Source organism: Candidatus Pantoea bituminis (assembly GCF_018842675.1).
In the GTDB taxonomy this organism is placed as follows: domain Bacteria; phylum Pseudomonadota; class Gammaproteobacteria; order Enterobacterales; family Enterobacteriaceae; genus Pantoea; species Pantoea phytostimulans.
In genome coordinates this window covers 1,726,766-1,957,451 of the sequence record NZ_JAGTWO010000004.1, presented here as the reverse complement: position 1 = coordinate 1,957,451, position 230,686 = coordinate 1,726,766, and the positions used below count along the sequence as shown (strand labels likewise).

168 protein-coding genes, 49 pseudogenes and 1 riboswitch (2 of these 218 cut by a window edge) are annotated in these 230,686 nt (G+C 50.9%); of the genes and pseudogenes, 97 read left to right on the top strand and 120 right to left on the bottom strand.

Annotated features, from left to right (window positions below):
- The 3 genes and pseudogenes from KQP84_RS12945 to KQP84_RS12935 form a co-directional block, all read right to left on the bottom strand.
- Positions 1-752 carry the 5' portion of an ABC transporter permease gene (locus tag KQP84_RS12945; protein ID WP_215846844.1) on the bottom strand. It extends 274 nt beyond the left edge of the window, so the window shows 752 of its 1,026 coding nt (coding positions 1-752); the start codon lies at positions 750-752; the stop codon falls past the left edge of the window.
- The gene (locus tag KQP84_RS12940; protein WP_370661499.1) at positions 749-2,275 is read right to left on the bottom strand and encodes an ABC transporter substrate-binding protein; all 1,527 of its coding nucleotides are present in this window, start codon (positions 2,273-2,275) and stop codon (positions 749-751) included. The genes KQP84_RS12945 and KQP84_RS12940 overlap by 4 nt, the downstream gene beginning before the upstream one ends.
- 162 nt (positions 2,276-2,437) lie before the next feature.
- A pseudogene (locus KQP84_RS12935) lies at positions 2,438-3,590 on the bottom strand (mandelate racemase family protein).
- 610 nt (positions 3,591-4,200) lie between these two features.
- On the opposite strand from KQP84_RS12935, the gene KQP84_RS12930 reads away from it, so the two are divergent.
- The 5 genes and pseudogenes from KQP84_RS12930 to KQP84_RS12910 all read left to right on the top strand — a co-directional run bounded on the left by KQP84_RS12930 (position 4,201) and on the right by KQP84_RS12910 (position 9,075).
- On the top strand, positions 4,201-5,079 hold the full coding sequence (locus KQP84_RS12930; RefSeq protein ID WP_215846842.1) for a manganese catalase family protein: 879 nt from the start codon (positions 4,201-4,203) through the stop codon (positions 5,077-5,079).
- A 49-nt stretch (positions 5,080-5,128) separates the two neighbouring features.
- Positions 5,129-5,959 (top strand): MBL fold metallo-hydrolase, encoded by an 831-nt coding sequence (locus tag KQP84_RS12925; RefSeq protein WP_215846841.1) that lies wholly within the window; start codon positions 5,129-5,131, stop codon positions 5,957-5,959.
- A 111-nt stretch (positions 5,960-6,070) separates the two neighbouring features.
- Positions 6,071-7,186: an ABC transporter substrate-binding protein gene (locus tag KQP84_RS12920; protein WP_215846840.1), complete on the top strand. Its 1,116-nt coding sequence runs from the start codon at positions 6,071-6,073 to the stop codon at positions 7,184-7,186.
- Between the two features lie 165 nt (positions 7,187-7,351).
- Positions 7,352-7,758: pseudogene (locus KQP84_RS12915) on the top strand (DUF2231 domain-containing protein).
- Positions 7,759-7,770: 12 nt separating this feature from the next.
- On the top strand, positions 7,771-9,075 hold the full coding sequence (locus KQP84_RS12910) for a PQQ-dependent sugar dehydrogenase (RefSeq protein ID WP_215846839.1): 1,305 nt from the start codon (positions 7,771-7,773) through the stop codon (positions 9,073-9,075).
- 544 nt (positions 9,076-9,619) lie between these two features.
- Here KQP84_RS12910 and KQP84_RS12905 read toward each other — a convergent pair.
- Both KQP84_RS12905 and KQP84_RS12900 read right to left on the bottom strand, forming a co-directional pair.
- Positions 9,620-10,939: an MFS transporter gene (locus KQP84_RS12905; protein ID WP_215846838.1), complete on the bottom strand. Its 1,320-nt coding sequence runs from the start codon at positions 10,937-10,939 to the stop codon at positions 9,620-9,622.
- A 374-nt stretch (positions 10,940-11,313) separates the two neighbouring features.
- On the bottom strand, positions 11,314-12,297 hold the full coding sequence (locus KQP84_RS12900; RefSeq protein WP_215846837.1) for a GT-D fold domain-containing glycosyltransferase: 984 nt from the start codon (positions 12,295-12,297) through the stop codon (positions 11,314-11,316).
- A 731-nt stretch (positions 12,298-13,028) separates the two neighbouring features.
- Here KQP84_RS12900 and KQP84_RS12895 point away from each other — a divergent pair.
- Both KQP84_RS12895 and KQP84_RS12890 read left to right on the top strand, forming a co-directional pair.
- Positions 13,029-15,340 (top strand): annotated as a pseudogene (locus KQP84_RS12895) (membrane-bound PQQ-dependent dehydrogenase, glucose/quinate/shikimate family).
- Between the two features lie 183 nt (positions 15,341-15,523).
- Positions 15,524-16,513, top strand: a complete 990-nt coding sequence (locus KQP84_RS12890) for a lysozyme inhibitor LprI family protein (RefSeq protein ID WP_215846836.1) — start codon at positions 15,524-15,526, stop codon at positions 16,511-16,513.
- A 54-nt stretch (positions 16,514-16,567) separates the two neighbouring features.
- On the opposite strand, the gene KQP84_RS12885 is transcribed toward KQP84_RS12890, so the two are convergent.
- Positions 16,568-16,960, bottom strand: coding sequence for a GFA family protein (locus KQP84_RS12885; RefSeq protein ID WP_215846835.1), 393 nt, complete (start codon positions 16,958-16,960; stop codon positions 16,568-16,570).
- A gap of 404 nt (positions 16,961-17,364) precedes the next feature.
- On the opposite strand from KQP84_RS12885, the pseudogene KQP84_RS12875 reads away from it, so the two are divergent.
- A pseudogene (locus KQP84_RS12875) lies at positions 17,365-17,828 on the top strand (YlaC family protein).
- 130 nt (positions 17,829-17,958) lie between these two features.
- On the opposite strand, the gene KQP84_RS12870 reads toward KQP84_RS12875, so the two are convergent.
- Positions 17,959-18,168: a hypothetical protein gene (locus KQP84_RS12870; RefSeq protein WP_215846832.1), complete on the bottom strand. Its 210-nt coding sequence runs from the start codon at positions 18,166-18,168 to the stop codon at positions 17,959-17,961.
- A gap of 281 nt (positions 18,169-18,449) precedes the next feature.
- Positions 18,450-20,195, bottom strand: coding sequence for a flagellar biosynthesis protein FlhA (locus KQP84_RS12865; RefSeq protein WP_370661498.1), 1,746 nt, complete (start codon positions 20,193-20,195; stop codon positions 18,450-18,452).
- Here KQP84_RS12865 and lafU point away from each other — a divergent pair.
- Positions 20,169-21,040 (top strand): annotated as a pseudogene (gene lafU, locus KQP84_RS12860) (putative lateral flagellar export/assembly protein LafU). The gene KQP84_RS12865 and the pseudogene lafU sit on opposite strands and share 27 nt — an antisense overlap.
- A 165-nt stretch (positions 21,041-21,205) precedes the next feature.
- Here lafU and KQP84_RS12855 read toward each other — a convergent pair.
- Together KQP84_RS12855 and curA are read right to left on the bottom strand one after the other, a co-directional pair.
- Entirely contained in the window at positions 21,206-21,985 is a 780-nt protein-coding gene (locus KQP84_RS12855; RefSeq protein ID WP_215846831.1) for a prepilin peptidase, read from the bottom strand.
- Between the two features lie 209 nt (positions 21,986-22,194).
- Entirely contained in the window at positions 22,195-23,226 is a 1,032-nt protein-coding gene (gene curA, locus KQP84_RS12850; RefSeq protein ID WP_215846830.1) for an NADPH-dependent curcumin/dihydrocurcumin reductase, read from the bottom strand.
- Between the two features lie 329 nt (positions 23,227-23,555).
- Between curA and KQP84_RS12845 the strand changes: the two genes are divergently transcribed.
- Positions 23,556-23,855: a putative quinol monooxygenase gene (locus tag KQP84_RS12845; RefSeq protein WP_215846829.1), complete on the top strand. Its 300-nt coding sequence runs from the start codon at positions 23,556-23,558 to the stop codon at positions 23,853-23,855.
- Between the two features lie 100 nt (positions 23,856-23,955).
- On the opposite strand, the gene KQP84_RS12840 is transcribed toward KQP84_RS12845, so the two are convergent.
- The 3 genes from KQP84_RS12840 to KQP84_RS12830 all read right to left on the bottom strand — a co-directional run bounded on the left by KQP84_RS12840 (position 23,956) and on the right by KQP84_RS12830 (position 27,360).
- Positions 23,956-25,056 carry an NADH:flavin oxidoreductase/NADH oxidase gene (locus tag KQP84_RS12840; protein WP_215846828.1) on the bottom strand — a complete coding sequence of 367 codons (1,101 nt, stop codon included), beginning with the start codon at positions 25,054-25,056 and terminating at the stop codon, positions 23,956-23,958.
- A gap of 145 nt (positions 25,057-25,201) precedes the next feature.
- A complete protein-coding gene (locus KQP84_RS12835) occupies positions 25,202-26,083 on the bottom strand; it encodes an ROK family protein (RefSeq protein ID WP_215846827.1) in 882 nt (293 codons plus the stop codon).
- Between the two features lie 191 nt (positions 26,084-26,274).
- The gene (locus KQP84_RS12830; RefSeq protein WP_215846826.1) at positions 26,275-27,360 is read right to left on the bottom strand and encodes an aldo/keto reductase; all 1,086 of its coding nucleotides are present in this window, start codon (positions 27,358-27,360) and stop codon (positions 26,275-26,277) included.
- Positions 27,361-27,647: 287 nt separating this feature from the next.
- On the opposite strand from KQP84_RS12830, the pseudogene KQP84_RS12825 reads away from it, so the two are divergent.
- Positions 27,648-28,614, top strand: a pseudogene (locus KQP84_RS12825) (apurinic/apyrimidinic endonuclease family protein).
- 81 nt (positions 28,615-28,695) lie between these two features.
- Positions 28,696-28,980: pseudogene (locus tag KQP84_RS25415) on the top strand (SDR family NAD(P)-dependent oxidoreductase); the annotation flags it as partial.
- 15 nt (positions 28,981-28,995) lie between these two features.
- Here the strand turns inward: KQP84_RS25415 and KQP84_RS12815 are convergent.
- Entirely contained in the window at positions 28,996-29,256 is a 261-nt protein-coding gene (locus KQP84_RS12815; protein WP_215846824.1) for a hypothetical protein, read from the bottom strand.
- A 282-nt stretch (positions 29,257-29,538) separates the two neighbouring features.
- Between KQP84_RS12815 and KQP84_RS12810 the strand changes: the two genes are divergently transcribed.
- A complete protein-coding gene (locus tag KQP84_RS12810; RefSeq protein ID WP_215846823.1) occupies positions 29,539-29,718 on the top strand; it encodes a con-10 family general stress protein in 180 nt (59 codons plus the stop codon).
- 389 nt (positions 29,719-30,107) lie between these two features.
- On the opposite strand, the pseudogene KQP84_RS12805 reads toward KQP84_RS12810, so the two are convergent.
- Positions 30,108-31,674, bottom strand: a pseudogene (locus tag KQP84_RS12805) (sensor domain-containing diguanylate cyclase).
- A gap of 200 nt (positions 31,675-31,874) precedes the next feature.
- On the opposite strand from KQP84_RS12805, the gene KQP84_RS12800 reads away from it, so the two are divergent.
- Positions 31,875-32,126, top strand: coding sequence for a helix-turn-helix domain-containing protein (locus KQP84_RS12800; protein WP_215846822.1), 252 nt, complete (start codon positions 31,875-31,877; stop codon positions 32,124-32,126).
- On the top strand, positions 32,119-33,351 hold the full coding sequence (locus KQP84_RS12795) for a type II toxin-antitoxin system HipA family toxin (protein ID WP_215846821.1): 1,233 nt from the start codon (positions 32,119-32,121) through the stop codon (positions 33,349-33,351). Before KQP84_RS12800 ends, KQP84_RS12795 begins: the two co-directional genes overlap by 8 nt.
- 128 nt (positions 33,352-33,479) lie before the next feature.
- Here KQP84_RS12795 and KQP84_RS12790 read toward each other — a convergent pair whose 3' ends face one another.
- The 7 genes from KQP84_RS12790 to KQP84_RS12765 all read right to left on the bottom strand — a co-directional run bounded on the left by KQP84_RS12790 (position 33,480) and on the right by KQP84_RS12765 (position 37,963).
- The gene (locus tag KQP84_RS12790) at positions 33,480-34,535 is read right to left on the bottom strand and encodes a dihydrodipicolinate synthase family protein (protein WP_309140179.1); all 1,056 of its coding nucleotides are present in this window, start codon (positions 34,533-34,535) and stop codon (positions 33,480-33,482) included.
- A complete protein-coding gene (locus KQP84_RS12785; RefSeq protein ID WP_215846819.1) occupies positions 34,499-34,870 on the bottom strand; it encodes a hypothetical protein in 372 nt (123 codons plus the stop codon). The genes KQP84_RS12790 and KQP84_RS12785 overlap by 37 nt, the downstream gene beginning before the upstream one ends.
- The gene (locus tag KQP84_RS12780; RefSeq protein ID WP_309140178.1) at positions 34,867-35,703 is read right to left on the bottom strand and encodes an MFS transporter; all 837 of its coding nucleotides are present in this window, start codon (positions 35,701-35,703) and stop codon (positions 34,867-34,869) included. Before KQP84_RS12780 ends, KQP84_RS12785 begins: the two co-directional genes overlap by 4 nt.
- A complete protein-coding gene (locus tag KQP84_RS12775) occupies positions 35,670-35,903 on the bottom strand; it encodes a hypothetical protein (RefSeq protein ID WP_215846818.1) in 234 nt (77 codons plus the stop codon). Before KQP84_RS12775 ends, KQP84_RS12780 begins: the two co-directional genes overlap by 34 nt.
- 122 nt (positions 35,904-36,025) lie before the next feature.
- Positions 36,026-36,184, bottom strand: a complete 159-nt coding sequence (locus KQP84_RS25410; RefSeq protein ID WP_309140177.1) for a hypothetical protein — start codon at positions 36,182-36,184, stop codon at positions 36,026-36,028.
- Positions 36,133-36,801: a sugar phosphate isomerase/epimerase family protein gene (locus KQP84_RS12770; protein ID WP_252515273.1), complete on the bottom strand. Its 669-nt coding sequence runs from the start codon at positions 36,799-36,801 to the stop codon at positions 36,133-36,135. Before KQP84_RS12770 ends, KQP84_RS25410 begins: the two co-directional genes overlap by 52 nt.
- A gap of 10 nt (positions 36,802-36,811) precedes the next feature.
- Positions 36,812-37,963 (bottom strand): Gfo/Idh/MocA family protein, encoded by a 1,152-nt coding sequence (locus KQP84_RS12765; RefSeq protein ID WP_215846817.1) that lies wholly within the window; start codon positions 37,961-37,963, stop codon positions 36,812-36,814.
- A gap of 268 nt (positions 37,964-38,231) precedes the next feature.
- On the opposite strand from KQP84_RS12765, the gene KQP84_RS12760 reads away from it, so the two are divergent.
- On the top strand, positions 38,232-38,867 hold the full coding sequence (locus tag KQP84_RS12760; protein ID WP_215846816.1) for a TetR/AcrR family transcriptional regulator: 636 nt from the start codon (positions 38,232-38,234) through the stop codon (positions 38,865-38,867).
- A gap of 57 nt (positions 38,868-38,924) precedes the next feature.
- Here the strand turns inward: KQP84_RS12760 and KQP84_RS12755 are convergent, their stop codons facing one another.
- The 4 genes from KQP84_RS12755 to KQP84_RS12740 all read right to left on the bottom strand — a co-directional run bounded on the left by KQP84_RS12755 (position 38,925) and on the right by KQP84_RS12740 (position 43,536).
- On the bottom strand, positions 38,925-39,842 hold the full coding sequence (locus tag KQP84_RS12755; RefSeq protein WP_215846815.1) for a bestrophin family protein: 918 nt from the start codon (positions 39,840-39,842) through the stop codon (positions 38,925-38,927).
- Positions 39,843-40,263: 421 nt separating this feature from the next.
- Entirely contained in the window at positions 40,264-40,974 is a 711-nt protein-coding gene (locus tag KQP84_RS12750) for a lipopolysaccharide core heptose(II) kinase RfaY (protein WP_215846814.1), read from the bottom strand.
- 577 nt (positions 40,975-41,551) lie between these two features.
- Positions 41,552-42,097 carry a GTPase gene (locus KQP84_RS26460; RefSeq protein ID WP_215846813.1) on the bottom strand — a complete coding sequence of 182 codons (546 nt, stop codon included), beginning with the start codon at positions 42,095-42,097 and terminating at the stop codon, positions 41,552-41,554.
- A 41-nt stretch (positions 42,098-42,138) separates the two neighbouring features.
- The gene (locus KQP84_RS12740; RefSeq protein ID WP_215846812.1) at positions 42,139-43,536 is read right to left on the bottom strand and encodes a M24 family metallopeptidase; all 1,398 of its coding nucleotides are present in this window, start codon (positions 43,534-43,536) and stop codon (positions 42,139-42,141) included.
- Between the two features lie 130 nt (positions 43,537-43,666).
- Positions 43,667-43,769: riboswitch (TPP riboswitch) on the top strand.
- Between the two features lie 62 nt (positions 43,770-43,831).
- Here KQP84_RS12740 and tenA point away from each other — a divergent pair.
- The 4 genes and pseudogenes from tenA (at position 43,832) to KQP84_RS12720 (ending at position 46,993) form a co-directional block, all read left to right on the top strand.
- Complete coding sequence (gene tenA, locus KQP84_RS12735; protein WP_215846811.1) at positions 43,832-44,539, top strand: thiaminase II; 708 nt, start codon at positions 43,832-43,834, stop codon at positions 44,537-44,539.
- Positions 44,536-45,275, top strand: a pseudogene (locus KQP84_RS12730) (ABC transporter ATP-binding protein). The gene tenA and the pseudogene KQP84_RS12730 overlap by 4 nt, the downstream one beginning before the upstream one ends.
- Positions 45,272-46,036, top strand: a complete 765-nt coding sequence (locus KQP84_RS12725) for an ABC transporter permease (RefSeq protein WP_215846810.1) — start codon at positions 45,272-45,274, stop codon at positions 46,034-46,036. Before KQP84_RS12730 ends, KQP84_RS12725 begins: the two are co-directional and overlap by 4 nt.
- Positions 46,029-46,993: pseudogene (locus KQP84_RS12720) on the top strand (ABC transporter substrate-binding protein). The gene KQP84_RS12725 and the pseudogene KQP84_RS12720 overlap by 8 nt, the downstream one beginning before the upstream one ends.
- A 42-nt stretch (positions 46,994-47,035) precedes the next feature.
- On the opposite strand, the gene KQP84_RS12715 reads toward KQP84_RS12720, so the two are convergent.
- The 10 genes and pseudogenes from KQP84_RS12715 to KQP84_RS12675 form a co-directional block, all read right to left on the bottom strand.
- On the bottom strand, positions 47,036-48,004 hold the full coding sequence (locus KQP84_RS12715) for an XdhC family protein (protein ID WP_215846809.1): 969 nt from the start codon (positions 48,002-48,004) through the stop codon (positions 47,036-47,038).
- Positions 47,991-48,566 (bottom strand): nucleotidyltransferase family protein, encoded by a 576-nt coding sequence (locus KQP84_RS12710; RefSeq protein ID WP_215846808.1) that lies wholly within the window; start codon positions 48,564-48,566, stop codon positions 47,991-47,993. Before KQP84_RS12710 ends, KQP84_RS12715 begins: the two co-directional genes overlap by 14 nt.
- Positions 48,567-48,630: 64 nt before the next feature.
- A complete protein-coding gene (locus tag KQP84_RS25395; RefSeq protein ID WP_309140151.1) occupies positions 48,631-50,136 on the bottom strand; it encodes a xanthine dehydrogenase family protein molybdopterin-binding subunit in 1,506 nt (501 codons plus the stop codon).
- Positions 50,118-50,933 (bottom strand): xanthine dehydrogenase family protein molybdopterin-binding subunit, encoded by an 816-nt coding sequence (locus tag KQP84_RS25390; protein WP_309140150.1) that lies wholly within the window; start codon positions 50,931-50,933, stop codon positions 50,118-50,120. The genes KQP84_RS25395 and KQP84_RS25390 overlap by 19 nt, the downstream gene beginning before the upstream one ends.
- Before the next feature lie 80 nt (positions 50,934-51,013).
- Positions 51,014-52,006, bottom strand: coding sequence for an FAD binding domain-containing protein (locus KQP84_RS12700; RefSeq protein WP_215846807.1), 993 nt, complete (start codon positions 52,004-52,006; stop codon positions 51,014-51,016).
- Positions 52,003-52,490: pseudogene (locus KQP84_RS12695) on the bottom strand ((2Fe-2S)-binding protein). Before KQP84_RS12695 ends, KQP84_RS12700 begins: the two are co-directional and overlap by 4 nt.
- Positions 52,491-52,884: 394 nt before the next feature.
- Positions 52,885-53,681, bottom strand: a pseudogene (locus KQP84_RS12690) (inositol monophosphatase family protein).
- A gap of 23 nt (positions 53,682-53,704) precedes the next feature.
- Positions 53,705-54,760 (bottom strand): ABC transporter ATP-binding protein, encoded by a 1,056-nt coding sequence (locus KQP84_RS12685; RefSeq protein WP_215846806.1) that lies wholly within the window; start codon positions 54,758-54,760, stop codon positions 53,705-53,707.
- Positions 54,757-56,984 (bottom strand): annotated as a pseudogene (locus tag KQP84_RS12680) (ABC transporter permease). Before KQP84_RS12680 ends, KQP84_RS12685 begins: the two are co-directional and overlap by 4 nt.
- Positions 56,985-57,064: 80 nt before the next feature.
- A complete protein-coding gene (locus KQP84_RS12675; RefSeq protein WP_215846805.1) occupies positions 57,065-58,093 on the bottom strand; it encodes an ABC transporter substrate-binding protein in 1,029 nt (342 codons plus the stop codon).
- 229 nt (positions 58,094-58,322) lie between these two features.
- On the opposite strand from KQP84_RS12675, the gene KQP84_RS12670 reads away from it, so the two are divergent.
- From KQP84_RS12670 to KQP84_RS12660, 3 genes and pseudogenes are all read left to right on the top strand, one after another.
- On the top strand, positions 58,323-59,357 hold the full coding sequence (locus KQP84_RS12670; RefSeq protein ID WP_215846804.1) for a LacI family DNA-binding transcriptional regulator: 1,035 nt from the start codon (positions 58,323-58,325) through the stop codon (positions 59,355-59,357).
- 488 nt (positions 59,358-59,845) lie between these two features.
- Entirely contained in the window at positions 59,846-60,739 is an 894-nt protein-coding gene (locus KQP84_RS12665) for an SDR family oxidoreductase (RefSeq protein ID WP_215846803.1), read from the top strand.
- 63 nt (positions 60,740-60,802) lie between these two features.
- Positions 60,803-62,637, top strand: a pseudogene (locus KQP84_RS12660) (glycoside hydrolase family 15 protein).
- 150 nt (positions 62,638-62,787) lie between these two features.
- Here KQP84_RS12660 and ampC read toward each other — a convergent pair.
- The 4 genes from ampC to KQP84_RS25380 all read right to left on the bottom strand — a co-directional run bounded on the left by ampC (position 62,788) and on the right by KQP84_RS25380 (position 65,473).
- Entirely contained in the window at positions 62,788-63,933 is a 1,146-nt protein-coding gene (gene ampC / locus KQP84_RS12655) for a class C beta-lactamase (RefSeq protein WP_215846802.1), read from the bottom strand.
- A 31-nt stretch (positions 63,934-63,964) separates the two neighbouring features.
- Positions 63,965-64,216: a hypothetical protein gene (locus tag KQP84_RS25960; protein WP_309140149.1), complete on the bottom strand. Its 252-nt coding sequence runs from the start codon at positions 64,214-64,216 to the stop codon at positions 63,965-63,967.
- A gap of 67 nt (positions 64,217-64,283) precedes the next feature.
- Entirely contained in the window at positions 64,284-64,964 is a 681-nt protein-coding gene (locus KQP84_RS25385; RefSeq protein WP_252515272.1) for a glycosyltransferase, read from the bottom strand.
- A 170-nt stretch (positions 64,965-65,134) separates the two neighbouring features.
- Positions 65,135-65,473 carry a hypothetical protein gene (locus tag KQP84_RS25380; RefSeq protein ID WP_252515271.1) on the bottom strand — a complete coding sequence of 113 codons (339 nt, stop codon included), beginning with the start codon at positions 65,471-65,473 and terminating at the stop codon, positions 65,135-65,137.
- 632 nt (positions 65,474-66,105) lie between these two features.
- On the opposite strand from KQP84_RS25380, the gene hpxO reads away from it, so the two are divergent.
- Positions 66,106-67,263 carry an FAD-dependent urate hydroxylase HpxO gene (gene hpxO, locus KQP84_RS12645; protein ID WP_215846801.1) on the top strand — a complete coding sequence of 386 codons (1,158 nt, stop codon included), beginning with the start codon at positions 66,106-66,108 and terminating at the stop codon, positions 67,261-67,263.
- Between the two features lie 52 nt (positions 67,264-67,315).
- On the opposite strand, the pseudogene dcp reads toward hpxO, so the two are convergent.
- The 5 genes and pseudogenes from dcp to guaD form a co-directional block, all read right to left on the bottom strand.
- Positions 67,316-69,356 (bottom strand): annotated as a pseudogene (dcp, locus tag KQP84_RS12640) (peptidyl-dipeptidase Dcp).
- A gap of 106 nt (positions 69,357-69,462) precedes the next feature.
- On the bottom strand, positions 69,463-70,242 hold the full coding sequence (gene xdhC / locus KQP84_RS12635) for a xanthine dehydrogenase accessory protein XdhC (RefSeq protein ID WP_215846800.1): 780 nt from the start codon (positions 70,240-70,242) through the stop codon (positions 69,463-69,465).
- Positions 70,229-72,595, bottom strand: a complete 2,367-nt coding sequence (gene xdhB, locus KQP84_RS12630; protein ID WP_215846799.1) for a xanthine dehydrogenase molybdopterin binding subunit — start codon at positions 72,593-72,595, stop codon at positions 70,229-70,231. The genes xdhC and xdhB overlap by 14 nt, the downstream gene beginning before the upstream one ends.
- The gene (gene xdhA / locus KQP84_RS12625; protein WP_215846798.1) at positions 72,585-74,027 is read right to left on the bottom strand and encodes a xanthine dehydrogenase small subunit; all 1,443 of its coding nucleotides are present in this window, start codon (positions 74,025-74,027) and stop codon (positions 72,585-72,587) included. Before xdhA ends, xdhB begins: the two co-directional genes overlap by 11 nt.
- A pseudogene (guaD, locus tag KQP84_RS12620) lies at positions 74,024-75,351 on the bottom strand (guanine deaminase). Before guaD ends, xdhA begins: the two are co-directional and overlap by 4 nt.
- A gap of 424 nt (positions 75,352-75,775) precedes the next feature.
- Between guaD and ydfG the strand changes: the two are divergent.
- Complete coding sequence (ydfG, locus tag KQP84_RS12615) at positions 75,776-76,522, top strand: bifunctional NADP-dependent 3-hydroxy acid dehydrogenase/3-hydroxypropionate dehydrogenase YdfG (protein ID WP_215846797.1); 747 nt, start codon at positions 75,776-75,778, stop codon at positions 76,520-76,522.
- 31 nt (positions 76,523-76,553) lie between these two features.
- Here ydfG and KQP84_RS12610 read toward each other — a convergent pair whose 3' ends face one another.
- A complete protein-coding gene (locus tag KQP84_RS12610; protein WP_215848277.1) occupies positions 76,554-76,880 on the bottom strand; it encodes a YnfA family protein in 327 nt (108 codons plus the stop codon).
- A 131-nt stretch (positions 76,881-77,011) separates the two neighbouring features.
- Between KQP84_RS12610 and KQP84_RS12605 the strand changes: the two genes are divergently transcribed.
- A complete protein-coding gene (locus KQP84_RS12605) occupies positions 77,012-77,335 on the top strand; it encodes a DUF1283 family protein (protein WP_215846796.1) in 324 nt (107 codons plus the stop codon).
- 51 nt (positions 77,336-77,386) lie between these two features.
- Positions 77,387-77,683, top strand: a complete 297-nt coding sequence (locus KQP84_RS12600; RefSeq protein WP_215846795.1) for a DUF1161 domain-containing protein — start codon at positions 77,387-77,389, stop codon at positions 77,681-77,683.
- A gap of 31 nt (positions 77,684-77,714) precedes the next feature.
- On the opposite strand, the gene KQP84_RS12595 is transcribed toward KQP84_RS12600, so the two are convergent.
- Positions 77,715-79,181, bottom strand: coding sequence for an MDR family MFS transporter (locus KQP84_RS12595; RefSeq protein ID WP_215846794.1), 1,467 nt, complete (start codon positions 79,179-79,181; stop codon positions 77,715-77,717).
- Positions 79,182-79,568: 387 nt separating this feature from the next.
- Between KQP84_RS12595 and KQP84_RS12590 the strand changes: the two genes are divergently transcribed.
- From KQP84_RS12590 to osmV, 4 genes and pseudogenes are all read left to right on the top strand, one after another.
- Positions 79,569-80,285, top strand: coding sequence for an ABC transporter permease (locus KQP84_RS12590; protein ID WP_215846793.1), 717 nt, complete (start codon positions 79,569-79,571; stop codon positions 80,283-80,285).
- 18 nt (positions 80,286-80,303) lie between these two features.
- Positions 80,304-81,215: a glycine betaine ABC transporter substrate-binding protein gene (locus tag KQP84_RS12585; protein WP_215846792.1), complete on the top strand. Its 912-nt coding sequence runs from the start codon at positions 80,304-80,306 to the stop codon at positions 81,213-81,215.
- A 9-nt stretch (positions 81,216-81,224) separates the two neighbouring features.
- A complete protein-coding gene (gene osmW, locus KQP84_RS12580) occupies positions 81,225-81,872 on the top strand; it encodes an osmoprotectant ABC transporter permease OsmW (RefSeq protein ID WP_215846791.1) in 648 nt (215 codons plus the stop codon).
- Positions 81,872-83,007: pseudogene (osmV, locus tag KQP84_RS12575) on the top strand (osmoprotectant ABC transporter ATP-binding protein OsmV). The gene osmW and the pseudogene osmV overlap by 1 nt, the downstream one beginning before the upstream one ends.
- Positions 83,008-83,049: 42 nt before the next feature.
- On the opposite strand, the pseudogene KQP84_RS12570 reads toward osmV, so the two are convergent.
- From KQP84_RS12570 to KQP84_RS12555, 4 genes and pseudogenes are all read right to left on the bottom strand, one after another.
- Positions 83,050-84,425, bottom strand: a pseudogene (locus KQP84_RS12570) (nucleobase:cation symporter-2 family protein).
- A gap of 199 nt (positions 84,426-84,624) precedes the next feature.
- Complete coding sequence (bioD, locus tag KQP84_RS12565; RefSeq protein ID WP_215846790.1) at positions 84,625-85,323, bottom strand: dethiobiotin synthase; 699 nt, start codon at positions 85,321-85,323, stop codon at positions 84,625-84,627.
- A 113-nt stretch (positions 85,324-85,436) separates the two neighbouring features.
- The gene (gene mlc / locus KQP84_RS12560) at positions 85,437-86,654 is read right to left on the bottom strand and encodes a sugar metabolism global transcriptional regulator Mlc (protein WP_215846789.1); all 1,218 of its coding nucleotides are present in this window, start codon (positions 86,652-86,654) and stop codon (positions 85,437-85,439) included.
- 127 nt (positions 86,655-86,781) lie between these two features.
- Positions 86,782-87,677 (bottom strand): annotated as a pseudogene (locus tag KQP84_RS12555) (LysR family transcriptional regulator).
- A gap of 93 nt (positions 87,678-87,770) precedes the next feature.
- Between KQP84_RS12555 and ynfM the strand changes: the two are divergent.
- From ynfM to KQP84_RS12540, 4 genes and pseudogenes are all read left to right on the top strand, one after another.
- Positions 87,771-89,021, top strand: a complete 1,251-nt coding sequence (gene ynfM / locus KQP84_RS12550; protein WP_215846788.1) for a multidrug efflux MFS transporter YnfM/SxtP(Kp) — start codon at positions 87,771-87,773, stop codon at positions 89,019-89,021.
- A gap of 169 nt (positions 89,022-89,190) precedes the next feature.
- Positions 89,191-89,446: pseudogene (locus KQP84_RS25375) on the top strand (hypothetical protein).
- 114 nt (positions 89,447-89,560) lie between these two features.
- Entirely contained in the window at positions 89,561-90,103 is a 543-nt protein-coding gene (gene cybB / locus KQP84_RS12545) for a cytochrome b561 (protein ID WP_215846787.1), read from the top strand.
- Positions 90,104-90,277: 174 nt separating this feature from the next.
- Complete coding sequence (locus KQP84_RS12540; protein WP_215846786.1) at positions 90,278-91,462, top strand: sugar transporter; 1,185 nt, start codon at positions 90,278-90,280, stop codon at positions 91,460-91,462.
- Between the two features lie 59 nt (positions 91,463-91,521).
- Here KQP84_RS12540 and bhsA (KQP84_RS12535) read toward each other — a convergent pair whose 3' ends face one another.
- Positions 91,522-91,779 (bottom strand): multiple stress resistance protein BhsA, encoded by a 258-nt coding sequence (gene bhsA / locus KQP84_RS12535; protein ID WP_215846785.1) that lies wholly within the window; start codon positions 91,777-91,779, stop codon positions 91,522-91,524.
- A gap of 25 nt (positions 91,780-91,804) precedes the next feature.
- The gene (bhsA, locus tag KQP84_RS12530) at positions 91,805-92,062 is read right to left on the bottom strand and encodes a multiple stress resistance protein BhsA (protein ID WP_215846784.1); all 258 of its coding nucleotides are present in this window, start codon (positions 92,060-92,062) and stop codon (positions 91,805-91,807) included.
- Positions 92,063-92,360: 298 nt separating this feature from the next.
- On the opposite strand from bhsA (KQP84_RS12530), the gene KQP84_RS12525 reads away from it, so the two are divergent.
- Positions 92,361-93,011: a TetR/AcrR family transcriptional regulator gene (locus KQP84_RS12525; RefSeq protein WP_215846783.1), complete on the top strand. Its 651-nt coding sequence runs from the start codon at positions 92,361-92,363 to the stop codon at positions 93,009-93,011.
- Between the two features lie 52 nt (positions 93,012-93,063).
- Here KQP84_RS12525 and rhaM read toward each other — a convergent pair whose 3' ends face one another.
- From rhaM to rhaB, 4 genes and pseudogenes are all read right to left on the bottom strand, one after another.
- The gene (gene rhaM / locus KQP84_RS12520) at positions 93,064-93,378 is read right to left on the bottom strand and encodes an L-rhamnose mutarotase (protein WP_215846782.1); all 315 of its coding nucleotides are present in this window, start codon (positions 93,376-93,378) and stop codon (positions 93,064-93,066) included.
- Positions 93,368-94,210: a rhamnulose-1-phosphate aldolase gene (gene rhaD / locus KQP84_RS12515; RefSeq protein ID WP_215846781.1), complete on the bottom strand. Its 843-nt coding sequence runs from the start codon at positions 94,208-94,210 to the stop codon at positions 93,368-93,370. The genes rhaM and rhaD overlap by 11 nt, the downstream gene beginning before the upstream one ends.
- A gap of 10 nt (positions 94,211-94,220) precedes the next feature.
- Positions 94,221-95,476, bottom strand: a pseudogene (locus KQP84_RS12510) (L-rhamnose isomerase).
- Positions 95,469-96,941: a rhamnulokinase gene (gene rhaB, locus KQP84_RS12505; RefSeq protein ID WP_215846780.1), complete on the bottom strand. Its 1,473-nt coding sequence runs from the start codon at positions 96,939-96,941 to the stop codon at positions 95,469-95,471. The pseudogene KQP84_RS12510 and the gene rhaB overlap by 8 nt, the downstream one beginning before the upstream one ends.
- A 293-nt stretch (positions 96,942-97,234) precedes the next feature.
- Here rhaB and rhaS point away from each other — a divergent pair, with 293 nt between their 5' ends.
- Together rhaS and rhaR are read left to right on the top strand one after the other, a co-directional pair.
- The gene (gene rhaS, locus KQP84_RS12500) at positions 97,235-98,056 is read left to right on the top strand and encodes an HTH-type transcriptional activator RhaS (RefSeq protein WP_215846779.1); all 822 of its coding nucleotides are present in this window, start codon (positions 97,235-97,237) and stop codon (positions 98,054-98,056) included.
- Between the two features lie 11 nt (positions 98,057-98,067).
- Positions 98,068-98,939, top strand: a pseudogene (gene rhaR, locus KQP84_RS12495) (HTH-type transcriptional activator RhaR).
- 44 nt (positions 98,940-98,983) lie between these two features.
- Here the strand turns inward: rhaR and rhaT are convergent.
- Positions 98,984-100,017: pseudogene (gene rhaT / locus KQP84_RS12490) on the bottom strand (L-rhamnose/proton symporter RhaT).
- A 358-nt stretch (positions 100,018-100,375) separates the two neighbouring features.
- Here rhaT and KQP84_RS12485 point away from each other — a divergent pair.
- Entirely contained in the window at positions 100,376-100,699 is a 324-nt protein-coding gene (locus KQP84_RS12485) for a hypothetical protein (protein ID WP_215846778.1), read from the top strand.
- A 35-nt stretch (positions 100,700-100,734) separates the two neighbouring features.
- Entirely contained in the window at positions 100,735-100,833 is a 99-nt protein-coding gene (locus KQP84_RS12480) for a YoaK family small membrane protein (protein WP_008925225.1), read from the top strand.
- A gap of 4 nt (positions 100,834-100,837) precedes the next feature.
- Here KQP84_RS12480 and KQP84_RS12475 read toward each other — a convergent pair whose 3' ends face one another.
- A complete protein-coding gene (locus KQP84_RS12475) occupies positions 100,838-101,104 on the bottom strand; it encodes a DksA/TraR family C4-type zinc finger protein (protein WP_215846777.1) in 267 nt (88 codons plus the stop codon).
- A 337-nt stretch (positions 101,105-101,441) separates the two neighbouring features.
- Here KQP84_RS12475 and aldA point away from each other — a divergent pair, with 337 nt between their 5' ends.
- Positions 101,442-102,878: an aldehyde dehydrogenase gene (gene aldA, locus KQP84_RS12470; RefSeq protein WP_215846776.1), complete on the top strand. Its 1,437-nt coding sequence runs from the start codon at positions 101,442-101,444 to the stop codon at positions 102,876-102,878.
- A gap of 142 nt (positions 102,879-103,020) precedes the next feature.
- Here aldA and KQP84_RS12465 read toward each other — a convergent pair whose 3' ends face one another.
- Positions 103,021-104,289: an MFS transporter gene (locus KQP84_RS12465; protein ID WP_215846775.1), complete on the bottom strand. Its 1,269-nt coding sequence runs from the start codon at positions 104,287-104,289 to the stop codon at positions 103,021-103,023.
- Positions 104,286-105,719 carry a M20 family metallopeptidase gene (locus KQP84_RS12460; protein WP_215846774.1) on the bottom strand — a complete coding sequence of 478 codons (1,434 nt, stop codon included), beginning with the start codon at positions 105,717-105,719 and terminating at the stop codon, positions 104,286-104,288. The genes KQP84_RS12465 and KQP84_RS12460 overlap by 4 nt, the downstream gene beginning before the upstream one ends.
- A 165-nt stretch (positions 105,720-105,884) precedes the next feature.
- On the opposite strand from KQP84_RS12460, the gene KQP84_RS12455 reads away from it, so the two are divergent.
- Positions 105,885-106,802, top strand: coding sequence for a LysR family transcriptional regulator (locus KQP84_RS12455; RefSeq protein WP_215846773.1), 918 nt, complete (start codon positions 105,885-105,887; stop codon positions 106,800-106,802).
- A gap of 20 nt (positions 106,803-106,822) precedes the next feature.
- Here KQP84_RS12455 and KQP84_RS12450 read toward each other — a convergent pair.
- A pseudogene (locus KQP84_RS12450) lies at positions 106,823-108,414 on the bottom strand (ABC transporter substrate-binding protein).
- Positions 108,415-108,533: 119 nt separating this feature from the next.
- Here KQP84_RS12450 and pepT point away from each other — a divergent pair.
- Entirely contained in the window at positions 108,534-109,760 is a 1,227-nt protein-coding gene (gene pepT / locus KQP84_RS12445; RefSeq protein ID WP_215846772.1) for a peptidase T, read from the top strand.
- Positions 109,761-109,797: 37 nt separating this feature from the next.
- Here the strand turns inward: pepT and KQP84_RS12440 are convergent.
- Positions 109,798-110,540: pseudogene (locus KQP84_RS12440) on the bottom strand (transporter substrate-binding domain-containing protein).
- A gap of 48 nt (positions 110,541-110,588) precedes the next feature.
- Positions 110,589-111,755, bottom strand: a complete 1,167-nt coding sequence (locus KQP84_RS12435) for a methionine aminotransferase (protein WP_215846771.1) — start codon at positions 111,753-111,755, stop codon at positions 110,589-110,591.
- Positions 111,756-111,881: 126 nt separating this feature from the next.
- Here KQP84_RS12435 and KQP84_RS12430 point away from each other — a divergent pair, with 126 nt between their 5' ends.
- On the top strand, positions 111,882-112,772 hold the full coding sequence (locus KQP84_RS12430) for a LysR substrate-binding domain-containing protein (protein ID WP_215846770.1): 891 nt from the start codon (positions 111,882-111,884) through the stop codon (positions 112,770-112,772).
- Here the strand turns inward: KQP84_RS12430 and KQP84_RS12425 are convergent.
- Together KQP84_RS12425 and KQP84_RS12420 are read right to left on the bottom strand one after the other, a co-directional pair.
- Positions 112,721-114,382, bottom strand: coding sequence for a methyl-accepting chemotaxis protein (locus tag KQP84_RS12425; protein ID WP_215846769.1), 1,662 nt, complete (start codon positions 114,380-114,382; stop codon positions 112,721-112,723). The two genes, KQP84_RS12430 and KQP84_RS12425, sit on opposite strands and share 52 nt — an antisense overlap.
- Positions 114,383-114,596: 214 nt before the next feature.
- Positions 114,597-116,114 (bottom strand): annotated as a pseudogene (locus KQP84_RS12420) (carboxylesterase/lipase family protein).
- A 191-nt stretch (positions 116,115-116,305) separates the two neighbouring features.
- Between KQP84_RS12420 and KQP84_RS12415 the strand changes: the two are divergent.
- Positions 116,306-116,738: pseudogene (locus KQP84_RS12415) on the top strand (DoxX family protein).
- 39 nt (positions 116,739-116,777) lie between these two features.
- On the opposite strand, the pseudogene hglS reads toward KQP84_RS12415, so the two are convergent.
- Positions 116,778-118,117 (bottom strand): annotated as a pseudogene (gene hglS / locus KQP84_RS12410) (2-oxoadipate dioxygenase/decarboxylase HglS).
- 67 nt (positions 118,118-118,184) lie between these two features.
- Positions 118,185-119,518, bottom strand: a pseudogene (locus tag KQP84_RS12405) (MFS transporter).
- A gap of 327 nt (positions 119,519-119,845) precedes the next feature.
- Between KQP84_RS12405 and KQP84_RS12400 the strand changes: the two are divergent.
- Positions 119,846-120,765 (top strand): annotated as a pseudogene (locus KQP84_RS12400) (LysR substrate-binding domain-containing protein).
- Here KQP84_RS12400 and smrA read toward each other — a convergent pair.
- Positions 120,762-121,328, bottom strand: a complete 567-nt coding sequence (gene smrA, locus KQP84_RS12395; RefSeq protein ID WP_215846768.1) for a DNA endonuclease SmrA — start codon at positions 121,326-121,328, stop codon at positions 120,762-120,764. The pseudogene KQP84_RS12400 and the gene smrA overlap by 4 nt on opposite strands.
- A gap of 313 nt (positions 121,329-121,641) precedes the next feature.
- Between smrA and fnr the strand changes: the two genes are divergently transcribed.
- Together fnr and uspE are read left to right on the top strand one after the other, a co-directional pair.
- Positions 121,642-122,394: a fumarate/nitrate reduction transcriptional regulator Fnr gene (gene fnr, locus KQP84_RS12390; protein ID WP_215846767.1), complete on the top strand. Its 753-nt coding sequence runs from the start codon at positions 121,642-121,644 to the stop codon at positions 122,392-122,394.
- A gap of 117 nt (positions 122,395-122,511) precedes the next feature.
- Positions 122,512-123,468, top strand: a complete 957-nt coding sequence (gene uspE, locus KQP84_RS12385) for a universal stress protein UspE (protein ID WP_215846766.1) — start codon at positions 122,512-122,514, stop codon at positions 123,466-123,468.
- A 60-nt stretch (positions 123,469-123,528) separates the two neighbouring features.
- Here the strand turns inward: uspE and pntB are convergent, their stop codons facing one another.
- The gene (pntB, locus tag KQP84_RS12380) at positions 123,529-124,917 is read right to left on the bottom strand and encodes a Re/Si-specific NAD(P)(+) transhydrogenase subunit beta (protein ID WP_215846765.1); all 1,389 of its coding nucleotides are present in this window, start codon (positions 124,915-124,917) and stop codon (positions 123,529-123,531) included.
- A gap of 3 nt (positions 124,918-124,920) precedes the next feature.
- Positions 124,921-126,450 carry a Re/Si-specific NAD(P)(+) transhydrogenase subunit alpha gene (gene pntA / locus KQP84_RS12375; RefSeq protein ID WP_215846764.1) on the bottom strand — a complete coding sequence of 510 codons (1,530 nt, stop codon included), beginning with the start codon at positions 126,448-126,450 and terminating at the stop codon, positions 124,921-124,923.
- Between the two features lie 542 nt (positions 126,451-126,992).
- Between pntA and ydgH the strand changes: the two genes are divergently transcribed.
- On the top strand, positions 126,993-127,949 hold the full coding sequence (ydgH, locus tag KQP84_RS12370) for a DUF1471 family protein YdgH (RefSeq protein WP_215846763.1): 957 nt from the start codon (positions 126,993-126,995) through the stop codon (positions 127,947-127,949).
- A 204-nt stretch (positions 127,950-128,153) separates the two neighbouring features.
- Positions 128,154-129,545 (top strand): amino acid permease, encoded by a 1,392-nt coding sequence (locus KQP84_RS12365; RefSeq protein ID WP_215846762.1) that lies wholly within the window; start codon positions 128,154-128,156, stop codon positions 129,543-129,545.
- On the opposite strand, the gene KQP84_RS12360 is transcribed toward KQP84_RS12365, so the two are convergent.
- The gene (locus KQP84_RS12360) at positions 129,542-129,955 is read right to left on the bottom strand and encodes a hypothetical protein (RefSeq protein WP_215846761.1); all 414 of its coding nucleotides are present in this window, start codon (positions 129,953-129,955) and stop codon (positions 129,542-129,544) included. The genes KQP84_RS12365 and KQP84_RS12360 overlap by 4 nt on opposite strands.
- A 181-nt stretch (positions 129,956-130,136) precedes the next feature.
- Here KQP84_RS12360 and rstA point away from each other — a divergent pair, with 181 nt between their 5' ends.
- The 6 genes from rstA to KQP84_RS12335 all read left to right on the top strand — a co-directional run bounded on the left by rstA (position 130,137) and on the right by KQP84_RS12335 (position 135,335).
- Positions 130,137-130,862: a two-component system response regulator RstA gene (rstA, locus tag KQP84_RS12355; protein ID WP_215846760.1), complete on the top strand. Its 726-nt coding sequence runs from the start codon at positions 130,137-130,139 to the stop codon at positions 130,860-130,862.
- Positions 130,859-132,160, top strand: coding sequence for a two-component system sensor histidine kinase RstB (gene rstB, locus KQP84_RS12350; protein ID WP_215846759.1), 1,302 nt, complete (start codon positions 130,859-130,861; stop codon positions 132,158-132,160). The genes rstA and rstB overlap by 4 nt, the downstream gene beginning before the upstream one ends.
- A 21-nt stretch (positions 132,161-132,181) precedes the next feature.
- Positions 132,182-133,669 carry a carboxypeptidase M32 gene (locus KQP84_RS12345; RefSeq protein WP_215846758.1) on the top strand — a complete coding sequence of 496 codons (1,488 nt, stop codon included), beginning with the start codon at positions 132,182-132,184 and terminating at the stop codon, positions 133,667-133,669.
- Positions 133,670-133,839: 170 nt separating this feature from the next.
- A complete protein-coding gene (asr, locus tag KQP84_RS12340) occupies positions 133,840-134,256 on the top strand; it encodes an acid resistance repetitive basic protein Asr (protein WP_215846757.1) in 417 nt (138 codons plus the stop codon).
- A 72-nt stretch (positions 134,257-134,328) separates the two neighbouring features.
- Positions 134,329-134,409 carry a small membrane protein YdgU gene (ydgU, locus tag KQP84_RS26455; protein ID WP_483335319.1) on the top strand — a complete coding sequence of 27 codons (81 nt, stop codon included), beginning with the start codon at positions 134,329-134,331 and terminating at the stop codon, positions 134,407-134,409.
- Between the two features lie 116 nt (positions 134,410-134,525).
- A complete protein-coding gene (locus KQP84_RS12335; protein ID WP_215846756.1) occupies positions 134,526-135,335 on the top strand; it encodes a trypsin-like serine peptidase in 810 nt (269 codons plus the stop codon).
- Between the two features lie 130 nt (positions 135,336-135,465).
- On the opposite strand, the pseudogene hrpA reads toward KQP84_RS12335, so the two are convergent.
- A pseudogene (hrpA, locus tag KQP84_RS12330) lies at positions 135,466-139,367 on the bottom strand (ATP-dependent RNA helicase HrpA).
- 257 nt (positions 139,368-139,624) lie between these two features.
- On the opposite strand from hrpA, the gene azoR reads away from it, so the two are divergent.
- Positions 139,625-140,224: an FMN-dependent NADH-azoreductase gene (gene azoR / locus KQP84_RS12325; RefSeq protein WP_215846755.1), complete on the top strand. Its 600-nt coding sequence runs from the start codon at positions 139,625-139,627 to the stop codon at positions 140,222-140,224.
- A gap of 84 nt (positions 140,225-140,308) precedes the next feature.
- Here azoR and KQP84_RS12320 read toward each other — a convergent pair whose 3' ends face one another.
- The 3 genes and pseudogenes from KQP84_RS12320 to KQP84_RS12310 form a co-directional block, all read right to left on the bottom strand.
- Entirely contained in the window at positions 140,309-140,629 is a 321-nt protein-coding gene (locus KQP84_RS12320; RefSeq protein ID WP_215846754.1) for a YdbL family probable chaperone protein, read from the bottom strand.
- An 11-nt stretch (positions 140,630-140,640) separates the two neighbouring features.
- A complete protein-coding gene (locus KQP84_RS12315) occupies positions 140,641-140,829 on the bottom strand; it encodes a YnbE family lipoprotein (protein ID WP_215846753.1) in 189 nt (62 codons plus the stop codon).
- Positions 140,826-143,444 (bottom strand): annotated as a pseudogene (locus KQP84_RS12310) (YdbH family protein). Before KQP84_RS12310 ends, KQP84_RS12315 begins: the two are co-directional and overlap by 4 nt.
- 156 nt (positions 143,445-143,600) lie before the next feature.
- Between KQP84_RS12310 and KQP84_RS12305 the strand changes: the two are divergent.
- Positions 143,601-144,590 (top strand): annotated as a pseudogene (locus tag KQP84_RS12305) (2-hydroxyacid dehydrogenase).
- A gap of 32 nt (positions 144,591-144,622) precedes the next feature.
- Here the strand turns inward: KQP84_RS12305 and KQP84_RS12300 are convergent.
- Positions 144,623-144,898 (bottom strand): putative hemolysin, encoded by a 276-nt coding sequence (locus tag KQP84_RS12300; RefSeq protein ID WP_215846752.1) that lies wholly within the window; start codon positions 144,896-144,898, stop codon positions 144,623-144,625.
- Between the two features lie 183 nt (positions 144,899-145,081).
- Between KQP84_RS12300 and KQP84_RS12295 the strand changes: the two genes are divergently transcribed.
- Together KQP84_RS12295 and KQP84_RS12290 are read left to right on the top strand one after the other, a co-directional pair.
- Complete coding sequence (locus KQP84_RS12295; RefSeq protein ID WP_215846751.1) at positions 145,082-145,738, top strand: MgtC/SapB family protein; 657 nt, start codon at positions 145,082-145,084, stop codon at positions 145,736-145,738.
- A gap of 26 nt (positions 145,739-145,764) precedes the next feature.
- Positions 145,765-146,190, top strand: coding sequence for a thiamine pyrophosphate-dependent enzyme (locus tag KQP84_RS12290; protein WP_215846750.1), 426 nt, complete (start codon positions 145,765-145,767; stop codon positions 146,188-146,190).
- Here the strand turns inward: KQP84_RS12290 and KQP84_RS12285 are convergent.
- Positions 146,162-147,141: pseudogene (locus KQP84_RS12285) on the bottom strand (isopenicillin N synthase family dioxygenase). The gene KQP84_RS12290 and the pseudogene KQP84_RS12285 overlap by 29 nt on opposite strands.
- A gap of 534 nt (positions 147,142-147,675) precedes the next feature.
- On the opposite strand from KQP84_RS12285, the pseudogene KQP84_RS12280 reads away from it, so the two are divergent.
- From KQP84_RS12280 to ttcA, 3 genes and pseudogenes are all read left to right on the top strand, one after another.
- Positions 147,676-148,637 (top strand): annotated as a pseudogene (locus KQP84_RS12280) (ABC transporter substrate-binding protein).
- 9 nt (positions 148,638-148,646) lie between these two features.
- Positions 148,647-150,065: an amidohydrolase family protein gene (locus KQP84_RS12275; RefSeq protein ID WP_215846749.1), complete on the top strand. Its 1,419-nt coding sequence runs from the start codon at positions 148,647-148,649 to the stop codon at positions 150,063-150,065.
- Between the two features lie 256 nt (positions 150,066-150,321).
- On the top strand, positions 150,322-151,257 hold the full coding sequence (gene ttcA, locus KQP84_RS12270) for a tRNA 2-thiocytidine(32) synthetase TtcA (protein WP_215846748.1): 936 nt from the start codon (positions 150,322-150,324) through the stop codon (positions 151,255-151,257).
- Between the two features lie 49 nt (positions 151,258-151,306).
- Here the strand turns inward: ttcA and ynaL are convergent, their stop codons facing one another.
- The 3 genes from ynaL to KQP84_RS12255 all read right to left on the bottom strand — a co-directional run bounded on the left by ynaL (position 151,307) and on the right by KQP84_RS12255 (position 154,517).
- Positions 151,307-151,444: a proline-rich small protein YnaL gene (gene ynaL, locus KQP84_RS12265; RefSeq protein WP_215846747.1), complete on the bottom strand. Its 138-nt coding sequence runs from the start codon at positions 151,442-151,444 to the stop codon at positions 151,307-151,309.
- A 351-nt stretch (positions 151,445-151,795) separates the two neighbouring features.
- Positions 151,796-152,779, bottom strand: a complete 984-nt coding sequence (gene zntB, locus KQP84_RS12260; RefSeq protein ID WP_215846746.1) for a zinc transporter ZntB — start codon at positions 152,777-152,779, stop codon at positions 151,796-151,798.
- A 118-nt stretch (positions 152,780-152,897) separates the two neighbouring features.
- Positions 152,898-154,517, bottom strand: a complete 1,620-nt coding sequence (locus KQP84_RS12255) for a peptide ABC transporter substrate-binding protein (RefSeq protein ID WP_215848276.1) — start codon at positions 154,515-154,517, stop codon at positions 152,898-152,900.
- A gap of 156 nt (positions 154,518-154,673) precedes the next feature.
- Between KQP84_RS12255 and mpaA the strand changes: the two genes are divergently transcribed.
- Positions 154,674-155,381, top strand: coding sequence for a murein tripeptide amidase MpaA (mpaA, locus tag KQP84_RS12250; protein WP_215846745.1), 708 nt, complete (start codon positions 154,674-154,676; stop codon positions 155,379-155,381).
- Here the strand turns inward: mpaA and ycjG are convergent.
- Complete coding sequence (ycjG, locus tag KQP84_RS12245) at positions 155,356-156,339, bottom strand: L-Ala-D/L-Glu epimerase (RefSeq protein ID WP_215846744.1); 984 nt, start codon at positions 156,337-156,339, stop codon at positions 155,356-155,358. The two genes, mpaA and ycjG, sit on opposite strands and share 26 nt — an antisense overlap.
- Before the next feature lie 152 nt (positions 156,340-156,491).
- On the opposite strand from ycjG, the gene tpx reads away from it, so the two are divergent.
- A complete protein-coding gene (gene tpx / locus KQP84_RS12240; RefSeq protein WP_215846743.1) occupies positions 156,492-156,995 on the top strand; it encodes a thiol peroxidase in 504 nt (167 codons plus the stop codon).
- A 79-nt stretch (positions 156,996-157,074) separates the two neighbouring features.
- Here tpx and tyrR read toward each other — a convergent pair.
- From tyrR to pspA, 7 genes and pseudogenes are all read right to left on the bottom strand, one after another.
- Positions 157,075-158,639 (bottom strand): annotated as a pseudogene (tyrR, locus tag KQP84_RS12235) (transcriptional regulator TyrR).
- 169 nt (positions 158,640-158,808) lie between these two features.
- Entirely contained in the window at positions 158,809-159,861 is a 1,053-nt protein-coding gene (locus KQP84_RS12230) for a YcjF family protein (protein ID WP_215846742.1), read from the bottom strand.
- Positions 159,858-161,254 (bottom strand): annotated as a pseudogene (locus KQP84_RS12225) (YcjX family GTP-binding protein). The gene KQP84_RS12230 and the pseudogene KQP84_RS12225 overlap by 4 nt, the downstream one beginning before the upstream one ends.
- Entirely contained in the window at positions 161,235-161,480 is a 246-nt protein-coding gene (gene pspD / locus KQP84_RS12220; RefSeq protein WP_215846741.1) for a phage shock protein PspD, read from the bottom strand. Before pspD ends, KQP84_RS12225 begins: the two are co-directional and overlap by 20 nt.
- Before the next feature lie 56 nt (positions 161,481-161,536).
- Entirely contained in the window at positions 161,537-161,887 is a 351-nt protein-coding gene (gene pspC / locus KQP84_RS12215) for an envelope stress response membrane protein PspC (RefSeq protein WP_215846740.1), read from the bottom strand.
- Complete coding sequence (pspB, locus tag KQP84_RS12210) at positions 161,884-162,111, bottom strand: envelope stress response membrane protein PspB (RefSeq protein WP_215846739.1); 228 nt, start codon at positions 162,109-162,111, stop codon at positions 161,884-161,886. The genes pspC and pspB overlap by 4 nt, the downstream gene beginning before the upstream one ends.
- Before the next feature lie 36 nt (positions 162,112-162,147).
- Positions 162,148-162,813, bottom strand: a complete 666-nt coding sequence (gene pspA, locus KQP84_RS12205; protein ID WP_215846738.1) for a phage shock protein PspA — start codon at positions 162,811-162,813, stop codon at positions 162,148-162,150.
- A gap of 164 nt (positions 162,814-162,977) precedes the next feature.
- Between pspA and pspF the strand changes: the two genes are divergently transcribed.
- The 8 genes and pseudogenes from pspF (at position 162,978) to KQP84_RS12165 (ending at position 172,220) form a co-directional block, all read left to right on the top strand.
- Positions 162,978-163,982 (top strand): phage shock protein operon transcriptional activator, encoded by a 1,005-nt coding sequence (pspF, locus tag KQP84_RS12200; protein WP_215846737.1) that lies wholly within the window; start codon positions 162,978-162,980, stop codon positions 163,980-163,982.
- 586 nt (positions 163,983-164,568) lie between these two features.
- A pseudogene (sapA, locus tag KQP84_RS12195) lies at positions 164,569-166,189 on the top strand (ABC transporter substrate-binding protein SapA).
- Positions 166,190-167,155: a putrescine export ABC transporter permease SapB gene (gene sapB / locus KQP84_RS12190; RefSeq protein WP_215846736.1), complete on the top strand. Its 966-nt coding sequence runs from the start codon at positions 166,190-166,192 to the stop codon at positions 167,153-167,155.
- A pseudogene (sapC, locus tag KQP84_RS12185) lies at positions 167,142-168,031 on the top strand (putrescine export ABC transporter permease SapC). Before sapB ends, sapC begins: the two are co-directional and overlap by 14 nt.
- Positions 168,031-169,026, top strand: coding sequence for a putrescine export ABC transporter ATP-binding protein SapD (sapD, locus tag KQP84_RS12180; RefSeq protein ID WP_215846735.1), 996 nt, complete (start codon positions 168,031-168,033; stop codon positions 169,024-169,026). The pseudogene sapC and the gene sapD overlap by 1 nt, the downstream one beginning before the upstream one ends.
- 1 nt (position 169,027) lies before the next feature.
- Positions 169,028-169,829: pseudogene (gene sapF, locus KQP84_RS12175) on the top strand (putrescine export ABC transporter ATP-binding protein SapF).
- Positions 169,830-169,971: 142 nt separating this feature from the next.
- Complete coding sequence (gene fabI, locus KQP84_RS12170; protein ID WP_215846734.1) at positions 169,972-170,760, top strand: enoyl-ACP reductase FabI; 789 nt, start codon at positions 169,972-169,974, stop codon at positions 170,758-170,760.
- Between the two features lie 341 nt (positions 170,761-171,101).
- Positions 171,102-172,220, top strand: coding sequence for a CMD domain-containing protein (locus KQP84_RS12165; protein ID WP_215846733.1), 1,119 nt, complete (start codon positions 171,102-171,104; stop codon positions 172,218-172,220).
- Here the strand turns inward: KQP84_RS12165 and KQP84_RS12160 are convergent.
- Positions 172,217-173,113 (bottom strand): LysR family transcriptional regulator, encoded by an 897-nt coding sequence (locus KQP84_RS12160; protein ID WP_215848275.1) that lies wholly within the window; start codon positions 173,111-173,113, stop codon positions 172,217-172,219. The genes KQP84_RS12165 and KQP84_RS12160 overlap by 4 nt on opposite strands.
- Positions 173,114-173,521: 408 nt before the next feature.
- Here KQP84_RS12160 and KQP84_RS12155 point away from each other — a divergent pair, with 408 nt between their 5' ends.
- Positions 173,522-173,860, top strand: coding sequence for a hypothetical protein (locus tag KQP84_RS12155; RefSeq protein ID WP_215846732.1), 339 nt, complete (start codon positions 173,522-173,524; stop codon positions 173,858-173,860).
- 69 nt (positions 173,861-173,929) lie between these two features.
- Here KQP84_RS12155 and KQP84_RS12150 read toward each other — a convergent pair whose 3' ends face one another.
- Together KQP84_RS12150 and KQP84_RS12145 are read right to left on the bottom strand one after the other, a co-directional pair.
- Complete coding sequence (locus KQP84_RS12150) at positions 173,930-174,346, bottom strand: cell envelope integrity TolA C-terminal domain-containing protein (protein WP_252515267.1); 417 nt, start codon at positions 174,344-174,346, stop codon at positions 173,930-173,932.
- A 145-nt stretch (positions 174,347-174,491) separates the two neighbouring features.
- A complete protein-coding gene (locus KQP84_RS12145; protein WP_215846731.1) occupies positions 174,492-174,743 on the bottom strand; it encodes a bacteriocin immunity protein in 252 nt (83 codons plus the stop codon).
- 316 nt (positions 174,744-175,059) lie between these two features.
- Between KQP84_RS12145 and KQP84_RS12140 the strand changes: the two genes are divergently transcribed.
- Positions 175,060-175,395: a hypothetical protein gene (locus tag KQP84_RS12140; RefSeq protein WP_215846730.1), complete on the top strand. Its 336-nt coding sequence runs from the start codon at positions 175,060-175,062 to the stop codon at positions 175,393-175,395.
- Between the two features lie 69 nt (positions 175,396-175,464).
- On the opposite strand, the gene KQP84_RS12135 is transcribed toward KQP84_RS12140, so the two are convergent.
- The 6 genes and pseudogenes from KQP84_RS12135 to KQP84_RS12110 all read right to left on the bottom strand — a co-directional run bounded on the left by KQP84_RS12135 (position 175,465) and on the right by KQP84_RS12110 (position 178,057).
- Positions 175,465-175,683: a hypothetical protein gene (locus tag KQP84_RS12135; RefSeq protein ID WP_215846729.1), complete on the bottom strand. Its 219-nt coding sequence runs from the start codon at positions 175,681-175,683 to the stop codon at positions 175,465-175,467.
- 155 nt (positions 175,684-175,838) lie between these two features.
- The gene (locus KQP84_RS12130) at positions 175,839-176,201 is read right to left on the bottom strand and encodes a hypothetical protein (RefSeq protein ID WP_215846728.1); all 363 of its coding nucleotides are present in this window, start codon (positions 176,199-176,201) and stop codon (positions 175,839-175,841) included.
- Positions 176,202-176,314: 113 nt separating this feature from the next.
- Positions 176,315-176,767, bottom strand: a complete 453-nt coding sequence (locus KQP84_RS12125) for a lysis protein (protein ID WP_215846727.1) — start codon at positions 176,765-176,767, stop codon at positions 176,315-176,317.
- A pseudogene (locus KQP84_RS12120) lies at positions 176,748-177,262 on the bottom strand (lysozyme). Before KQP84_RS12120 ends, KQP84_RS12125 begins: the two are co-directional and overlap by 20 nt.
- Positions 177,263-177,265: 3 nt before the next feature.
- Positions 177,266-177,487: a phage holin family protein gene (locus tag KQP84_RS12115; RefSeq protein WP_215846726.1), complete on the bottom strand. Its 222-nt coding sequence runs from the start codon at positions 177,485-177,487 to the stop codon at positions 177,266-177,268.
- Positions 177,488-177,649: 162 nt separating this feature from the next.
- Positions 177,650-178,057, bottom strand: coding sequence for a lipoprotein (locus tag KQP84_RS12110; RefSeq protein WP_215846725.1), 408 nt, complete (start codon positions 178,055-178,057; stop codon positions 177,650-177,652).
- Between the two features lie 292 nt (positions 178,058-178,349).
- Between KQP84_RS12110 and KQP84_RS26195 the strand changes: the two genes are divergently transcribed.
- Complete coding sequence (locus KQP84_RS26195; RefSeq protein WP_215848273.1) at positions 178,350-178,409, top strand: type I toxin-antitoxin system Ibs family toxin; 60 nt, start codon at positions 178,350-178,352, stop codon at positions 178,407-178,409.
- A gap of 61 nt (positions 178,410-178,470) precedes the next feature.
- Positions 178,471-178,656, top strand: a complete 186-nt coding sequence (locus KQP84_RS12100; RefSeq protein WP_215846724.1) for a ribbon-helix-helix domain-containing protein — start codon at positions 178,471-178,473, stop codon at positions 178,654-178,656.
- Positions 178,657-178,934: 278 nt separating this feature from the next.
- On the opposite strand, the gene KQP84_RS12095 is transcribed toward KQP84_RS12100, so the two are convergent.
- Complete coding sequence (locus KQP84_RS12095; RefSeq protein WP_309140176.1) at positions 178,935-180,266, bottom strand: MFS transporter; 1,332 nt, start codon at positions 180,264-180,266, stop codon at positions 178,935-178,937.
- 105 nt (positions 180,267-180,371) lie between these two features.
- A complete protein-coding gene (locus tag KQP84_RS12090) occupies positions 180,372-182,402 on the bottom strand; it encodes a choline transporter (protein WP_215846722.1) in 2,031 nt (676 codons plus the stop codon).
- Positions 182,403-182,647: 245 nt separating this feature from the next.
- Here KQP84_RS12090 and betI point away from each other — a divergent pair, with 245 nt between their 5' ends.
- The 3 genes and pseudogenes from betI (at position 182,648) to betA (ending at position 186,440) form a co-directional block, all read left to right on the top strand.
- Entirely contained in the window at positions 182,648-183,241 is a 594-nt protein-coding gene (betI, locus tag KQP84_RS12085; RefSeq protein WP_215846721.1) for a transcriptional regulator BetI, read from the top strand.
- 14 nt (positions 183,242-183,255) lie between these two features.
- Positions 183,256-184,728 (top strand): betaine-aldehyde dehydrogenase, encoded by a 1,473-nt coding sequence (gene betB / locus KQP84_RS12080; protein ID WP_215846720.1) that lies wholly within the window; start codon positions 183,256-183,258, stop codon positions 184,726-184,728.
- Between the two features lie 24 nt (positions 184,729-184,752).
- A pseudogene (gene betA, locus KQP84_RS12075) lies at positions 184,753-186,440 on the top strand (choline dehydrogenase).
- A gap of 70 nt (positions 186,441-186,510) precedes the next feature.
- Here betA and aroD read toward each other — a convergent pair.
- Positions 186,511-187,343 (bottom strand): annotated as a pseudogene (aroD, locus tag KQP84_RS25370) (type I 3-dehydroquinate dehydratase).
- Between the two features lie 128 nt (positions 187,344-187,471).
- On the opposite strand from aroD, the gene KQP84_RS12060 reads away from it, so the two are divergent.
- The 3 genes from KQP84_RS12060 (at position 187,472) to KQP84_RS25365 (ending at position 191,635) form a co-directional block, all read left to right on the top strand.
- Positions 187,472-188,533, top strand: a complete 1,062-nt coding sequence (locus tag KQP84_RS12060; RefSeq protein WP_215846718.1) for an FUSC family protein — start codon at positions 187,472-187,474, stop codon at positions 188,531-188,533.
- A 184-nt stretch (positions 188,534-188,717) separates the two neighbouring features.
- Positions 188,718-191,129, top strand: coding sequence for a membrane-bound PQQ-dependent dehydrogenase, glucose/quinate/shikimate family (locus tag KQP84_RS12055; protein WP_215846717.1), 2,412 nt, complete (start codon positions 188,718-188,720; stop codon positions 191,127-191,129).
- A gap of 179 nt (positions 191,130-191,308) precedes the next feature.
- Positions 191,309-191,635, top strand: a complete 327-nt coding sequence (locus tag KQP84_RS25365; RefSeq protein ID WP_243077844.1) for a four-helix bundle copper-binding protein — start codon at positions 191,309-191,311, stop codon at positions 191,633-191,635.
- Positions 191,636-191,723: 88 nt separating this feature from the next.
- On the opposite strand, the gene iraP is transcribed toward KQP84_RS25365, so the two are convergent.
- Both iraP and KQP84_RS12045 read right to left on the bottom strand, forming a co-directional pair.
- Positions 191,724-192,053 carry an anti-adapter protein IraP gene (gene iraP, locus KQP84_RS12050; RefSeq protein ID WP_215846716.1) on the bottom strand — a complete coding sequence of 110 codons (330 nt, stop codon included), beginning with the start codon at positions 192,051-192,053 and terminating at the stop codon, positions 191,724-191,726.
- Between the two features lie 279 nt (positions 192,054-192,332).
- Positions 192,333-193,918 (bottom strand): annotated as a pseudogene (locus KQP84_RS12045) (PTS transporter subunit EIIC).
- Positions 193,919-194,180: 262 nt separating this feature from the next.
- Between KQP84_RS12045 and KQP84_RS12040 the strand changes: the two are divergent.
- From KQP84_RS12040 to pdeR, 5 genes and pseudogenes are all read left to right on the top strand, one after another.
- A pseudogene (locus KQP84_RS12040) lies at positions 194,181-196,483 on the top strand (FdhF/YdeP family oxidoreductase).
- Between the two features lie 114 nt (positions 196,484-196,597).
- Positions 196,598-198,532 carry an exoribonuclease II gene (locus KQP84_RS12035; RefSeq protein WP_215846715.1) on the top strand — a complete coding sequence of 645 codons (1,935 nt, stop codon included), beginning with the start codon at positions 196,598-196,600 and terminating at the stop codon, positions 198,530-198,532.
- Positions 198,533-198,714: 182 nt separating this feature from the next.
- On the top strand, positions 198,715-200,781 hold the full coding sequence (locus tag KQP84_RS12030; protein WP_215846714.1) for a carbon starvation CstA family protein: 2,067 nt from the start codon (positions 198,715-198,717) through the stop codon (positions 200,779-200,781).
- Entirely contained in the window at positions 200,774-201,064 is a 291-nt protein-coding gene (locus KQP84_RS12025) for a YbdD/YjiX family protein (RefSeq protein WP_215846713.1), read from the top strand. The genes KQP84_RS12030 and KQP84_RS12025 overlap by 8 nt, the downstream gene beginning before the upstream one ends.
- A gap of 158 nt (positions 201,065-201,222) precedes the next feature.
- Positions 201,223-203,208, top strand: a complete 1,986-nt coding sequence (gene pdeR / locus KQP84_RS12020) for a cyclic di-GMP phosphodiesterase (protein WP_215846712.1) — start codon at positions 201,223-201,225, stop codon at positions 203,206-203,208.
- Between the two features lie 15 nt (positions 203,209-203,223).
- Here the strand turns inward: pdeR and KQP84_RS12015 are convergent, their stop codons facing one another.
- The 3 genes from KQP84_RS12015 to araD form a co-directional block, all read right to left on the bottom strand.
- Entirely contained in the window at positions 203,224-204,090 is an 867-nt protein-coding gene (locus KQP84_RS12015) for a crotonase/enoyl-CoA hydratase family protein (protein ID WP_215846711.1), read from the bottom strand.
- Positions 204,091-204,231: 141 nt separating this feature from the next.
- Entirely contained in the window at positions 204,232-205,215 is a 984-nt protein-coding gene (gene kdgT / locus KQP84_RS12010; RefSeq protein ID WP_215848272.1) for a 2-keto-3-deoxygluconate transporter, read from the bottom strand.
- A gap of 229 nt (positions 205,216-205,444) precedes the next feature.
- A complete protein-coding gene (gene araD / locus KQP84_RS12005) occupies positions 205,445-206,143 on the bottom strand; it encodes an L-ribulose-5-phosphate 4-epimerase (RefSeq protein ID WP_215846710.1) in 699 nt (232 codons plus the stop codon).
- Between the two features lie 338 nt (positions 206,144-206,481).
- On the opposite strand from araD, the gene osmB reads away from it, so the two are divergent.
- The gene (gene osmB / locus KQP84_RS12000; RefSeq protein WP_031374546.1) at positions 206,482-206,697 is read left to right on the top strand and encodes an osmotically-inducible lipoprotein OsmB; all 216 of its coding nucleotides are present in this window, start codon (positions 206,482-206,484) and stop codon (positions 206,695-206,697) included.
- A gap of 80 nt (positions 206,698-206,777) precedes the next feature.
- Here osmB and yciH read toward each other — a convergent pair.
- From yciH to pgpB, 5 genes and pseudogenes are all read right to left on the bottom strand, one after another.
- A pseudogene (gene yciH / locus KQP84_RS11995) lies at positions 206,778-207,100 on the bottom strand (stress response translation initiation inhibitor YciH).
- Complete coding sequence (gene pyrF, locus KQP84_RS11990; RefSeq protein WP_215846709.1) at positions 207,097-207,819, bottom strand: orotidine-5'-phosphate decarboxylase; 723 nt, start codon at positions 207,817-207,819, stop codon at positions 207,097-207,099. Before pyrF ends, yciH begins: the two are co-directional and overlap by 4 nt.
- A gap of 197 nt (positions 207,820-208,016) precedes the next feature.
- Positions 208,017-209,186, bottom strand: a complete 1,170-nt coding sequence (gene lapB / locus KQP84_RS11985) for a lipopolysaccharide assembly protein LapB (protein ID WP_215846708.1) — start codon at positions 209,184-209,186, stop codon at positions 208,017-208,019.
- A 6-nt stretch (positions 209,187-209,192) separates the two neighbouring features.
- On the bottom strand, positions 209,193-209,501 hold the full coding sequence (locus KQP84_RS11980; protein ID WP_215846707.1) for a LapA family protein: 309 nt from the start codon (positions 209,499-209,501) through the stop codon (positions 209,193-209,195).
- Between the two features lie 128 nt (positions 209,502-209,629).
- On the bottom strand, positions 209,630-210,394 hold the full coding sequence (pgpB, locus tag KQP84_RS11975; RefSeq protein ID WP_215846706.1) for a phosphatidylglycerophosphatase B: 765 nt from the start codon (positions 210,392-210,394) through the stop codon (positions 209,630-209,632).
- Positions 210,395-210,621: 227 nt separating this feature from the next.
- Between pgpB and ribA the strand changes: the two genes are divergently transcribed.
- On the top strand, positions 210,622-211,215 hold the full coding sequence (gene ribA / locus KQP84_RS11970; protein WP_215846705.1) for a GTP cyclohydrolase II: 594 nt from the start codon (positions 210,622-210,624) through the stop codon (positions 211,213-211,215).
- A 31-nt stretch (positions 211,216-211,246) separates the two neighbouring features.
- On the opposite strand, the pseudogene acnA reads toward ribA, so the two are convergent.
- The 5 genes and pseudogenes from acnA to topA form a co-directional block, all read right to left on the bottom strand.
- Positions 211,247-213,926 (bottom strand): annotated as a pseudogene (acnA, locus tag KQP84_RS11965) (aconitate hydratase AcnA).
- Positions 213,927-214,351: 425 nt separating this feature from the next.
- Positions 214,352-214,531, bottom strand: coding sequence for a YciX family protein (locus KQP84_RS26450; protein WP_505543750.1), 180 nt, complete (start codon positions 214,529-214,531; stop codon positions 214,352-214,354).
- Positions 214,532-214,534: 3 nt separating this feature from the next.
- Positions 214,535-214,693, bottom strand: a complete 159-nt coding sequence (locus KQP84_RS11960; RefSeq protein WP_215846704.1) for a YmiA family putative membrane protein — start codon at positions 214,691-214,693, stop codon at positions 214,535-214,537.
- A gap of 493 nt (positions 214,694-215,186) precedes the next feature.
- Positions 215,187-216,161, bottom strand: coding sequence for an HTH-type transcriptional regulator CysB (cysB, locus tag KQP84_RS11955; RefSeq protein WP_215846703.1), 975 nt, complete (start codon positions 216,159-216,161; stop codon positions 215,187-215,189).
- Between the two features lie 188 nt (positions 216,162-216,349).
- Positions 216,350-218,946: pseudogene (gene topA / locus KQP84_RS11950) on the bottom strand (type I DNA topoisomerase).
- A gap of 371 nt (positions 218,947-219,317) precedes the next feature.
- Between topA and KQP84_RS11945 the strand changes: the two are divergent.
- Positions 219,318-219,566, top strand: coding sequence for a DUF2498 family protein (locus tag KQP84_RS11945; protein ID WP_215846702.1), 249 nt, complete (start codon positions 219,318-219,320; stop codon positions 219,564-219,566).
- 41 nt (positions 219,567-219,607) lie between these two features.
- Here the strand turns inward: KQP84_RS11945 and sohB are convergent, their stop codons facing one another.
- Complete coding sequence (gene sohB / locus KQP84_RS11940) at positions 219,608-220,654, bottom strand: protease SohB (RefSeq protein WP_215846701.1); 1,047 nt, start codon at positions 220,652-220,654, stop codon at positions 219,608-219,610.
- A 175-nt stretch (positions 220,655-220,829) separates the two neighbouring features.
- Between sohB and KQP84_RS11935 the strand changes: the two genes are divergently transcribed.
- A complete protein-coding gene (locus KQP84_RS11935) occupies positions 220,830-221,591 on the top strand; it encodes a YciK family oxidoreductase (RefSeq protein WP_215846700.1) in 762 nt (253 codons plus the stop codon).
- Positions 221,591-222,181: a cob(I)yrinic acid a,c-diamide adenosyltransferase gene (cobO, locus tag KQP84_RS11930; RefSeq protein ID WP_215846699.1), complete on the top strand. Its 591-nt coding sequence runs from the start codon at positions 221,591-221,593 to the stop codon at positions 222,179-222,181. The genes KQP84_RS11935 and cobO overlap by 1 nt, the downstream gene beginning before the upstream one ends.
- 64 nt (positions 222,182-222,245) lie before the next feature.
- On the opposite strand, the gene rluB is transcribed toward cobO, so the two are convergent.
- On the bottom strand, positions 222,246-223,136 hold the full coding sequence (gene rluB / locus KQP84_RS11925) for a 23S rRNA pseudouridine(2605) synthase RluB (protein ID WP_215846698.1): 891 nt from the start codon (positions 223,134-223,136) through the stop codon (positions 222,246-222,248).
- A gap of 765 nt (positions 223,137-223,901) precedes the next feature.
- Here rluB and KQP84_RS11920 point away from each other — a divergent pair.
- Positions 223,902-224,549 (top strand): serine protease, encoded by a 648-nt coding sequence (locus KQP84_RS11920; RefSeq protein WP_215846697.1) that lies wholly within the window; start codon positions 223,902-223,904, stop codon positions 224,547-224,549.
- Positions 224,550-224,554: 5 nt separating this feature from the next.
- On the opposite strand, the gene KQP84_RS11915 is transcribed toward KQP84_RS11920, so the two are convergent.
- Positions 224,555-225,175, bottom strand: a complete 621-nt coding sequence (locus KQP84_RS11915; protein ID WP_215846696.1) for an L-threonylcarbamoyladenylate synthase — start codon at positions 225,173-225,175, stop codon at positions 224,555-224,557.
- 12 nt (positions 225,176-225,187) lie between these two features.
- Complete coding sequence (gene rnm, locus KQP84_RS11910; protein WP_215846695.1) at positions 225,188-226,072, bottom strand: RNase RNM; 885 nt, start codon at positions 226,070-226,072, stop codon at positions 225,188-225,190.
- Positions 226,073-226,353: 281 nt separating this feature from the next.
- Here rnm and KQP84_RS11905 point away from each other — a divergent pair, with 281 nt between their 5' ends.
- The 3 genes and pseudogenes from KQP84_RS11905 to trpCF all read left to right on the top strand — a co-directional run.
- Positions 226,354-227,916: an anthranilate synthase component 1 gene (locus KQP84_RS11905; RefSeq protein ID WP_215846694.1), complete on the top strand. Its 1,563-nt coding sequence runs from the start codon at positions 226,354-226,356 to the stop codon at positions 227,914-227,916.
- Positions 227,916-229,509, top strand: a pseudogene (gene trpD / locus KQP84_RS25360) (bifunctional anthranilate synthase glutamate amidotransferase component TrpG/anthranilate phosphoribosyltransferase TrpD). The gene KQP84_RS11905 and the pseudogene trpD overlap by 1 nt, the downstream one beginning before the upstream one ends.
- 2 nt (positions 229,510-229,511) lie before the next feature.
- Positions 229,512-230,686, top strand: partial view of a bifunctional indole-3-glycerol-phosphate synthase TrpC/phosphoribosylanthranilate isomerase TrpF gene (gene trpCF / locus KQP84_RS11890; protein WP_215846691.1) — the 5' portion only. The gene runs 187 nt beyond the window's last position; only the first 1,175 of its 1,362 coding nucleotides appear in the window; it begins with the start codon at positions 229,512-229,514; the stop codon falls past the right edge of the window.

The window sequence follows — 230,686 nt, the reverse complement described above, 5'->3', positions numbered from 1 at the left end:
TCCGTTAATCCTTTGACGCGGGCAGTAAGAATGAACTCTTGCGACAGTTGCGCGAGCATAAAGCTGCGCGTCATGCGGCTGATGTAGGCCAGCGAATGAAAACCCAGCAGCGAAGCGGGTAACACCAAATGATTGAGCGCATTCCAAAACACCTGGCTGTTGCCCGCTATAAGCGCATCTATCAGCATGAAACCGGTACGGCGCGGCACAATGCCGTCAAGACTGAAATCAACCCGACCCGCGCCGCCTACCCAACCCAGATGCGCATAGAACAGCAGCAAACCAATCATTCCCACCCAGAAAATCGGCGTGGAATAACCCGCCAGACTGATCACACGTACGACGTAATCGATCACGCTGTTGCGTCGAGCCGCTGCCAGCACACCCAACGGCACACCTAATCCGGCGCCAATAACAATCGCCAACGTGGCCAGTTCAACGGTGGCGGGAAACACCCGCAGGATATCGTTGACCACCGGTTGGCCGGTAAGCAGCGCATGACCTAAATCGCCATGCAACAGCGCGTTAAGGTAGATACCGAACTGCACCCACAAAGGTTTGTCGAAGCCGAGTTGCTGATAAACTTGCTGATAAGTGGCGTTGTCAGCGTCGGGTCCAACAATCGCTAATACGGGATCCAGCGGCATCACGCGGCCAATGAAAAAAGTCAGCAGCAGCAGGCCAAACAGCGTAATAAGCACCTGTACGCCACGTTTGCTGATGCGGCGAACCTGGTTTTGAGTCAGCGTCATGGGCGGCCTCCCGCTAAGGTATCCGGCGTTTTCCATACGTCGCGCAAGAAAGTGGTGGCCGATGGATGCGGCTGATAATCCTGCACACGGTTATTGACCACCACCGAATCCACCATTTGTGATATCGGCATCAAGGCCGGCACCAGTTGGTCATATCGGCGTTGAATCGCGAAATATTCTTGCTGCTGTTTGGTGCTGTCGCGCTCGACCAGCGCCTGATCAATCATGCTATTGAGCTGAGCATCGTAGAAACCGGTGCGCCAGCCCTGAAAATTGGTCAGGCGTGCGCTGTCGGCATTGTTTGGGTTATAGACCAGCGAACGCAGGCTGGAGTGAGGATGAGGTTCAACGCCGCTGCCGCCACGGCCCACCAGCAAGTTAAACTGGCGATCGCGCATTGCGCCGTAGATCTGATTACCGGTGCCAGTGACAATTTTGGCGCGGATGCCGCCTTGCAGCAGCGTGGACTGTATCGCGATAGCGATGTTCAGAAAGGGTTGGTCAGCTAATACGCGCAGCGTAGTGTCAAATCCATTGGGATAACCTGCTTCAGCCAGCAACGCTTTGGCGCGTGCAACATCCAGTTTGTAACCAGGATCAGGCAAGGTGGCAGGCATATTTGCCTGAATCGGGCGCTGATGCAACACGCCATATCCGGTCATCAAGCTTTTATTAATTCCCTGATAATCCACCAGATACCGTACCGCTTCACGCACTTTGACATCCGCGAAGTGGTCATCTTTCATGCTCATCGCCAGATAGTAAATAGTGCCTTTCTGTACCGCGTCGATAGCCAGGTCGGGATCGTTACGCAGGGCGCGTACGTCGGGAATCGCCATGTTGCTGGCAATATCCAGATCGCCTTTTTGCATCATCAAACGCAGGGTTTGTGACTCTTGTAAATGGCGAAATACCACGCGTGACATTTTTGCCTCGCCGCGCCAGTAATGGTCTGCTCGGCTCATGCGCAGCACATCTTTGGCCTGCCAGACATCAAGGCGGAAGGGACCTGAACCCGCTTCGTTGGTGGTTAACCAGCGGTTGCCCCAATCGCCTTTCACTTCATGTGATTTCACCGTTTTGCTGTCCAGCACCACCATGCTGCCCAACGCCGCCAGCGAATAGATCACCAGCTTGGGATCATTGGGTTTCGGCAGGGTCATCACCACGGTGCGTGCATCGGGTGCGGTGATCATCTGATCCACATTTTCTTTCGTGAAACCATACGATTTCCACACCGATGCTTGCGCAAGATTCAGGTGCAGCACACGACGCATTGACCAAATCACATCGTCACTGCTCAATGCATTGCCGGAATGGAAGGTGACACCGTCACGAAGGTGAAAGGTGAGCTGCTTGTTATCCGGGCTGATCTCCCAACGTTCCGCCAATGCAGGGCGCACGTTGGTCAGTTGTTTAGGATCGAGTTCAACCAAGCCGTCATACAGATTCACCACAATACCCACCACTTCATTACCGGTCATGGCGGCGGGATCCAGCGTGAGCAAGTTATTCATGTTCATGCCAACGATCAGCTGATCGTCAGGCGTTTTCGCCTGTAACGACGCGCTGCCCGCCAGCAGCAGCAGCGTGACAAGCCACGCGCCGCAGCGGTTGTAGAGTTTCATAATGTCAGTCCAGCAGGTCAGAGGTTATTATTGTTTGCCGTACTTGGTTATGGCGATTTACCAGCGTTCGAGCGTATGGGTTTCTATCCAGCTAAAGTTAATGTCTTCTCCTAATCCAGCGCGGGTTGGCAAATGCACAAAACCCTGGTCATCCATCGGATCGACCAGGCTGTTGAGATAGGCAGGAGGCTGTTCGTAATCAAGGAAAGGGTGTAACAGGCCGCGTTCATACCAGCGGCAATTGCGGATCGCGCCGACCACCGCAATGCTGGCTGCGCCATTGCCATGGACTTCGCAATCCATACCAAAGGCTTCTGCGAGGCTGGCAACTTTCATGGTCGCTGAGATTCCCCTACGCCATTGGCACCCGCACGCAAAATGTCGCAGGCGCCTGCTCGCACCCAATCAGCACGGCTGTGATGTTTACCGCCAAGGCTTTCCGGTCCCAGCACATCAATAGACAGGTTTTCAGCCAGCCAGGCGTAAGAGGCCATGCTCTCTTCTTCCATCGGCTCTTCAAACCAGCTGAAATTTAACTTTTCTAACGCTCGGCCGATGGTCAGCGCTTCGCTGCGGCTGTACCAGTGATAACCGTCCAGCATTAGCGCAATATCGGGACCTACCGCTTCGCGTACCGCCGCACAGGCTTTAATATCCATGGCCGTGCTGGGCGCAAACGAAACGGGCGGCATCCAGGTGTGGAGCTTGATCGCTTTGTAGCCGCGCTGTACCAGCTTTTCAGCAAAGCGCGCATATTCATCAGGAGTTGATAATCCCCCTCCAGTTCATCACCACACATGGTGCTGCCGTAGGCGGGAATCTTCTCGCGATAGCCGCCCAGCAATTTGTGCACCGGCTGCTGCAGTTTGCGACCAATTAAATCCCACATCGCTTGTTCAACGGCAGAAAGCGCGCGTTCGGTGAGCTGATGTGCACTTCCGCGTTGCCAGTGCACCAGATCTTGCCACAAACGTTCGCGGTCAAAGGCGTTTTGCCCAATCAGCACTTTGCGAAAAAAGGCATTCACCACATGTGAACGCACCACTTCGGCAGGTGCAAAGGCATAGCCGCAATCCCCTTCATCACTGGTGATCGTTAATAACGCCATTTGCGCATCTGTTTCGGGGCCGGGATGAGAGTGGCCGGCGCTGTCTGAGCGGCGCTGAGTAGGATAAGTAAAAAGGGTGACATCGATTGCGCTGATCTTCACGGTTAAGCTCCTGTAGCTGATCGTTTGGCGTAATAAATAAAACGCCGTTTCATTTTTATAATCTAGCCTTCACATTTTATTAACGCATTAGCCAAAACAAGAACATTGCTGACTAATATGTGTGCAGTTGCCTAAGGCGTTGTGAACACATTCACGAAAGCGCGGCGTTTTGTGAGCCAGGACACGCAGAGATAGGGTTTAAGCAGATTGGGCAGTGATACTTTTCAGCGTATTTTCCCCAGTTAATTCAAAAATTAACGCCTGTTAGCGAAGCGTTAATAATCTCTATTTTTTCCTGTCATTATTTAAAGTGCTATTTACGAAGCTGATCACTTTTACCGCTGCGTATTTATGGGCGGAGATTTTAATAGGATTAAATAAATAATAAATTTTAATAAAATATATTATTAATATAAAAATCAATAATTTATTTCCGTAAAATATAAGCATTCCACGCCTCGCTTTCTATAGTTGGCTTGCGGGTTATCTGTTTCTCTTCAATAAATTAATAGTCACATAATTAGCGGGTTTATCCTGAGGCGCAGCGAAAAACGCCTTAAATACAGATAAGCCCTTTAGCGAGATTGATTGACTTTATCTGGAGAGCGCAATGTTTCGTCATGTTAAACAAATGCAATATACCGTTCGCGTTGCTGGTCCAAATCCGGGGCTGGCTAACTTACTGTTAGAACAATTTGGCGGGCCTCAAGGGGAACTGGCGGCAGCATGCCGTTATTTTACCCAAGGGCTGGGCGATGAAGATCCGGGTCGTAAAGATATGCTGCTGGATATCGCTACTGAAGAGTTAAGCCATCTGGAAATTATCGGTAGTCTGGTTGGCATGCTCAACAAAGGTGCTAAAGGCGATCTGGCTGAAGGTGTGGAAGAGGAAGCCGAACTTTATCGCTCACTCACTAACGGCGGCAACGGCAGCCACACCACCGCGTTACTTTACGGTGGCGGCCCGGCGTTAACCAACTCCGCCGGTGTGCCCTGGACAGCAGCCTATATCGATACCATTGGCGAAGTTACCGCCGATCTACGATCCAATATCGCCGCTGAAGCGCGCGCTAAAATTATTTACGAACGTCTGATCAACGTAACCGATGATCCCGGCGTAAAAGATGCGTTGGGCTTTTTGATGACGCGCGAAGTGGCGCACCAGATCTCATTTGAAAAAGCGCTCTATGCAATCCGTGATAATTTCCCGCCAGGAAAATTACCGCCAATCGAGCAGTACGCACACACGTATTACAATATGTCTGAAGGGGGCGATATTCGCGGTAGCTGGAATTCAGATGAGAATTTCGATTATGTAGCCGATCCGCAACCTGCAGTAGACGGTGGCGATGGTTTATCCAAAGTGACCTTGTCTGATAAACAAAATACGCATGTTGAAAATATGGCCATCCGCACCCAATCCGATCCCACCATCAATCCTTTAACCGGAACCGATCTGGGCAAAGGCATACCAAAAGAGCAGCAGTGATCGGGAGACGTGCCTGTTGACGCAGGCACGCTGAACAAAAGGAGAAGTCATGCGCATTCATCATCTGAACTGTGGATGTATGTGTCCAGTCGGTGGCGCGTTGTACGATGGTTTCAGTGCATCACCTTTCGCCCATTTAGTGTGTCATTGCCTGTTGCTGGAGACCGATGCACACGGCTTGGTTTTAGTGGATACCGGCATGGGATTACAGGATATCCAACGTCCCGCCGATCGCCTTTCGGGCTTTTTCCGCGCCATGAACAACATTCGCTACGATGAGCAACTCAGTGCCTGGCAGCAGGTGGTGAATTTAGGGTTCAAGCCCGACGATGTTCGCCACATCATTCTGACGCATCTGGATTTTGATCATGCAGGCGGCATCACCGATTTTCCACAAGCGCGTGTGCATCTGTTACAGCGAGAACTGCAAACGGCAACCGGGCAACAAAGCTGGTTACGACGTCAGCGCTATCGGCCTCAGCAGTGGGGCAGCCACGATGGCTGGCGTGGTTATCCTGATGGGGGCGAGCGCTGGTTCGGTTTTGACGCCGTCAGGGCCATTGATGAGTTAAGCGATGACATTCTGCTGGTGCCGCTGCCGGGACATACATTAGGGCACGCTGGCGTCGCGATCCGTCATGGAAAAGGCTGGATGTTGCATGGTGGCGACGCCTGGTTTTATCGCGGCGAAATGCACCAGGAAACGCGCCATTGCACGCCCGGTTTGCGCTTCTATCAGTGGATGATGCGCAGCGATACACAAGCATGGCGTACTAACCAACAACGCTTACGTGAACTGTCGTTGCAGCACAATGATGAGGTCACGATGTTTTGCAGCCACGATGCACGCGAGCTTCAGGCCTTCACTTCACGGCGCTAATAGTATTCCTAAAATCATTTTCATCGATCGCTTCCCCTTATCTGATTTATGAGTGATAGTAACGGCGATTTACAATAATAATTCTCATTATCATTTATATGGGTTATTTCGATGAAAAAATGGATGTTAGCGCTGGGGTTAATCACGCTGGTAGGATCGGCATCGGCTAAAACAATTACTGATGTCGCCGGGCGTCAGGTCGATGTCGCCAATGAATCAAAACGTATTATTTTAGGTGAAGGGCGACAGATCTACTTGCTGGCTGCCTTTGATACCGAGGCGCCGTTTCAACGGGTAGTTGGCTGGCGCGATGACTTTCACAAAGCGGATTGGGATGGTTATCAGGCGTATGAACAGCGCTATCCGCAAATTAAAAAACTGCCGACCTTTGGCGGGGCAAAAGATGGCACGTTTAACGTAGAGCAGGCGCTGACGTTAAAACCAGATTTAGTACTGATGAACCTTGAGTCCAAAGCGGCAACGGATGAGGGCAAATTGATTGAAAAATTGCAGGCTGTTGGTATCCCGGTGGTGTTTATCGATTTCCGTGAAGCGCCGTTTGTGAATGCTGAGAAAAGTATTCGTATTATGGGAGAGTTGGTGAACAAACCGGCCCGTGCGCAGGCGATCATCGACTTCCGCCACCAGCAAATTCAGCGTGTCACCTCACGTTTGCACAGTTTCAACGGCTATCGCCCGAAAGTCATGATCGATCGTGCAGGCGGTTACAGCGACGAATGTTGTATGTCATTCGGCAATGAGAATTTTGGGCAAATGGTGGAAATGGCTGGCGGCGATAACATTGCCAAAAATCTCATTCCTGGCACCTTCGGTACTCTCAATCCAGAGCAAATCATTGCCAGCCGCCCAGATGTGGTGGTGGTCACGGGTGCAAACTGGAAAAATTACAATACGGTAGGGAAGTGGATTGGCGTTGGGCCGGGGGCTGACGTCACGGAGGCAACGGCGCGCTTAAAAACGCTGATGATGCGTGATGCTTTCAAAACCCTACCGGTTGCACATAACGGCAATGCACACGCCATCTGGCATCAGTTCTATGACAGCCCTTACCAGTTTGTTGCTATTCAGGCATTGGCAAAATGGCTGCATCCCGATCTGTTTGCCGATCTTGATCCAGATAAGACCTTCCGTGAGTTCCATCAGAAATTTTTACCGCTACCTTACCAGCCTGGTTATTGGGTAACGTTACCCGCAGATAAACGTTAATGTTCCCCTCGGCGGCAGAGATGCCGCTGTTTAATTTCTTTTTCTTGCTGAATTAACCTGCCACTTTTCTTCATGTTTACTAATATTTTACAGGCGCGAAGTCGGTTGCTTGAGGAAGCGAAGTGCCGTCTTCACCCCGTTTATTAACAGAATATGGAGAGGAAAATGCGCACTACCTCGGGAAGGTCGGCTTTCGCCGTTACGCTTTACGCTCTGCTTGAGCCGCTGCCGTTGGGCTTTTTTAGCGCCGCCTGGCTATTCGATATTATCTACATGCGAGGCTTTGAAATCATGTGGACCGATGCCGCCAGCTGGCTCATTGTTTTTGGTTTGGTCATAGCGGTTTTGCCACGTTTAATCAGCCTTGTTTATCTATTTCGTGGCAGTGCAGCACCCGAAAAACCCACTTTTGGCTCTCGTTGCTGGCCATTATCCTTGCTGTGCTAAACGCCTTCATTCATAGCCGTGATGCTTATGCGGTGGTGCCATTAGGCGTCATACTTTCTACGCTGGTGGTGGCACTGTTGCTGCTGGCAAATGTTCAACTCGCGTTACGTCAACGCACCGCTTAAGGAGAAGCCGAGATGAAAATGCAGCATAAAACGTTACTCGCCGTGACCTTAATTGCCTTGCTGGCGGGCTGTGACGATGGCGCGCTGATTGATCCGCAAAAGCAAACCGGCCCCAATCCTGAACTGCCACAGGCGCAAAATTTTGTTATGCCGCCAATGCAGGTGCCAGAGGGTGTACCGTGGAAAGCGGGTGAAATGCCGAAAGTGGCAAAAGGGCTAAAAATCGAGAAGATCGCCGAGAACTTGCAACATCCACGTCAAGTCTACGTACTGCCGAATGGCGATGTGCTAGTGGCGGAGTCTAACGGGCCACCAAACGCGACAGCCAGGCCGAAAGAGCTGATAACAGGCTTGATTCAAAAATCTTCGGGCAAAGGCGGCGCAGGCGGCAACAGCATAACGCTGCTGCGTAACGTAAACGGTAAGTGGGAAAAACATCGCTTCATCGAAAATCTGTTTTCACCATTTGGTATCCAGCTGGTGGGTAATACGCTGTATGTCGCGAATGCCGACAGCCTGGTGAAATTTCCTTATACCGAAGGCGAAACGGAGATTCGTACCGCGCCTGAAGAGGTGACTGACCTGCCGGGCGGACCGATCAATCATCACTGGACTAAGTCGCTGCTGGCAAGTCCCGATGGCAGCAAGTTGTATGTGGGAATAGGATCCAATAGCAACATCACTGAAAACGGCATTGGCGCTGAATATCGCCGCGCTGCGATCCTTGAAGTCGATGCTGCCAGCGGGGCAAGTCGCATTTATGCCAGCGGATTACGTAATCCTACCGGTATGCAGTGGGAACCGCAGAGCGGTAAGTTGTGGGCCATTGTGAACGAACGCGATGAAATTGGTTCGGATCTGGTGCCGGATTACCTGACGTCGGTGCAGGAGAAAGGCTTCTACGGTTGGCCTTATAGCTATTTTGGTCAGCACATTGACCCCCGTGCCGAACCGCAGCGTCCCGATCTGGTTGAGAAGGCCATCAAGCCCGATTACGCGCTGAGCTCGCACGTCGCGCCGCTGGGCCTCCTGTTCTACCAAGGTGACAACATGGCGCAATATCGCGGTGGCGCGTTTGTGAGTGAACACGGGAGCTGGAACCGCAAGCCGTTAAATGGTTATCAGGTAGTGTGGGTGAAATTTGAGCAGGGTCAGCCGGTGGGTCAGCCGCAGCCGATTGTTACCGGTTTTTTGACGGATGATCAAAAGCAAGTTCGTGGATTGCCAGTAGGATTAGCTGAAGATAAGCAGGGTGGTGTTTTGATCGCCGATGATGCGGGTAACAGCATCTGGCGCATTAGCGCAGCAAACGAATAATCGGTTAAATGCTGGGCAATAAAAAAGGATTTGGCTTGAGGCCAAATCCTTTATTTTTTGTTCGTTCCCCGGCTGGTAACCGGCTTCGAACGAGGTGCTCAGCACTCTCCACAAAAGTTATTCTAAATAGTGCGGCGAAAGTTTTCAAGTTTGGCTAAAATACTGTATGGTTATACAGGTGTTGAGGGGTGAGTTTAGCCTCAAGATTGACTGGCCGCTCCCAGGGGCACGGTTTTTAAATCCCGGCAGGCATCAGGTGGTGCTGGCCTGTGGCTTTAACCTTGAGTGCCGCTCAGCTCTCTCCACAAGATGTGCTTAGGCACCCGGCGGGTAGAGTCAAAGCCTCGGTAGCCGAACAGCGCGCTCCTGTAAAAGGAGAAGGAAAGTGATGGAACTGACAAGGCTGATTCTGGATATCATCCGAATCATTTTGCAGATCATCGTTGCCCTTATGCAACTGACCGGTAAAGCATACTAACCGGAACTTGAGACAAGGCGGAGCTAACCACTCCGCCTTTTTTCATGTTAATGCGCTGATGCGCCGTCAGGCCGTTTGCTGCGTCACGTTAGCCTCAGTTTGAGGGTGCAAGCGCTTCTCCGGTTGCAGCAGCGTCATCGCCAACATGCTGCCAAACGCGATCACAGCGGTGACGGTAAACATGGCGTTATAGCCATAATATTCGGCCAACCAACCGCAGAGCATCGGGGAGATGATCGCGGCGAGATTGGCAATAGCCAATGTCATGCCACTGTAGGTTCCGACCGATGATTTCGGCGTTACGTCAATCACCACAGACCAGTAAACATTGTTCACCAGTGCGTTCAGTGCGTTGCCCAGCGTCATCAAGGCGATAATACCCGCCGCTGAGTGCATCCACGGAATGGCCATAAAACAGCAGGCGGTGCCGCACAACGTGACGGCGGCAAAAACATTACGTGCCAGACGCAGATTGTTGAAGCGAGCCAGCAGCCAGTCGGCAAAACGTCCCCCGAGCAGCACGGTAATACAGGCACCGCTCCATGGAATCATCGCGACGTACCACAATGCGTGCAGATCGTAATGAAAGTTATCCTGCAGATATTTCGGCATCCACGTCACCAGCGTAAAGGTGATGTAGAGAAAGGAGAAATAGCCCAGCGCATTGCACACCAGCGTGCGGCTGGTAAAAAAGCGCCACCACGGCAGCGGGGTATCGTCGTGTTGAGTCACCTTTTGTCCGCGGCGAATAAACTCACGTTCTGCGGCATGGGTTGCAGCGCTGGTATCTGGGCTATCGCTGAAGGTGCGGGCAAAAAGCAGCATTGCCAGCAGCGACATCACGCCAAGCAGGATAAACATCATGCGCCAGTCGTTGGTCAGCAGCAGCAGACCGACAGCAATCGGCGCTGTCAGTAACGATCCAACTTGGGTAGAAAGCAGGCCAATACTCAGAGCGAAACCGCGTTCGTTATCGGGTGCCCAGTGCGCAATGGCTTTGTTCATCAACGCGTACGCTGGGCCTTCCGAAAAGCCAAACATGATGCGTAACGCCGCAAACCCCATGATGGCCGATCCGCCAAACAGCGCCATGCCTAAATCACCCGCCCAGGCAGTGGCAATTTCCAGAATCGACCAAAGCACGCCAGCCATCATCCAGACTTTTTTAGTGCCGATACGATCGGCCAGAAAGCCACCACACAGCGATCCAAACAGATAGCCAAAGCCAAAATAGCCCAGCACCGCCCCAAGCTGCACTTTTGAAAAGTGATATTCCGCTGAAATGGCATTCGCGGCAAATGAGAGTGCGCCGCGATCAACATAGTTAATCAGGGCAATGAGAAACAGCATTGAAAATATAGTGTAACGATAGCGACCCGGGTTCATCTCATCTCTCCTGAATAAAAAACTGACAGAAGTGATAAGCAAAATAGATGCCTGAAATGATTAACTATCGTAAAAACAGGGACATAAAACTATAAAAGAGGCCCGTAGCGAGACGGAATAACAATATTGCTGATTAATTGTGCGGTTAATAATGAGCCTGCGCATCAATTTGGTGCGGATTTTGCTCGCTACATGACAACCAGATGCTTTTGTTGACGCTGGCAGGTTAGCGTTATCCATGATGAAGGAAGTATTCCGCGCACCCGGCTAAAAGCCTGACGGTGCGAAAGGATTGTGGCTGCAAGCGGTGAGCGCGCGCCTTGAACAAACATATCGCTTACCGCGAGGGACGGCATAAATCCTTTGAGCGAACGTCAGGCAGCCGTTTCATGGGAAGAAGCCAAAGGCGGCTGATGAAGGGTGATCGCGGCGGGTGTGGTTTCATCAATATGACACAGAATTTGTTGCTGATAATTGCTATCCAGCACAGCGCTATTTTCACTTAATAACACACCCACTTCGTTTACGTTTTTCCCTTCAACTTTTATTTTTGTGGTAGCTGAAGCCAGCATCCACTCATATTCGATATCTACATGCCCACTATCAATACAGCGAATGCCTTGCAAACTGAGATCATAAGCCAGCACGGTTGCCGTCGGGCCCAGTGAAATAAGGACCAGATCAAATTCACTGGCGTGGACTAAAATAGAGGCATAGAGCGGGTCATAAACTGAAAAAGCGTTGCGATTAAGCGTGGTTATCCGCTTAATTTCTTTTGCACCATCCAGTAAGTCGTTACCTAATCCCAATCGTGTTCCGCTTCCTTCAACAATTAATACTTTTCGGTCCTTAAACAGTAATTTAAATTTGTCGAAAATGGCGCGTGATAAATTTTTGCTTTTGTAATCATGATAAGGGCGCGTTACGGACGTATTGCCATATTGATAATTCTTACTCAACAAGTTCTCATAGCGTGAAAAGTAAAATGATTTATGGAAGAACCAAAACAGGGCGGCACCTGAACGCATCTGGCGGGTGTTACGAAAACCATCGGGCAGGCAGATCAGACAATCGGGATTATCCTGCGGACTGCGCTGCAACAGCGTTTTAAGCCGGGCAGAGAGGCGCTCATCAAAGGGTTGAAAGCCAATATTCTTGTAGTAAGTCATTTCCAGTTCGCCATCACCGTACCGTGCCAGCGAGAGCTTTTCATTTCTTAATAACAGATCTATCGTTTCTTCAATTGAAAGGATAGCTATTTTATTTACTTTTTTCTGTGCTGCGGGGTATTTAACCGAAGCGTGAAGGAACTTGATCGGAAAACGGAATTTCCGATAGATAGAATAAAGCATGGCCATTATTTACCTGCCTTTAAGGTGGCGATTTAACGCATTCTGGTGGCGTTAAAACAGAGAATCATCAGGAGCATGTTAATATTATCTATAACACGTTAAGAATTATTTCAAAGCTGCGAAATATCCTAAAGAGAATGATGAGCATGAAATGCAATCATAAATTAATGTTTTATTAAAAAATGATTTTTATGAAATAAGAAGAAGTCGAGATGAATGATAAGTTTCAATAACGAGAATGGGGGGCGCTTAAAATTCAACCCAATGAAAATATTAGTAATTATTTTATTTTGGTTCTTAAATCAATTTAAATTGATCGTTATACTTCATCCGCTATTAAGAATAATTGCAGGGCAACAAGGATTAACTGTTAAACTATTTTTGATCTTTCAACAGGATTTACGTAAAGATTCGTACGAATGGGTGAGAGAATTAATCCTTGTTTTGCACAAAAGATGCGATAAATCTGGGGTAATGGTTAATTTTATGTGATGAATGTCACGGAAAAGTCTTAACAAAAAGCGCTGAATGCCCGCCGCTACGCTAATCTTCGCCCGCCAATTCGTTAATTAAACTAAACACTCGCCATTTACAGTGATTTTACAAAATCATTACGTTGGTTAAAATCGCGTTGATTTTATGTGTTTTTATTTGAGTAATCATCATTATTGATGGCCTGAGGAAGGATCATGGTTAACAAAATTACCAGTGTAATCATCGCAATCGTCGCGGTTGTGATGTTGTACATGGGGGAGAACTCCTGCTGCTTGGAGGCAGTGCATTCTATGCGCTGATGGCGGCAGGTTTATTGATCACAGCAATTTTACTGTTCCTGAATAAACGCAGCGCCTTAACGTTTTATGCACTGCTGATGTGGATCACATTATTTTGGATAATCTGGGAAGTCGGTTTTGATAAGTGGCAATGGATTCCACGCGGCGACCTGTTTGGCGTAATCGGCGTATGGCTGGCGCTGCCGTTTGTCGTCCGCCCGCTTTATCAAGGTCAACGCCGCTTCCATCCGCTGCTGGGCAGTACGGTTGTGATCATGGTTGCCTTGGTGATTGGCCTGTGCTTTTACGATCCGTTGCCGCAACAGGGCACTATCAGCAATACGCGTGCGCCTTCTGCCTCTACGGGCGCGGGTAATGACTGGAGCGCGTATGGCGGTTCAACCAATGGCCTGCGTTTCTCGTCACTGAATCAGATCACCAAAGATAACGTCAAGGATCTGGAAGTGGCCTGGACGTATCACACGGGTGATTTGCGCCAGGGCGATGACGCGACCGAATACACCTTTGAAGCTACGCCGCTGAAAGCCAACGGTATGTTGTATTTCTGTACACCGCATAACGAAGTGCATGCGCTTGACCCCGAAACGGGTGCGGTGAAATGGAAAACGACGCCGGATAAAAATCGCTCTTATCTGCAACAGCATCAAACCTGTCGTGGCGTAAGTTATTACGAAGAGAGCAACGCGGCTGCAGAAAACAGTGCTGCGCAACCCGCAATGTGTCGCAAGCGCATCTTCAACGCGACCACCGATGCACGTCTGATTGCCTTTGACGCTGACACCGGCAAACGCTGCGCCGATTTCGGCCAGAACGGCGAAGTCAATCTGCGTGACAATATGGGCGAAGTGCGTCCACACGCTCTGATGCAAACTGCGGCACCGCTGGTCGCTGGCAATCTGGTGATTGTTGGGGGCTCGGTGATGGATAACGGCTTTAACACCGGCAATCCATCGGGTGTGATCCGCGCTTATGATGTGATCACCGGCCGTTTGGTCTGGAACTTCGATCCAGCAAACCCGGAAAACACCGCGCCGGTTGCGGCTGATGCGACCTATCCACAAGATACGCCAGTCGCATGGGGCACGCTAAGCGCTGACCTGAAAAATGGTCTGGTGTACGTACCGTTTGGTAATGCGTCACCGGACGAAGTGGGTATTGAGCGTGATGCCAACAGCAACACCGAGAAATTTCGCGATGCGCTGGTCGCGCTGGATCTGAAAACCGGTGCCTTCAAATGGCGCTATCAGAGTTCGAACCACGACTTGTGGGATCGCGATAATCCTTCTCAACCGTCGTTGGTTGATATCACCTACAAAGGTAATGCGCAGCCGGCTGTGATTCTGCCGACCAAAACCGGCAACCTGTTTGTGCTGAACCGTCTTACCGGCGAACCGGTTTATCCGGTTGAGCAGGTTAAGGTTTCAACCGAAGGTGGGGTGGAAGGCGAGAAGTTTGCTGCTACGCAGCCCGTTTCCAGCCTGAACTTCATTCCGCAACCGCTGACTGAAAAATCGATGTGGGGCATCACCCCGTTTGATCAGATGAGCTGCCGTGCGAATTTCCGTGAACTGCGTTACGACGGCAACCCATGGACGCCATCAACGGAAAAAGGCACGTTGGTTTTCCCAGGCAACATCGGGGTGTTTAACTGGGGGTCGGTGGCTATTGATCCTGAACGTCAGATGTTAATTGCAACACCTGTTCGTCTGGCCTACAAATACAACTTGATCAAACGTACGCCTGAGACCGCCACTCAGCGCACCTTCACCAAAGATGGTCAGCCTTACTGGAATGAAAACTTCCACGGCGACTATGCCATTCATATCCAGCAGCTGGCTTCCGGTCTCGGTATTCCGTGTATCGCGCCGCCGTGGGGACGCATGGTGGGTGTTGACCTGAAAACCGGTAAAACTGAATGGCTGCGCCGCGTAGGCACCACCAAAAACCTGAAAACCAGCTTCCTGCCGGGCCGTTTCCCAATCGGGTTCCCGATGGGTATGGTGGCGCACGGTGGGCCGCTGGTTACTGCGGGCGATGTGGTTTTCCACGGCGCAACGGCGGATAACTTCTTCCGTGCTTATGACAGCAGCACCGGTGAGTTACTGTGGCAGACTGAACTGACTGCTGGCGCACAAGCCACGCCATCAACCTTTATGGGTAAAGATGGTAAGCAATATGTGGTTATCGCCGCAGGCGGTCACGGCTCGCTGGGTACACAAGCGGGTGACAGCGTGGTCGCGTTCCGACTGAAGTAAGCGTAACAGGCTGAGTGCCAGCGTGTCTGGCACTCAGCTTTTTGATTTGCCGATTATTTAAGTCAACACTTCTACACCCATTCCTCAGCTTCGCGCTATCGAAAACAGCCACCTCAACCTATAATTACAGCCCTTTTGGGCATCCTGCCGCTTCGCTATCCTTACGTTCCACTAAAGAGAAAAATGAAAACGTTTTTTATCTCCCTGCTGACAGGTTTGGTCTTGCTGCTCTCGACCGCAGCGCAGGCAGTTGATTGCCAGCGTGCAAGCAGCCCGACCGAACAAATGGTGTGTCGCGATCCCGAGTTGCGCTGGTTGGATCACACCTTAGATGCCCGCTGGCTTGAACAGCTGGTGGGGCAAGCACAGCCCAACGGCAAACTCTATAACGAGTGGCTGCAACAGCGTAAAGCCTGTAGTAGCCCGTTTTGCCTCAAGCGCGCCTATTTTCAGGGCTACGGCCAGCTGTTTAACGCTAATCGCCATATCGACTGGAGTGGTGAGTGGTGGAACGTCAGCGCCACCAATGGCGAAAGTGGACGTTTGGTGATTAAAAACGCCAGTGATTTTTCTGCCGAACTGGATCTGCACGCCGTACGGGGTGCTTACAAAATTGATATCGATAGCGAAGCGCGCCGCTACTATGGCGTGCTCTATGTCAACAATATCAACGGGGCAGAAAATTGCGCCATGATTGTGGTACCGCGTCAAGACGGCAACCTGGAAGTCAGCACACAAAGCAATGGCAGTTGCGCATTACTTTTCCCCACCGACGTACGGCCTGATGGCGTTTATGTGAGAGGAGATCACGATCCCCGTCCAGCCTCGACGCTGCTGAATACAGGAATCTTACCCGATGAAAAACTGGACAGTGCGTTTCGCCAGTTGGCAGGTGACGAATATGCGCAATACGTCGCCACGGCTAATGCCCTGCATTACACCCAAGATTTGGATAATGTGTCAGCGAAAGCCATGACTTTGCGCGTCATTGGCGAAGCCAATCGCCGTGCGGCAATCATCATGTACAACCCAAGTGGCAGTATTTGGGCAATGCGTGTTGCGCCCAATGCGCAGAACAAACTGGAATTCCATTACCTGACCAATCAGGAAGACAAAAGCGCTATCCCTAAAACGATTCAGGGATGGCGCAGCCACTTTATTGTTACGCAGTAAATCACGCTGACCACGTCGATCTTATTCAGGTTGGCGTCATCAACGTCCGCCGATTTAATCTTCGAATCGGCTTGTGGCGTCACGGTCGCCTTCATAACGCCTTATCAGCGGAAACGGAGGCAACCAGGATTCACGACGCACGATCCAACTTTCGTAAGTCGGCTTTAACTGGTCGGTGCTATCCAACGATCCCAGATTTACTTCGATTTCATCGTCGGAGCGTGCGAAAACAGACGAGCCGCAGTGTGGACAGAAAAAGCGTCCAGCATAGTCACGCGTTTCTCCCACAATGGTCACCGCCTGCTGAGGGAATATGGCAGAGGCGTGAAAAAGCGCGCCATGATGCTTACGGCAGTCAAGGCAGTGGCAAAGGCCAACCCGGTAGGGAACTCCTGAAGCCTCAATGCGCACTTTGCCGCACAGGCAACCGCCCGTAAATTTTTCCATACGCTATCTCCTCAAAATAAAAGAAGTGGAATAGTTACCCTTAGGTCGAAACAGGGCAGTTTCTTACTATTCAGCGATTGCGCTTAAAGATGAAGTTTTTAAACCTGTAGTGTGATGGAGGTGGCAGCGTTATCGCCACACAGCAAAAGGCGAAACCATCGTCGCTCCCGTTAAACCGCACTGATAAATAACCGCTAGCGCCTCAAGGTCTGCTGCTTCAACTGCTTTTCCAGCGGCCAGGCGGAGAACTGCGTAAATGGGGCATCTTTGGCTGATTATTATTTGGTTTAACCTATTGATTTATAATTTAAAGTGAGGATTTCCGAAACTGGAAGACGGGGGGATTAGGTGTAAAATACAGCATGAAATTATTTTAATTACCGTTGCGCGCAGGATAACAGTAAATGATTGAGCCCTTAGAGCAGAGATTACAACGCGAACTTGACCACATTAACACAACAGAAAAAAGAGACGACAAACCCTATTTTGATATCTCCTTTATCAAGGAATATTCAGGGCTTTATGCTCTGATGTGGATTCTTTTCTCATCACGTTGGGCGTGCTTCTGTATGTCGATACCTTTGGCAAAGCCGAAGTCATTGTCTGCTGCCTGATCTTTTTCGTGCTTAACTTTTTCTTCTTTTTCCATATCAATCCCTCTTATAAAGCCAAAGATATCGATAAAGGGGCGTGGAAAAACTGTTACACCGGCGACTGGTATATGGAAGTTCACGTTCGGGAAGCGTTTATACAAGAACTATTGAGCGGAGACCTGCTCACACAGGAGGAAAAAGCCACTCTTGACCGACAATACCAAAAGAAAGGCTATCTCTATTTTGCTGATATCTACAGATTAAGACATAAATAAGTGGGTGTTGTTGGTCAGTGCCGCTGTTTTTAATTTCCGGTTTGATGCCACACAATGCTTCGTCTCTTCCTCATGAAGCAGAGAGAGAAAACGCCATCCTAAATAAATCTGGGATGGCGTCATCACTGAATTACTCGTTAATGCGTTGTTTCATCTCACGCGTATGCCTGGAATAATCTTCACCACATTCGGCCGAACAAAATGCGGTATCTGATACGACAGGTTCATCTTTGCACCAGATGCATTTTCCGTCAGGACTTTTGAGTCGTGGTTGTCTGGCCGAAAGTGCGGCTGTTATCAACGCTTCCTCGCGTTCTTGAGCTAAATCAGCATCGTCCATTATTGCTCCTTTATTTTGACCTTTCAGGTAGTTAAAAAAGACAAACAAAAACATCCAATTTCAGAGGTAAGTATAACCTAACGGCCTCGCTTAAACTTTTCACGTTTCACCTAATCAAAAATATCGGCTGGTGCCGTTTTAATTGACTGCAAGTTGGGTAATGCTAGCAAAAAAAGGGGAAAACGCTTTAACCGGTCGTTGATTTACTCTAATTAAAATAGAAAAACTTAAACGCCAGCCCCAACATAATTCCAGGGATGACGTCAGGACTGTCCAGTCAATCACTCCACCACGCCAACCACATTCAGGTTAGCGTCATCCGGGATTTCATTGTAAGAAAGCACATGCAGGCTGCTGGCGAACAAGCGAGCATAACGCGCAATCAGCGGACGCAGTTGCGGCGTAACCAGTAAGACCTGCGTCAGGTTTTGCGCTTTCAGTTGTTCGGTGATCACCGGCAAGGTTGACTGCAACTGCGTCAAAATATTGGGATCCACCGGGAAGCTGTCGAGCGAGACTTTGCCCGCCTGCTGCGCCTGATTGAGTGAGTTGAGCAACAGGTTCTCCAGTTCGCTGTTCAGTGTGTAAGCCGAAAGCGGCTTGTGGTCTGGCGCGATAGCCGCCACCATGGCGCGGCGCAGCGCGAATCGCACATCTGAAGCCAATAGAATCGCATCTTTGGTCACGGCACTTGATTCCAGCAACGTGGTCGCGATGGTGGTGATATCTTTCAGTGAAACCTGGTCAGTCAGCAGCAGACGATAAACGCGCAGCAGTTGACTGTGATTCAACGCCTGACTGAGATCTTCAGCCAGTTTGGGTGCCATCGCAGCCAGACGATCATGCAGTTGAGTAATGTCATCGTAATTGAACAATTCAGGCAGATTTTCGCGCGCTATCTTGTTGACGTGCGTCGCAATAACGCTGGCACAATCCACCACTTGATAACCAAGATTGAGTGCCTTGGCTTTCTGCTCAGCCAAAATCCAGGTCACAGTTAAGCCGTAAGCGGGATCGGTATCCAGCACACCATCAATTTCGCCATATTGTTCCGGGGTCGGGATCGCCATCAGGCGGTCGGGATGCACTTCGCCGGTTGCCGAGCGCACCCCGTTGATCTGAATGGCGTACTGGGCGGGTTTAAGGCGAAAATCTTCGCGAATGGCAATTTCAGGCAGCAGCACACCACTGGTTTCAGAGACCACCTGGCGCACGCCGCGTACACGCTGTTTCAGCGGGCTGCCGCGTGAGCTATCAACCAGCGGCACCACTTTGTAACCAAGGTTTAGGCCAATCGGCTCAACCATTGGAATGCTTTGCCAGTTTATCGGCGCAACGTCCTCTTCCTGCTGGAGCGCCTGAGTCAGGGCTGCGATCTCTTCAGGATTCTGGGTGGGTTTTGCCACCTTGCGGCTTTGACGCCATCCGGCAAACACCAGCAGGGCGGTGAACAGCAGGAAGACGGTGTGTGGCATGCCAGGAACAATCGCGAGGATAAACATCACCAACGCTGCGCTATAAAGCGTGGTCGGCTTAGCCAAAATCTGCGACTTAACTTCTTCGCCAATGTCGTTACCATCGCTGACGCGGGTCACGATGATCGCCGCCGCTGTTGACAACAGCAATGACGGAATCTGTGCCACTAAGCCATCACCAATGGTGAGCAGAACATATTGTTCAAAAGCCTGACCGGCGGGCAAGTTGTGTTTGAATACGCCAATTAAAATCCCGCCAATCACGTTGATCAGCAAGATCATGATGCCTGCGACCGCATCACCACGAACAAATTTAGAGGCGCCGTCCATCGAACCATAGAAGTCCGCTTCGTTACCCACATCGCGGCGGCGGTCGCGCGCCTGTTCCTGATTAATTAAACCGGCATTAAGATCGGCATCAATCGCCATCTGTTTACCGGGCAATGCGTCCAGCGTAAAGCGCGCAGAGACCTCTGAGATACGTTCTGCGCCTTTGGTGACCACCACAAAGTTGATTATCAAACGATCGGCCAAAAAGCGCACAACGCACATCACGGCGGTGCGTGGAAAGTGGCCTTCGCGGACTTTACCCTGGCGATGATGGCGCTGTTTATGGTGCTGTGGATCATGGGTTCGGTAACAGAAGAGGAGCGCAAAGAGATCGTTGCACAGCTGCACGGCACCTCTATTTTTAACGAGTCTTCCTTTAATCCGCTGCAAGATTCCGGGGAACAAGGGGCAGTGCTGGTGGGAGAAAGCCTCGCAGCACAGTCTGAACCCGTTCGCGAGGAGGCTGACAGCGTGCTGGATAGCGCCTTAAACAACGCGCCCAAAGAGAGCCTTGAAAGCGTGTTAAGTCGATCGGATACCGAGCTGGAAGCGTTACGCCAGCTAATAATGCGAATCATGCAGAACCTTAATACCCAAGGCAACTTAGTGCTGGAAAAAGTGCCGCAAGGGCTGCGTATTCTGATTCAGGATGACAGTAACCGCATGATGTTCCCCGAGGCAGCGCGGTATTGACCCCTTATTTCAGCAAGTTGCTGGTTGAACTTGCGCCAGCGTTTAACCGCCTGGATAACAAGATCATGATCAGCGGTCATACCGACGCCGCGCAATACAGTGGCAAGGCGGCTTATAACAACTGGAATCTGTCGGGCGATCGTGCTTTAGCGGCGCGTCGTACGCTGGAGCAGGGTGGCCTGGAACAAAATCGCATTATCCAGGTTAACGCCATGGCGGGACGCATGCCGCTGGATACGGAGAATCCGCTGGCCGATCGTAACCGTCGTATCGAAATCATGGTACTGACCGAAGCCGCAACAGACTCTCTTTTCCAGTTCTACGGCGTTAATGGTGAAAAGGTGGTTAAGCCGATTACTCAGCATCTCAGGTAGCGGCAATAAAGGGCAGTTTTGTCGTCATCCATGAAGCGAAGTGCCATTGAGCCGATTTGGCTCGACCGGTGGTAAGTGCCACCGGTTCTTTTTAGCGATCAAACTCAAAGAGGCCAGCTGGGATGGATGCTCCACCGCTCGCAATCTCCATACCGCATTACGTTTTTACAGCCGCGATAGACAATTGCTGAAATACAGGTCAGCCCCCGCCAGGGAAAGCCACGGACCAAAGGGAATCGCACGGGACAAGGCTTGGTTGAAAAGAGATTGATTAAGCAGCATCCAGGTTAACCCACCTCCGGCAGCAATAAGCAACAGTTCAGGCAAAGATTGCCAGCCAAGCCAGGCGCCCAGCGCAGCCAGCAGTTTGGCATCGCCCATTCCTAATCCCTCACAACGCCGCAAGCAGCGATAGCTGGTGGCCAATAGCCACAACAGGCTATAACCTGCGGCCGCGCCAATAACCGCATCGCCTAAACTTCCCGGCAACAGTGCATAAACGTGCAGTAATAAACCCAGCCAAAGCAAGGGAAGCGTTAAGGCATCGGGTAACAGCTGGTGTTTGATATCTATCAGCGTTAAAGCCAACAGCGTCCAACACAGCACCAGCGTTATGATTAAAAAGCGATCCTGTGGCAGTTGCCAGGCGGACACGACACCGATTAACAAGGTCAGGGCTTCGGTAAGCGGATAGCGCAGGCTAATCGGCGCCTGGCAGTGAAAGCATTTACCGCGTAGCAGCAGCCAACTTAGCAAAGGAAGGTTATCGCGCCAGCGTAAAGGGGTTTTACAGTCTGGACAATGGGATCGAGGGCGACAGAGCGTCACCGGAGACGTCGGCTGAAGAAGCTGTAGTGGCAATCGATAGACCACCACATTAATAAAACTGCCGGCAGAGAGTGCAATTAAAACAGTGATTGACCCGGTAATGATGTCAACATCCATGCTGTTACCTCTGATGAACCAATTGCAGCGGAAAGAGTGGATGCCACAGTAAACGCAACCACGCTCCGCCGCTATTGCGTCTCGGTGATTATAGGGGATTTCATTGGGTTTTATGCGCTGCGCCGAAGCGTTGAGATTTTGCTGCGTTAACCCGTGTCAGAAAGGGCTGACACGGGGATAAATGAAGCGTTTAGCGTGATGCCAACGGGTTACTCAGAAACTTTCACCACGGTCTTGCCGAAGTTTTTTCCGTTGAGCATATCGATAAACGCCTGTGGCGCGTTTTCCAGCCCATCGATAACGTGTTCGCGATAATGAATCTTCTTGTTCTCAACCAGCGGCGTCATGACGGATAAGAATTCAGAATAACGATCACCGTAATCCTGGAAAATGATAAAGCCTTGCATACGGATGCGGCGCTTGAGGATGCCCGCCATAATTAACGGCGTTCTGTCGGGGCCTTCCGGTAAATCTTTTGCGCTATAGCCCGAAACCAATCCACACACTGGCACGCGTGCAGCGGTATTTAGCAGAGGAAACACCGCGTCGAACACTTTTCCGCCGACGTTTTCATAATAAATATCAATGCCATCTGAACAGGCTGCGGCGAGTTGTTCAGCAAAATCGTTGCTGTGATGATCAATACAGGCGTCGAAGCCCAGTGTCTCTACCGCATAGCGGCATTTTTCTTCACCACCCGCTACGCCAACCACGCGGCATCCCTGCATTTTACCTAACTGACCCACCGTTGCGCCCACAGGGCCAGTGGCTGCGGCAACCACTAAAGTTTCACCCTTTTTAGGTTGCCCAATATCCATCAAACCCATATAAGCCGTGAAGCCAGGCATCCCCAAAATACCCAGCGCCCATGAAGGATGGGGCAGGTCATTGCCTAACTTCGCTAAACCGGAACCGTCGGAGAGGGCATATTCCTGCCACCCGCTTTGGCCTAAGACCCAATCGCCTTCCTGATAATCAGCATGTTTTGATGCGGCGACCTGAGAAACGGTGCCGCCCACCATAGGTTCATTCAACTCGGCAGGCGCGGCATAAGACTTTCCGTCATCCATGCGACCGCGCATGTAAGGATCCAGCGACAGATAAGCGGTGCGCAACAGCACTTCGCCCTCTTTCAGTTCTGGAATCGGCTGTTGAACAAAACGGAAGTTATCTTTGGTAGGTTCGCCATCAGGACGTGAAGCCAAAAGCCATGCGTGATTTTGCGGTTGCTGATTCGACATTGTTTCTCCTTTTTCATCTTCAGTGTGCTGCATTAACGAAGGTGTTCTTCCGTTAGAGTGTAGGTCTAGCAGAGCCTGACCAAGAGGGATTAGCGGTTTGTGGGGTAAGAAATTTTTTATCGTGACGCATTTAAACGGGTATTACCGCACGGATGTTGCAGACATAACCTGTTGAAGAGGCTACGCTTCATGGCGAACGGCGGTTGAAGTGACGTTGTTGCCTCGCAAGAGTGTGATGCCACAACGCTCAACGCGTTCTCAACAATCCCTAACCTGCAAACGACAGGCTCGGGCTTCATTTGAGTGAGCCTTTTGACAAGGAGTTAAAGATGACGGTACCCGTGGTGGCTATTTTTACCGCTAAAGCTGGCAAAGAAGAGGTTGTAGAAGCGCTGTTCAAAGGCGTGGTTGAGACGACGCTGGTGGAAGAGGGCTGCATCACGTATCAACTCAACCGTGACAATGACAATGCTCGTCGTTTTGTCTGGACTGAAGAGTGGGAGACGCGTGAGGCGCTGCAAAAGCACCTGGAGGCACCCCATATCGTTAAGCTTTTTGCCGAACTGCCAGCGCATATTGAATCTTCAGAGGTGATCATTCTGAATAAGGCCGCAGGCGGACACGCTTAAGAGTTATCAATGTACGATGAAAAAACGGGGCCGCGATGGCCCCGTTTTTATTCCGTCATCGATAAAGACGCTAACGCGTTTTGCGATAAGTCATTATCAATTACTCATTTGACTCCAGTATACCTTTGACGCCGTGCGGTTCAGAGCGCAAATATTGTGGCGGAACACTGACTTTGCCTTTTAATTCTGCCGCTGCGTGCCATGGCCAGCGTGGGTCGTAGAGAATGCCGCGTGCCAGCGCCACTAAATCGGCCTCACCCTCTTGCAGCAAGGTTTCTGCCTGTTGCGGCTCTGTAATTAGCCCAACCGCAATCACTGGAATCGTCACTTGCTCACGAATATCGCGGGCAAACGGAACCTGATAACCCGCTTTGACCTCAATTTTCTGATCCTGCGACAACCCTCCGCTGGAGACATGGATATAGGCGCTGTTCAGTGATTCAAGCTGTTTAGAGAAAGCGATAGATTGCGTCACATCCCATCCACCTTCGACCCAGTCTGTTGCTGAAATGCGTACGCCAACAGGGATGTTTTCTGGCACGGCATCTCTCACCGCGCGAAAGACTTCCAGGGGGAAACGCATTCTGTTCTCTAAAGAGCCGCCGTATTGATCGGTGCGCTGATTCGATAATGGAGAAAGGAATTGATGCAATAAGTAACCGTGCGCGGCATGTACCTCGATCAGTTGAATCCCCAAGCGAACGGCACGCTGCGCGGTTTCAACAAAGGCTTTTTTAACGCGCTCCAGAGCGGCTTCATCCATGGCGATAGGTGGGTTTTGCTGTTCGCTGTAGGCCAGCGCTGAAGGCGCAACAGTTTGCCATCCACCCGCATCCAGACTTAACTGCTCACCGCCTTCCCATGGCGCGGCACATGACGCCTTGCGACCTGCGTGACCCAACTGAATACCGATCGGTATAGATGAATATTGGCGTATATCTTCCAGGACTGTGCGAAGCGCAGATTCCGTTTCATCATTCCATAGCCCCAAATCCTGCGGGGTAATGCGGCCAATATCTTCAACGGCAGTTGCTTCGATAATCAGCAAGCCGGCACCAGAAAAGGCCAGTTGACCGAGGTGTATGCGATGCCATGCTGTTGCCTTGCCCGCGTCAGCAGAATATTGACACATGGGCGCAATCACGATTCTGTTATCCAGTGCTAACTGACCAATGCTGATGTTGGAGAAAAGTTGACTCATGAAAACCTCTTTTTGCTTTACCGACTGAAATGGCCTTCAACAACTATAGAACTGACTGTTTTCTTATGCGCCTTAAAAGATGAATAGGGTGCAAAAACAGCAAGATATGTTAATGATAAGCGGGCGACATGCCGGAGCCGCGCAATTATTTATCAACATTCTGGCTTTGCAGGAAGTGATAAACCGCACCCAGCATGCCTGAATCATTGCCGTGGGTTGCCGTATCAATCGAGATATCCTGACTGAACCATTCGAGATGAAACTTGACCTCGTCTAAAAAGGATTCTCGTTCGGCGATACCGCCGCCAATGAATATCGTTTCGGGGTCAAATATGGAGGCCAAATTAAAGATGCCAGAGCAGAGATCCTGGTAGAAGGTCGTCACCAGGCGGCTGGCGATGGCGTCGCCTTGGTCATAGTGATCAAAGACATCTTTGCCAGAAACGTCTTTAGTAGATAAACCTTTCTGCTCGCTGTAATACTCGCGCAGCGCGGTCATGGTGCAGGTCTTACTCATGCTGTAATGCATGATATTGCTGCTGGCAGGGCGAGAGGTGAGGAGGCAGCCAAACTCACCGGCACGATCGCGTTTGCCGCGTATCAAGGCGTTATTACAAAAGGCGGCACCACCCAGGCCTGTGCCGATTGTCAGCATCAAAAAATCTGACATTTTGCTGGCTTTACCCAACCAATATTCTGCCAGCAGGGCACAATGCGCATCGTTTTCGACGCTCACCGGTAATGCGGTTTTTTCTGATAACCATTCGGCAAGCGGGAACTGATCAAACTCTCTGACCGTGCCTCCCATGGATATAAAGCCGCGCTGTGCATCAACGTAACCCGGCACGCTAATCGCAATACCTTCACACTCACTGTTTTTCTTCAACCAACCCAATATTTCATTAAGGATTTTATCGCGAGAATTGTGCGAGATATCCGCGCTCTCCTGACACAGCATCTCACCCTTATTAGTTACAACACCCATTTTCAACGAAGTACCACCGATATCAAACGCCGCAATTTTCATTTTTTCTCCCAGAAAGACAATCAACGCTTAAAAGTATAGAGGGCGATGAAAACACCAAACGTTAAAACGCGTTTAAGCGTCTTTACCCACTGATTTCACGCTAAAAAATAAGCTTGATGGAAAGAGGATCTAACAAGCAATGTACCCCGGGATGTGTGGGCATAAGCCGCCCGGCAGGCGGCTTAACCGTATCATTTAATAGACAAATCCTTTCTGTTATCGATTGTCTGCCGATGTTCATCTAAAAATGGCTTTTCAGCGGCATCTAAACGATCCATGCCGCTGGTAAACCGATGCCAGTAAGGATATTGCGGAGCAGGACGGGTGACTTGTTCAATTTTCTGCCGCTGTTCATCGCTTAAAACCAGATCGACGGCAGCCAAATTGTCGCGCAAATGCGCTTCAGTGCGGTTGCCAATGAGTAATGACGTGATGCCTGGACGGGTAGCGAGCCAGGCAAGGCAAACTTGCGCTACTGAGGCACCAAGTTCTGAACCGACTTCAGCCAGCACATCAATCACGTTATAGGCGTGTTCCATATCGTGCACATAGGGTTCCGGCCAGCCATTACCTTGACGTGACGATTCAGGCGTTTTGACATTGCGGCGCACCGTTCCGGTTAACAAACCTTCACCAAGTGGGCCCCAGACCAGCGTGCCAATATCTTGATCCCGTGCCATCGGCAGCAGTTCATATTCTGCTTCACGCGATTCAGGCGTGTAATAAATTTGCTGGCTGATGGGTTTGAGAAGGTTATATTTTTCAGCGCAACCCAGCGTCTTCATCATTTGCCATGCCGTGTAGTTTGAGGTGCCGAAATAGCGGATTTTCCCGCTTTTTACTAAATCCTCTAACGCTCTAAGCGTTTCTTCAACGGGCGTAACACCATCCCAATTGTGGATTTGATATAAATCGATGTGATCGGTTTTCAACCGGCGCAGGCTCGCTTCACAGGCTCTAATTAAATGATAACGGCTCGCGCCGCTGTTGTTAGGATCGTCGCCCAGCGGACTGCGCGCTTTAGATGTAAGAATAACGCTGTCGCGCTTGTCGCCCAACGCTTCACCCACAACCTGTTCTGCGCCGCCCATTGAGTAAAGATCAGCGGTATCGATCATATTCACGCCATAATCCAGCGCAATGTCGATAAACCGGCGCGCTTCTTTTGCATCAACGTTACCGGTTTTTTCAAACCCGGCTTTACCTGCGAATGGCACCGTGCCCAAGGCGAACTGCGAGACCAGTAATCCTGAATGACCTAGCTTGTTGTACTGCATATTTCATTCTCCCTTTCTGGTTAATTAAGCGGTTTGGCACAGAGGGCAAGCATCTTCTTGTGATAAACGTCTTGTTATAAATGTGATGGAAGGAAAGGGTAGAAAGCATCTGTGTTTGTTGCAAATGCCCAAAGCACATTAACGCAAGCCGTTGAATCATCTCATCGCGGTGCATTACGTTGTGTACACGTCTCTATAAATGGAAAGTCGCTAAATTTTTCAGCGCCCGGCTGCGGGTTTGTTAGACTTATATTGTTATTTTTAAGGGATGTATAAGAGGATGAGTAATGAAATTAGGCTTCGCATGTAAATATATCAATTCAGATTTAAAACAACTTTTTCCTCTGAAAGGTACTACGCGCACCCGGTTTTTAAGCCTGAATGAAGCGCAAAGAGAAAGCGTATTAGCCGATCTGGCAACGTTGAATTTAACGCATCTTCGCTCAACTCTGGAACAGTTAGCTTTATTACCTGAAGCACTGAGGATGATGAGAATAGGCAGCGATTTATTGCCGTTATATACCGTTCCTGAAGCAAAAAAACCTTATGCGAATTTATTACCCGATTTATACCCACTGTTTTTAGCCTGTGGCAACGTTTGCCAAACAAAATAATATCAGGCTCTCATTTCATCCAGGGCAATATACCGTATTAGCCTCAGACAATCCGGCCGTGGTCGAGCGCGCTATTGACGATGTGGAGTATCATACAACTTGCGCTAAATTAATGGGTTATGGTCAAGAATTTCAGGATTTCAAAATCAATATCCATATGAATGGCAAGCTTGGGTTCAGTGGTTTTAAGGCATCATTTTTGAAGCTTAGCCCCGAAGCCCAGCGTATGTTAACCGTGGAGAATGACGAGATATCATGTTCACTTGATGATGTGTTACAAGCCAAAGATCTCTGCCCAATCGTGCTAGATATTCATCATCACTGGGTTAAAGAAAATGAATTTATTAAACCTGATGACCCTCGCATCGCATTAATCAAAGCATCGTGGCGAGGCGTAAGGCCCGTTCTACATTACTCAATTTCCCAAGAGGGTTTAATTCCTGAGCAAGGCTTTCCTGATCAAAACGTATTAGGCCTCTCTAAATCGAAGTTAAGGGCGCATTCTGATTTCTATTTTAATGAAACATTAAATGACTGGGCGTTATCTTTCAAAGATTTCGATATTATGTGTGAAGTTAAAATGAAAAACTTAGCCAGAGATCCGTTATATAAGCGTTTACTTGCCAATCTTGACCGCTGATGGGCCAGCATGCTGTGCGGCTCCTACGTTGTTCCTGTTTGTCGCCGTTGTTTTTCTCTGTCAGTGGGTTGGCTTCTCATTACCCTTGGCGGCTTGCTGAGCGATAACGTCATTAACTGCGCCATGTGTACGGTTCTGGCATCTTTTGAAGCTTTCAGCAATGACGAATATCGTCGCGTGACAGAGGTGACTTATCTGGGCAGTGTCAATGAAACCCGAGAAGCGTTGTGACTCATGAAGCCGCGCAATAAAGGGATCATCATTCATTCTGCCTTGGTGTATCGCTCAATACCGCTCCAGTCAGCTCACTGCGCTGCAAAAGCCGCTAATCGCGGATTCATCGATTCACTGCGTTGTGAGCTAATTAAAGCCGGAAAGCGATTATTCGCATCCGGCCAGCTGTTCCGTGAGTTCTTCAGCGCCCGCTTTGCTGATCTCCACCTTCAGCGGCTTCTCGCTGAAATTTGTCAGTAACAACACTGCGCCGTTGTGATCTTCTGAGCAAAGGGCATAAGGCACGGTGACTTTCTGCCAAGACTCTCTGTATTCTTTTTCGTACCGATTTTTGTCAGTCAGCGGCTGATTGACGCGGTGAAACTGTCGCAAAACGTAGGCATAAACTGTTTCGGTATTATTTTCCATGGGTGTCAGAGTGTAACTTTATGTGAATTTACAGCGGTAAAGACTCGCTCTATGCGTGGCGCTAAACCCGCATAATATAAGTAAAACTTATCGCTGCCGCTTTGTTTATAAATGTACATGCTAATGTGCCCTGTACAAATATGCCTAAAAATCCCCTGAAATATATTTGCAAGCCTGGCATCCTTCTCTACTATTAATCCTGCAACACGAAGAAAACGTTCAGCGTAATTAGCATTATGCTGTTTGCCATTAAATTAATGACAATATGTTCAGGAGGAATTTATGGCCGAACATCGTGGTGGTTCAGGTAATTTTGCGGAAAACCCTGGTAAAGCATCTGAAGCCGGTAAAAAAGGCGGACAGAACAGCGGCGGTAATTTCGCAAATGATCGTGAGAAGGCTTCTGAGGCTGGTAAAAAAGGCGGCCAAAGCAGTCATGGTGGCGGACGCAAGTCTGAATAAAAGGGCGATTAGCTTCTTTTAGCCACAGGCCCCGGCACGTTCAGTGTCGGGGCCATGTTTTTTTAGTACGCTATTTTTAATAAAATTACCCGCATTGTCAGTCGTGACATTAATTTAAATATCGTAGAGCTCATTTATTTTTAAAGAATAGTTCTTTGATCTTTTCGTCTAAATTGAAATTTTTTTCATTTAAATTTCATAATGCGCTTAAGTTTAATAGATATATATTTAGCGCATTAACGCAAGGCTAAATAAGTCAGTCTGTTTTGGTAAACACAACTGAATCTTCAACATCCGCCCAATCCTCTGCATACAGGTGATTTTTTTGCTTTATGCATCCGCTTACGGTTCACTAATAACCCCATTCGCTTTTGTAGATTATCGAACTCTTATAGCGCCACCCGATTTCGCCCATGGTGTTTGGCGCGGTAAAGGGCAGCATCTGCATGGGTGAGAAGCTGTTGCACATCTTTCTCTTTTCCACTTGCCGTGATCGTGGCACAACCGACACTGATAGTGACGATACCTACTGGAACGTCGGTTGTCTGGTGAGTAATCGAGAGGCTACGGACCGCTTCAACAGCGCGCATAGCCACGCGTAAAGCATCTTTTTGCTGAGTGTTCGGCAGGATAATTGCAAACTCCTCACCGCCATAACGCGCCACTAAATCAGCGCTGCGATGGGGCATTTTACTCAGCGTATCACCCAAACGCCGTAGGCATTCGTCGCCATTAGTATGACCATACGTGTCGTTGTAACGCTTAAAATAATCGACATCGATCATCAGCAACGAAACGGGTTCCCCGTTTACAGCTGAGCGCATTAGGCACTCGTGCAGATAGAGATCAAACTGCCTGCGGTTAGCCAGTCCAGTTAGCCCATCAATCATTGCCATCGATTTTAAGCTGTTGTTCACGAGCGTTAATTCATCACGCAGTTGAGTCAGCTCAGCTTGATAACGCAGATTCATGCGCGCCTGGCGCAGAATGAAAAAATCATGATCAGGATGCCTGCCAGTAGCGCCAGGTTTAACGTGACATCCTGCACCCGGCTTTTCATCCACTGTTTTATCAGGCTCTGTTTGTCATAACCGGCGGCAACCACCAGCGGATAACGCTCAGAGCGTGCGAATCCAAAGATGCGTTTTTTCCATCCAGCGCCGCACTCCATTGTCCGCTACCGCGATCAGACTTCATCAACATTTCGCGAAACAGACAACTTGAAGAAAGGTTTTTTCCTATGTAACTGTCTGGCATTGGGCGGGCGTAAAGCACCGTGCTATCAGCAAGCATCAAGACCAAAACATCGCTGTTGCCCATCTCATAATAGCCGTAATAATGTCGGAAATAATCCACCTTTATTGTGGCTAACAGCACGCCGCCAAACCCACCACCCGCGCTGGTCACCCGCATGGAAACCGGTATAACGAGCTCGCCAGTACTGCGGCTGCGAATAACCGGCCCGATATGTACGCTGTTGCGCGGATTGTTACGGTGATACACAAAATAGTCGCGATCGGAGTTATTAATGCCGACCGGCACCGGTTGCGCCGAGGTAGCAATCCACTTACCGCTGGCATCATAAAAAAACAGGCCATGCAGCTGGGGCAGGCGGCTCTTAAGGTCTCGCATGGTTAAACTCAGCCTGGAACCCTGGGCACCCGCGGCGATGTTATTCTGAAGATCGCGTTGCAATTCTCTAAGCGTAATTTCCGTTTGCAAGAAAGTATCTTCCGCCTGGCGCGCCTGAGAAAGTGAAAGGTTGATGGCTGTATCCTCAGCGTTGCGAATCATTCGTTGCCAGGATTGACTGAGTGACCAGGCATTAATGGTCAGCACGGCAACGATCAGCAGGCCGCCAAAAATCCAAATGCTTCTGACCAGCGGGGAACGAGCAATGCGTTCTGCCTCCGGTTGCGCGTTGGGCTTCTGTGTAAAAACGTTTCTTATCTCCATGCATAAAGTAAAGCACAGTTAATTATTCCCTGATGATGAGGTAACACGGGTAAACCAAGGCTATTTGGCTGTTTGTTACAAACACCGCGCTTGTTAACGTCGCGCATTTAAGAGGAAAAACGGGTTGAATATGTCACTATATAGTGACATTATGATGAATTGCGCATTATTGTCACTATATGGTGACATTTTGAGGGCTTATGCTGCCGGGTTTGAAAGCGATAGGAATGAAGTGCCGTGAAAAACGCAAAGCAAAAGGGTGGACGCAATCCGCTGCGGCTTTGCGTGCTGGCATTCAAAGAACGGTAATTTCAGAAATTGAGAACGGTGCCTACACCGGCTCGCTGAAATCCTTGACCCTTTATCTGACGGCGGTGGAACTGATATTAACCGTTCAGTCTTCAGGTTTACCGCAGTTGGATGAACTTGAGGCGCTCTTTGACGATGACTGACCTCAAACAGCTTTCACAACCTGTACGTCATATCGATGTGTATAACGGCGGTGAATACAGCGGCAAGCTCATCCACGAACACGGCAGTTACAATTTCACCTATGCTGACACCCGCCGGCGGCGCGTGTCGCTGACCATGCAGCCCGATAACAAAATGAGTTACAACGCCAGTCGGCTGTTCAACATCTTTGAAATGAATATCCCGGAAGGCTACGTTCGCTATCATATTGCTGAACGTCTACGCCGCTACGTGGGAAACATTTCAGACATGCTGTTTCTTGCTTTGCAACAGGATACGGGCATCGGTGCACTCTCATACGTGAGCAATATTGATTTGCCCACGCCAGCGCCAGAAAAGCTTGAAGAGCTGCTGAAATGGGATCACAAAGAGAGCGCATTCGAATATCTACTGAATAAATATCTGCTCAACACCTCTATTTCCGGTGTACAACCCAAAGTGATGATCAGCACTGAAAGCCGAGGCGCAGTGCTTTATCCCAATTTGATCGCGAAAACCGGCGATGAAGAGTATCCACGGCTGGCAGAAAATGAATTTATCTGCATGTCGTTGGCCAAAACCTGTGGATTACCGGTCGCGCCGTTTTGGCTGTCCGATAATAAAGAGCTGTTTATCATGGAGCGTTTCGATATCGCGGGCGATAAGCGTTTAGCGATGGAAGATTTCTGCGTCCTGGCGGGGAAAACCTCTGATCATAAGTACGCCGGCTCTTATGAAACCGGCGCCAAAATTGTCGCTCTTTTTACACGCGATCAGACTCAGGTTGAGCTTTACTGGCGCTACGTTTTGTTCAGCTGCATGGTGGGCAACGGCGATGCACATCTCAAGAATTTCTCACTGTTATATTCCGCAAACGGTGAGCCGACCCCAACACTTTCGCCGCTTTATGATGTGGTTAACACGTTTATCTATCCCACCAACGATAAAGAAATGGCGCTGAAAATGAATAAAAGCAAGCTATTCCCAGACCGGGATAGCCTGATCAAATTTGGTCGCGAACTTAAAATCATTAAACCTGCCAGCGTATTGGAGGAGTTCGCTGATTTGATTAGCGATCAGTTAGCAAACCCAGATCTGTTTGGCGAGTTTCCTGAGTTGCAGGCGGCGATCAGCCGTTCTTTAACCAAGGCGGGCGCAACCAATAACCTCTTTTTAAAAACGGATGTGAAACGGCCTAAAAAACGCAAAACAGATTCTCTGCTGTAGCCTTTTTCGACTCGCTCATACAGGCATGATCGGCGGCGGGGTGTTGCTGCCTGGCTTACTGTTCTGGTGACGTCGCCACCGCCAGGGTATTTCCCCTCCGTTTCTGCCTTGAAGCGAAGGGGAACCGTTTAAATCCCATGGAGCTTAGCCAGTAACCACATCCTTTCCGACGCAACGTCAACGTTATCGAGTAATCCCGCTTCGTCAGCCAGGCGAAACAGCATGCAATAATGTGAGAGACTGCGTGCGCTCTGCATACCGCCCAGCAGGGTAAAATGACGCTGATGTCCATTGAGCCAGGCCAGAAACACAATGCCCGATTTGTAGTACTGCGTTGGAGCGGCAAAGATATGTCGTGCCAACGGCAACGTCGGAGCAAGAATCTGATGATATTTCTGCTGATCGCCTTGCGCCAGCGCATGCAGCGCGCCGGAGGCTGCCGGTGCAATCGCATCCAAAATCCCTAGCAGTGCGTGTGAATAGCCCTGACTGTCGCCCGCAATCAATTCGGGATAATTGAAGTCGTCGCCGGTATACATTTTGACGGAGGCGGGAAGCTGACGGCGCATCTCGATTTCGCGATCTTTATCCAGCAATGAGATTTTGATGCCGTCGATTTTCGCTGCATTGTTGCGTATCACCGACAGGCAAATTTCCATGGCGCTGTGGATCTGCCCGGCGCCCCAGTAACCCCGCAGCGCCGGATCAAACATATCACCCAGCCAATGCAGAATCACCGGTTCACGCACCTGCTTTAGCACGGTGTCGTAGACGGTTATGTAATCTTCAGGCCCCTTAGCGATGGCGGCCAGTGCCCGACTCGCCATCAGGATAATGCGACCACCGCAGGCTTCAATGGCCGCAATCTGCTGTTCATAAGCATTGGTCACATCATTTAAGGTCAAACCCGTGAAATCAGTCAGGTGATCGGTGCCCGCGCCGCTGGCAATAGTAACCTGCGGAAAATCCTTTGCCTGGGCCACACTGCGTTGAATCAGCTCAAGGCTGGTTGGCCAGTCAAGTCCCATGCCGCGCTGAGCGGTGTCCATCGCTTCTGCCACGCCAAAACCCAGTGACATGAGATGGCGTCGATATTCCAGCGTTGACTCCCAGTCGATAGCCATATCACGTGTAGGATTCTGCATCTTTACAGGATCAGCGACCACGTGTGCCGCGGCAAACACCTTGCGGTTAAACACCGGTTTTGCGGTACGCTCCAGTTTCGTTGGCCTTTCACCACATAGCTGAACGGTTGCCCGTCGCTGTCCACTAAACGCACCTTATTACTGATCGTCATTTTCTGTCCCTCTCGATTAATGCTTAACCAGACGCCCATGCGGCACGGCGTCTGCGGCGTTTTTGTGGCGGAAACGGGGAGTTTACGCACACCCAGCAGCACAAAACTGCTGCAAAGGATCACTGCGGCAGCTACCAGCCACACGGGTTGCAGCGTGTAGGTTTGAGCGAAATAACCTGCCACGATGGGCGAGATGCCGCCTGCCGCCATTCCCATATTCATGACAAAGCCAATGGCCGAGCCGCGTAGAGAAGGGGAACCAGTTCGGCGGTAATAGACAGCACGATAGGCGTGATGGGATAGCCCAAGAAACCCAGCAGCATCACCAGCACAATCACCAACGGAACGGAGAGATTGACAACCATCGCCGCCATCAGAAATCCGCTGGCAATGGTGATGGTCATCAGGATGTTGCGGCGGCGAAGAAAATCGCCTTTATCGCAGTAACGGCCAAGCAGGAAGCCACCCAGCGCGCCGGTGAGTCCCAGCAAACTGGCAATGGTTCCAGCGGTACCGATCGTCAGATTTTTCACCTGCATGAGATAGCTCGGTGCCCACAGCAGCACAATCCACCAACCGGCCAGCAACACGAAGTAGTAGAAGGCCATCATCATCACTGGCGCATGACGAAACAGCGTGCGCAGCGGCACTTTCTCAGCCGCCTGACGGGCAATAAGGTCGGCCGGTTTACGATCGTTTTTGACCAATACGGCATACAGCAACGCCACGAGCATGCCCATCGCACCGGCGACATAAAACACCACGCGCCAGCCAAACACCGGCCCCAGCACCGCGCCCATCCACGTGCCGAGAAAGCCACCAATCGGATAACCCATCCAGTAAAGCGACATTACCGTAGTACGTTGCTTATCACTGGTGACATTGGCGACCTCCAGCGAGGCGGCAGGCCAGAAGATGCCTTCACCGATGCCGGTCATCACTCGGTAAAAAATCAGGCTCGATAAACTACCCGCCACGCCAGTGAACAAAGTGGCGAGCGAAAACATCATCAATCCCAGAATCAAAACCGGTTTTCCGCTGAGCTTGTCGGCAATAATCCCGGCAATAAACAGAAAGAGAATAAAGCCAAAAAGAAGGAGGAGAGCAGGATGCCGCTTTCGCCTTTACCCAGACCAAACTCAGCGGCAATCAGGCCAATCGCCGACGACACCGTCATTCGATCAACCGAGTACATCATGTATCCCAGGCCGCAAAGCACGGTGACCAGAATCATTTTTCGGGTATCTGTATTCATATTTTTCTCGACATGTCTGTTGACCGACGAAAACAGCTTTTCAGCTCTGTCAGATACAAGTGATGTTTAACCGTGTTCCTGATGGCGCATTTTGCAGGTGCGCAGCACCTCGTCAGGATCTTTCATCCACCAGTTGAGGCGGGAAAAATTTCGACTTCATGAAAACCGTCATAACCCAGTGCTTCAACGGCCAGACGAAAACCGCGAATATCGATCACGCCATCGCCCATCATGCCGCGATCTTCGAGCATGTCCTGTGTCGGGTTAAGCCAGTCGCAGATGTGAAAAGCCAGCAGTCGTTTTTCCCCGCTCGCCGGATTTCGTGATGAAAATCCGCATCCCACCACGTGTGATAGAGATCGACTGCGAGGCCCAATCCCTCATCACCCAGATCGTCAATCAGATCGTTAGCCTGCTTTAAACTATTGATGCAGGCCCGATCAGCGGCATACATTGGATGCAGCGGCTCAATGGCTAACGGCATTCCGCGGGGCCGGGCATATTCCAGCAAGGTATTCAGGCCGTCATGTACTTGCTGACGGGCGCCCGCTAAATCTTTGGAGCCAGCGGGTAATCCGCCCACCACCAACACCAGACAAGCCGCGTTTAACTCAAGCGCTTCATCCACGGCGCGAAAATTGTCGCTGAGGTTGTTATGGCGCTGTTCAGCGGTATTAGCCGGAAACATCCCGCCGCGGCAATATCCGCTGACGCTAAGTTCATGTGTTCTAATCAGCCGGGCCGTTTGCTTGAGCCCCAGCTCGGCGACCTGATCGCGCCAGGGTGAAATGCCGCGAATCTCGTGGCGGGCACAACCTTCAATAATCTGCTGGAGATTCCACTGCTGGCGAACCGTTGCCGTATTCAGCGAAAGTTTATGTGGATTGGGTCTCTGCATGATGTGATCCTCAACGCTCTAATGAAGGCACATCAATCCAGCGCCGCTCTTTCCAGCTTTTAAGTGCCAGATCCACCAGTTGCAGACCTTTGGCGCCTTCCAGCAGGCCCCAGCGATAATCGCCTTCGCCCCAAACGTGCCGCAGAAAAAGTTCCCACTGCACTTTGAACGCGTTGTCATAAGTTTGGGTTTCAGGCACTTCCGCCCAGTCGGCAAAAAAGTTATGCGTCTGGCGAACATCGGGGTTCCACACCGGTTTTGGCGTGTTGACGTTGGCTTGGGTGAAGCAATCAGTTAGACCGGCAACCGCCGAACCGTTAACGCCATCGACTTGAAAAGTCACTAAATCATCTCGGCGAACGCGAACACACCAGGAACTGTTGATTTGCACAATCGTGCCGTTGTGCAGCTCAAAGGTTGCGTAAACGGCATCATCCGCCGTGGCTTGATAGGGTTGATGTTGCTCATCCCAGCGTTGAGGAATGTGGGTTGCGCCAATACAGCTGAGACTTTTAATCTCACCAAACAGGTTGTCGATGACATAGCGCCAGTGACAAATCATATCGAGAATAATGCCGCCGCCATCTTCACTGCGATAATTCCACGATGGGCGCTGCGTAGGTTGCAGGTTGCCTTCAAATACCCAGTAGCCAAACTCGCCACGCACCGATAACACTTTACCGAAAAAGCCCGATTCATTTAGCAGCTTGAGTTTCTGCAAGCCCGGCAGCCAAAGTTTGTCCTGAACGACACCGTGGCAAACGCCTTTTTCCTGGGCGAAATGGTAAAGATCCAACGCGTCATCCAGGCCCATCGCCACCGGTTTCTCACTATAAACATGTTTACCTTTGCTGATGGCTTTTTTCAGCAGAGCAGGGCGCGCCTGGGTGGTCGCCGCATCAAAAAAGATGATGTCACTCGCGTTATCAAGTGCTTCATCAACATCCGTTCCCCAGCGGTTGATGCCAAATTCCTGCGCCAGTGCGGCGATCTTTTCCGCGTTGCGACCTATCAGGATCGGGTCAGGCATGAGGCGATCACCATTGGCCAACGGCACGCCACCTTGCTCGCGAATCTGTACAATCGAACGGATTAAGTGCTGATTTTTCCCCATCCGTCCTGTAACGCCATGCATGATGATACCAACGGGAATCTGAGCCATTCATTCACCTCATTGTTGAAAATCGCTTTGCCGCATGAGTTGTGATCGAGACGACATAACGCCTCAAATCTTCAGGAAACGATGAGCAAGCCGGTTAATAGTTATTCAACTAACTGGTTGATGGCTTCACTATAGGAGTCAAAAAACATTTTAACTTTGATCAATTTCACATAACCAACTAGTTGGTTGAAAATTTTACCTTGCTTGTTTTACCGACAAATTAAGGCACTATACTGTTGAAAAGCGCAGCGAAAATGAGGAGAGGAGTTTGGCTAACAGGGGCGTTAAAGATAAAAATGATTCGGCTGATAAACAGCAGCGTATTCTCCAGGCTGCCCGTGCAGAGTTTGCAGAGAAGGGGTTTGACGGGGCGCGTGTAGACAGTATCGCAGAACGTGCTCAGGCGAATAAACAGCTTATTTACTACTACTTCACCAACAAAGATGTGCTGTTTACTCGGGTGTTGGAAGATGCGTATCGGGATATACGTGAGCACGAAGCGGCGCTGTCGCTGGATGAAGTTCCTGCCAATGAAGCGATCCTCAAACTGGTTGAGTTCACCTGGCACTATTATCTAAAAAATCCAGAGTTCATCCGTCTGCTGAACAGTGAAAACCAACTCAAAGCGCGGCATCTCAAAGATTCATCTGTGACCGTAGAGATCAACCAGAGTTGGATCAGCATTACCAAAAGCCTGCTGGAACGCGGCGTCCTTGAAGGTAACGTTAGGACGAATATTGATGTCATGCAGCTAAATATCAATATCTCAGCGCTGGGTTTCTTTTATCTGATCAACCAATCAACGCTGTCGATTCTGTATCAAAAAGATCTCAGTGAAAAAGCGGCGCTGGCAGAGCGTTTGCGCGTGATGAAAGAGTGTATAGCCGCATGGATTAAACCCTGATGCGCGCTTTTTATGTTAAATAAACCCGGCACCCACACGCCGGGTTTAGCCCTTGAATCATGTTAAGTTGTAATGGTTGTCTGGCTTCAAGGGCTCGGGAAGCGGGTAATCACCCTGCAGCGCCTTTAAATTGCGCTCGATAATCACACAAAGCGCATCCAGCGGCAGGTCGTTGGCAGCCATACCAAAGGGATCTTCCAGTTCTTCTGCCAATGATTCCAGTGACAAAAAAGTATAGGAAACAAACACTGATACCAGCGGCGTCATGTAGTGCAAATCGGCGACCAGCGCAAAAGGCAATAGGGTACAGAACAGGTAAACGGTGCGATGCAATATCAGGCTGTATGCAAAAGGAATAGGTGTTGTCACGATACGCTCGCAACCGCCCAGCACCTGAGAGAGATGATTGATATTGGCATCAATACTTTGCCAGACAATATCAGAGATTACGCCACGTTGACGCTGTTCACCCAACCAAATCCCCATACAGAGTAATAGCTGATTACACGGCGATGGATCGTTCATTACCTGATCATGCCAGCGTGGCGGCAGTAGACGGAGCAGATCAGCGCGTCCGTCGGTTTGGCGCAATTGATGTTTCAGGCTCCAGTTAAACGCCATCATCAGTGCAGAAATTTCGCGAACCGCAGCGTCATCGGACAACAGCGTGCTTTTGATTTGGCGTAACAGCGAGCGCTGAGTGATCAACAATGAACCCCAAAGCGTGCGGGCTTCAATAAAGCGGGCATAACTGGCGTTGTTACGAAAACCAAGGAAGATAGCGATAGCCACGCCAAGTAAGCTAAAAGGTGCAAGAGTGAGGTGAACGCCCAGCGACTCGTACCATTGGTAACTCAGTACCGCGATAACAGACATCAACACGTTGAGTGACAGGCGAAACATAATTTTTGATAACACGGAACCATGCCAGACAAACAAACGGCGGAACCAGTGTTGGGAAGGACGAATAATCATAAGGTGTGATGAGGGCTGTTTAAATGTCGTTGCTAAAGAGTACGCTGGTGTAAAAACAAAATCGACCTCGAAAGCTGACAGGATAACCTGGGATGCGCGCTGTAATGGAAAGCCGGGTTTGAATGAATGAAGGTAAGATGGAAAAGGGAGTAAAGGGCTTATAGGCAGGTTTAGCGGCACCGATGTTTATCCTATTTAACATAATATACATTATGCGTACTTTGGATTATGGCGGCTAAATTCAGATGTCCGCGTTTGGCTATATCGATATGTCAGCTTTACCGCTCTTTTTCAGGCTACCCGTTTTGACGCTGCTACGCGAAAGTTACGCCGGTTTCGGCCTGCACTTGCCGCAGAAAAGCTCAGCAAGCGTCACTTTTTGGCCGAAACAGAAACACTGCGCACTTGCTGAAAATATCTTTTAAAAGGCAAACATCTTCGCCAGAACATGCTTACCGCTTTTGATTTTTTGTCGGAGGTGGAATTTCGCTTTGAGCAGATAGTAGGAAAAGTCCCTCTCTATCTCCTTGATGTTGAAACGGCTCTCCAGCGCCAGGCGATCTTCTGCCACTCTGCGTCGGGTGAACTTCTTACCGGATAAATCGATGATACGCAGCCCGTGTTCAGAAAGGATAAAGTTGCCTTTATGGGCGTCACCAGAAATGAGTTTATGTTGATGCAATAACGCCATGTTATGCACAAGGTCCTGTTTGATTACCTCAGGAATGACATCAAACTCATTCAGCACCGTGCCGGGAATGTATTCATTCAACATGATGTAGAGATCGGTATAAGGCCCCTGTTTGCGCTGCGCTAACAGGTAAACGTCATTTTGAAAACGCATGCCTCTTGACCAGAGCTCATCGTTGAGTTGAATCAGACTTAAAAAGTAATCCTTTCTGAAAAAGGATTTAAGCACCCTTTCGATTTTTTTACCGTTGGGTTTGAATACTTTCAATATATATAATTGTTCCTGGTGCTGGACCAGCATGACCTTGGTATTGTCCTTGTTGCGGAACACCTTACGTATCGGAAGACGTAAATGAACAAAATCCTCCAGGATCTCGTTATACGGAACACGACTCTCTTTGAAGCACAGCGTAAGATTATTATATTTAGTTTTGTGCAGCATAATTAGCCTACGGCCAGAGTGAAAAAATGGATAATTCCGTTAGGTATAGACCCGATCTGCGCCCTTCGCGACTCTGCGGCGGCGGAAAAGCCATACAATCGTAATAGCGGTAAAAATATCGCCATAAATACCTCCTGCAATATCTGCCAGGCCGCTGACCTTAACGGGTAAGCACCTGCAAAAAGGCAGACAATAAAAGTAGGAATTATCGACATATAGCTATAACAATCTTGTTAGAAAATGCTTAAAAGTAATAAAATTTCACCTTTATTACAGAGTGATAATAACGCTAATCAATCACTTAAGTCTCATGATTCTATTATGCGAAAATTTTCGAGCAGATTATTTACGCGCATGTCTAAACCTTCAGTAAATAACATTGAGATTCACTGAAAATAGCACGTTGGGCGTATCTTTATTACGCCTTATCCGTTAAGAAGCAGATTGATCTGTTTAACTTCGCTTGACCGAATATCCTGCATTATATGGAAATCGTTTTCTGCCTGTGGCCAACACGTTGGCTTCTTCGTTATGTATCCCCTTCTCTTTTTAACCACTGACGTCCGCTGCACCGGGTTCATTTCAACGCCCACTCTTTCCAGCAACGCTTCACCTGCTCTGCTGATAACAAGGCCACTTTTGGCATTGTTAATTCATCAAATATCGCCCGGTGATGCGCTCTATTCTTCGGGGTGGTGAAAAGCAGATATTTCAACATGTCGCTATTAATGCGATCGCGCTGATGTTCTGCCAGCACGCCACCTATTCGTTCACGCTGAAAGACGGTACGGCGAAAATAACGCATTAGCATCAAGGGTAAACTGATATCCAGTAAAATTACACCTGTTGCGCGATCCATTCTTTCCTTCAGGCAGCTGGAGTAATTACCCTCAATAATCCAACACTCTTGATCGATAGCCGCCCGATGCAGGTCTAAAAAATGCGATTTAGGTCGCGCCTGCCAATGCGTGCCAGGTAAATGATAAAGCTGATCAAGGTGTATTGCGGGGTAAGATGTTTTATGAGAAATCGCATTGGCCAGCGTCGATTTCCCACTGTTAGATGGCCCTATAATAGCGACTCGCGGTCCAAGAAAAGATAAAGAGTTAATGTCACTGCTCATCGTTAACGCCTGTTAGTCATAATGTAAATGCGACCTGCTCATTACTTAACGCGAACCAGTGCGCGCGTTTTATCCAACAAAAAAGGACGCAGATAACCTACCGTATTAGAAAGTAAAATCACCTCATCTGAAACCTTAATATTTAATACCTCTTTCAAATAACGTTTGCGAATTTCCATCCTTTTCCATACTTCGGGGAATTGTGCCGCTAGCTGCTGTTGCAATGTAATGTCTGCCAGCCCAACCGTATCTTCTATGCTACTGCCGCCATAACCCGGCAAAGAGGGAATAATATCAATCTGCAATAGCATCCCGCTGGTTAATGGAATTGTGGAATCAGGATAGATTGGTGAGCAAAGCCACTCTTCATCCGCCACCAAATGCCCCGGATTCAAATGCCAGTGATAACGCGCTTTTGGTAGAACACTCTCGACAATGGCATACATTTCTCCGCCCGTGATGCCTACCCGCAAACTCTCGAGCCAGGTCACCACGGCATGATAATACGGCGTGGCTAACTGCGTCAGCCAGTCAGAAACCGCGTCGGGCAACGCGGTGTCGTCGGCAACCGCATAGGCTGAGCGACTGGTGAGTCCACCTTTGAAGCCTACCGTCAGCGAGATCTTATCGCCCAGGCAGATGCGTTTATCCGAAGGATAAAGGTTGGCATGCGCAAAGCGATCCCCGCTGGCGGCAATCATAATAACGTTATTCGGTTGACCGTCGGCAGCCAGCAAATGGCCGATCTCTTTTTCGCTTTTGCCGAGTTCAATGCTGTCCAGCGCGCTAAGGACATTGGTTGAGGCCAAATTGGCGCCATATTCATAAAAAGCGATTTCATCTGCCCGGTTTATGCGGCGAACGCCATATTCAGGCGAGATAAATATCCCCGTTGCGTTAACAACACAATGTTGCCCCCCTGCCGCCTTCTTAACCGCATCAAGAATAAATGCAGGAACATCAAACAGGCTGCTTCGCTGCTCAGCATTGCCGGTGAAAAGCTTCCATCCGACGACGCCCACTTTTTGCCCAGCGATTAAACCTGCGCTTGCGAGCAACGTCTCTAACGGCTGTTCATGTGTCATGGGTTGATTGGGCAGCGAAAAGATCGGCGCATGCAGAGGTGATCCTGCATTACGTGCATAAGGCACAAGTTTGAGGTTCTCATTACCTATGATGTAACTAATAACACTTTGATCACTGAGTACTAAAAGTGCCTCTTCAAAACGCGGAATAAACCCCGCCAGATACTCAAAATTGCCGCCATGTTCTTTATCTGCATAGATAACCAAGTGCGCCAGCCCGTGCTGCTTCATCATATTAACCACTTCAACCACGCGTTGCTTCAGGGTTTCATCAGATAAAACGGGGCTCGCGATATGACGGAAGCATTGCGGTGGCGAAAGCGTTTGTAGCGAATAGCGTGTATCCAAAACCATGACGTGCTCCTGAAGGGTTAAAGAGAGGTTTCTCTGTTAAAAGCAGAAGGAAATTTGCAGTAAGCGTGGCTAACTCGGCCAAACCCACAATATCGACACGTTGAATTCACCCTTTAATTGACGTATAAAAAGTGTCTCCGAGGGGTGTCCTGAAATGGGCTGAGATGGCGTAAGCCGAACCCTTTGAACCTGATCTGGGTCATGCCAGCGAAGGGACGGGTTGGCAATATTGCACTCAGCAAATGCCTGTTCTTACCTCAGTATGCCCGGATCTCCACTTATCACTGGAGGTCCCATGTCTCTCTCAATGTTCAATGATGGCTTATATGGCCGTCTTCGCCAGCAGGCGGGTCAACACTGGCACGATTATGTCTCGCACACTTTTGTGCAACAGCTCGCTGCGGGTACCCTGCCGCACGCCGCTTTTCAGCGTTATCTCACGCAAGATTATCTCTTCCTGCTGCATTTTGCCCGCGCTTACGCCTTGTTGGTCAGCAAACTCCACACACTACCCGAAATGCGTGCGGCAACCACATCCCTCAACGCTATTGTCAGTGAGCTGCCCTTGCATCTCACGTATTGCGCGCAATGGGGATTGAGCGAAAGCGACATCGTCAACGACGCTGAAGCGCCAGAAACGCTGAACTACACCCGCTACGTTTTGGATATTGGACATTCCGGTGATGCGCTGGATTTGCTGGCGGCATTGATGCCTTGTGTCGCAGGTTATGCCGAAATTGGGCTTGGTTTATTAAACAATCCCGCCACTGTGATGCGCGATAATCCCTATGCTGCGTGGATACAAAACTATGGCGATGAAAGCTATTTGGCTGGCGTGCAGGCTTCACTGACGCTGTTTGAAAATATTGCCCGCCAGCGCGGTGGTGAAAGCCGTTTTGATGCGCTAGCCAATATCTTCACCACTGCAACGCGCTTAGAGAGCGCATTTTGGCAAATGGGACTCAATGCCGGTAACACTTCAAACGCGTTGATTTCCGCATGAAGCCGCTAAGCGCCATTCCCGGTATTAAAGTACGCGATCTCAGCTTACAGTTCGGTGAGCAGATCATTTTTGACCGGCTGAATATGGATATCACCGGCGGCGAATTCGTGGCGCTTCTGGGGGCCAGCGGTGCAGGGAAAAGCAGCTTGTTACGCATTATTGCTGGCCTTGCGCCACCCACGTCTGGCTCGGTAACGGGCAGCGATAATCAACCCTTGGCGGGTCGCATTGCCTGGATGGGGCAAAAAGATCTGCTTTATCCGTGGTTATCGGTGATAGATAACGTGGCACTGGGCGCGCGTTTGCGGGGCGAAAAAGTCGATCGCGATTGGGCAAGGCATTTGCTGGCGCGCGTAGGCTTGAGCCGCGAAGAAAAATCCCTGCCGGCCACCCTTTCCGGCGGTATGCGTCAGCGTGCTGCGCTGGCCCGTACCCTCTATGAACGGCAACCGATTGTATTGATGGATGAGCCGTTCTCCGCGCTGGATGCCATTACCCGCACGCAAATTCAAACCTTGGCGGCTGAATTACTGGCACAACATACCGTGCTGTTGATTACCCACGATCCCGCTGAAGCCTGCCGCTTGAGTCACCGTTTGTTGGTGCTTTCTCCTATCCTTTCGGCATTGACGACTCGCACAGCATTGCTGGATTACCGCCGCGTGCGCCCGACGATCTCGATTCGATGAGAAGTCAGGCTGAGCTGTTGCAACAACTGATCAAGGCGGCAGGATGAAACACAATCGTCTGGCACGCAGCAGGCGTGGGCTCAGCGTGTTTATCGGCCTGATTGGCGTTTGGTGGCTGGCAACAACATGGGGTGACATCCCTGCTTTCTTGCTGCCCGCGCCGCGCGCCGTGCTGCTTGCCGCCTGGGATAATGCGCCGTTCCTCGCCTACCACTCGCTGATTACGCTGTCAGAAATTGCCAGCGGATTCGTCATCGGTGTCTTGCTCGGTTGTAGCCTGGCGCTGTGCATGATCTACTCGCCACGACTGCAACGTTGGCTGATGCCGCTGGTATTGACCAGCCAGGCGATTCCGGTGTTTGCGCTGGCCCCGCTGCTGGTGCTGTGGTTTGGCTTTGGCATGAGCGCAAAAGTGGTGATGGCAGTGTTAGTGATTTTCTTTCCGGTCACATCCACGTTTTTCGACGGTATGCGCCGCGTCAATAACGACTACCTCGATTTAGCCCGCACCCTGCGCGCTTCGCCGTATGCCCAGTTACGTCACGTACGCCTGATGGCGGCCTTGCCTGCGTTTGGTTCAGGATTGCGCATGGCCGCCGCCGTGGCCCCGATCGGCGCGATCATCGGCGAATGGGTCGGTTCGGCTGAAGGATTGGGCTACGTCATGCTGAATGCCAATGCTCGAATGCAGAGTGATATGTGCTTTGCCGCCCTGTTTATTTTGGTGCTGATGACGCTTCTGCTTTGGAGCGTGATTGATGCTTTGCTGAAACGTGTAATCAACTGGATGCCTGACAACGATGAATAACCTCAATCCCCCACGTAAAACCCTGTTTAAAACGCGACTAACCGCCCTGATTGCCAGCGCCGTTTTAGCCACCAGCGCCAGCGCCAATGAAAAACTCACGCTCATGCTCGACTGGTACATCAATCCCGACCACGCGCCAATCATGGTGGCTGAGCAGATCGGCGCATTTAGCGCGCAGGGGCTGGATGTGCAGATTATCCCCCTTCCGATCCCGCTTTACCGCCCCGCCTTGTGGCGGCTAAACAGGCCGATTTAGCCATTACCTATCAGCCGCAAATCCATTTTTTTGCCGATCAGGGTTTGCCGCTGGTACGCGTAGGCACCTTAATTAACACGCCGCTTAACACCGTTATTTCGTTGGATAAAAGCATTAAGACGCCAGCCGATCTCAACGGTAAAACCGTGGGATATTCTGTGAGCGGCATTGAGCAGGCGACATTGGCCACCATGCTCAAACATGAAAATCTCAACGCAAACGCAGTCAAACTGATCAACGTAAACTTTCAGCTCACCAGCGCCCTGTTAACCGGAAAGGTGGATGCCGTGATTGGCGGCTACCGCAATATCGAAGCATTGGAGATGACATTGCAGGGTAAAGATCCGGTTGTGCTTAACGTCGAGGATTATGGCGTCCCGGCTTACGATGAATTAATTATTGTGGCTAACCGCGATGCCGTTGCCGAACCGAAGATCAAAAAGTTTCTTATCGCGCTAGAGAAAGGTACAGCCTATTTACGTGCGCATCCTGAAGAGAGCTGGAACGTTTTTGCTCGTCAGCATCCTGAGTTAAATACCCCGTTGAATCATCAGGCGTGGATGAAGACGCTGCCGCTGTTTGCCACGGAGCCTGCGAAGTTAGATAAACCGCGTTATCAGGCTTATGAGCAGTTTTTATTTGATAACAAGCTGATTAAGAAAATCACGCCAGTTGAACAATACGCGACAGAAATTAATTAACGTGTTGGGTTAGCCTTGTTGCGGGCTAACCCACTTCAGCGGTTAAAGGTTTTTGACCCTTACCACATCTGCCATCACCGACAAGGCGATCTCTGCCGGTGTTTTACTGCCAATCCTAATGCCCACGGGCGCCTGAATGCGTGTCAGCTCTTCTTCACTCAGTCCCCCAATCTCCACCAGCCGCTGTCGGCGTTTAGCGCTGTTTTTAACTGAACCCATCACACCGAGATAAAACGCAGGGGTATTAACCGCCTCCATCATGGTGAGTTCATCAATACGCGGATCGTGCGTCAGAGAAAGTATCGCCACCTTACTGCTGATTTCATGCTTCTCCAGCCACTTAGCCGGATGCTGCGGCACAATAGTGACATGATATTCCGCGCCAAAATGGCGTTCTGTTTCAGCCAGCTGCTCGGGGCGATGTTCACAGACGGTGATCCTAAAACCGAGGATCAGCGCAAGCCGAATGCACTCAAACGCCACCACCGAATAACCGGCAATCAACAGTTGCGGCACCGCACCTACGGGGATCACGACCTGATTCTGCTGATGCGATAACGCGGGCAGTACATGCGCTGTAGAAACGATCTCCCACGCGGCGCGTTGCCCAAGCTGCACATTCTTTACCAGATGCTGTTTACCGATCAACGCGGTTTGCATGGCGGTAAGCAATGCATAACTCTCCGTGTCAGCGGGAAGATACTCGATCAACACATCCACACTGCCGCCGCACGGCAACGCAACATTGGGACGTAATCCCCCTTCGCCATAGCGCACAATTTGGCTGCTATCACGATAGGCACCTGACGCCAGCTGTTGCAGAAAATCTTCCTCAATACAGCCGCCCGAAAGCGAGCCGCAATGTTCACCCTGAATGTTAATGGTCATCATGGTGCCGGGCGCACGCGGTGACGAGCCATACGTATGCAAAACGGTACAGAGCCACACCGGCTGCTGTAACTGATGCCAGCACAAAGCACAATCAATAACCCGTTGATCAAGCGTAATCATTCTGTTCTCCCGAGTTCAGGTTGACGGGATAATCGATATCGTGAAGGCATCCGGGATCGTGCAACGTAATTAAGGTGGCGGGATGCGCCGCCAGTATCGAACGCGCCCCTTCATCCTTGTGCAAATCCACCAGCTGGGGATAGAAAATTCGACTGAAGCCCACCGGATGACCGGCCTGAGCATCCACCAGCGGCCTGACTATGGATTCAGTCGCTAGCGCATGTATAACAGCCAAATAGCTGGATGTTTTTAGCCACGGCATATCACCGAGCGCGATAATCCAGCCGTCATAGTCCGCCGTTGCACGGACGCCTGCAGCAATCGACTCACCCAACCCCTGGCTCTGGCAATAGATGGGCTGACATCCGTTGAGCAGCGCGTGTATCGCCCGATCTTCTGGCTGGGTAACAACGTACACGTCGGCGCCCGTCGCCAGGGCGTGGCGCAGGGTATGCGATAACATGGGAAGCCCCTGAATCTCAGCCAACAGTTTTTGACCGCCGCCCTGCTCGCGAAAACGCCGCCCGAAGCCAGCAGCCATCACCAAAATTGCCACGTTCATTTATGCGTACCGAGGTAAAGGCCACAAACGAGGCGCAGGCAAAAGCCCTGCGCGCAGTATCCAATCAAATCAGTTTTTCCATGGTGATGGGCAATTCACGTACGCGCTTACCGGTTGCGTGGAACACCGCATTACTGATTGCCGCAGCCATGCCGACAATACCCAGTTCACCCACCGCTTTGCCGCCCATCGTTGTAGCCTTGTAATCTGGCTGACCGACATCAATCGTAGTGATTTCTGGCACATCTGCACTCACCGCCACCAAATAATCGGCGAGATTATTATTGATAACCCGACCATTACGCGGATCAAGGGTGCCTTCTTCCAACAACGCTTGTCCCAGTCCCATCACCATTCCCCCAATCCACTGGCTGCGTGCCAGCGCGGGGTTATAGAGCCTTCCGCTGTCAAAAGCACCGACCATACGCTTCACGCGTACCGTGCCGAAGTCTTCATCCACGCGAACTTCAACAAACAGCGCGCTCCAGCTATGTGCCGAAACATCTTCTGGCCGCGTAATGGTATTGAGTGCGCTGAGCATTTTGTCGCGCTCTTCAGCGGAGGCATTACCTTTAAAGGTATCAGCAGAAAGTGCAAGCGAAGGTAAACCCGCTAATGACAGCAACTGTTCAAACGTCACTTTACGGTTGGGACGCATAGTCATCGCCACGCCGTTATCCATGACCACTAACTTGTCACGCGGTGTACCAAACAACGGTGAATCAGGGGTTTCGATGGCCAGCGTGAACAGACGTTCACGTAAAGCCAGCGCCGTTTTAAACACGGCCGCGGTGAGATTACCTGCCAACTGAGACCCGCCGGCCACGCCCGCTGACGGCAGGCGCGAATCGCCCAGTTCAACCTGAATACGATCTTGTGGAATTTTCAGCACATCGGCTGCGGTCTGCGCCAGGATAGTGTAAGTGCCGGTCCCGATATCCGCGCCCGCGCTCTTCACCGTAAGGTGTCCATCCGGTTGCAGAACCAGAGTCGCTTCCGCCGGTTGCAGGTTCACTGGATAGGTTCCACTGGCCATTCCCCAGCCGATCAGCTCTCGCCCTTCGCGCATCGAACGCGGTTCCATACTGCGTTTACTCCAGCCGAATGCTTCAGCGCCCTTTTGATACGCCTCTTTCAGCTGGCGAGAACTCCAGGGTTTACCCTGTTGATAATCGTGATCGGCCCAGTTTTTTATGCGCAACGCCAGCGGATCCATATTCAGTGCATAGGCCATTTCATCCATGCTGACTTCCAGGCTAAACGCGCTGGGGTTTTCACCTGGCGCGCGCATCCATCCAGGCGTCACGGTGTTAATCGGGACAACGCGATGATGAGAGGTCACGTTCTCAATCGCATACATCCGCGCAGTGACACGGTTGGTGCCTTCGGCAAACACATCATCAAGGGACGTTTCGTTATAGCCATCATGAATAATGGCGGTGATTTTACCGTCGCGCGTTGCGCCCATCTCCAGAGATTGATGGGTAGACGCACGGCCACCAAAACCGGTAAAGGTTTGCGGGCGCGTTAGCGCGACTTTCACCGGACGCTTCAGTTCACGTGAGGCCACGCAGGCGAGTGCAACGTGAGTGGCAGGCGACGCTTTTGACCCGAACCCCCACCAACATAAGGTGAGATAATCTCAACATTGCTGATATCGATTCCCATCCATTCAGCAATGGCGGTACGCGCGCCCGCAACCCATTGGCTCGGTTCCCACACGGTCAGCTTGTCATCCTGCCAGTGCGCGATACAGGCGTGCGGTTCCATCGGCTGGTTGTATTCACGCGGCGTAATAAATTTATTTTTAATTCGCACCTCGGCCTGTTCCATTGCCTGCTGCGCATTTCCCATGGTGATCGTCAGCGAATCCTGATCCTGCGGTTTAGCGCCTTTGTCTTCCGGGAAAATCAGCGCGGGCGTCTCGGCGTACGCCACTTTAATCAGGGAGGCGGCATGTGTTGCCTGCTCAAAGGTTTCTGCCACCACCAAGGCAATGTTCTGCCCGTTATGGATGATGCGATCGTTCTGAATCGGGAGATAGGTGGTTTGGGCAGCACCGCCCTCAGGAATCGACCTCGGTTTGTTAATTTTCAGGCTATTGAGGTGCGAATAAACGGCCAGTACGCCTTCTGCGCGGCGGGCCGCCTGTGTCTCCATTGCCGTTATGCGGCCGCTGGAGACAGTTGATTGTACTACCACGCCATACAGCACGTTTTCAACCTGATGTTCAGCGGCATACGTGGCGTGCCCGCTGACTTTTAACGTGCCATCTTTACGCTGTGGCGCAGCACCTAAACCCTGTTGAGGCGGCGTCTGTTCAGAAAGGGGCAGCTGATGTTGTTGTTCGGCGCGAACGCTTTTCACGTGGAGACCTCCTGCGGCCATCACCGACACAGCGGCGGTGGCCTTGAGCAAATTTCTGCGCGTTTTGTCAGTGTGATTTTTCATGAAGGCTTCCCTACCGCTAATAAGGCCCGACTGATGACGCGCGGAATCAGGACAATTTTGGCTTGGTTATGCGACAGCGCTTTGGCGTTAATCACCGCCAACTCGGATGCCTGACGGATCAGCACTTCACTGAAGGCTTTACCGCGCAACGCATCTTCCACTTCATAAGCACGCCAGGGTTTGGTGGCCACGCCGCCGATAGCAATGTGCACATCGTTAATGATGTCGCCTTGCATCTCAACGCCCACCGCCGCGCTGGCCGCCGCAAATTCATAAGATGCGCGATCGCGCACTTTCAAATAGTGAGACTGCCGTAACGCGGCAGACAAAGGCACCTCTACGCCGACGATCATCTCGTCGGCGGCAATATCATGTTCTTGATGTGGCGTGTCGCGTGGTAGCAGAAAGAACTTTTCAACCGGTACACGACGTTCCTGCTGTTGGCTATTGCGGAGGATCACCTGCGCCTGAAAAGCGGTTAACGCCACGGCCAAATCACCCGGATAAACCGCCACGCACGCTTCGCTGGCACCTAAAATAGCGTGACCGCGATTGATTCCTTCAATTGCCGAGCAGCCCGATCCGGGTTGACGCTTGTTACACGCGGGGAACGTAGCGGGATCGCGGAAATAGCCGCAGCGCGTACGCTGCCGTAAATTGCCGCTAATGGTCGCCATATTACGGATTTGCGGTGAGGCTGCCTGCCAGAGGCTTTCATAGATAGCAGGTGCCAGACGCTGACACTCTTTATCTGCTGCCAGCTCGCTCATGCGAACCAGGGCGCCCACACGTAACGTATCGTGACTGAAATTGATGTCGCGCAGCGTGGTTAAGCGGGAAATATCCACCAGCTGTGGCGGCGCTTCAACATTGCATTTCATTAAGTCGAGGAGCGTGGTCCCCCCGGCTAAAAAACGTGAGAATTCAGCCACGTTGAGCTTAACGGCTTCGTCGGCGCAGGCGGGGGTTTTAAAGATAAACTCATTCATGATGCATCCCCTGACATTTCTGCTGCGGCCTGTTTTACCGCCTCAACAATGTGGGGGTACGCACCACAGCGGCAAAGATTGCCACTCATATATTCGCGAATTTCAGCGTCGCTACCGGCGTGGCCCTCTTTGATGCAGGCGACGGCAGACATGATTTGGCCCGGCGTGCAGTAACCGCATTGGAAGGCATCATTAGCCATAAAGCAGGATTGCACCGGATGCAGTTTGCCCTGTTTATCCGCCAGCCCTTCGATAGTGGTGACTTTCCCGCCTTGCGCTTGTGCCGCTAACGTCAAACAACTCAATACGCGCTGCCCGTTTACGTGCACAGTACAAGCACCACATTGACCCTGATCGCACCCTTTTTGGTGCCGGTTAATTGCAAATGCTCACGCAGCGCATCCAACAGCGTTACCCTTGGATCAATAGTCAGGTGTTGCGTCTCATCGTTGATCATCAACTGAAGAGTTATTTTCTCAGACATTGCGATTACCTGTTCCAGTGAAGGGAAATGGCCATAAAGGTGTAAAACACCGACCGGCTAAAAGTAAAAAATCCGCGAAGCTTCTCGTCGTCTACCTGTTTTCTGCGCAGCATATCGCGTGCTTTTTTTACTGTGCAGCACAAAAACCACACCAAGGATGTGTAATAAAAATCCTAACAGAAATATTTCTAGCCATTATGCCTATTCATTTATGAGCCTATTTAGTTGAACTAATAAATGATTTAAGCGAGAGGTGATCGCACAGCGGGTTAATTGTCTTTACGGCGTTGGAGGGGCTGCTTTACAGAAGAGATGCTCGCTTTGCATCGAAGTGGCGCAAAGGTGATGTCAATGAACACCGCAGGCGGGGTTAACGGCCTGCGGTGTCGAGGAGTCAGAGACCGGCAATGCGCCGTAAATCGGCTTCGGCGCCCGGTGCCACTGCTAAAACCTGCGCACCCTTAGTGAGGCGTTCGCCTTCGGTATTAAACGGATGATACCAACCGCCCGCCTCTTTCACTAAACAGTAACCCGCCAGACAATCCCAGGCGTGCATATAGGGTTCGTAATAGCCAACGACGCGTCCTGCCGCTACCCACGCCAGCATCAGCGCACCCGAACCGATGCGAATAAAATTACCCCCGCAGCCAGCAGAGACGCGAGGATTTCGCCCACTTTTTCCGGGCTGACATAACTGTTCGCCCCAAAACCGGTGACATGATTTTGTAAGGTTCGCGTAGCATCAACCTGTAATGTGCGGCCATTCAACGTCGCGCCCTGGCCCAACGCCGCCACGTAACACTCCTGATAAAAAGGCGCGAAAATCACGCCGATCACCGGCACGCCTTCATGCAGTACCGCCACTGACACGCACCAGTTCGGCATGCCATTCAAAAATGGGCTGGTGCCATCGATCGGATCGACCACCCACGTATACGCCGAGCTTCCCGGCTGCAATCCATATTCTTCACCGAGGAATCCATCGTCGGGAAACGTGTCCCTAATGCGGGCGGCGATCAGCTGCTCCACTTCACGATCGGCAATTGACACCACATCCTGCAAATCATGCTTGGTTTCTATCACCAACGTTTCGCGGCGATTGAAATAATCTAAGGCAACCGCGCCGCCGCTGCGCGCCACGGCTTCCGCTAACGCCAGACGTGCGGAAAGTTCACTGTTTTGCTGTTCCATAGGTTCTCCTTGAAGTTAACCGGTTAACGCGCGATCAGGGCCAAACCCTGCGGTTTAAAATCCACGGCAACGCGGGTCGATAACGCCAGCCGTTGCTCCATCATTGAATCGACGATAAACAGCGAACCCAGTTCGGTTTGCACTTCATATTCAATGTGATTGCCAAGCCAGGTGCTATGGGTAATTTCGCCTTTTAATGCGCCCGTACCTTCACCGCGTAACGTAATAAATTGCGGCCGCACCGCCAGCTGCGCAGCACCTTTCTGCGCGCCCTCTCCACGTATGCGATATTGCTGGCTGCCAATCCTGACCAGCGCCTCGCTGCCTTCCAGCTGTTCGACTTCACAGGGCACAATGTTAGCTTCTCCCATAAAATCAGCGATGAAGACCGAGCTGGGCGAGTGATAAAGCGTTTCCGGCGCGCCCTGCTGAGCAATATCTCCTTCTTTCATGACAATAATCTTGTCAGAGACCGCCAGCGCCTCTTCCTGATCGTGCGTCACATACACAGCGGTAAATCCCAGCCGCTGTTGCAGATCACGAATATCGGTACGTACTCGCCTTCTTAACCGTTCATCCAGGTTGGATAAGGGTTCATCCAGTAACAGCACCTGCGGCTCCAGCACCAACGCTCGCGCCACCGCGATACGCTGCTGTTGCCCACCGGATAACTCCGAGGGCAGCCGCTCTCCCTGATGCTCCAGCCCAACCAGCTTCAACCCTTCACGCGCCCGATCCTGCGCTTCCCGCTTGGTGAGCCCAGAGGAAAGCAGCCCATACATGACATTGTCTAAGGCGTTCATATGCGGAAACAGCGCATAGGATTGAAACACCATCGCCACATCCCTTTCGTTGGCCGGCAACTGCGTAACATCTTTACCCCCAATCAAAATGCGGCCCGAGGTGGGATGCTCCAGCCCGGCCAGCAGCCGCAACGTGGTGGTTTTCCCACAGCCGGAAGGCCCCAGCAACGTGACCAGCGTACCCGGCTCAACCGTTAAGGAGAGATCGGGTAGCGCGGTGAATCCGGCGAAGCGTTTGGAGACATGTTCAAAAACAACCGATCCGGGTGAGATCATACGATTCGCTCCTGAGTTAATACCGAAGGGGGCGGCGTGGGAACGTCCACGCTGCGGGTGCTGCGACGTAAGCGGCGTTCGCCCACCAGCAGCTGAAACGCGCCGATAATGACTAACATCACCACAATCAACACGGATGAATAAGCAATGGCGACGCCATACTCACCGTTTTCAACCAGCCCGACGATGTAAGACGTCGCCATGTTGTATTGGGCGCTGACCAGAAAAATCACGGCACTGATGGAGGTGATGGCGCGCACGAAGGCATACACCAGCGCCGCGCTGATTGCCGGTTTGAGCAGCGGCAGCACCACTTTGCGTAAGGTGCGGAAACTGTTGGCACCCAGAGTTAATGAAGCTTCATCAAGACTTTTATCGAGCTGGCTCATGGCCGCAATGCCACCACGCACGCCGACCGGCATATTGCGGAAGACGAAGCAGGCAATCAGGATCATCGCGGTGCCGGTGATTTCCAGCGGCGGCAAGTTGTAAGCCATGACGTAGCTGACGCCGATAACGGTGCCGGGGATGGCGAAGCTCAACATCAACATGAATTCAAACGTCTGCCGCCCCGCAAATTTCTGCCGTACAATCAGCCAGGCGGTAAGCAGGCCAACAATGGCGGTGAGCGGCGCAGCAATCAAGGCGATCTCCAGCGTGGTCCAGAACGAGTTCCACGCCACGCCGCTCCATATCAGGCTGCCATCACTGACGCTGACGCTGAAGGCGTGAATATAGTGATCGAGAGTGAGATTATTATTGAGCCCCCAGGATTGCACGAACCCGCCGATCAGGATCATGCCGTAAATCACCAGGGTAAAAATGCCCCAAGGGATCACCAGGCCATACACGCTGTAACGTACCGGTGCGGGCAATTTACCGTGTGTGCCGCCATCACCTTTGCCGGTCACGGTGGCAAAGCTTTTGCCAGACAGCCACAGGCGCTGGATCAGGAATGCCGCCAGCGTGAAGCCCAGCAGAATCATCGCCAGTACCGCCGCGCGGCTCGGATCATTTTGTGCACCGACAACCGAGAAGAAAATCTCGGTTGAAAGCACGCCGTGACTGCCACCCAACACCATCGGATTACCAAAGTCCGCCATGCTTTCGATAAAGCTAATTAAGAAGGCATTTGCCAGACCCGGCGCCATCAGCGGCAGCGAAACCCGGCTGAAGGTGCGCCAACGATTAGCGCGTAAGGTTTGTGATGCTTCCTCCAGAGAAGGACTGACGCCCTCCACCACCCCAATCAGTACCAGAAAAGCAATGGGGGTAAAGGAGAGCACCTGCGCAATCCAGATACCGGTTAAGCCATATAACCAGCGGCCGGGTTCAATACCAAACAGCGTGGCGAGATGCGCAGTGACGACGCCCGAACGGCCAAATAACAGAATCAACGCCAGACCAATCACAAATGGCGGCGTGATGATGGGCAGAATGGTCAGCATGCGCAGCGCTTTTTACACGGCAACGGCGTACGCGTGGCCGCCAGCGCAAAGGCCAATCCCAGCAACGTGGATCCGCTGGCGGTCATCAGAGCCAGCCACAAGGTGCGCCAGGCGGTGCCGCAGGTGCCACCAGCCAGACATGACAAGCTCCAGATTGAGGGATCTTGCATATTGTTGATCAGGCCATCGGGTTTAAAGCTGCCGTCAATATCCTGCACCGAGGCCACAAACAGGCTCAGCACGGGATACAGCACAAAGGTCGTGACCAGCGCCACCAGCAAAACAATGGATGCCACGACAAATGCATCGCCCCGCAGTACGCCACGCTCAGCCAGCGCAAACGAGAAAATAAGCAAAAAAACGGTCAGCAGCAGCAGCGCGCCTGCGCCCATTGCGGGTTGGCCTTGCGCCAGCGGGCCAAGCAGATTTTCCAGCCAGATCCAGTTCCAGCCGCTGTAACCGATCGCGTGTCCCTCGACAACCAGATAAGCGACGCCGACTGCGCTCAGACCCAGCAACAGCAAACTTCGCGTCTGACCTGAAGGCAACAGGCAACTGGCTCCGCAAAGTAAAAATAGCCCGGTTGCGATAGCCAGCCACGGATGTTCAAACGTAACAATCTGCCATAGCGCGGGCGCGCTGGCAGCATCGCCCCATAACGTCGTTAGCCAGCCGCCATCGAAAAAACCATTTTCAAGGCTATACCACGGCAGCAACGTCAGCGCGATAGCGCCCGCGATCAGTACGCCGCTTAAGCGGCGATTATACGCATTCATGAATTACCTCGACCCTGTAAGGAAGCGGAAATCAGGCTCAGGCCACCGCTGTTCAGTGTTCGGCGTGTCGCACCGGAGCATTACTGTGCGCTGGATCCAATCTCTTTATCCCAGCGTCCTAACAGCGCTTTGCGCTTCGCTGAATCACCGTAGGTTTTGAAGTCGTAATCGATCAGCTTGATGTTTTCAAAACGTGGTGCGTATTCCGAGATTTCAGCACTGCGATTAGACGGTAGCTGGAAAGATTTTGCCTCTTTCATGTGTGATTGCGCCTCGGCGCTGAGTGCCCAGTCATACCAGATTTTGGCGCTGGCGAGATTACGCGCGCCTTTGATGATCGACATTGAGCCAATCTCATAACCGGTGCCTTCACAGGGCGCGACAGATTTAATCGGGAACCCATCAACCTGCATCGCCACCGCATCATGCATAAACACAATACCAATCGTCGTTTCGCCACGTGCCGCCGCTTTTACCGGCGCAGAACCTGACTTGGTATATTGCGAAATATTGGCGTTGAGTTTTTTCAGGTAATCGAACGCCTTGTCTTCACCCATGATCTGCACCAGCGTCGCCAGGGTGTTGTAGGCGGTGCCGGATGAGTTCGGGTTAGCAATCTGAATTTCACCTTTGAACGCGGGGTCGAGCAGATCGGCCCAGCACTTCGGCTCTTTAAGCTTTTTATCGGCCAATAATTTGGTGTTATAGCCCCAGCCTAACGCGCCCGCATAAATGCCCACGGTGCGATAATTTGAAATCTCCGCCTGTTTTTTTGCCCAATCCTGCTGCTGGTCTAATAACGGTGACTTATAAGGCTGCGACAACCCCTCTTCTGCGGCCTGCATATGGGGATCGCCGGTGCCCGCCCACCAAATATCGGTTCTCGGGTTGCGAGCTTCGCTACGGATACGCGCATAGGCTTCACCGGCTGAAAGCCTGACCATACTGACTTTTATATCGGGATGTGACTGGCTGAAGATGCGTGTCATCTGCTCACAAACCACCACGTCTGCGGAGCAAATCATATTGAGATTACCGGCTGCATAGGCAGAAAAGGACAGCGTCGAGCTACTTAAAACCAGAACGGCGGCGAGCGATGAGTAACGCATGATGTTCTCCTGATGTGTAGGGTGGTGCTTCACTGGCACCTTTTTTGCACGTGTGTGCAAATTAGTAGAGAAGCGGCAACACGCTGTCAATCCGCTTGTTGTGCAATTGTTAGGCGCTGTCACAAATATTAAACATTATGGTGAAATTGTTTTTTGCACAGCTTTGCAATCTGAGGCAGACTTATTGCATCGTTAAACAGGCGAGTCTTTTGCGGGTGGAAATGTGTTGATGAACAATGACAAATGGGTAGTGAGCGCGCAGGACGTCGCGGAACGCGCGGGCGTTTCTCGCTCCGCCGTTTCGCGTACCTACACACCCGGTGCCAGCGTTTCTGAAGCGACCCGCGCCCGTGTTTTGAAGGCCGCCGAGGAGTTGGGGTATCACGTCAATCATCTGGCGCGCGGGCTGGTGCGCAATCGAAGCGGCATCGTTTGTTTGATCGCGTCTGAGGTTGATACGCCCTATCGTGCCAATCTGGTGCGCTGGCTAACCCAGTTTCTGCAGGAAGCGGGCAAAATTGCCATGTTAATTAATACCGATCGCTCTGATGACAGCGTTTCTGCCGCGTTGCAGCAGGCAATTAATTTTCGTGCTGATGCCTCGATTATTCTTTCCGGCATGCCCGACAGCGCGATTACCCGCCTCTGTTCAAAGCATGGACAACATTTGGTGCTGATCAATCGCGATGAATCGCTGCCGGGTTCGTTGAGTATTAATCTCGATTCACGCTCTGCGGCTGAGATGGCAGTGATGGCTTTCTTACGCGCCGGATGTCGTCACCTGGCTTTTGCTAATTCCCTGGCGGGAACGCCCAGCCTGATGAAGCGTGAAAAGGATTTCCTTGCCGCAGCAGACAAAGCAAACTTACCGGTCACAGTAGAACGCTTTGGGACGACCTCTTATGAAAGCGGCCAGATCCTGGCGCATCGGTTGCTGACCCGCGACAAGCGTCCGGATGCGGTTTTCTGCGTTACCGATCTCATTGCTTGTGGTTTTATGGATGAAGCACGCCATCGCTTCTCGTTGAGAATCCCCGAAGATTTATGCATCGTCGGCTATGACAACATCACGCAGGCGGGCTGGTCATCCTATAACCTCACCACCTTTGCGCAGCCTGTGGAGCGCTTTGCCCGCGATGCGGTGCAGTGGCTGATTGACGCTGAACAGCAGGATCACACCCTTCTACTGCGATCGGAACAGCAGAGTGACAGCCGGATGTATGAAGCAGAAGTGAAATGGCGCGGTTCAGTACGTGGCGGTTGAATAAAAAACCAGGCAAAACCGCAAGCCCCGCCTGTTCTGGTTAGGGTGAGAACGCTGGCCCATCAGGCATTAATGGAGAGTAGAGATGGAATCTTCCCCTTTTGTTCCAAAGCGTTGCTGATTATTGATATGCAAAATTGCCGAGGCGATTATTGCCCACCACAATGACACGCTATCGGGACCCTTTGTTAAAACCTGTCTGACTAAAACCTATATATTTTAATAACCAAACAGAGGGTAAGCCGCCCTCTAAAATAAAGACACCATTCATATTTTGTTATACTTTTTCTTGCGCCACCCTTTCTTATTGAAATAACCTCTTATCGCCCTACCCCAATTCCAAATAGTCGCTCCGCTTATTTAAATAGTCTCACTTCGTTACGTTATCAAATTTAGCTAACTGTCTAAATAGTCGCCTGTTGGATGTGACAAATATCACCTTTGTGCCAGGCTTATATTCTCAGATAGCAAAGTTCAAGGAGCCAGATATGACAACGCCAACAAATAAAACCCTCGATTTGAACGAATATCCAAAACCACCCTTTGAAGAGCAATCACAAGATGTACCGGGTTTAGCCAGCAAAATGGTACCGGTTCCCGACCATGGCGAAACCAGCTATCGCGGCACTGGACGCCTTACCGGCCGTAAAGCGCTGATCACGGGTGGTGATTCGGGTATTGGTCGCGCTGTAGCGATTGCCTATGCACGAGAAGGTGCGGATGTGGCGATCAACTATTTACCGGCTGAGGAATCTGATGCAGCTGAAGTGATTAAGCTGATTCAGGCGGAAGGCCGTAAAGCTATCGCTATTCCTGGGGATATTCGTAGTGAAGAATTTTGCCAGAAACTGGTTAAAGACGCGGTAGAACAATTAGGTGGCCTGGATATTTTGGTCAATAACGCGGGTCGCCAGCAGTTTAATGAATCCATTCGTACGTTAAGTACAGAAGATTTTGACGCTACGTTTAAAACCAACGTCTATGCGATGTTTTGGATCACGAAAGCGGCAGTGGATTATTTACCGCGCGGTGCCAGTATTATTAACACCTCTTCTGTTCAGGCATTTAAACCCAGCGAAATTTTGCTGGACTATGCACAAACTAAAGCCTGTATCGTGGCGTTCACTAAATCCCTTGCGCAGCAGCTTGGCGAGGAAGGCATTCGCGTGAATGCTGTGGCACCGGGACCTTTCTGGACGCCATTGCAAACCAGCGGTGGTCAGCCGCAAGAAAAAATTAAACAGTTTGGTGCGTCAGCGCCACTGGGCCGCCCGGGTCAACCGGCTGAGATCGCCCCACTCTATGTCACGCTGGCCTCAACGGAGTCCAGCTACACTTCAGGACAAGTCTGGTGCACCGATGGCGGTACCGGCACGCTGTAATTAAATGCCCAATGTGGCCGCGTAATGCGGCCATTTTTCTGTTTTTCGTATACCAGGATGATTATGGAAAACCAGATTTTCGACTCTCCAACCCGAGACAATGGCTTTGCCGGGCTAGGCGATTATGCCGCCATTGGTGAAGGACGCTCAGTGGCGCTGATAGCGCCCGACGGTTCAATAGACTGGTGGAGTGCGCCCAATCTGGATTCCACTCCGCTGTTTGACCGCCTGCTCGATCCTAATATCGGCGGCTATTTTCAAATTGTTCCTAACGCACCTTATCGCGTATCGCGCCAGTATCGTGAAAACAGCAACGTTTTAGAAACGCGCTTTGAAACCGATGCGGGCAGCGTACTGCTCACCGAATCGATTAACAGCACGCTGGCAGGTCGCTTGCCCTGGAGTGAGCTGGCACGGCGCATTGAAGGTGTTGAAGGCCATGTCGAATTGATTGTTCGTCTGCGCTTTGGTACAGCGGCTGAAACCCGCTCGCCGTGGATTGCAGAAAGCGATCAGGGCAAGGTTTTTCACATTGCCAATGTGTTGGCGATGGTGCGTACCAGCGAAGATATCGATATTGATCATTTAGATGATGAAAAACTTACCGGGAAACTGCGCACCTCGCCTGGCTCAAGCTCACTCTGCGCACTGTTAATCAGTGAAAATGAACCGCTGGCGGTGCCTGAACTTTCGGCAATCGATAACCGCATCGATACCAGCGATATCGCCTGGCGCGACTGGGTTGAAAGCCTGAGTTATGACGGCAGTTTTCCGCAATTAGTAAAACGCTCCGCCCTGTCGCTGAAATTTCTCTGGTACTCCCCAACCGGGGCGTTAGCTGCGGCGGCGACCACGTCCCTCCCTGAAGGCATCGGCGGCGAAAAAATTACGATTATCGCTTTGCATGGGTACGTGATGCTTGCCTGATCATTAAAGCGTTTGTCTATCTGGGTGCGCTCGAAGATTGTAAAGCCGCATTTTCATGGCTGTCGAAAACCATTATTCGTCATGGGGTGAGATTACGTGCCTGCTATACGCTTGAAGGCGATATTGTGCCTGAAGAGCGCTATCCCGAATTAGCGGGATACCAGGATTCACAGCCGGTTCGCGTGGGGAATAATGCGCGCGATCAACTCCAGTTAAGTATGTACGGTGACATGTTGGGAACGGCCCGGCTGTTCATCAAAGCGGGACACGTTTTGGACCTCACTACGTCGCGCATGTTGGGCGAACTGGCTAACTGTTGTGCCGATAATTGGCGTCAGAAGGATGCCGGTATCTGGGAGTTACCAGAAAAGCAGCATTATACCCACTCGAAAATGGCGTGCTGGCTGGCGCTGGATCAGGCTGTCGCCATGGCAGAGAGGAAATACATCGAACCTACCTGGGTTGAGCGTTGGCGGCGCGAGCGTGATCGCATTAGCGACTGGATAGAAACGCATTGTTGGTCGGAGAAGAAACAGGCTTACCTGTTTTACGTAGGCTGTGAAGATCGTCTCGATGCCTCGCTGGGGTTGATGCATCACTACGGCAACACGGTCAATCCTGAACGTATGCTGTCCTCTTACTGCGCAATCAAAAAAGAGTTAGGCCATGATACCGCCATGCTCTATCGCTACAGCGGTGTAGAAAAAGAGGAGAGTACTTTTCTCGCTTGCTCATTTTGGCTGGCTGAAGCCTGGGCTGCGCTGGGTGAAATTGAATTAGCAAAAGAGACGATGACCGACATTCTTGCTGCGCTAAACCAACACGGTAATGTTGATATTTTCAATGAGATGTTTGATGTCCGCAGCAATAGCTGGCGCGGCAACATGCCGCAAGGATTGAGTCATCTGGCATTAATTTGTGCAGCGCAGGCGATTACAGAGCATCAGGAAGCGCAGACGCCGTCAGAGTGACCGGTGTACCTGCTCGATGATTTTACAAAGTGGGGATAGCGTGCCGCGCTGCACATCTTGCATGACACCTCTTCCGCTTTGTGAGAAAGGCAACGCGAACAAAATGCAATGCAACGACTCGCCAGCCGCGTTAAGTGGGCTGGCGTTTTTTTACTGCAGCGCTTCCAGAATGTGAAATGCGGCTTTAATGCGTTCTTGATTGGGGTAATTTTTATTAGCCAGCATCACAATGCCGGTGTTGCGTGCTGGAATAAAAGCGATGTAAGCCCCAAACCCGTTGGTGGCACCCGTTTTATGAACCCATGAAGCGCGATCGGTCGGTCCCGCAGGCGTTACCATTTTTGTTGGTTGTGCTGATAACGCCACGTTGTTGTCGCTGGCATCCACCAACGTTTGCACAGCAACCGGCCAGTTATAAATTTCCCATCCCAAACCCTGGAACATTAAACCGGTTTCAAAGTAGCGTGACTGAGATGTCATGATGGCGTTTCGCAGCAGCGTATTACCGGATGATAAGCCGTTGGGATTGGCATTCGCCTGCATAAAGGTGAGCATATCGCGTGCCGACGATTTTATCCCATAGGCTTCAGCGTCGAGCATGCCGGGTGAAACGCGTATCGGCTGGCCATTTTTGTAGCCCCATGCGTAATCAAACATCATGGTTTTCGGTACGGTAAAGAAGGTTCGCGTCAAACGCAGAGGCTGAAACACACTTTTGATCATTGCTTCTTCGAAGCGGCCTTTGGTCATCAAGTAACCAAACAAGCCAATACTGGCGTTGGAGTACTGGCGAATCGTGCCCGGTGCCGCTTGTGGCTGCCAGTTTTGGTAATAGCTCAGCAGCGAAGCCTGATCGGTAACAGTATCAGGAAGCTGCAAAGGCAATCCGCCTGCCGTATAGGTCGCGAGATGCAACATTCTGATGTTTTGCCATTGCGCCCCTGAAAGTTCCGGCCAGTATTTTTTCACTGGCTCAGTAAGACGCAGATCGCCGTTGCGTATCAACACGCTGGCCAACACACCCGTAAAGGTTTTGCTCACGGAACCTAATTCAAAAATGGTGTTTTCCGTGACCGCTCGGCCTGATTCAACATCGGCCAGACCAAAATTAATGTACTGTGCGCGGCCTTTATAAAGCACCGCTACCGACATGCCAGGGATCGCCTGTTGTTTCAGTAGCGGTTCGATGGTTTGTTGGACCAACAGAGTGACCTGCTGTGACGTCAAATCGGGTGAGGCGACAACACTGCAGGGCGAAAGAGAGAAAAGTAAGACCAAAGAGAGCAGCTTTTTCATTAGCGATTATTCGTTTCTTCACTGAATCAAATTATTTGCATTGAGATGCGCATGATTGCACGCATATTTGTGCCTGTGAACTGCAGGAGCTGTTATTCCGGGTATTACATTGTGAACGTTCCACATAGCAGTTGGTTTGACAGGCTGAAACGTCACATTTAGCCGCAATGGGTGTGAGTTGGGCAAGAGGCGCACGAGAAGGAAACACAGCGGCGGTTTGAGCGAAGGCGCTGCTGAACAGAAAGGCGGACAGCAGCAGGCTAAGGCTTAGGATAGATTTCATGATGGATCTCCAGATGAACGCTGCATTAAGTATGGTCAATGCACAACGTCACGTCAGAGAAATCTTATCAAATTGAGATCATCGGCGGATGACGCACAAATTCTGCTACGCCACGGTGATAAATATCGTTGAGTTGATGAATATAACGCAGCGGACAATGTTGCTCTCTGATACGTGTAATGGCGCCCTCACCTTTTTCATGGGCGATGGTGGGATCTTCAATAATATCCATCAGCGTGCGTTTTAATGCATTAATCAATGCCTGACGCAGTTGCTCTTTTTCAGTAACGCTGGAGATACTGTATTCACGGTCATCATTTAAGGCCCCACCAATACACCAGCCAGCGCCAGGTGGGTTAATTTCAGGTAAAGCGCGCACATTACTGGTTATTACCGGACAGCCACTGGATTGCATTTCCAGCACGGAAAAGCCGTAAGTCTCTTGCCAGGTGGGCAGCAATCCGACATCACTGTGGCGAAACAGCGCCATCAGCGCGGCATTATCCATGCGGGTTTGATGTTTAAAGCAGCGATAGCGCTGTATACGGTTTTCAATACTGCGATAAAAGTCTTCATTGTCCTGATATTGCCGGTGCGCAATGTTATGGCGCTTAGTGAGATCACCAATTAACTGCACCTCTAATTGCGACTCATCAATCTTTTTCTCATCCAGCAATTGCGTTATTGCCAGTACGACTTCAGCACCGCCCTTGCGATAAAACTCACCGCCCGCAAAAACCAGGCGCAATTTCCCTGGGGAACGTGGCATTTTTTGTTGGCAAAACAATTTTTGCGGTGGATGAAGCACCACCGTCTTGGCTCGCATACGCTTTGCAATATCAGGTTTATGTTGAAAGAGCTTCATCTGAATGTTCAGCGTGGCCTCTGAAATAGCGATTAATCCGAAGCAGTTGTCTTTTAATACGTGGGGATCAAACGCTTTAGCTCAGGGTTATCTTGTTTAGCGACCCCTGCGACAGGCAACACGCGGGGTAATTCGGTTTCAAAAGTCGCTAACCATTTTCGTCGGGTTATCGCGACCTCATTGAATAAGTGCAAAATATCTGGCTGCTGTCGTGCCAATAAGGGAAGCGGTAAAAACACAAAAGTTTTATTCTTTTGAAGAATGCGCGTGCGAAAAGGATTGAGGAAGTAAAAGAGATTGTGCTTTTTTAGATTTAGATATGTGTTATCCGGGTTAACAATAATATTACGCCGCTCCGGATATTGGTTATTGGTTATGCCTATTTTCATCATTTTCTTCCGAGGCCAGTGTTTCCTACGTTGATATATATCATGAGACGAGAAAGCGAGAACCTACGGAACTTCTTAAAAAACCCACCAAAGAAAAACATCTAAAAAGATTAATCATTCACAATTTAATAACAAAGTCGCTTTCTTGGGTTAATTTAAGATATCCCGCAGAAAATAAGTCCCGATCATTCATAAAAACATTCAGTAACTACTTGATTAATTAAATTCATTAATGCCATTTATTTATTCTTACCGCTATTAAAGCAGTGTTGAATAAATCCTCATTACGTTAAGTTAATTCGCAGGCCGGCCTTGATTTAATGATTATTTTTAAACAGATAAATTATCGTGCCGGAAAATATCAAAATTACATACAGATTATTTAACTAACGTTTCAGCGGTTTTGCTTTTTTCGCGCCACCTTGATGAAACAAAAGGTGCAAACAGCGCATTTAATGAACTTAAGTGCACCATATCAGAGCAAATCAGTGCCTCTCAAATGTGCATCAGTGTGTCTCATTAATTTAAAAATGCCATTATATCCCTGATTTTATTGACTTTAATTTTTACAGGTATCGCATACTCGGCATTGGTACAAAAGTTGCAAAGATATCTTCAGGTGACAGGAGATAAATATGAAAGCGATTGTGATTGGTGGCGGTATCGGCGGGATGAGTACCGCGATTGCACTGGAAAAAGCGGGTTATGAAACGGCAGTCTATGAAGCGGTCAAAGAGATAAAACCGGTAGGCGCGGCAATTTCCATCTGGCCAAATGGCGTGAAGTGTTTAAATGCTTTAGGGATGAAAGAGGCGCTGCGGGCGCTGGGTGGAAATATGGCTTATATGGCCTATAACGATTTCGCTTCAGGCACCACGCTAACGCGCTTTAGCATGTCGCCGCTGGTGCAACAGGTTGGTGAATACCCTTACCCGGTTGCACGCGCAGAACTGCAAGCAATGCTGATTGATACCTATGGGCGCAGCCGTATTAACTTTGGTAAACGCGTTATTCAGGTTGAGCAGAGCGAAAATGGCGTCATTGCGACCTTTGACGATAACAGCCAGGTAAGCGGAGATTTCCTGATTGCTGCTGATGGTACGCATTCCGTTATCCGCCAATATGTCGTCGAGCAGGCGCCAGAACGGCGTTACGCCGGCTATGTTAACTGGAATGGTTTAGTTGAAATTGATGAATCCATTGCGCCAGCCGATCAGTGGACCACTTTTGTCGGTGAAGGCAAACGTGTTTCACTGATGCCTGTGAGTGGGAACCGCTTCTACTTCTTCTTTGATGTGCCATTACCGAAAGGCTTACCCGAAGATCGCACTACCCTTAAAGATGATTTGCGAGGTTATTTCAGCGGCTGGGCTGAACCGGTACAGAGGCTGATCGCGACGATTAATCCAGAGACCACCAATCGGGTTGAAATTCATGATATCGAACCTTTTAGCTGTTTCGTTAAAGGTCGGGTGGCGCTGTTAGGGGATGCGGCACACAGCACCACTCCCGACATTGGCCAGGGCGGATGTGCAGCTATGGAAGATGCCATTGTCCTTGCTTCAACGCTGGCATCACACTCGCTGGGTATAGAAGATGCATTGCTGCGCTATCAGTCGCGGCGCGTTGAGCGAGTAAAGGATTTAGTGCTGAAAGCGCGTAAGCGTTGCGATGTCACGCACGGCAAAGATCCGGTCGTGACGGCTGAATGGTATCAATCGCTGAAAAAAGAGACGGGTGAACGCGTATTAGCAGGAATGTGTGAAACCATCGAAGGCGGTCCATTCGGGTAATCACGGAGTCATCGATAAAGGGCGATTGGCTCGAAAGCCGACCGCCCTTGCCTTACTCAGCTAAACCGCGATTTTTTAACATCGGTTCAATCTGCGGTTCGCCGCCACGCCAGCTTTCATACAGTTTTTTCAGATCACTGCTGTTGCCGCGAGACAGGATTTTTTCACGGAATATCTGCCCATTTTCGCGATTTAACCCGCCATTCTCGACAAACCATTGGAAGCCATCGTCAGCGAGCATTTGCGTCCAGATATAAGCGTAATAACCTGCCGCATACCCTCCTCCCCAAATATGTTGAAAGTAGCTGGAGCGATAGCGCGGGGGTACGGCGGCGAGCGCCAGATTATCGCTTTGCAGCGCCTGCTGTTCAAAACCATCAACTGATTTTGGGCTATTGCTGCCGTTCAGGCTATGCCAGTGCAAATCCAGCAGTGCGGCTGCCAGTAATTCACTCATGTCATACCCTTTGTTGAACTTTTCAGCACGTACGATTTTCTCATGCAGTTCGGCGGGCATCGCTTCGCCGGTTTGATAGTGACGCGCAAAATTGCGGAAAACCGCGGTTTCGCTGGCCCAGTGTTCATTAATTTGTGAAGGGAACTCGACGAAGTCACGCGGCGTGGCGGTGCCAGAGAGGCTCGGATAACGCTGGGTTGCAAATAAGCCGTGCAGCGTGTGACCAAATTCATGGAACAGCGTGATAACTTCGTCCCAGCTCAGGAGCGCCGGTTCGCCAGCGGGCGGTTTGGTGTAGTTGCAGACGTTGTAAATCACCGGCTTGCTGTCGAGCAACGTCGATTGATTGACGAAATTGCTCATCCACGCGCCACCCCTTTGCTGTCACGCTTGAAGAAATCGGTGTAAAACAGCGCCATTGGCTGGTTATCTGCATCAAAAATTTCATAAACCCGCACGTCAGGGTGATAAACCGGCAAGTCGTGACGCTCAGAAAAAGTGATGCCAAACAGCTGCGTCGCTGCCCAGAACACCCCTTTTTCCAGCACATTGTTGAGCTCAAAGTAGGGTTTTATCTGGCTCTCATCCAGATCGTATTGCGCATGACGCACTTGCTCAGCGTAGAAACTCCAGTCCCAGGCGCTAAGCGTAAAATCAGCCTGTTGCTGATCAATTGTCTGTTGAATCGCAGCGGCTTCGCGTTCGGCTCGGGCACGCGCAGCCGGCACGATATTGCGCATAAAGGCAAAGGCCGCATCCGGGGTTTTCGCCATCTGATCCTGCAATTGCCAGGCTGCATAGCTGGCAAAACCGAGCAGTCTTGCCTGTTCAGCACGGACCTGCGCCAAACGCAACACTCCTTCACGCGTGTCGTTTTCATCGCCCTTTTCGCTGCGCGTCCACGCAGCCTGGAACAGGTCATGACGCGTATCGCGCTGTTTCAGGCTCTGCAAAGCGGGTTGCTGCGTGGTGTTTTGCAACACCAGCAGCCAGGCATTTTCCAGACCGCGCGCTTTGGCTGCCGCTTGCGCCACAGCGAGGTCGGCAGCACCTAAACCGTCAAGCTGCTGAAGATCGTTAATCACTAAACCGCCCGCTTTGGTTGCGGCCAATAATTTGTTGGTGAATTGCGTGCTAAGTTTGGCGGCTTCCTGATTCAGCGCTTTAAGCGTGTGCTTCTGTGCTTCCGGCAGATTAGCCCCGCCAGCTGAAAGTGCTGCCAGGTGACTTCAACCAAACGCCTGGATTCGGCATCCAGTTTGGCACGCTGTTGATAAACCGCATCGAGTCGAGCAAACAGCGGACGGTTCAGCATAATTTCATCATTCAGCGCAGTGAGTTGCGGCGCGATCTCTTCATCGATCTGTTGCAAATAATCGTTGGTATGCGCCGCGGTCATCGCACCAAACACTAAATTGACGCGGCTTAAAAACTGGCCGCTCCGTTCCAGCGCTTCGTAGGTATTCAGAAAGGTTGGCTCATCTTTATTGGTGGCTATCGCCAATACTTCCTGGCGCTTCTCTTCAATACCGGCTTGCAAAGCAGGTAAAAAATCGTGCAGCTCGATCTGATCAAAGGGCGGTGCCTGATACGGTAAATCGCTGACGCTAAAGAAAGGGTTTTGTCGGGCGTTCATAGTCGCTCCTGGAGGGCCAATACAACACATCATCGCAAACAGCATCCTGACAGGTTGTTGTTGCTTGAACAACGTAGACAATTTTCTACTGATAAGAAATTTGCGGCTAATTAAGCCTGTGCTGCTGATAAACAGTGATGATTTCACCCGCAATGGCCACGGCAATCTCTGCGGGCAATTTGCCTTTGACATCAGGCAGACCAACCGGGCAGCGCAGTTGCGCCAGTTGGTCGGCAGAAATGCCTTTGCCTTCCAGGCGGTAACGAAAACGCTGAGATTTTGTTTGAGATCCAATGAGACCGACATAGCGGAAATCACCGCGCTTTAATATCGCCTCGGTTAACGCCAGATCCAGCGGATGATGATGCGTCATCACCACGAAATAGGTCTCGGGTGCGGCCTGCGCCACGCAATCCAGCGGATCTTCAGGCTGAACCACCGTCACGCCCGCAGGCACAGAAGTGAACTGCGCTGCACGGCTATCAATCCAGCTTATGTGACAGGGTAACGTAGACAGCAACGTCACCAGCGCTTGCCCGACATGCCCTGCGCCATAAACCTGAATCATCGGTTGCGCCTGTAACAACGGCTCAAACAAAATGGTGGTCATGCCGCCACAACATTGGCCTAAACGTGCGCCAAGAGAGAAATCTTCACTGCGCGGCGCTGTCTGGCCGCTGTGTAGCATTTCACGGGCCTGCGCGATGCACTGAAATTCCAGGTGACCGCCACCAATGGTCAAATACGTTTCGTGTGGCGTGACCACCATTTTGCTGCCGCTGTCGCGCGGCACCGAGCCGCGCTCACTCAAGACGGTAATCAATACGCAGCTTTGCCGTTTTTCGCGTAGCGCGTGTAGCACGGTTATCCAGTCATGATAAATCATCGCAGGCTCCTGCTAACCGCTGCGCGCCCCAGAAGACACGTTCTGGCGTAGCGGGCGCATCCAGCATGGGATGTTGACGATAATCATCAACGCTAGCCACGGCATCTTGCAAAGCACACCACGCGGCAATACCAAGCATGAACGGCGGCTCACCTACCGCTTTTGAGTGGAAAACGGTGTCCTGTGGATTTTTGCGGTTTTCTACCAGGGTGACGCGCATATCAGGCGGCACGTCACTGATCGCTGGGATCTTGTAGCTCGCGGGGCCGTCAGTCAGCAATTTACCTTTGGCATTCCACACCAGCTCTTCGCAGGTCAACCAGCCTACACCCTGAACAAATCCGCCTTCCACCTGACCTATGTCTATCGCCGGATTCAAGGATGCACCAACGTCATGCAGAATATCGGCGCGCAGCAGGCGATATTCGCCGGTTAAGGTATCGATCACCACCTCGCAACAGGCTGCGCCGTAAGCAAAGTAATAAAACGGCTTGCCACGGCCCGCGAGCCGATCGTAATGAATGCCCGGTACGCGGTAATAGCCGTTTGCTGAGAGCGGCACCTGATTAAACCACGCCAGCTGCGCCACTTCGGCAAAGGTGTAATGCTTATCACCGGCCCGCACAATGCCGTTGCGGAAACCAATGTTACTTGCATCGCACGAATGCAACTTACACAGCATGTCAGTTAGCCTGCCGCGCAAAATCTCTGCCGCATTCTGTGCTGCTTTGCCATTGAGATCGGTGCCGCTGGACGCGGCAGTCGGCGACGTATTTGGCACCTTGCCGGTATCGGTGGCGGTAATTTGAATGCGATCAACATCGATTTGCAGCACTTCAGCCACAATTTGCGCCACTTTGGTGTTAAGCCCCTGGCCCATTTCAGTGCCACCGTGGTTAAGCTGCACCGTACCGTCGGTATAGATCAAAATCAGTGCGCCAGCCTGATTAAGAAAGCTGGAGGTAAAAGAGATGCCGAACTTAACCGGCGTCAGCGCCAGGCCACGTTTTAAAAACGGACTTTTGGCATTGAATTCAGTGATCTCTGCGCGACGTGCCTGATATTCGCTGCTGCGTTCCAGCTGTTCGGTCATTTCATCCAGCAAGTTATCTTCGACCTGCTGGTGATAATGCGTGATGTTACGTTCGGTCTTGCCGTAATAGTTGCGTTTGCGAAGATCTAAAGGATCCAACCCACGCTGTCGCGCCACGTGATCCATGATTTGTTCTATCGCTACCATCCCCTGCGGACCGCCAAAACCCCGATAAGCGGTGTTAGAAGCCGTATTGGTACGGCAGCGATAGCCAGTAATCAGCGCATCACCGAGGTAATAGGCGTTATCGGCGTGGAACATCGCACGATCGACGATGGATCCGCTTAGATCCAGTGAATAACCGCAGTTGCCGGCAAGATCGATTTTAACCCCACAAAAACGTCCATCATCATCCACGCCAACATCGTAGCGAACAAAGAAAGGATGCCGCTTACCGGTAATGCGCATGTCGTCACTGCGTGCCAGGCGCATTTTCACTGCGCGGCCGGTTTGCCGTGCTGCTATTGCGCATAAACACGCTACGCCCGCCGCCTGCGTCTCTTTACCACCGAAACCACCGCCCATACGACGCATATCAATGGTGACTTTATTCATGGTGATGCCCATGACTTCCGCTACCAGCTTCTGCACTTCCGTTGGGTTTTGCGTAGAGGAGAAGACTTGCAGCGAGCTGTCCTCGCCCGGGATTACCATCGCCGTCTGGGTTTCCAGATAGAAATGCTCCTGACCGCCAATATGGAATTGCCCTTTGATACGGTGCGGCGCACGCGCTAAAGCAGCTTCTGCATCGCCTCGCTGGTGGATATGGGGTTCCTGCACAAAACTGCCCAGCGCCAGAGCTTGCTCAACATCCAACAGCGGCTCCAGCACCTCATAGTCGATAATGGCGGCTTCCGCCCCCAGACGAGCGGCTTCAGCTGTTTCCGCCGCGACGGCGATAATGATTTGCCCGAGATACTCCACTTTTTCATGAGCCAACAGCGGATCGCCCGGCTCCAGCGGCCCGACATCGTTAATGCCCGGCACATCTTGCCAGGTCAATACGCTGATCACCCCAGGAATGGCGTAACACGGCTGAACATCTATACGTGTAATACGAGCATGAGCATGTTCGCTCAGCCGCGGGCACAAATGCAGCAGGCCTGGCAGTTCAGGTTTGTCATCAATGTAGATCGCTTCGCCAGAAACATGTTTTTCAGCGCTTTCATGTTTATTGCTGCGGCCTACGCCACTCTGGATCTCTGCGGCGAATTGCGCCTTGATGACATCTTCTGAAAGCGCGGGACGATTATGAGACATAGCGGCTTACCTCCGTAATGGTCACATCGCCATTGTAACGATGGTAATAACGACGCAGTAAATTGCGGGCTACCTGCAAGCGATAATCGGCACTGGCGCGGAAATCACTTAGCGGCTGGAAATCATCGGCAAGCGCAGCACAAGCTTGCGCCAGCGTTGCCGCATTTAAAGGCTGGCCTGTTAATACGTGTTCGCAGGCGCTGGCACGTTTTGGTGTTGCCGCCATGCCACCAAACGCAATACTGGCATCGCGCACTACGCCATTTTCAACCCAAATATTAAACGCCGCGAACACTGCAGAAATATCATCATCCAGCCGTTTTGAAACTTTCCACGCGACGAAATCCGGTGACACCGTCACTTTAGGGATACTTATCGCACGGATGAACTCCCCTTCAGCAAGCAGCGTTTGGCGATAGCCCGTGAAAAAATCATCTAGCTTAACGCTGCGCTGCGTTTCGCCCTGCTGTAAAAGCAATGACGCATTCAGCGCCAGCAGCATCGGCGAGGCATCACCAATCGGTGAAGCGTTCGCGATATTGCCGCCAAGCGTCCCCTGAGAACGAATTTGCAGTGAAGCAAAGCGTTGCAGCATTTCGCAGACGCCAGGAATACGTTCAGTTAAAAACGCGCTGATGGTGTTTAGCGCAGCGCCTGCTCCCAGCAGCCACGTTTCGTCAGTTTCATTGCAGGTTTTTAATGCGTCAATGTGCTCCAACGCAATCAGCGTTGGCAGCGGTTTATAGTGCTGCGTAAGGGTTAGCGCGAGATCGGTGCCGCCTGCCACCAGTTTCGCGTTGGGATGCTCGAGGTAGATGCGCGCCAGCTGCTCAACCGTTTTTGGCAGAAAACAGCGATGTCCGTTGCCGCTCAGCTCCTGCATCTGATCGTGTGCCAACCCCTCAAGACGCTGCACCACCTGCGTGGCTGTCTGGTCAAACTTATCACTACTGGGTTGCGAGCAAAGCTGTTCGGCAGCATCCATAATCGGGCGATAGCCGGTGCAGCGACACAAATTGCCTGCCAGCGCGGTTTCTGCCTGATGACGATCCCAACCGTTAGCCTGTTTTTGCAAGCTAAACAGTGACATGACAAATCCCGGGGTACAAAACCCGCATTGTGAACCGTGACAATCCACCATCGCCTGCTGGGCAGGATGTAACTGGCTACCTTGTTTAAGATCTTCCACGGTAATGAGCTGCTTACCCTGTAATGTACTGACCAGCGTCAGGCAGCTGTTAACGGTTTCGTACTGCATTTTTCCTGCAACAGCTTTACCTAATGTCACGCTGCAAGCCCCGCAATCGCCAGAGGCGCAGCCTTCTTTGGTGCCTGTGCGCCGTTGGCGAGTGCGAAGATAATTCAGTACCGTGAGATTCGGGTCGATTTCGGTTTCAGTGACCAACTGATTATTAAGCAGAAACTGGATCATGCGGCTTTCTCCCCGGCGTCACGCTGCCAAACCGGACGACCATTCACCCAGGTTTGCGCGATATTGCGGTCGTCGCCCAGCGTCATTAACACGAACAACTTTTCCCAGATATCTTTACTGTTGCCGATGCGTAAGGTTTGTAGCGCGGATACGGCGGGTTCGAGCACCACAAAATCCGCCTCTTTGCCCGGATTAAAATTGCCGATGGCGTGGTCGAGATCCAGCGCATGCGCACCACCCAACGTCGCGTGATAAAAGGCTTCAGCGGCGCTGATTTTGTATTGCTGTAGCTGGCCGACTTTGTAAGCCTCACCCAGCGTTTGCAGCATATTAAAGGTCGTGCCTGCGCCGACGTCGGTGCCAATGCCCACTTTAACGCCCTGCTGCCAGCTGCGTTTGATATTGAACAGGCCGCTGCCGAGAAACAGATTTGAGGTGGGGCAAAAAGCAATGGAAGAATCGGTATCGTGCAGGCATTGCCACTCTCTCTTCAAGATGAATACAGTGAGCAAAGACGCTGCGGCGGCCAGTTAATTTATAGTGATGATAAACATCCAGATAACCTGCGCGCTCCGGGAACAGCGCTTTTACCCAGGCGATTTCTTGCGGGTTTTCACTTAAGTGGGTATGCAACCAGGTATCGGGAAATTCTTCCGCGCAGCTGCTGGACCTTCTCAAGCAAAGCGGGCGATGAGGTCGGCGCAAAGCGTGGTGTTAAGGCGTAACTCAAGCGGCCCCGCTCATGCCAGCGCGTGATCAGCGCTCGCGTTTGCTGATAACTCTCTTCGGGCGTTTCCGTCAGATAATCAGGTGCATTGCGATCCATCATCACTTTGCCGGCAATAATGCGCATATCCAGCGCTTCAGCCGCGCTAAACAGTGCATCCACGGATTGAGGATGTACCGTGCCAAAGACCAGCGCGCTGGTGGTGCCGTTAGCCAGCAGCTGATGAAGGAAAAACGCGGACATCTGCGCCGCATGATCGGGACAGTGATATTGCGCTTCCACCGGAAACGTATATTGATTCAACCATTCCAGTAGCTGCTCGCCAAACGCGCCAATCATTTCAGTTTGTGGGTAATGAATATGCGTATCGACAAATCCCGGCATGATGAGCTTGCCGCGCATATCGATAATGTCGTGCGGGTTGAGTTGTTCGCTCACGCTTTGCCATTCATGCAAACCAACCACGCGCCCTTCACGCAGCAGCAGCACGCCATCTTCCAGGTAACGGGCGTGCTCGAGAATGGCTTCTGGCTGTTCCGCGATGGCAGCAAAATCGAAAAAACTGGCGCGGATAGCCGTATCTTTAGTTAAAGGCATGAGATTTCCTTCTTGTGAGAAAACTTCGGGCTTTCTCATTAATTATGCAGGTAATGGCCTTAAACAAGATTAGCAAGAGGCATGCCAATAATTTATTTTTGCATATAATTTAAATATCAATAGCTTATGAATATTTGGCAGTAACTTCTTAATGTAACCACCTTGGATCTGTGCGCAAACGGTTGCTCATTAAAGCAACCGTTTGCTATTAGGGGTTTATCAAAAAGAGAGACATAAAAAAGAGGTTACCCGCATAAAACGCCCCACCGTGATGCACTTTTTGAGTGCGTCGTGCGCTAAATAAGCGCATAGCGCGGCGGCAGAAAAATCCCTTTACAGCGCAGGCCAGATTTCGGCAGGCACAAGCTAAAACGAAATGGTATGGTGAATGCGTCGAACCTGAAATTGCATAAGGAACAGTGAGATGATTATTTTTGTTACCGGCGCGACGGCCGGTTTTGGTCAAAGTATCACCCGCCGATTTATCGAGACAGGTCACAAAGTTATTGCCAGCGGACGCCGCACCGAGCGCCTACAAGCACTTAAAGATGAGCTGGGCGATAACCTTTATACGGTACAGCTTGATGTGCGTGATCGTGCGGCGATTGATGAAGCCGTGGCGGCATTACCTGCAGAATGGCGCAACATCGATATTCTGGTGAACAACGCTGGGCTGGCGCTAGGTATAGAGCCGGCACATAAAGCCAACGTTGAAGACTGGGAAAACATGATTGATACCAACACCAAAGGGTTGGTTTATATGACGCGCGCCCTGCTGCCGCACATGGTTGAACGCAATGTCGGTCATGTCATCAATATCGGTTCGATTGCAGGTAGCTGGCCTTATGCAGGCGGCAATGTTTACGGTGCGACCAAAGCTTTTGTGCGCCAATTTAGCCTTAATCTGCGCACTGATTTACATGGCACCGCGCTGCGCGTAACGGATATTGAGCCAGGTTTAGTCGGCGGAACAGAATTTTCGAACGTTCGCTTCAAGGGCGACGACGATAAAGCAGGCCAGGTTTACGAAGGTGCAAAAGCATTGACCCCTGAAGATGTTACCGAAGCGGTTTATTGGGTGGCAACGCTGCCGAAACACGTCAACATCAACAGCCTTGAAATGATGCCGGTGAGCCAGACGCTGGCGGGTCTGAAAGTTCATAAACCCTAATAATATCGCCAGCCCCAGCGGCTGGCTGTTTTCAGGCGCGTCCCCAACCCATCACAATGATCAGCATGCCTGTAAAAGCAATGGCGGCGCCGCTCCAGTCCCACACGCTCAGCTTTATGCCATCCACTACACGCAGCCACAGCAACGCCGTTAAAACATACACGCCGCCGTAGGCCGCATAAACACGCCCACTGGCTGCCGGATGAAGAGTCAGCAACCAGACAAACAGCGCCAGACTCGCCGCCGCAGGAATCAACAACCACACCGAAGCGCCCTTTTTTAGCCATAGCCACGGCAAAAAACAGCCAATAATTTCTGCCAGCGCGGTAATGAAAAACAGCAGAGCGGTTTTAATCAGCATTTTACTCTCATAACAGTAAACAAAGCGCTCATCGCTGGTGAGCGAAGAAATGGCGATGATATACTATGCAAATCCGTGGCAACAGCCGTTACTGTGGGCACTGTCTGCGTTAACCGAAGGAAAATATCATGAAAAAATTGATTCCAGCCCTGATGGTGGCTCTGCTTTCTGCTTCCGCATTTAGCGTTAGCGCCACCACTAATCGGGTGATTATTGAAGATGGCAGCAGCGCTGCGAGCAATGAAGCCGCACGTCAAAGTAAAGAGCAATGGAACGACACGCGTATGCTGCGTAACAAAGTTAATTCGCGGGTGGAAAAAGAGTTCGATAAGACGGATACCGCATTTGATACTCGCGATAAATGCGAGCAGAGCCTGAATCTCAATGCATATTGGGAACCGAATACCCTGCGTTGCCTTGATCGTCGTTCTGGTCGTCCCATAGCACCCTGATTACATTCCGCTGCTATAGTAATGACGGACCTGTTACATAAGGAGAAGGTAATGAAGAAGCAGACTGGATGGTGGGTTGCGACGTTATTTGCCGTGCCAATACTGGCACAGGCTTCATGTGAATCGGTGAAAGCGGATATCACCCAGAAAATTATTCAAAACGGTGTTCCTGAGTCTGGCTTTACGTTAGACATCGTGGCTAATGATCAGGTTGATCAAGCAGGCGGCCAGGTAGTCGGTCACTGTGAAAATGACACACAGAAAATCGTTTATAAGAAAACCAGCCGGGACGATGAATCCAGCGTGCCCGACAGCGCAGGCAGCTCACAAGACTCGCCAGCGCAGTGATATTCAGGGCGACACATCGTCGCCCTTTGCTTTACTCCGCATGTTCTGGCCGCTGACGCGGCATCAACCAGGCTACCCACAGCGACAACGCTGCAATCAATAACGCAACCACAAATACCCAATGCAACGACACTGCAATGCCCTGCACCATCTGATGCAATGTGTCGGCGGGTAAGGCCTTGCGCGTCTCTTCTGACATGATTTGCTGCACCGGATCCTGTGAATGCGGTAATCGCCACGCCAGGTTGATATTCAGCACCGCGCCCATCAAAGCGGTACCAATTGCGGAGCCGATCATACGACTGAACATAATCGAGGCGGTGCAAATACCGCGAATATCGTAATCTGCATGATTCTGCACCGAAACCAAAAAGGTTGTGCTGGTCATGCCCATCCCGGTGCCAATCACAAACGCAGTCAATCCAGACTGATAAATTGAACTGCCTGTTTGCAGCAGCAACAGCAACGCACTGCCGGCAATCAGCAGCAATGCGCCCAGCTGAGCGGTAAAGCGGTAAGAAGTATGCAGCATTAATCGGCCACTGAGCGTGCTGGCCAGCGGCCAACCTATCGACATCATTGCCAGCGCACTGCCTGCGGCTAAAGGTGTGCCACCGGTAATGCCCTGAATCCAGGTGGGCAAAAAAGCGCTGATCCCCATCATCGCCGCGCCAATAATTAAATTGCCTGCATTACCCGCAATAATCAGTCGGCTACGCCAGATAATCATCGGAAATAAAGGGGCTTCAGCCCGCTGTTCATGCCGCTTGAGCTGCCAGCCAGCAAAAAGTGACAGTGCAACAAAAGGCAGCAGCCAATAGCGCAGTAATTCTGCCTGAAGCAGTGCAATTAATAAGGCACTTACGCATAACATCAACCATGCGCTACCGGCCAGATTAAGCGGTTGTGGCTTTTCATCTTGCTGATGAGCGGGAAGCCAGCGCGCCAGCATCAACATGCTGATCACCCCAATGGGGAGATTGACCCAGAAAATCACCGGCCAGCTGAAATGCTCAACCAGCCAGGCGCCGGTAAGCGGGCCAATAATCGCCGCCACGCCCCAGACGCTGGATAACCAACCCTGCACGCTGGCGCGTTCACGCGGAGAATAAATATCCGCGACGATGGTTGAGCTAAGCGGCATGATGGCTCCAGCCCCTAAACCCTGAAAAGCACGGAACAGAATGAGCCAGGTCATGCTGTGGGCAAATCCACATAAAATGGAGCCGATAAGAAAAATGGCGGTGCCGATAAACAGCATCTTTTTACGTCCCCACATGTCCGCGAGTCGGCCATATAAAGGAACGCTAACGGCTTGCGTGAGCAAATAGATAGAGAAAACCCAGCCGAACTGCGAAAAACCGCCCAGTTCAGCAATGATGGTTGGCATAGCCGTAGCAACTATCGTTACCTCAATGGCCGCCATAAACATCGCCAGCATGCAGGCAATCAAAACCCAATGACGCTGACCCGTTTGAAGTTGTGCGCTCTCAGTCATAACTCTCCTTTTTTATGCAGCAAGGCTAGCGCATAAAAGGCGTAAAGGGTTTCCTCTTAGTGCGCTAGCTGTGTGACAGCGTCACGTTAAGTCGATGATTTTTTTATTGTCGCCTATAGTCAGTAATTACGCGGGATTAGCTCGCATTTCAAGGTGTTCTATCTGACTGATTTTGCCCATAAAAACTAGCGCGCTTCGCTTTGCGCTGCTATAGAAATAAAGCAACTTTTTCGCTCCCCGCTGAAAAAGAGCAGATAAGCACACTTTTTATCTGCGATTTACGACAGACACAGTATTGGAAGCTTCTGCCCGTTTTTAGCTTTTGTTGTGCTGTCACTCTTTGCCATAACAAATGAGATCGACTGAATAAACAGGGAGACTCACCTTATGCAAAATGCTTCGCTGGCCAAACGCGCCGGTCTTGCGCTGCTTGCCGTCGTTATCGTGCTGGCTGTGCTGGTTTGGGGGATTGGCTGGGACACGCTGGTCGCGCGCAAAGTCGATTTACTCTACCTCGGTCAACAACATCTTTTCCTGGTGTTTTGGTCAATGCTGTTCGCTCTGCTGGTTGGCATTCCCAGCGGCATTATCCTTAGCCGCCCTTTTGCCCGTCGCTGGGCTGAATACGTCATGCAAATCTTTAATGTCGGTAATACGTTGCCGCCGCTGGCCGTATTAGCGTTAGCGATGGTCGTGATCGGCATTGGCGATCGTCCCGCGTTGATTGCGCTGTTCCTGGCTTCGCTGCTGCCCATTGTGCGTAACACCTTCTCTGGTCTGAGCGCCGTGCCTGCATCGCTGATTGAAGCGGCGAACGGCATCGGCATGACCAAGTTCCAGCGCCTGCGCCAGGTTGAACTGCCTAATGCGCTGCCGGTGATTTTAGCCGGTGTGCGTATTGCTACGGCGATCAATGTCGGCACCGCTCCGCTGGCTTTTTTGATCGGTGCCAGCAGTTTTGGCGAACTGATCTTCCCCGGTATTTACCTGAACGACTTCCCTACTTTAATTCTCGGCGCAGTCGCCACGGCTTTGGTTGCGCTGGTTTTAGACATGCTGTTGGCAGCATTGGGACGTTATCTCAGCCCGCACGCTGCGGCATAACATTTAAGGAGCTTTGTGATGCTGAAGCGTTGGATAAAACAGACCGCCCTCGCCCTAACGGCAACGCTGGCGATGAGTCAGGCGGCGCATGCCGCTGAACCGATCGTGATGTCGACGAAAAGCTTTACCGAGCAGCACATTCTTTCTGCAATGACGGTAATGTGGCTGCAAAAGCAAGGATTTCAGGTCGTGCCGAAACGTAACATCGCTACGACGATTGGCCGTAATGCCATGATCAATAAACAGATTGATATGACCTGGGAATATACTGGCACATCGCTGATTATCTTTAACCACATCAATAAACCGATGTCGTCTCAAGATGCCTATAACACCGTGAAACAGCTCGACGCCAAACTGGGTCTGGTCTGGCTCAATCCCGCCCCGATGAACAATACCTATGCCTTCGCTATGCAGCGTTCGCGGGCGGAAAAAGAGGGAATCACCACGATGTCTCAAATGGTGGCGAAGCTGGAGCAAGTACGTAAAACCGATCCTGACAAAAACTGGCGGTTAGCGTTGGATTTGGAGTTTGCCGGGCGCTCGGATGGAATGAAGCCTTTGCAGGAAGCCTACAACATGCCACTGGATCGCCCACAAATCCGTCAAATGGATCCGGGTCTGGTTTACAACGCGGTGCGTGACGGCTTTGTCGATGCAGGTCTGGTATACACCACTGACGGGCGCGTCAAAGGCTTCGACCTGAAAGTACTGGAAGACGATAAACATTTCTTCCCGAGCTATAACGTGACGCCGGTGGTGCGGAAAGATGTTCTGGAGAGCCATCCCGGTTTAGAGGACGCATTGAATCAGCTTACCCCACTGCTGACCAACGAAGCGATTACCGAAATGAACAAGCGCGTGGATATTGATCATCAGTCACCGCAACAGGTGGCACGCGACTTTCTTAACTCAAAACACATGCTGTAAGGAGGCATCATGGATACCCTTCACTACATCATGCATAACTGGAATAGCCTGCTTAACCTCACCTGGCAACATACCTGGTTGGTGCTGGTTGCCGTTGGTTTTGCCATCGTCATCGGCGTACCGCTTGGCATTTTGATTGTGCGTTTTAAATGGCTCGCTACGCCGGTATTGGGCATCGCTACGGTGGTGCTCACCATTCCGACCATTGCGCTGTTTGGCCTGATGATTCCGCTGTTTTCCATGATTGGGCAAGGCATTGGCGCGTTACCGGCAATTACCGCAGTGTTTCTCTATTCTCTGCTGCCGATTGTACGTAACACCCACACCGCGTTGGAAAACCTGCCGCCGGGCCTGCGTGAAGCGGGACGCGGTATCGGGATGACCTTTTGGCAACGTCTGCGTTGGGTGGAAATTCCTATGGCGCTGCCGGTGATCTTTGGCGGGATTCGTACCGCTGTGGTGATGAACGTTGGTGTGATGGCGATTGCCGCAGTTATTGGCGCAGGCGGTCTTGGCCTGTTGCTGCTGGATGGGATCAGCGGCAGTGATATTCGTATGTTGATTGCCGGGGCGCTGATGATTTGCCTGCTGGCCATTATTCTTGACTGGCTGCTTCATCGTTTGCAGCTGGCGCTGACTCCTAAGGGGATTCGATAATGATAAAACTGGAAAACCTGACGAAAACCTTTACGCAAAAGAACGGCACTACCATGAAAGCCGTGGATAACGTCAGTCTTGAAGTCCCTGCCGGGGAAATGTGTGTGCTGCTTGGCCCTTCAGGCTGCGGCAAAACCACCACCTTAAAAATGATCAACCGCCTTATTCCTGCTACCAGCGGGAAAATTTTGATTAATGGCGAAGATACCAGCACGCAGGACACCACAACGTTACGCCGTAACATTGGTTATGTGATTCAGCAAATTGGTCTGTTTCCCAACATGACCATTGAGGAAAACATCACGGTCGTACCACGCATGCTGGGCTGGGACAAAAAACGTTGCCATGAGCGCGCAACTGAACTTATGAGCATGGTCGCGCTGGATCCAACCAAGTTCTTGCATCGCTATCCGCGTGAAATGTCGGGCGGACAGCAGCAGCGTATCGGCGTGATTCGTGCCTTGGCAGCGGATCCACCGGTGTTGCTGATGGATGAACCTTTTGGCGCTGTCGACCCCATCAACCGTGAAGTGATCCAAAACGAATTTCTTGATATGCAACGCCAGTTGAAAAAACCGTGATGCTGGTGAGTCATGATATTGATGAAGCGCTGAAACTGGGTGATCGAATAGCCGTGTTTGGTCAGGGCAAAATTGTGCAGTGCGCCAGCCCGGATGAACTGCTGGCAACACCGGCTAATGAGTTTGTGGGGTCGTTTGTGGGCCAAGACCGCACCTTGAAGCGTCTGCTGTTAGTGCAAGCAGGTGATGTTACCGATCAACAGCCGACGATTACCGTTAGACGCTCGACGCCGTTGTCAGAAGCCTTTGGCATGATGGATGACAATGACATGCGGTCTATTACGGTGGTCGATAATGATGGTAAACCTCTGGGCTTTGTGAAGCGTCGCGAGGCACGCAACGCCAGCGGAAACTGCGAAGATATCCTGAACACCTTTAAAGTGACCGGTAAAGCAGAAGAAAACCTGCGCGTGGTACTCTCTAAGCTTTACGAGCACAACACGGTGTGGATGCCTATCGTGGATGAGGAAGGACGTTATAGCGGAGAAATTTCGCAAGATTATATTGCGGATTATCTGAGTTCTGGACGAACGCGCCGCCGCTTGAATCCTTGATGTAAACTCAACAACAAAAAAGGGCCATAACGGCCCTTTTTCTTACTGCTCTTTTACGGTTTCGCCTTCGGCTAACGGTTGTGTGCCCTGCTCAGTAGGCAAAATAATGTTAAGAAGAATGGCTAAAATACCGCCTGTGGTAACAGCATGTCCAAACAGGTTAGTGATCAGCATAGGGAACTGTTTCAGCACATCGGGTACCGCCTCAACGCCTAAACCAATGCCAAAAGAGATAGCCACGATTAACATTTCGCGTCGGCCTAATGGCGTTTGCGTCATTACGCGAATGCCTGCCGCGACCACGCTACCAAACATCACAATGGTTGCCCCGCCTAAAACCGGCGGCGGAATCTGCTGCAATAGCGACCCAATCGCCGGGAAGATCCCCAACAGCGCCAGCATTAAGCCTAAAACCATACCCACGTAACGACTTGCAACGCCGGTCATTTGGATCACGCCGTTGTTCTGCGCAAAAGTGGTATTGGGAAATGCGGAGAAGATGGCAGCCAGCATGCAGCTAATGCCATCCGCCATAATGCCACCCTCTAACCGCTGTTGAAACTGAGGGCCCACAATTGGCTGCTGAGACAACATACAGTTGGCAGTGAGATCGCCTACCGCTTCTATCACCGCGATCACAGAAACCAGCGCGATCGGCACAAAGAGAGTCCAGTCAAAATTAAAACCGAATTTGAAGAACGAAGGCATCACCAGCCAAGCGGTTTCAACGGCAGGCTTAAGGTGCAAGTGCCCCGTCAACGCAGCGGCGATACATCCCACAGTAATGCCCACCACCACAGCGACTAAGCGGGCCCAACGGTTACGCGAGCGATTCAATGCCACAATCACCAGCAAAGTTAATGCGCCTAATGCTAAGTTACCGGGCGCACCAAAATCCTGCGCGTTATGTCCTCCCGCCCAATCGGTAATGCTGACTTTTATCAGGCTAATACCGATCAAAGTAATAACCGTGCCCGTGACCACGGGCGTTAGCACTTTACGCAATTGTTTGACGCAGCGACTTAACAGGATAGGAATGAAGGCTGCCACCATGTTGCAGCCAAACAGCATCGCCATAATCTCTTCCGGTGAGCCACCCCGCGCTTTCACCATCAATCCGCCAGAGAGAATCACGCCAAGGAAAGCGAAGCTGGTGCCCTGTAGACAAATCATGCCTGCACCTATACCCGCAAAACGGCGCGCCTGAATAAACGTACCCAAGCCAGAGACCAGCAAAGACATACTGATCAGATAAGGGATATAGGCCTGAAGCCCTAATAGCGACCCAATGATCAACGGCGGCGTAATGATTCCGACCACGCTGGCCAAAACATGTTGTAGCGCGGCAAAAAAGCGGGTACAGGCCCGATCCGAGCATCAAGCCCGTACAGCAAACCTTTCTCGTGCGATTGCGACATAATGGTGCTCCGGCAAATAGTTATTAGCTGTGCTATTTATCAATAGCTGCTAATGCATTTTTTGCGCCACACCGTCAGCTCACAGGCTGAAAATAAATCAGGTTATTGTTAAATATGAGAAATTATTCAGAAGAAACAGCACGACATCCATGAAACTTTACGTTCACCGTGCTGCTTTTTGATGCCATTTGTTGCAGGGCTAGGCGCTGTTTGCACTTATACTGTGCACGCCTGCCTCAAGTAATAATGAAATGTCCAGGTAAGCGGTGAGATCGCGTTGCTCTGGACGGGGCAAATAAGGAAGCTCGCCCAACAAAGGCGCGGCCATTTTGGTGCGGAGAACTTCAATGATGTCCGCGTAGTGTGCCAGGCCAGGATTGATGCGATTTGCTACCCAGCCCAAAAGGGGTAAACCGTCACGGACAATGCTTTCAGCCGTTAACAGTGCATGGCTTATGCAACCCGATTGAATACCCACCACCATGACAACCGGGAGTTGCTGCTCGACTACCCAAGCAGAAAGCGGCCGTTCATCGTTCATCAGGCTACGCCAGCCGCCGGTTCCTTCAACAACAACCCGATCGACTTGCTGTTGCAAACTGTTTAAGCCGTTAGTGAGTTGAGCATAATCGATGCTGTTGTGTGGGTGGATGCAGATTTCCTCTTCCTCGAAAATCAGTGGATTGATCGCTTCATAAGGAAGCGCAAGAGAGGACGCGCTTTGCAGAATTAAAGCATCTTTATTTCTCAGGCCGTTCTGTGTAGACGCGGCACAGCGTGCAACGGGTTTATAACCCACTGCGCTCAGGTTCGCCTGCGTAAAACATTGCAACAGCGCGCGCGATACTACCGTTTTCCCAACAGCAGTATCGGTGCCGGTGACAAAGAGTGTTTTCACCCCATCCTCCTTCAGACTTGGTTTGTCCAGTCGACAATGAACATAAGTACGAAGAGGCATAGTAAGGAAAGGGTTCGCGACGCAACTTGCGTTAGCGCAAGGTTAAGTCAGGCTTAACCTTGCAATAGCTTCACCAGTAAATATCCACTGTAAAGCGCATCTTTGATTAAAGCGGCGGCACCTAATGTTCCGGGCTCTCGAAATTCGGTTGTAGCCAGATTAATTTCGGCACTGTAAGCGGGTAAGGCTTGCTGATGAATGGTGCTACTTACTGCGGGGAATAAGACTTCAGCAGCCTGATTAAGCGGTGAACCGATAAGAATTTGTTGCGGATTAAAGATGTTAACCATCATAGCTAACATGCGGCCAACGTGATGGCCGACACTGGCAATAGCATCACATGCCAGTCGATCACCCGCGAGTGCGGCCGAGCAAAGCGATTCCAGCGTCAGCGGTTGCTGATGCAAAGTGCTGTCGAGTTGCGATGCTAATCGCTGTGTGACCAGCGCCAGCAAACTGCCGGTGCTGGCGACGGTTTCCAGGCAGCCATGATTGCCGCAATAGCACTGTTTACCGTAAGGATCGATTTGAGTATGGCCGATTTCGACCAACGCCCTGCCTCTTTTATGCAGTAGCTGACCACCGCTGATCACGCCTGCACCGACCGTTTCATCAATGACTATCTGAATGACATCCTGCGCGCCGTGTGAAGCACCGAACAGTGATTCTGCTAAAGTCCAGGCGGAAATATCATGCTGAATAAAAACCGGTAGTCCGGTACGGGCTGCAAGCACCTCACCGAGCGGCATATCCTGTACAGCATAGCCGGGTAAACGATGTACCACGCCAGATGCCGCATTGATCAGTCCGGGCAACGTAATCGCAATTGCCGTCAAACGCTCCAGCTTTTGCTGATGGCGAATGAAAAACGCATCCACCTCATTCACAAGTGAGGCCAGTAACGGCTGTTGAGTTTCTTCCGGTAACGGCAGGATCTCTTCAACCAGTGAACGGCTACTGAGATCGCGGAGGGTCATGGTCATCTCACCATGATGCAGGCGGATCGCCAGATAGTGCCAGGCGACAGTATCCAGTATCAAGCCAATTGCAGGCCTTCCACGGCTTCCTGGCTCCTGAAATTCCGTTTCCTGCACCAAATGCGCTTCTAACATTTCACGCACAATTTTGGTAATACTGGCTGGCGCGAGCTGCGCCCGTTTGGAGAGTTCGATACGCGAAATGGGACCATAAAGATCAATTAATCGGTAAACGACGCCTGCATTAGTCTGCTTAATTTGGTCAATGTGGCCAGGTTGACTGTCCAGGTTCACACCCTGCTCCCGGTTATTTTCGCGCTTCTAAATAAACATGAGATATGGTGCGGCAGATTAGCCTTGAGCGTCAAATATTTGATTGGAAATGTGATTTGTCGCACACATTGCTGATGGGAAAGAGGGATTAACCCGCAAAGTCACGCCGCAGTAGCTGCATCATTCGATCCATTTGCGCATTTATTTCGCGCTCCCTGACCAGACCAACCACAATTCTGATAACGCATCGGGCTCTTCCAGCGGTAACCACACAACATCGGCTAGACGTGCGCGCCGAAACGAAGCGGGTAAAATCGAAACGCCTAAACCTGTGGCCACTAACCCTAAAATGGTCATGGCTTCGCCGACTTCCTGCGTGATATAGGGTTTGATTTGATAACGATGCAGCAGCGCCAGGATTTCACTGTAAAGTGCGGTTCCCCCTTGAGGATCAAAAAAGACAAAAGGTTCAGACGCTAAAGCCTTGATAGAGATTTTGTCCGCATCCACCAAAGGATGGGCCCAATGCACCACAGCGTAAAGCGGTTCACTGAGTAGCAGTTGATGACGAAGATCGCCCGGCAGTGGCGTATTACGCATAACACCTAAATCAAGCCGACCGTCATGTAACGGGGCTAACTGCTGGCGCGTGTTGATTTCCTGCATCTGAATATGCACTTTCGGCCAACGCTGGCGAAACTGATACAATGCATTGGAAAGCACGCCCGTGAAAGGCGCCGAGGACGTAAAACCAATACGTAACTCCCCTTCCTCACCACGATGTAAGCGTGCTGCCCGTTCTGCCGCTTGCTCCACCTGCAACAAAATAGCGCGTGCATCTGTCAACAACTGCTGCCCGGCGGCGGTGAGTTTTACGCTGCGGTTGGTGCGATTAAACAGTTGCGCGCCGGTTTCCGCCTCTAACTGCATAATTTGCTGACTCAGTGGCGGTTGAGAAATATTCAGGCGCTGTGCGGCGCGCCCAAAATGCAGCTCTTCGGCCACAGCGATAAAATATCGGAGATGACGCAACTCTATATTCATACTTTAAACATCTTATTTGAGATTATTAATATATTAGACAACCTAATCCGGCTTTTCTAGAGTTGACGAATCAGGAACAAAGGAGGTATTTCCGTGAGTCGCTCTTCTCAGGCGGTGATAATTGATGATGAATCACCCCGTTCGCCCGCTTCCGTCTCGACGTCAGGATGGATAGAACGCGGAACGCCGCAATTCATGCGTGTGACTCTGGCGCTGTTTTCTGCCGGTTTAGCCACGTTTGCCCTACTTTACTGTGTTCAACCTATCTTGCCGGTTCTCTCCGAGCAATTTGGCGTTTCGCCCGCTGCAAGCAGTATCTCTCTGTCGATTTCAACCGGTTTAATGGCATTAGGTTTGCTGGTAACGGGCCCGCTGTCTGACGCCATTGGACGGAAACCGGTGATGGTGACCGCGTTAATGCTGGCCGCTATTTGTACGCTTATCTCTGCGACCATGACCAGCTGGCACGGCATATTATTGATGCGCGCTTTGATAGGTCTGTCGTTAAGCGGTGTTGCTGCGGTGGGAATGACCTATCTGAGTGAAGAGATCCACCCCCGTATGGTTGCTTTTTCCATGGGGTTATACATCAGCGGTAATTCGATTGGTGGCATGAGTGGCCGCCTGATCAGCGGCGTTTTAACAGACTTTTACTCATGGCGGATTGCGATTGCAGTGATTGGCTGCTTTGCACTGGCTTCTGCGGTGATGTTCTGGAAAATTTTGCCCGCTTCCCGCCATTTTCGTCCCGCCTCACTGCGACCACGCAGCCTGATCATTAACTTTCGCCTGCACTGGCGTGATCAAGGCTTGCCGCTGCTGTTTGCTGAAGGCTTCCTACTGATGGGTGCTTTTGTGACCCTGTTCAATTACATCGGCTATCGTTTACTGGGTGCGCCGTGGCATTTGAGTCAGGCAGTGGTCGGCTTATTGTCTGTGGTTTATCTGACAGGCTCGTGGAGCTCTCCCAAAGCCGGGGCGCTGACCAGCAAACTGGGGCGTGGACCGGTGATGTTCGGTGCTACAGCAATTATGCTGACCGGGCTTCTTATTACGGCTTTCAGTTCTGTTTGGGTCATTTTGATTGGCATGATGTTATTCACGGCGGGCTTCTTCGCCGCACACTCTGTCGCCAGCGGCTGGATTGGCCCCCGCGCCCGCCGTGCCAAAGGTCAGGCCTCATCACTCTATCTGTTTAGTTACTATTTGGGTTCCAGCGTTGCCGGAACCTTGGGCGGGCTTTTCTGGCATCGCTACGGCTGGACAGGCATTACCCTTTTCATCACCGTATTGCTGTTGCTTGCCTTACTCGTCGCCAGACGGTTGCAATGTCGAAAGCTGTAATTTAATTAATCTCTTACAAAGGGCGCGCAAGCGCCTTTTTTGATCGCCAGACGATAAATTGTTAGGTTATCAGGGCCAAATGAAACAAAACGTATTTTCCTCGCTATAATCGATTCCATTCCAACGATAAATGTAATTTTTTATTTTTTAACAGCAATGAGGTTGCCCTATGGCTCTTTACTATTACGTCAATAAACAATCAGGGTATAACGATAACCATGTGGTCCATGCTTCAGGGTGCAAATACTTGCCATCCCAAGCGGGACGACTTTTTCTGGGCAGTTTTTACGCCCCAACAGCCGCTATTCAGCAAGCACGCAAATATTATCCCAATGCATTAGGATGCGATAACTGCTGTCCCGTCACGCTAAAAAAAGCTGAACATCCAGAATAGCGTGGGACTAAAGCACATGGTCTGTCTCTGATAGTAGTCTGCCCTTCACGGCAGGCTACTATTGCTGCTGCTGTGTCAATTTGTTAAGCATTTACATCCGTTTCCGCTATGTTAGGCTTCTTGATTCTCTTTGTTCGGATTTAACATGCGGGAAAAATTTGCGGCGTCACAGATTGCCTTACACTGGCTTACCTTCTTTCTCATTGTTATTGCTTACAGCACTATCGAACTTCGCGGCTTTGCCCAGCGTGGTTCGTGGCAAGGTTATACGCTAATTGTTACGCATTTTAGTGCCGGCGCGACGGTACTGGTTATCATGCTTTCCCGGTTATTTCTGCGCATACGCCATCGCAGCCCGGCGATTTTGCCACCCGCGCCGCGCTGGCAAACAGGACTGGCGCATCTCACTCACACCTTAATTTATGCCCTGTTCATCTCGCTGCCGATTTTAGGGCTCGCTTCGCGTTATCTGCGTGGTCGCGACTGGTGGTTATTTGGCCTGTCGATGCCGGTTGCCAGTGAACCCAACGTCGATTTATCCGATACGTTGATTGACTGGCATGAAACGCTGGCACCGTTGGGTTATTGGCTGGTAGGGCTGCATGTTGTTGCGGCACTGTTTCATCACTATCTTTTGAAAGACAACACGCTGATGCGCATGATGCCGGGTCAACGGCGCGGTAGATAACCTCAGGCTATCGCCTTCACTGGGGGCGATAAAAAATATTCAATAATAAAAGCGGATTTCAAGGTTTCGTAATCCGCATTCTTCATCCACAATAGTCGCTAAATTGTGACGCAAGTCACTTTCACTGGATGCTCAACGTCATCCAATTTCGCTGTTCTGACTAATTGACTCCTCATGCAATCAATAACTGTTTCCCGTAAAACGGCCTGGCTACGCGTGGTGCTGCTGGCAATCGCTGCATTTGTTTTTAACACCACCGAATTTGTGCCTGTTGGCCTGTTGTCTGATATTGCCGCCGACTTTTCGATGAAAACCGCTGATGTTGGCATCATGCTGACCATCTATGCGTGGGTCGTCGCGCTGCTTTCATTGCCGTTGATGCTGCTAACGCGCAACGTTGAAAGGCGTATGCTGCTGGCGGTGCTGTTTGTCATCTTTATCGTGAGTCATGTGCTGACAACTTTCGCCTGGGACTTTACCTCGCTGATTGTTTCTCGTATCGGCATTGCGTTGTCACACGCGGTTTTTTGGTCGATCACCGCCTCACTGGCGATCCGCGTTGCACCTGCGGGCAAGAAAACACAGGCGCTGAGCATGTTAGCGACCGGAACTGCTTTGGCAATGGTATTAGGCGTGCCGATTGGACGCGTCGTTGGGCAATACCTTGGCTGGCGCACAACGTTTGGCATCATTGGCCTTACCGCGTTGGTGTTGATGATCATGCTTGCTCGCATTTTGCCGCGCCTGCCAAGCGAACACACCGGTTCTCTCAGCAGCGTGCCAATGCTGTTTCGCCGCCCGGCGTTAGTCAGTATGTATGTGCTGGTTACTTTAGTTGTGACGGCGCATTACACCGCTTACAGCTACATCGAGCCTTTTATGCAGGTGGTGGCGAACTCTGGTGAGAATTTTACCACGCTGCTGCTGCTGCTGTTTGGATCGGCGGGTATTCTGGGCAGCATCCTGTTTAGCTCACTGGGTAATAAATTTCCGTCTGCGCTGTTAATTTCGGCAGTGGCACTGATTACGCTGTGCATGGGATTACTGATTTTTGCTGCGGTTCGTCCTGCAGCTATCTCGACATTGTGCGTAATTTGGGGCATGTCGATGATGATGATTGGTCTGGCAATGCAGGTACGGGTGCTTTCGCTGGCGCCTGATGCGACGGACGTCGCCATGTCATTAATGTCCGGCATCTATAATATTGGCATTGGTGCCGGTGCACTGTTAGGCAACCAGGTTAGCCTGCATATGCGTATGGCTGATGTAGGGAATGTCGGCGGGATAATTGGTCTGGTTGCGCTGCTCTGGTGTGTCTATATCTTCCGCCGTTATCCGCAGTTACGTTCAAACGGCTAAAAAAGGCTTCAGATAAGGTTCCTTATCTGAAGCCTGCTTAGTGACTTATTTATCACTGTTTATTTATAAAGAACGGCTGTGCCATGCAGGTTGTTGTTGCCAGAGGTCGAAGTGATGCGGAAAGACTTTGCCCCCACATCGCTGGCCTTCTCGGAGAGCTGTTGCTCAAGCGAAGTGAGATTAGTGCTGCCGGTGGCGCTAATCACACCCACTTGCTGTTGATCTAATGGCGTATGACTCACTTCCTGCGCCGCTAGTGAGGTAAACGAGACGCTGCCTAGCGCGATTGCCATCAAGGCAATATGTAGCTTTTTCATAACGAACCCCTTCTCAATTCTTCAATTACTGATAAATCACAGCAGTGCCGTGCAATTTGTTCTGACCGGTTGTTGAGATAATGCGGAATGATTTGGCACCCGCTGCGTCTGCTTTCGCATTCAATTGCGCTTCAACCGAGTCAAGGCTGCTACCGGCCTGGACAGAAATGGTACCGACCTGCTGTTGGTTCAGTGGATCGCTGGAAACTTGTTCTGCAGCAAAAGCACCAAAAGTCAGAGTAGAAAGTGCAACCGCTGCCAGAGTGAATTTGATGTTGTTCATAATATTTTCTCGCTTACGAATGAGGTTTGAAAATCGTTGTCGCCATTTAATTAACGACCGTTAAATAAATGATAGACCTGTTACTCGGTTGTCGTCAATATTTATTTAATGAGCGTTATTTTAATCGCGAAGTGGCGTGATTATGGGCTTTAGCGTGGATTTTCACTTAACCATTGGGGCGGATAGTTTGCGGTAAGGCACAAATTGGCAACGCGTTTACAGCCCGTTGACAGAGCACCTTGCTAATTAAGTTAATGATCGGTAATTTATTAGAGTGTTTCTAAAGTAGTGAGGTTGTATGAGCCAGGTACAAGATTGCGATGTGAAGAAATGTCGGGGCCGCCCAAAAGTGTTTGATCGTGAGGCTGCGCTGGATAAGGCACTGACACTTTTCTGGACGCATGGTTACGAAGGAACATCGCTGGCCGATTTGGTCGCCGCCACTGGCGCTAAAGCACCCACACTCTATGCAGAGTTTGTTAATAAAGAAGGTTTGTTTAGAGCGGCTATGGCGCGCTATACAGAAAAGTTCTGTGCTTATCGTGAAGCGGCACTTGATGATGATCATCTTGCGGTAGATAAAGCCATTGAAGGCTATTTCCGCGCGACAGCCGCCTGCTTCACTGACCGGAATTCACCTTCTGGCTGCTTCTTTATCTGCACGTCGACGGCGTTGTCCGCATCATCCAGCGAAATTGCTAATATGCTGAAGCAGCAAAATCAGGCGCAGGAAGCGACGTTGAGTCGTTTTTTAGTGGCGCGTCAGCAGCGCGGCGAACTCAACCAAAAAGTAAACATTGAGTCATTATCGCGTTATCTCGCCTGTATGCTGCAAGGGATGTCTGTGCGGGCACGTGAAGGGGCTTTAAGAAAAGATCTCGACAGTATTATCGATACGCTGATGGCAATGTGGCCAACGTTAACCGGTCTGTGTCAGGGTCAGCACTAAATAAAGGGGGCGCATTATCCGCCCCTTTTATTCGCAAAATTACTGCCAAACGCTATTCCAGAAAAAACACCGGCTTCAAGGCCTGGCTTTTAGGGCTGTTATCGGGGTTCGATGGCATCAAATCTTTCATTGAAGCCCACCAGCGCTGACAAACGTCTGTTTGTGCCACCGCATTCCACTGCTCTTCCGACTCAATCTCTACGCTTGCAAACAGTAAATTACGATCGGCATCCAGCCAGATGGCATAATTGTGTGCGCCGTGCGCTTTGAGCGTTTCGGACAGCTCTGGCCAGATAGGTGAATGGCGACGCTCATACTCTGCATGGCAATCTGCGTTCACCTGCATAACAAACGCTCTACGCAGCATTGGCAGGTCCTACATCCAGCGCTGGCTGCCACGGTTTCACGCCGAAGCGTTCACCCAAAGCAATCAACTGCTCAGTGGTAATGCTTTGACGTATACCGCCCATCGAAAGCACTTTCACAATCACTTCTGACGATTTTTCTGCGGTGTCGATTAAGCCAAAAGCTTCATCCAGCGTTGGTCCGGTGCCAAAAATCCCGTGGAAAGGCCACATCACCAGCGTATGCGACTGCATCTGTTCGGCGGTAGCGGCGCCAATGCCGTCGGTGCCCGGTACCATCCATGGCAGAATGCCCACACCATCCGGGAAAACCACCAGACACTCGGTACTGCCTTCCCATAACAAACGGGTAAAGCGAGCAGAATCGAGTTCAACCACATAGCTCAGCGCCATAAAGTTTGTGGCATGACAATGCATAATGACGCGATCTACGCCGTTACTGACCTCTTTACGCACACAATGCGACTGGAAGTGCGAGGCCAGTTCTGAGGTTGGCAATCCGCCATTCGACAAGCCCCAATGAATTTTGTATGACAAGCCTTTATCATCTACCTGCAGCAATACCAGACAATCTGCTGGATCGAGCTGTACATTGCGGAAAAACTTACCGGAGCCGGTGACCAGGAACCAACAATTTGCCAGCGCTGGCGCAGGTTGCGTCAGTTCGATGCAGCGCGGCTCAGCATAGAAATCCGCAGCAAAAGGCTTCACCTCCTCTTCCAGCAAACGCAGGCTAACGTTGCCGCCGTTGCGCTCATCCCAGCCTTTCAACCACATGTCGCTCGTGGCTTTAACCATTCCTTTAACAAACCAGGAAGAAAGAATGCTTTGCATAGTGAAATCCTTAACGTTGATTCAAAATTTGCTGTTCGTAATGACGGACATCGCTTAACCAGCTGGCATCAGCCGGGACGTCGTGACGCAGGCACCAGGCTTCCCACACCGCCTGCCAGGGCAGTGATTTTTGTTCTTCCAGCAGCGCTAGGCGTGCGGTGTAATCACCTTCCGCTTCCACCTTACGCAAGCGGTCGGTAGGTTCCAGCAAGGCGCGCAGCAGCGCTTTTTCGCGTTACGCGTACCGATGACCCACGCGGCGATGCGGTTAATGGATGCGTCGAAGAAATCGAGACCGATATGTACTTTATCGAACAGCTGGTGACGTACGATTTCACTGGCAATGGCTTGCGTTTCGTCGTCAAGAAGCACCACATGATCGCTGTCCCAACGCACCGGACGGCTGACATGCAGTAACAGGCGTGGTACGTACAACATGGCGGCAGAAATTTTGTCAGAGATCACTTCGGTTGGATGGAAATGTCCGGCATCCAGCGTTAATGCGGTTTGACGGCTGCTGGCGTATCCCAGGAAGAATTCATTTGACCCGACGGTGTAACTTTCGGCACCTATACCGAACAACTTACTTTCGACCGCATCAATATGATGTTCTGGATTGAGCTTCTCAGCGATAATTTCATCCAGCGAGCTCATCAGGCGTTGACGCGGAGCCAGGCGATCAACGGTGATATCTTTCATGCCATCTGGCACCCAGATATTCATGACGGAAGGCGTACCGAGTTGCTCGCCAAAGTAAGCAGAAATACGGCGGCTGGCTTTGCAATGATCAATCCAGAACTGGCGAATATTTTTATCGGTGTGAGACAGCGTGAAGCCGTCTGCGCTTAAAGGATGTGAGAAGCAGCTTGGGTTGAAGTCCAAGCCCAGTTTATTTTTCTTAGCCCATTCTACCCAGTTAGCGAAATGTTTCGGTTCAATAGCATCGCGATCAACCGGCGTATCGCTTTCCAGATAAATAGCATGCAGATTCAGGCGTTTAGGCCCAGGAATCAATGACAACGCTTTCTCAAGATCGGCGCGCAGCTCTTCTGCTGTACGTGCACGACCGGGATAATTTCCCGTTGCCTGAATACCACCCGTTAAGGTGCCTTGCGGGTTTTCAAATCCACGAACATCATCTCCCTGCCAGCAGTGCATTGAAACAGGCACGCTGTCCAGTCGCTTAATGGCTTCTTCTACATCAACACCAATTTCAGCGAAACGTTGTTTAGCCAGTTCAAAGGCTTGTTCAATTAGCTTAGTCATAAGCGAGTTCCTTAGCAGGTTGGCTCAGCGCGGTGAAGCGTGCCTGGCTGGCACCAAAAGCGCTGTTAGTTTGCGGTTCAAATTTTTCGAGTGGGAAGTTCTTCGCTACGCAGCGACGGAAATCCGCCACGTCGGTCAGTTCGCCGAGCGCGATCAGCTGGCATCCGACGTTGCCAAGCGTTGAGGCTTCAATTGGCCCCGCCAGCACAGAGATTTCACAGGCATCGGCACAAAGTTGATTAAGAAAATGGTTTTGGCAGCCACCGCCGACCACGTGTAACTGACTGAAATTTTGTCCACGTAGCGTCGCCAGCTCACCCATCACTTCACGATACAGCAGCGCCAGGCTGTCAAAGATGCAGCGGGCTAAAGCAGCAGCAGATTGCGGAACGGGCATACCTTGCTCAGCGCAGGCATTTTGAATTTCACCAACCATGCTATCGGGATTGATGAAGCGCGCATGGTTAGGGTTAATCAGCGAGCGGCAGGCGGGTTCGTGTGTTGTTTCGGCGATCAGTTGGCACAAATCTTCAATATTCAGTTCGCTGCAAATTCGCTGTAGTAGCCATAAACCCATGATATTTTTCAGTACCCGATACCCTTCTGCGCCACCTTCATTCGTAATATTGGCGCGCATCGCAGCTTCTGAAGCGTAAGGTTGTAAGCTTTCAAACCCCATCAATGACCATGTGCCTGAACTGAGGTAAGCGGAATCATCCTGCATCAACGGCGTGGCCAAAACCGCGCTGGCGGTATCATGGGTGGCAACGGCGATCACCGGAATGGGTTCGCCGGTTGCGCTTTTCCAAAAGCCGATGGTGTTGCCTGGCGCCTGGGGCTTGCCAAACCATTTAGCCTCAACGCCTGCCCATGCCAGCAAATCGGCATCCCATTCGCCGCTTTCGATATTCAGCATTTGGGTCGTCGTGGCGTTGGTATATTCCCAGTTCATGTTGCCAGTCAGGCGATAATGCAGGTAATCAGGAATCATCAGGGCATGTGCTACGTCAGCTTGCCAGTCGGGTTGCGACTCATGCAGCGCACGCATTTGATACAGCGTATTAAAAGGCAGGAACTGAATACCGGTGCGTGCGTAGATGGCACTTTTCCCCACTTCTCGCAGGGCACGCTCCATCACGCCGTGAGTACGTGCATCACGATAGCTAACCGCTTCGCCAACGCGCTCACCCTGGGCATTCAGCAGCACCATGTCTACACCCCACGTATCAATACCGATGCTATCGGGTACGATACCTTCCTGATCTAACTGGGCCAGACCAGCACGAATCTCCTGTTCGAGCTGATCGACATCCCAACAGTCATAGCCGGCGCGGCGTTGACGTTGATTGGCGAAGCGTTTGACTTCACGCAGATTGAGATGGCGGGTCGCTGCATCCCAGTGGGCAAGCATCACTCGTCCACTGGATGCGCCTAAATCTATGGCAACGATATTTCGCTTACTCATGGCGTGTTCTTCCTGTGATTTGATGTTCACAGAGTAGAAACCTTGCCCTTTCTGCACCTTCCGCATACTGCCAGTGGCGCATTAGCGCTGGCAGACTTGCAAAGATGTTCGTGAGGGAGATCACAGAGGTGGCATGCGAGGGGATGTGACATTCGCCGCAATTCTGTTATCTACTGCGGCTTTCTTAAATAAACAGCATAATTCCTGCTGAGTTAAGGTAAAAATTCAAGGTAGAGTTTGGGTGTCCTCTTTAGACTCGGTTACGTTTTTGTTAACGATAATAAGAGGCGACCATGACCATTTTACACAGTGCCGATTTTTTCCCTGAAGGTGATTACGCGATAGCGATTGAACCTCGCGTGCCGCAACAGGCTTTTCCAGAGCATCATCATGATTTCCACGAAATTGTGCTGGTTGAACAGGGATCGGGAATTCATGTCTTTAATGGTCAGCCACAAACGTTATGTGCAGGATGCGTCTGCTTTATCCGCGATCACGATCGCCACTTATATGAGCAAACGGAAAACCTTTGCCTGACGAATGTGCTTTACCGCAGCCCCAGCGCGTTTCGTTTTCTCTCTGGCCTGCAAGCGCTGCTGCCCTGCGACCAGGATGGTCAATATTCATCACATTGGCGCATCAATCATAAAGTGATGGCGCAGGCGTTGAACGTGGTGGCACAAATGCGCCAGGATCAGGCCTGGTCACTGGAAAAACAAGCGCGTCAGGAGCAACTGTTCTTGCAGCTGCTGGTGTTATTGCGTGAAGCCTGCCGTGACGAAAATGCACAGGATCAGGAGGCGCGTTTACACCGTTTACTGGACTGGTTGAACGATCATTACAGTGATGAAATCATATGGGATGAGATAGCGGATCGTTTTTCGCTCTCGCTGCGTACGCTACATCGGCAAATGAAGCAGCAAACAGGCAGTACGCCGCAGCGTTATCTCAACCGGCTGCGCTTGTTGCAAGCGCGTCACTTGCTGCGTCACAGTGATATGCGCATTACGGATATCGCCTTTCAATGTGGTTTTGGTGACAGCAATCACTTCTCTACTTTGTTCAGGCGTGAATTTGGCTGTGCTCCACGGGCGGAGCGCCAGCAGATGTTATAGAGGAGCCAGCCATGACGTTGTTACTCAGCCGAGAGGATTATTTTCCTGCCCCTAACCTCCCGGTTGCGGTGGCAGAACGTATGCCACAACCCTCATTTCCCCTCATCGGCATGAGTTCAGTGAAATTGTCATTGTTTGGCGAGGCAATGGCTTGCATGTCTTGAATGACCGACCTTGGTTAGTCACCTGCGGCGACGTTTTCTATATCCGAGATAATGATTGCCACAGCTATGACAGCGTCAACGATTTAGTGCTGGATAACATTCTCTATTGTCGCGATCGCTTTGGTTTGGGACTGGACTGGCAGCAACTCATCCCTTCACAAGGTCACGATGCGCCAGGATGCTGGCGCTTAACCACGCGCGGCATGGCGCTGGCGCGCGGCGTGATTAGTCAGCTTGAACGGGAAAGCCGCAAAACCGATCCTCTCTCCATTCAACTTTCAGAAGCACTTTTTCTTCAGTTAGCCATCATTTTGCGTCGTCATGGCTATGCCGCTGATCGGCCTTGGGCTTTGCCTGAAGGTGAACAACTCGATTTGTTGATGTCAGCACTGCAAGGTGCCGTTGCCAGGCCCTTTGACCTTGCCGTGTTTTGTCAGCAGAACCAACTCAATGAGCGATCGCTAAAACAGCTGTTTCGTCAGCAAACCGGGATGACCGTTGGCCATTACCTGCGCCAACTGCAACTGTGTCAGGCAAAGTATTTATTGCGTACACAAGACTGTTTAATCGGAGAAGTGGCCGCGCGCTGCGGCTTTGATGACAGTAACTATTTTTCTGTGGTATTCACGCGAGATACTGGATTAACCCCCAGCGCCTGGCGCCAGCGTTTTCTTTCGCCTCGTCACACGCTTAAAATTCCTGATACTGAAAAACAATAAAGCGAGCCGGTTAAGGCTCGCTGTAATGCATCTGGATATGAGATCTACACCGCCATGCCTAAGCCAACGATATTGGCAGCGATGATAATAACCACGCAGCCAATAGACAGTACGCTAACCGGACGGCGCCCCGCTGACTTCCATTCTTTCAGCAGCAGGCCAACCAAGCCACCACACAGCACATACAAGCTCATGTGTAGCATCCAGCTTACATAGTCATACTGCGGTGGGATTTTGGCGTGGCCCCATGCATAGAAGAAAAATTGCAGATACCACATGGTGCCGCCCAATACAGCAAAAGCTGCGTTGGCGAGCAGCAGTGGCTTAGCCACAGAAAAATCTTTGCGTATCGACAACTCGGGTTTGGTCATCAAGCGGAAGAAACAGAAACCAAGGTTAACCAAGGCGCCCCTCCCATGATGACCACATAGCTTGGTAAAGCGACATACAGGGGATCAATGCCTAATTGCCCTGCCGCCTCATGCATAGGTTTGGCTGCGTCCATGGCGAAGGACATGCCAGCAGAAAAAATCCCGCACATCACAGCCAGTACTAAACCTTTCTTCAGGTTGAACTCTTCGGCATTGATTCCCAGTGCGCGTTCTTTAAGTAAACCCGCACGCGAAACAATCGCTACGCCGATCAGAGCCACAAACACACCTAACAGCGTTAGCAGCCCGCCCGTTGAAGCAAAGAGCTCGCCAAAGCGGCCCTGAATCAGGGGCGTCATAAGCGTACCGACGACCAGCGTGATGCCAATGGCGATACCAATCCCCATCGACATGCCAAGGTAACGCATCGTTAACCCGTAGTTGATGTTTCCTATGCCCCACATCGCACCAAACAGAAACACCGGCATCAACTGTGAAAGAGTAAAACTACTGTAATACGCCCAGAAATTTGGCAGTAATACGGCGCTGACTGCCCAAGGCAAAATCAGCCAGGACATGATGCCGCCAACTGACCACATGGTTTCCCATGACCATCTTTTCACCTGTTTAAATGGCGCGTAGAAACACGCGGCACTGGCAGCTCCGACAAAATGCCAGAAGATACCTGCAATAATGGCACTGTTCATTGTTATTCCTTCGTAAGGTTGAGGCCGACAGAAATCCGAAGATTCCCGCTTAGCACGCAGTCTACGTTTTGCAGGAATTCATCAGCCTTTGAATGGCTGCCGAAGGCGAAGGCGTAGTGGCAATATTTAATTGTTATTCCCGTCAGAGATCACAAAATCACATTTGTCGGAAAGTCGGACACTCAACCTGTTAAGTCGCTTATTATTATGATTTTTTTACTGAATTGCTGTGTGGCGCAGCACATTTTCGTGTTGATTGCCGCCCTATCAGCAAAATTGGCAAAGAGACAAAGAACGCTTTTCATTGCCCAGCCAAGGCCGTATAAACAGGGAAAATCCATCGATATCAGGGATTGTGATGACAACGAAGTGGTTAACGCTGTTTCTCTCACGCGCCGTCAGCCGCGTGATGCTGGATGATATTCGCGCGATTTTGCCTGCCGAAGCGGTAAAAATATTTATCAATGGACTTGATGAATCGCATTACGCGACGGTGGAATGTATTCAAATTGAGGAAAACTGCGCGCTGGTGGCTTCAGCCATTGTGGTCTGGCGTCAGTTAGGGCATGTGCATCACATTACTTATCAGAAGGGTGACGTTTTGCGTCAGGTGGATGACGAGACGCAGTTTCAGCTCTTCACCCTGCTGAAAACCCATCGCGCAGTGTTGCAGTTAGCGTGATAAAATCGCTTTTTTCACTGAATAGCAGGAAAATAATGAGAATTGGTATTTTGTTTCCCATCGCCATTATAGTGGCAGGCGTCGGCTTTCTCGCCTGGTTCATCGGCAGCGGTCTGGCAATGCCCGGTTCCTGATCTTTTAGCGCAGCTGGCTGTCTTTGCTGCCGCGACGATTAAACAGTCCTGCGCCCTTCTGCTGTTTATCCATTTTTTCCTGACAGGCTACGCAATAGCGCACACCTTTCAGCGCCTTACGTCGCGCTTCAGGAATGGGCTCGCCGCAAGCTTCGCACTCTGTGGCACTTTCACCCTGACCTAGCGACTGACGGACACGGCTAATTTCATCATTCACCGTGCTGTCGATCTGTTCTTGCACTGCGCCGTCAGACGCCCAACCATTTGCCATGATCTCGCCCTCGTTTAAACCACCCTATCCAACCTGCTTTACGCTGCAGATGCGTTGATTCACCTCGTTTGTCCCCGTCACCTGACGGCGTAATCACATGAGAAAGCACAAGCTTGTCGCCTTCCTGGCGCGCGAATCATTTAAGGTATAACACCTTTATTTTACAACAAACTCGCAGATTTGCTGTGAAGGTCACGTCAACCTGCGATTGACTGCCATGTCTGATTCTCCGCTGGCAACCAGAAAAAGGTGCTACACCTTGATCTGTTTCAGGCTGCACTTATTACATCCTTTAGCTTACATAAATGTAACGTACCGATAGCGGAGAGCACTTCGAATGACAACTCATCTTCAACATTATATTAATGGCGAATTTGTCGCCCACCAGAACGATAAATGGATTGAAGTTATCAACCCTTCAACCGAAGCATTGCTGTCACGTATTCCTGAAGGCAGTGCTGCCGACGCCAGCCGAGCTATCAGCGCAGCAGAAGCCGCGCAGCCAGGCTGGGAAGCGTTGCCCGCTGTTGAGCGTGGTATTTGGTTACGCAAAATTGCGGCCGCTATTCGCAAGCGAGAGCCTGAACTGACGGCAACCATTGTGGCCGAAGGCGGTAAAACGCAAGGACTGGCACAGACTGAAGTGTTGTTTACCGCCGATTATCTTGAATATATGGCGGAATGGGCGCGCCGTTATGAAGGCGAAATCATTAACAGCGATCGTCCCAATGAGAATATTTTCCTGTTCAAAAAGGCGATTGGCGTCACCACCGGTATTTTACCGTGGAACTTTCCCTTCTTCTTGATTGCGCGCAAAGCCGCACCGGCGTTGATTACCGGCAACACCATCGTCATTAAACCCAGCGAAGTGACCCCAAACAATGCCGGTATTTTTGCTGAAATTCTGCAAGAGATCGGATTACCCAACGGCGTGATCAACTTTGTGTACGGTTATGGCCCAGAAGTGGGACAGGAACTGGCTGCAAACCCGAAAGTGGGCCTGGTCAGCCTGACTGGCAGCGTCGGTGCTGGCATCGCCACCATGGAAGCGGCAGCCAAAAACGTCACTAAAGTGTCGCTGGAGTTGGGCGGTAAAGCGCCCGCCATCGTGATGGATGATGCTGATCTGGATATCGCCGTAAAAGCGATTGTTAGCTCACGCGTCATCAATACCGGACAAGTCTGTAACTGCGTGGAGCGTGTTTATGTGCAGGAAGGCATCTACGATCGCTTTTTAACAGCCATTACAGCTGCCTTTAAAGAGGTTAAATTCGGCAATCCAGCCGAAAAAGCGGATATCGATATGGGGCCACTGATCACTTCCGCTGCATTGGCTCGCGTTGAGCAAAAAGTGGCTAATGCGCTGGCAGATGGCGGCAACCTGGTGCTGGGTGGCAAACGTGCTGGCGATAAAGGGTTTTTCTTTGAGCCAACCATTATCACTAACGTGCGCCAGGATATGGAGATCATGCGTGACGAGATCTTTGGCCCGGTATTACCTGTCATGACGTTCAAAACGCTGGATGAAGCCATTGCACTGGCGAATGATTGCGAATATGGCTTAACTTCCTCGATTTTCACGCAAAATATCAATACGACGATGAACGCGCTGCGTAAGCTGAAGTTTGGTGAAACCTACGTTAACCGTGAGAATTTTGAAGCGATGCAGGGTTTCCATGCGGGCTGGCGGAAATCAGGCGTCGGCGGAGCCGATGGAAAACATGGCCTGGAAGAGTATCTGCAGACCCATGTCGCCTATCTGCAATTCACCTAATTCTCCATCATAGTTATTGGCGCAGAGACGTTGGCGTCGCTTGTTCACCCTGGTCGCCTGCTTGAATAAGCACTTGGGCGCACTGCGGCTCACATTGTTTCAGATAGCAAGCCGGGCCGCTCTTTTCAGCGGCCCGATCTCTTTATGCCACGCGCTTGCCGCTACGCAATAAGGCCAAACCACTCAATAACGCGACGGCCATCAAGTAATAGCTTGGTGCCAGGCTGCTGCCGGTACTGCTGATTAACATGCTGCAAATCAGCGGTGCAAAACCTCCAAAAACCGTTACCGCCACGTTGTAGCTGATCGCCATGCCGCTGGCGCGGGTGGTGAGCGGGAAAATATCCGCCATCACCGACGGCACGGTCGAAAAATAGATCGATTTCAGCAGCGCCATCCAACCGACCAACAGAATGAGCGTAGTTGGCGTGATGTGATTCACCATCCCTTTGAATGCCGGATAGATGGTGATGATCAGCAGCAGCAGCGATCCCCACATCAAGGGTAAACGTCCAATTTTCTCCGCCCACAACCCCATCACCGGCGTGACCACCGTCAGGATAATGCCTGCCACCAGCGTGGCACTAAACGCTACCGATCCCGGTAAATGCAGCGTTTTCGTGGCGTAGGTTGGAATGTAGTTCAGCATGTAATTGACGGCGGTTGAAATCACCATTAAGCCAATCGCTAGAGTAATCAGCGACTTCTGCTTGCCAAACAGCGCTTTCAGCGGCGCTGCATGCTTCTCCTGTTGAACGAAGCTGGCAGGTTCATGAATGTTGCGGCGAATATACCAGCCTAGTGGACCAATCAGCAGGCCAAAAGCAAAGGGAATTCGCCAGCCCCAATCCTGGATCTGCGCCTCTGTCAGTAGCTGCGTTAATCCCAGGCCAAACGCCGACGCCATTAAGGTACTCGCGCCCTGCGTGGCGAACTGCCAGCTGGCGATGAAAGCTTTGCGTTCCGGGAAGTGTTCAACCAAAAACGCCGTTGAGCTGCCAAATTCGCCACCAGCAGAGAATCCCTGAATAAGACGCGCCATTAAAATCAGCAGCGGTGCAGCCAAGCCGAGCGTGGCATAGCTCGGCATAAAGGTAATCATCGCGCCGCCCAGCATCATCAAATTGATGGAGAGCAAAAGGGCTTTCTTGCGCCCATGACGATCGGCGTAGTTGCCTAGCACAATGGCACCCAACGGACGAATCAAAAACGAGACACCAAAGCTGCCAAAAGTCAGGAGCATGGACACTGAAGGATCGCTGGTAGGGAAAAAGTTGTGTGCAATATAGCTGGCAAAAAAACCATAAACCGCAATATCAAACCACTCCAGCGCATTACCGATACAGGTCGCAAACAGCGTTTTATGCAGGCTCGGTTTTGCTAACGGCATTTCTTGGGCCAGACTGCTCATTTTACACCGCCCTGATAAGCACGATGGCGAGCTATCAGCTGTTCGCCCTCTTCACCTAACTGCCAAAACAGGCGTGTCATGATCTGCAAACCTTCACGCGCTATTGACTTCAGCATATGTTCATTCACGCCATGCTGACCGCAGGCGGGATAGGAATGCGGCACCCACAATGTGGGTAAACCGAGAATATCGGAAAAAACTTCATTCGGCAGCGAGCCCCCCAGATTGGGCAGTAACGCGGGTTTTTTACCGCTGCTAATAGCCAGACTTTCCAGCGCCCAAGCAACTAGCGGATTGAGAGGATCAAGACGGGTAGCCGGTGAACCTCGCATAAACTCAACATCGACATTATCAAAACCGTGCTGGCGCAAATGCGTTTCAACGTGCTGCACCAGATTCTGCCAGTCTGTCCCCACCACAAAACGCAGCTGACAAACCGCCGTGGCCTTACCAGGAATTGCATTCATCGGACGCGCTAAATTGCCGGTTTCATACGCCAGCACTTCCAGCGTATTCCAGCCATACAGTCGCTCCGTCGGAGATAACCCTGGCTCGCCCCAGTGGGCTGCCAGTTCAGGATCGCCCGGCATACCGCCCACTTCAACGTCGCTGAGAATTTCACGTACCGCCTCGGTGAGAGAATTGGGTTTCAGCGCCTCAACCTGTAACACGCCCTGAGCATTGACCAGAGAGGCGATAGCATTGGCAAGTTGCGTGCCGGGATTGCTGAGCAAACCGCCCCAGTTGCCGGAATGGTAAGCGTTGTCGCGAGCGTTAATCGTCAGGCGGAAGTTTACCGCGCCGCGTGAACCAAGAAACAATGTGGGGCGGACTGCATTGAGGCGCGGGCCGTCAGAGGCGATAAACAGGTCGGCGCGCAGTAATTCTTGCTGCTCCTGACAAATTTCTGCCAGTCCAGGTGAGCTGATCTCTTCACCCATCTCAAACAGGATTTTACAGTTGAAGCCCAGTTTGCCGCCGCGTGCAGAAAACACCTGCTCCAGCGCGGCCAGGTTGACGCAGTGCTGGCCTTTATTATCTGCGCTGCCGCGTCCATACCAGCGATCGCCCTCTTCTTTGAGCTGCCAAGGCGACAAACCTTCCCGCCAGTTTTCATCATCACCAAATACCACATCGCCATGCCCATAACAGAGCAGCGTTGGCAGAGCAGCATCTTCAATGCGTGTAGCAATCAGGAAAGGTCGATTAGCCGCTTGTGGATTGTCAAAGAAGTGCAGAGTAAATCCCAACGCCTTGAGTTGAGGCGCAATTTCATCGCGCAGGTAATGATCTAATTCCTGGTCACGATCCTGACGCTGACTCTCTGTTACGCAGGCGATACGGCGTGCTAAAAGCTGTTGAAATTCTCCACTATCGAAATAACGCATCGCCTGTTCTACGGCCTGCTGTACGCTCTGTTGCTGTGTCATGTTTGCCCTGCATTTTTTGTCTTAATAATGAACCTATAATTGTCAAAAAATTAGCGTTGCCACAATCATCAATTTATCGAGTAAGCTTTGCTTTTAAGACAAAGCTTATTTGCCCGATTAAGAGGCATGCCCCTTTTTAAGGCACCTGAACACAAAGGTTACGCAATGCTCAGTAGTGAAATACGCTATTTTCTCGCCGTGGTTAACCAGGGTTCCTTGAGCGCCGCCAGTGAACAGCTGTTCGTCGCGGTGTCGGCAATCAGCCGACAGATTCAACGGCTGGAGGCGCAGGTTGGCGTACCGCTGTTTGAACGCCACGCTCGCGGCATGGTGCTGAATGAAGCGGGTGAAATCTTTGCGCATCACGTACGGAAAAGTCAGCTGGATATGGAATATGCACTGGCTGAAATTAAAGGACTGAAAGCGGTGCGCCGCACGCAAATAAGGATCGCTTGTACCGATGGAATGGCATTCAGCCTGTTGCCGGGGCTGCTAGCGGAATTCAGGCTGGCTAATCCCAGCGTGCTGTTTGCTATGAAAGTCACGCATTCACAGGGCGTGGCGGAAGCGGTGCGAGCCGGAGAATGTGATGTCGCGCTGCAATTTAGTCTGCATCCTGAGCGGGGTGTTGAGGTTTTGGGTTCGTGGCCTGCCCCGGTTTTGCTGGCGATGCAAACCACACATCCGCTGGCAAAACGGCAGGTCACGCTGGCTGATTTAAGTCACTATCCGCTGGCGCTACCGGGGCAAAACACCACTGTGCGCCAACTGTTTGATCTCTCTTGTCAGATGAACGGCAGCGTGGTTGAACCGGTGCTAACCTGCGATTATTTTTCTACCCTCTACAACTTCGTGCTCCATACGCCGCAGGCGGTGACGATTTGCAGCGCCTTTACGCTGTTGTTTAGGCAAGAAACGCCGCAGCTGGTGTTGCGTTCAATGGGTGTTGATCAACTTAGCCAGCGCACGCTGCAGCTGCAAACCGTATCGGGTCGACAGCGCAGCGCGGCATTGAATCTGTTCCTAACGTTCCTACAGCAACGTTTAACGGAGATGGATGCACAACTGCGGCAGGCGAGTTAACTGGCCTGCCGCAAGCGGCATTATTTGATGTCTACCTGATAGAAAATGTGCTTCCCAAAAGGATCGACTTCATAGTTGCTGACAGATTTGCGTACCGGCTCGAATATTGTCGAATGCGCAATCATCACGGCAGGCATCTGATCATGCATGATCTGCTGCGCCTGAAGATAAAGTGCAGTGCGCTTGCCCTGATCCGGCTCTTTACGCGCTTCAGTAATTAACTTCTCGAACGGCTGATAACACCATTTGGAGGAGTTAGAGCCACCCTGAGCAGAGGTACAACTATAAAGCGGGCCAAAAAAGTTGTCTGGATCGCCGGTCGCGGTGGTCCAGCCCATCAAGGCCGCCTGATGCTCGCCGCTGCGCACACGTTTAAGGTACTCTCCCCATTCGTAACTGACGATATTGGCCTTGATACCGACTTTTTCCCAATCTGCCTGAATCATCTCAGCCATACGACGCGCATTGGGATTATAAGGTCGCTGTACTGGCATCGCCCATAGCGCAATTTCAGTGCCGGGTTTGATGCCTGCTTCTTTTAACAGCGCCTTGGCTTTTTCGGGATCATAATCGTAATCCTTGAGGTCTTTATCCGCGCTCCAGACGCCCGGCGGCAGAATGTTTTTCGCTACCGTGCCGGTGCCTTTAAAAATGGCCTCAATAATAGCGGGCTTATTGATTGCCATTGCCAGTGCCTGCCGCACTTTAACGTTATCCATAGGCGCTTTGGTGGTATTGAACGCGAGGAAACCGGTGTTTAATCCAGCTTTCTGAGCCAGCGTGATATTCGCGTTCTCACGCATTTTTTCTAAGTCTGCCGGATTAGGAAATGGCATAACCTGACACTCATTTTTTCCAGCTTGGCATAACGCACCGAGGCATCCGGCGTGATACTGAAGATTAAGCGATCCAGCTTGGCTTTGCCCTGCCAGTAATCGGGGAAGGCTTTATAGAGAATGCGCGAATCTTTCTGATACTGCGCCAGTTCAAACGGTCCCGTTCCGATCGGGTCCATATCCACCTTTTCTGGCGTTCCCGCTTTCAGCATTTTATCGGCATATTCCACCGAGTGAATGGAAGCAAAATACCAGGCAAGATCGGCAAGAAATGGCGCTTCTGCGTGGTTCAAGGTAAAGCGTATGGTGTGATCGTCGACGCGGTCGATGCTTTTGATCAGTGTCGAAAGCTCAAGACTTTCAAAGTTGGCGTAAGTGCCGCCAGAGACATTGTGATAGGGATTTTTGGGATCCATCTGGCGCATAAACGAAAAAATCACGTCATCTGCATTAAAATCGCGCGTTGGTTTAAAGGATTTATTACTGTGAAACTTAACGTTCTGGCGTAGATGGAAGGTATAAACCGTGCCGTCTGGACTGATTTCCCAGCGCTCTGCCAGGCTTGGCACCAGTTCAGTGGTGCCGGTTTTAAAATCGACCAAGCGATTAAATATCGGTACCGCGCTGGCGTCGACGCTGGTGCCAGAGGTGTAAATCTGTGGATTGAAATTCTCTGGTGAACCTTCTGAACAGTAAACCAGGGTTTTCGCGTTAACGCTGCTGGTGATGCTTATCCCAGCGGTAAGCAGCGCTAACATGGCCATCTTCATTTTCATCATTACTCTCGCTTTTTATTGACTTCCGTTGATCAGAATAACTAAATGAATCATTCATATGCTTCATTGATAGCACGATTCGGCAGCTTAGCGAACCTCAGAACCAATAAGGATTAGTGATGACCGGCAAACTTGAGACGCAGTTAACCCAACGCTTTTTTCGCTACCTGGCAGTAAGCAGCCAAAGCGATGCCAAATCCACCACATTACCGAGCACGCCAAGCCAACACACGATGGCAAAACTGCTCGCGGATGAGCTGCTGACGTTGGGATTACAGGACGTGGTGATAGATGAACACGCCACGGTGACCGCCGTGAAGCCGGGTAATCGTCCTGACGCACCGCGCATCGGTTTTATCACCCACATCGATACGGTTGATGTTGGGCTGTCGCCCGATATTCATCCACAGATACTGACCTGGCAAGGTGAAGATTTGTGTCTGAATGCGCAGCAAGATATCTGGCTACGCCGAGATGAACACCCTGAAATTGCGCCTTATATCGGTCAGGAGATTATCTTCAGCGACGGCACCAGCGTGCTGGGTGCCGACAACAAAGCTGCCGTTACCGTAGTGATGACGCTGATGGAAAATCTGCAAGGCGATCACGGTGACATCGTGGTGGCATTTGTGCCGGATGAGGAAATTGGTCTGCGCGGCGCTAAAGCGCTGGATCTGGAGCAGCGGTTCAACGTAGATTTTGCCTGGACCATCGACTGCTGCGAACTTGGCGAAGTGGTATATGAAAACTTCAATGCCGCCGCAGCGGAAATTACGTTCACCGGTGTCCCCGCACATCCGATGTCCGGCAAAGGCGTGCTGGTGAATCCGCTGTTAATGGCGCACGACTTTATTAGCCAGTTTGATCGACTAGAAACGCCGGAGCATACCGAAGGCCGTGAAGGCTATATCTGGTTCAATGAAATTCACGCTAACGCCAGTTTGGCGACCATGAAAGCCTCAATTCGTGATTTTGATCTGGCTAACTTTGCGCTGCGCAAACAGCGTTTACAGCAGGTTGTACAAGACATTGCGGCGCGTTACCCAACCGGCAAGGTTGACATCACGATCAGTGATACCTACAGCAACATCTCTAATGCGCTGGGCGACGATCGTCGAGCGATTGATTTGATTTTTAACGCGCTGGAAGCGTTGGATATTGAACCGAAGGTCATACCTATGCGCGGCGGCACCGACGGCGCGGCACTGTCCGCCAAGGGTTTACTGACGCCAAACTTCTTTACCGGCGCGCACAATTTCCATTCCCGCTTCGAGTTTTTACCGATTACGTCATTTGTGAAATCGTATCAGGTGGCAGAAAAATTGTGTTATCTGGCGGCACGGTAGGAAAAGCAATCGGGCGCAGACGCGCCCGATGTTGAATTTACTGCTTCACGCTAACATCAATGCCGGGAAAGAATTTTTCGGCAAGCTTCTTCACCGTGCCATCACTCTGGACTTTAGCGATGGCTGCATCCAGGTTCTGCTTCAGGTTGGCATCGCCTTTACGCAGGCCAAAACCAATGCCGGAGCCCAGGATAGCGTCATCTTCTACCGGCTTGCCGATAAAAGCGAAACCTTTGCCCTGCGGCTTGTCGAGGAAGCCCGATTGCCCAGCAGCTGACATCACCAGTGTGCCATCCAAACGGCCCGCGACCATGTCGTTATAAACCTGGTTCTGATCTTGATACGCGGTCACAGTAACGCCCTGCGATTCCCAATGCTTCTTGGCATAGGTTTCCTGAATCGAACCCTGCAACACACCAATATTTTTGCCTTTCAGCGCTGCCGCGGTTGGCTCCATTTTCTGCCCTTCTTTACCGACTAACATCGTTGGGATGCGGTAAATGGGGCGGGTAAAATCGATATTTTTCGCCCGCGCTTCGGTGATGTTCATTGCTGAGTTGATCGCATCAAATTTTTCGCCTGCAGCGCCGGAATCAAGGCATCGAAGCTGCTTTCAACCCAGTGACAGTTAAAGTTGCCCGCTTTACAGATCGCGTTACCTAATTCGATATCAAACCCTTCAAGTTCGCCTTGTGCATTGCGGCTTTCAAAGGGAGGATATTGTGATTCAAGACCGTAACGCAGGCTGTCTTGCGCAAAAACGGATACCGACGTCATCATGCCCAGAGCGAGAAACAGCGTATTGATTTTTTCATTACTGACCCCTGATTATTGTTTTACGTTGCACAGCGCAGCGGCGCCAGCTTGCAACGTTGCATCATCTTTAGCGAACGAGAGACGAATAAGTTTATTGTCTGTGCCATCCATATAAAACGCCGACAGCGGGATGGTCGCCACACCGTGATCGACGATGAGACGTTTTACCATTTCGCTATCAGATTCGTCACTGAAATGTCCGTAACTGGCCAACATAAAGAAGGAGCCGGCACAAGGCAGCAGCTTGAACGGTGAATCTTTCATCAATGTCAGCAGGCGGTCGCGCTTTTCCTGATAAAACCGCGACAGAGAAAGATAGTTTTCAGCCTTTTGCAGATAATGCGCGAAACCGACCTGCATCGGGGTATCCGCCGCATACATCATAAACTGATGCACTTTTACCAACTCAGTCATCAGCGCGGCCGGTGCCAGACAATACCCCACGCGCCAGCCGGTAACGTGAAAGGTTTTGCCGAAGGAGGAGACGATAACGCTGCGCTCGGCGAGTTCTGGATGCGTTGCCATGCCGCAATGCTTACGCCCATCAAACAGAATGTGTTCGTACACTTCATCGGACAGCACCACAATATCAGTGTTACGCGTTAAAGCAGCCAGGCGATCAAGATCGTCTGGAGTAAGAACCTGCGCGCTGGGATTATGTGGCGTATTGATAATGATCATGCGGGTGCGTGGCGTGATCGCGGCCTGTAATTCATCCCAGTTAATCGCAAAGTCTGGCACCTGTAATTTCAGGCCAATCGGTTTGCCGCCTTGCAAACGCACCACCGGCGCATAGCTGTCGAAAGCCGGTTCAAAGAAAATCACTTCATCACCCGGATGGACCAGCGCAGTAATAGCCATGTAAATGCCCTGGCTTGCGCTGCCGGTTATCAACACTTCACTCGCCACATCGTAGCGTTGGCCATACAGCGTTTCGACTTTATTCGCCAACGCCTCTCGCAATGCGGGCAAACCGGTCATCGAGGCGTATTGATTATGACCTTCGCGCATGGCACGGCTAACTTCTTCAACCAACGCCGGATCGCAAGGGAAATTAGGCGCGCCCTGCGAAAGATTAATCGCTTTATGCTGGGCCGAGAGCTGACCAATGACGCTAAAAATGGTGGTACCGACATCCGGCAGTTTCGAGGAGATCTGTACGGGCGTTTCCAGGGACATGTTTACTCCGGTTGAATGCATAAAAAGCGACGGCAAGTAGATTTCTATTCAACTGAGTATGGCTTGAGTCGACAAGCGAATTGTTGTCATAATAGCCATGACAATAATGCATAGCTCGAGGTTAACGTGACACGCTCATCCCTTCCGCTTAATGCTATTCACGCGTTTCTGGTGACAGCACGTCATGAGAATCTGACTCACGCTGCCAGTGAATTGTGCATCACACAAGGCGCGGTTAGCCGCAAAATCGCCGCGCTGGAAAGCTGGCTTGGCTTTGCGTTATTTGATCGCCATGCACGTGGCTTACGTCTGACGCCGCAAGGCGCGGCGCTGTTACCAGAGCTGCGCCAGGGATTTGAATTGATGTTGAGCGCGACGGAAAAGGCCAGCCGCACCCACATCAGCATTCGCCTTAAAGCGCCCACCTGCGCCATGCGTTGGTTGGTTCCCCGGCTGGTTTCATTAGAAAAAGCACGGCCCGAGTTGCATGTCGCCTTAACCACCACGCTTGATCATGTGTCGCAACTGGATAATTTCGATGCTGCGATTGTCTACGGCAAGCCGCAGCCCGAAGCCATGCTGTTATTTGAGGAGTCGGTAACGCCCGTGATGGCGACAGGATTGCCACTACCTGCCAGGATTGAGGATGTAGCGGGCATGACATTTTTGCACCCCACCAACGATACCCGTGACTGGCAATTATGGCTGGATGCGCAGCAGGTCGCGCTCACCATGAAACGTAATCAGCACTTTGCCACCATGGATCTGGCCATTAGCGCCGCCATTCAGGGGTTTGGCATTACAATGGCGGATATCAATCTGGTCGAAAACGATATCGCCAGCGGCAGACTGGTTGCGCCTTTCGCTGGCGGTGTGAAAACCGGTGCAGCCTACAGTTTATTACAGCGACCGTCGGCTGAAGCGCCACCTTTCCTGGCGGATTTGGTGGCGTGGTTGTGTCAGTCTCAGAAAGTCACCCATTCGCCGTTATCGACGGCAGGTTTAGTCAACGGTTGAAGAGACGGTGCTTTTGGTGGCGCGCTTTTTGTTACCGGACGCACCTCGTGATGAACATTGGAAAGGCGGAATTTGGCAACCGAGGCTTGCAGCGCTTCGGTTTGCAGCGCCAGTGCGCTAGCCGCGGCTGAAACTTCCTCCACCAGTGAGGCGTTCTGCTGCGTCACGCTGTCCATTTCTGTTACTGCGGTACCAACCTGGGAAATGCCTTTGCTCTGCTCTTCAGAAGCGGCTGCGATTTGCTTCATGATCGCATCCACATCCTGTACTGATTTGAGAATGTTGTTCATGGTGATACCCGTGGTACCAACCAATTCCGCGCCCTTTTCAACGCGCTGAACGGAATCCTCAATGAGCGTCGCAATCTCTTTTGCTGCGCCAGCACTGCGCTGCGCCAGGTTGCGCACTTCGCTGGCGACCACGGCAAAACCACGACCTTGCTCACCCGCTCGCGCCGCTTCAACCGCTGCGTTCAGGGCCAGAATATTGGTCTGGAATGCGATACCGTTAATGACGCTGGTAATCTCAGCAATCTTTTTCGAGCTGCCAGAAATGCCCTGCATAGTACTGACCACTTCGCTGACCAAACTTCCGCCGCGTTGCGCAGTGGTTGACGCCGTTTCTGCCAGCGAGCTGGCCTGACGTGCATTGTCGGCATTGAATTTCACCGTCGCCGTTAACTGCTCCATGCTGGCAGCGGTCTGTTCCAGCGCGGCCGCCTGCTCTTCGGTACGTGAAGAGAGATCGTTATTACCCGCTGAAATTTCTGCCGCACCGCGTGAAATATTTTCGGTACCGCTGCGAATAGCACTGACAGCTTCGCGCAGGCTGTCCTGCATTGCGCTCAACAGCGGCACTAATTTGCCGACGCAGTTGCGACCAAATTCCTGTACCGGCTGGCTCAAATCGCCTTTGGCGATGACGGCAAAATGCTCACGCACACGGTCCAGTGGTTTCACCAACATCGCCACCAGATAGCGATCGGTGAACAGTAAAATCACCAATCCTGTAATCACCGCCACCATGATGATCACTTTTGTCACGGCGGTCAGGCCATCAACTGCAACGCGCGTTTCATCAAGCTTAACGGCGGCAGCCTGATTAAACTGCTCCGCGCTGGCACCAAACGCGCGGCTCAACGCAGGCGTAACGTTATTGGCCTGCTGACGATATTCCTCCAACGATCCTTGCTGGGCGCGTTGCAGCTGTAAGGCCACACCTTCGTCCAGCAGTTTTTGCCAGTTGCTGATCACGCCGTCCACAACTTCAGCACGCATTGGACCCGGGGCTAATTGCTTAAAACGCACCAGCTGCTGCGCCATGCTTTCAAGCGCCTGTTGTGCAGGCGCATAGGCGGTATCCGCAAGCGTGGTGCCCGCCGCTTTGGCTTCCATTACACGTGACAAACGTGTAACCACGCGAAAATATTGATCGTTTCCTTTGCTTAAGACAGTCATCTGCTCAACCAAATGGCGATCGACGTCGTTGCCTTCACTGAGTGAGCCCAATGCGTGAATGCTGAACAGACCGACAGCGCTCCAGAGCAGACAAAACAGCCCGAGAACGGTAAGCATGACAGCACGAATGCTGAAGTTTCTGAGAATTCCCATACCTAAATCCTTTACGGTGATAACCGACGTTGGCCCAGCTTAAGCGGGCATAGAGAATTTATCGGCAGGGAATGGGGAAGATGTAACGGTTTTATTGGCTAATTTATTGTTGCGTTATTCTTTAGTGACGTGGGTAACACAACCAATAATCATCAAGTTAGCCTGGAATGATGAACCGAATTTCATTCACGCCACTTGATGATTAGCAAGCTTATTAAAGTTTGACCATGTGCGTCATCATCAGGCGAAACAGCCGCATACGCGCCTTCATAAAGTTACGCTTCAGCACAATGCGATCTTCGCGCTCATCGCCCAGCGATAACGTAACGTCCTCACCCGGATGCCAGGCTGGCCAGGGAACTTCCCCCTCAAGCTGGTGTTTGAATTCGCTGGCATCGCGGGCAAATGCAAACCAATAGGCACACACCCGGTCAGAAAAAGCCTTGTCCTTCGCGGTATAGGCGCGATTATCATTGGCGGTCGGCATCTGAGCCAAGGTATTCATCACATAAGGCACTTCATTACCGTGCCAGGTGCCGTGAGGATAAAGATCGCGGGCGTTTTCGGAGACATAATCAAACCAGTAACGCCAGCCAGGCATACCAATATTATGCTGAGCCCGCATCACCAGCCAAGGCACCACGCTAAATGCCATATCGCGCGCAACGGCTCGGCCCAAACGCTGGTCGTCATGAATGTCATACAGCCATTTGAGCAGGCGATAGCGCATCCGATTTTTATCACGCAGCTGGTGCAATACGGCTGTGGCATCCACACCAAAAATTCCAGCACGCTGGCTTCATCGCTGTTACTGCCAGCGATAAGCGGAATCCGATGTTGCCGGGCGGCGAAAAAGGTTTCCAGCATCGGCTTAGGTAATACAGCATCTCCGGCTATGGGAACCGGGCCAATCATCAGTGGCTGTTCCAGAGACCAGAACGCATCTGCGGGGAGTTCACGCAGCTGTTCGGCGCTGGCATTTTCCGTCAGGCCAAAGTGTTTTGCCACGCTGACGCCTTGCTGCAACGCTTTTTGCGCGGCGTGTCCGGCAAGCTGTAAGCACTTTGCACAATTCCTTTATGAAAGAGTCCTTCGGCTAAAGGAGAACAGCAGAGTGACAGAACACTGCGCGCGCCCGATGACTCACCAAAAAGTGTGACGTTGCGGCGGTCGCCACCAAAAGCAGGAATATTGCGCTGTACCCATTGCAGTGCAGCGATTTGGTCAAGCAGGCCAAAGTTATTCACTACGCCGTTGGCGGGGTACTCTTTATCCAGCGCCGGATGGGCAAAAAATCCCAAATGGCCTAAACGATAATTTACCGTAACCACCACCGCGCCACGTGATGCTAACGGTTTACCGTTATAGGGGCTAAACCGCCCGCGCCGATGGTGTAACCGCCACCGTGCAGCCAGACCATGACCGGTAACGGTTTTACCGGCTCAATGTCCGGTGTCCAGACATTAAGATAGAGACAATCTTCACTGAAATTTCCTGGATCGCCACCGCCTACGGCCAGGCAATATTCACGGTTCTGCCAACTGGCAGCACCAAACATGGTGGCATCGCGCGCCTCTTGCCACGGCTTTACCGGCTGCGGCGATCGCCAGCGAAGCGGGCCTTCTGGCGCGGCTGCATAAGGTATACCTTTGAAGACAAAGAGATCATCATCCATGCTCCCTCGTAACTCGCCTTCCGCAGTCATGATCCTCAGACCTGTTTCATTTTTCATCACTGATTCCCTGTTAAAGCATCTTTCCATTATTTGCAGGGCTTAAGACATTGTCTATGTCTGAGACACATTTGCAGAATATGCCGAAGGTTGGTTGAAAGGTCTGAACAAGATAATCAAAACTATTGAATATGCAGTAAACGATTTTTTCTTTAGATTTGTTTATTCAATCCGGTAGAGGAGCGTGACGCATGTTCAGTGGCATCAACCAACTGTTTGTGCGAATGGCCGATCATCCCGAAATGGGTAAGCTGTTGTTACGAATAACATTTGGTGGCTTGCTGCTTTTTCATGGCCAGTTCAAAGTTATTCACGGCGTCGGCTGGATTGCGCGCCTTCTTACGCAAAAGGGTCTACCGGATTTCATCGCTTACGGTGCTTACATCGGGAAATAATTGCCCCCATCATGATCATCATTGGCTTATTTACCCGTCCCGCTGCCTTCATCATTGCAATCAATATGCTGGTGGCGACGTTGCTGGTGAAGAGCGGCGATGTATGGCATCGCTCTGATGTCGGTGCATGGTCGTTGGAAACCGAAGCGCTCTATTTTTAGGTGCGCTGGTGATAATGTTGATGGGTGCGGGAAAATATACGCTGGTGCGCGATACGCGCCTGCAATAATAAGAAATGAAGGGGCGACAGCAATGTCGCCCTTTTCTTTTACTGTTCTAAACCGCAGCGCTGTAATGAACGCTGCTGTCGATCTGCATACAGCTGCATTTCATCGATGACTTCACTGCCTAACGCCTGTTCAAAGCTGGAACGACTGGCCTTGCCTGCCGATCTGGCCTGCGACTTGTCGCCTAAATTGGACTGAAAAATCCCCGCAGCGCTGACAGGTAAAAAATCCTCATACGTAATGGGATCGGCGATAACACGGCCCTCTGCAATCAGCGTTTCTAACGCATCATGCTGGCGCGGCGGCGATGCCAACCCTTTCTCGCTAAGACGATAATCAAACCACGCGAGCTGCTGCTGGCGGAGCGTAATTTCATCATCAGGAAAAGCACCAAACACACTCGCTAAATGCTGCTGATGCTGCTGATTATCGCTGCCACTGCCCGCGTTATTCAGCAGTTGATCATAGAGCGCTCGCCCTTTAGGCGTGAGTGCTATGCCGCGCTGTTCAATTTCGCCAAAGCGTGCCGTGTGCGTGCCATGATGTCCATCTTTGAAGGTTATCGGCTCTTCCAGCGCTTTAAAACTGGTTTGACGCAGTAAAATAGGCACCTGACGGCGCGGCGGACCTTCTATCAACGTTTTGGGTTCAATGCCGCGTGACGGCATCATCTCCTGCACGCGATCAATATCCAGCGTGCGCGGGGTCAAGTGATTGATGTGGCAGCCCGGAAAGCAGACAACATCAGCGATCAGTCGATGCTGCTGATTCAAAGCCTGATAGGTGGCGCTGTCAACGCTGCTATGAGAATGCCAGCGGAAGGTTTCCAGCGCTTCATCAACAAACATGGCCGCATCGTCTGCGTGCAATCCGCCTTGCTGTTGGTGTTGTTTAATCAGTTGGCGGCAACGCGGCGTAAAGATATCCCGCGCCGCAAGGATTTCTGCGGCCTTTCTGCGCAGCAGCTCATCGTCGATTAATTCAAGGCGAAGCAGTGAAGTGAAAACACGAAAAGGATTGCGACGTAAAGCTGTGTCACTGATGGGCCGAAACGCGGTGGAATGCACCGGCACGCCCGCTTGAGAAAGATCGTAGTAGCCAACGGGAAACATCCCCATTATGGCAAACATCTGTCGCAGCATGGAGAGTTCGTCAGCGGTGCCGACACGAATAGCGCCGTGACGTTCAACGCTAAGTCGGCTGAGTTCATCTGACGCAGAAAGACGATTTTTAGGCCAACATTGGCTTCTAATGTGCGTTCGTTGACGGTCATAACCAGCTGCATCAGCGTCCCGTATTGCGGAACTTCTTGCTGATAAAGGGCCGACATAGCTTTAGAGAAGCGTGTGCGAATTGCGTCCGCACTTTGAAAGTTGTCCATTTTATCCACCTGACACCGAGAACGTTGCAGCTACTTTAATGCAACGCGCTGATGCCAGCGGAAAAAATCACGAATTTGTGATCGGCTTAAAGCCGTAGCGATTTTTTAAGATCAACATCAGGGTTGTGATGACAGCGGGAATAGCCAGTAGCAGGAAAATGGAATTAAATGACCAGCCCAGCGACAGCATTTCTGCGCCGATAAAAGCGCTAAGAATGGCACCAATGCGCCCAACGCCGTGCATCCAGCTGGAGCCGGTAGCACGCGCATGCGTGGGATAATAGCTGGCAGAAAGCGCATTCATTCCCGTATTTGCGCCGTTGAAGCAGAAGCCGCTGCAAAAGGCGATGCCGCTCATAATACCGACCTGTGCCGGTGAGAAACCCAGCGCTACAATTGCAATACCCCCGCAGAAATAGATGCCCGCTAAGGCCAGGTTGGCGTTAAAGCGATCCATTAACCAACCTGCGAACAGCGAACCCAGCGTGCCGCCAGCTTGATACATGGCGGTAATGATCGCGGCTTCCGTAACCGACATCCCCAAAGTATTGACCAACGACGGCAACCAACTGCCAATCAGATACACCAGGAACAAGCCCATAAAATAGCCGCCCCACAGCATCAGGCTGCCAAACAGGTAGCGCGGAGAAACAACCGTACTGATGGCACCGCTATGCTGTGGAACGGCTTCTACCGCATGAAAATCGGTGTCTGGGCGTGTGGTGCCAGGCAGCATACGCTCCAAAATGGCATGTATCCGCGCTGCAGGCGCGCGCCGACTGATCAAGAAGCGTACAGATTCAGGCAGGCCGCGCAGCAAAAACGGCAGCACGATCAAAGGTAGAATCCCGCCCAGCAACAAAACGGAATGCCAGTCGTAGCGAGGCAGCAACCACGAAGCAGCAAAGCCTCCGCTGGCAGCACCAAAGGTAAATCCGCAAAACACCACGGTGATGATAAAAGCGCGGCGGCGTTCTGGTGCGTATTCAGCCACTAACGTGCCGACATTGGGCATTGCAGCCCCTAATCCAAGCCCCGTCAGGAAGCGGAACAGCATCATCTGCTCGATGTTTTGCGATAGCGCGGTCGCTAACGTCCAGAGGCCAAAAAGAATACGCTCAGGATAATCATCATTCGACGCCCATAGCGATCGGCCAGCGGACCGGCAACCATTGCACCGATAGCCAATCCTATTAAGGCTGCGCTAATGACCACGCCTAACTGATGATTGGTCACGCCCCACGCAGCTTTAAGCGTTGGCGCGATAAATCCCATAATTGCGATGTCCATGCCATCGAGGGCAACCACAATGAAACACAATGCGATTAACCGTTTCTGCCAACGGCTTAAAGCACGTTGGTTTATTAACTGGCGAACATCCACCGCCTCGACGCTGGTCACTGAAATACTCCTCACTTCGCGATCAGGATTAGACATCAGTTTTGGTAAAAAAACGGCGCTAATGATAGCCGATCGTTAACAATAAAACGCCCGATTTTTATATGATATTGAGAATTATTCAACCTTTTTATTGATAAGTGATTGATTGTAATATGGCTACCATGAATCCTTACTCGAATATATTTGTCGCATGTTCTTATCAAATTCAGCAGCTTATTGCTGTATTCCGATTTAAGAATTCATTTGTTAATGTTATTTTGCAGCAAAGTTAACAGAATCCATTTTTTAGGGTTGCCAGCCTCTTGAGTTTGTCATTAAGTTTGAACAATGGACAAAAACATCATCTTTAATCAGCGCATACGACTGCGCCACTTACATACTTTTGTTGCCGTCGCGCAGCAAGGCACTTTAGGCAGAGCGGCAGAAACGCTGAGCCTGAGCCAGCCTGCCCTGTCGAAAACATTGAATGAACTGGAAGAGTTAACAGGCGTTCGGCTTTTTGAGCGGGGTCGATTGGGCGCACAGCTGACTACCATGGGCGAACAGTTTTTGACACACGCCGTAAAAGTGTTGGATGCGCTAAACCATGCGGGTCAAAGCTTTAATGAACCGCTCACTGACCGCCCTATCATCATTCGCTTAGGCGCATTAACTACAGCGGCGATGGGTATGTTGCCGCAAATTCTGGATCGTTTTCATCAACTGCAACCGCATACCACGGTACAGGTCGCAACCCTGCACAATAATGTCTTATTAGCGGGACTGAGAGCGGGCGAATTTGACATTGGTATTGGCCGAATGGCTGATAGCGAAATGATGGCAGGTTTAACTTATGAGCTGCTGTTTCTGGAATCACTTAAGCTGGTTGTTCGTCCTGAACACCCCTTTTATGTGACAACGTCACATTATCCCGTGCGATGCAATGGCCGGTCGTGATTTCACCGGAAGGAACGGCACCACGCCGAATTGCGCAGCAGATGCTTGATGAACAAGGCTGCGTATTGCCGCCTAATTGTGTTGAGACCTCCTCAACGTCGCTTGCCCGACAGCTTGCGCTGCGTTACGACTATATTTGGTTCGTCCCTTCTGGCGCCATTAAAGAGGATCTCACGCATAATGCCGTATGTGCATTGCCGATTAATTCTTCTGGTGCGGGCGAGCCGGTAGGAATCATCACCCGCACCGGCAATACGTTGAGTTTGAGTACAGAAGTACTGATGTCAACGATTCGCAAATTTCACAGTTAGCGGCTGCGTTTGGCGTGCTTTTCCCAGTTATCCAGGCGCGCTTTGTCGGTTTTGCGCATGCCGACATAGAGCGCCCCGCTGCCGCCATGCTGGGCTTGCGCCACGCAAAAGGTTTGAACCTCATCAAATTGTTTTAGCCAGCGCGCAAGATAACTGCGTACGATGTTGGCATGAGATTCGTTGTCACGCCCTTTGCCATGGATGATGAGTACATTGCGTAGCCCCTCTTTTCTCGCCTGCTGGATGAAGCTAAACACTGCCTGACGACAGGTTTCAACCGGCTGTCGCAGCAGATTCAGGCTGGCATCAAGTGGATATTCCCCTTTACGGAGTTTATCTAACACGCCTTGCTGAATACCGTCAGCCTTGTATTCCAGCAAGGTATCCAGCGGCACAATATCGAGAAAGCCGCGTGTCAGGAAGTTATCCTGCTCCGCTTCTGCCTGAGTTGGACGCGGAGCTTTGGTTGAAGGGGATTTTAACCACAAGGTGTTGGCTGTATCTTTCAGTGGAGTGACATCACCGATGGTATCTCGAAAAATATTGTCTTCATCAAGGTTCATGGTTTTTCACACCTAATATAATGATGGGTCGCAATATAGACCCCGTCAGAGAGAGTAGCAAAAAGCGGAATACCTGCGCTAAAGCTGTTTTTTACTTAAGAATATCAAAAGAAAATGTGTGCGTGAGATCAATAAAGCGGCAACATTTCGTGACACATGACACATTTTAATACTGCCAAGGCCCGTCATGCCGCCCTTCCCGCCTGGAAAATCCATCCTTACACTTGGTGAGGATAATACTGCTCGGATGAGTTCCCTTCGGGCTGAAAAATGTTAAAATTGACCGCAGTCAATTATCGTAGAGCTAACCATTATGATCCCTGAAAAACGCAGCATTCGTCGTATTCAGTCAGGCGGTTGTGCTATTCACTGCCAGGATTGCAGCATCAGTCAGTTATGTATCCCTTTTACGCTAAACGAACATGAGCTGGATCAGCTCGACAACATTATTGAGCGTAAAAAACCGATACAGAAAGGTCAAACTCTCTTCAAAGCCGGCGATGATTTAAAATCGCTCTATGCTATTCGCTCCGGCACCATTAAAAGTTACACCATTACCGAACAGGGCGACGAACAGATCACCGGTTTCCATCTTGCTGGCGACTTAGTGGGTTTCGACGCCATTATGGGCAACAACCATCCAAGTTTTGCTCAGGCATTAGAAACGGCAATGGTATGCGAAATTCCTTTTGAAACGCTGGACGATCTCTCTGGCAAAATGCCGGCTCTGCGTCAGCAAATGATGCGTTTGATGAGTGGTGAGATCAAAGGCGATCAAGACATGATTCTACTGCTCTCCAAAAAGAATGCGGAAGAGCGTTTAGCCGCCTTTATTTGGAACCTTTCTCGCCGTTTTGGTCAACGGGGTTTCTCACAGCGCGAATTTCGCCTCACCATGACGCGTGGAGATATCGGTAATTACCTTGGTTTGACGGTAGAAACGATTAGCCGCTTGCTGGGACGCTTCCAAAAAAGCGGAATGCTGGCGGTTAAAGGAAAATACATCACGATTGAAAACCACGCCTTACTGGCTGAATTAGCCGGCCAGAGTCACCAGGCTGCATAGATAATTGCCGGGTCGATAAATGTTATTTTATTGATCCGGCAACAACTTTTCCCTTCTTCCCGTCATAAACATAGGCTATCTTTAATCCAATTGCTTTGGTGTATGGAGAATGCCCTTATGTCACGCTACCAAAATATTCTGGTTGCCATTGATGCTCAGCAGGACGATCAGCCGGCGCTGCGTCGTGCGGTTTATCTCAACCAACTCATTGGCGGCAAAATCAAAGCCTTTTTGCCTATCTATGATTTCTCTTATGAGATGACCACGCTGCTGTCGCCAGATGAGCGCTCATCAATGCGTCAGGGCGTTATCAGCCAACGAACTGAATGGATTCGTGAGCAGGCGCAAGCGTATCTGGACGCGGGTATAGAGATTGAAATAAAGGTTATTTGGCATAATCGCCCTTATGAAGCCATTATTCAGGAAGTGCTAAGCCAGAAACATGATTTAGTCCTGAAGATGGCGCATCAGCACGATCGTCTCGAATCCGTGATTTTCACCCCCACCGACTGGCATTTGCTGCGTAAATGTCCCTGCGCGGTCTGGATGGTAAAAGATCAGCCTTGGCCGGAAGGCGGTAAAGCGATTGTCGCGGTCAATCTCGCCAGCGAAGAGCCGCATCATGATGGATTGAATCAAAAGCTGATCCGCGAAACCAAGCTGCTTGCCGATATGGTGAATCATACCGAAGTCCATTTGGTTGGCGCGTATCCCATCACACCCATTAATATCGCCATTGAACTGCCTGATTTCGATCCCGGCGTTTATAACGACGCCATTCGCGGCCAGCATTTAGTGGCAATGAAAGCGTTACGCCAGAAGTTCTCAATTGGTGAAGAGTTCACACACGTCGCGAAAGGTTTGCCGGAAGAAGTGATTCCTGATTTAGCCGGTCATCTCAGCGCAGGTATCGTGGTGTTAGGCACTATTGGGCGCACTGGATTGTCCGCCGCATTCCTCGGTAATACTGCCGAACAAGTCATTGATCATCTTCGTTGTGATTTGCTGGCAATAAAGCCAGATGACTTCACTTCACCGATTGATTTAGACGATGAGGAAGATGAGGAAGATTAATCTCTTCTCAACAAAAAAAGGCGGCTCATAGAGCCGCCTTTTTTATGGCATACCTGATGATTACAACGCTTTTAAAATGCCTTCAACGCTGGCTTTTGCATCGCCAAACAACATGTGTGTGTTGTCTTTGAAGAACAGCGGGTTCTGCACCCCAGCGTAGCCGGTATTCATTGAACGTTTAAAGACGATAACATTTTGCGCTTTCCACACTTCAAGCACTGGCATACCCGCGATTGGACTGCGCGGATCTTCCAGTGCTGCCGGGTTTACAGTGTCGTTAGCACCAATCACCAGCACCGTGTCGGTATCGCTAAAGTCATCGTTGATCTCATCCATTTCCAACACCACGTCATAGGGTACTTTGGCTTCGGCCAGCAACACGTTCATGTGACCAGGCAAACGTCCTGCGACCGGATGAATACCAAAGCGAACTTTGATACCCCGCGCACGCAATTTGTCTGTGATTTCAGCTACTGGATATTGCGCCTGCGCCACCGCCATACCATAGCCGGGGGTAATGATGACCGACGTGGAGGCTTTTAACATTTCTGCCGTTTCTTCAGCCGTGATTTCACGGTGTTCACCCGCTTCGTCACTCTCGCCTGCTACGCTGACATCAGTACCGAATCCACCAGCAATAACGCTGATGAACGATCGGTTCATCGCCTTACACATAATGTACGAGAGGATGGCACCCGAAGAGCCAACCAGCGCGCCGGTAACGATCAGCAAATCATTGCTCAGCATAAAACCTGCCGCCGCCGCCGCCCAACCTGAATAGGAGTTCAGCATCGAAACCACGACCGGCATGTCTGCACCGCCGATGGAGGCCACCAGATGCCAGCCAAACGCCAATGCAATGACAGTCATGACAAACAGTGCAAACACCTGCGCGCCTGAGCTGTCGGTATTAACGAACCACAGCAACAGCAGGAATGAAACCACCAACGCCAGCAAGTTCAGCTTGTGCCGATGCGGCAGCATCAATGGACGCGACGAAATTTTGCCACAGAGTTTGCCAAACGCTACCAGAGAACCGGTGAAGGTCACTGCACCAATAAAGATACCTATAAACACTTCGGTCAGATGGATATTCTCCATCACATTCGGCAAACCGGGGGCATGATCGATATAGCTGTTGATACCAACCAATACCGCCGCCAAACCCACAAAGCTGTGCAGGATAGCCACCAACTCTGGCATTTCGGTCATTTCAACTTTTTTCGCCAGACGAATACCAATTGCACCGCCAATCACCATCGCCAACAGAATCCAGACCACGTTGCCACTGTCTGGGCCAAAAATGGTGGCGATCAGCGCAATTGCCATGCCGCTGATACCAAAGGTATTGCCTCGCTTGGACGTCTCATGTTTTGAGAGGCCAGCCAGACTACAAATAAACAAAATTGCGGCAACAATGTATGCTGCAGTCACTAATCCGCCAGACATGTGTTACCCCTTACGAAACATTTTCAGCATGCGTTGAGTGACGGTAAAGCCACCAAAAATATTGATGCTGGCGATCAGCACCGCAATAAAGGAAATAAACGTAACCCATCCACCGTGCCCCATTTGCAGCACCGCTCCCACCACGATAATGCCGGAAATGGCGTTGGTGACTGACATTAGCGGTGTATGAAGCGCATGGCTGACATTCCACACCACGTAATAACCCACCACGCAGGAGAGCGCGAAGACGGTGAAGTGCGACAGGAATTCACTCGGTGCTACGTTTGCCAGACAAGCGAACAGCACGATAGCCAGCGCAATCAGCAGGTATTTACGTGTTGGAGAAGCGGGTTTTGCCTCCGCTTTTTTCAGCGGCTGAGCAGCGGGTGTCGCTTTAGGCGCAGCAGAAACCTGAATCGGCGGAGCTGGCCAGGTCACTTCTCCCTCGCGAATCACAGTAACGCCACGTACCACAACGTCATCAAAGTCGACAGCGATCTCGCCGTTTTTCTCTTTGCATAACAGTTTGATCAGGTTAAGCAGATTGGTGCCATAAAGCTGAGACGACTGCGTAGGTAAACGGCTTGGCAGATCGGTGTAACCGATGATTTTCACGCCATTAGGCGTCACAGTAACCTGATCGGCAACGGTTAACGCGCAGTTACCGCCAGTTTGTGCCGCCAAATCAACGATGACGCTGCCCGGTTTCATGCTGGCAACCATCTCTTCGGTGATCAGTTTGGGGGCCGGTTTGCCGGGAATCAACGCGGTGGTAACAATAATGTCAACATCCTGCGCCTGGCTGGCAAACAGCGCCATTTCAGCCTTGATAAAGGCTTCCGACATGACTTTGGCATAGCCATCACCGCTGCCCGCTTCCTCTTCGAAATCGAGCTCGAGAAATTCGGCACCCATGCTCTGTACTTGCTCTTTTACTTCAGGGCGAGTATCAAAGGCACGCACGATAGCGCCCAAACTGCCTGCCGCACCAATTGCCGCGAGTCCAGCTACGCCAGCGCCAATTACCATGACTTTAGCGGGAGGAACTTTACCCGCTGCCGTGATTTGACCGGTAAAAAAGCGGCCAAACTCATGGGCGGCTTCAACAATGGCTCGGTAACCCGCAATGTTTGCCATTGAGCTCAGCGCATCAAGCGACTGCGCGCGTGAAATGCGCGGCACTGAATCCATCGCCATGACAGTCACATTGCGCGCCGCCAGTTTTTCCAGCAGATCGGGATTTTGCGCTGGCCAAATAAAACTCACTAAGGTGCTGCCTTCACGCGCCAGTAAAATCTCTGCATCATCAGGTGCGTTCACTTTAAGGACGATGTCAGATTGCCACACCTGCTGGCTGTCAGTCAGTGTCGCGCCGGCGCGACGATAACTTTCGTCATCAAAGCTTGCACGCTTACCGGCGTCATGCTCGACAGTGACGCTAAAACCCAGCTTAATCAGTTGTTCAACGGTTTTCGGCGTGGCAGCCACGCGCGATTCGTTTAACAACCGCTCTTTGGGAATTCCAATTAACATAATGTTCCCTTTTATCGGTTAAAGGATGATCGCCTGTTACCTGCATGACAGTACAACGCCTGAAACACGGTTTCAGGCGCTTATAAATGAAATGCATTTGTTTCGAAGTATTTATAACCTACTGAAAATATGTCTGCCGATCTACACTCATAACGCATACTTATGACATTCACACAATTATTCAGTCTCAGAGAATAAATCCCGTGCTTTAACACTGCTAATCGACTCTTAAATAAAATTATCTGCTAAGCAAAATCGTGTCATGACGCACATCGCATCGACAAAAACCGTTATTTAACAATATATTAACTGTTACAACGTTAAGCCTTACCACTTAAACGGGTTAATTGACGCTGATCGCAGCCATAATATCTTTTCGTCATAGATGAATGAAAAAAACAGTCTTCATTAACGAGATATGCCGCAAAAAATGGCTGCGACAGCCTGTTTATAACATGCAATAATCAGCGGCTAATCTGTTATACATCAAGAGTCCAGCACGTTTTCGTACTCATTTTTGCGTAAGGCGAAGGATCATTTTTATGAAGCTGAAGAACACCATTCTGGCGACGACCTTGTTATCTCTGTTAGCAGCTAACGCATATGCTGCGCAGGAACTGACGCCGGAAAAAGCGGCCGCGTTGAAGCCATTCGAACGTATTAATATCACCGGCCGTTTCAACGCGATTGGCGACGCTGCCGACGCGGTGTCAAAGCGCGCAGATGAGATGGGCGCCACCTCTTATTACATTCAGGGCATCAATGACAGCAACGGAAACAGCGGCAACTGGCGCGTGACAGCCGATCTCTACAAAGCCGATGCCGCTAATGCCGACAGTGACAAACATCAATACCGTAGCTTCAATGGCGTGAAAGAATTGCCAAAAAATGAAGCCTTCATGCTTGAACCTTTCGATACCGTATCAGCCAGCGGTTTCTTTGCCAGCCAGCCGGATGTCAATGACGCCATCTCTAAAGCAGCCAAAGAGAAAGGGGCAGCCTCCTTCTTTATCGTGCGCCAGATTGATGCCAACAACGGCGGTAACCAATACGTTACGGCTTACGTTTATAAAGCGGATGCCAAAGCGCGCAAGGTGCAAAGTCCTAACCTGATCCCAGCCAATTCCGAAGCCGGTAAAGCGGCTATCGCTGCGGGCGGCGCGGCAGCGAAGAATGTCGAGATTCCTAATGTTGCGTCTTCAGAAACACCAAGCAACAATGTTGGACGCTTCTTCGAAACACAAAGCTCCACTGGTAAACGTTACACGGTAAATTTGGCAAACGGTAAATCAGTTCAGGAAGTCAACGCCATTACCGCTGCGCAGATGCAGCCGTTTGATACCGTGACCTTCACCGGGCATTTTGGATCGCCTACCGAAATTTCTGAAGAAGTCGCTAAACGTGCAGCCGATAAAGGCGCTAAGTTCTATCACGTGACGCGTCAATGGCAGAACCAAAGTGGCGGTAACCTGACTGTTACCGCAGACATCTTTAAGTAAGATTCTCAGGGCGGCGCCCGCCGCCCTGTTATTTGCATAATCCCTGTCCGCTTTTGCATATTCACGCATTGCCATCTCATTCAGCACTCCGTAAAATCTTCCGCCTGCTTTTCAGGGTATTTCATCGTTCCTGTCGCTTAAGCTACGATATAAATTCGATAAATGCCGTTTTACCTAGCCACTTATGCTAGCAGGAAGGATGTTTTGGAGAAAAAATTAGGTCTTAGTGCCTTAACGGCGTTGGTGCTCAGTTCTATGCTGGGTGCAGGCGTGTTCAGCTTGCCGCAGAACATGGCGGCCGTAGCCGGTCCGGCGGCGTTGCTGATTGGCTGGTTGATCACGGGCGTAGGGATTATTTTTCTGTCGTTGGCTATGTTGATGCTTACGCGTCTCAAACCCGAGCTAGATGGCGGCATATTCACCTATGCGCGAGCAGGATTTGGCGAACTCATGGGGTTTTGCTCGGCGTGGGGATATTGGCTTTGCGCGGTTATCGCCAACGTCTCTTATCTGGTGATCGTTTTTTCCGCGTTGAGCTTCTTCACCGACACACCCGATCACACTGTTTTTGGCGATGGCAATACCTGGCAAGCGATGTTGGGAGCGTCCGTTTTGCTCTGGCTGGTGCATTGTCTGGTGCTTCGTGGCGTACAAACCGCAGCCAGCATCAATCTTTTAGCCACTTTAGGTAAACTGGTCCCCCTGTTGCTGTTCATTGTCCTGGCGGTGATGGCGTTCAATTACGACCGATTCCACTTTGATTTTTCCGGGGTCACGCTAGGCCAACCGCTGTGGGAACAGATCAAGCAAACCATGCTGATCACCTTATGGGTTTTCATCGGGGTTGAAGGCGCAGTGGTTGTTTCCTCTCGTGCACGCAATAAAAAAGATGTAGGCCGTGCAACCTTGCTGGCGGTGCTTGCCGCGTTGTTGGTCTATTTACTGGTGACGTTGCTTTCATTAGGCGTTGTGCCGCGAGCAGAACTGGCAGAAATGCGTAATCCTTCCATGGCGGGTCTGATGACGCATTTAATGGGAAATTGGGGTGATGCAGTGATTGCTGCCGGATTGATTGTGTCCGTCTGTGGCGCTTATCTGAGCTGGACGATAATGGCAGCAGAAGTTCCCTTTATCGCTGCGCAGCAAGGTGCGTTCCCGCGCAGTATTGCACGTCAAAATAGCCGCAACGCCCCATCAGCCTCGCTTTGGCTGACCAACGGGAGCGTTCAGGTTTGCCTGATCCTTATTGCCCTGACAAAGGCTGATTATAATACGCTGCTTAATATCGCCTCAGAAATGATTCTGGTGCCCTATCTGCTAGTGGGTTTGTATCTGATTAAAGTGGTGCGAGGAAAAGGTCAACCGCTGCCAATGGCTATCGGCATCGGTGCCAGCACTTATGGCATTTGGCTGCTTTATGCCTCTGGTCCCCTGCATCTACTGATGTCAGTGGTGCTTTATGCGCCGGGTCTGCTGCTGTTTCTGTTTGCCCGTCGTGGCGGGCGAAGCGATATTGCGCTTACGTCGCTTGAGCGCGTAGCAATGGGATTGTTGATTGCTGCCACGTTGCCCGCAATGTGGCAGCTAACGAATTAATGTGATTGTTCGGGAATGGAGACACACAGCAGGTCAACCTGCTGTGTTAAATCGACCGGCTTGCGGTATTCCTGCTGGATGCTGTCGAGCTGCTGCTCGGAGAGCGGATAAGGAAGCTGGATATCAAAGCGGTTAATGTGCTGCTGTTCAGCAAGGGTGATCAAACGTGCGATGTTAATTTCGTCGCTGACCTGAGTTGAAATGATTTGTAATGCTAATTCTTTCAGGTGCTCGTCAGTGGCCTGTAAACTGTGCGCAGATTTGCGTGTCACCATGCCGAAGATCGGCAACACGCCATAAATGGCATCAACAAAACTCCAACGTTTCTTGCAAGATGCGGAAAGAAAATCACTGTAATTGAAGCAGATGCGGTCACTGTATATGGCTGATGCCAGCTCTTTATCAGACACACTCACGCTCCTCATGTTTATCGTTACGGTTCCGAAACTTGCGCAAAAAACGCAGGGCTAATGATGGCACATTTTGCGGGTTCTATACCAGTAACATAAGGATATTTCGTGCGGTCGCGTAGAGCTCAGGACCAGGAAAAGTTATGCTGCATTCCATACTTACACGCCTTGTTAGTAAAATATGAACAGAATCGTTTACGTTGAAGATGAACCTGAAGTGGGATCACTGATTGCCGCTTATCTGGGACGTCATGATATTGAGGTCATTGTAGAAACGCGCGGGGATCGTGCCGAGGCAACCATTGCCCAGGAACAACCGGATCTGGTGATGCTGGATATCATGTTGCCGGGCAAAGATGGCATGACAATTTGCCGTGATTTGCGTGCAAATTGGCAAGGTCCCATTGTGTTGTTGACGTCGCTCGACAGCGACATGAACCACATCCTGGCGCTTGAGATGGGCGCGCAAGATTACATCCTTAAAACCACGCCTCCGGCTGTTTTACTGGCTCGATTGCGTCTGCATTTGCGTCAGTCACAGCAAAGTCAGCCTGGCGAAGCCCCTGCGATCATCGCACCGCATAAAATGCTGCGTTTCGGCTCGCTAACCATCGACGCACTCAATCGCCAGGTGACGCTGTTCGATGAGCAGATCGCCCTTTCCACCGCTGATTTTGAGCTGTTGTGGTTTTTAGCTAACCATGCCGGACAGATCCTCAACCGCGATGCGCTGCTGAAAACCTTACGCGGCGTAAGCTACGATGGCTTGGATCGCAGTATTGATGTCGCCATTTCGCGCCTGCGCAAAAAGCTGCATGACAGCGCAACCGAACCTTTTCGCATAAAAACCATTCGTAACAAAGGCTATCTTTTTGCCCCGCAGGCGTGGGATACCCGTTCAGTATGAGAAAGCTTTTTATCCAGTTTTATCTGCTGCTGTTTGTCTGCTTTCTGGTGATGACGTTGCTGGTGGGATTGGTCTACAAATTCACCGCTGAACGTGCCGGGCGACAATCAATGAATGACTTGATGGCCAGCTCGCTCTATTTAATCCGCAGCGAACTGCGTGAAATTCCACCACGCGACTGGAATAAAACCGTTAAAAGTCTCGATCTCGGTTTGTCGTTTGATCTGCATATTGAACCGCTGAGTAAATATCAGCTTGATGAGATCGATATGCGGCGCCTGCACGCGGGTGAAATCGTCGCCCTCGACGATCAATATACTTTCTTGCAGCATATCCCGCGCAGCCATTACGTTTTATCTGTCGGCCCCATTCCCTATCTGTTTTACCTTCATCAAATGCGGCTGTTGGACATCGCACTGCTGGTGTTCATCGGCATGTCGCTGGCGCTACCGGTCTTCATCTGGATGCGTCCGCACTGGAAAGAGATGCAGCGCTTAGAAAAAGCAGCGCAACGATTTGGCCGAGGCGAACTGGATGTTCGTACCCATTTTGACAGCACCTCCAGCCTGTTTCGCTTAGGTATTGCCTTTAATCAGATGGCCGAAAACATCAATACGCTGGTGGCCAGTAAGAAGCAGCTGATTGATGGCATTGCCCATGAATTGCGCACGCCATTGGTGCGGCTGCGCTATCGGCTCGAGATGAGCGATAACCTAACGGAAGCGGAGTTAGCGGCATTAAATCGTGATATCGGCCAGCTTGAAAGCTTAATTGAAGAGCTGCTGACCTATGCGAGACTCGATCGCCCGCGTGTCGATTTAAATCTTAAATCATTGGATTTGGCCAATTGGTTGCGCGAGCGGCTTGATGATTTCCGCGCGATTAATCCTCACACGCAAATCGATCTGGATTTACCTCAACGAGAAAATTACGGCGTTTCAGATACTCGATTAATGGAGCGTGTACTGGACAATTTGGTCAACAATGCGCTGCGCTATGCGCAGCAGCGGCTGCGTATCAGCCTGTGGTTTGACGGTTCGCTGGGCTTTTTACAGGTTGAAGATGATGGCCCCGGCATTCCCCTTGAGGAGCGCGAACGGGTGTTTGAACCTTTTGTTCGTCTTGATCCCAGCCGCGACCGCGCCACGGGCGGCTGCGGGCTGGGTCTGGCGATTGTCTATTCTATCGCTCAAGCGTTAAGCGGCAATGTCGCCATTGAAAGCAGCCCGCTCGGCGGTGCCAGCGTTCGCTTTTGCTGGCCGGTTGATCTACCCTTGCGGGACATTCCGCTGCGTTAAAACTTCCACAAGGAGCCCTACGTGTCCTCAGCGTATCAACAACTTAGCGCCATCTTTCAGCGTCTTTCTCGTTTCAGCCATCTTTCTGCCATTGCCGGTTGCGATATGCAAACCACCATGCCGCCGGGCGGTAGTCGTGCGCGCGGTGAAGCACTGGCCGAAATGAGCGTATTACAGCATGAAATTTTAACCGACAAACGCGTCGGTGATTTAATTCAGGAAGCAGAGCAGCAGTCGCTGAACGACGTTGAGCGCGCTAATTTACTGGAAATACGCCGCGCTTATCAGCAAGCCACACTCTTGCCCGCCTCGCTGGTTGAAGCAAAATCGATTGCCGGTTCACATTGTGAACATGCATGGCGTCAGCAGCGTCCCGCTAACGACTGGAAAGGCTTCTCTGCCAACCTGAAAGAAGTGGTTCGCTTAAGCCGCGAAGAAGCCCAACTGCGTGCCGATGCCAACGGCAGCTCGCGCTACGATGCGCTACTGGATGTCTTCGAGCCAGGCATGACCAGCGCTAAACTCGACAGCACATTTGGTGAGCTTAAAACCTGGTTACCGGACCTCCTCCAGCAAGTGGTGGAGAAGCAGTCGCAGCAGGAGATTATCCATCCGAAAGGCCCTTTCCCCGTTAACGCGCAACGCGAACTGGGTCTGGATATCATGAAGATGCTGGGTTTCGATTTTAATCATGGTCGTCTTGACGTCAGCGCCCATCCATTTTGCGGTGGTGTGCCGGAAGATGTACGCATCACCACGCGTTATAACGAGAATGAATTCCTCAGCGCCATGATGGGCGTCATCCATGAAACCGGCCACGCGCGTTACGAGCAAAACTTACCGCAGCAGTGGCGTGGTCAGCCGGTAGCGCTCGCACGTTCCACTGCCATTCACGAATCGCAAAGTCTGTTCATGGAAATGCAGTTGGGCCGCAGCCGCGAATTTCTGCAGCGCATGTTGCCGCAGGTAAAGATACACATGGGCGACCAGCCCGCACTGCAGTCTGATAACTTTGTTCGTTTAACACAGCAGGTGAAGCCGGGATATATTCGCGTAGATGCCGATGAGCTGAGCTATCCAGCACACGTGGTGCTGCGTTACGAAATCGAACGAGCGCTGATCGAAGGCGAGATTGAAGTCGACGATATTCCTGCCTTATGGGATGCGAAAATGCAGCAGTCGCTGGGCATTGATACCCGCGGCAACTATCGCGACGGCTGCATGCAAGATATTCACTGGACCGACGGCGCATTCGGCTACTTCCCGACCTACACCTTGGGTGCGATGTACGCGGCGCAGCTGTTCCAGGCGGTGAAAAAAGCGATTCCGCAGTTAAGTGAGCTGATTCGTGAAGGGGATTTGCAGCCGGTATTTAACTGGCTACAACAGAATATCTGGCAGCACGGCAGCCGTTTTTCAACCGAGCAACTGCTGTTGAACGCCACTGGCGAAGCCCTTAATCCACACTATTTCCGTCAGCATCTTGAACAACGTTATCTGCACAACTAAGCTTTCGGCGGTCGTTTGGCCGCCCTCTTTTCTCATTGCCTTCCTCGCTTCGTACAATCCGTTACACGCCGATACCAATCACCCACGGAAGCCGTGACGGGTTTTGCATATAGTCTTTTCACCGGCCCCGCAGTGGGCTACACATGAAAAAATCGTCCGAGGAATTTGCAATGAAAAAATTATTTGCGCTGGTGATCGCCGCTGCTATGGGTATCTCTTCTGTTGCTTTCGCTGCTGAAACAACAGCTGCGCCAGCTGCTGCTGCCACCACAACCACCACCGCAGCGCCAGCAAAAACTGTGCATAAAACTGCACACAAGAAACATCACAAAGCGGCTGCACAGAAAGCGCAGGCTGCTAAAAAAGTTCATCACAAAAAAGTGGCGAAGAAAGATGCCGCTCAAAAAGCACAGGCCGCTAAGAAAGTTCACCACAAGAAAGCGATGAAGAAAGATGCGGCTCAGAAAGCGCAGGCTGCTAAGAAAGTTCATCACAAAAAAGCTGTGAAGAAAGCCGCTCCGCAGAAAGCGCAGGCTGCTAAAAAAGTTCATCACAAAAAAGTTGTGAAAGCTGCTGCTAAAAAATAAGGCTTAGTCCTGAAGCGTGATTGATTAAAAGCACCCGGTTTTGCCGGGTGTTTGTTTAATGGAGTGGCTGAAATGGTGCATCGCTATCGCTTCGAAATTATATTGATTGTGATGATCCTGTGCGGCGTAGTCGCAGCCTGCTTTTTTATTTAGTCGTTGTAGTGTGCTGATAATCCCAATAAAACTCCCTTTTTAACCGCTCACCGACTATAGTTATCGCTCAAGCGTGATGACCTTATCCTCTACTTATTCTCGCCATTGAGAGAACTATGCGCCTGGCTATCTTGTTACTTGTTGGATTATTCAGTTTTAACACCGTTGTACATGCCGATGATGATGATGACGCGCCCAATCCTGACGAGATCAAGACGCTGTTCTTTGGTAAAGATCACCGTAAAGCGATCAGCGATATCACCGCTGTACCTTGGGATGCCATCGGTCAACTTGAAACCGAGAGCGGAAACCTGTGCACGGCTACGCTGATTTCACCCCATCTGGCGTTAACTGCTGGTCACTGTTTGTTAACCCCGCCCGGTAATTTTGATAAACCGGTGGCGCTGCGTTTTATGGCCAGCGATAAAGGCTGGCGCTATGAAATCCACGATATTGATGCGCGCGTTGAACCTTCACTGGCTAAACGTTTGAAGGCTGATGGCGAAGGATGGATCGTCCCGAGCAATGCGGCTCCGCTTGATTACGGCTTAGTGATTCTGCGTAATCCGCCCTCGGCTATTACACCTATTCCGCTGTTTGAAGGCTCGCGCAGCGATCTTACTGCCGCGTTGAAACAAGCCGATCGTAAAGTGACACAAGCGGGATACCCGGAAGATCACCTTGATACGCTTTATTCGCACAGCGACTGTGTGATTACGGGCTGGGCGCAGCGCGCGGTGCTATCACATCAATGTGATACGCTGCCCGGCGATAGCGGATCGCCTCTGTTACTGAATGGTGATAAAGGCTGGCAATTGATAGCGGTGCAGAGTTCAGCCCCGGCGGCTAAAGATCGTTATCTGGCGGATAATCGCGCCATTTCCGTGACGTCGTTCCGCGATAAACTGGAAGCACTGGCGCAGTAAACGTTTGGCAAAAGCGCATGTGACAGCAATAACCGACACGCGTTGATAAGGCTTCAATCCATATTTAGCCTCGCCCGCCACATCCTTGTGGCCGAGGCTTTATGACTTATTACGCATTGATGCCAAACACCTATCCGGCAATCTGCTCCATGCTCTGCATAATACGTTTATCTGAGATCGGATAAGGCGTGCCAAGCTGCTGAGCAAATAAGCTGATCCTTAACTCCTCAATCATCCAGCGAATATTCAGCACCTCTTCGTCATCCAAACGCTGTGGCGGCAGTTTATTGCGCCATGCCTGATAAGCCTGCTCAACTGCCTGCACACGGAGCATGCGCGCACGATCGCTGTGCGGATCGACAGGCAATTTCTCCAGCCGACGCTCAATGCCCTGCAAATAGCGCAACGTATCCGCTAAATGTTTCCAGCCGTTGCCCGTGACAAACCCACGATAAACCAAGCCATTCATCTGCGCTTTGATATCGGAAAGCGCCAGAGCCAGCGTCATATCAACGCGCCCTTTCAAACGCTTGTTGATGTTGAACACCGCGGTCAAGATCTGCTCAACCTGCTTCGCGATGGTGACCACCGTTTCATTCAGCTCAGCGCGAACTTTTTCATGCAGCTGGGCAAAATCGTCCTGTTGCCAGGCTGGCCCGCCCGCCTCTGCGATCAGCTTATCGATTCCGCAGGCGATACAGTCATCTATCAGCTCCAGTACTTTGCCGTACGGATTGAAATAGAGTCCCAGTTTGGCTTTGTTCGGCAGTTTCTCGTGCAAATATTTAACCGGCGACGGGATGTTAAGCAGCAGCAAGCGGCGTTGACCGCGCCACATCATTTTCTGCTGCTCCTGCTCGCTGTCGAACAGGCGAATCGCAACGCTATCCTTTTCATCCACCAGCGCTGGCCAGGCTTTTACCTGATAACTGCCGCGCTTCTGTTCATAGCTGCGCGGTAAATCACCAAAGCTCCAGATATGCAGGCCGCTCTGCTCCAGCCCGTCATCTGCCACTTTCGACAATGTTTCCTGCACTTTCCCTTTAAGCTGCGCTTTCAGCGCCGTCAAATCTTTGCCTTCCTGCAGCTTACGATTGTGTTCATCGATAATGCGGAAGGTCATTTTGAGATGATCGGGTACCTGTTCCCATTGCCAGTTTTCACGTTCCAGCGTGACGCCGGTCATACGACGAAACTCTCGCGCTAACGCATCCAACAGCGGCATTTCCATCGCGGTCACGCGGCCTAAGAAGGCGTCGGCATAGTTGGGCGCGGGCACCAAATTACGGCGCAGCGGCTTCGGCAGCGATTTAATCAGCGCAATGACGAGTTCGCGGCGAATGCCTGGGATCTGCCATTCGAAACCCTGATCCTCAACCTGATTCAGCAGCGGCAACGGAATATGCACCGTCACGCCATCCGCATCGGCGCCGGGCTCAAACTGATAACTCAGCTTCAGTTTGAGATTGCCTTGATGCCAGAAGTTCGGGTAGTCAAGCTGACTGACCTTATCCGCGCCCTCTTTAATCAGCATCTGCTTATCAAAGTTGAGCAGTTCCGCATTCTCGCGGCTGGCCCGCTTCCACCAGCTGTCGAAATGCTTAGCGGAGACCACCTCTTTGCCGACGCGCTGGTCATAGAACGCAAACAGCGTTTCATCATCGACTAAAATGTCACGACGACGCGATTTGTGTTCCAAATCTTCGACTTCGCTGCGCAACTTCTGGTTGGTGCGGAAAAAGGCGTGACGCGTCTGCCAGTCACCTTCCACAAGTGCATGGCGAATAAACAGCTCACGGCTTAATGTCGCATCAATGCGACCATAATTGACTTTGCGGCCCGCAACGATAGGCAGCCCATAAAGCGTGACTTTTTCCGTCGCCATCACCGCGCCTTGAGCCTTCTCCCAATGCGGTTCGCTGTAGCTGCGTTTGATCAAATGCTGTGCCAGCGGCTCGATCCATTCTGGATCGATGCGTGCAGCGATGCGGCCCCACAAGCGGCTGGTTTCCACCAGTTCAGCCACCATTGTCCATTTGGGCGGCTTTTTGAACAAACCAGAACCCGGGAAAATGGCGAAGCGTGCATTGCGTGCGCCGGTAAACTCTTGCTTGTCGGCATCTTTTTGGCCGATATGCGATAACAAACCTGTCAGCAACGCACAGTGAACTTCGCGGAACCCAGCGGGTTCGCTGTTAACAGGGATCCCCAGTTCACGTACCACCTGACGCAGTTGCGTGTAAATGTCCTGCCATTCGCGCACGCGCAAGTAGTTAAGAAAATCGGTTTTACACTGGCGACGGAACAGATTGCCGGACAACGCCTTTTGCTGCTCGCTGAGGTAATTCCACAGATTAACGAAGGCGAGGAAATCGGACTCTTTATCAGCGAAGCGGCGATGTTTTTCATCCGAAGCCTGCTTTTTCTCCGCCGGACGTTCACGCGGATCCTGAATCGACAAGCCCGCAGTGATAATCATCACTTCACGTACGCAGCCATATTTTTGCGCTTCCAGCACCATACGGGCCAAACGCGGATCGACCGGCAACTGCGCCAGCTGGCGTCCTGAAGGGGTGAGTTTGTAGTGCCCATCCTCTTCGTTCAGCGTCAGTGCGCCCAGCTCTTCCAGCAGGCGCACGCCGTCCTGAATATTGCGGCGATCGGGCGCTTCCACAAACGGGAACGCAGCGATATCGCCTAATCCCAGCGCGGTCATCTGCAAAATTACCGAAGCCAGGTTGGTACGCAAAATTTCAGGATCGGTAAAGGCCGGGCGACTCAGGAAATCATCTTCGGAAAACAGGCGAATACAGATCCCTTCCGATACGCGCCCGCAACGCCCTTTACGCTGATTTGCCGACGCTTGAGAAATTGGCTCAATCGGTAAGCGCTGCACTTTGGTACGGAAGCTGTAGCGGCTGATACGCGCGGTGCCGGGATCGATAACATATTTGATACCCGGCACGGTCAACGAGGTTTCTGCCACGTTGGTTGCCAGCACAATGCGACGTCCGCTGTGCGACTGAAACACGCGGTTTTGCTCAGCATTGGATAAGCGCGCGTAGAGCGGCAAAATCTCGGTATGCGGTAAGTCACGCTTGGTGAGTGCATCCGCGGTATCACGGATTTCACGCTCGCCGCTCATGAATATCAAAATATCACCGGCGCTTTCATGGCCCAGCTCATCAACGGCATCGAAAATGGCTTGTAACTGATCGCGGTCGCCATCGTCAGCGTCTTCCACAATCGGGCGATAACGCACTTCAACCGGATAAGTACGGCCTGAAACTTCAATTACCGGCGCGTTATTAAAGTGACGTGAAAAACGCTGTGGATCGATAGTGGCTGAAGTAATGATGATTTTCAGATCGGGACGACGCGGCAACAGCTCGCGCAGATAACCCAACAGAAAATCGATGTTAAGACTGCGCTCGTGCGCCTCATCGATAATAATGGTGTCATATTGCAGCAGCAGGCGGTCTTGCTGAATTTCTGCCAGTAAAATACCGTCAGTCATCAGCTTCACTTGGGTCGTTTCGCTGACCTGATCGTTAAAGCGCACCTTGTAACCGATGCAGCCACCCAACGAGGTATCCAGCTCATCCGCAATACGGTTCGCTACGGTACGTGCAGCCAGGCGACGTGGCTGCGTGTGGCCAATCAGCCCTTTCACGCCGCGTCCCAGCGTTAAGCAAATTTTTGGCAGCTGCGTGGTTTTACCCGAACCGGTTTCACCGGCCACGATCACCACCTGATGTTCGCGAATCGCGTCAGCAATCTCTTGCTGCTTTTGGCTGACCGGCAAATTTTCGGGGAAAGTGATGGTTGGCGTGGCCGCGATGCGCTGTGCAACACGCTGTTCAGCTGCGGCAAAATCTTGCTCCAGCTCCGCCACAATCCCTTGTTGCGCTTCACTATTTTTAACTTTTTTGCGCCATGCAAACGACGCTGCAAACGCTGCCGATCGCGCAGCATCACAGCATCAAGCCGCGACCAGAGCGGCGCGAGAGAAGAATTATCCGGTGATGACATAGTAATGACGTACCTTACTCAGACGGTGTCGCTGTGAAATACAGCGCCCAATGGGGCTGGGATAACCAGCTGATTCAATAAAATAATTGTGCGCATAATAGCACATTTCGGGCGTTGCCGAGACCGGGCGCACGTGAAGCTTATTCAATAAATTCGAACATAGATCTCGAAATATTGCGCTTTCACCGTGCCGCTGATATCCGTAGAGTGTAAGGCATTGAGCGGGAAGCCTTCCGCATAACAGACAGGAAAATACCATGAGCAAAGTTTTAGTTCTGAAATCCAGTATCCTTGCAGGTTATTCACAATCAAGCCAACTGGCTGACTTCTACGTTGACCAGGCTAAAGCCAACGGTGACGACGTTACCGTTCGTGACCTGGCAGCAAACCCGATTCCGGTACTGGATGGTGAACTGGTTGGCGCACTGCGCCCGTCTGACGCTCCACTGACACCGCGTCAGCAAGAAGCGTTGGCGCTGTCTGATGAGCTGATCGCTGAACTGCAAGCCCATGACGTGGTTGTTATTACTGCGCCTATGTACAACTTCAACATCCCAACGCAGCTGAAAAACTACTTCGACCTGATTGCGCGTGCTGGCGTCACGTTCCGTTACACCGAAGCGGGCCCAGAAGGTCTGGTTAAAGGTAAGCGCGCAGTCATCCTGTCCAGCCGTGGTGGCATTCATAAAGACACCGCTTCTGACCTGTTAACGCCATACGTGAAGCTGTTCCTTGGCTTCATCGGTATCAGCGACGTTGATTTCGTCTTCGCTGAAGGCATCGCTTACGGTCCAGAAGTGGCAACCAAAGCCACTGAAGATGCTAAAGATGCAATCAAGCAGATTGTTGCTGCTTAAGCTTTTGATGCCGTTGTACCTTGCCGGGCTTAATGCCCGGCTTTTTTATGCGCGTTAACCTGTGAATAAATGCTGTCGCGACGGTTACTTCTTTAGCCACTGTCCGTTTATCCCACGCACATACTCACCCGCTTCGGCCCTTCTCACCAGTTTTTGCCCGGCAATGCTGGCCACGTCTGAGGTGGTGAGATTGTTTTGCTGCGCCAGGCGCTGATACTGCACGCTGCGTCCTTCATTAATGCGCTTAACCAAAGCCAACGTCTCATTATCCTGCTCACGGGCAGCGATATAGCCGGAAAGCGTTTCGCCTACCCGACCTTGCTGGCGCGCTTCATCCAACGTGATCGCCCACGCCGGTTGGGCAACAATCCAGACCAAAAGCAGCACGGCGCTGATGCGTTTCATGCAGTTTCTCCTCAGAACAGATCGCTCTGGTTTTTCAATAACGCTTCCACGTCTTTATCCACTTTGATATGAATTTCATGCTCAATTTTTACATTCATATTGATTGTGATCGGCTCCTTGGGTGCGGCGACTTCAATGCGCGGCACGCATCCGATCAGCGGCAGCCCGGCGGCTAAAACCAGTAATGCCCTAAGGCTCATGGTTGAGGGTCCTTTTTCGATGGCAAGGTGGCGTTTTGCTCCACCCAGGATTGCAAATTATCGCCAAAACGCAGGCTGCGCCATAGCTGGAACAGATTTTCCTGATGACGATAGTTGAGATTAACGGTTTGATTACGATTGCTGAAGCGGCTTGTCCCTTGCACCTGTGCATCCATCGTCAGGTCGCCCAGATTATCCAGATTGATGGTGGCCCACGAGCGGGAAATTTCCATGTAACGCAGCCAACTCATTGCCGCGCCCGCTGCCATATTGTTGCTGGTAATCGCATCAGCCATGTCTTTGTCCAGCCTGAATGTCAGCGACCCGCTGTTGGCAATCCAACCCTTTTCAATCAGCCAGCGTTGATGATTAAGCCACAGCGGCAATTCACCGTTAACCTTGCCAGACATAGCAAACTGCTTGGGTTTGATGGCGGTAATGAGCTCACTCAAACTGATATCACGCAGCGCAACACGAGCAACCTCGTGTTGCGGCATGCGTAACGATGGCAACGTAATTTGCCCGCCGAGCAAATCCAGGCTGACGTCCTGCAGCGTTAATGGATGTGATTCCGTCCAAGGATAAGCCCCTGCAAATCGGCACGTATGTTCTGCAGGGCAAACTGATTTTTACCTCAGCGATACGCAGTGAAACCGGGCCGCGCACGCCCAGTTGCCAGCGTTGCTGCTTAAGGCGGAAAGGCAATGAGAAATCGACGCCATTGATTTGGCTGTCAGGCGTCCAGACGCTGCCCTGTTTGACCGTCCAGTGTCCGCCCGCTTCAAAACCTTGTTCCGGCGCGGCAGAAAAGGCGATTTGCGCGCGCAGCTCACCGGACTGAATTTTCATCTTCAGATCCTGACTCAGTAAAGGTTGAAAAACAGTGAGCGATTGTGCTGGCCACCAGGCTTCGCCGCGCAGGCGTTCGCCATCCCAACGACCGTGGACGCGCAATGGGCCAATATCGCCTGCCTTTAGCTCACCGCGCCAGATAAAGTGGCTTGGATCGCGCCCTTTGGCTTTAAATTCCAGATCTGAATTGGGTAACCAGCCGCCGTAGCTAAACTGCGTTTGCCCCGACTGCATTTTGAACCCGCCATCAAACGACGGGCGTTGCACATCTCGCTGCCAGTTAACCGGCGTCGTCAGCGTTAAACGCGGCTTACTAACCTGCACCATGCCATATTCCAGCTGATTGAACCCCGTTGATAAGGTATCGAGATGAATCAACGTATCCTGCCAGCCGCCAGTGCCCTTCACATCCCACTTTGCATTGAGCGGCAACATTTCGCCGCCCCCCAATAACGCCAGTTCCATTCGCCTTTATCTGGCCAGAAATTATTTGCCCGGCCATCAAGGTGCAGCAAAAACTTTCCGAAGCTGGGATCGTGGGCTTTTAGAATTGCCTGTAATCGGCCATCAATACCTTGCGAAGAGAGTCGCACGCCGGCCAACGGCCAGCGGGCTTCATCAACGTCCAGCGTGGCCAGCAACCGCCCGCGCAACCGCAGAAGCGCGCCAGGTTTTAACGTCAACAATGGATCAAGAACCGAGCCGCTGAGCTCACCTGGAATGGTGCCGTACAGCTGCATCTCCGCGAGCTTGCTTTCGCCGGTGAGCTGAAACGGCAGCTGGCTTTGCGTCATACTCAGATGACCCGGGCCGATCCCTAAAACGACGTTGCCTTTGCCGCCGCGCCCTTGGGTTAACAGATTAAGTCGGCCTGTTATGCGTGCAGCTTCCAGCCCGGCTTGCCAGTTGTCCAGCGTCAGGTTGATAAAGCCCGACAGCGGCTGTGCATCCAGCGGCCAGTAATATTGCCCTTTTTCGATGTGGATCTGCTGCGCGCTGGCCTGCCACGGCAAACTTAACAACGGCTGCGGAATGCCCTGCATCATCACTTTTAACATGCCTTGCTGCTGTTGCCAGTCAAGCGTGACGTCAAGCGGATCGGGGAGTGCCCCCAGTGACAGTTGCCCACTCACGTTACCGTTCACCGGTAAGCCATCGGCGAATTTCGGTAACTCCAGCTGACCACTTACGGTAACCGGTTCAGGGAGTGCGCCATTTTTAAACGTCAGTCGCTGAATGTTGAGCTGCTGACCTTTTAACGTCGCCTCAAGCTGTAGGTTGTCGCCCTGATAATGCAACTGCTGCTGACCGCTCTCTAGCGCCAGATCCAACTGCCCGGCATACGCTTGCCAGGGTGCAATGATCAGTTGATCAATATGCAGATCGGCGCCAGGCAGCATGGCTTGCCATTCAGCCAGGCTTTTGGGTGCAGAGGGATTATCGTTTGTGGCAGGAATGTGTTGTAGACATTCACTGTTTACACTGACTTGCCCCGCGTTGAGCCGCCAACGTGAGAGATGCCAGCCCAGTGAAGCGTGTTCAACCGAAGCTAAGACGCAATCGCCGGTCAGATAGCGAATGTGAGGAAACCACACGCCGCCGTCACGCCAGCGTGGCGTGCCTTCCAGTTCGATTCGTGTTTCAGGAGGCAGCCAGATGCCGACCAGCCGCGGCAGCCATTGTGTGATGGTGAGCAATAAACCCAGCACCAGCAGAATCAGCGCCAGAATCGCAGCAAGTCGTCGACGGAAAATCCGCGGCATGACAGCAATAATCCTTTTTCTTACAGTATCCTGACAAAGATGATGGCATGTTACGCGCACAAGGTGAAGGATTGCTGGCGAGATGATGAAGCAGATTCAGCAAAGCGCGGCAGAACACGTTATCCTTGGAATATCCCCGTATGCAGGAGCATAACGATGAAAATCGCGGTTTACAGCACCAAACACTACGACCAGAAATATCTCGAGCAGGTGAATCAGGAGTATGGCTACGAACTGGTTTTTTCGACTTTTTGCTGACCGAATCCACGGCCAAAAATGCCGTGGACTGTGATGCTGTGTGCATCTTTGTGAACGATGATGGTAGCCGCCCGGTGCTTGAGGAGTTGGCTGCGTTAGGTGTTAAGCACATCGCACTGCGTTGTGCTGGTTTCAATAATGTGGATTTAGCCGCCGCAGCTGAGTTGGGCCTCAACGTGGTGCGTGTTCCTGCCTATTCGCCCGAAGCCGTGGCGGAACATACGATTGGCCTGATGATGACACTTAATCGCCGCATTCATCGTGCCTATCAACGCACCCGAGATGCCAACTTTTCTCTGGACGGTTTAACCGGTTTTAACATGCATAACAAAACCGCAGGCGTGATCGGCACCGGCAAAATTGGTGTGGCGACGATGCGTATTTTGAAGGGATTTGGTATGCGCTTATTGGCCTATGATCCTTACCCAAGCCAGCAAGCGCTGGAATTAGGCGCCGAATATGTTGACCTCAAAACGCTGTTTGCTGAGTCAGACGTAATTACGTTGCATTGCCCGTTAACCCCGAGAATCATCATCTGCTCAACGCAGGCGCTTTCAGCCAGATGAAAGATGGCGTGATGATCATTAATACCAGTCGCGGCAGTTTAATCGATTCACAAGCAGCAATTGATGCATTGAAACAGCAAAAGATCGGTTCGCTTGGCATGGATGTCTATGAAAACGAAAGGGACTTGTTCTTTGAAGACAAATCAAATGACGTGATTCAGGATGATGTTTTCCGCCGTTTGTCAGCCTGCCATAACGTGCTGTTTACCGGACATCAGGCTTTTTGACTGCCGAAGCGTTGACGGCAATATCACAAACTACGCTGAGTAATCTCAGCCAGCTCGAAAAAGGCGAATCTTGTCCTAACCAGCTTTCAGCATAAAAGACGCGGGCCGGTTTAGCCGGCCCTCTACGTTAACGTGCGCAGCGTCCGCCAATCAACGCTTGTTCATCACAGCGGCGGCCATTAACCAACTGGCACATCCCCACGCGTGAACCATCTAACTGATGCGAAAACGCCAATGTTCCACCGGCACCCGCACAATTACTCTCGGCTAAAGAAGACATCACAACGTGGGGTTGGATATGGGCGGCGGTAGCTTGTTGTGGCGGTTCATTGTCATCACTGTTGCTGCTACAGGCGGATAGCAACAAAGCGGCGCCGGCCAGCAGAAGGGTGGCAGCTTTCATCAGTCAAACTCCGGGAATTGAGGTTAGTGGCGGAGTCAGCATATGTCAGGCAGCGCAAGGGGTCGAGAGGTGAAACAGCTTTTTACAAAATTTCCTGGCTAGCTTTACAAGCAGAATTATCTTGTTTAGCGCCATGCCTGGTTTGACAGATTAAAAACGGTTCTGATATTTCGGAGAAAAGCCATGTTAACGGATATGCTAATCCGCATCGCCCTTGCCGGCGTGTTAGGTGGATTAATTGGGATGGAACGCCAGATGCGGGCCAAAGAAGCGGGCTTGCGCACCCATATCTTAGTGGCGATAGGCAGCGCGATGTTTATGCTGGTATCGAAATATGGCTTCGCCGATATGCTCAACGATCAACATGTTTCTCTGGATCCCAGTCGTATCGCTGCGCAAGTCGTTAGCGGCATGGGCTTTTTGGGTGCCGGTACTATCCTCATCCAAAAGCAGGTAGTTAAGGGCTTAACCACCGCCGCCGGACTTTGGGTGACCGCCGCAATCGGTTTAGTGATTGGTAGCGGCATGTATGAAATCGGCATTTACGGCACGGTTTTAGCTTTAGTGGTGCTGGAAGTCTTCCGCCGTCTGAGCCATCTACTGATAGGCAAACATCATACCATTGTGGTGTTCCTTAAAGCGAAAAGCGTGCCGCTGGTGTTATTGGTGTTACAGCGTGAAGGCATTCGCTATGGACATATTGCTGTGGTAAATCGCAATCCAGAAACGGGCTTGTGTGAACTTAGCGTCCATGTGACGTTGTCACACAAAGCCAAAGATGCGCATCTTTATGAGAAAGTCATGGAAATCAAAGGGGTGCAGTCGCTTGAACTGATTTGAATCTCATTAAAATGAGATACCCCTGCGTGAGCTATTACCACCACTCAGAAGAGAACGCGGTGTTTAACTTCGGCTTTCGGTTAAGCGTTGATCATCAACGCCAGCGTGCTTTGCGCTTGCTGAATCAGCACAGCGAAGCGTTACTGCCTGAGATTCATCAAATACTTTTGAGTGACAACGTCACAATCAGTCAGTGCCGAGCGGTAATGATTCAGCTTAAAAAGCAGTTAAATCACTCCCCTCCTGTTGCGGTTGCGCTCTGTGACACAGTCGATGCGCTGGTTGATAAATCGGTCTGGATCATTGGCGGTAATTGTTGGGTATCGGATATTGGCTATGGCGGGCTCGACCTAAGTTTGGCGATCAAGTTAAGCGCAAGCGTCATGGCGAGAAATGCCCGGCGTGACCGGGCATTCTTGTTAATCAATACTTACCTGAGAAGTTCGCGCTGATCCGCTGCGCCAGATACTCTTTTGCAGAGATGGCAGGATACTTTTTCTCCGGGCCTTCAATGATGACATCTTCATTGGCCTGGCAAAAAAGGCCAGACTGTAGCGAGCTGGAACCGATTCGCCCGGCAATGGATTACTGACCCGATGAAAGTTAGACGGCAGTTTGTCATCGCTCCAGCGCATTAGCATATCGCCAATATTACAGGTGATCAGCCCTTCTGACGGTTCAATCGGCGTCCAGACTTGTTCATCCATCTCTTTGCCTGGACAGACCTGAAGCCCACCTTGTCCATCACGTTGAAAAAGCAGCGTCAGACAATCGAAATCAGTATGCGCACCCGCACGCCACGGGCCATCCGGTTCGCCACTAATGGCAAAATAGTGCAGCATGCGTAAGGTGCTTTGATACGTCTCACGCGACGGATCATGCGCTTGAGTAAAGAACGTTTCAGGCATGCCCAGCTTAATGGCGAAGCAGGATAATAATTTCATTCCCACTTCCCAGCATTGGCGTTCAAACGTCAGCGCGCGCTGTTTGAAGCCCGGCAACGTGACATCGTCAGGCCACAGCCCTTCCATACGTGGCCGGGTAATCTGATAAGACTCTTTTTGATCGGGTTTACCGGTTGAGGGGCGTATTTGCGAGCGATATTCCCACCCTGCGTTACGTCGCAAAGGATGACGAGCTTTATCGGCTTCGGGTAATGCGAAGAATTGCTCTGCATTCGCGAAAGCTGAATTGATCTCTTCAACAGCAATACCATGACCGGAAACCTGAAAGAAACCGATATCGGTGGCGGCTTGCCATACCTGATCGGCTATTTCCTCTTTGCGCTGGTCAAAATCGGTCAGGTCGATAATGCGCACTTCGCGTGCTGCTTCCACGCCTCGCGCACCCATCCGTGACTCTTTTGATAACTCATGTAATGCATAAGCTGATGTATTGGTCATTGGTCTACCTCGTTAACGATTTTCAACGAATGACCCACGCCTGAGCGACGGGTCAAAGCCTCACTTCACAACTACGTGATTGAGCAATGACCCACCGAGAATGATATCGGCTGACAGCTTCTACTCTCTGGTCATCAAGCAAGTGCTGTGCCACTTCATAAATTCTTTATTAATCAGTTCGTTGATATTTTTGGGCTGCCCAAAAGCGCTGCTTATGCACTAAGAATGTGCATTTCTGCACCTTTTGCGCCATTAGCGTGCTTAATGGCGACTCTGCTCCTCAGTGGATTTTTCTGTTTTTTTAAAATCACTTTCATAATCATTGAGATAAACTCGCCGTTTTGTAGCTGGCATGTGGCTTGCAAAAAAATTCAGAGTATAAGCGGTCAACATGGCAGCAGAATCCATGTGGGACATTGCTCTGCAGCTTCGGCTGTACCTCGTCAGGGGGCGATGATAAGCATCGCGAGCACAACGCTTAGCCACTCATCCCCTGATGGCATTTTCATGCTTGAATTGGGGGTTACAATGTCAATGTCGTTATTCCGTTTATCTCTTTTCACCTTCGCGATGAGTGCTAGCGCCCTCTCTCACGCCGCAGACAAACTGGTTCTACAAACAACCTGGGTTGCGCAAGCAGAACAAGGGGGTTATTACCAGGCTGTTGCCACCGGAATTTATAAAAAATATGGCCTTGATGTTGAGGTGCGTTCTGGTGGACCGCAACTTAATAACATGACGCTGCTGCTGGCAAAGCGTGCAGATGTCATCATCAGCTATGACCTTCAGGTACTACAGGGCATTGCGAAAAACTTTCCCCTGAAAGCGATTGCCGCGCCCTTCCAGTTTGATCCACAAGGCATTATCACCCACAGCGATGTTGATTCTTTGGCGGGTTTGAAAGGCAAAACCGTATTAGTTTCTGCCAGCGGTCAAGCCAGCTGGTGGCCATGGTTGAAAAGCAAATATCAGCTCAGCGACGCTCAGGTTCGCCCTTATACCTTCAACATGCAGCCTTTTCTCGCCGATAAAAATACGTCGCAGCAGGCGTATGCCACTTCAGAAGTTCAGCAGATCAAAGCCGTTCAACCGGACAGTAAATTCTATCTTTTTGCCGATTACGGCTACCCCGCTTATGGCGGCATTCTGGTCACGCGTGACGATCTGCTGGCAGAAAAACCGGAGGTCATGAAACGCTTTGTTGCCGCATCAATGGAAGGATGGAAATCTTATCTTAGCGATCCTAAACCCGGTAATGCCCTGATAAAAAAGAGAATCCACAAATGACCGATGCCGTGCTGGCCTTTGGCGTTGGACAGCTCAAAACATTACATCTCATTGAGGGCGGCGATGCGGCTAAGCAAGGAATTGGCGCCATGACACCTGCACGCTGGCAGGCAACACGAGATTTTATGGTTAACGCTGGCCTGCTGAATAAATCTGTTAACTGGCAGAGCGCGTTTACGACCCAGTTTTACCCGCAGCCTGCCCTGTAAGGAGAAAGAATGGACGCGCTACTGATCAAAAATTGCCATGCGATTCTCACGGGAAACCGCCAACAGCCGCGCAGCACTGCAAGTGATATTCGCATCCGGCAAGGCATTATCACTGAAATGGGAAGCCTGACATGCCAACAGGGAGAGAGGCTGGTCGACGCCCGAGATTGTGTTGTCTATCCCGGCTGGGTAAATACCCATCACCATCTGTTTCAATCTCTACTAAAAGGTGAGCCGCAAGGGTTGAATCAGAGTCTGGGCGCGTGGCTGGCTGCCACGCCCTACCGTTTTCGTGGCGCTTTCGATGAGCAGACCTTTCGCGTGGCGACGCGTGTGGGTTTAATTGAACTGGTGCGTTCTGGTTGCACCACGATTGCCGATCACCACTATCTTTATTGGCCCGATATGCCGTTTGATGGCGCTGAGATTCTGTTTGATGAAGCGCAGAAATTAGGCGTGCGTTTTGTTTTATGCCGGGGCGGCGCCACCCAAAGTCGTGGACTCGAGAGCAGCTTACCGACAGCCTTACGGCCTGAAAAATTTGATCGATGGATGGAGGACGTCGAACGGCTGGTTCAGCGCTATCATCAACCGAGCCAACATGCCATGCGCCGCGTGGTTATGGCACCCACAACGACATTGCATTCAACTACGCCGCAAGAATTGCGTGAAAGCGCCAGCCTGGCGCGAAAACTTGGCATTGGTTTACACAGCCATCTCTCAGAGACTGTCGATTATCTGGATGCGGCAAAAGCAAAATTTGGCATGACGCCTTTGCAGTTTTGCGCCGAACATGACTGGATTGGTGAGGATGTCTGGTTTGCTCATCTGGTCAAATTGCTGCCTGACGAGATTGCGCTGCTTGGTGCATCGCGCTCAGGTATTGCTCACTGCCCGCAAAGCAATGCGCGGCTTGGTAGCGGTATCGCTGATTTAATTGGGCTGGAGCAAGCGGGTGTGAAAATTTCCATTGGCGTGGATGGTGCCGCCTCTAATGAAGCCGCAGATATGCAAAGCGAAACCCATGCAGCATGGCAATTACAGCGCGCACGTAAAGGGATGCTGGCGAAACCGCGTTACGCGGGCGGAACCTTTGAAGGCGGCGGCGATGCCGCCACGATTGAAGATGTGGTGCGTTGGGGAACGTCTGGCGGTGCGCAAATATTAGGATTGGATACGGGGGAACTTCGCCCGGGGATGGCGGCTGACATCGCTGTCTATCGACTTGACGATCCGCGCTATTTTGGCCTGCATGATAGTGCTATCGGGCCAGTGGCGTGTGGCGGACGCGCGGCATTGAAAATGTTGCTCTGCCAGGGAAAAGTGATTGTCGAAGATGATGTGATTCCCGGCGTCGATCTGGCTGAGCTGGGACGCGAGGCGGCAGAGGCTGTAAAAATTTTGCAACAGCGGGCAAATGTAAACTGATCGCGTTAAGGCTTTGTCGGTTCGTTCAAAGCCTTAATAGCGTTTAATTACAGAGCATAAAGGGCGCAACTTATCGCAAGGAGGACCTGACAAGCCTGTCGGTGAACACGGCGGCTTACGCTAAAATCATGCTGGCTTTCATCGCCGCAATCCGTACCATACTGTGCATAGTCGATGTCGCTCTATTTAGTGACCGGGTCACGTGCTGACGCAGCGCGTTTATCGGGTGCTCACCTCAATGTCAGGCAATAATTAAATGCAACAAAGTCAAGAAGATACAAAGAAAGCACAGTACAACCTTAATAAGCTGCAGAAGCGCCTGCGCCGTGATGTCGGTTCTGCCATTGCTGATTTCAATATGATTGAAGAAGGCGATCGCATCATGGTTTGCCTTTCCGGCGGCAAAGACAGCTACACCATGCTCGAAATTTTGCGTAACTTGCAGAAAAGTGCACCGGTCAATTTCAGCCTGGTGGCGGTGAATCTCGATCAGAAACAGCCCGGTTTTCCGGGCCACATCCTGCCGGAATATCTGGAATCACAGGGCGTTGAGTACAAAATTGTCGAGGAAGATACCTATTCCATCGTCAAAGATAAAATCCCTGAAGGCAAAACGACCTGCTCGCTGTGTTCTCGCTTGCGTCGTGGCATCCTTTATCGTACCGCGAGTGAGTTGGGTTGCACTAAGATCGCATTAGGCCATCATCGTGATGACATTTTGCAGACGATGTTCCTGAACATGTTCTACGGCGGAAAAATGAAAGGAATGCCGCCAAAGCTCATGAGCGATGACGGCAAACACATCGTTATTCGCCCGCTGGCCTACTGTCGTGAAAAAGATATTATTCGTTTCTCTGAGGCGCGCCAGTATCCGATCATCCCTTGCAACCTGTGTGGTTCACAGCCGAACCTGCAGCGTCAGGTCGTAGCAGATATGCTGCGCGATTGGGATAAACGTTATCCCGGTCGTATTGAAACCCTGTTCAGCGCAATGCAAAACGTGGTGCCATCGCATATGGCTGATATCAATTTGTTTGACTTCAAAGGCATCAAACACGGCGATGCCGTGGTGGATGGTGGCGATTTAGCGTTTGACCGGGAAACCTTACCGGTGCAGCCGATTGGCTGGCGCGCGGAAGAGGAAGAGTCGCCAGTCCTGAGTACGCGACTGGATGTGCTACAGATTAAGTAAAATTCAACGTAGAAACAGAGAGGGCGCGCTGCATAACAGCGCGCCCTTTTTATCTGTGCGGCGGCGGATCCATAACCGGCGGAAAGTCAGGGTTGGGTGGATCGGGTTGCGGCTGAGGTTGTGGAAACGGCTCGGGGATTGGCGTTGGGTCAGTTGGAATCGGTTCGCTGGCAATAATCGCGTTCATGCCGTTCTCCTTCTGTTGCGTGGACACTTTTCGAATGTATTTTTCGTCTGTACTTATCGTATGTACTTAAGCATAGGAAAGAATGTGCGGCTGAGCCAGGCGGGCAAAAAAAGCCGGCGGATAAGGCCGGCATGATTCGAATTATAATGTGCTATGCAATAATTCTAAAAAGGAAGTAAGACAATATGGAGCGCAACGCCCATCGCTTGACGTTGCATTCACCTGCGGAAGAGAGTTTGCGTCAATCGGCGTTCGCCGTTATTGATATCGATCAGTTTTTATCGCCCTTTCTCCATCATCAGTCCGATAAAAACGTCTCTATAACATGCTGATAACCCTTTTAAGCAATTTTTAAAGCCAGCGTCGCCGTTTGAGGTAGCCCGCGACACCCAAGGCTAATACCACCAACAGAAAGCAAAAAACGCTGAAACCGTAGCGCCATTCGCCACCGGGAATGCCGCCTAAATTGACGCCAAACAAGCCAGTCAGGAAGGTCGCGGGCAAGAAAATCATCGCCATTAATGACATGGTGTAAGTCCGACGGTTCATCGATTCCGCCATCACTGACGCGAGTTCATCTGCCAGCACCGCAGTACGCGCAACACCCGCATCTAAATCATCCAGGCCGCGCCCTAAACGATCTGAAATTTCCTGCATGCGACGGCGTTCGGTATCATCCATCCAGGGTAATTTTTCACTGGCGAGGCGTGCATAAACATCACGCTGCGGTGCCATATAGCGCCGCATGACGATCAGTTGTTTACGCAGTAAGCCCAATTCGCCCCGTGCGGGAATGCGTTGATCAAGCAGTGCATCTTCCATCTCGATAATTTTATCGTGCAGCTCTTCGATAAATTCACTGGCGTGATCGGTTAAGGTGTCGCAGATATCTATCAGCCAGCTACCGCAATCCACCGGACCATTACCATTCTGCAGATCGGTCAGCACCTCATCTACTGCGTACACTTTGCGGCGACGGGTTGAGACGATCAACTTATCGTTGATAAACATCCGCATAGCAACCAACTGGTCTGGCCGTGAATCACTGTTGTGGTTGACGCTACGCAGCACAATCATGAACCCGTCACCCAACCGGCTAACGCGCGGACGCATACTGTCTCCCGCCAGCGCATCGCGCACTGAATCAGGCAGCAGCGGCGTAGATTGCAACCACTCGGCACTTTGGCGATGGGTGTAATTTAGATGGAGCCAACACGGCTTCTCGCAGTGAATAATATCTTTATCTTCGATGGCAATCTGGCCACCTTTACCGTCAAGCTGACAAGCAATAATGGCATCTGAAACTTGTAACGCTTTGCCTTCAATCACATCCACGATGGAGCCTCACTACCAAAATCAATACGATACAGTCTAGCGTGGCAGCAAACAGATGCAATCTTCTGGCTGTGAGTAAAAATGTCAGAACGCGGCCTGTTCACAGGCCGCGGCAGGATCACTGTTTTTCTATCCAGAGTTCGCGGCTATAGGCCACATCTTCGGGGTTGGTGATGGGATAACCTTTCACCCACGGCTTGATTAAACGGCCATTGGTATATTGATAAATGGGTGCAATGGGGGCCTGATCGGCAAGGATTTGCTCTGCACGATTGTAATCGACGTTGCGGGCTTGTTCGCTGGTTTCACTGCTGGCCTTTGCCATCACCGCATCGTAATCCTCATTTTTAAAGCGTGCGATGTTGCTAGTGTTGCCAGATGTTAGCAGGCTAAGAAAAGTTGACGGCTCATTGTAATCACCCACCCACGAAGCGCGAATCACATCAAAATTACCGCTGTTTCGGCTGTCGATATAGGTTTTCCACTCCTGATTTTCCAGCGTGACGTCAACGCCGAGATTCTTTTTCCACATTGAGGCGACAGCAATGGCAATCTTTTGGTGGCTTTCAGAGGTGTTATACAGCAACTTGAGATGCAAAGGCTTTTCAGGTCCATACCCTGCTGATGCCAGTAATGCTTTGGCTTGGGCATTGAGCTCATTTTGTGGATGCTGCTGTAAAATGGAGTCCAGCGGTTTGAATCCTGCGGTCACGTCTGGCGTGAAGTGCCAGGCCGGTTTTTCGCCGGTTCCCACTACTTTTTCTGCAATAATGCTGCGATCAATACTCCAGGACAGCGCCTTGCGCACCCGCACATCCGCCGTAGGTCCTTTTTGCGTATTAAACGCGTAGTAATAGGTGCCGAGTTGATCCGGTGTATACACCTCGCCCGGTAATTCTTTCTTCAATAGCGCATACATGTTTTTGGGGAAAGATTCGGTGATGTCGATGTCATTAGAGCGATAGCGTTTGGTCGCGCTGGATTCCTCGTTAATCGGTAAAAACGTCACTTTAGAGAGCACCGAATGCGCGTTATCCCAATATTGCGGATTGCGCGTCAGCACAATTTTTTCATTTACCACTCGATCGCTGAGCTGATACGCGCCATTGCCCACCAATTTGCCCGGCGATGTCCAGCTTTCACCCTCTTTCTCTATCACTTTTTGTGGTACCGGGAACAGCGCCACGTTAGCAACCAGGCTTGGAAACCAAGGCACCGGGCGATCCAGTGTCACTTTCAAACGCTGATTATCCAGCGCAGTCACGCCAAGTTTGTCTGGGCTGATTTCACCTTTGGTGATCGCTGTCGCATTTTCAATGCCGCTAAGACCGGCAAACCAGGCGAAAGACGCGCTATTTTTAGGATCGACCAGCCGCTGCCAGCTGTAGACAAAATCGTGCGCAGTAACCGGCTCACCATTTGACCAGCGAGCCGTGTTACGCAGGGTGAAAATCCAGGTTTTGTTGTCGCTGCTGCTCCAGCTTTGCGCCACGCCCGGCACGATTTTCCCGTGTGCGTCCTGGTTAGTGAGACCTTCAAACAGGTCGCGGATTACTTGAATTTCAGGTAATCCCACAGCTTTCACAGGATCGAGCGAAGCGGGTTCATCTTTTATATGGCGTACGATTTCTTGTTTATCGGCGAGTTGTGCACCCGCCGGTACATTGGCCGCCAGCGCGGGCGAGATAACACTGGCCAGGCTGAGCGCCGCCAACGTCATGCGAAACGTGTTGATCATCATCACCTCTTTACCCCAAAGAAGCGCTGCATCAGACCCTGTCTGACGCAGCTTGTCCTCGGGCACTTTAGCGCAAATTGCTGATTGATAAATAGCTATTTTCCCGCGCAGGCTTTTCAGCTACTTTTAGGGTAAACCCCTTCAAAGAGAGTGAACATGTCGTCATTACACCCGCGATCGCTGCGAGGCAAACTGGACGTTCCGTTTCAGCTTTATGGCAAATCGGTGTTGGGCGCACCGCTGCTTTGGTTCCCCGCGCCGCAGGCCGATGCAGACAGTGGTTTGATTCTGGCGGGCACGCATGGCGATGAAAACGCGACAATTGCCACGCTCTCTGCTGCCATGCGTAGCTTGCCCGATCATCTCCGTCGTCATCATGTCGTGCTGGCAGTGAATCCAGATGGATGCCAGCTTGGATTACGCGCTAATGCCAATGGTGTCGATCTCAATCGCAACTTTCCGGCGGCTAACTGGCAATCGGCCGATACGGTGTACCGCTGGAATAGCGTGGCTGACGATCGCGATGTCAGGTTATCTACCGGCACGCATCCCGCGTCGGAACCCGAAACGCAGGCGCTGTGCGCATTGATTCATCAGCTCAAACCGGCCTGGATTGTGTCGTGGCATGAACCGCTGGCCTGCATTGACGATCCTCATCAGGTTGCAGTGGGTGAATGGCTGGCACAGCACACCGCGTTGCCCCGCGTGAGCGCCATCGGTTATGACACGCCGGGCTCCTTTGGCAGCTGGTGTAACGACCTGAGTTTGCCCTGCGTAACAGCGGAGATGCCGGTGATTTCCGTGGATGAAGCCACGGAAACCTACCTTGACATGATGATTAAGTTACTGCGCTGGCAGCAATAATCACCCTGCCGTTTTGCACTTTCAGTGCCGGTTCAACATCCACTGCGAGCCAGGTTGGACCGTCTAAATCAGCGAAACGCGCCTTCGACACCAACGGTAACGCTGCACGAATGGCGCGTGAAGTACAAAGCATGCAGCCCAGCATCACCTCGAACCCCATTTTGCTGGCGGCATCGGCCAGGGCTAATGCTTCCGTTAGCCCGCCTGCTTTATCCAGTTTGATGTTAACCATTTCATAGCGACCACGCAGTGAAGGCAGGCTGTCACGCGTGTGGCAGCTTTCGTCAGCGCAAATCGGCAGCGGATGGATAAAGGTCGCCAGCGCGGCATCTTCCCCTGCTGGCAGCGGCTGCTCCAGCATCGCGATATTCAAATCGGCTAATAACTGACAACGCGCCGCCAATCCTTCTGCATGCCATGATTCATTAGCATCAACGATCAAGGTTGCGTCCGGCACCGCGGCACGTATCGCGATTAGCCGTTCAGTGATGAAGCTGTTGTCCAGCTTGATTTTTAACAACGTCGCCCCATTTTGCCATAAGGCCAACGCGCTACTGGCCATCGCTTCCGGCGCATCAATACTGACAGTTTGTGCGGTGACGACCGAATCGGGCGCGGTCATGCCGCTGAGTTGCAACAACGATTGCTGCCGCTGCTTTACCGCCAGATCCCACAATGCGCAATCAATGGCGTTACGCGCTGCCCCAGCGGGAAGCGCCAATTGCAACGCTTCACGCGTCATACCTTGCTGGAGTTGCGGCAGCAGCGTGGCGATCTGTTCCAACACTAACGGTTCGCTTTCACCGTACCGTGCATAAGGTGTCGCTTCACCCACACCTTTGATACCGGCTTCTTCCAGTTCAACCACCACAACTTTAGCTTCGGTACGACTTCCGCGTGCAATCACAAACGGCGTGTGTAACGGCCAGGCTTCGGGATAACTTTTTACCGTTCTCATCACCTCTCCTTAATCAGCTCGCTTGCGGCTTAGCACTGAGCGAAGTACAACGAATGCGCTCGTAAACCCTTAAAAAATATGTCATAAACAATGACTATATTTCATCTTTCGCAAATTTTCCGGCGATTATTCCATCATAAAAAGGAACATCTATGTCCCAGACAGTTCATTTTAAAGATCAGCCCGTGCTGGTTGCAGGTCAGTTCCCACAAGCGGGCGAGCGCGCCAAGCCTTTTACGCTGGTTGCGAAGACGCTGGCAAACGTCTCGCTCTCTGAGTATGCAGGAAAACGCAAAGTTCTGAACATTTTCCCAAGCGTTGATACCGGCGTTTGTGCAACATCGGTACGCAAATTCAATCAGCTCGCCAGCGAATTGAACAATACCGTGGTGCTGTGTATTTCAGCTGATTTACCTTTCGCTCAGTCGCGTTTCTGCGGTGCAGATAACCTGAACAACGTCATCACGTTGTCTACTCTGCGTGGCACTGAGTTCAAACAAGATTATGGTGTCGAAATTGCGGAAGGCGCACTGCAGGGTTTAACGGCTCGCGCAGTGGTGGTGTTGGATGAGAATGACAATGTTATCTACAGCCAACTGGTGAATGAAATCACCAATGAGCCTGATTACGACGCGGCACTGGCTGTACTGAAGTAATAAAAAAAGCGGATAACCTGGTTATCCGCTTTTACGTTTATTCTCAGCCTTTGATTCGTGGCTGCTTATTCAGAACAGGCTACTCACTTTCCGTACGCTTTTGCCCCAAGCCATATTCACGCAGCTTATTCGCAATAGCCGTATGCGAAACGCCTAAACGTTTAGCCAGCTTGCGCGTACTTGGATAGGAAATGTAGAGACGCGTCAAAATGGAGCGCTCGAAACGACTGGTAATTTGATCCAGCGTCCCTTCCATGGCTTCATCGCCCAACGCCACATCCAGCGCCTGCTCTGGCAGAACAATGTCCTGCGGTCGCAGTTCATATCCTTCAAGCTGAGTCAGCGCGCGATAGAGCGCATTTTTCAGTTGACGCACATTGCCCGGCCAGCTGTAACGCATTAAGAAAGGGGCTAACTGTGGCGACAACCGAGGACGCGGAATGCCTTGCTCATCTGCGAAGCGGGCAATAAACATCTCCGTGAGCGGCAATATGTCCTGAGGACGATCGCGCAGCGGCGGCAGATTCAGCGTTAATACATTCAGTCGATAAAACAGGTCTTCACGAAATTCGCCTCGCTGGACTAACTCAATTAAATTCTTCTGCGTCGCACAGATCACCCGAACGTTAACGTGAACCTCGTGCTCTTCCCCAACGCGGCGGAAAGTGCCGTCATTGAGGAAACGCAGCAGTTTAGTCTGCATACGTGGCGACATCTCACCAATTTCATCCAGCAGCACCGAACCACCATTGGCCTGCTCAAAAAAGCCTTTTTGCCTTCCAGCGCATTGGGGTACGCCCCCGCAGCATGGCCAAAAAGTTCGCTTTCCGCGACTTCATCCGGCAATGAGGCACAGTTCAGCGCCAGGAACGGCATTTTACCGCGAGCACTGCGCAGATGGCAGGCACGCGCCAGCATATCTTTGCCGGTGCCGGTATCACCCACAATCAGCAGCGGCGCATCGTGCATCGCTAACTTGCGCGCCTGATCGACCACCTGACGCATTTTCGGCGTAACAGCAACGATATGATCGAATTCTGATTCATCGGTAACAATCAGGTTTTGCAGCTGGCGTCCCATGCGCGCTGTGGATTTCAGCATCACCATTGCGCCCACCGGCTGATCGCCTTGGCCCTCTTCCGCCGTGAGATAAATAGGACGCGCTTCCATCAGGAAATCACGCCCTTCAATCACCACATGCTGCGCCTGAGCTTCAACCCGATCGCTCTCCAGCCAACGCATAAAGTTAAAGCCGTTGATCAGGTTGCCCGCGCTGAAGTTACGCATTTTCTGTTCGTCGAGATTGAACAGGTTTAGGGCGGCTGGGTTAGCCAGTTCTACTTTGCTTTTGAGATCGATAGAAAACACCGGTTCGGGCATCGCAACCAGCAAAGCGCTCAAGGCGCGATGCTCGCGTTCAGATGGCATGTACGTGACAGTGCGCACATCCGTCACGCCTGGTGTACGCCGGATTTCGGCCATAAGATTACTGAACTGTTCGAATTCCAGCGCTGAGAAATTTAGATAGATACGGCCCAAGGCCGCGATTTCGATGCCGCGCAGATCAATATTACGCGCCACCAACAGGTCAAGCAGTTCGCGCGTCAAACCGATGCGGTCTTGACAGAAGACTTCCAAACGCATTGCGATGGCCTTAAACAGGTTAAGATTCAGCGATAATACGCTAACTTAGCGCGTGACAGAAAGAGATCTGTCAGGAAAAGTTGACAGTTTTTGTGTCTGTGGCGAGGATTTAGGCGAGATGAGTAATATGCGCGCTGCGATAACTCAGCGCGCGTCGAGCAACGCGACGTTAAGCGTTGCTTTTTTGCAGCGCCTCTTTGAGTTGCCCAACAAGTTCACGGCGGAAATCGCCTAAACGCGGCTTATCTTCTTCCAACCACGGCAACGGACGGCATAACTCCATCGCCTTGATACCCAACCGCGCTGTTAGCAAACCTGCACCAATGCCTTGCGCAGCGCGTGCTGAAAGCTTTGCCGCAATATCCTGCGATACCCAATCCATTCCCACTTCGCGCACCAGTTCAGAAGCGCCAGCAAACGCCATGTTGAGTAAGACTAAGCGGAACAAACGGATCCGGCTAAAATAGCCGAGCTCAATGCCGTAAATAGCGGCGATGCGGTTCACCAGGCGCAAATTACGCCAGGCGATAAAGGCCATATCGACCAACGCCAGCGGACTGACCGCAATCATCAATGTTGATTCAGCAGCATGACGGCTTATTTCACGACGCGCCTGACGATCCAACACCGGTTGCACCAGCTGGGCATACAAGCGCACAATTTCGCTGTCGTTATGGGTTTCGTGTAGCGACGCTTGCCAGCGCTGTAACGCGGGATGCGCCTGATCAAGCTCCGCCTGCTTCGCCAGTTTTTCACAAAACGCTCGGCCTTGACCGATGCCATGGCTATACAGCAATTCACGTCCAACATCACGCTCTTCGGCACGCTGACGTAGCTGATATAAACGCCGCCACTCACTGGCTAACGCACCGACGCCAGCGGCAATGATTAATCCACCCGCTACGCCGCTACCCAGCGAAAACCAGTCGCGTTCCAGCCAGGCATCATGCGTCCATTGCACCCCTTGGGCAACCACGCTTATGCCAAAAAGAGCGATTCCAGCGCCGACCATTTTTCGCCAAATACTGCGTTTTGGTTTGAGTGCCGCCTCAACTGCTCGCTCACCTGCACCCTCTTCTTCGACGTTGACATCATCCTCTTTCACGGCAAGAAAGGCGGCTTGTGCATCTTTTTCAAATGCCTGCGCGGGACGCAACGGCATTTCGCGCGCATCATCCAGCGGGCGAGCAAAATCGATACGAGGTTTTAATGGATCGCTCATCGCAGTTTATCTCCCAATAAAAATTCCAGCGCAGCATCCATGCGAATGTGAGGCAGCGGACGATCAACATCCAGTTGTTGTGGGCGAAATTGCTCAAACTGAAAACCCTGCTGCTGCCAAAAAGCATTGCCCGGCAAGCGCGGTGGCACTTCGCCCGGATACACGGTAAGCGGTTCATTATCATCAAGTCGATGACCGCGCAGCGCCGGGATTTTCTCACCACGGTGATCAACTAAACCGCTCTGCGTTGCCTGCACTGACGCCAGGCCGATGCAATCCATCTTAATGCCTTCAAAGGCGGCATTTTGCCAGGCGTCCTGAACCAACTGCTGCAACAGTGAAACCATGTTGCCGTGCTGATCGCTGGTGATGTGATCGGCTTTCGTGGCGGCGAACAGCAGCTTATCAATCACGGGGAAAAGAGTCGGCGGAACAGCGTCCGCTGCCCGTAATGGAAACTTTGCATCAGCTGGGTCAACGCCAGACGCATATCGTTAAACGCCTGCGGCCCGCTGTTCAGTGGCTGAAGGCAGTCGACTAACACTATTTGGCGGTCGAAGCGCAGAAAGTAATTTTTATAGAAGCCCTTCACCACATGTTGGCAATAGTAATGAAAGCGCTGTTGTAGCGTGGCAAAGTTACTGCCTTTATCGGCCTGCGCCAGTTTGCTGGCTTGCGCATCGTCGCCGGTTGGCCATGGGAAGAATTGCAGCGCAGGCGCACCCGCCATATCGCCCGGCAAAACAAAGCGGCCCGGCTGAATGAAGTGCAAACCTTCAGATTTACAGCGATGTAGATAGTCGGTCCAGGCGGCAGCAATATCGGCCAATCGATTTTCATCAGCAGGCGCGAAAGGATCGAGTTGCTGGCACATTTCGCGCCAGGGTTTTGCCCATTCAGCACGATCGCCCTGCAGCAAGCCATTCATTTGCCGTGACCAGTCAGTGTAATCCTGCGCCAGCATCGGCAGGTCGAGCAGCCATTCACCCGGATAATCGACTATTTCGAGGTAAAGCGTGGCGGTATCTTTGAAGTGACGCATCAGCGAATCGCGGGGGCGATAACGTAGTGCCAACTGCATCTCGCTGACGCCGCGCGTAGGCGTTGGCCAGGACGGCGGTGTGCCATAAAGCTGCGCCAGCCCTTCATCGTAAGTGAAACGTGACGTGCCCATGTCACGCTGCGGAACGCGCTTTACGCCCAGCAGGCGCTCATCCCGCACCACGGAAAACAGCGGCAATCGTGCGCCGCTGTTAACATTAAGAAGTTGATTGACCAACGAAGTGATGAATGCAGTTTTCCCGCTGCGGCTTAACCCGGTTACCGCTAAACGCAGATGGCGATCTACCCCACGATTCATCAACGCTGTTAATTCAGTTTGCAGTCTTTTCATCTTTTTCCTTGATGAAGCGCGATGCCGCCCGGTTCATCACGCGTTTCAGCAGCGGCTCCAGCGCCAGTGAAAGCAGAAGACGTAAAGGACGACGCGCTACGGATTTCACTGCCCAACCAGTAACGCCGGCGGGACCGTAGGTGACAGCATTGATAATGATGAATTTAGCCGCCGACTTCAACGCGGGTGCCGCGCGATGGCGAAAAGCAGATGAACGTAGTGACATCGACACCTCCGAGGAGTCAGCAAAAGGGCCTGAAACAGGCCCGTGAAAGATGAAAATCAAATCTGACGAAAGCGGCTACGTACGCTAAAGGTTTCTGAAGTGACGTAGCGCTCAATATCCCGCACGCTGCGCTCGTCATGCTGCAAGGCGGTTTCTAGCTGATCCAGCAGTTCGCTGGCGCTCGGCTGGCGTTCGTTCGGCGCAGCATCAGCGGGTTTTACGTCTAACACAAAACCCAAAACAAAATAGGCGATAACAGTAAACACGAACAGGCCAAAGAACAGCGATAACACCACAATGACCCGTAACAAACGCACCGGAATGTCGAGGTATTCAGCTAAGCCAGCGCACACGCCCATTAACTTTCCCTCATCGGGTATGCGCCACAACTTACGACCTTTCATCATGGCTGCCTCCAGTGTGGGTGCTCCGCATCAAGAATCGCTTCCAGCGCCTCAATGCGGTCGCGCATGCGCTGCGCATCTTTGGTGACGAGCTGTAAACGCTGAATTTCACTCTGCGACAGCTCCGATCCGCCGTTACGTTTGTTGCTGTAATGCAGCCATAACCAGATCGGCGCAACGAACAACACGAAAATCGTTAACGGTATGGCAAGAAAAAGTGCGCTCATTGACTCTCCTTAATCAGTATTCGCAATTATGTGAATTTATTCGCTGCGGTTCATTTTGGCTTTCAGCGCATTCAGCTGCTGGCTAATTTCGTCATCCGCTTTGAGGTCAGTAAATTCCTGATCCAGCGTTTTAGGCTTACCAAAACCGTAGCTTTCCGCTTCAGATTCCATGTGATCGATGCGGCGCTCAAAAGATTCAAAGCGCGCCATTGCTTCATCGATTTTTCCACTGTCGAGCTGACGACGGACATCACGTGAAGAAGAAGCTGCCTGATGACGCAGCGTCAATGCCTGCTGACGAACCCGCGTTTCGCTGAGTTTTTTCTCCAGTTCGCCGATTTCGCCTTTCATACGCTCCAGCGTTTCTTCAACCAGGCTGATTTCCTGCGTTAAGGTGGCAATCAAATCGGTAAGCTTCTGTTTTTCGATTAACGCAGAACGGGCCAAATCATCTTTATCTTTACGCAGCGCCAGCTCAGCTTTTTCCTGCCATTCAGACTGCTGGATTTCAGCCTGCTCAATACGACGGCTCAGCTGTTTCTTTTCAGCCAGCGAGCGCGCTGAAGTTGAGCGAACTTCAACTAACGTGTCTTCCATTTCCTGAATCATCAGGCGTACCAGTTTCTGCGGATCTTCTGCACGCTCCAGCAGCGAGTTGATGTTAGCGTTTACGATATCGGCGAAACGAGAAAAAATACCCATAATGATGTTCCTCTTTAAAAGTCATATGTGCGTCATGCGCTGATTATCTAATTCAAGATGCGTGCCAGTTTTTATCATCCTGATATTGCTGACTTTTAAAAAATCACTACACTTAAACCCTACTTCGTTGTAGTCAATTTGATTAACGGATGGCGAATTTCATCATGTCAGAGCAAAGAGATAATCTGTTGGGCGAATCCAACAACTTTTTGGAGGTGCTTGAGCAAGTGTCAAAGCTGGCACCGCTGGAAAAGCCGGTGTTGGTCATCGGCGAACGCGGGACGGGCAAAGAGTTGATCGCCAGCCGCTTACACTATCTTTCCGATCGCTGGCAAGGTCCGTTTATTTCTTTGAACTGCGCTGCGCTTAATGAAAATTTGCTCGACTCTGAACTGTTTGGTCATGAAGCGGGCGCCTTTACCGGCGCGCAAAAACGTCATTTTGGCCGCTTTGAGCGCGCTGATGGCGGCACACTTTTTCTGGATGAATTAGGCGCAGCGCCGATGTTAGTGCAGGAAAAGCTGTTGCGCGTCATTGAATATGGGCAACTGGAGCGCGTAGGCGGCAATCAGTCTTTGCAGGTCAATGTGCGGCTGGTATGCGCGACCAACGAAGACTTGCCGGTGATGGCGGCGGAAGGAAAATTTCGCGCCGATCTGCTCGATCGTTTGGCCTTTGATGTGGTGCAGCTACCGCCACTGCGTGAACGGCGCAGCGATATATTGGTCATGGCAGAACATTTCGCTATACAGATGTGTCGGGAACTGGGCTTACCGCTGTTTCCGGGTTTCACCTATGAAGCGCGCAAAACCTTGTTGGATCATAGCTGGCCGGGAAACGTGCGCGAACTCAAGAATGTGGTTGAACGCTCGGTTTATCGTCATAACAGCAGTGAAGAGATGCTGGAAAAGATCATCATCAATCCGTTTGCGTCACGTGGCGAGCCTAATAAAGTGGCTGACATCAAAACGGATTTCGCCGACCTTCCTGCTTTACCGGTTGATTTGCGCCAATGGCAGAATCAGCAGGAACGTGAGTTAGTCGAAGCTGGTTTACTGCAAGCGAAATATAATCAGCGCCGCGCAGCAAGCTTGTTGGGTGTCACTTACCACCAGCTTCGCGCCATGATGAAAAAACACGGTATTCAGGCAAGGGACGATGTGAGTTAACGCGCAGCCAACGCCGCATCCGCCCTTACAATCACATGTGAACGCGCACCGGTTTTTTCTAAATAGTTTGCGCCGAGGCAAGGCGGCAAGCGAGTTTCAATCATGTATGAGTGCGCACCGTTTTTTTAAATAGTTTGTGCTGAGGCAAGGCGGCAAGCGAGAGCGTCCCTGGGAGCTTACTCAGGTAAGTGACTAGGGCAAACGAGTGCAGCCAACGCCGCATCAATGCAAAATATGACGAAAAATCAGGTAAGTGACCAGGGCAAATGAGTGTAGCCAACGCCGCATCAGTGCAAAATATGACGAAAAAAGAAAAAGGCCCGCACAAGGCGGGCTAAATACTGGAAGCAATGTGAGCAATGTCGTGCTCTTCTTCGGTAGAGCCACCGTCGAAGCGCAGATGAATAATAATCATTCCTATTATCATCTGTAAAGCTCTAATTGAGAATTTTTCTCATTTCCACACTAAGACTGTGATTACTTTTTGCGCCACAGCGAATAATAATCGACCTGCCAGCGCCACAGATTTTGGACAAAGGCTGCTTTGCTATACACTCAGCGTAATGCCTCAAAATCGTTGAGTTCTATGTCCAAACTAATCTTTTCGCTGTTGCTCAGCCTCAGTGTATTGAGTGCGCCTGCGTGGTCTGCACCTGCGGGCGACATTCGCCAGAGCGGCTTTGTTTATTGCGTTAACGGCACGCTGAGCACGTTTAATCCACAAATGGCCAGCAGCGGCTTAGCGGTTGATACGCTGGCTGCCCAGCTCTATGACCGTCTTCTGGACGTCGACCCTTACACGTATCGGCTGAAACCTGATCTGGCCGCAAGCTGGGAAGTGCGAGATAACGGTGCGACCTACCGTTTTCACTTGCGCTCGGGCGTGCATTTCCAGCAGACCAACTGGTTCAAACCCACTCGGACACTTAATGCTGATGATGTGGTGTTCAGTTTTGCTCGCATGTTTGATCGCAAACATCCCTGGCATAACGTTAACGGCGGCAGTTATCCCTATTTCGACAGCCTGCAATTTGCCGATTCAGTGCAAAGCGTGAAAAAATCGATAACAACACCGTTGAGATGCGGCTCAATAGTCCGGATGCTTCGTTTCTTTGGCATATGGCTACGCACTATGCGCCTGTCTTATCGAAAGAGTATGCCGATCAGCTCAGCGCTGTAGGTCGTCAGGAAGAACTGGATCGCCAGCCAGTTGGCACCGGGCCGTTCCAGCTCAGCGAGTACCGTACAGGTCAATATATTCGTCTGGCACGCAACCCGAAGTACTGGAGAGGCGTGCCGCGTCTGCAACAGGCGGTGATCGATCTCGGTGCTGGCGGCACAGGACGCTTATCTAAGCTGCTGACCGGCGAATGCGACGTACTCGCCTACCCCGCCGCCAGCCAGCTCAGTATTTTACGCGACGATCCACGTCTGCGCATGACATTGCGTCCCGGTATGAACATTGCCTATTTGGCGTTTAATACGCGTAAAGCGCCGTTAGATCGCCCTGAAGTGCGTCATGCGCTGGCATTGGCGATTAACAATGAACGTCTGATGGAGTCGATTTATTACGGCACAGCCGAAACCGCCGCGTCGATTTTGCCGCGCGCATCCTGGGCTTATGACAACAATGCGCGCGTGACGGAATATAACCCCAAAAATCACGCGCAGCATTGGAAGCGCTGGGTGTTACAGATTTGCATCTGCGTTTAGTGGTGCCGTCGTCATCACAATCCTGGAATCCCAGCCCGTTAAAAACTGCTGAGCTGTTACAGGCGGATTTAGCGCAAGTTGGCGTTAGCGTCACTATCGTGCCGGTTGAGGGAAGGTTCCAGGAAGCCCAGCTTATGTCAATGAATAATGACTTAACCCTGGCGGGATGGGCTACCGACAGCAACGATCCTGACAGTTTTTTCCGCCCACTATTAAGCTGTGCCGCCATTCGTTCGCAAACTAATTACGCGCACTGGTGTTTGCCAGCCTTCGATGAAACGTTGCAAGACGCGCTGTTGACGCAACAGCTGGCGGGAAGAATTGATAACTACGATCGTGTTCAGCAGATGCTGGCGCAGGAGCTACCAGTGCTGCCGCTGGCGTCGTCGCTGCGTTTGCAGGCGTATCGCCACGATATTAAAGGATTGGTGTTGAGCCCGTTTGGCAACGCCTCGTTTGCCGGTGTCTATCGTGATGAGCGAGAGGAGCCTTAAGTGATTATCTATATTCTGCGTCGCCTGCTGCTGCTGGTGATCACGCTGTTTCTTCTGTCACTGGTGAGCTTTAGTTTGAGCTATTTTACGCCGAATGCGCCGCTGGAAGGCGCATCGCTGATGGATGCCTGGTGGTTTTGGTTCAAAGGCATGTTGCAACTCGACTTTGGTCTTTCCAGTACCAACGGCCAAGAGATCGGATTACAGCTGCGTGAAGTCTTCCCCGCGACGATGGAGCTGTGCATTCTGGCGTTTATCTTGGCGTTGCTGCTGGGTATTCCGCTGGGTATCTGCGCGGGTGTGATGCGTAACCGCTGGCAAGACAAAATCATCAGTGCGCTGGCGCTGCTCGGCTTTTCCATGCCCGTGTTCTGGCTGGCGCTGCTGTTAACGCTGTTTTTCTCGTTAACGCTGGGCTGGCTGCCGGTTTCGGGCCGTTACGATCTGCTCTATCCGGTGCAAAACGTCAGCGGCTTTGCCCTGATTGATGCCTGGATAAGCCCATCGCCGTGGCGCCATGAGATGTTGATCAGCGTGCTGCATCACATGATTTTGCCCGTTACAGTGCTGGCGATTGTGCCCACCACCGAAGTGATTCGTCTGCTGCGTACCAGCACCAGTGAAGTGATGGACAAGAACTATGTCAAAGCGGCCGCTACCCGCGGTTTATCGCGCTTAACCGTGATTCGTCGCCACGTCCTGCATAACGCTTTGCCGCCGGTGATTCCGCGTCTTGGTCTGCAGTTTTCCACCATGCTCACGCTGGCGATGATCACCGAAATGGTATTCAACTGGCCAGGCTTGGGCCGCTGGCTAATCAACGCCATTCGCCAGCAAGATTACGCAGCCATCTCCGCAGGTGTCATGGTAATTGGTGGCTTAGTCATTTTGATTAATGTGATCTCTGATGTAGTGGGTGCGGCGATGAATCCGTTAAAACATAAGGAGTGGTATGCCCTCAGATAATATCTACGCTGAGAAGCGACTGCCCAGCGCATTTCGTCAGAGCTGGCACCACTTTTATAGCGATACACCCGCCATGATTGGCTTGTACGGCTTTGGTGCCGTGCTGCTGCTGTGTTTGTTTGGCGGCTTGCTGGCGCCTTACGGCATCGATCAGCAGTTTCTCGGTTATCAACTCTTGCCGCCTTCATGGTCACGTTACGGCGATGTCTCTTTTTCTTGGGCACTGATGACTTAGGTCGTGATGTATTAAGTCGCTTGCTGAGCGGTGTTGCCCCTACAGTGGGCTCCGCCATTCTCGTTACGCTGTTTGCCGCCTTCTGGGCGCTGGTGCTGGGTGTATTAGCGGGAATGACGCATGGCGTGCGATCGGCCGTGATGAATCATGTGTTGGATACCTTGCTGTCGATTCCTTCGCTGCTGTTGGCGATTATCGTGGTCGCGTTTCTTGGGCCGCGCCTGGAACACGCCATGCTCGCCGTGTGGCTGGCGCTGATGCCACGACTGGTGCGCGCCATTTACAGCGCGGTACACGATGAACTGGAGAAAGAATATGTGGTGGCAGCGCGGCTTGATGGTGCCACCAGCCGCAATATTTTGCGCTATGCGATCTTGCCGAACGTGTTGCCCATGTTGATCAGCGAGATCACGCGCGCGTTATCTATGGCGATACTGGATATTGCAGCATTGGGATTTCTCGATCTGGGCGCGCAGCTGCCTTCGCCTGAATGGGGCGCCATGCTGGGTGATTCGCTGGAGCTGATTTATGTGGCACCCTGGACGGTGATGTTACCCGGCGCGGCGCTGATGGTCAGCATACTGATTATTAACCTGCTCGGTGATGGCATGCGTCGTGCTGTCGAAGCGGGAGTGGAATAATGCCGTTACTTGATATTCGTAATTTGACGATTGAATTTATGACTGCTGACGGCCCGGTAAAAGCCGTTGATCGTATTAATTTGACGTTGACCGAAGGGGAAATTCGCGGCCTGGTTGGCGAATCGGGCTCGGGCAAAAGTTTGGTTGCCAAAGCCATTTGCGGCGTAACCAAGGACAACTGGCGCGTGACAGCAGACCGCATGGTATTTGACGATATCGATTTGCTGCGCCTGTCGCCGCGCGAACGTCGTCGCATTATTGGTCACAACGTTTCAATGATATTTCAGGAACCGCAAGCCTGTCTTGATCCATCGGAAAGTGTTGGTCGCCAGTTGATGCAGGCGATTCCGCGCTGGACCTATAAAGGACGTTGGTATCGGCGCTTTTGGTTCTGGCGCAAAACGCGTGCTATTGAATTATTGCATCGCGTCGGCATTAAAGATCACAAAGACATTATGCGCAGCTTCCCCTATGAGCTGACCGATGGCGAATGCCAAAAAGTGATGATTGCGATCGCGCTGGCGAACCAGCCACGCCTGCTGATTGCCGATGAACCCACGAATGCGATGGAGCCGACTACACAGGCGCAAATTTTCCGTCTGCTGAGCCGCCTGAATCAAAATAACAACACCACCATTTTGCTGATCAGTCATGATTTGCGCACCATGAGCCATTGGGCCAATCGTATTAACGTCATGTATTGTGGGCAAACCGTGGAAACGGCGCAAAGTGAAGATTTAATGTCTGTACCGCACCATCCTTACACGCAAGCGTTGATCCGCGCGATGCCTGATTTCGGCCGTTCACTGCCGCATAAAAGTCGTCTGAATACGCTCTCCGGTGCGATCCCATCGTTAGAAAGCTTACCGATTGGCTGCCGTCTGGGACCACGTTGTCCTTACGCGCAACGCAAATGTGTAGAAACACCGCGCCTGACCGGCACTAAATCGCATCTTTATGCCTGTCACTTCCCGTTGAACATGGAGGGCCAATAGCATGGAAACGCTGCTGGAAGTGCGCAACCTCAGCAAAACATTTCGCTATCGCACCGGGTTGTTTCGCCGTCAACACGTTGAGGCGGTTAAATCGGTGAGTTTCACGCTGCGTGAAAAACAGACGCTGGCGATTATCGGTGAAAACGGCTCGGGAAAATCGACCTTAGCGAAGATGCTGAGCGGCATGATCCCGCCGAGCGAAGGCGAAATCCTGATTGACGATCACGCCCTGGAATATGGCGATTATGGCTATCGCAGCCAGCGCATTCGCATGATCTTTCAAGACCCTCGAATTCGCTTAACCCGCGCCAGCGTGTTAGCCAAATCCTTGATTTCCCTTGCGGCTTAATACCGAACTTGATGCTGAAGCGCGAGAAAAGCGCATTATTGCCACGTTACGTCAGGTGGGTTTGCTGCGTGACCATGCCGGTTATTACCCACACATGCTGGCACCAGGGCAAAAGCAGCGTCTGGGTCTGGCTCGAGCGTTAATTCTTCAACCCAAAGTAATTGTTGCGGATGAAGCGCTGGCTTCACTGGATATGACAATGCGTTCGCAGCTGGTGAATCTGATGCTGGAACTGCAGGACAAACACGGTATCGCCTATATTTATGTCACCCAGCATCTCGGTATGATGAAACACATCAGCGATCAGGTTCTGGTTATGCATCAAGGTGAAGTGGTTGAGCGTGGTGGCACCGCCGATGTGCTGGCGTCTCCCCTGCATGACCTGACCAAGCGACTCATTGCCAGCCATTTCGGTGAAGCACTGACCGCCGAAGCCTGGCGCCGCGAGCACTGATTTTTGCTGCCTGTCGCGGAAATAACGGGTCGATTTACCCGATCACAAAGAGACGTGCTAGAATCCGCACGTCGATTAACGTCGGTCGCCTACTTTTTAATCAATGCGACCGCCAACAACAATGACCATAAGGATTACAGCTATGGGTTTTCTTTCCGGTAAGCGCATTCTGATTACTGGCGTTGCCAGTAAACTTTCCATCGCCTACGGTATTGCACAGGCGATGCACAAACAGGGCGCAGAACTGGCTTTCACCTACCAAAACGACAAATTGAAAAGTCGTGTGGAAGAGTTTGCTAAAGATTTGGGTTCCGACATCGTTCTGCCGTGCGACGTTGCAGAAGACGAGAGCATCAAATCACTGTTCACTGAACTGGCAAAAACCTGGCCGAAATTTGACGGTTTCGTTCACTCCATTGGTTTTGCCCCAGGCGACCAGTTGGTGGGTGATTATGTGAATGCCGTAACCCGTGAAGGTTTCAGCATTGCTCACGACATCAGCGCGTATAGCTTCGTTGCGATGGCGAAAGAGTGCCGCGAGATGCTGAACCCTAGCTCAGCGCTGCTGACGCTTTCTTACCTGGGTGCTGAGCGCGCTATCCCGAACTACAACGTGATGGGTCTGGCGAAAGCTTCTCTGGAAGCCAACGTGCGCTACATGGCGAACGCGATGGGTCCAGAAGGCGTACGTGTGAATGCCGTTTCTGCGGGTCCAATTCGTACCCTGGCAGCTTCAGGTATCAAAGACTTCCGTAAAATGCTGGCACACTGCGAAGCGGTAACCCCGATTCGTCGTACCGTAACCATTGAAGATGTCGGCAACTCAGCAGCTTTCCTGTGCTCTGACCTGGCTGGCGGCATCACCGGCGAAATCGTTCACGTTGACGGCGGCTTCAGCATTGCTGCCATGAACGAGCTGGAACTGAAGTAAGTTCTGCAATAAATCGTGAAATCAGTTTTAAGGGCGAGTCTGACTCGCCCTTTTCTTTTGCATCATTTATACCCCCAATCATCCGCGTTGCAGAAAGGCAGCAAGCTTATCAGCTCCGGGAACTTACTTTGATAAGACTGGGGCGAAGAAGCCCGCCCAACCTATCTGCAGTTTGAATGATGTCGGGCTAGTCGTCGTTATATTCAATCGCTATTAATTATCACCGAACAATCTTTTGCCCTGGCTTGCCCTTCGGCGACGATAAGTCAGCCCTTCGTCGCCGCGCTGTTTTCAGATTATTGCTCAGCTGCGACGAACCTGAATTTGCAAAAGGATTAACCATGGAACATCGCCGCTACCCTGGCCATAACCACTGGTTTTACGAGAGCCAGACCAGCCCGCGTAACTCACAAGCGGCACCGCTGGTTCCCGAAGCTGCCCACATTGACGATCGCTTCCTGCTCGGTTTGCAGCAAGAGACATCTGCGCTGCAGTCGCTGCTGCTTGATAATCAGCCTTCACTGTTGGCAGCACGCGATCTTAGCCAGCTACTTTTTCCTGACAGCTCAGCGCCGACGTTGACGCACACGCTGACCTTGTATGATCGACTCAGCACCGCGCTGACCGTGGCGCAGGTAACGGGCGTACAGCGTTTGTGCAATCACTATTCAGCTCGCCTGAATCCGTTGCCGGGGCCTGATTCATCACGTGAAAGTAATAATCGGCTAACTCAGATCACACAATATGCACGCCAGTTAGCCATGCAGCCTGAGGTTATTAACGCAGCGTCTATTACCGCGCTGGATGCGGTGGGATTAACCGAGCCTGATATTGTTACGTTGAATCAGCTGATCGGTTTTGTCTGTTATCAGGCGCGAGTGGTAGCGGGAATACATGCGCTGCAGGGCTTGCCGGTACGTTGGTTGCCGGGTATCACGCCACCGCCTGACGCAGATAGCAGAGGCTTTGGCCAGCCGCCGTCCTGGCAGCCCACACTTAAGCCTCTTGAATTGCGCTACGCCAGTGCCGAGCAGCTGGCAGCCATCACTTTCTGTCAGCCCATTACAGAACTTACCGATGCGGTGTGGGTGTTAGCGCACGATCCGGCGGCGCTGTATGGCTGGGCAACGTTGAATCAGCGACTAGAACCCAATCCATCAACCCGTTTGGCGCAAGCCGCCAGTGCACGTATTCTCGGTAGCCGCTGGGCGTTTCAACACAATTTCCCAGATGACGCGTTGATTGCATCAGTGGATGAGGCTGAGCTAAGTGAAGAACAGCAGCAGATCGTTACGCTGGCGGCGCAGCTCACCCGCACGCCAGAACGCTTTAGTGCAGCACAATTGCAGCCATTACTCAGTCGTGAATGGGAGCAACCCGCGTTGTTTAATTTAATTCAGGCGGTTGCGCTGAGTAACTGGAACAGTCGGCTCTACTTCGCACTGGGCGAGGCGCGTTAAGCCGTAACATATCCACGCGCTTCATCAAAGAAATGCTGAGCCAGCGGCGTTGCGCGCCCTGGCTCCGCAATCACTAATGCCGCCTCTCGCGGCATTTTTGTTACATTAATTGGACGCTGGGCTAAACCGTGCAGCGATTCCGGCAGTAAATGCCCTATCGGCGAGACCAATACACCCAAACCCACTTGCGTACACTGCAACAACTGCATAATCGATGCGCTTTCAACAATCACGCGCGGAGTAAATGTAGCTTCTCGGAACGCCATATCCAGATAGCGACGGAAGTAACGCGTCGGCTCGGCCAGACAGAGCGGCTGTTGCGCCAGGGTTTGCAAAGTGAGCGTTTCATGCTGCAGCAGATCAGGAAAATGTTCGGGATGAAAAACGGCCTCAACACCACGATCAGCGAGCATGGCGGTTTGGAAATGCAGCTCCCGCAGCGTTGCCATTTCAAAAAAACCAATGCCGACATCAACGGTATGGCTGTTTAATGCCTCCAACAGCTGATCGGCGCTGAGCACCGCGATACGGTAATCCAGCTGCGGGTAGCGCGCTTTAACGGCCTTGAGGAGTTGCGGTAGCGCGACGCTGCATTGCGGCACTACGCCCACACGCAAGGTACCGTTAACGCCGTGCTTAAGGGATTCAACTTCCAGCTTCAAGCCTTGATAAACTGAGACAATTTCTCGCGCCCAGGCTAAAACGCGATCGCCTTCAGGCGTAAAACCAGCAAAGTTGTTGCTGCGGTTAATCAACGACAATCCTAGTTCACGCTCAAGATTTTTGAGCCGCATCGATAAGGTCGGTTGAGTAACGAAACTGGCTTCGGCGGCGCGCCCAAAATGACGTTCGCGCTCTAGATTGCAGAGATAAATAAGTTGCTTGATATCGATTTTCTTTACCTATCAATAACTTAGGGTGAGTAAATTTCGTAAATAAAATAATTATGTACTACTGTGTGTACTAAACAAAAATTCACCCCGTCGATAAGCGACTTTTTGTTACCAGTGAATGTTCTTAGACAACCCGTGTATTGTCAAACTATACCGGCCTACGGTCCTCATGCATGCAAAGCACCTCATATGTCACCTTGCCCACAATCGTGACATCTTCCAGTGACTCTCCTTCTATCGCCTCACCCTCTTCTGTGATGATGGCCTGATACATGAATCTCCCGATCGCCGCTTCACCCAAAAAGTTATACGCGACCTTGTCACCTATTTTTACCGGTAGCGCCCGGTCAACCTTGTTTGTCGGTGAGAGCCATTTAAACTCTCTTAGAAAAAGAAATAAGATTAATTATGAGTAAGAGCCAAGAGTTGGATTGGTGCTTAAATAAAGATGATTCGCTTTATTTTTATCCTCTTTGTATTGAGGTTCAGGGCAACTATAAAATTTGGTGTGACTTGAGCGGATCATATGAATTAACTCTTTCAGATGTTACTTACAAAGACAAAGTAATGGTCATGCTTGAATACAAAGATGAGGATGATGATAGACCTGCATCAATTGCTTTCATTGAGACGGACAACAGCATTGAATCTATGCTTGCTTTTATCAAAAATACTGATTCTGCATTTCATGAGCCATTACACATAACGATCCATGAATGGGCGTTGCAATGCTTTTACCGCTCGTAACCATTGCCCACCGATTGATGAGATTTCTGGTGGCAATAAAAAACCGCCCGGAGGCGGTATATTCTTGCATCAAGGCGCAAAACGCATGGGTATCTCATCTTTCAGATATGCTGGTCGCATAGGAAAGGTATTTGATTCTATAGCCTGATTTGTAGCCTCAATTGCTGCCACACACAGGTCTGGGTCTCCACCTTTAGATGTAATGCTTACCGGCGGTTTCCCCAACGGCTGCATGATTACTAAATCACAGGTCTTTCCTTGATACTTATCAGCATCGAAAAATCGGTATTGGATTGCTGTTACCACTTGGCAAAGCCATAAATTGGTGTCTCGGCTTGCAGCTTGTGCTGGTATCTGAGATTCACACTGACTTTGTATTTCTGACGCTGTTGGAAATTTGAATGGCCTATTTAGATGTCTGCCGTTATTAGATTGGCAGCCAACTAACAATAAGGCGGCTATCAGGTATAGTGATTTTTTCATCATGGCTTCCATGCAGGTTTTTTAAAACTTATACCACTCTGGACACATAACGAAAACTACGATCTAGATTGAGTAAACCATCATCAGGCGCACTCGCAAATGCGTCTTGTGATGCCCACAAAAAAGCCCCGTAAGGAGGCTTTATGATTTATGACTTAAAGCCACTCTTACCATTAGCTTTGCGCCATGATTTAACAGCGGCGACAATCTTCACAGGTGTTGCGTCCTCATCTTCGCTGTAATAAATCAGGTCAGAACCTTCAGGATGCTCACTTACTAAAATGAAATTTTCCAGAAGTTTATCCTGATAATCTTCGCCGCCCTCAGCGCTACAGATTTCACTCACAAGTTGGGTGAATTTTGCTTCCGTATACTCTTCGAAACTTGGCTTTAAATTCATTGAACACCCTCATGTTTAGGGTGATTTTAACCCAAGCTGTTCAAGAGAGCACTGAACTGAAATGCGCAGATGTCAGCAGTCACCTCTGGTAGATAATCAGAAGGGCGGCCAGTTTTAGGTTTGGTCGCCATAAATTCTTCCTGCAAATTTTAGGTAAATTATTTTCTCAAGTTCGTTAGAGCCCTGCCGTTAAAGTTAAAAATGACATTTAATGGGCAATCCAATGAACGATAAAATTGATATCCTGAGATAGCTTCCACGACAAATTCATGAATCTGGTCGAAAGCTTCCAGATCTGGGCTCGGTTGGTTCTCTAATGCGAGAATTTGAATCTGTCAGCCCTCTATCTGAGAAGGCTAAATCGACGATTGTTAAGTCCACTCAATCGACAATTGCAGATATTCACAAAAGCACGGTCGAATACACTGCTGGCATGACCGTTAAGAATGCTGAGGCTATTGCTAGTATTGGAATAGCACACGAATCCAAAGCTTCCGAAGCCATCCAAGCTATAGAGCGAATGAATGAATCTGGACTCAAGTCCCAGATGAAAGAATCTAAAAATTCTAAGAAAGGTGCTTTCGGCGCTGCATTGCTAGCCATCGGTGCAATTAGCGGCGCTTTTACCGCTATTCAAAAATTCAGGAAGTAATGCTCCCCAGTATGGCGGCATGTGTCGGTCATATTGGCTTCTATAAAAAACCGCCCGTAGGCGGTTGTGTCATTTATCCAGAGCCCTTTGAATGGCATCTGCTAAATATTCTATCTTGTCTGCCGCACCCTTCAGGCTATCTTCAACCCTATCGCTTCGTGGGTGCTCTGACGATGCGCTAACAGACGCTTTAGCAATCTCAACTGCAGCCTGCACGGCAAGAAGCCTCTTTCTGCGTTCATTCGTGTTTTCTGAGCTACTACTTACACCAAAATTACCGTCCAACATCACAACCTCCTTTTCATAAATGGAGGTCATACATTAGCTCTAAGAATATTCTTAGTGAAGCGAAATTTATGGTTCGATTTCGCAACGCTTCGCAGCGTGGCTAACCGTGTTCCATTAGCGCAGGCCTGAAGCCTACAAGTATTTAAACCTTTTTATCAGAACTTTAAGTTGTTAAAAACATCATCTGCCTTATATCTTTCTTTTTCAGATCGACTTAATGCTTCTTGCCTATCTTTTTCCATTTTTTCATGATGTTGAGTTAAAAGTTCATCAGCCATTTTACACAATTTGTTGATAACGTTGATTTGATGCTGCATTTCATCAAGGGAACATCGCACAACAATATGTCCAGGATGCCATTCTGACTTACGCTTCATCATGTCAAATAGAGATTGATATGCTTGATCGTAGAACGATCCCCATAGCGGAGACCCTGTTTCATCAAGAGTGAACCATCTCTCACCCATAGACTCGTTAGTTGATGTTTTATCTTTGTTTAATCCAGTAATTTTCATCATAGAACTCCAAAATAGAAGAGTTCATAGGTTAAGATTTATCTGATGATCAGTGAAGTTTTTCCAGCAATAAAGTTTTACTTTGAGCACATTAGGCCTTATGCAGCTAGCATGGTTCACAACTTTATGAACTCCTCTCTGACGTATTGCTGCAAACCGGCTATTTGCTTTCCGGCTGTTTCGATTCGCTCTCTGAGGGTGAAATAATCCCGTTGAGCGGCGTCAGTAAGTCGGGCACTGACTGCATCATCCATGCCGGAGGAGGCGGTGGGTTGCTTCGGGCAGGTAGCGTTGAGCTGCAACCGACGCTTGCCAGTAGCAACATCATCATGCAGCTGATCGATAGTGGCTTTAGCATCAGCTAGCTCCTTCGTGTATTTGGCATCGAGAGCAGCAACACTTTGCTGGCGGCGCTGCATATCGTTGATTGTTTCCTGTCGCGTTTCCGCCAGGTGGGATGCTGATTCGTATTTGCTGTGGTAGTAGTTAGCTACCGAAGCAAACGCCGCAATGCAAAGGCAAAGCAGGAACCACAACAGCGCACGCCAGTTATTTACCAGCCAGATCATCAACACTCTCCGCCAGGCACATGGTGCATTCCATATCGCGGCGGTTCATCAGTCCGCGCCACTTCTGCCCTCCGGCGTAAATCCAGCGGCGCAACTCTTCGCGCAGGCACCGTCAACATCACCGGTATTCAGGCGCTTCAGGAGGGTTGATTTTGAGAAGGCACCCGTTCCGACGTTATATGTGAAGCTGTAGAGCGCGGCGCGCTGATATTCGCCGAGCAGCACCTTGACCATTCCGTCTACAGCTTTCTTTACGGGTTGCAGGTCATTCCACATCAGGCGATCTCATTCGCGGTCGGTGTACTTTTTACCTTTGATGATGTCGTTACCGGTATGACCGTCACAGACAGTCCATACGTCAGCCACATCTTTGTAAGGCTCATACACACGCCCTTCTACGCCATCCTTACCGCCAAGGAATACAGTAGCGATCAACATAGAGCCGCCACCCGCTGCTGCAATCAGTTTGTTGCGCAGGCCGTTTGACATAGCCATAGGTTAATCCTCGGTGAGTTCCGGCGCGGTGGGCCAGCGTTGAAGCGCCTGAATCTGCGCGAGTGTTGCTTTACGTTTGTAATACCAGTTGATACCGAGCGTCAGTAGCGCGACAGAATACCGGCCAGAACGCCAACAGCACTCCATTCGTCGGGGGCTAAGCCTGGTCAACAGACCATTGGCAATTGTCCCGGCTGATGCCAGTTTGCTCATATCGATACTCATATACACCTCCGTGATAACGGTCGGTGCTGTTTGTAGTCAGAAGAAAAGAGCGCTCCTCCCCATCACAGCAATGAGGGTCATCCGATTTAGTTTTGGGAGGGCGCTAAAACGAAAAAGGCCCACCGAAGTGAGCCTTTAAAATTTGATTATGAGGGTTTCCCCTTATTTACTTACAACATCACCGACACATTTAACTGTGGACCAGCAATTATGGCCCCAATCTACGCTACCTGATTTGCAAACGGCGTTTACGACAGCGTCACCGCCCATGACCGCAGCTTTATATCTCATATCCTGAAGGGCTTCTGCGCCGTTAGCGACGTCAGGGCCAGAGCTGGTTGCAAAGATATTCCCGCCAATTTCAGTAACCATCATTGACGATCCACCTCTACGAGCACAACTCATACCCATGACCTCGCCCAGCATTTTCGCTTGCGGGTATGGATTATTAGAGTAGCCCTCCATGTTGGCGAACTTAATTCTTGCGTCTCGGGGCATATCTTCAATGTCATTCGAGGCGCACCCAGCGAGTACAGCCGCCGCCATCAAAACCAGTAAATACTTCTTCATTTTGATTCTCTAGGATATTTGGACGGAGAATCTTATACACCTTAGGGCCATATGGTTAATTTAATTTCCAGCTTTTTTGATTTAAAGCAAACCCAATTAACCACTGCATCAAGGTAATCTTCTTAGCCCCGATCAGCCCGCCTTAGCGAGCCTTAATAATTATTTGATATTTCGGTTAAAACACGAAGAAACATTTTGCCTATAATTATAGGTTAACCTATATGTAATCACATCAGCAAGATGCTGAAACGGGAAGGCCCCTACCGAAGCAGAGGCCAACGAGAAAAGGGTTATGATGAAATTAATCATCATCCTGAATGTTCTCTTAGTGATTAGCTCGCCAGCCTACTAAGACAGTCAGGAAGAGAGGGGGAAACCCCTCTCACCATACCCACTTAATTTAGGATTTTCATATGGCACAGTCAATATCTGACATTCAGAAAAAGAGCGATGAAAAGCGCGGCGTGAAGGTTAAAGGTATTAAGCTCCACATGAACGTTATCGAATTGCTGGAACGACTGGCAAATGAGACTGGAGAATCACAGGCGGTAGTGGTTACTAAAGCATTGCAGATGTATGCCGAAAACCTTAGTAAGTGATAAAAATTTTTTTAGCTAATGAGGGTGGATCAATGATGGCCTTAGATGAAGCAATCCAAACGATTATTGATGATAATCAGCAACTTACTTAGAAGAATTTCACTACCCCAAAGGGTGAGTACTGCGTGGTATTCAATAACAAAAACGAATAGGTATTAGTGAAACTTGTTCTTCAAAACGATTGGCTTCAAGGCTCATGCTGCTTAATCAAATCTCTGGTTTTCTGCCTGTAATGCTTCGCCAGCTCCTGCAACTCTTCCCGCGTCCACTTTTTCAACTCATGTGGGCCCATCACAGGTGGGCTGTTCGCCCTTCTGCTCCTCGACTTCATCCTCGTTGCTCCCCATCGATGCCTGAATCACCTCCTCTTCAAGCGTCGGATTTAATGCCGCACCCAACGGTGAAGTTGCCAAACTGTCTGGCAATACCACGTGCGGTAACGGTACTTCGGTGGTCGGCATCGGAATATGTTTAGCGGTGTAACTTAACAGAGCAATGGCTACCGCGCACAGCATGAAACAGAGATAAAGCATATTGCTACCGAGCGGTTGCATCAGTGCGCCAGCGATCAGCGGCCCAATACTGGCACCAATACCAAATGCCATCAGCAGGCAGGCGGTTAAAGAAACACGACGTTCAGCTGCGACCTGATCGTTAGCTAACGCAACCTGTAACGGATAGAGCGAGAATTGCATCATGCTGGCGATAAAAGAGACGCCCAACAACCAGCCAAACGTCAGGTGCGGCAGCAAGACCAGCGGCAATGCGCTAATAGCAAACAGCACGGCGATAAAGAACAGCAAGCGCTGGCGATCGTAGCGGTCAGAGAGCCAGCTCAGCGGAAATTGCGACACCAGCCCGGCAAATATCGTTAAGCTCATGAACAGGCCGGTTTGTGCGGTTGAAAAGCCTTTGCTACTGGCATACACCGGCGCTAGCCCGTAAAACGCCCCTACCGCCATGCCGGTAATCAGCGTGGTGCCCAGCAGTTTAGGAATGGTATGAATGAAATAGCCCAGCTCCATTGGCGCGGGCGACATCGCCTGTACATTGGTGCGCGTAGTCAAGGCGATCGGCACCAGACACAGCGCAAAGCAGAGTGCCACAATCAGCAAGGTGCTGACGCCAAAACCGCTTTGCAGCGTCAGTAAAACCTGCCCGCCACTTAAGCCTAAATAGGTCGCCACCATGTAAAAACCAAAAATGACGCCACGCTGCGAAGATTCAGCCTGATCGTTCAACCAACTCTCCAGCACCATGTACTGGCACATCATGCAAAGACCGATGATCAAGCGCAGAAAAACCCACAGCGGGATGAAGTCTGTCAAACCATGTCCAATCACGGAGGCGGTAATGATGCCAGCACAGGAGACGTAAGCACGGATATGGCCCACGCGGGCAATCAGGTTATGCCCAACTTTGCCGCCAATGACCAAACCGACATAGTTAGCCGCGATGATGGCACCAATCAGCGCACCATTAACCTGCTCATGCGCCAGCCGCAGCGAAACGTAGGTAGTCAGAAGGCCGGAACCTAACAGCATCAACAATGTGGTGGCATAAAGCGGAAGAAACGTGCTGAGGATTTTTTCATACGACTCCCTGTCAATACCGATGAGACATAACGCCTTAAAGATAGATGATTTGTTGACGTTGCGGGTCAGCGTAGAACTGAAAAAAGCCGGAGAAAGATTCTCCGGCCTGTGCCATGCGCGTTAGACGTTGGGGAACGTAATATTATTGCCCGGCGCTTCACGATGAAGATGGATAAAGTTCAGGTGGCGTTCGTACTGATCGAGAATATCGATAATCACCTGTTCTTTGCTGTAATCCATTAAATCGTTGCCTTGACTGCCTTCCAGCAGGAAGGTTTCCAGGCGGTAATAGGTTGATTTACCGCTGCGTGCGCGGTAGGTGAAGCCCGGAACCGAATACTGTTGCGGCCAGACCTGATAAACAAAGTCCTGCTCTTCACCCAAATTCACCCGCAGATCGAGATAGCCGATCGGGTTAGCCTCATCGGCTGGCACGCTTTCCAGCGTCACTTTACCGCCACGCAGTTCCAGCTCTTTCGCAACATCCTGCATCGCCGGGAACACCACGGTTTCCATCATTTGCTGGGTATAACGTGTGCCGGGATAGTTCATCAAACGTGACAGGCGTTTTTTCCAGCTCAGACGATCATTTGCCGCCGCAAGATAGGGAGCAGTTTCACGCGAGGCGCTGGCCCGACGGTAATCCTCAATTTTCAGCGACTTATACAAACCCGCCATCACAAAGAACATGACAAAACTGAACGGCAGCCCCATGATTACCGTGGTATTTTGCAACGCCGAAATACCGTTGGTCATCAACATACTCAGGGTTAATACGCCGATGGCAATTGACCAAAAAATACGTAACCAGTTCGGTGCATCACTGTTGATGTCTTTCAGCTTCGAAGTGAAGTTGCCAAGCACCAGCGATCCAGAATCGGCTGAAGTGACATAAAACAGCATACCGGTAATCGTTGCCACGGAAGCACTCAGCTTAAAGGCGGGATATTGCGCCAGCAGGCTATAGAAGCCGCGTTCCGCATGGCCCATCACTTCCTGCGCAAATCCTGCATCACCGTGAATGATTTCGTACAGCGCGGCATTACCGAATACCGACAGCCACAACAGCGTAAAGGTAAACGGAATAATCAGCGTTCCCAGTACGAATTCACGAATAGTACGACCACGAGAGATACGCGCCAGAAACAAGCCAACAAACGGCGACCAGGCAACCCACCACGCCCAGAAGAAGAGTGTCCAGCTGTTCATCCATTCGGTTGGACGATCAAAGGCAAAGGTGTTCAGCGTCATGCCCATAAAGCGATTGATGTAATCGCCCACGTTCAGCACGAGCGCATTCAGCAGGAATTCAGTATTGCCCATAAACAGCACAAACAGGATCAAACCCAGCGCCAGCGCCACGTTGATCTCTGAAAGAATACGGATCCCTTTGTCCACGCCGGACGTCACGGAAATGGTCGCAATGACCACAGACAAAATAATCAGTGCCGTTTGCGCGGTCAGCCCTTCAGGAACATCAAACAAGACTTTCAGACCGTAGTTCAACTGAACCACACCGATGCCTAATGTCGTGGCAATACCAAAAATCGTGCCGACTACAGCAGCAATATCCACGGTATGGCCGATTGGCCCATTGACTCGCTTACCAAAAATAGGATACAGCGCCGAGCGGATGGTCAATGGCAAGTTGTAGCGATAGCTAAAGTAACCCAGCGCGATTCCCATTAAGGCGTACATCGACCAACCGGTTAAGCCATAGTGGAACAGTGTCCAGACCATTGCCTGGCGAGCCGCTTCCATGGTTTGCCCCGCCCCTTCTGGCGGCTGCATGTACTGCGCAACCGGCTCAGCCACCGAGAAAAACATCAGGTCGATACCGATACCGGCGGCGAACAGCATGGCCGACCAACTCAGTACGCTGAATTCAGGTTTTGATTGTTCCGGGCCAAGCTTGATCGCACCAAAACGCGAACAGGCCATATAGAGCACAAATACGATATAGAGTGAGGCGGATAACATGTAGTACCAGCCAAACGTCGCAGAAACCCAGTTTACCGTTTTTAAGATCCAGCTTGCGGCCAAATCGCTATAAAGAATTGTCACAAGTGAAAATGTCAGAATCAGTCCGGCTGACGTGTAAAACACAACAGGATTGATTCTGTCTTTTTCACTGGCAGGTGAATTAATCATCGATTACCTCTGGTTAATTTACTGCAAAATTTCAAGAACTTACTTCAAAGCCAGGCGATGTCTGACTCGTATCCTTCCCTTTTATTGCCAAAATTTTATCTGCGCTACGGCGTTGTATTGCGCTTCCCACCGCTGCGTTTATCGTAACAACTGAAGCACAGCATCCTAACAACTTTTCTTTTTATATTGAACGTGCAATCAAAAAAGTTTTAATAGTGGCTCGAATTGAGGGTGGAGTTGGAGTTATGCCAAAGGTGGGGATGCAGCCGATAAGACGTCGGCAACTGATTGATGCGACCCTGAGCACAATTAATGAAGTCGGTATTAATGATGCAACCATCGCCCAGATTGCGCGCCGTGCAGGCGTGTCGACCGGGATCATTAGTCACTACTTCAAAGACAAAAATGGCTTATTAGAAGCCACAATGCGCGACGTGACCCGCCAACTGCGTGATGCGGTTGCCGCCAGGCTGCGGCCTTTGGTTGATGCCAGCACAGAAGCGCGCTTGTGCGCGATTGTCGAAGGCAATTTTGACGAAACGCAGGTGCACAACGCCGCCATGAAGGCCTGGCTGGATTTTTGGTCCAGCAGCATGCATCAACCCCAGCTCAATCGCCTTGAGCGCGTCAGTAGCAGTCGGTTGTTTTCAACGCTGGCAGCAGAGTTCCGTCGTGAAATCCCCCGCGATAAGGCGCGTCTGGCGGCTTATGGCTTAGCCGCATTGATTGACGGTTTATGGCTTCGTGCCGCATTAAGCGGTAAGCCCTTCAATCCAGACGCGGCCAGAACCTTGACCACACAATTCATCCGTCAGCAGTTGGCTGGCGAGCACGAATAAAGGAAGGAGAAGATATGTCCCTGTTCACCGAGCAAAAATTATATATCGATGGTGCTTACGTAGCCGCGACCGAAGGCGAAACTTTCCAAACCATCAATCCGGCCAATGGCGAAGTGTTGGCTGATGTGCATCAGGCAGGTGCAGTGGATGTTGATCGCGCCGTTGCTGCGGCGCAAAAAGGTCAAAAAGTTTGGGCAGCCATGACCGCAATGGAGCGCTCACGCATTTTGCGCCGTGCGGTTGATATTTTGCGCGAGCGTAACGACGAATTAGCTGAGCTGGAGATGCTCGATACCGGTAAGCCGTACAGCGAAACCGTCAGCGTGGATATTGTCACCGGCACCGACGTGCTGGAATATTATGCTGGCCTGATCCCCACGCTGGAAGGCCAGCAGATCCCGCTGCGTGATACTTCATTCGTTTATACCCGCCGTGAACCGCTGGGCGTGGTGGCAGGCATTGGTGCCTGGAACTACCCCATTCAGATCGCGCTGTGGAAATCCGCACCCGCATTAGCTGCGGGTAACGCAATGATCTTCAAACCCAGCGAAGTGACGCCATTAACCGCGCTCAAACTGGCAGAAATCTACACCGAAGCTGGCGTGCCAAATGGCGTATTTAACGTGCTGCCGGGCACCGGACAAGTCACAGGTCAGCTGCTGACTGAACATCCCGGCATCGATAAAGTCTCGTTCACCGGCGGCGTCGCCAGCGGCAAGAAAGTCATGGCTAATGCAGCGGGATCTACGCTGAAAGAGGTCACCATGGAGTTGGGTGGCAAATCTCCGCTGATCATCTTTGATGATGCCGATCTCGATTTGGCTGCCGACATTGCCATGATGGCCAACTTCTACAGTTCAGGTCAGGTTTGCACCAATGGTACTCGCGTCTTTATCCCTGCCCCGCTGAAAGCGGCATTCGAAGCGAAAATCGCTGAGCGCGTGGCACGCATCCAACCTGGCGATTTGCGCCAGCCGGAAACCAACTTTGGTCCGCTGGTGAGCTTTAGCCATCGCGATAATGTCATGCGTTATATCGAGTCAGGTATCGCTGAAGGGGCGCGCGTGCTGTGCGGTGGCAAACGCCTTACTGGCGCGGGCTTTGATCAGGGAGCTTGGGTTGCCCCCACCGTATTCACCGATTGTCACGACGAGATGAAAATTGTGCGTGAAGAGATCTTCGGCCCGGTGATGTCAATTTTGAGTTACGAGAGCGAAGAAGAAGTGGTACGCCGCGCCAACGCCACCGAATTTGGTTTGGCTGCGGGCGTTGTGACGCAGGATCTGAATCGTGCGCACCGCGTGATTCATCAAATTGAAGCGGGCATTTGCTGGATTAACACTTGGGGTGAATCGGCAGCAGAGATGCCGGTCGGCGGTTACAAACACTCCGGCGTGGGTCGTGAAAATGGCCTGATGACGCTGCAAAACTACACCCAAGTGAAATCTGTGCAGGTCGAACTGTCACGTTTTCAGTCAATATTTTAATTATTCCAACCTGAGGAACGACGAATGGAATTTGATTACATCATCATCGGAGCCGGATCCGCAGGGAATGTTTTAGCTACACGCCTGACCGAAGACAGCACTGTAAACGTTCTACTGCTGGAAGCAGGCGGTCCAGATTATCGTTTTGATTTCCGTACCCAAATGCCTGCGGCGTTAGCGTATCCACTCCAGGGAAAACGCTACAACTGGGCTTACGAAACCGATCCTGAACCTTACATGAACAACCGCCGCATGGAATGTGGTCGTGGCAAAGGTTTAGGGGGTCGTCGCTGATTAATGGTATGTGCTACATCCGCGCCAACGCGATGGACCTCGATGGCTGGGCCAAAGAGCCGGGCCTGGAATCGTGGAGCTATCTGGATTGCCTGCCGTACTACCGCAAAGCCGAAACCCGTGATATCGGGCCAAACGATTATCACGGCGGAGACGGCCCGGTTTGCGTGGCAACGCCAAAAGCGGGTAATAACGTGCTGTTTGAAGCGATGATCGAAGCGGGCGTGCAGGCGGGTTATCCACGTACTGAAGACCTCAACGGCTATCAGCAGGAAGGTTTTGGTCCAATGGATCGCACCGTAACGCCACAAGGTCGTCGCTCCAGCACCGCGCGCGGTTATCTTGATCAAGCTAAAGGCCGTACCAACCTGAAAATTATCACGCATGCCACCACCGACCGCATCGTGTTCGAAGGCAAGCGTGCTGTCGGCGTGGAATATTTGGTGGGTGAGAGTAACACCTCACATAAAGCTCATGCGCGTCGTGAAGTGTTGTTGTGTGCAGGCGCGATCGCATCGCCGCAGATCTTACAGCGCTCGGGTGTTGGCCCGGCGACTTTGCTGAAGCAGTTCGATATTCCTGTGGTACAGGATCTGCCTGGCGTGGGTGAAAACCTACAGGATCACCTGGAAATGTACCTGCAGTACGAATGCAAAGAGCCGGTTTCTATTTATCCGGCATTGAAGTGGTGGAACCAGCCGAAAATCGGTGCTGAATGGATGTTAAATGGCACCGGCCTCGGTGCCAGCAACCAATTCGAAGCGGGTGGCTTTATTCGAAGCCGCGAAGAGTTCGCCTGGCCGAATATTCAGTATCACTTCCTGCCGGTTGCGATTAACTACAACGGCTCTAATGCGGTGGATGCGCACGGTTTTCAATGTCATGTCGGTTCGATGCGTTCGCCAAGTCGGGGCCATGTGCGGTTGAAATCACGCGATCCGCGTCAGCATCCTTCGATTCTGTTCAACTACATGGCGTCTGAACAGGATTGGCACGAGTTCCGTGATGCCATTCGCATCACCCGCGAGATCATTCAGCAACCGGCGCTGGATAAATATCGCGGCCGCGAAATCAGCCCGGGTCTTGATTGCCAGACCGATGAGCAGCTGGATGAGTTTGTGCGTAATCATGGCGAAACGGCTTATCACCCTTGCGGTACCTGTAAAATGGGTACCGATGCGATGTCGGTGGTTGATGGTGATGGACGCGTTCACGGCCTGGAATCATTGCGTGTAGTGGATGCATCCATTATGCCGCTGATCATCACCGGTAACCTGAATGCCACCACCATTATGATTGGCGAGAAAATTGCTGACCGTATTCGTGGTCATCAGTTACCGCGCAGCACAGCGAAATACTTTGTGGCGGGCGATACGCCAGTGCGTACAGAGCCAAAGCGCGCAAATCAACACGCATAACGATCACCCATATTGCACTCGCGCCAACAGCTAAGTTGTTGGCGCTTTTTTTGTCTGTTAACCGGCTTGGTTAACTATCCTGACCCGCCTGATGCAGCGCTTTCAATGTTTGATACAGTACATTCACGTCCAACTGGCCGGGAGCAGACGCTTGTCCCAGGTTACCAAACGTCAGATTGCTGCCATACACTTCACCCGCGATACGGCTAATTGTCCCCTTTCCTCCCATTGCCATTGTCAGCAAAGGCTTATCACTGTGCTGTCGCATTTGCCAGGTGACAGACGTTAAGCGATTCACATCCTCTGGCGTTTTCGGCATCACGGCAATTTTCAACACATCAGCACCGTGCGCGGCTTGCCATTCCAGACGCTGTAACATCTCTTCATTAGACGGCGTCGCATTGAAGTCATGATAAGAGAGGATCACCGCCACCTTTTGCTGTCGCGATTCTGCCACCAGCTTTTGTATTGGTTGCTCACCGATGCGCATCTCAATATCAACCATATCAACGAATCCCGCGGCCAACCATTGCTGATAAAGTTGCGTATAACGCGCATCGTCCAGCATTTTTTCTCCCCTTCCTGTTTGGTACGAAAGGTCAGCAGCAACGGCTTACCGTTCAGTTTTTGGCGCATCGACTGGCCCAATTTAGCGACGCGCGGTCCATCCATAGCAAAAGCGAGTTTATCAACACGCAGTTCAACGATACTCACTTCATGCGTGCGTGCGGCTTGCTCAGTTTCTTGCAGCACGCTGGCTTCATCCTGCCCTGAGGTCGAGACGATAATAGCGGGTTGTCCCTGACCAATGCGCACATTGCCTACCTGAAGCGGCTGAACCTGCTGTTTTTTCGACTCTGGCTCTTGAGCACTGGCGTCTGTCGCGCAAACAGAAACCGCCATCGCCAGTAAAATCGCTGTGGGTGCGTTTAACATTAATGTCTCCTTTCGCTTTGGTATGATCATTTCAGTTTTTAAGATCTGGTTCACACTTTTAAGATAGGCAAGAGAGAAGCAAGGAGAGAATAAATATGAAAGTGGATGCCGGACTGAAGCACGACCTGCGGCTGGGCCTCTGTTGTTTGCCTGCACTGATGCTGATTTTTATCGGCGGATTTCTGTTAAATCATGTTGCCGAAGCGAGCGTCATTGCCAGCGGTGCTTTGCCGCTGGCCTTTGGTGCCAGTAAAACCTGGGAAGGCTCTTCATTTAAATTGCTGCTGGCAACCGTGGTGGGACTCGGTTTCTCATCCTGGCTGGGCGCCATGGCGGGATCGGTGTTGCCGCTCTACATCAGCCTGGCCATGATTTATACCGCGGCCTACGCCATCATCACGGGTATTGATGGCACCGCGGGTTGGGTATTCCTGCAAGCGGCGATCGCCTTTCTGGTCTCAGGTTACTTTCCTGGCGATATGGCGCATGCCACTCACCGAGCGCTGCTTATTTCCATCGGCGGCTTGGTACAGTTAACAATAATTTGCCTGCTGTTGAGCAAAGGTCATTTTCATTTGCAGTGGGTGAGCCGATTTTCACTGTTCTCCTTTCTGCGTCAGGAGACGCTAAAACATCGCCACAAACTCCATCTGCGCTGGTCAGTGCTGTTTGGTTTATTGTCGATGGGGATGGCGCTGTTCACCGTTGAACTTTATCACCTGAAGAATGGCTACTGGACCGGTATGACTCTGCTGTTGTGTTTGCGCAACCACTATCAAGAATCACTGCTGCGGGTGCCGGCAAGGCTGTTTGGCACGTTTCTGGGCTGTTTGTCGGCGGGCGTCCTGACCTACCTTTTCCCACAACTTGCCGTGCTGGCATGCGGTTTTATCGTTTCAGGTTACATCGCGTTTACCCTTTCCTATCGCCTGGCAACCGGCTCCTATTTTGTCTTTACCTTTTTCGTCACCCTGATGGTGGTATTTATGATTTCACTGACAGGGTTAGCGCAGGGAAATGTGGCAGCCGATCGCCTGACTGCAACGGCAATTGGCGGAGCCTACGCATTAGCCGCAATCTTATTCACTCGTTTGGCGACGGCATTACAAATCCGATTTAGCGACAATAAAAAGTCCGATCCTGAATCATTATATTGAATCAATGAACCCGGAAACGGTATGCCGATAAGGGTTCGAAAACTTCAGAGACAATAATTTACCAATTAAATCGCATTGAAAAATAAGCGTATTTTGGAAAAATCGTGTGATTTAAAGCATGCCATCTGCAAAGTGTCAGTTTTTCTATAGGCTTTACTGACAATCTTTTACAGAGGGATGTATTGTGGCATCAACATCGCTGCGTTTTTGGCCAACGCTAAGTGGTCTTTTGGTCAGCTTGTTTGGTTTAGCTTATTTGATACTCGGAGGCTGGCTGGCTTTTTCAGGCGGCACGCCGTGGTATCTGCTGTTTGGTATTGGCTTCTTAATCAGCGGCATTCAACTTTTACGGCGTCGCTCGTCAGGTATCTGGCTCTATTTGATCACTTTTTTGATTTGTGTGGTGTGGTCATTAACGGAAGTGGGACTCGATGGCTGGCAATTAATGCCTCGTCTTCTGGCGCCAGCAATTCTTGGCATTTGGCTCTGCATGCCTTGGGTTGTGCGTCCAATCATCACGGCTGCTGCTCAACGCCGTTCAACGTTGGCTGCCGCATTGATTTATCTTCTCTCTATCGGCGGCATTCTTTACAGCGGCTGGCAAGTCACTGACGCCCGCTTTGTTCATCATCTCCCCTTTCCCGCCGTGCAATCTGCTCAGCGCTCAGCCACTGAAGATAACGGCAATGACTGGAAACATTACGGTCGCACGGCGGCTGGACAACGCTTTTCTCCGCTAACGCAAATTACGCCGCAGAACGTAAATGAATTAAAACCGGCATGGCGTTACGACACCGGTGATGTCATGCGTAAAGGCGAAGACAAGGCAGGACGTGAGTTCAGTTTTGAAGTGACCCCCATTAAAGCGGGCAACAGCTTGTACATTTGTACGCCTCATCGTGAAGTGATTGCGCTGGATGCCACCACAGGAAAACAGCGTTGGAAATTTGATCCAAAATCGAATACTTCAGCTAATGAATACCTTGCCTGCCGTGGTGTGGCATGGAGCCAGGTTGATAGTGATGCGACCTGCCCACAGAAAATCATTACGACTACGGCGGATGCGCGCATGGTGGCGCTGGACGCACGCACCGGCAGACCGTGCGAATCTTTTGGTCAACATGGTTATGTCTCTCTTACCGATCACATGGGCAACGTGCCGCCTGGATTTCATTACATCACTTCGCAGCCGATGGTGCTGGAAGGCCGTATCGTGTTAGGCGGTTGGATATATGATAATCAAACCACGGGCGAACCCTCAGGCGTTGTGCGTGCCTATGATGAGAAAACCGGTGAACTGAGTTGGGCGTGGGATTTGGGTCGAAATCCAGCAAATGCGCCGTTAAAAGCGGGTGAAACCTATACACGCGGTACACCAAACGGCTGGGGAACCTACACCGCCGATCCAAAATTGGGTTTGATTTATATTCCGCTGGGTAACGCCACACCGGATTACTACGGTGCGGGAAGACGCACTTTTGACGAAAAATATTCAAGCTCAATCGTCGCACTCGACATTCATAGCGGCGAAGAAAAATGGCATTTCCAGACGGTGCATCATGACGTATGGGACTTTGACTTGCCGATTGGTCCAACGTTAGTTGACCTGCCCACTCCAGATGGAAAAGGTGTGCATGCGCTGGTGCAAACCACAAAGATGGGGCAGTTGTTCTTGCTGGATCGTCGAACCGGTAAGCCGCTGGCTCAAGTGAATGAAAAATCTGTTCCCACCTCGCCCTCATTACCGGGCGAACATCTTTCACCAACGCAGCCTGATTCCGTGGGTATGCCCAACCTTGCCCCGCCCGTATTAAAAGCAACCGACACCTGGGGCGCTACGCCGTTTGATCAGCTTTGGTGCCGCATTCAGTTTCACCGTTACCGTTATCAGGGTAATTTCACGCCACCAGCAGCGGGAACTTCCATCGCTTATCCTGCCTTTGATGGGGTAATGGATTGGTACGGTGCATCAATTGATCCGCGCCATAATGTCATGATTGCCAATACCAGCTATATCCCTTTCACCATGCAAATGATGAAAAGTGACGACGCTATTAAGCAAGGTCTGATGCAGAAATGGGCAGGCTGGGCCAGCGGTCAACCTTATCCAAAACCTAAAGAGTTCGCGGTGGGTCCTGAATATGGCACGCCTTGGGCGGCAGTCGTCAAACCCTGGCTTAGCCTATTAGGTGCCCCGTGTAGCACACCGCCATGGGGCAAGTTATACGCCATCGATCTCACCAGCCGCAAAATCATCTGGGAACGTCCAGCTGGCACGACGCGTGATATGAATATTTTCGGCACACATACTAACGCTCCGCTGCCAACCGGCATCTTTATGATGGGCGGCAACGTCATTACTCAAAGTGGACTGATTTTCATGGGGGCAACGGCCGATAATTATCTGCGTGCCTATGACGAAGCCAGCGGAAAAGAGTTGTGGCGCACCCGCTTACCGGCAGGCGGCCAGGCTACGCCGATGACTTACCAAGGTGAAGATGGCAGACAATATGTGGTTATTGCGGCGGGAGGACACGGAGGTTTGGGTACAGCCTCAGGGGATTCTGTGATGGCTTATGCGCTGCCTTCTCATTAAATATTTTCTTTGGGCTGTGCTTTTTTCAGCACTGCTTATTCCCCTTACATAAAAGTAAAAAGGGTTTTTTATTGTTAGATATAATAAACCAGCCGCTGAAATAGTTATTAACATATTACTGATTTGCATAAAGACGCTTTTATTTTCAGACTTAAGGAGGAATAAATTGAGGAGGAAATATGATTGAACAATATCGTCATTGCATTGAAGCATGCTATTTCTGCGCTGCAGCCTGTGATAATTGTGCCGCATCCTGTTTAAAAGAAGAGAATTTAGAAATGATGCGGGATTGCATCAGACTGGATACACAATGCGCCAGCCTCTGTCGTTTAAGCGCGCAATTTATGGCACTGGACAGCGATGCCGCAAAAGCATTATGTGCAATTTGCGCGGATATTTGTCAGCAATGCGGCGAAGAGTGTGGGAAACATCAGCATGATCATTGCCAGCAATGCTCAAAAGCGTGTCTACACTGCGCTGAAGCATGCCGCAAAATGGCCGCTTAACATACGTGAATAACCGCCTGAAAAGGCGGTTTATTACTGGTGGTAAATTATAAAAGATCACTAAGCGTGAAAGTCAGCATTAATAATTTTAGGCATTTTTTGCATCAAAAGGGCCTGTATCGCCGGAGTTAAGCACAGCATTTTCTTTGGCGATCATTTGGGAAACTCTAACCATATCCTGGAACTCTTGCAGCAGGAGTTCTGCTTCAGGTCGATAGGGATCATAGGGATCAACCATGACAGAGTTGATGGCTTTATTCACGCTGCCAATGAGTTCGCTCAGTCCACCATTTTGGCCGATGGTCAAAAGCAAGGCACTCATCATCAGAGATTGCGCTTCTACTCGAGCGGCTAGCTGTTTAGCTTGAGCATCCATATTCGAAATCTTAGCAAGCATACTCAGTATGACATTATTCATCTGACCTCCAGTCTTTTATTCAGAAAAACAATGAGCGCTTAGCGCTGAACATACAGAGTTTACCTGAAAAAGAGGGGAATATGCCACATGGTCAGACCAGAGTGCTGTTTTCAGGTAATTAACAGCGCCTATATACTGCAGATAAGATTAATAAAATTAAACCCATAAAAGAAGCTTATATACTCAATATTAATTACGTTGCAACAGTGAACAGATAACCCTGCTGCAACGCGGAGAGAATAAACCGCAAGAACCTTTCAACGTTCTGCCGCTTCGCTTTTAGGCTACACCCAATGCTGTTTTTACTTCATTCGCAATTTTTTCAACTTGCGGGCCATATATGACCTGGACATCATTATTACTGACACGGTTTATTCCATTAGCGCCAGTGCTCATTAAAGTCTGATCAACGACTTCCTTCATATCTTTAACCCGGACGCGCAAACGCGTAAAACAGCAATCAACATCTTCAATATTCGCATGGCCGCCTAAACCACTGATGATCACTTGTGTGCGCTCGTTGGCAGCAACCACCTGCGGTTTTTCATCCTCAGATTCTCTGCCTGGCGTTTCTACGTTCATTCGGGTAATGACGAAGCGGAAAGCGTAGTAATAGAGCGGTGCATAAATCACGCCCAGCGCCAGCGTCCACCACCAATGCGTTTTGCTGCCGCCGAGCATGCCAAATACGACCAAATCGATAACGCCACCCTGAACGTTCCCGATCATCAAGTGCAACATCGACATCAACATAAATGAGAGGCCGGTCAGGAAGGCATGCAGTAAATAAAGCACCGGCGAAACGAAGATGAAACAGAACTCCAGCGGTTCAGTGATACCGGTAGTAAAAGAGGTTAATGCTCCCGCCATCACCAGCGCCTTGACGCGTTGCTTATGCTCTGGCCTTGCCGTGTGATAAATCGCCAGCGCCGCTGCGGGTAAACCAAACATCATTACTGGGATTTTTCCCTGCGCAAGAAACTGGGTGGCAGTGCGAATGGTTTCATCTGGAATCATGCCAGGATGGGTTAAAGAGGTATTAAAGATATTCAGTGCACCGACAACGCTTTGGCCATCAACAGTCGCCATACCGCCAATCGGCGTAAAACGCACCGTTTCATTCAAAATATGGTGCAGGCCGGTAGGAATCAGGATGCGCTCGAAAGCACCTAGCAGAAAAGCGCCATATTGTCCGCTTTTACCAATCATCTGACCGATCCAGGCAATGCCCTGACCTATGGTTGGCCATATCATTGCTAACAGCACACCGATGAGCGGTAAACAGACCACGGTGACAATTGGCACAAAGCGACGCCCTCCAAAGAAGCTGATCGCCGTGGGCAACTGCTGAGTGTAGAAACGATTGTGTAGCGCAACTGTTGCTAAGCCAGCAATGACGCCGCCGAGCACACTCATGTTGTAGGTGAAGACGCCCAGCATCTCGATGTATTCCGCCGAGGTCATCATCGCCGTGGTTTGATCCATGCCCGCCTGCTGTAACGCTTCTGGCGTGGTCGTAGCGGCAGTTAAGCCTTTGGCGGCCAACGTGGCATTGATACCGACATTCATCGCAATATAACCAATCACTGCTGCAAAAGCCGCCGTGGGTTTTTCTGCTTTGGCCAAACCGATGGCGCTGGCCACGGCAAAAACACCGGCAAATTAGCGAACAGCGCGCCAGCAACTTTGCGGATAAAGCCAATGATTAATTGTGGAACCTGCATCTGCGCAAACGCATCGCCGGTAATCGCCGGATTTTGCATTGCTGCTGCCAATCCAAGAAATATCCCCGCAGCGGCAATGACCGAGATCGGCATCATCAACGCTTTGCCAAAAGCATGAATCTGGCTGGTCAGCTGTTTCATGGTATCGCGCCCTCTTCTGTTGTGAAAAAACAGTATTAGCGCGATGTAGAAACTTCACCCGTAAACGCCGGGTTAAACGCGAGTAAAATTTGACCAACGTCACATTTAAGTCAAATGCACGATAAACAGTGACTATCGCACCATTAAGTCAATCAATTAGACAACTTTTATGCAGAGCGGCACACTTCCCTTCACCATCAGGCCATATCCTGATAACAAACTTTCTACAATATTTTCTAATAAAAATAAGCCTGCACTCATTATGAAATTTAAACGCAAAATCAAACCTTACCGTGCCGCAGCGGGCGGTTGGGGTTCACTGGAAGCCACCACGCGTTTCGTCTTTGACAGCAAAGCTGCACTGAAAAATATGCGTAATCTGCTACGCATGAATAAAGCCCGCGGTTTTGACTGCCCAGGCTGCGCATGGGGCGATGACAACAAAAGTACGTTTAGCTTTTGCGAAAACGGCGCAAAAGCGGTCACCTGGGAAGCGACACGTCGTGTCGTCGATACCGACTTCTTTGCTAAGCACAGCGTTAATACGCTTTACGCGCAGAGTGATTACTTTCTTGAATATCAGGGCCGTTTAACGCATCCGCTGCGTTACAACGCCGAAACCGATCATTATGAACCCATCAGCTGGGATGAGGCGTTCGCGCTAATTGCACGCCATATCAAGGCGATGGATAATCCTGATCAAATGGAGCTGTACACCTCCGGCCGCGCCAGTAATGAAGCGTCCTGGCTTTATCAGTTGTTTGGTCGCCTGATGGGCACGAATAATTTCCCTGACTGCTCCAACATGTGCCATGAAGCCAGCGGTACTGGCCTGAAGCGCAGTATCGGCGTAGGTAAAGGCACGATTCGCCTGGATGATTTTGACCACGCTGACGCGATTTTTGTCTTCGGTCAAAACCCGGGAACGAACCATCCACGCATGCTGCACAGCCTGCGTCACGCTGCCGATCATGGCGCGAAGATCGTAACCTTTAACACGCTACGTGAGCGCGGTCTGGAACGGTTTGCCGATCCACAAAAACCCCTTGAAGTCATGACGTCTAAAGCGGGCACCATCAGTTCGGCTTATTACCAACCGAATTTGGGGGTGATATGGCGGCGGTACGCGGCATGGTGAAGACGCTGCTGGAAACGCACCGTGCGCGTCTGGCTGCGGGTGAAAGTGGCTTGTTCGATCAGGCTTTTCTGAATGCCAAAACGCAAGGCGTTGAAGCGTACTTTGCAGCAGTTGATAACACCGATTGGGCGCAGATCGTAGCGCAATCAGGTCTGACTGAGGCGCAGATCCGCGAAGCCGCGGCGATTTATCAAAGCGCCGACCGGGTAATTTGTACCTGGGCGATGGGCATTACCCAGCACAAACATTCGGTTGATACGGTTCGTGAGATCACTAACCTGCAACTGCTGTTTGGGCAACTGGGTAAAAAAGGCGCGGGCCTGTGTCCGGTTCGCGGTCACAGTAATGTTCAGGGCAACCGCACCATGGGCATCGATGAGAAACCGGCTAAGCCGTTCCTCGATGCGCTGGGCAAACATTTCGATTTTGAACCCCCACGTGCAGCAGGCCATAACACCGTTGAAGCCTTGAATGCCATGCTACGTGATGAAGTCAAAGTGTTGATCGCATTGGGCGGTAATCTCGCTGCAGCAGCGCCAGATTCACCGATTACCGAAGAAGCGATGTCGCGTTGCGGTTTGACGGTGCACATCAGTACCAAGCTAAACCGCAGCCATTTGGTTCCGGGGCATGAAGGATTGATTCTGCCGACGTTGGGTCGCACCGAGCGTGACGAGCAGGCGACCGGCAATCAGTTCATTACTGTGGAAGATTCATTCAGCATGGTGCACGCCTCTGAAGGTATCGGCATGCCGCTGGCGGATACGCAGCGTTCAGAAACGGCGATTGTGGCAGGTATTGCACACGCAGTACTCGGTGATGACAAAGTAAAATGGCTGGATTTGGCCGGTGATTACAACCTGATCCGCGATCATATTGCCGCCACGATCCCAGGCTTCACTGATTTCAATGAGAAATGCGACCTGCCGGGCGGTTTTTATCTGGGCAACGCCGCAGCGGAATTGCGTTTTAATACGCCGTCAGGAAAAGCAGAATTTAGCCACGCAGCACTGCCAACGTCACTGTTTCCCAACCTGAGTGCTGACGTGCCGTTTACCCTGCAAACTCTGCGTTCCCACGACCAGTACAACACCACGATTTACGGTCTCGACGATCGCTATCGCGGCGTGTACGGCCAGCGCGAAGTGGTGTTTATTAACCCTGATGACATGGCCGAATTGGGTTTCAGTGAAGGTGAGTTGGTTGATATCGAAACGCTGTGGAACGACGGGATTACGCGTTGCGTCAGCGGCTTCAAGCTGGTGCCATACAATATTCCGCGCGGCAATCTCGCGGCCTATTATCCCGAAACCAACCCGCTGGTCCCACTCAATAGCTTTGGTGACGGCAGCGGTACGCCAACCTCCAAATCGGTACCGGTAAAACTCGAACTTTCACAGGCACTTCCCGGTCAGCGAATTGCCTAAAATCCTTGTTACAGCATTGTTAAAAAGCCGCGCTAAGCGGCTTTTTGCCTTGCCGCGCGACCCCGATTCGCGTAAAACTGTCAGCCGCTCTTAGGCCACGAAACTAAAAAAATTATGTTCCAGGATAACCCGCTGCTCGCGCAGCTCAAAGAGAAGCTCCACTCGCAAACGCCTCGCGCCGAAGGTGTGGTAAAAGGCACTGAAAAAGGCTTCGGCTTCCTCGAAGTTGATGCGCAAAAAAGCTACTTCATCCCGCCTCCGCAGATGAAGAAAGTGATGCACGGTGACCGCATCGTTGCCATCATCCATAGCGATAAAGACCGTGAAAGTGCTGAACCAGAAACGCTGGTTGAACCGTTTCTGAGCCGCTTTGTTGGCCGCGTGCAGAAGAAAGATGATCGTCTTTCAATTGTCCCGGATCATCCGCTGCTGAAAGATGCCATCCAGTGCCGCCCGGCCCGTGGTGTGACACATGATTTTCAAGCTGGCGATTGGGCAGTGGCTGAGATGCGCCGCCACCCGCTAAAAGGCGACCGCGGTTTTTATGCTGAACTGACCGAATTTATTATCAAAGCTGACGATCACCTTGCGCCATGGTGGGTGACGCTGTCGCGCCATAACCTTGAGCGTGAAGCGCCAGACGTTGGCTTTGGCGAAATGATGGATGAGAACCTGACGCGTGAAGATCTCACCGCACTGGATTTCGTCACCATCGACAGCGCCAGCACCAAAGATATGGATGATGCGCTGTACGTTGAGGAACTGAACGATGGCGCGCTGCGTCTGACTATCGCCATCGCCGACCCCACCGCTTACGTGCCAGAAGGCAGCCAGCTCGATAAAGTGGCGGCGCAACGTGCGTTTACTAACTATCTGCCAGGCTTCAATATTCCAATGTTGCCACGCGAACTCTCTGACGATGTGTGTTCGCTGCGTCCGAATATGCGCCGTGCAGCGCTGGCTTGCCGCGTGACCGTGGCAAAAGACGGCACTTTAGGCGAAGATCCACAGTTCTTTGCTGCGTGGATTGAATCTAAAGCCAAGCTGGTTTACGACGACGTCTCTGACTGGCTGGAAAACAGCGGCGAATGGCAACCCGAGAACGAAGCGATCGCGAACCAAATTCGACTGTTGCATCGCATCTGCCTGGCACGCGGCGAATGGCGTCAAACCCATGCGCTGGTGTTTAAAGATCGTCCAGATTACCGCTTCCTTCTGGGTGAAAAAGGCGAAGTGCTGGAGATCATTGCCGAGCCACGCCGCATCGCTAACCGCATTGTCGAAGAAGCGATGATCCTGGCCAACGTCTGCGCGGCCAAAGTGCTGCGTGAACGCCTCGGCTTTGGTATCTACAACGTTCATGCCGGTTTTGATGCGACCAATGCCGAGCAAGCAGCAACAGTGCTGGCTGCACACGGCATCACCGTGGATCCAGAAGCGATCACTACGCTGGAAGGCTTCCGCGTGCTGCGTCGTGAACTCGATGCGCAGCCAACGCAGTTCCTCGACAGCCGCATTCGTCGCTTCCAGACTTTCGCTGAAATCAGCACTGAACCGGGTCCACACTTTGGTTTAGGCCTGGAAGCTTATGCGACCTGGACTTCGCCGATCCGTAAATTTGGCGACATGATCAACCATCGTTTGCTGAAAGCGATTATCCGGGGTGATGACATTGCTCGCCCGGATAGCGCGCTGACCGTGACCATGAGTGAGCGTCGTCGTCTGAATCGCATGGCTGAACGCGATGTCGGTGACTGGCTGTATGCGCGCTATCTGTCGCCGTTCGCTGGCAGCGATCGTAAATTCAGTGCCGAAATTATTGATGTGTCACGTGGCGGTATGCGCGTCCGTTTGCTGGAGTTCGGCGCGGTCGCCTTTATCCCTGCCCCGTTTATTCACGCGGTGCGTGATGAACTGGTCTGCAGCCAGGAAAACGGCACGGTTCAGATCAAAGGTGAAGTCGCTTTCCGCGTCACCGACGTTATTGACGTGACCATCGCTGAAGTGCGCATGGAAACTCGTAGCGTTGTGGCTCGCCCAGCGGTATAAGCACGAAAATTTGCGGGACAACTCAGGTTGTCCCGCACTTTCCCCAAATTATTTGCCTAAATGTTAAATTTGTACCTCGCCTCACACTTCTCTATCGATTAACTTCCACTTACATTCCATTACATTAAGTTTAACTCGTTGTTTTCGATCGCCTCTCTCTCGATCCCTACAAGGAGTTAGTCATGAAAAACGTCAAAACCGGAGTCATCTGGTTAGCGGTGGCGTTAATCGGCGCGGGCGCGTTTGCCATGCTCGCCTTAAACCGTGGCGAGCACGTCAACGCCGTTTGGCTGGTCATTGCCGCTGTCGCCTGCTACAGCATCGCTTATCGCTTTTACAGCCTGTTTATTGCGCGCAACATTTTTGAACTGGACGACCGTCGCCTCACACCTGCCGAACGTCTTAACGACGGGCTGGATTATGTCCCAACCAACAAATGGGTGCTTTTTGGCCATCACTTTGCTGCCATTGCAGGCGCAGGTCCGCTGGTTGGCCCAATTTTAGCGGCCCAAATGGGGTTCTTACCGGGCACTATCTGGATTCTGGTCGGCGTAATGATGGCTGGCGCAGTGCAGGACTTTTTGATTCTGTTCATTTCCACGCGCCGTGACGGACGCTCCTTGGGTGAAATGGCGCGTCAGGAGTTAGGCGCTTTTGCTGGTGTGATTACTATGCTGGGTGCGCTGGGCGTAATGATCATTATTCTCTCGGCGCTGGCGTTGGTCGTGGTGAAAGCCTTAGCGGACAGTCCTTGGGGACTGTTTACCATTGCCGCCACCATACCGATCGCGCTGTTTATGGGCGTTTACATGCGCTTTATCCGCCCCGGTAAAATCGCTGAAGTCTCGTTGATTGGCTTTGTGCTGATGATGGCCGCGATTATCTACGGTGGCGACGTGGCACAACATCCCTACTGGGGGCCCTTTTTTACGTTGAAAGGCACGTCACTGACGTGGGTCTTGGTAATTTACGGCTTTATCGCTTCGGTGCTGCCGGTTTGGTTACTGTTAGCGCCGCGAGATTATCTCTCAACCTTTCTTAAAATTGGTGTGATCGTTGGCTTGGCGATTGGCATCGTGTTTGCCATGCCAGAGTTGAAAATGCCTGCGGTGACGAAATTCATTGACGGCACCGGCCCGGTCTTCTCCGGCGCGCTCTTCCCCTTCTTGTTTATTACCATTGCCTGTGGCGCGATTTCTGGTTTCCATGCGCTGGTTTCAAGCGGTACTACGCCAAAACTGATCGAGCGCGAAAGTCATATTCGCTTTATCGGCTATGGCGCGATGCTGATGGAATCCTTTGTCGCCATCATGGCGTTAATTTGTGCATCGGTGCTGGATCCGGGCGTCTACTTTGCCATGAACTCTCCGGCAGCGCTGATTGGCACCACGGTTGAAAATGCCTCTCAGGTCATTAACGGCTGGGGCTTTGTGGTAACGCCAGAAGTGTTGAGCGGCATTGCACGTGACGTTGGTGAAGGATCGATTTTATCACGGGCCGGTGGCGCACCGACCTTTGCGGTTGGCATGGCGCATATCATTACGGAAGTGTTCAACAGCCGCGCCATGATGGCGTTTTGGTATCACTTCGCCATTCTGTTTGAAGCGCTGTTTATTCTTACCGCTGTTGATGCAGGCACACGCGCCTGCCGCTTTATGGTGCAGGATTTGGTCGGCACCGTGGTGCCCTCAATGGCCAACAACCGTTCGTGGTTAGGTAACATGGCCGGTACCTCGGTAGCTGTCGCGGGATGGGGCTTTTTCGTTTATCAGGGTGTAGTTGATCCGCTTGGCGGTATCAACACCTTGTGGCCACTGTTCGGTATTGGTAACCAGATGCTGGCTTCAATGGCGTTGATCCTCGGAACGGTAGTGCTGTTTAAGATGAAGAAACAGCGTTACGCCTGGGTCACGATTCTGCCCACGATTTGGCTGTTTATTACTTCAATGACTGCGGGCTGGCAGAAAATCTTTCATGAAAAACCTTCGATCGGTTTCCTTGCGCAGGCAAATAAATTCCGTAGAGGTTTAGATGAAGGCGTGATTCTTGCGCCAGCAAAAACTGTAGCCGATATGCAAACCATCGTTTTTAGCAACCAAATCAATGCCGCTTTGTGTGGATTCTTCATGCTGGTGGCGGTCACGATGTTAATCGCTGCGGTGTTTGTTATTCGTCGCGCCCTGCGCAGTAACGTGCCGACTACCCATGAATCTGAGCCAGCGTTACGTAAGGAGGTGCGTCATGTTTGATGCCATTCATCGTGCTACACGTCCACAAGGCGTATGGCAAATTGAACGTTGCCAGCGGCTATCAGCGCCAGATACGGCGAAATTTAGCTGGCGCGCGCTGTGGCAAGGTTTACAACAGAGCTTTCGCTTAATGGTCGGCGTTCAGGATTATCAAAAATATTTACAGCATATGCAGAACCATCATCCCGATCAGACAGCAATGACAGAGCGAGATTTTCATCGTTATTGCCTGGATGCTCGCTTTCCAAGCCAAGCGGGGAAACTGGGTAAATGCCCTTGCTAAATCAACGCCATCGCCCCGTTTTTACGGGGCTTTTTTGTGCCATTCATAGCTGGACAACAAAATATATTCAGTTTGCATCTTGTGCTCGCGTCAGATGATGAATACTGTTGCTAAAATAATGAGATAACGCCTGCAGAGCACTTCCCGGAGGAAGTTCCATGACCGATGAACAAGGGCAAACCTTGTTGTATACCTTATTTGGTACAACCAGCCCTCATTGGCGTCTAACCGCGGACAGCGATGCGCTGCATTTTGCTGAAGACGAATCGTCAAATACCAACATTGCCCTGCCGCTGACGCCGGGCCAGGCCAGTTTAATCCGCGCAATGCCAGTGATCACCTCGACAATTAATCTTACGCTGCCGCTACACGGCGTGCCGGTGCCAATGCACTTGGTGGGCCGCAAGGTAAACCAGTCATCCTGGGGCGGAACGGCTTCTGCGTGGGGTGATACCTCTGCCGTGGCGCGCGATTTGACGCTGGGTCTTTCATTTGCTGAGCAAGTGGTTTCAGAAGCTAATTCGGTGATCGTGATTCTCGATCAGCGCGGCAATATTCAACGTTTTAATCGCCTCAGTGAAGAATATACCGGCCTGAATGAACATGAAGTGATTGGGCGCAACGTCTTTCAATTGTTTATGAGTAAACAGGAAGCTGCAGCATCACGCCGCAACATCGCCGGATTCTTTCGCGACGGCAATTCCTACGAAGTTGAACGCTGGGTGAAGACTAAAAAAGGCCAGCGACTGTTTCTGTTTCGTAATAAGTTCGTGCACAGCGGTAGCGGAAAAAATGAAATTTTCCTCATCTGTTCAGGAACGGACATAACCGAGGAAAGACGGGCTCAGGAACGTCTACGGGTGCTGGCAAACACCGATACGGTGACCGGATTGCCCAATCGCAACGCAATTCATCAACAAATGAGCCTGGCACTAGAGCAAGCAGGCGGCAATGAAACCGGTGTGGTTTATCTCGATCTGGATAATTTCAAAAAAGTTAACGACGCTTACGGCCATATGTTTGGCGATCAACTGCTGCAAGCTGTCTCTTTGGCGATTCTTAGCTGTTTGGGTAAAGATCAAACGCTGGGACGTCTGGGTGGTGATGAATTCGTGGTGCTGGCTGAACATACTAGCCAGGCGGCGCTGGAAGCGATGTCGTCTCGCATTCTGGAGCGTTTGCGTTTACCGTTCCGCATTGGACTCATTGAGGTTTATAGCGGCTGCTCCATTGGTATTGCCCTTGCCCCGCTGCATGGCGAAGACCGTGAAAGCCTGATTCGCAATGCTGATACTGCGATGTATCACGCAAAAGAGAATGGTCGCGGTAAATATTGTGTTTTCGCCGCTGAGATGAACCAACGCGTATTTGAATATTTATGGCTTGATACCAACCTTCGTAAAGCGCTGGAGCTGGATCATTTAACGGTTTTTTACCAGCCTAAAGTCGACAGCGATGGGCAGATACGCAGCGCGGAAGCGTTAGTGCGCTGGAACTCACCGGAACGAGGCTTGGTTTCCCCGGCTGAATTTATCCCCTATGCGGAAGAATCTGGCCTGATTGTGCCGCTCGGCCGCTGGGTCATGCTCAATGTGCTGAAACAGATCCTCACCTGGCGTCAACAAGGCATTGAACTGCGCGTAGCCGTAAATGTTTCTGCGCGACAACTGCTGGATCAGAGCATTTATAGCGATTTAAAACAGGCATTGGCCGATGCCGGTTTAAATGATTGTCCAATCGATATCGAATTAACCGAAAGCTGCTTGATTGAGAATGAAGCTGAAGCGCTGACGCTAATGAAAAAGTTCCAGGATCTGGGCGCCCAGGTCCATCTTGACGATTTTGGTACAGGCTATTCGTCACTTTCCCAATTAGCACGTGTGCCAATCAATGCCATCAAGCTCGATCAAAGTTTTATACGTGATATCAACTTACAGCCTGTTTCTCAGTCGCTGGTTCGCGCGATCGTTGCCGTCGCCAAGGCTCTCGATCTGTTAGTGATTGCCGAAGGCATTGAAACAAAAGCTGAAGAAGCATTTATCCTCAATAGTGGTGTTGATGGGCGTCAGGGTTACTATTACGCAAAACCAATGCCCGCAGAGCAGTTTGGGCATTGGCTGGCTAAGCATCCTGCCCGCGTTTAACGCTGGATTACATTACTATCCCGCTTTACGCAACGAGGCGCTGTGGCGGTTTTGTAATTGCACCAAACGTTCCATGTAAGCAATATCTTTTGGCTCAATGGTAAAGGCAAAATCGACCCAATCTTCGGTGATATCCATCAACTCAGCGCGTGTTAATTGCAGCACGCGCTGACGCGCTTTGAGCATAGCTCGCACACCATTCAGCTTCGGACGCAACGTATCAATGAATGTGCGTGTTGCACGATAGCTGTCGCCCGGCTGGAAGACTTTATCGACCAGTCCTCGCGTTTCAAACCACTCCGCACTGTGAGATTCACCTTCACAAATTAACTCCTCTGCCAGTTTCATGCCTGCGCGGCGAGCCACCAATGAATAACCGCCCATACCAGGGAACAAGTTGAAGGCAATTTCAGGGAATCCCATGCGTGCATTGTTCTGCGCCAGAATGAAGTGATGCGCCAGCGCCGCTTCAAAGCCACCGCCTAATGCGCTGCCCTCAATCATCGCTAGCGTCACCGCGCCGGTATCAAAACCGCGTGCTGCAGAATGAATGCAATCCACACAGGCTCTGGCATAAGCACGTAAAGCTTCACGGCGATTGTTACGAATACATTCAACGAAGAAACGCAGATCGCCACCCGCATTAAACATCTGCGGTACCAAAGAACCGGTTACCCAGAAATCAATCGGTAAGCCAGAACGCTGTGCGGCATAGCTCAAATTCATGATTTCCTCTATCAGCTCATGGTTGAAGCTAGGACGCGGCTGCGCCCGCAACATCATCCACATGGTGCGTCGTCCTTCTTCGTAGTACGCCACCAGCTGTGTGGTATGTCCGACTTCGGTAAACAATCTGCAAGTTGCTTGGTTAATAACTGTCATAGTCTCATCCTCTGATTATTAGATGCGTTTTTTACGCCACATCAGCGTAATGCAGAGTGAGGCCAGACCAAATGAGAGATTGATTTATAAAACAAAATCCAGAGATTTCCCCGACTTAGGGCCGGGGATTGATTAGGTGGGTTACTTAATAGCCGCGCGCTGGCTGACAACAACCTGCGAACGCTTAACGCGTTTTGAATATATCGCGGTGATAATCGGGACCAGAACAGATGTTACAATAACCGATGTCGCGACCAGCGCGGTCGCAGCTGGTGCAACCGGTTTGAATTGTGGCAGCATTTCTGCAATCAATACTGGCGTAGCAACGGCGGCTCCTGCCGTACTCGATGCGGCAATACCTGCGGTTCCGTCTCCGCCTCCGATTACACGATCGGCAATAATTAATGGGATGCCGGTAATGATAATCACTGCGACGCCCAACATGATACCGAGCAGACCCGTTTCAGCAATGACGGCCAGATTGATGGTATTGCCCAAAGCAAACGCGAAGAAAGGAATCAGCGTATGGACCGCTTTGCCAAAGAATTCTCGCAATTCTGGATCAAGATTTCCTAAAGCAAAACCGACAATAAAGGGCAGAACTGCACCGACAAAGACGTGGGGTTCAAATGATGCTATGCCGGCTGTGCCAAGAATAACCATAGTCATCAGTGGACCTGATTCCAGCGACATCAGAACAAATGCGCCCGCCTCTTCCTTGGAACCATATTGCTGCATAATCGAGGCATAAAGGCCGCCATTGGTCATATCCATCGCGGCGACCAAAGCCAGCGTAGAGAGTCCAGCAAACATGCCGACTTCAACACCGTTCTCCGGCATCATGCGTGAGGCGATGGCCGCGACGACCCAGGCCACGGCAATTTTGGTCAGCACTAACGTACCGGACTTACGCAATACCGTTCCCGTCGCGCTAATTTTTATCGATGCACCCATACAGAAAAACCACACAGCCAGAATAGGTACCGTCCCGGTCATCAATCCGTTGGTGAACGATCCAAAATATTTTCCGGCATCGGGGGAAAAGGTGTGACAAAGCGCGCCGAGAAATAGCGGTATCAACATCATGCCGCCAGGGATTTTATCTATCGCACGTTTGATATGCATATTGGTGTCACCTTTGCTGTTCCAGAGGAAGATGTGAGTTGTGCCCGAAGGCGATGACAGCAAAGTAATGACATTAAGAAACAAAAACAGTGATCCTGACTATAAAATTGAAACGGCGTTTTATTTTTATAGATGCACTGTTTTAATAAACATGATCACGATCGCCCTATCCGTTTTTGCGTAAACAGCGAGACAGCAAGAAGGGATGGGTTACATCCCTGTTAGCCAGTTACTTTTGTCCATACCACGCGTTTTCGCCGTGCTTGCGCAGGTAATGGAGATCGAGCAGCGTTTGCTGAATCGGCGGCAAGTTAGCGGTCAATTGCTGACTGAATAACCCCATATAAGCGACTTCTTCCAACACGACGGCGCTGTGTACCGCAGCATGTGCGTCTTTGCCCCAGGCGAAAGGCCCATGCGAATTAACCAGCACAGCGGGAATTGCGCTGGGAGAAAGCTCACGTTCAGCAAAGGTTTCGATAATCACCTGGCCGGTATTCCACTCATACTCATGTTTGATTTCATCATCACGCATTGCCCGTGTACACGGGATCTCACCGTAGAAGTCATCAGCATGGGTCGTTCCCCAGGCAGGGATGACACGCCCGGCCTGCGCCCAAATGGTGGCATGGCGCGAATGGGTATGCACAATGCCGCCCACTTCGGGCCACGCCAGATAAAGTGCACGGTGCGTTGCGGTGTCTGAAGATGGCCGTTTATCCCCTTCTATAACGTTGCCACTCGCAAGGTCAACCACAACCATATCGTCGCGCTTCATCACGTCATAGCTGACTCCTGAGGGTTTAATCACCAGCAAGCCCTGCTCACGATCGACAGCGCTGACGTTGCCCCAGGTAAAAGTGACTAAATTATATTTTGGCAAGTCCAGATTCGCTTCCAAAACCTGCTGTTTAAGCTGTTCCAGCATTCCTTTTCTCCTGCAGATCATCGTCCCTAAAGTGTGCGGAGCCAGCGGGCAAAAGGTTATGGAGCAAATCGCTATAAACGCAGAATGAATTAGCTGTGAAAGCAAAATTGTGGAGTGAATTAGGAATTGTCTATCTTCGGAAATTTCGCAGAACGCTTAAAATCCTCTCAGACAAAGATCGGACCTGTCTGAGCTTTGTTGATTACTCGTCGGTCATCATGATGAAAGCCGATGCATTGCCTTCAAGGATGTGGCAATAACTCGGCGACGACGAGTGAAATTAATTTCGAAGCTATACTTAAGGTGTTGCCTCTGTGAGCACACTAATGGAGAAGTTTATGACAATTACAATGAAACGTATTACAGCAGCTGTCCTTGCTACCACCTTAGTCGTCGCGTTAAGCGGTTGTTCTAACTGGTCTAAACGTGACCGTAATACCGCAATTGGCGCGGGTGCCGGTGCGATTGGTGGTTCAGTGCTAACTAACGGCAGCGCGCTCGGCACCGTCGGTGGCGCAGCGGTAGGTGGTATTATCGGTCATCAAGTTCATTAAGACCGCATTAAAATAAAACACGGCTACGCAATGCATCTACATACTCATCGGGCTACTTTTAGTAGCCCGATTTTTTCATTTTAGCCGCCTGCCAGCTTTACCTTCATGCCTTTTGCTTCCAGTAAGCTCTTGAGTAAGTCGCGCTTGTCACCCTGGATTTCGATAACGCCCTCTTTTAATGCGCCACCGCAACCGCATTTTTCTTAAGCTCGGCAGCAAGCTGTGTTAATGCGGCATCATCCAGATCAATACCGGTAATCAAACAGACGCCTTTGCCTTTTCGTCCGCTGGTCTGACGCTGAATGCGAACAATGCCATCACCTTTAGGTCGCTCAACTTTCTGCTGCGGCTGGTCTATACGACCTGTATCCGTTGAGTAAACCAGCGGGTTATCGCGATTCATGAGGCATCCTCCAGACTTTTTAAGATTGATTGCAACGTAGCAGCGGGATTGGCCGATTGGGTAATAGGGCGTCCAATCACCATATAATCAACACCTGCCTGCTTCGCCTGCTCTGGTGTCATGATACGGCGTTGATCGCCTGCATCACTGCCTGCCGGGCGAATACCTGGCGTAACCAGCGCGAAATCTGATCCAATGACCTGTTTAAAACGTGCCGCTTCATGTGCGGAACAGACCACACCATCCAGTCCACATTCACGGGTTAATTTTGCCAGTTTTTCTGCCTGTTCTGCCGGTGAGAGTGTGATGCCCAATCCTTTCAGATCGTCTGCATCCATGCTTGTCAGTACTGTCACAGCAATCAGTAAAGGTGCATCCTTTCCAAAGGGAACCAGAGCTTCACGTGCAGCATTCATCATGCGTGCCCCACCGCTGGCATGGACATTGACCATCCAGACACCCAGATCGGCAGCCGCGGCAACCGCATGCGCTGTCGTGTTGGGAATATCGTGAAACTTCAGGTCAAGAAAGATATCGAAACCGCGTTGCTGCAAATCTTTCACCAATGAAGGGCCAAACAGCGTAAACATCTCTTTGCCCACTTTCAGTCGGCAGCTACCGGGATCGATCTGGTCAACAAAGCGTAATGCGCTATTGATGTCATGGTAATCGAGAGCCACCAGAATCGGCGAAGCGGTCACAGTTTGGGGTGAAGGCATGGCATTTCCTCTGCAGTGGGCACCCATGGGCGCAATAGACAAACGGCAGGCATTTTACCTGCGGTGTCGGGCCATCACAATCGCTGTTCCCGTCTGTAAGACGACAAACTGCACAGATGCGTAGGTTTCGAGAGCTTTAGGCTTTTCGTATGTTGTAACTATAATGAAAGTAAATCACCAACGCTGGCTGTTGATGATTATTGACCGTCGAGTCCTCGAATAGGCTTCACAGAGGACCACGTGCGACAAGAAGGGCAATGCCAGTAAAGTGCGTGCGCAGTGAAGCCGCATTTCTGGCAGCGATAGCGTGGCTTGGTGCGAATCTGCTCGCCAACCATGTCGCGTAAAACCATCAAACTTTCTTTGGCGCGACCATCTTCAGCTTCGTGTAGGTGAAAATTCATCAAACGATGAAACACTCGCATGGTTGGGTGACGTTGTAACTGCCGATTGATATAAAGCTGAGCTTCTTCTGGTCCCTGCTGCTGCTCGAGTATATCGGACATATACAGCTCAGCGGCGGCACCCGTATTTTCTTCAACGCAGCGTTGCAGAAATTCTGCCCACGCGTCTGGCTGATTCAGCCGTTGAAAACAGGTTTCTAGCATTGGCAGCGTTTCACTCACCAACTCTTTATCCTGATCGAGTACGCGCTGTAAATGCCCCACTGCTTTTGCGTAATCGCCCTTCTCCATCAGAATACGTCCCATCATGATAGAGATTCGTGCACTTTGACGATCTGCTGCTTCACCTTTCTTCAATAGGCTCATAGCGCGATCAAGATCGTCGCTGCTCATCGCCTGCAAAGCCAGCTCGCAATAAAAATGGGCTATTTCACCTTTCTGCTTATCTTTGCCCAGTTTCACCAAACGTTCAGCGACTTCAATCGCCTGCTGCCAGTCGCTTGTTGCCTGGTGAATCAGCAATAATTGCTGCAGCGCACCGATGCGAAAATCCGTTTCATCAGTGAGCTGTTTGAACATATCTTCGGCGCGGTCATACAATCCGGCCGCCATGTAATCACGCCCTAATTGCTGAATCGCAAGTAAGCGCTGCTCGTAGCTCAGTGAAGCGCTTTCCATTAATGACTGGTGTATGCGAATAGCGCGATCAACTTCGCCGCGAGAACGGAATAAATTACCCAGCGTCAGGTGAGCTTCGACTGTACCGCTGTCTTCTTTAAGCATGTCTAGAAAGAGATCAACGGCTTTGTCTTGCTGATTAGAGAGCAGGAAGTTAACGCCGGCAACATACTCGCGGGATAAACGGTTCGCTTCCTGCTGCTTATCCTGTTGTGCACTACGTCGACCCATATACCAGCCGTAAGCAGCAGCAACCGGAAGCAACAGAAACAGCAATTCAAGCATGGATTATTATTCCCGGGCAGCCGATGACGATGTGGTCGTCACTGTCGTGCTGCCCTGTTCAATTTGTGCTTGCATACGCTTTACTTTGCGCTGCGCATTCGCCAGTGAAACGCGAACACGTAACCAAAACAATCCACAAATTGCCCAGCCCAACAAGAAGCCTACACCAAACAAGCTTGCCAATAGTGTAGAGATACTGAATTGGCCCTGCGCCAGCAGATAGTTAAAGGTGATGACCTGGTCGTTATGCGCACCTAATGTGACGGAGATGATGAAAATGACCAAAACCACTAAAAAAATCAGCAAATATTTCACAGTGCATCCTGTTGTGAGGTTGTCGGGTGGAATTATGCCAAAACTACGGCAAAAATGCTGCTCCCAGCAGCATCAGGCGATTCGTTTTTACGCAAGCACAATCAATGATATGGGGTCTACGCGTGGAATTACAATTCAGGTTCACGCTCTTGCACCTCTTTTTGTTCTTCGGGCGGCAGGCTAAGCGGCCCACAAAAACGTTGTGCCAGCCAGGTGGCCAGGGTCACCAACACCCATGACAATACAGTGGCCATGATTAAATCACGTGGCCAGTGCATGCCCAGCAACAGGCGGCTACCCATTACCGCGCTGGCCCAGATAAAGACAATCACAACCGTTTTGTAATGGCGACGCGGCCACAGCAATCCAATTACCAGCAAAGCCCAACTGGCCGCAAACATGGTATGCCCGGAAGGAAAAGCAAAACCGGTCTCTTGCGCCCAATGATGTTTTAGCCAGCCGGGTAACAGCGTATCGTCAGCCATTAAATCATTAACCATTTGGCTGCGCTGATGGCGTTTTAGTTCGTAGAACGCTTTGTCATCCAGACCATGACTGTGCTCTAACCATACGACATAAGGCCGCGGTTCCTGAACCTGGTCTTTAATGAAGGATTTGGTGTACTGCCCTGCCAGAATGGTGGCGTTCATAATCAGCAACAGCAAAATAGCGGGCTTCCATCTAAAACGCAGACACCACATGACCCATGCACTGAGTAACAGGCTGGTCAGGGTTCCCCAAGGACTGGTGACAGTTTCGGTCATCCAGAATAAGATTTTTAAAACCGCACCGCTTTCACCCGGTTGCCACTGCCAGCCAGATAACCAAACCGCCAGCGGCATTATTAACAACAGCAGCATCCCCAAGGTGGTGCGGCGTGAAATCTTAAACATCCGTTTTCCTTTTAGAGAACTTAATTCATCGCTGATGAATAACTTTAGCTTAAAAAAGAATAACATAACCATTGCAGATTGGATAATTGTGCTTTATCACTACAATCGCTCTGACAGATTACCAGCCCACCAGTGGGTTGTGGCACAATATTACACGTTTGTCGGGCTACACTCGCCCGTGCGCTATCATGATGATAGTGCATCCTCTGAAGGTTCTGGAGAGTCACATGCAGCTTAAACGGGTGGCAGAAGCCAAACTGCCAACGCCATGGGGAGATTTCCTGATGGTAGGTTTTGAAGAATTGGCAACCGGCCATGACCACGTCGCGCTGGTCTTTGGTGATATCAATGATAACGATCCGGTTCTGGCGCGCGTCCATTCTGAGTGCCTGACAGGCGATGCGCTTTTCAGTTTGCGTTGCGACTGTGGCTTTCAGCTTGAAGCCGCGTTGAATTCAATTGCTGAAGAAGGTCGCGGTGTGCTGCTGTATCACCGCCAGGAAGGCCGAAATATCGGGCTGCTGAACAAAATTCGTGCCTATGCGCTTCAAGATAAAGGCTACGACACGGTTGAAGCCAACCATCAATTAGGCTTTGCTGCTGACGAGCGAGATTTTACGCTGTGTGCAGATATGTTCAAACTGCTCGGGGTGAATGAAGTGCGATTGTTAACTAATAATCCACGCAAAGTAGAAATTCTGTCGGAAGCTGGGATTAATATTGTGGAGCGTGTGCCATTGGTTGTTGGTCGCAATCCCAAAAATGCCCATTACCTTGACACCAAGGCAGCTAAGATGGGTCATCTACTGCCGAAGGGATAAAATAAAAAGCCGGGATTACCCGGCTTTTTTATCAGTTAAGCATGTTGCGTATCACGTAGTGCAAGATGCCGTCATTTCGGTAATAGGTTAACTCATTACCTGTATCAATACGGCACCGCGTTTCCAGCAGCTCCTTGCTACCGTCAGCGCGCGTTAAGGTCACTTTCACCGTGCAGCCGGGCTGCAATTGATCCAAATTTTCAACGTCAATCAACTCTTCCCCGGTCAGACCTAACGTTTTACGCGTGGTATCCGGTGGAAATTCCAGCGGCAAAATTCCCATACCGATCAGATTTGAACGGTGAATTCGCTCAAATGACTCCGAAATCACTACGCGTACGCCTTGTAAACGAGGCCCTTTTGCTGCCCAGTCACGGCTTGATCCCGATCCATACTCTTTCCCCGCAATCACCGCTAAGGGGACACCTTCGGCCTGGTATTTCATCGCCGCATCGTAAATCGCTAACACTTCGCCACTCGGATGATGTTTGGTGTAACCCCTTCAACGCCGGGCACCATCTCATTACGAATACGGATATTTGCAAAGGTGCCGCGCATCATTACTTCATGGTTACCACGACGCGAACCGTAAGAGTTAAAGTCATTGCGTTCTACACCATGCGACATCAAGTAGCGTCCTGCTGGGCTTTCCGCTTTAATACTACCTGCTGGAGAGATATGGTCGGTTGTCACCGAATCACCTAACATTGCCAGCACGCGTGCGCCTTTGATGTCTTTAACCGGCTTGGGTTCTTTCTCCATATCATCAAAGAAAGGTGAAAGCCGAATATAGGTCGAGCCTTCATCCCAGTCATAGGTGGCCGCTTCGCTGACTTTTATCTCCTGCCACTCCGGTGTGCCATCGAACACCTCGGCATACTCTTTATGGAACATGTCACTGGTAACTTGCTGAACAGCAGTAGCAATTTCTTCCGGTGATGGCCAGATATCTTTTAGATAAACCGGCTGCCCGGTGTGATCGTGACCAAGCGGATCGGTTTGCAGATTGATCTTCATGTTTCCAGCCAACGCATACGCCACCACCAACGGCGGCGAGGCCAACCAGTTCGTTTTAATCAGCGGATGAATACGGCCTTCAAAGTTGCGATTACCAGAAAGCACCGCGCCCACGGTTAAATCACCCTCTTTAATGGCAGATTCAATCTCATCAGGCAACGGGCCTGAGTTACCGATGCAGGTCGTGCAGCCGTAACCCACCAAATTAAAGCCAAGCTTATCCAAAGAAGGCGTCAACTGCGCCACCGCCAGATAATCTGAAACCACTTTCGAACCCGGTGCCAGGGACGCTTTAACCCACGGCTGGCGCTTGAGGCCGCGCTCAACAGCTTTTTTAGCCAATAAACCGGCCGCCATAAGGACACTTGGATTAGAAGTATTAGTGCATGACGTTATTGCACTGATAACAACCGCGCCGTCGGTAAGCTCATGGCTTAAGCCGGTTTCACTGTCCGTGTAATTAATAATCTTGTGCGGTTTTTGTGCCTGATTGACTTCAAGTTCATTGCTGGCATCAAATGCAGCGGGAACATCTCCCAGTGAGACGCGATCCTGAGGACGCTTAGGACCCGCCAGGCTCGATTCGACCTCATTCATATCCAGCGCTAGCGTGCTGGTAAAAATAGGTTCATCGCCAGGGTTACGCCACATGCCCTGCTGTTTTGCATAGGCTTCAACCAACGCCACCTGATCGGCTTCGCGACCGGTTAGCGTCATGTAGCTTAATGTCACTTCATCAATGGGAAAGAAACCGCAAGTTGCGCCATATTCTGGTGCCATATTGGCAATAGTTGCGCGGTCAGCCAGCGGCAAATCAGCTAATCCATCACCGTAGAATTCAACAAACTTACCCACTACGCCATGTTTGCGCAGCATCTGCGTGACAGTTAATACCAAGTCTGTGGCAGTGATGCCAGGACGTAATTTACCGGTTAATTTAAAGCCGACAACATCAGGGATCAACATGGAGACCGGCTGTCCGAGCATGGCCGCTTCAGCTTCGATCCCTCCCACACCCCAGCCTAATACGCCCAGCGCATTGATCATGGTGGTGTGCGAATCAGTACCGACTAAAGTATCGGGCCAGGCATACTCTTTTCCGTTCAGGTTTTCATGCCAGATAGATTTGCCAAGATATTCGAGATTAACTTGATGGCAAATACCGGTTCCTGGCGGGACAACGCGAAATTTATCAAAGGCTTTTTGCCCCCAGCGCAGGAAAACGTAACGTTCATGATTGCGCTCCATTTCCAAACGAACGTTCTCTTCAAACGCATCATCATCGCCAAAATGGTCAACCGTGACGGAATGGTCAATGACTAAATCTACAGGGGAAAGCGGATTAACTTTTGCGACATCACCACCGAGGCGGTTTACCGCTTCTCGCATGGCGGCTAAATCCACCACAGCAGGCACGCCGGTAAAATCTTGCATGAGCACACGCGCAGGACGATAGGCGATTTCGCGATCGGCATGTGCATCTTTTTGCCAATCAACCAACGCCTGGATATCTTCTGCCGTAACAGAGTCTCCATCCTGCCAACGTAACAGGTTTTCAAGCAACACTTTCATAGACTTAGGAAGGCGATCAATGTTGCCGAGGTGTTGAGCAGCGAGGGGCAGACTAAAAAATGATAGGTTTGATTGTCGACCTGCAGTGTTTCCTGACTCTGCTCGCGTAGGGTAAACGACATAGTTCCTCCTTTATAATCGTGATCTTTAAACCTCAGTGAAAACAAGGTTTATGTTAAAGATAGACCACAATTTCGTTAACGTTTTGATTACAACACGATTTGCTACAATCAAACGCAAACGAAAATGCCCCGTGCAGGACACGAGGCATCAGAAAGAGGTGATTTAATTCAAATTATAGTGCGATCCATACAGCCGCAGACCAAAACGCAAATGAGAAGGCGTAAGCACTGAACCAAGACATTTTTATCATATTCATAAATTCACTCCTCACTGAAAATTGGCGCAAAAAGTCATGAAATCATCCCTGAAAAGGATGAAAACTTTTTAAACTGAGTGTGATAAAGACTGGGCTTTTAAAGTGCCCGCCGGAATAACCGGTAAGAAAAGATTTTCACTAAGTAATAAATTACTTACTGCTTAAATATTATTTCGCTTTCGGGTCCATGAAAGACTCGATGAAATGGCGTTGGGTGTCACTCAACTCCCAAGAGTCTGGGATTGATGCAAATTCCTGCTTCGCGCCAGCCTCTTTTGACTTACAGCCAGAAGGTTTGTGCTGGCGCGCGGTCAAAGAACGTTTATGGCTGAGTGTATTTGCCCACATGGCTTAGCCCCACATACGCCAGATCGTTAATGCTACAACTACCCAAAACAGTGCGGAAGCAGCAAAAATGGTCAACCAAGCTTTGCGACGAGTATTGCCAGAACGCTCAACCTTGGTGCTTTTAGCCGGAAAATCCGGTTGTACAGTTATTCTCGTATTCATAGTTTTTGATAATCACTCTCAATAAAATGATTGATAACACCGATGAAGAATTAGGACGAATCCTAAACTCGTTAAGACCAAAAATCCAGTTATTTTTATTGAGTACAACGATTAACGCTATTTATCAAAATAACTAAAAAACTTAAGTAATCATTAACTTCTCCCCTCTTTTATTATTAAACAATTACAGCAAAAATTTGGCTTAAAATGGAATTAGTACCAGTTAAAACTAATGTATAAATTTAAAACCCTTATTAAAAGCGCTTCCACATCAAGTCATAACTGGAGTATGGGAATAATCCTGGCGTGCCGCAAAGCGGTATGGTTAAAAATGTGTACTGATTCGCAATTAATGAACATCAATAAAGAAACATGTGATCGATGTTTCATTTACAAAAAAATAATGAAACTTATCCATCTTCATCTGGCGCTAACAACTAGCAATAAAAAAGGCTGCCAAAGGCAGCCTTAAAAAAATTAATCAGTGAGGTGATTATTTAAAGGGTAACTTTATGTCTTTAAACATCGCTTCAATATCGTCATTAGAACGTAATGCAACCGCGGCATCCACCACATCACGAGTCAAATGTGGCGCAAAACGTTGAATGAAATCATACATGTAACTCCTCAGAAAGGTGCTTCGTCGGAAACCAATTTTGGTTGTGCTATTGGTGAATATTTCCGCAGCTTCAATCCTTACAAGGTCAGGATCTGACACCGGATCAACCGCCATACTGGCAATGACACCCACGCCTAATCCTAATCTAACGTAGGTTTTAATCACATCAGCATCGGTTGCAGTGAAAACGATCCGTGGTGTTAATCCCGCACGGTTAAAAGCGGTATCAAGTTCAGAGCGCCCAGTAAAGCCAAAGGTATAGGTAACAAGCGGAAAATCTGCCAGCTCTTGAATCGTAACCTGTGCTTTGCCCGCTAAGGGATGATCAGGCGTAACAACAATTGCGCGATTCCAGTGGTAACAAGGCAACATGATCAGGTCGTCGTACAAATGCAGCGCTTCAGTAGCAATAGCAAAATCTGCATTCCCTTTCGAAACGGCTTCTGCAATTTGAGTCGGTGAACCCTGATGCATATGCAGCGATACGCGCGGGTAACGTTCTATAAACCCTTTAATAACGCCGGGCAAAGCATAACGAGCCTGAGTGTGTGTCGTAGCTACGTAAAGCGATCCTTTATCGGGCCAGGTGTGTTCACCCGCCACAGATTTAATCGCATCTACTTTTGATAAGACTTCTCGAGCGATGCGGATAATCTCTTCACCAGCAGGGGTAACCTGGGTGAGATGCTTTCCGCTACGGGCAAAAATCTGTACCCCTAACTCATCTTCTAGCATGCGCACTTGTTTACTGATGCCAGGTTGCGAAGTGTAAAGGCCTTCCGCGGTCGAGGATACGTTTAAATTATGATTAACCACTTCAACGATATAGCGCAACTGCTGTAATTTCATATATGTTCTATCCCAGTAAGCTACAGAGTCGCATCCCCGGCTGACATAAAGTCGCCTAAACAGCGTGCTGAATATCCGGAATCAGAAAGGTCGGAAATGCTATAACCACTATATCATTTAGATAACAAATGTAGAACTTATTGATATAAGGGAATGAGAAAGGCCAGCGAGCGCTGGCCTTTTAGGGATTACTTCTTCGCTTCTTGCCACTTGCCTTCTATATAGAAGGCGGACCAACCGGTAGCTTTGCCCTCTTTTTCAGAAGAGACATATTGCTGTTTAGTTTTACGGCTAAATCGCACCATGGTTTTGTTGCCCTCTGGATCCGCAGCCGGGGCTTCAGCCAGGTATTTCAATTTCTCAGGCAAACGGTCGCTGAAGCGTTGTAACTCTTCTACCAACGGCGCACGCGTTTCGCGCGATTTAGGGAAGGTATTTGCTGCCAGGAAAACGCCCGCTGCACCATCACGTAAAACGAAGTACGCATCCGATTTTTCACATGCCAGTTCTGGTAAAGGAACCGGATCTTCTTTCGGCGGCGCAACATCACCGTTGCGTAATATCTTACGGGTGTTTTTACACTCGTCGTTGGTGCAAGCCATGTATTTGCCGAAACGCCCCATCTTCAGGTGCATTTCAGAGCCACATTTTTCACATTCAACAATCGGGCCGTCATAACCTTTAATGCGGAATTCACCCTGCTCGATTTCGTAACCGTCACACTCTGGATTGTTACCACAAACGTGCAGCTTACGCTGATTATCGATCAAGTAGCTGTCCATTGCCGTGCCACATTTTTGGCAACGACGTCGAGCACGCAGCGCATTGGTTTCCGCATCATCGCCTTCCAGAATATTGAGCACTTCATTTTCTGGAATCAGGTTGATGGTCTGCTTGCAACGCTCTTTAGGCGGTAACGCATAACCAGAACAGCCGAGGAATACACCGGTGCTGGCAGTACGAATACCCATTGGACGGCTGCAGGTTGGACAATCAATGCTGGTTAACACCATCTGATTAGGCTGCATGCCGCCCTCTTCAGGATCTTTTTCAGCTTGCTCAAGTTGCTGGCTGAAATCACTGAAGAAGTTATCGAGCACCGCTTTCCACTTCGCTTGATTATTCGCAACCTGATCAAGGTTGTTTTCCATGCGCGCAGTGAAGTCGTAATTCATCAATTCACGGAAGTTCTCTTCAAGACGATCGGTAACGATCTCACCCATTTTTTCAGCATAGAAACGACGGTTTTCGACGCGTACGTAACCACGATCCTGAATGGTAGAAATAATGGAGGCATAAGTGGAAGGACGACCGATTCCGCGCTTTTCAAGCTCACGTACCAAGGACGCTTCGCTAAATCGCGCTGGCGGCTTGGTAAAGTGCTGGCTTGGCATCAGCTGTTGCAAATCGAGCACATCGCCCACGTTAACGGCAGGCAATGTACGATCTTCATCGTTCTTGCGCAGCGCAGGCATGACTTTTGTCCAGCCGTCAAAACGCAGCGTGCGTCCTTTGGCCTTCAATTTATAGTCACCCGCCGCCGCTGTCAGCGTAGTGGAATCATATTGTGCTGGCGTCATCTGACAGGCCACGAATTGACGCCAGATTAGCTGATACAGCTTCTGCGCATCCGCTTCCATGTCCTTAAGTTGCTCTGCAATCACTTCCACATCAGAAGGACGAATTGCTTCGTGCGCTTCCTGCGAGTTCTCTTTGCTGGCGTAAGTATTGGCAGACTCCGGCATGTATTTTTTGCCAAAGTTGCTTTCAATATATCCACGCGCCATAGCAACCGCATCCTGACTCAAGTTGGTTGAGTCGGTACGCATATAGGTGATGTGTCCTGCTTCATACAGGCGCTGCGCCATCATCATGGTTTTCTTGACGCCAAAGCCCAAGCGTGTGCTGGCTGCCTGCTGCAATGTCGAGGTGATATAAGGTGCGCCAGGTTTGCTGCTGGTCGGCTTATCTTCACGATCCACAATTTCATAACGCGCTTTTTCCAGCAGCGCTAGCGCAGCATGCGTCTGCTCGCGGTTTACCGGGCGGAATGCTTTGTCATTATGATGCGAGACTTCCATTGGCAGATCGTCGCCTTTCGGCGTGGTCAGGCTGGCTTGTAATTCCCAGTACTCTTCTGGCACAAACGCTTTGATTTCGCGTTCACGCTCAACCACCAGACGAACGGCAACAGATTGCACGCGGCCTGCGGATAATCCACGCGCCACTTTTTTCCATAACAAGGGAGAAACCATGTAACCCACAACGCGGTCCATAAAACGACGCGCCTGCTGAGCATTTACACGGTCAATATTGAGTTCGCCCGGCTTTTCAAAAGCCTGACGAATAGCATTCTTGGTGATTTCGTTGAACACCACGCGGCTGAAGCGCTTGTCATCTCCCCCGATCACTTCCCGCAGGTGCCAGGCAATGGCTTCCCCTTCGCGGTCAAGGTCAGTTGCGAGATAAATGTGGTCTGCATTTTCTGCTAACGCTTTTAATTCAGCGACGACTTTTTCTTTGCCTGGCAGAATTTGGTAATCCGCTTCCCAGCCATGATAAGGATCGACGCCCATGCGGCTAACCAGCGCGGCTTTCTCATCTTTTTTAACTTTTTTAACTTTTTTATCTGTCGAAGCGTCAGCACTTTTTTAGCGGTTGAACCACTGGTCGGCAGATCTCGAATATGACCAACGCTGGATTTAACCACGTAGTCATTGCCGAGGTATTTATTGATTGTTTTGGCCTTTGCCGGGGACTCAACAATAACGAGTGCTTTACCCATATTTACCTTTACCTAATGAAATCGTCCTGCTTAACGGGAGAGGATTTGATGCCCAAAAACCCATCGGGTTCAATATTGCTGCGCCTGTTTAACATTTCAAGGCGGCGGGATCAATCTCAGGTCAGACAACATGGCGTGATGCAACTTTATGATTAAAATCGCTTTTTCCACCTGACATAATCACACTTCCTGGTGCGATCTCCCTGAAATCTGAATCGCCCACACTCTACCTGATAAAATCTGTTACGCAACTTAATTAGCACTCAGGCTAAATTTGCGCCAATTTTTCAGTCATTGCGACCATTTGTCGAACAGTGAGGCTCGCAAGTAATATAGAAAGGATTAAGAGGCTGTCAAAAAGGAATGAATAAATGCAGAACGATACCCAGGCTATTACACGCCACGCGTTGCTGGAAAAAGCCAACGTAATGATCAAAGCGCATGATGATTATTTTACCGGAATGGAAGCGACAGACGTGGTACAGCACGGTGAGGTTTTCGTGTTTCGCGGTCCCTTTTTTCTTGATGAGAATGAGATCCCTACAGCGAAAACAACGGCGGTGTTTAACGTGTTTAAATATCTCGCGGTCGCGTTATCATCTCAATATCACCTGGAGTAAAACCACCGCATTAAAAAACCCGGCTCTCGCCGGGTTATATCTTACAACAAGGGCTTTTCACCCCGTTGCCAGAGCTTCATTAATAGTCGCTCGGCGACAGAACCGGCGCTATGCGTAACGCGGTCAATCATCTTGCGGCGACGCGCGTAGTGAACGCCCAGTACATTAAAGCTATCCATTTGACGAATAATGAGATCATCACTGGTGCCAATCTCATCAATCAAACCCAAGTCTAATGCCTGGCGTCCATACCAGTGTTCACCGGTAGCCACGTTATCGATATTCAATGATGGACGCATTTCATGAACGAAATCTTTAAACAGCACATGTGTTTCATTAAGATCTTCCTGAAATTTTTCACGTCCTTCTTCGGTGTTCTCACCAAACAGCGTTAGCGTACGTTTGTATTGGCCAGCAGTATGCAATTCCACATCAATGTCGTTACGTTTAAGCAGACGATTAAAGTTTGGAATTTGAGCGACAACGCCAATCGAACCGATTATGGAAAACGGCGCGGCGACAATACGATCGGCCACACAAGCCATCATGTAACCGCCGCTAGCCGCAACTTTGTCAACAGCAGCCGTAACGCGCAGGCCACCATCACGCAAGCGTTGCAGCTGTGACGCTGCCAAACCATAACCATGAACCACCCCGCCAGGACTTTCCAGACGCAACAACACCTCATCACCGCTCTGTTTTACAGCTAACACGGCTGAAATTTCTTCTCGTAATGAAGTCACTTCGCTGGCGTCCATGCTGCCTTTGAAATCGATGACATACAGTGTCGGCTTCACGATTTCGGTTTCACCCTGCTTAGCCGCACGCTTTTCCGCTTTTGCTTTCTGCTTCTCAGCTTTCTTATGATTTTTCAACCACAGTTTTTGCACTTGCGGTTTCATCTTCGCTAACTGCACATCGTCTTTCATCTGCTGATAATCATCACCCAGATGTGTCAGACGCAGCTGGCCGCTTTGACCGCGTTTGCGCAGCGTCGCATTCATGATGATCAGCACAATAGCCGCGACGGCAATCACCAACGTCACAACTTTTGCGAGAAAGAGTCCATAATTTGCAAGAAGATCCATTACGTCGCCTTATTAAACAGAGAATTAGAGACAATAGAATAGTTTAACTCGTTTACACCCAAGCGTCGCCTGAAATGCCAGCACCTGGCACAGAATGCGCCTGTCGATGATTGCACATCACATGAAATTGAGGCATAAAACGAAAACACTTTGACCTTCGCTAGAGGATTCCCCTGTGCACTATCAACCGAAAAGCGATTTGCTCAATAATCGAATTATTCTCGTCACCGGCGCTTCTGACGGTATTGGCCGTGAAGCCGCGTTAACCTACGCGCGCTACGGCGCGGAAGTCATTCTGCTGGGACGCAATCTTGAGCGACTTCAGCTCACCGAGAAGGCAATCAATCAGTTAAACAAGCGACCCGCGCACAGCGTGGTGTTCGATCTGGCACAAGCTACGCCAGAAAATTGCCAACACATTGCTCAACAGTTGGCACTGCAATTTTCGCACTTAGATGGCGTATTACACAATGCGGGTATTTTAGGTGAGATTGTCCCGCTGGCTGAGCTTGATCCTCACGTTTGGCAACAAGTCATGAAGATAAATGTCGATGCCACTTTTTATCTCACACAGGCGTTGCTGCCGCTGCTGTTAAAATCGGATGCCGGCTCACTGATCTTTACCACGTCCAGCGTAGGACGCACCGGGCGTTCCGGCTGGGGTGCTTACGCCGTGTCGAAGTTTGCTACTGAAGGTATGATGCAAGTATTGGCTGATGAATATAAAAATCAGCACTTGCGGGTGAACTGTATCAATCCGGGTGGAACGCGCACAAAAATGCGAGCCAGCGCCTTCCCTGAGGAAGATGCAAACAAGCTAAAAACCCCAGCCGATTTAATGCCGCTCTATCTTTATCTGATGGGTGATGATAGCCGTCGTAAAACCGGTATGAGTTTTGATGCCCAGCCAGGCCGAAAACCGGGAGCAGCTGAATAATGAGTGAAGATCGCCACCAGCAACGTCAGCAACGATTAAAAGAACACGTTGATGCACGCATTGCCGCCGCGACCGAGGTACGCGGTATTCTGATGGTTTTCACCGGCAATGGTAAAGGCAAAACCACGGCGGCATTTGGTACTGCATTGCGAGCTTGCGGTCACGGTAAGCGTGTCGGCGCAATCCAGTTCATAAAAGGCGAATGGCCTAACGGCGAGCGCAATCTGCTGGAGCAACATGGCGTTGAGTTTCAGGTGATGTCGACCGGATTTACCTGGGAAACGCAAAATCGTCAGGCTGACACCGATGCCTGTTTAGCCGTATGGGAACAGGCCAAACGCATGCTCGCAGATAGTCATCTTGATTTGGTGATCCTTGATGAAATCACTTACATGGTCAGTATGGATTACCTGCCGCTTGAGGAGCTGATTGCTGCACTTGTTCAGCGTCCTTTGCAACAAAGCGTCATTATTACAGGACGTGGTTGCCATCGCAGCCTCATGGAAATGGCTGACACAGTGACCGAGATGCGTCCGGTTAAACACGCTTTTGATGTCGGCATTCAGGCGCAGCAAGGAATTGACTGGTAATAAAGAATAAGCGGGTAATAAAAGAAAACGCAGCGGTTAAGCTGCGTTTAGATGAACAGGAAACTTAAGAAGACGTTCGTTTGCTGCTTTTGCCACCGGTAGGACGACGCTGCGCAGTTCCGGTCTGGCTGTGACGTTTTACGGCTCGACGAATTTGGTTAGCCTTGGTACGACGACGATCTTTCTCAACAACCAGTTTGGTAACCGTTTCGTCATCCATACCGACCAAATTACGTAAGTAGTTGACCGCAGGAAGATCCAGCTCGGTCCAACCGCCACGTGGCAAGTTTTTCGGCAGATGAATATCACCATAACGCACACGCATCAGACGGCTCACCTGCACGCCAACCGCTTCCCATAAACGACGTACCTCACGGTTTCGTCCTTCGGTCAGCGTTACGTTATACCATTGGTTAATGCCTTCACCGCCGCCAAAGCGCAGAGTTTTGAAAGCGGCTGGGCCATCTTCCAACTGCACGCCTTTGCTCAATTGACGGATTTTATCGTCATCTACCTGACCAAATACACGCACGGCGTATTCACGTTCAACTTCACGGCTTGGATGCATCAGACGGTTTGCCAGCTCACCATCAGTAGTGAACAGCATCAATCCACACGTATTGACGTCCAGACGACCAACAGCAATCCAGCGTGAACCGCGCAGTCGCGGCAAACGATCAAAGACAGTTGGGCGACCTTCAGGGTCACTACGGGTGCAAAGTTCACCTTCTGGTTTGTAATATGCCAAGACGCGACAGACTTCCGTTGCGGATTCGGCAATCGAGACCAGATGACCATCAATGCGAATTTTAAGGGCTTTACTGTTTTCGATACGGTCGCCTAGCGTAGCCAGTTTGCCATCAACGCTGACGCGTCCGGCGGCGATCATTGTTTCGATTTCACGACGCGAACCATGGCCGGCACGCGCTAATACTTTCTGTAACTTTTCGCTCATTGAGCTTCCTCATTGTCGCCTTCCCAGGCGTCACGGTAGGGTGATAAGTCTTTTCAAATCAACAGGTTAACTTAAAAAGTTTGGCCTATTATACAGGCATTTAACCCTGATGTAACGCGGTTTATGAAGATGGCACTCTTCCTAATAATAGTGTTAATTGGCGATAATTCACGCCTAATAACTCGTCGTTAAACACGACTTATTTACTATTTCAAGCAGCACTCAAAACGGCAATATCGAAAACTTTATACTTAGTGAGCATTAAATTTATTAAACAATATGATTTAATTAAAAGTACTGACAACTCAATAAGTAACGGTATCTTAAACTCTACTGGCATTTCACATACATCATTTAAACCATAAAAAAAGAGCTTGTCGGCATAATGTATCGTTTAATTGATTTTACCCAGCATGTGATATTGATAAAAAATAAATTATCAAACTTAATGCACCATAGGTTGAATTAAATCATGATATTCAGGTTTATTTGACTAATATTAATTTTATTGAATTGTACAGCCTTATTATCTGTGTACAATTTAACCCCGAAGAGCAAAAAAATCAGAGTGAAAGATTAACGCTATTCACCTAAAAATTAAATTATATCTCATGTTTCATTAATAAATATTTTGCTTCTTCATTAATACAATAAACCGGCGCATCCGGAATTGTTGCGTTAATACGGTTCAGTGATGAACCTGATATTGCATGTCGAAAATCCTCACCAGGGATATTAAAGACATGCCTAAATAAAGAAAAAACCATGAAAAAACTGTTTCTGTGCCCAGCGCTTGTCGCGCTGGCTTTGAGCGGTTGTTCTGTGGGCCAAACCGAGTACAGTCGTACGGCGATGCAGCACGTAGACATGAGCGTGACCGGCATCCCGACGATCCTTGGTCTTGGCACTTTGGGCAGCAGCATCCCCCTCACACCTGAATATAGCCTGACAGCCGCACACGTTGCGAAATATGCCGTTCAACGCGTAAAGGCCTATCATCCTTATTGCGATCTTGCGATTATTTATCACAAGAATGACGCAAAGACATTAGCCAAATTCCGTAACAGTGATATTGGCGATTCAATAAAAATGTATGGCTACAGCTTTATTTCCGCCTTGCCTGTGGAATCAACGGGCACTAATTTAGCGCGCACAGCCATTCGGAATAATTGGAATAAAAGTCCTTGTATGGCGATGGCTTCAAATGCAGGAGTGGTGCAAGGAATGTCTGGCGGCGGTGTTTATAACCGCGATGAAACGCTGGGTGGTGTTATTGTGGGATATACAGACGCCATTAAAAATGGTCGCAGCGGAAAGATCATACTTAAAGACGTTTCGCTCTATATTCCCTACCGTGATTTCAAAGATTGGCTGCAGACAAATATTGGTCAGGCACCGACGCGCGGTGCCTGAGGAAATTACTGGAACGGACGGGTATCGCCAACGCCTTCGCGGATGATCTCAGGCGCATCATGCGTCAAATCAACGACCGTGGTTGGCTGCTGCCCCAACGTTCCTCCATCGATAATCAGATCGACCAATTTGCCAATGCTGTGCTGAATCTCTTCTGGGTCTGATTCGGTGAAATCATTGCCTGGCAAAATCAAAGAGGTCGACATCATTGGCTCATTTAACGCTTCAAGCAGCGCCAGAGCCACCGGATTTGAGGGCACGCGCAGGCCAATGGTTTTACGCTTGTCGCTCATCAGGCGGCGCGGTACTTCTTTGGTGGCTTTCAGGATGAAGGTGTAATTCCCCGGCGTGTTGTTTTTTAGCAGACGAAACGCGGAATTATCGACCTGTGAATAGACTGATAATTCAGATAAGTCACGGCACATCAGGGTGAAATTATGATTGCCATCCAGCTGACGAATACGGCAAATGCGCTCCATTGCGCCCTTCTCTTCTAAACGACACCCCAAGGCATAGCCAGAATCGGTGGGGTAAACAATCACGCTGCCTTTATTGAGATATTCCACGGCCTGATTAATCAGGCGAGGCTGCGGATTGTCAGGATGGATATGAAAAAATTGACTCATAGAAACCTCGTGTCACCTTTCCGTGCAATCAGATGCAGGTGCCAAAGCCGGAAAACGTTCCCAGACCGGCTCGACGCCTGCGGGCAGCCATAATTTGCGTCCCAATTCAATCCACGGACAGGGTTGATGAAAATCAGAACCTTGTGAACCAGCTAACCCATTATCTCTGGCGTATTGCGCCAGCTGTGTGCGCTCATTAGGTGCTTGCTGGCACTGTGCAACTTCCATCGCATCACCGCCGGCATCGCGAAAATAAGCGACTAAACGCTTAAGCCATTTTGCGGACAGTCCATAACGTCCGGGATGAGCCAGCACGGCACAACCACCAGAATGATGAATTGCATCAATAGCTTGTTCAATTGTACACCATTGTGGCGGGACATAACCGGTTTTACCGCGCGCCAGGTAAGATTTGAAAACCTGCGCAAAATTATCCGCCCGTCCTTGTTCAACCAGAAAACGGGCAAAATGGCCACGCGTGATCACGCCACCTTCCGCCAAACGCGTTGCACCCGCCAGCGCGCCGGGAATCTGTGCTTTTTCCAGTCGTTCCGCAATATGTTCGGCACGTGTCTGACGGCGATCGTGCTGTGCAGCCAAAAAAGTGCTCATTACTGGATGGTGAATATCAATATTGAGTCCGACAATATGAATTTCATGATTCTCCCACACCGTTGAAATCTCAACGCCAGCCACAACTTTGATGGGCAAATCTTGATCAATAGCCACCTGCTGCGCTTCCGTAACGCCGCCCACTGAATCGTGATCCGTAATTGCTAAAACGCCAATACGCATCTCAACAGCGCGCTGCACAAGGGCCTGCGGCGTGAGAAAGCCATCAGATGCCCGCGTGTGGCTGTGTAAATCATAAATAGGGAAACGGGCGATATCGCTCAAGCTAACTCCAGTAAAAATCTAAACTGGCCAGCATGATAACGATTTTGGCGGTCAGAGAAAAAGTGTATTGACATTTAAGCCATGAACCCGTTAACTAGTACACAAGTTCACACGTAACGGGTATTTAATCATGGCTGTTGTTCATACGCTTTTAAACGGTTGGTGGCGCGATGTTCCCAGATACGGGCGACGACGTCGTGCACAACTAGCGTAAACGCTGTGCAGATACCTGAGCCCGCCACCGAGCGGGCTTTTTTCGAGCGAAATTCAGAGAATTCATCATGCCAAATGCGAAACCTACAGTGAAGTTGATTACCGGCACCGCGCCCTATCGCGAAGATCCGGCCGCAGTGTTTCATCAGTTATGCGGCGCACGCCCGGCAACCTTGCTGCTTGAATCTGCGGATATCGACAGTAAACGTAACCTAAAAAGCTTGCTGATCGTTGACAGCGCCCTGCGTATCAGTGCGCTTGGCAATAACGTCACCTTACAAGCGCTTTCGGAAAATGGCCGCGCGCTGCTGCCGCTGCTGGATGCCGCGCTACCGGACTCCGTGAAGATTGAAGCGCGCCCCGATGGACGAGTTTTAACCTTTCCCACCACAGAAGCGCTGCAAGATGAAGACTCCCGCTTACAGGCGCTTTCCGTATTCGATGCGCTGCGTTTGATTCCTCAACTGGTGAACGCACCCGCCGATGAACGTGAAGCTTTGCTGTTGGGCGGTCTGTTTGCTTACGACTTAGTGGCTGGCTTTGAAGAACTCCCCGAACTGGAAAGTCATCAGCGCTGTCCTGATTACTGCTTCTATTTAGCTGAAACCCTTTTAGTGCTGGATCATCAGGAACGCAGCGCACGTTTGCAGGCTAGCCTGTTCAGCCCCTCCACCAGCGAATTCCAACGCTTACAAGGGCGTATTGAACAGTTGCATGGCCAAATGCTGCAGCCAGCAGCGCCGTTACCGGTTCAATCTGTTGAACAGATGACGCTGAACATTAATCAAAGTGACGAAGAATATTGCGAAGTAGTACGCGACATGCAGGAAGCGATTCGCATTGGCGAGATTTTCCAGGTTGTACCTTCGCGCCGCTTCTCGCTGCCTTGTCCGTCGCCGCTGGCAGCGTATGACACGCTGAAAAGCAGTAATCCCAGCCCATACATGTTCTTCATGCAGGATCAGGATTTCACGCTGTTTGGCGCATCACCGGAAAGTTCGCTGAAATATGACGCAACTTCACGCCAGATTGAAATCTACCCGATTGCCGGTACGCGTCCGCGGGGTCGTCATGCTGATGGTTCGCTGGATCGCGATCTCGACAGCCGCATTGAGCTTGAAATGCGCACCGACCATAAAGAGTTGGCTGAGCATCTGATGCTGGTTGACCTGGCGCGTAACGATTTAGCGCGTATCTGCGTGCCCGGCAGCCGCTATGTCGCCGATCTGACTAAAGTCGATCGTTATTCCTTTGTGATGCATTTAGTGTCACGCGTTGTGGGCACATTGCGCGAGGATCTTGACGTGCTGCATGCCTATCGCGCCTGTATGAATATGGGCACGCTAAGCGGTGCGCCAAAAGTCCGCGCGATGCAACGCATTGCCGCTGCGGAAGGTTCACGTCGTGGCAGTTACGGCGGCGCAGTGGGTTACTTCACCGCTAACGGCGACTTAGACACCTGCATTGTGATTCGCTCTGCCTACGTTGAAGACGGCGTTGCCACCGTGCAAGCCGGTGCTGGCGTCGTGCTGGATTCCAATCCCCAAGCTGAAGCGGATGAAAGCCGCAATAAAGCCCGCGCGGTGTTGCGCGCCATTGCAACAGCCCATCACTGCAAGGAGATTTTCTGATGGCCGATATTCTGCTGCTCGATAACATCGACTCATTTACCTATAACCTCGTCGACCAGTTGCGAACTTTCGGTCACAACGTGGTGATTTATCGCAACAACCTACCTGCAGAATTGCTGATCGACCATCTGCAGCGTATGGAGAACCCGGTATTGATGTTGTCACCAGGCCCGGGCGCACCGAAAGATGCCGGTTGCATGCCTGAGCTGCTTCGTGTGCTGCGGGGTCGCCTGCCGATTATTGGCATTTGCCTTGGTCATCAAGCCATTGTGGAAGCCTATGGCGGACACGTGGGCCAGGCGGGCGAAATCCTGCACGGCAAAGCATCCATTATCACGCATGACGGTGAAGCGATGTTTTCTGGCCTGAGCAATCCGCTGCCAGTGGCGCGTTATCACTCGTTGGTTGGCAGCAACACACCCGACGAATTAACGGTCAACGCCAGCTTTAACGGCATGGTGATGGCAGTGCGCCACGATGCAGATCGTGTTTGCGGATTCCAGTTCCATCCTGAATCCATTTTGACTACTCAAGGCGCACGTCTGCTTGAGCAGACGCTGGCTTGGGCGCTGGCGAAGTAACAGGGAGAACAAAATGCATACTATTCTGGAAAAACTTTACCAGGCGCAGACGCTAAATCAGGCTGAAAGCCATCAGCTATTCAGCGCAATCATTACCGGGCAGCTCGAGCCAACACAGTTAGCCGCTGCGCTCATCGCGATGAAAGTTCGCGGCGAAAAGCCAGAGGAGATTGCGGGTGCCGCAACGGCGTTGCTGGAAGATGCTAAACCCTTCCCGCGTCCCGATTATGCCTTTGCCGATATCGTTGGCACCGGCGGTGACGGCAGCAACAGCATTAATATTTCTACCGCCAGCGCATTTGTTGCCGCGACCTGTGGACTGAAAGTGGCGAAGCATGGCAACCGCAGCGTCTCCAGCAAGTCGGGTTCATCCGATCTGCTGGCTGCATTTGGCATTAATCTGGATATGCCTGCTGAGCAGGCGCGTAAAGCGCTGGATGATCTGAACGTTTGTTTCCTGTTTGCTCCGCAATATCACACTGGATTCCGCCATGCGATGCCGGTTCGCCAGCAGCTCAAAACCCGCACACTGTTTAATGTGCTCGGCCCGCTGATCAATCCCGCGCGCCCGCCGTTGGCCGTGATTGGGGTTTACAGCGCAGAGCTGGTGCTTCCTATTGCGCAGACATTAAAAGTATTGGGTTACCAGCGTGCCGCTGTGGTTCATGGGGGCGGTATGGACGAAGTGGCGCTGCATGATGTAACGCACGTAGCGGAACTGCGTGATGGCGAAATTACGCGTTACCTGCTGTCGCCAGAAGACTTTGGATTCGGCTTCCATCCCAAGGAAGCCTTGGCAGGCGGCACGCCGGAAGAAAACCGTGACATTCTTACACGTTTACTCCAGGGTAATGGCGAGCAGGCCCACGAGGAAGCCGTTGCCGTGAATGTGGCTATGCTGCTCAAAGTATTTGGCAATGAAGATTTGCGTGAAAATGCACAGCGTGCGCTCGCCGCAATCCGTAGCGGGCAGGCTTACGAGCGCGTGGTCGCTCTGGCAGCAAGAGGATAACCATGCAAGGTACAGTGTTAGAAAAAATTGTTCAGGATAAAGCGGTTTGGGTTGAAGCGCGTAAGCAGCAGCAGCCGCTGTCCAGCTTTCAAAACAGCGTAGAACTGGCATCGCGTAATTTCTACGATGCACTGCAAGGCGCGCGTACTGCCTTTATTTTAGAATGCAAAAAGGCATCACCTTCTAAAGGTTTGATTCGTGCTGATTTTGATCCGGCAGCCATTGCAGGCGTTTATCGTCATTACGCTTCTGCCGTGTCGGTATTAACCGATGAAAAATACTTCCAGGGTGATTTTGCTTTCCTGCCCATTGTCAGCGCAGCGATTACTCAGCCGGTATTGTGCAAAGATTTCATTATCGATGCGTATCAAATTTATTTAGCCCGTCACTATCAGGCAGATGCCATTTTACTGATGCTATCGGTGCTGGACGATGATCAATATCGTCAGCTCGCCGCGGTAGCGCACAGCCTGAAAATGGGCGTGCTAACGGAAGTCAGCAACGAAGATGAGCTGGAGCGTGCCATTGCGCTGGAAGCCAAAGTGGTGGGTATTAATAACCGCGATCTGCGTGATATGTCGATTGATCTCAATCGGACTCGCCAACTGGCGCCACGTTTATCGCATGGCGTTACTGTCATCAGCGAATCGGGTATTAACAGCTACGCCGATATTCGTGAGCTTAGTCATTTTGCTAATGGTTTCCTGATCGGTTCTGCCCTGATGGAAGAAGATGATTTACAAAGTGCGGTGCGTCGCGTCACGCTGGGCAGCAATAAAGTCTGTGGGCTGACGCGAGCTGAAGATGCTCGCGCTACGTACGAAGCCGGTGCGATTTTTGGTGGTCTAATTTTCGTTGAAAGCTCGCCACGTTATGTGGACAGCGTCAAAGCAAAAACGGTGATAGCAGGCGCACCACTGAGCTATGTAGGTGTTTATCGCAACGCTGCAATTAGTGACATTGTCACGCAAGCAGCAGAGTTACAGCTGGTTGCGATTCAGCTTCATGGCGATGAAGACCGTGCTTACGTCGCTGAATTACGGCAAGCCTTACCTGCATCCGTGAAAATCTGGAAAGCGTTGCGTATTGAAGGTGCTTTACCGGAACGCGACTGGCCACATGTTGATCGCTATGTCTTTGATAACGGAAACGGCGGCAGCGGCCAGCGCTTTGACTG

Coding starts and splice junctions, on each gene's coding strand:
- osmB (WP_031374546.1), top strand. CDS start 206,482: ATGACAATTACAATGAAACGTATTACAGCAGCTGTCCTTGCTACCACC.
- KQP84_RS12590 (WP_215846793.1), top strand. CDS start 79,569: ATGCAAAATGCTTCGCTGGCCAAACGCGCCGGTCTTGCGCTGCTTGCC.
- KQP84_RS12925 (WP_215846841.1), top strand. CDS start 5,129: ATGCGCATTCATCATCTGAACTGTGGATGTATGTGTCCAGTCGGTGGC.
- KQP84_RS12815 (WP_215846824.1), bottom strand. CDS start 29,256: ATGGAAAATAATACCGAAACAGTTTATGCCTACGTTTTGCGACAGTTT.
- KQP84_RS12800 (WP_215846822.1), top strand. CDS start 31,875: ATGCTGCCGGGTTTGAAAGCGATAGGAATGAAGTGCCGTGAAAAACGC.
- ydgH (WP_215846763.1), top strand. CDS start 126,993: ATGAAGCTGAAGAACACCATTCTGGCGACGACCTTGTTATCTCTGTTA.
- KQP84_RS12675 (WP_215846805.1), bottom strand. CDS start 58,093: ATGCGTTACTCATCGCTCGCCGCCGTTCTGGTTTTAAGTAGCTCGACG.
- KQP84_RS12100 (WP_215846724.1), top strand. CDS start 178,471: ATGGCACAGTCAATATCTGACATTCAGAAAAAGAGCGATGAAAAGCGC.
- rhaB (WP_215846780.1), bottom strand. CDS start 96,941: ATGAGTAAGCGAAATATCGTTGCCATAGATTTAGGCGCATCCAGTGGA.
- KQP84_RS12135 (WP_215846729.1), bottom strand. CDS start 175,683: ATGTTGGACGGTAATTTTGGTGTAAGTAGTAGCTCAGAAAACACGAAT.
- ynaL (WP_215846747.1), bottom strand. CDS start 151,444: ATGAACGCGATTATTGCCAGCGAACCGATTCCAACTGACCCAACGCCA.
- cobO (WP_215846699.1), top strand. CDS start 221,591: ATGAGTGAAGATCGCCACCAGCAACGTCAGCAACGATTAAAAGAACAC.
- KQP84_RS12885 (WP_215846835.1), bottom strand. CDS start 16,960: ATGGAAAAATTTACGGGCGGTTGCCTGTGCGGCAAAGTGCGCATTGAG.
- hpxO (WP_215846801.1), top strand. CDS start 66,106: ATGAAAGCGATTGTGATTGGTGGCGGTATCGGCGGGATGAGTACCGCG.
- KQP84_RS12125 (WP_215846727.1), bottom strand. CDS start 176,767: ATGATCTGGCTGGTAAATAACTGGCGTGCGCTGTTGTGGTTCCTGCTT.
- kdgT (WP_215848272.1), bottom strand. CDS start 205,215: ATGCATATCAAACGTGCGATAGATAAAATCCCTGGCGGCATGATGTTG.
- KQP84_RS12905 (WP_215846838.1), bottom strand. CDS start 10,939: ATGAACCCGGGTCGCTATCGTTACACTATATTTTCAATGCTGTTTCTC.
- KQP84_RS12810 (WP_215846823.1), top strand. CDS start 29,539: ATGGCCGAACATCGTGGTGGTTCAGGTAATTTTGCGGAAAACCCTGGT.
- rhaS (WP_215846779.1), top strand. CDS start 97,235: ATGACCATTTTACACAGTGCCGATTTTTTCCCTGAAGGTGATTACGCG.
- iraP (WP_215846716.1), bottom strand. CDS start 192,053: ATGAATAATGTCATACTGAGTATGCTTGCTAAGATTTCGAATATGGAT.
- rstA (WP_215846760.1), top strand. CDS start 130,137: ATGAACAGAATCGTTTACGTTGAAGATGAACCTGAAGTGGGATCACTG.
- cysB (WP_215846703.1), bottom strand. CDS start 216,161: ATGAAATTACAGCAGTTGCGCTATATCGTTGAAGTGGTTAATCATAAT.
- KQP84_RS12770 (WP_252515273.1), bottom strand. CDS start 36,801: ATGCAGAGACCCAATCCACATAAACTTTCGCTGAATACGGCAACGGTT.
- cybB (WP_215846787.1), top strand. CDS start 89,561: ATGCGGGAAAAATTTGCGGCGTCACAGATTGCCTTACACTGGCTTACC.
- KQP84_RS12900 (WP_215846837.1), bottom strand. CDS start 12,297: ATGGCCATGCTTTATTCTATCTATCGGAAATTCCGTTTTCCGATCAAG.
- ttcA (WP_215846748.1), top strand. CDS start 150,322: ATGCAACAAAGTCAAGAAGATACAAAGAAAGCACAGTACAACCTTAAT.
- KQP84_RS12605 (WP_215846796.1), top strand. CDS start 77,012: ATGAAAAAATTGATTCCAGCCCTGATGGTGGCTCTGCTTTCTGCTTCC.
- KQP84_RS12465 (WP_215846775.1), bottom strand. CDS start 104,289: ATGAGCAGTCTGGCCCAAGAAATGCCGTTAGCAAAACCGAGCCTGCAT.
- KQP84_RS12130 (WP_215846728.1), bottom strand. CDS start 176,201: ATGATGAAAATTACTGGATTAAACAAAGATAAAACATCAACTAACGAG.
- rluB (WP_215846698.1), bottom strand. CDS start 223,136: ATGAGCGAAAAGTTACAGAAAGTATTAGCGCGTGCCGGCCATGGTTCG.
- KQP84_RS12600 (WP_215846795.1), top strand. CDS start 77,387: ATGAAGAAGCAGACTGGATGGTGGGTTGCGACGTTATTTGCCGTGCCA.
- KQP84_RS12715 (WP_215846809.1), bottom strand. CDS start 48,004: ATGATTACGCTTGATCAACGGGTTATTGATTGTGCTTTGTGCTGGCAT.
- ydgU (WP_483335319.1), top strand. CDS start 134,329: ATGGTGCATCGCTATCGCTTCGAAATTATATTGATTGTGATGATCCTG.
- KQP84_RS12145 (WP_215846731.1), bottom strand. CDS start 174,743: ATGAATTTAAAGCCAAGTTTCGAAGAGTATACGGAAGCAAAATTCACC.
- KQP84_RS12455 (WP_215846773.1), top strand. CDS start 105,885: ATGCTCAGTAGTGAAATACGCTATTTTCTCGCCGTGGTTAACCAGGGT.
- KQP84_RS25365 (WP_243077844.1), top strand. CDS start 191,309: ATGATTGAACAATATCGTCATTGCATTGAAGCATGCTATTTCTGCGCT.
- KQP84_RS12255 (WP_215848276.1), bottom strand. CDS start 154,517: ATGATCAACACGTTTCGCATGACGTTGGCGGCGCTCAGCCTGGCCAGT.
- KQP84_RS12710 (WP_215846808.1), bottom strand. CDS start 48,566: ATGAACGTGGCAATTTTGGTGATGGCTGCTGGCTTCGGGCGGCGTTTT.
- pntB (WP_215846765.1), bottom strand. CDS start 124,917: ATGTCTGGCGGATTAGTGACTGCAGCATACATTGTTGCCGCAATTTTG.
- rhaD (WP_215846781.1), bottom strand. CDS start 94,210: ATGCAAAGCATTCTTTCTTCCTGGTTTGTTAAAGGAATGGTTAAAGCC.
- KQP84_RS12140 (WP_215846730.1), top strand. CDS start 175,060: ATGCGAGAATTTGAATCTGTCAGCCCTCTATCTGAGAAGGCTAAATCG.
- KQP84_RS11905 (WP_215846694.1), top strand. CDS start 226,354: ATGCCAAATGCGAAACCTACAGTGAAGTTGATTACCGGCACCGCGCCC.
- KQP84_RS12015 (WP_215846711.1), bottom strand. CDS start 204,090: ATGACAGTTATTAACCAAGCAACTTGCAGATTGTTTACCGAAGTCGGA.
- KQP84_RS12725 (WP_215846810.1), top strand. CDS start 45,272: ATGAAACACAATCGTCTGGCACGCAGCAGGCGTGGGCTCAGCGTGTTT.
- sohB (WP_215846701.1), bottom strand. CDS start 220,654: ATGGATCTTCTTGCAAATTATGGACTCTTTCTCGCAAAAGTTGTGACG.
- KQP84_RS12920 (WP_215846840.1), top strand. CDS start 6,071: ATGAAAAAATGGATGTTAGCGCTGGGGTTAATCACGCTGGTAGGATCG.
- pspD (WP_215846741.1), bottom strand. CDS start 161,480: ATGTCACTACGTTCATCTGCTTTTCGCCATCGCGCGGCACCCGCGTTG.
- KQP84_RS26460 (WP_215846813.1), bottom strand. CDS start 42,097: ATGAGCAGTGACATTAACTCTTTATCTTTTCTTGGACCGCGAGTCGCT.
- KQP84_RS12425 (WP_215846769.1), bottom strand. CDS start 114,382: ATGGGAATTCTCAGAAACTTCAGCATTCGTGCTGTCATGCTTACCGTT.
- aldA (WP_215846776.1), top strand. CDS start 101,442: ATGACAACTCATCTTCAACATTATATTAATGGCGAATTTGTCGCCCAC.
- KQP84_RS12795 (WP_215846821.1), top strand. CDS start 32,119: ATGACTGACCTCAAACAGCTTTCACAACCTGTACGTCATATCGATGTG.
- rstB (WP_215846759.1), top strand. CDS start 130,859: ATGAGAAAGCTTTTTATCCAGTTTTATCTGCTGCTGTTTGTCTGCTTT.
- KQP84_RS12435 (WP_215846771.1), bottom strand. CDS start 111,755: ATGTCCCTGGAAACGCCCGTACAGATCTCCTCGAAACTGCCGGATGTC.
- fabI (WP_215846734.1), top strand. CDS start 169,972: ATGGGTTTTCTTTCCGGTAAGCGCATTCTGATTACTGGCGTTGCCAGT.
- bhsA (WP_215846784.1), bottom strand. CDS start 92,062: ATGAACAACATCAAATTCACTCTGGCAGCGGTTGCACTTTCTACTCTG.
- KQP84_RS12785 (WP_215846819.1), bottom strand. CDS start 34,870: ATGAATATGGGAATGGCGGCAGGCGGCATCTCGCCCATCGTGGCAGGT.
- KQP84_RS25960 (WP_309140149.1), bottom strand. CDS start 64,216: ATGAAATCTATCCTAAGCCTTAGCCTGCTGCTGTCCGCCTTTCTGTTC.
- pspA (WP_215846738.1), bottom strand. CDS start 162,813: ATGGGTATTTTTTCTCGTTTCGCCGATATCGTAAACGCTAACATCAAC.
- KQP84_RS11920 (WP_215846697.1), top strand. CDS start 223,902: ATGAAAAAACTGTTTCTGTGCCCAGCGCTTGTCGCGCTGGCTTTGAGC.
- tenA (WP_215846811.1), top strand. CDS start 43,832: ATGTCTCTCTCAATGTTCAATGATGGCTTATATGGCCGTCTTCGCCAG.
- KQP84_RS12585 (WP_215846792.1), top strand. CDS start 80,304: ATGCTGAAGCGTTGGATAAAACAGACCGCCCTCGCCCTAACGGCAACG.
- KQP84_RS12930 (WP_215846842.1), top strand. CDS start 4,201: ATGTTTCGTCATGTTAAACAAATGCAATATACCGTTCGCGTTGCTGGT.
- KQP84_RS12460 (WP_215846774.1), bottom strand. CDS start 105,719: ATGACACAGCAACAGAGCGTACAGCAGGCCGTAGAACAGGCGATGCGT.
- pntA (WP_215846764.1), bottom strand. CDS start 126,450: ATGTTAATTGGAATTCCCAAAGAGCGGTTGTTAAACGAATCGCGCGTG.
- pspC (WP_215846740.1), bottom strand. CDS start 161,887: ATGATGAAAGGTCGTAAGTTGTGGCGCATACCCGATGAGGGAAAGTTA.
- KQP84_RS12840 (WP_215846828.1), bottom strand. CDS start 25,056: ATGAGTCAACTTTTCTCCAACATCAGCATTGGTCAGTTAGCACTGGAT.
- KQP84_RS12775 (WP_215846818.1), bottom strand. CDS start 35,903: ATGAATACAGATACCCGAAAAATGATTCTGGTCACCGTGCTTTGCGGC.
- KQP84_RS12165 (WP_215846733.1), top strand. CDS start 171,102: ATGGAACATCGCCGCTACCCTGGCCATAACCACTGGTTTTACGAGAGC.
- ribA (WP_215846705.1), top strand. CDS start 210,622: ATGCAGCTTAAACGGGTGGCAGAAGCCAAACTGCCAACGCCATGGGGA.
- KQP84_RS26450 (WP_505543750.1), bottom strand. CDS start 214,531: ATGTGGGCAAATACACTCAGCCATAAACGTTCTTTGACCGCGCGCCAG.
- pspB (WP_215846739.1), bottom strand. CDS start 162,111: ATGAGCGCACTTTTTCTTGCCATACCGTTAACGATTTTCGTGTTGTTC.
- KQP84_RS12315 (WP_215846753.1), bottom strand. CDS start 140,829: ATGAGCCTTAGGGCATTACTGGTTTTAGCCGCCGGGCTGCCGCTGATC.
- osmW (WP_215846791.1), top strand. CDS start 81,225: ATGGATACCCTTCACTACATCATGCATAACTGGAATAGCCTGCTTAAC.
- KQP84_RS12525 (WP_215846783.1), top strand. CDS start 92,361: ATGAGCCAGGTACAAGATTGCGATGTGAAGAAATGTCGGGGCCGCCCA.
- azoR (WP_215846755.1), top strand. CDS start 139,625: ATGAGCAAAGTTTTAGTTCTGAAATCCAGTATCCTTGCAGGTTATTCA.
- KQP84_RS11945 (WP_215846702.1), top strand. CDS start 219,318: ATGCAGAACGATACCCAGGCTATTACACGCCACGCGTTGCTGGAAAAA.
- KQP84_RS12910 (WP_215846839.1), top strand. CDS start 7,771: ATGAAAATGCAGCATAAAACGTTACTCGCCGTGACCTTAATTGCCTTG.
- KQP84_RS12740 (WP_215846812.1), bottom strand. CDS start 43,536: ATGGTTTTGGATACACGCTATTCGCTACAAACGCTTTCGCCACCGCAA.
- KQP84_RS12155 (WP_215846732.1), top strand. CDS start 173,522: ATGAGTAAGAGCCAAGAGTTGGATTGGTGCTTAAATAAAGATGATTCG.
- pyrF (WP_215846709.1), bottom strand. CDS start 207,819: ATGCCTTCACCCCAAACTGTGACCGCTTCGCCGATTCTGGTGGCTCTC.
- pepT (WP_215846772.1), top strand. CDS start 108,534: ATGACCGGCAAACTTGAGACGCAGTTAACCCAACGCTTTTTTCGCTAC.
- ycjG (WP_215846744.1), bottom strand. CDS start 156,339: ATGAGAACGGTAAAAAGTTATCCCGAAGCCTGGCCGTTACACACGCCG.
- ydfG (WP_215846797.1), top strand. CDS start 75,776: ATGATTATTTTTGTTACCGGCGCGACGGCCGGTTTTGGTCAAAGTATC.
- KQP84_RS12765 (WP_215846817.1), bottom strand. CDS start 37,963: ATGGCTCAGATTCCCGTTGGTATCATCATGCATGGCGTTACAGGACGG.
- KQP84_RS12540 (WP_215846786.1), top strand. CDS start 90,278: ATGCAATCAATAACTGTTTCCCGTAAAACGGCCTGGCTACGCGTGGTG.
- KQP84_RS12835 (WP_215846827.1), bottom strand. CDS start 26,083: ATGAAAATTGCGGCGTTTGATATCGGTGGTACTTCGTTGAAAATGGGT.
- smrA (WP_215846768.1), bottom strand. CDS start 121,328: ATGAACCTTGATGAAGACAATATTTTTCGAGATACCATCGGTGATGTC.
- xdhC (WP_215846800.1), bottom strand. CDS start 70,242: ATGATTTATCATGACTGGATAACCGTGCTACACGCGCTACGCGAAAAA.
- betB (WP_215846720.1), top strand. CDS start 183,256: ATGTCCCTGTTCACCGAGCAAAAATTATATATCGATGGTGCTTACGTA.
- uspE (WP_215846766.1), top strand. CDS start 122,512: ATGTCACGCTACCAAAATATTCTGGTTGCCATTGATGCTCAGCAGGAC.
- KQP84_RS12700 (WP_215846807.1), bottom strand. CDS start 52,006: ATGAATGAGTTTATCTTTAAAACCCCCGCCTGCGCCGACGAAGCCGTT.
- KQP84_RS12665 (WP_215846803.1), top strand. CDS start 59,846: ATGACAACGCCAACAAATAAAACCCTCGATTTGAACGAATATCCAAAA.
- lapB (WP_215846708.1), bottom strand. CDS start 209,186: ATGCTTGAATTGCTGTTTCTGTTGCTTCCGGTTGCTGCTGCTTACGGC.
- KQP84_RS12025 (WP_215846713.1), top strand. CDS start 200,774: ATGTTTGATGCCATTCATCGTGCTACACGTCCACAAGGCGTATGGCAA.
- KQP84_RS12035 (WP_215846715.1), top strand. CDS start 196,598: ATGTTCCAGGATAACCCGCTGCTCGCGCAGCTCAAAGAGAAGCTCCAC.
- mpaA (WP_215846745.1), top strand. CDS start 154,674: ATGTCGTCATTACACCCGCGATCGCTGCGAGGCAAACTGGACGTTCCG.
- KQP84_RS12275 (WP_215846749.1), top strand. CDS start 148,647: ATGGACGCGCTACTGATCAAAAATTGCCATGCGATTCTCACGGGAAAC.
- fnr (WP_215846767.1), top strand. CDS start 121,642: ATGATCCCTGAAAAACGCAGCATTCGTCGTATTCAGTCAGGCGGTTGT.
- KQP84_RS12845 (WP_215846829.1), top strand. CDS start 23,556: ATGACGGTACCCGTGGTGGCTATTTTTACCGCTAAAGCTGGCAAAGAA.
- asr (WP_215846757.1), top strand. CDS start 133,840: ATGAAAAAATTATTTGCGCTGGTGATCGCCGCTGCTATGGGTATCTCT.
- araD (WP_215846710.1), bottom strand. CDS start 206,143: ATGCTGGAACAGCTTAAACAGCAGGTTTTGGAAGCGAATCTGGACTTG.
- betI (WP_215846721.1), top strand. CDS start 182,648: ATGCCAAAGGTGGGGATGCAGCCGATAAGACGTCGGCAACTGATTGAT.
- KQP84_RS12230 (WP_215846742.1), bottom strand. CDS start 159,861: ATGAGCGATCCATTAAAACCTCGTATCGATTTTGCTCGCCCGCTGGAT.
- KQP84_RS12030 (WP_215846714.1), top strand. CDS start 198,715: ATGAAAAACGTCAAAACCGGAGTCATCTGGTTAGCGGTGGCGTTAATC.
- KQP84_RS12475 (WP_215846777.1), bottom strand. CDS start 101,104: ATGGCAAATGGTTGGGCGTCTGACGGCGCAGTGCAAGAACAGATCGAC.
- rhaM (WP_215846782.1), bottom strand. CDS start 93,378: ATGCTGCGTAGAGCGTTTGTTATGCAGGTGAACGCAGATTGCCATGCA.
- KQP84_RS25380 (WP_252515271.1), bottom strand. CDS start 65,473: ATGATGAAAATAGGCATAACCAATAACCAATATCCGGAGCGGCGTAAT.
- KQP84_RS12670 (WP_215846804.1), top strand. CDS start 58,323: ATGAACAATGACAAATGGGTAGTGAGCGCGCAGGACGTCGCGGAACGC.
- KQP84_RS12090 (WP_215846722.1), bottom strand. CDS start 182,402: ATGATTAATTCACCTGCCAGTGAAAAAGACAGAATCAATCCTGTTGTG.
- KQP84_RS12320 (WP_215846754.1), bottom strand. CDS start 140,629: ATGAAACGCATCAGCGCCGTGCTGCTTTTGGTCTGGATTGTTGCCCAA.
- KQP84_RS12485 (WP_215846778.1), top strand. CDS start 100,376: ATGACAACGAAGTGGTTAACGCTGTTTCTCTCACGCGCCGTCAGCCGC.
- sapD (WP_215846735.1), top strand. CDS start 168,031: ATGCCGTTACTTGATATTCGTAATTTGACGATTGAATTTATGACTGCT.
- KQP84_RS12110 (WP_215846725.1), bottom strand. CDS start 178,057: ATGAAGAAGTATTTACTGGTTTTGATGGCGGCGGCTGTACTCGCTGGG.
- KQP84_RS12870 (WP_215846832.1), bottom strand. CDS start 18,168: ATGGACGATGCTGATTTAGCTCAAGAACGCGAGGAAGCGTTGATAACA.
- ampC (WP_215846802.1), bottom strand. CDS start 63,933: ATGAAAAAGCTGCTCTCTTTGGTCTTACTTTTCTCTCTTTCGCCCTGC.
- curA (WP_215846830.1), bottom strand. CDS start 23,226: ATGTCGAATCAGCAACCGCAAAATCACGCATGGCTTTTGGCTTCACGT.
- KQP84_RS12300 (WP_215846752.1), bottom strand. CDS start 144,898: ATGAAAGCTGCCACCCTTCTGCTGGCCGGCGCCGCTTTGTTGCTATCC.
- KQP84_RS12830 (WP_215846826.1), bottom strand. CDS start 27,360: ATGCAGTACAACAAGCTAGGTCATTCAGGATTACTGGTCTCGCAGTTC.
- xdhA (WP_215846798.1), bottom strand. CDS start 74,027: ATGATCCAGTTTCTGCTTAATAATCAGTTGGTCACTGAAACCGAAATC.
- KQP84_RS12480 (WP_008925225.1), top strand. CDS start 100,735: ATGAGAATTGGTATTTTGTTTCCCATCGCCATTATAGTGGCAGGCGTC.
- pspF (WP_215846737.1), top strand. CDS start 162,978: ATGTCAGAGCAAAGAGATAATCTGTTGGGCGAATCCAACAACTTTTTG.
- xdhB (WP_215846799.1), bottom strand. CDS start 72,595: ATGTCTCATAATCGTCCCGCGCTTTCAGAAGATGTCATCAAGGCGCAA.
- pgpB (WP_215846706.1), bottom strand. CDS start 210,394: ATGTTTAAGATTTCACGCCGCACCACCTTGGGGATGCTGCTGTTGTTA.
- KQP84_RS12685 (WP_215846806.1), bottom strand. CDS start 54,760: ATGATCTCACCCGGATCGGTTGTTTTTGAACATGTCTCCAAACGCTTC.
- KQP84_RS12115 (WP_215846726.1), bottom strand. CDS start 177,487: ATGAGTATCGATATGAGCAAACTGGCATCAGCCGGGACAATTGCCAAT.
- KQP84_RS12335 (WP_215846756.1), top strand. CDS start 134,526: ATGCGCCTGGCTATCTTGTTACTTGTTGGATTATTCAGTTTTAACACC.
- KQP84_RS12865 (WP_370661498.1), bottom strand. CDS start 20,195: ATGTGCGTTGTGCGCTTTTTGGCCGATCGTTTGATAATCAACTTTGTG.
- KQP84_RS12755 (WP_215846815.1), bottom strand. CDS start 39,842: ATGATTATTCGTCCTTCCCAACACTGGTTCCGCCGTTTGTTTGTCTGG.
- KQP84_RS11915 (WP_215846696.1), bottom strand. CDS start 225,175: ATGAGTCAATTTTTTCATATCCATCCTGACAATCCGCAGCCTCGCCTG.
- KQP84_RS12595 (WP_215846794.1), bottom strand. CDS start 79,181: ATGACTGAGAGCGCACAACTTCAAACGGGTCAGCGTCATTGGGTTTTG.
- bhsA (WP_215846785.1), bottom strand. CDS start 91,779: ATGAAAAAGCTACATATTGCCTTGATGGCAATCGCGCTAGGCAGCGTC.
- KQP84_RS12060 (WP_215846718.1), top strand. CDS start 187,472: ATGAAAGTGGATGCCGGACTGAAGCACGACCTGCGGCTGGGCCTCTGT.
- KQP84_RS12855 (WP_215846831.1), bottom strand. CDS start 21,985: ATGGATGTTGACATCATTACCGGGTCAATCACTGTTTTAATTGCACTC.
- KQP84_RS12940 (WP_370661499.1), bottom strand. CDS start 2,275: ATGAACATGAATAACTTGCTCACGCTGGATCCCGCCGCCATGACCGGT.
- KQP84_RS11960 (WP_215846704.1), bottom strand. CDS start 214,693: ATGAATACGAGAATAACTGTACAACCGGATTTTCCGGCTAAAAGCACC.
- pdeR (WP_215846712.1), top strand. CDS start 201,223: ATGACCGATGAACAAGGGCAAACCTTGTTGTATACCTTATTTGGTACA.
- KQP84_RS12890 (WP_215846836.1), top strand. CDS start 15,524: ATGAAAACGTTTTTTATCTCCCTGCTGACAGGTTTGGTCTTGCTGCTC.
- KQP84_RS12150 (WP_252515267.1), bottom strand. CDS start 174,346: ATGATGAAAAAATCACTATACCTGATAGCCGCCTTATTGTTAGTTGGC.
- tpx (WP_215846743.1), top strand. CDS start 156,492: ATGTCCCAGACAGTTCATTTTAAAGATCAGCCCGTGCTGGTTGCAGGT.
- KQP84_RS12295 (WP_215846751.1), top strand. CDS start 145,082: ATGTTAACGGATATGCTAATCCGCATCGCCCTTGCCGGCGTGTTAGGT.
- KQP84_RS12750 (WP_215846814.1), bottom strand. CDS start 40,974: ATGCTGCACAAAACTAAATATAATAATCTTACGCTGTGCTTCAAAGAG.